Raw genomic sequence first — 223,618 nt, 5'->3', positions numbered from 1 at the left:
GGGCCGACCTGTGCGATCATTTCCCCTTCTGCCTGCCACCGGGTGAGCAAATGCTCGGCTATCCGGTGGCTGGCGTCGGCGAGGTCATGGAACGTGGCCGCCGCCGCTTCAACTTCGTCTGGTACCGGCCGGTCGCCGGCCCCGGCGCGCTGCAGGATTTGCTGACCGACCGCGACGGCGTGCAGCACGGCCTCTCCATCCCGCCGGACAGGATCCGCCCCGAAGTGGTCGCGCGGATGCGGGCCGATGCGGCGGCAACGCTGGCACCCCAGTTTGCCGAGGTGGTGGAGCGCACGCCCCAGCCCTTCATCCAGGTGATTCAGGACCTTGCCGCGCCGCAGATGGTTCTGGGACGGCGCACGGTTATCCTCGGCGATGCCGCGTTCGTCGCACGCCCCCATGTGGGGATGGGTGTCACAAAGGCCGCTGGTGACGCCGAGACGCTGATGGAGGCCCTCGGGCGCAACCCATCCGACATGGCTGCCGCCCTTGCCGCATTCGAGGCAGACCGTCTCGCTTTCGGCGCTGCCGTGGTGCGGCGGGCCCAGCGGCTCGGACTCTACATCGAGCCGCGCGAACTCAGCGCGGAAGAGCGCGCCCACGCCGAACATCATCGCCAGCCCGCCGCCATCATGGCGGAGACCGCGGTCGCCACCGGAATTGCCGCCTAACGCCGGCGGTGGCGCGGTGGGTCAGCGAGGTGCCGACGTGGCCACGGGGCACGCCGCCGCGATTGGCCAAGGGCTCAAGGCAAGCCCTTCAGGAGGAACGGCAGATGGACAAGCATGTGATCTCGACATGGCCCGCCGCTCCGGCGACATGGCCGGCGGCGCTGCAGGAGGAGTTCACGGCGCGGCGCGGCGACGGGCGGGTGGGCGGCCGACTGGTGTCGCAGACCGACAGGGTTCGGGTGTGGATGATCGCCCTGTCGCCGGGCGAGCGGATCGGCTTCCACACCCATGTCCTCGACTATTTCTGGACCTGCACCACGGGCGGCGCCGCACGCTCGCACTACAGCGACGGCCGCACCGTGGACGTCACATATGCGCCCGGCGAGACGCGCCATATGAGCTTCGAAGCCGGCAGCTTCATGATCCACGACCTCGAGAATACGGGGCCGGAGACGCTGGTCTTCACCACCGTCGAATTCCTCGACAGCGCGAACGCCCCGCTGCCCTTGCCCGCGGATGTGCTTCAGGCCACGCCCGCAGCCGCGTGACGAACCGGCCCGCCGGAACAACAAAAACGAGAGGGGACGACATGGGCGACGTGATGATGGTGCCGGTCAATGGCGCGGACCTCGCCGTCCGCATCGATGGCGATGCCGGCAAGCCCTGGATGGTGCTGTCCAATTCGCTCGCCTGTACGCTGGAGAGCTGGCGCTTCCAGATGGAGCTTCTGACCCGCACGCACCGGGTGCTGCGCTATGACACCCGCGCCCATGGCGCCAGCTCCGCGCCTGCGGGTCCCTACACCATGGACACGTTCGTCATCGATCTCGTCGGGCTGATGGATCATTTCAGCATCGGCCGCGCCGACCTTCTCGGCCTGTCCCTCGGCGGCATGGCCGCCATCGGCCTCGCCATTCGCCATCCCGAGCGGGTGGGGCGGCTGATGGCAGCCGCGGCGCGCACGGACACCAATGCGGCCTTCCTTGAGAATTGGGACGTGCGCTGCGCGGCGGTGCGGGCGGCGGGGGGCATGTCGGGGGTGGCCGATTTCACCCTCGCCCGCTGGTTCACGCCGGCCTTCCACGCCGCCCATCCCGAAGTGGTGCAGGAGGCGAGGGAGATGATCCTTGGCTGCGACGTGGACGGCTATCTCGCCTGCGCCGATGCACTCAGGGGTCTCGATTACAAGCGCCAGCTCGGCTCCATCGGGTGCCCGGCCCTGTTCATGGCCGGACGGGAAGACGGCGGGGCGTCGCCGGATGAGATCCGGTCCATGGCAGCCCTGACGCCGGGTGCGCGCTTCGGCGTGATCGAGGCTGCCCATATCGTCACCATGGAGAACCCCGCCGCCTTCAATGCGCTGGTGGCGTCGTTCCTCGCCGAGGCCCAGGCGGCATGAGGACGGGGGCCGACGAAGGTGTCCGGCCTTCGAATGGCATCAGGACCATGCCGGACATCAGAGCCAGTCAAAGAAATCGCCGGCTACCAGACCTGGCGAAAACATGCGGGAGGGAGGAATGAAGCTCGGATTCTTCACCATGCCGATCCATCCCCTCGACAAGGACTGGCGGCAGTCCCTCAGCGAGGATCGCGAGGCCTTCGTTCTGGCGGACGAGCTCGGCTTCACCGAGGGCTATTGCGGCGAGCACGCCACCGACCAGGCGGAGAACATCACGTCCTGCGCCATGTTCATGGCGTGGATCGCCTCGCACACGCGGAACATCCGTCTCGGCACCGGCACCATCAACATGCCCAACAGCCACCCGGCGGCGGTGGCGGGGCAGATCGCCATGCTCGATCACATGCTGGACGGCCGCTTCAACTTCGGCATCAGCCCCGGCGGCCTGCTCTCCGACGCGGAGGTGTTCGGCAATCTCGACGCGGACCGCAACGCCATGTTCGTGGAAGGCATCGACGCCGTGCTGGCCATCTGGGCGGGCCAGGTGCCCTACGACATCAAGGGCCGCTACTGGACCATCTCCACCGCGCGAACCCAGATGCCGGAGATCGGCCAGGGCATCATGCCCCGCCCCCTCCAGCAGCCGCACCCGCCCATCGTGGTGACGGTCGTGGCGCCCTATTCCAAGGGCGTGACCGAGGCAGCGGCGCGGGGCTGGCTGCCCATCTCGGCCAACTTCCTCCTGCCGAAATGGGTGGCGACCCACTGGCCGAAATATGCGGACGGCTGTGCCCGCGCGGGCCGCGTTGCCGATCCCGACGACTGGCGCGTGGCCAAGAGCGTGTTCGTCGCCGACGACCTCGCCACCGCCCGCGCCTACGCTCTGGGTCCGCAGAGCCCGTATCGCTTCTACTACAGCCAGCTGCTCACCAAGATGAAGGCGAACAAGCGGGTGGAGCTGTTCAAGGCCGATCCGGCCATGTCCGACGACGACGTGACCCTCGACCGCGTGCTCGACGAGCTGGTCATCTGGGGCACGCCCGACAAAGTGGCGGAGGATCTGCTCGCCTTCCAGGACATCACCGGACCGTTCGGCACGCTTCTCTATGCCGGAAAGGATTGGGCCGACAGGGATCTTGCCCGCCGCTCCATGGTCCTCCTCGCCGAGCAGGTGGCGCCTCGCCTTGCCCGGGCCGGCGGGGCGCGCGCCGCCGAGTAAACGCCGACATTTTCACTGGATCAGCGCGCAGCCGATGCGTTGGGGAGGCCGAGGCATGCTTGAGGTGGGGCTGGCAGGGCTCGGGTGGTGGGGCAGCGTCATGCTGCAGGCGCTCGCCGGCAGCGCGCATGTGCGCATCGTCGCGGCGGCCGATCCGGATCCGGCGAAGGCGGCCGTCGCAGCCCGGCATTCCGTGCGTTTCGTGCCGAACGTCGAGGCGCTGCTTGCCGATCCGGAACTGCAGGGGATCATCCTGTGCACGCCGCAGGACGGCCATGCCGGACAGATCGTCGCCGCCGCTATGGCCGGCAAGCATGTCTTCTGCGAGAAGCCGCTCTGCCTGACCCGGGCCGATGCCGAGCGCGCGGTGGCTGCCTGCGCCGCCCACGGCCGGGTGCTGGGGGTCGGCCACGAGCGCCGCTTCGAGCCGCCCATGGTGGATCTCATGGCGCGCATCGCCGGAGGAGACCTGGGCACCATCCTTCAACTGGAAGCCAATTTCAGCCAGGACAAGTTTCTTGCCCTGCCACCGGGCGGCTGGCGCACCAGCCGCAGCAACCCCGTGGGTCCCGCCACCGCCACCGGCGTTCACCTCATCGATCTGGCAACCGCCATCCTCGGACCCGCTGACCACGTGCTCGCCAACCTTGCGACGCTGGCCACCGATTTCGAGAACGGCGACACGCTCGCCATGAGCATCCGCTTTGCCAGCGGCGCAAATGCGCTGTTGTCCGCCATCCTGGCCACGCCCTTCGACGGGCGCGTCGCCGTCTATGGCAGCGCGGGATGGGCCGAGGTGCGGGACAAGGCGCATCCCGAGCACTCGGAGGGCTGGATCGCCACCTATGTGCGGCGCGGCCAGCCGCGGGAACAGATCGAATATCCCGCCGCCGGCGCGGTGCGGGCGAACGTGGAGGCTTTCGCCATCGCCGCCGGTGGCGGCCCGCCCTATCCCATCGCAACGGGGCAGATGATCGACACGGTGGCGGCGCTGGAAGCCGTGTTCGCCTCGGCGGCGACCGGCCAGCCCGCGCGCGTGCCAGGCTGAGCCTCCGGCTCCCGCCGCGGCGGAGCAGGGGAGTGTGCGAGGCCCTGAGAGATGACCGGCTGTTGGCCGCGGCCTATAGGAGCGATCCTTCGCCGCCGCTGCCCGTCCAAGCCCGCAAGGCGCTGGCGGGGCTCCTATCCCTCCGGTGGCCGCGCGCCGGTCTGGCCCACGAGCCCCGCCGCGGCGATGCCGGCGAGGGCGCAGGCTTCGTCATTGTCGGACGTGTCGCCGGAGATGCCGACGGCGCCGATGATGCCGGACGTGTCACGGATCAGCACGCCGCCGGCCACCGGCACCAGCCGCCCCTGGCTCGCCGCGGCGAGGGCGTTGAAGAAGTGAGGCACCTTGGTCGCGCGCTCGCCGAGCTCCCGCGAGCCGATGCCCATGCCCAGCGCGCCCCACGCCTTTCCCGAAGCGATCTCCACCCGCAGGATGCCCGAATTGTCCTCCCGCTGGAGCGCGACGAGGTGGCCGCCAGTGTCGAGCACGGCCACGGTGAGCGGTGCCAGTTGCAATTCATGGCCCTTGGCCAGCGCCGCATGGATGATCTCGAGGGCCTTCTGAAGCGAAAGTCCCATGGTCTGCCTCCTGATCTCTCAGTGTCATTCCCGGCGCAGCGAGCGTCCGACGCTCGAATGAAGCTTCGTGCAGGACCATCCGGCCCGCCGGCGCTTTTGAGCAGCGCGAGCGGGACAGATGCGCGACGCGGCCGCCTTCAGGCGCCGGTGCGAAAGGCCCAGTCGATGGTGAGCGCGGCGCCGTCGCTGTCGCCGAGGCCCTTGCGGCTGGCCTCGTCGTAGATGGCGAGCGTGCGCGCCGCCACCGGCAGCTCCGTGCCGATGGCCCGCGCCGCGGCCACCATGGTGCGAAGATCCTTGCGGATTCCGTCCACCGAGAAGCCGGCGGGCCCGGGGTCCTTGCCGGCCAGGGCCTTGGCCATGACATCGCGGCGGACCTTGAGGACGTTCATGCCACCCGAGGTCTCGGCGAGGAAGTCCACCAGCCATTCCGGATCGAGGCCGAGGTGACGGCACAGGGCATAGGCTTCGCCCAGGCTCTGGTAATAGACCAGCAGCGGCAGGTTGATGGCGAGCTTCAGGCTGGCGCCGGCGCCAACCGGCCCCACATGCTCCACCCGCCGGCAAAGGTCCGCCAGCACGGGCCGCGCCCGCTCGAAGTCGGCGTCGGCGCCGCCCGCGAGGCCAAGCAGATTGCCAGTGCGGGCCGGGCCGGTGGTGCCGCCGACCGGGCATTCGACGAAGGCGCCACCGGCGGCTTGGACCTGCTTGGCCAGGGCGATCTCCTCCTCGGGCAGCACGGTGCTCATATCGATGAACAAAGGCGCGTGGGGCAGGGGGGCGGAAAGGAGGCCCTGCGGACCTGTATAGACGTCCTTCAGAGCGGCGCCGTCGAGCAGGGAGGTGATGATGACCTCCGCATCCCGGGCGAGGTCCGCCGGCGAGGCCGCGACGGTCGCTCCCGCCTGCTGGAGCGGCGCCAGCTTGTCCTGCGACCGGTTCCAGACGGCGACCGAATGACCCTTCTCCAGCAGGCGCTGCGCCATGGCGCTGCCCATGCGTCCCATACCTGCGAACCCGATCTTCATGAAAACCTCCCTGCGGACGGCATTGCGCAGCCGCTTTTTGCTCTTGCTAATGATCGGGCGATCAATAACATGACCCACGCATCCTGCAAGCTGAACAATCAGCAAATTGGGTCAGTCGGCAAGTAACCGCCAGTAACAAGAGCGCCGGCTGGGAAATGCGCCGAGGGAGGCACTCAATGGGCTTTGTCGCACCTCGTCCCCTGGACGGGGACGCTGCCGCGCGGGACCGCGGCTTCAATGTCGAGTTCCGTTCCGGCATGCGTATCCTGTGGGACGTTCCCATCACCATGGACGACGGCGCCATCGTGCGCGCCGACGTCTTCCTGCCGCAGGCCGAAGGGCGCTATCCGGCCCTCCTGACCTATGGCCCCTATGCCAAGGGTCTGGCCTTCCAGGACGGCTATCCCACCGCCTGGGAACGGATGGCGCAGAAGCATCCGGACGTCGCGGCCGGCTCCAGCAACCTCTACCAGGCCTGGGAGGTGGTGGACCCCGAGAAATGGGTTCCGGAAGGGTATGCCTGCGTGCGGGTGGACAGCCGCGGCTGCGGCACCTCGCCCGGCTACATCGATCCCTTCGGCCCGCGCGAGCAGAAGGACTATTACGACTGCATCGAATGGGCCGCGGCGCAGGACTGGTGTAGCGGAAAGGTTGGGCTCAACGGCATTTCCTATTTCGCCAGCAACCAGTGGCACGTGGCCAAGCACAAGCCGCCGCATTTGGCGGCCATGTGCATCTGGGAAGGGTCCGCCGACTGGTATCGAGACATGACGCATCACGGCGGCATCCTCTCGACCTTCTGGGCCAACTGGTACGACATGCAGGTGACGACGGTGCAGTACGGCATCGGCGAACGGGGCCGCCGCAGCCGGGCCACCGGCCAGCTGATATGCGGCCCGGGCCTGCTGAGCGAGGAGGAACTGGCGGCGAACCGATGCGCCTTCGGCGACGAGATCCGCAGCCATCCGCTCGACGACGACTATCACACGGACCGCTCGCCGGTGTGGGCGGACATCGAGGTGCCGTTCCTGTCCGCCGCCAACTGGGGCGGCCAGGGCCTGCATCCGCGCGGCAATTTCGAGGGCTTCACGCGTGCCGCCTCCAAGGACAAGTGGCTGGAGGTGCACGGCATCGAGCACTGGACCCACTTTTATACCGACTATGGGCGCAAGCTGCAGCTCCGCTTCTTCGATCATTTCCTCAAGGGCGAGGACAATGGCTGGGACCGCGAGCCCCGCGTGCTGCTCCAGGTGCGCCATCCCGGCGAGCGGTTCGTGGCGCGGGCGGAGAACGAGTGGCCGCTGGCCCGCACGAAGTGGACAAAGATGAATCTTCACCCGCGCACCGGCCGGCTCTCCACGGATTCCGTGGCGAACGTGACGGAGCTGCCGTTCGACGCCACCGGCGAGGGCGTGACCTTCATCTCCCCGCCCATGGACGAGGAGACGGAAATCACCGGCCCTTTGGCGGCTCGCCTCTTCGTCTCCTCGTCTACCACCGACGCGGACCTCTTCCTGGTCTTCCGTGTCTTTTCCGCCGATCTGAAGGAAGTGGTGTTCCAGGGCGCCCTTGATCCGCACACCCCGGTGGCGCAAGGCTGGCTCAGGGCATCGCACCGCAAGCTCGATCCCGCCCTGTCGCAGCCGCATCGCCCCTATCACACCCACGACCAGCCGGAGCCACTCACGCCCGGTGAGGTGGTGGCGTTGGACATCGAGATATGGCCGACGTGCATCGTGGTGCCCAAGGGCTACCGCATCGCCCTGACCGTGCGCGGCAAGGACTATGAATATCCGGGCGGGCCGGGCGATCGTCTGTCGAACCTCAAGAACGCGCTGACCGGCTGCGGGCCGTTTCTCCACAATGATCCGCTGGACCGGCCGATGGAGATTTTCGGCGGGACGACGACGCTGCATTTCGGCCCGGACAGGGACTCCTACCTGCTGCTGCCCATCATCCCGTAGCCGCGCGGGAGCGCTTCACGCCCGTTCGCGGTTGGCCTTCCCGGACACGCCGCGAACGGGGCTTGGAGTGCCCGGCGTCAGTTGATGAATTGACACAAGAATCTGCCTGCAACCAAGGGGTTGGGCGGAGGGCGAGGTGATTTGCCCAGGGCATCGTGATCGGGTGATAAACAATTTCGATTGTGCCTTGACAACGATCTTGTTCTGCCTGCTGATCTCTCAGAGATGAGGTTTTTCGACGATGCTGGCACGCCATACGATCTACGAAACCATGCGCAACGATATCCTGCGCTGCATCATCATGCCGGGGGCGGAACTTCGTGAAGCTGATCTGGCGCAACGGTTTGGGGTGAGCAAGTCCCCGGTGCGCGATGCCCTCCAGCGGCTCGAGAACGAGGGCCTGGTGGAGATCGAAGCGCGGCGTGGTCATAAAGTGCGTGCTATATCAGTACGGGACGCCAACGACGTTCTGGAGCTTCGCCAGATCCTGGAGGAGGCGTGCGTCAAGAAGGTTGCCCAGGTGGCGAGCGACGAAGATCTCGCGAGCCTTGACCGCTTTCGTTTCGCCGACACGAAATCGCCGGAGGCATTTGCCCGCTACAATCACGAGTTCCACCATTACATAGCTGTGCTTTCGAAAAATCGGCGACTGGCCGAAGAAACCATGAATGCCATGGATTTCTACGCCCGGCTTGTGCTCATCAGCCTGTCGGCCATCGCCGATCGCGGCTTCGATGAGCCGCTGAAGGACCACGTCGAAGTGATCGAGGCGCTGCAGGCTCGTAATGGAAACGCGGCAGCGCGGGTGGTGCGCCGGCATGTGGGCAAGTCCCGGATGCAGATCATGCGGGCGCTGGAAGCCCGCCCGATTGTCGGATGAAGCTCGTTTCGAGAAGTAATCAATATAAGTATAAAACATAAGCAAAATAGAAAATAACGGCATCGCCGAACAAAATAAAAATGCAATATCCAGGGAACGACAAGGAGACATCATGTTGGTCGATCGCAGAACCCTTCTCAAGGGGGTAGGAGCGGGCGTCGGCGTGGCCGCGCTCGGAGCGCCAGCGGTTCGCGCCCAGGTAAAGCCCATCCGGATCGGTTTCATGACCGTGAAGACCGGGCCCTTTGCCTCTGGCGGCATCCAGATGGAGCAGGGGCTCGTCCTCTACCTCAAGGAGCGCAACAACACCCTGGCCGGCGTGCCGGTGGAACTGTTCACCGTGGACACCGGCGGCGCCCCCAACGTGGCGCGTACCAAGCTCCAGGAGCTGGTCGAGCTCAACAAGATCGATTGCATGATCGGTCCGCTCGCCACCCAGGAAGCCCTGGCCATCGACGACACGATCCGCGAGACGAAAACCCCGACGCTGTTTGTTGCGGCGGCCGACGATCTCACCCAGCGGCGTATCAATCCGTGGGTGATCCGCGTCACCTCCACCTCCTCGCAATGCTCCCAGGTGATGGGCGACTACGCGGCCAAGGACCTGAAGTTCAAGCGGGCCGCCACCATCGCCGACGACATCGCCTATGGGCACGAGATGAACTCGGGCTTTCAGCGGGTGTTCGAGGAGGGCGGCGGCAAGGTCGTCCAGAAACTCTGGCCACCGCTCGCCGTGCCCGACTACGGCACCTACATCGCCCAGCTCAACCCGAAGCTCGACACCCTGTTCTGCGGCTTCGCCGGCTCGAACGGCTTCCGTTTCTTCCGTCAGTTCAACGAATACGGGCTGAAGGACAAGCTACCCCTGCTCGGCGGCATGACCACCTTCGACGAATCCCTCCTGCCGCGCATGGGCGATGACGCGATCGGCTTGCTCTCGGTATCGTGGTATTCGGCGACGCTGGACAATCCGCAGAACAAAGCGTTCGTTGCGGGCATGCAGCGGGACTACAAGGTGGACCCCGGATACTACGCGGCCTCCACCTACACCGCTGCGGCCGTTCTTGAAGCCACTGTGAAAAACCTTGGCGGCCGGTTCGACAACAAGGAAGCAATTCGCGATTCCCTGCACACCACCAAGGTTGCGAACACCTGCCGCGGTCCGGTGAGCCTCGACAAGTACGGAAATGTGGTCGGAGACATCTACATCCGCCGCGTCGAGAAGCAGGACGGCCGGCTGGTGAACAAGGTCATCAAGACGTACCAGAACGTCGGCCAGTTCTGGACCTACAATGAGGAAGAGTTCCTGAAAAATCCCGTCTATTCCCGCGACTACCCTGCGGCGAAAAACCTGGAAAACTGAAGCCGGTCCCGGCCGGAACCGGCCTGATCGGTGGGTTCGCCTCGGATTCAATGAAACGGAACGCCGGCAGCCCGCTCGCAAGGCCGAGGCCTGACACACGCGTCCTGGCACGCGCCTTCGGCGTGCCCGGGTGAGGCGGGCCGCGGCGTCCTCGGATGCGGCCTTGAAGGCCGCGTCAGCGGTGCTCATCCCCCGTCATACCGCAGCCGGATCGTGGGCTCCGGCGCGACGACATTTCACCTTCCAGAGGAAGACCAGATGCAATTCTGGCTCATTCAAACACTCAACAGCATTGCCTTCGGCGGCCTGCTATTTCTGCTGTCGGCGGGCTTCTCGCTGATCTTCGGGCTGATGCGCATGCCGAACCTCTCGCATGGCGCCTTCTTCATGCTGGGAGCGTATTTCGGGGCCAGCTTCATGGAATTCGGCGCGAACTTCTGGGTCGCGGCGCTTCTGGCGGGTCTGGCGGTGGGTGTGCTGGGCGTCCTGCTGGAGCGGCTCCTGCTGCGGCGGCTCGCCGGCAACACCCAGGGTCAGGTGCTGGTGACGCTCGGTGTCTCGTTCATCATTGCCGACGTCTGCCTCGTCGTGTGGACGGGCGATCCGGTGCCGGTGCCGGCGCCGGCCTGGCTCCGCCCGCCGCTGCTGCTCATGGGCTACGCCTTTCCCACCTACAGGCTGGTGGTGCTGGTGGTGGCCATCGTCGCGGCCGTGCTGCTCTACTTCCTGCTTGAGCGCACGCGCCTCGGCGCCATGATCCGCGCCGGCGTCGACGACATGGAGATGGCGCGGGGCGTCGGCATCCGCGTCTCGCTGCTGTTCATGCTGGTCTTCATGCTGGGCGCCGCGCTCGCCGGGCTCGGCGGCACCATCGGCGGGCCGATCATGCAGGCCTATCCGGGGCTGGATGCGGACATGCTGCCGCTGGCGCTGGTGGTGGTCATCCTCGGAGGCGTCGGGAGCCTGCCGGGAGCCTTCGTCGGCAGCCTCGTCGTGGGCTTCATCTACAACTTCGGCACGGCTCTTTTTCCGGACTTCGCCTACGTCATCCTCTTCCTCCCCATGGTGGCGGCGCTCGTGCTGATGCCCGAGGGCTTTTTCGCGGGAGCACGCCAATGAGCCGCACTGGTCTTGCCTTCCTGCTCGGCCTCGGCGCCGCCGCGCTGGTGCCGTTCATCCTGAACGACTTCTTCACCAACCTCGCGAGCCAGATCATCTGCTACGCTTTGTTCGCGGTCAGCCTCAACCTGATCGTGGGCTACGGGGGCATGACATCGCTGGGCCATGCGGCCTATTTCGGCATCGCGGCCTATGCCGTCACCTGGTGCGTGACGGTGGCGGGAATGGACCAATTGTCCGCCGCCATCTGCGCGCTTCTGCTGGCGACGGCCACGGCAGCCGTGTTCGGCGTGCTGGCGCTGCGAGCGAGCGGATTGTCGTTTCTCATGATCACGCTGGCCCTCGGCCAGATCGTGTGGGGCGTCGCCTATCGCTGGGTCGGGCTGACCCAGGGCGAGACAGGCATGCGCTTTCCCGCCCGTCCGCAACCGCTGGGCTTCAACATCGAGGGGGCGCGGAGCTTCTATTTCTTCTCCCTCATCATCTTCGCGGTGTCGCTGTACTTCGTCTGGCGCGTTGTGAACTCGCCCTTTGGTGCGGCGCTGCGCGGCTCGAAGGACCAGCCCCGCCGCATGCGGATGCTTGGCCACAACGTCTGGATGATCCGCTGGATCGCCTTCGTCATGTCCGGCTTCTGGGCCGCGGTGGCGGGACTTCTCTTCGTCTACTTCCAGAAGTTCGTGAGCCCCTACGTGGTCTCGCTCCAGCAGTCCGCCGAGGTGCTGCTGATGTCCATCCTCGGCGGGGCCTCGACGCTGGCGGGGCCGGTGGTGGGCGCGGTGGTGGTGACGTTGGTGAAGAACGTCGCCTCCACCTATGTGGAGCGCTGGAACGCGCTGCTCGGCCTGATCTTCATCGTGGCGGTGATGTTCATGCCCCACGGGCTTGTGCCCGGCTGCCAGGCGCTATGGGCCCGCATGCGTCGACCCAGGCCGGCCAAACTGGCCGGACCGCCGGGCCAGGGTCAGGCCCCCTCCGCGGAGCATGCGTCATGAGCGTCGCCGCCCTTGAAATTAGCGGCCTCACCAAGCGCTTCGGCGGCTTGGTGGTGACCCGCGACGTGTCCATGCGGATCGCGCCCGGCGAGCGCCGGCTCATCATCGGCCCGAACGGGGCGGGCAAGACCACCCTGTTCAACCAGATCACCGGGGACCTCAGGCCGGATACCGGCTCCATCCGCATGTTCGGGGAGGAGATTTCCGCGCTGAAGACGCGTCACCGCGTGGCGCGCGGCCTCTCCCGGACCTACCAGATTCTCACCCTGTTCCCGCAGGAGACGCTGCTCCACAACGTGGTGCTGTCGCTGCTCGGGCTCAGGTTCGAGCGGTGGGACCCCTGGAGCCTGCTGGCGAAGCGTTCGGACCTGTTCGATCTCGCCCAGGAGTCGCTTCAGCAGGTGGGTCTCGGCTCATCCGGCCGGCGGAGGGTGGCGGAGACGTCCTACGGAGAGCGCCGGCGCCTGGAGCTTGCCATGGCGCTTGCCCAGAAGCCGAAGGTGCTGCTGCTCGACGAGCCGCTGGCCGGCCTCTCCCCGGAGGAACGCAACGGGATCAGCGCGCTTTTCGCCGCCATCCCGCGCGACGTCACCATCATCATGATCGAGCACGACATGGACGTTGCCCTCGCCTTCGCGGAGCAGATCACCGTCCTGCATTTCGGGCAGGTGATCGTCGAGGGCACCAGGTCCGAGGTGGTGTCCGATCCGCGCACGCGGGAGATCTACCTTGGCGAATGACATCCTCGAACTCAGCAACATCGATGCCTATTACGGCGAGAGCCACGTCCTGCACGGGCTGAGTTTCTCTTTGGGCGAGGGCCGTCTTCTCGGCCTGCTCGGGCGCAACGGCGCCGGCAAGAGCACCTGCATGAGCACCGTGGTGGGCTTCCTGCCGCCCAAGCGCGGCACCGTGGTGCTCGCCGGGGAGCGGGTCAGCGGCGCGGCACCGGAGAACATCGCGCGGCGCGGGATCTCCCTCGTGCCCCAGGGGCGGCGCATCTTCCGCAGCCTCACCGTGAAGGAGAACCTCCAGGTGGCCGAGCGGGGGCCGACCCGCGGCAGCCGCGTGCCGGTCTGGTCGCTGGCCCGGGTGTTCGACATCTTCCCGCGGCTGAATGAGCGGCAGGGGCAGTTTGCGGGCTCACTTTCGGGCGGCGAACAGCAGATGCTCGCCATCGGCCGTGCGCTGATGAGCAACCCGCGGGTGCTGCTCATGGACGAGCCCTCCGAGGGGCTTGCGCCGCAGATCGTCGCCGATGTGGGGCGCACCATCGCCATGCTGAAGGGCGAGGGGCTGTCGATCATCCTGGTGGAGCAGAACATCAAGATGACCCTGAACCTCGCCGACGACGTGGTGATCATCAACACCGGTCGCGTGGCGTTCTGCGGCTCCGCCGCCGACGCGGCCGCCGACCACGAACTCATCTCCCGGCATCTCGGCGTGTTCTGAGAGCCATAGTGCAGGACCAAGCAAGATGAACGTTGTCTGGAACCGATTCGGCCCCACCGCCGGGCGCCCCCATGTTGAAGGCGCAAGGGTCGCCCGTCCGGCGACCATGACCTTCGACATCCATTCCCACGTGGCGGTGCCGGAGGCGGCCAAGCTCGCCGGTCCGCATGTGGATCTCTCCACCATCCCGCTCGCCCATTTCGCGACCGAGGACACCAAGGCGATCAACCAGCAGCAGGATCGGGACCGCACGTCGCGCATCACCGGCTACGATGATCGCCTTCGGGATCTCGACGAGGCCGGCATCGACATGCAGCTGGTGATGCCGCCGCCGCCCCAGTGCTACTACACCGTCCCGCTGGACATCGCCGTCAAGGCGTCCCGCATGGTCAACGAGGGGCTGGCGGAATACGTGGTGCGCCGTCCGGACCGCTTCCGCGCCTTCGGAACCGTTCCGCTGCAGGACGGAGAGGCCGCCGCGGCGGAGCTGGAGTTCGTGGTGAAGAACCTCGGCTTCAAGGGCGTCCAGGTGCTCACCAATGTCGCCGGGCGGGAATTGTCGGACCCCGCGTTCGAGCCGTTCTGGGCCAAGGCGGAGGAGCTGGGCGCGGTGGTGCTGCTGCACCCCAACGGCTTCACCCATGCCGACCGGCTGAAGCGCTTCTATTTCAACAACGTCATCGGCAATCCGCTCGAGACCACCATCGCCATCCATTTCCTGATCTTCGACGGCGTGCTGGAGCGTCATCCGAACCTGAAGATCCTGTCGGTCCACGGCGGCGGCTACGTGGCGGCCTATGCGGCGCGCATGGACCACGCCTGGGGCGCCCGCTCCGACGCCCGGGGCAAGCTGCCGCTTGCGCCCACCACCTACCTCAAGCGGATGTACTTCGACACGGTGGTGTTCTCGACCGGCCAGCTGGAGGCACTGGTGAATCTCGTGGGCGTGGACCATGTGCTGATGGGAACCGACTATCCCTACGACATGGCCGAGAGCGATCCGGTCGGGCACGTCATGGGCGCCGGTTTCGACGATGCCGCCAAGGCGGCCATCTGCGGCGGCAACGCGAAGGCCCTGCTCGGCCTGTGAGCGCAAGAAGCCGGCGCGCAGGAGTACAACGCCCATGACGCTTCGCATGTATGGCTTCTGGCGGTCCATCGCCTCGTTCCGCCTGCGGGTCGCACTCAACCTGAAGGGGCTCGCCTTCGAGGAGGAGAGCGTGGACATCCTGCACGGCAGCCAGTTCACCGCCGTCTATGACGCGGTGAACCCGGCCCATGCGGTGCCCTCGCTGGTGGAGGAGGACGGCCACGTTCTCTTCCAGTCGCTCGCTCTCCTCGAATATCTGGAGGAGACGCACCCGGAGCCGCCGCTCCTGCCCACGGACCCGCGGGAGCGGGCCTATGCGCGGGCGCTCGCGCTCGCCACCGTGGCGGATGCTCATCCGCTCGTCGTGCCGCGCGTGCGGAGATATCTCGCCACGACCTTCGGCGCCGACGAAAAGGCGGTGAACGCCTGGGCGCGCCACTGGGTGGGGGAGGGGATGGGGGCCTACGAGCGGCTGCTGTCCCGTCGTCCCCCGTCGCCGTTTGCACTGGGCGCGACACCGGGCATTGCCGATATCTGCATTGCCGGCCACGCCCTGAGCGCCGAGCTGTTCGCCATGGATACCGAACCCTATCCGGCGTTCCGGGCCTTGTCGGAGCGATGCTTCGCGCTGCCTGCCTTCTCCAGCGCACGGATGGCCCCGGAGCACTGACGCGGTGCGGCCAGAGACAGAAGGGCCGGCGCGCCGCACGCGCCGGCCGTTTCGGCCTTACGCCTCCAGCAGCGCCGCCATGATGCGCTCGCGCGTCAGAGGCAGATGCCGCAGCCGCACGCCGAGCGCGCTCGCCACGGCGTTGCCGATGGCGGCGCCCACCGGTCCCTGCGACACCTCGCCGATGCCGAGGGGCGGGTCCTCGGGCGTGCCGAGAAGGCGCGTCTCGATCTCGGGCACTTCGGAAAAGCGCAGGATGGGGTAGGTCTCCCAGCGGTTGGAGACGACCTGGCCGTCGGCGAACCGGACCTGCTCCTTCAGTGCCCAGCTCGTGGCCTGGATGGCGCCGCCCTCGATCTGGTTGCGCGCGCCGTCGGGATTGATGACGCGCCCGGCATCCACGGCACACCATACGCGGGAGACGCGCACGTCCTCGTCCACCTTGAGCTCCACCACGGCGGCGAGATAGGCGGCGAAGTTCTTGTAGCGGCTGAAGGCAAAGCCGCGGGCCACGCCATCCGGCGTCGCGGCGCCCCAACCCGACATCTGCGCCGCCGTCTCGATCACCGCCCGTGCCCGCCGATCGTTCATTAGCGACAGCCGGTAGGCGACGGGATCGGCGCCGGCCGCCTCGGCCAGCTCGTCCATGAAGCTCTCGATGGCGAAGACGTTGGCGAACGCGCCGAGGCCGCGCATGGACGAGGTGCGGATGGGATTGTCGGCGACGAAATGGTGCACCATGGTCTGCGGAAAATCATACAGCGAGAAGCCGTTGCGGGTCGCGCCGCCGCCGGCCGCCTCGTTGAGGTCGATGGGGGGCGGGTCCTGCGGCGGGTCTTCCATCTCCTGCGCGCCGAGAAGGTTGACCGCCCCGTTGATGCCCGGACGGGCGGCATGGGTGGGGCTCCAGATCTCCTGCGTCCAGGCGAGCGGGCGGCCGTCGTCGTCGAGGTCGGCGGACACCTTGACCTGCATGGCCGCGCCGAAGGGAGCGACACCCAGCTCGTCCTCGCGCGTCCACAGCACCCGCACGGTCTGGCCCGGCCGGGCCATCGCCACGAAGGCGGCATCGAAAGCCGCGTCGTCCGCCCCGTTGTGGCCGTAGCAGCCGGCGCCCTGGTGGTGGATGACGTGGACGGCCTCGGCGGGCAGCTTCAGGGCGCGGGCGACGGCGCCGCGCAGCAGGAAGACGCCCTGGGAGTGGGTCCAGATGGTGAGCCTTCCGTCTTCGAAGCGGGCGAGGGCGCAGGATGGGGCGATGGAGCCGTGGGCAATATAGGGCTTCGAGTAGGTCGCCTCGATCCGGCTGGTGGCCGGAGCGTCGCCCGCCTGCCCCTGGTGGATGACGCGCGCGGGCGCCAGAGGACGGGAGAGCAGGCTCGTGGCCTCACCGTCGGCGGCGTTGATCGTCACGCCGCCTTCCCACTGAGTCCGCTCGCGCAGGCGCTTGCAGGCGGCGTCCACCTGCCATTCCCTTTCCCCGACGACCGCCACGAGGTCGCCGGAGCGCACGAGAGAGACCGAGCCGTGGCCGGCACGCAGCGCCCCGGCCTCGTCCAGATGGGCGATGTGCGCGCCCTTGCGCGGGCGGTGCAAGACACGCGCATGCAGCATGCCGGGGAAGCTGATGTCCTGGATGAACGGCGCGCCGCCGAGCTTGTCGGGCAGGTCCCGGCGGGGCACGTCCGTGCCGACGACGCGCAGCGCGGCGGCCGGCTTGGCCGGTGCGGTGCCGCTTGCCGTGCGAGCGAGGTTCACGGCTTCCGCGAGGGTCCAGTAGTCGAGCCCGCTCTCGACCCCGTCGCGCAGGATGGCGCCGTCGCTGACCGACAGCGCGCGCGCCGGGCAGCCCAACCGCTCGGCCGCCGCCTCCAGCATCAGCGCCCGCACCTCGGCGCAGACGAGGCGGATGGCGCCGCCGGACAGCTCGACCGAGCGGCTGCCCGCGGTATAGCCCTCGTTCGGCGCTGCCTCGGTATCGCCCGAGGTGAGCAGGATGCGGGCGGCGGCCACGTCCAGCTCGTCGGCGGCGATCTGGAGTAGGGCGGTGAGCAGGCCCTGTCCGAGCTCCACCTTTCCGGTGCGCAGCGCCACGCGGCCGCCGGACGGGAAGCTGATCCACTGGTCGATGCGGGGATTGTCGACGAGGCTCTGGGGCAGCGCGTTGGGGATCATGCGGCGACCTCGTTCCGGAGGGAGGCGGCAGCGCGCTCCACGGCCCGCACCATGCGGCCCTGGGCGCCGCACCGGCACAGGTGCGGCTCCAGCGCGGCGATGATCTCGGCACGCGTGGGCGACGCCGTCCGGTCGAGCAGCGCCTTCGCGGAAAGCAGGATGCCGGACAGGCAGTAGCCGCACTGGCCCGCCTGCTCTTCAAGGAACGCCGCGCGAAGCGGATGCGCGCCATCGGCGAGGACCTCCGCGGTCTCGATGCTGCGTCCTGCCGCCTCGCCCACGATCAAGGTGCAGGCGTAGGCGGGCTGGCCGTCGAGCAGCACCATGCAGGCGCCGCACTGCTCCTCGCCGCAGCCGAAGCGGGTGGCCTTCAGGTCGAGCTCGTTGCGCAGCACGTGGATGAGCGGGACGCTCTCCTCGATGGCGATGCGCCGCTCGATCCCGTTCACGCGGAACGCGATATCACTGGCCATGCCGCCTCCCTCGGGCAGTCGGAAAATCGAACGATGGGCCGCAGGACGCCGGCACGGGGCAGGGGCTGTGCATGGCGGGATGCACGCGAGCCCCGGCGCTATGCTTCGCCCTGGGGCGGGACGCGGTAGATGCGCAGCACGATGGCGAGCATCGAGTAATAGCCGATCAGTCCCGCAAGCTCGACCGCCCCCTTGCGACCAAACCGGGCTTCCGCCGCGGCGAACAGGTCGTCCGGCACGTCGTTGTGGGCGAAGAAGGCGGTGGCGAAGCCATGGACCAGGGCCTCGTCCGCATCGCCGAAGTCGGGCTTCCGCCCGGCCGCGATGGCGGCGATGACGGCTTCCGGCACGCCCGCCTTGCGGGCCTCGTGCTCGTGCACCGACCATTCGAAGGCGCTGTCCCAGTGCTTCGCCACCACCAGGATGGCAAGCTCGGACAGGCGCGGGGGAAACCCGGTTTCATAGCGGCAGAAGATGCCGAGCTCCTGGGTGCGCTCGGCGAGCTGCGGGCTGCGCAGGAGAAGCTGGAAGATGTAGGGGACGGTGCCGCGGGGGCCGCTGGCGATCATGTCATAGATCGCCTTTTCGGGCGGCGTCAGCCGCTCCGGGTCGACCTCGGCAAAGCGCTTCAACACGGATGCTTCTCCCTGGCGCACGTTCGTTCCTGCTCCTGCGCGATCGGCCGGCAAGACGGTCTTTGTTATCGAATTTTAACGTCGGGTCTGGATGTTGGCTTCCATCAATTCGCGGATGCCCGTCCCGTGCGGCCCAATCCGGCCCTGGTGCGCACGACAACTGTCAAGTGAGGGGCCGCCCCAGCGGGCCATGCAGGGTCGCCGACGCCGCCGAGGCGGTTTGTTTATCGGTCGATAATCCTTGCTAGTGAGTGGCTTGTCAATTATGCAATGGCGGCAGGTTCCGCCCGTTCCTGCGGGCAGCGTCGGGACATCCCCGGCGCCGGACTGTCCCTCGCCTCAGGCGGGGGTGGGATTGGCCGATGCGGCCGATCCGACCTTGCCAGACCTTGCCTGCGGGACATGGCCACGGCGTGTTCCCGACCGTAAAACCAAGATGACGCACCGGCGGTTCTGGCCCGAAGGGCTTCGGCCGGACCGGCCGGCGGGAGGAAGCAGCATGAGCAGTCTTGAGCGCCCGCGCGTGGGCATTGTCGGCCTCGGCATCATGGGCTCCGCCTATGCCCGCAACCTGAGGGAGTCGGGCTTCGACGTGGTCGGCTTCGACGTCGCCACTGCGGCGCAGGCCGCGCTGGCTGGGATGGGCGGCACGGTGGCGGGCTCGCCGAAGGAGGTGGCGGCACAGGCGGACGTCGTTCTCATCGCCCTCGCCTCCGTTGAGGCTCTGAAGGTGGTCTGTGGCGGGCCGGACGGCCTGGTGCATAGCATCGGTGCCGGCGTCCCCGTGGTGGAGATGAGCACCTTCCCCCTTTATGCCAAGGACTATTGCCGGGCCCTGTTCGAGGCGAAGGGCAATCCGGTGCTGGACTGCCCGGTGAGCGGCACCGGGGCGCAGGCGGCCGTGCGCGACCTCGTGCTCTATGCCTCAGGGGATGAGGCCGTGGTCGAGCGGCTGCGGCCCATGTTCGACGGCTTTGCCCGCTCGACGCGCTTCGTGGGCCCGTTCGGCTCCGGGACCAAGCTGAAGTTCGTGGCCAACCTTCTTGTCACGATCCACAACCTCTCCACCGCCGAAGCCGTCCTCATGGCGCACCGCTCCGGCCTGGACCTCAACATGATGTTCGATGCCATCCGCGATGGAGCGGGCAATTCGCGCATGTTCGAGGTGCGCGCGCCCATGATGTTCGAGGAGGTCTACCAGCCGGCGGGCATGAAGTTCGAGGTCTATATGAAGGATCTCGACCTCATCAGCGAATTTGCCCGCGACATGCGGGTGCCGACGCCGCTGCTGGCGGCGAGCATCCCTTTCTATGTGGCCGCGCTGGGCGCCGGCCGGCACGCCGATGACACCGCCGGCCTGTATTCCGTGCTCAAGGAAATGAGCGAGCCCCGCGGGAAATAGCGCAAGCTGGACGGGACGGGGCCGCGCCCGGTGGTGCGCCCCCTTCCGGCAAAGACCGGCCTCCGCCGTGGTTCGCCGGGTTCAGGCGGGGCTCACTTTTCGCTGGCGGCCGGCGCGCCGTTTCGCGGGCAGCGCAACCGCGGCGGTCTCGCGCTGACGCCGCACCAGGATTTCCCCATAGCCGGCGAAGAACAGATCGAGGGCGCAGGCGATCATCTCGTTCTTCGGCAGGAACGTGCGTGCGTGATAGATGTACCGGCGCACGCCGTAATAGAAGATGCCGCTCTGCAGGTCCCAGGCGATCTCCAGGTCGCGATCCCCCACCGTCTCCGGCGGCTCCAGCCCCTTCTCCAGATGAAATTCGCGCACGATGCGCGACAGCAGCCGTTCCTCGACGAGCTTGATGTAGCGCTCGTTGATGAACTCGCCCTTCAGGCCGGCGAAGAAATAGATGCGGATCCACAGCGGGGTCAGGATGGTGTCCGTATAGGCCTCGTAGAACTCCTGCAGCCGATCGCGCAGCGGCCGGCTGCGATCGGCGAGCAACTCGTCCCACTGCGGCTTCCACTGGTCGAAGAAGACGACCTTGTAGATTTCCTGGATGAGGGCGTCCTTGTTCGGGAAGTAGCGATAGAGCAGGGGCTGCGTGGTGCCGAGGTGCCGGGCGAGGTCACGGGTGCCGCCGTCGAAGCCGACCTTCGCGAAGTATTCGATGGATTTCGTGAGGATCTCCTGCCGGCGGTCCTCCGCTGACAGGCGCCGTTTGGGCGCGGGTACGCGGGCCGTGCTGCCTGGCTCGTTTACAGATGCTTCCTTCTCGGCCGTCTCGCTCGCGCGGGACTTCCGGGGCCGCGCTTTCTTGGCACGCTGTTCCGGCTTTGCCTTGCGCCGCCCCGCTCCCCGTTCCATGTCGCATCACCTTCTGCCGCCAGGCTCGAGAACGCCCGTCTCCGATCCACCGCAGCATCGCCCGGGCGATGAATCGCACTCATCTTACCGGACCGTGACGGATTTACCCTCTCGGCCGATAGACGCATCCGTCGAGCTCAAAGCCCACGCGGTTTCGCTCACCTGCGGCTCTTGCTTCGGAACGCCACGGGCGGCGCGAAACCGGACTTTCCTGCCGCGCCCCAACGCTCCCGCGAAGGCTTGCACCCCTGCGTGTTTCAGTTAATTATCGATCGATAATGAAAACGGAGGAACCCATGCAGGTCAATCGCGCTGCCATTCTCGAAGCGGCGGAAAAGCTCTCGAACTGGGGGCGCTGGGGCGAAAACGACCAGATCGGCACCCTCAACAACGTATCCCCTGAGGATGTGATCGCCGCCGGCCGGCTGATCCGCAAAGGCAAGGTCTTCTCGCTCGGCCTGTCGCTGAAGGAGCCGATCCAGTCGGGGCTGTTCGGCGGGCGGTGGAACCCCATCCACACCATGCTCGCCACCGGAACCGACGCGGTCGCCGGCAACCAGGACACGCCCTATCCGTACCTGCGCTACGCGGACGACGCCATCAACATGCCCTGCCAGGCGTCCACCCAGTGGGATGCGCTGTGCCACATCTTCCTCGGCGACAAGATGTACAACGGATACGACGCGAACCTCGTCGATGCCCGCGGCGCGAAGAAGCTCGGCATCGAGCATGTGCGCGACAAGATGGTGGGCCGCGGCGTGCTGCTGGATGTGGCGCGCTTCAAGGGAGTCGGTTCCCTCGATGACGGCTACGCCATCACCATCGCCGACCTCGAAGCCACCGCTGCCGCGCAGGGGGTGGAGATCCGCAAGGGCGATTTCGTGATCGTGCGCACGGGCCACCAGGAACGCTGCCTCGCCAACAAGGATTGGAGCGGATATGCGGGCGGCGCCGCCCCCGGCTTCGCCTTCGAGACCTGCTACTGGATCCGGGAGAAGGACATCGCCGCCATCTGCTCGGATACCTGGGGGTGCGAAGTGCGGCCCAACGAGACCGACGAGGCCAACCAGCCCTGGCACTGGGTCGTCATCCCCGCCATCGGCATTTCCATGGGCGAAATCTTCTACCTGAAGGAGCTTGCCGAGGATTGCGAGGCGGATAAGGTCTATGAATTCTTCTTCAGCGCCCCTCCGCTGCACCTGCCGGGCGGGGCCGGCTCTCCCATCAATCCCCAGGCGGTGAAGTGAGGCCGGGACACCATGGCACGCTTTCTCAAGACCAGCCGCGACGCCGCGGCGCGCGCCGAGGACCAGGCCAAGGTCCGCGCCACGGTGGAGGGCATCCTCGCCGACATCGAGGCCCGCGGCGATGCCGCCGTGCGCGAGCTTTCCATCAAGTTCGACAAGTGGGACCGCGACGACTACCGCCTCTCGGACCAGGAGATCGAGGCGTGCCTGTCGAAGCTGACGAAGCGCGATCTCGACGACATCCGCTTCGCCCAGGAGCAGGTGCGCAATTTTGCCCAGCACCAGAAGGACGCGCTGAAGGACATCGAGGTGGAGACGCTGCCCGGCATCGTGCTCGGGCACAAGAACATCCCGGTGAATTCGGTCGGATGCTACGTGCCGGGCGGCAAATATCCGCTGCTCGCCTCGGCCCACATGTCGGTGATTACGGCCAAGGTCGCCGGGGTCAAGCGCATCGTCACCTGCGCCCCGCCGTACCATGGCGAGCCGGCACCGGCCATCGTCGCCGCCCAGCACCTCGCCGGGGCGGATGCCATCTACTGCCTCGGCGGAATCCAGGCCGTGGGCGCCATGGCGCTCGGCACCCAGTCCATGGAGCCGGTGGACATGCTGGTCGGGCCGGGCAACGCCTTCGTGGCCGAAGCCAAGCGCCAGCTCTACGGCCGCGTGGGCATCGACCTGTTTGCCGGCCCGACCGAAACGCTGGTGATCGCCGACGACAGCGTGGACGCCGAAATGTGCGCCACGGACCTTCTCGGCCAGGCCGAGCACGGGCCCAACTCGCCCGCCATCCTGCTCACCAATTCGCAGAAGCTGGCGGTTGAGACCATGGCCGAGGTGGAGCGCCTGCTCACCATCCTGCCCACCGCGGAGGTGGCGCGGAAGGCATGGGAGGATTACGGCGAGGTCATCGTCTGCGACAGCTATGAGGAAATGGTGCGGGAAGCCGACCGCATCGCCTCCGAGCACGTGCAGGTGATGACGGTCGATCCCGATTATTTCCTCGCGAACATGACCAATTACGGTGCCCTCTTCCTCGGGCCGCGCACCAACGTGGCGTTCGGCGACAAGGTGATCGGCACCAACCACACGCTGCCGACGCTGAAATCGGCGCGCTACACCGGCGGCCTGTGGGTGGGCAAGTTCCTGAAGACCTGCACGTACCAGCGGGTACTGTCCGACGAGGCCTCGGCCATGATTGGCGAATACTGCTCGCGCCTGTGCATGCTGGAGGGCTTCGCCGGCCATGCCGAGCAGGCCAACGTGCGCGTGCGCCGCTATGGCGGGCGCAACATCCCCTACGCCACGGCGGCCGAATAAGGGCTGGCTTTCCGTTTTCGCAAGGGACCCGCGCGCGGGTCCCTTTTTCGCGTTTGCCTCGGGAGACCGCAATGGAATTACCGAAGACGCCCAGCTTCCACCTTGCCGGCAAGCGGGCTCTGGTGACGGGCGCGGGCCGCGGCATCGGCCTTGCCGCCGCGGCGGCTTTGGCACAGGCGGGGGCGAAGGCGATCCTCGCCGCGCGCAGCCTCGACGAGGTGGAGGCCGCGGCGGCGGCCATCCGAGAGCAGGGCGGCCAGGCGGAAGCCCTCGCCCTCGACGTCACCGACCTGCCGCGAATGCAGGAAACCCTTGACGCCGCGGGCCCGTTCGACGTGCTGGTGAACAACGCCGGCACCAACCGGCCGAGCGCCTTCCTCGACGTGAAGATCGAGGACTTCGATGCGGTGATGGGCATCAATGTGCGCGCGGCCTATTTCGTCGCCCAGACGGTGGCGCGGGGCATGGTGGCGGCGGGACGCGGCGGCTCGATCATCCACGTCTCCTCACAGATGGGGCACGTCGGCAGCGCCCGAAGGTCCATCTACTGCGCATCGAAATGGGCGATGGAGGGTTTCTCGAAGGCCATGGCCATCGAGCTCGCACCGCATAATATCCGTGTGAACACCCTGGCGCCCACCTTCATCCAGACGCCCATGACCCGCCCCTTTTTCCAGGACCAATCCTTCCGCGACAGCGTGCTGAGCAAGATCAAGCTGGGCCGCATCGGCGAGGTGGAGGACCTGATGGGGGCGGTGGTCTTCCTCGCGTCCGGCGCGGCGGCCCTGATGACCGGTTCGTCCCTCGTCGTCGATGGGGGCTGGACCGCCGAATAGGCCCGCCCCGCCGCCGCGCAAAGCATCAGCCCCCGCCCGGCCTGAAGCGCCGGGCAGAGGCTTTTCGTGCAGGTCGGGGAACAGGGCTCGCGGCAAAAAAAGCGGGGGTCTGTCCCTTGGGACGAGACCCCCGCAGGACGGACCGCGGCGTGCGTCCTGCTAGCGCCGCGTCTCCGGATGCCAGGCCAAGAGGTAGGCCCTCAGCCGCTCGACGGCGCGCACCACCACCGCACCAAGGATGGCGATTTCCACGATCCCGGCGAACACTCCGACCGAGTCTGCGAAGCGTCCGGCCTGCATCATGCTGCCGCCGATGCCGGGCCCGCCCATGAGCATTTCGGTGACGACCGTGGTGATGAGCGCCACAGGAACCGCGATCTGCACGCCGGTGAGGATCTGCGGCAGCGCCATGGGCAGCACCACCTCGCGCAGCACCTCGTTCTGCGTGGCGCCGAACGAGCGGGCCGACCACACCACCCATTTGTCCACCCCGAGCGTGCCGGCATAGGTCGCCGAGACCAGGGGGAAGAAGCAGGAGAAGGCGATCATCACGATCTTGGACGTGTCGAAGATGCCGAACCACAGGATGAAGATCGGCAGGAAGGAGATCTTCGGCATGGGGAAGCCCACCGAGATGAGCGGATCGAAGAACCAGCGCACGCCGGCATTGCGCGCCATCAGCACGCCCAGCGGAATCGCCACCACCAGCGCGATGGCAAAGCCAGCCGCCGCCCGGTAGAGGGTGAGGCCAAGGTCGAAGAAGACGGTCCCGGCGGCAATGTTGGCGCCGATCCGCGCAATCACGGAGGACAGCCGCGGCAGCAGGAAGGGATGAACGAGGCCGAGCTGCGTGACCGTTTCCCATGCCGCCAGCAGCGCCAGGACCACGAGGCACTGGATCATGGCATCGCCGGTCAGCCGCCGCGCGAGGCTCCGCCACAGGCCCATGAGCGGCGCGCCGGGGACAGGGCGGTCCTGGGGCCGGTTGGAGATGGGCGGGTTGGAGATGGGCGGATTGGCCGAGCGGTTCATGGCTCCCTCCAGCGCAGCTGATGCCGAACGAAGCTTCCGTAGAGCCGATCGGCGATGAAGCCGAAGGCCGCCACGACGAGGATGACCGCGAACATGGAGGCATAGGCGCCGCCATCGCCGAGCTGGCTGATGAGGTAGCCGAACCCGTCCTTGGCGATGACGAATTCCGACGAGACCATCAGGATGAAGGCGAAGGCGAGGGCGGTGCGGATGCCGCTGAGCAGCTCCGGCATGGCCGCCGGCAGCGTGACCTGGAGCAGCGTCGCCGCCGGCGAGGCGCCCAGCGAGCGCGCCGACCACAGGAAGAACGGGTTGACCCCCCGCGCGCCATTGTAGGAGCTGACAATCACCGGCAGCAGGCAGCCGATGAAGATCAGCACGATCTTCGACATGTCGCCGAGCCCGAACCAGATCATCATGACCGGGATGAGGGCCGACTTGGGCATGGGATAGAAGATCTGCACCACCGGGTTCACCAGCAGGCGCACCGGCCGGAAGGAGGCCATCAGAAGCCCCGCGGCCGAGCCCACCAGCACCGCAAGGCCGAAGCCGATGGCCGCCCGGCTGAGGGAGCGCAGGCCGTGGCGGATGATCTCGCCGTCCAGGATGAGGTCCCACAGGGCCGACAGCACCGACATCACGTCGGGCAGAAGCTGGTTGGAGAGGGGCCCGGCAGTGGCGATGATCTCCCAACCGACCAGCACGATGAGGAGCGGCGCGTAGCGCACCGCGATGTTGGCGAGGCTTCCCATCAGTGGGCGCTCCGCGTCGCCGCCACGGCCTGGTCGCGCACAAGGCCCCAGATGTGCTCGCCCATCTCGACGAACTCCGGCTTCTTGACCACATCGTCGCCATGCTCGCGGTTGAAGCCCACGTCGATGACGTGCTGGATGCGGCCGGGGCGCGCGCTCATGATCGAGATGCGGTCGGCGAGGAACACCGCCTCCTGCACGTCGTGGGTGACAAACACCACGGTCTTGCGGGTCCGCTGCCAGATGGACCGGAGCTCTTCCTGCATGACACGCCGCGTCTGGGCGTCGAGCGCCCCGAACGGCTCGTCCATGAGCAGGATCTCCGGGTCCACCGCCAGCGTGCGGGCGATGGCGGCGCGCTGCTGCATGCCGCCCGAGAGCTGGGAGGGAAAGGCATTCTCGAACCCGGACAGGTGCACGAGATCGATGAAGTGGCGCGCCTTCTCCTCGCGCTCCTTCTTCGGCAGGCCCAATTTCTCGAGGCCATAGAGCGTGTTCTGCAGCACCGTCTTCCACGGGAAGAGGGCGAAGTTCTGGAACACGATGCCGCGCTCGGGATGGGGGCCGGTCACCGGCCCGCGCGCGGTCTCGATCACGCCGGACTGAACCGGGATGAAGCCGCCGATGAGGTAGAGCAAAGTGCTCTTGCCGCAGCCGGAGGGCCCGAGCAGCGCGTGGAACTCGTTGGGCCGGATGTCGAGGTTGATGTGATCGAGGGCGGTGACGCCGCCCTGGCCGTTGCGGCCGCCATAATGGTGGCTGACGTCGCGGATCTCGATGCCGACCGCGCTGGGATCGGCGTTTTCGTGGGGGATGGGGCGCGCGGTGCTCACTGGCTCTTGCCCTCGCTCGCGAGGATGCGGCGCTTGGCTTCCTCGACGAAGCTCAGGTCCACATGCTTGGGCGCCACCTGGAAAGGAGCGGGCAGAGCGCCGGCCTTCACCGAGGCGTCCACCATGGTCTGCAGGTTCGGGATGTTGGGAATGAGGAACGGATCGCGATAATAGTCGGCGGTGGTGAACATGTATTCGAAGTTCTCGGGGGGCTGCTTCATGAACTTGCCGATGAGAGCCGAGGCCTCGGCCTTGTTCTTGGGGTCCATGAACCAGCGCATGGCGCGCACGTGATCCTCGAAGAAATCCAGCACAGCCTGCTTGTTCTTCTGCAGGAAGTCGTTGCGGGCGGCGAGGAAGACGAGCTCGGAGGGCCCGACGGAGTCCTTGATGGTGTAGAGCACCTTGAACTTGCCCGACGCGACCAGCTTATCGGACATGGGCTGCACCACCATGCCCATGTCGATCTTGCCTTCCTCGATCATGGCCGGGATGTTGGGGAAGGCGACCTCGATCGAGGTGAAGTCGCGCTTGTCCACGAGGCCCTTGTTGAGCAGCAGCACCCGCATGCCGGTGTCCGATGCGGAGCCGATGGCGTTGGTGCCGATGCGCTTGCCCTTCAGGTCCTCGGGCTTGTTGATGCCGCTGTCGGCGCGCACGAGGAAGGTGTCGGAGTGATAGTCGCCGACGCCGTCCTGGATGATGTCGGCCACCACCTTGACATCGAGGCCGGCATTGTTGACGGCGAACGCCAGCGCAGTGGCGGAGAACGCCGCCATGTCGATCTCGCCGGCGGCCATGGCGGTGATCTGCGGAGTGGAGCCGCGGAACAGGATCGGCTCCACCACATAGCTTTTGCCATAGTGCTTGAGCACGCTCGGGTTGGAATAGAGGACCGGGATCATGTGCCCGGGCATGGTCGACCAGCCGATCCGGATCTTGATCGGCTCGGCGGCGGCTGGAGCGGCAAGGCCGGCGGCAAGGCCGAGGCCGGTCGAGACCAGGGCCGCAAGGCCGAGGGCGCAGCGAAACCATCGCCTGCGATGCGTATTCATTCCATCCTCCCAACTCGTTTTATTGCGCTGCTGCTCCATGGCGGCAGTCGGTCGGCTGTGGGGCCTGTGCGGATGGCGCACCGCTCTGGGGCGGTGGTGTCGTCCGGCATCGTTGGCGTTCTTCAGGCCCAGGTCGGCGGAGCGATGCTACAACATCTATTGAGCGTTCGATCAATATCCTGATGTTCGAACAAACCGGTGTCAACCAGTTTTAGGTGGTCGATCGAGGAGCTGCGTCCCGCAGGTCGCCCCTTTCCGTTGCCGGACGGGGCCTCAGGCGCGCTTTCTGCGCACGAAGCTCTCCATCTGTTCCATCACCCGCGCGAGGCTGTCGCGATAGTGCGCCATCAGGAGGGCTTCGGCATCGTCGGCCCGCCGCTCCAGCACCGCTTCGGCCATGGCCTGATGCTGGATGCGGACCTCGTCGAACAAGGAATAGGACTGCGCCATGCTCAGCACGATGAACCTGCGGTAGCGCTGGAACTGGTCCGACAGGGTGGCGCAGAAATGCAGCAGCCAGCGGGATTCACACGCGGCGATGAGGCTGGTGTGGAAGCGGTCGTGCCGGCGCTCCCATTCGTCGATCGCCGCATCGTCATCGTCGGAGGAGGGCAGCGGGCTGCGCACCAGGCGGTGCAGTGCGACAAGGATCTCGTCCTCCCAATCCTCGCCGCCGCGGGCGATGGAATCGCGCAGCGCCTGGCAGCTCAGCTGGATGCGCAGCTGGCACAGGTCGTTGAGGTCCTTGAGGGACAAGGGCGCCGCCATGAAGCCGCGCTGGCCCTCGAAATCCACCAGCTGCTCGGAGGCGAGGCGCACCAGCGCCTCGCGCAGGGGGCCGATCCCGACCTCGTAGCGGGCGCTCAGCTGGCGGAAGGGCAGGCGCGAGCCGGGAGTGATGCGGCCGGCAATGATGTCTGACCGCAGGCGGGCATAGATGCCTTCGCCCTGGGTCTTCGGATCGCCGTCCCCGGTGGCGGTCTCCATATCGAGCACGACCGCGGCGGGCTTGCCGTCCTGCCGGTCCGGGGCGGTTCCGGCGCGGCGCCCGGCCGGGGGTGTGGATGCACGCCCGGCCTTCGCCGAGCCCGCCTTGAGGGGGGCGGCGGCAACGGCGCGCGAGGCGGGCTTGGATTTTGAACTCGGCATCTGAAATTCCATCAAATGTGCGGCGGGCCGTGAATGCGACCGGCATGCCGCACATTATGTCCAGGATTCGTAAAATCGTCGATAGAGCGATTTGTTCGATCATAATGCACTTGATCGAACATAAAACTCCTGAAAGAAAATAGGGGCAGATCATGCGGTCCGCGGAAATGGTCCGCCAAATGGCGCTCCGCGCGTCCCGCCGTGGCCGAACCTTGAGGACGCATCATGCTGATGACCAAGCAACCGCCCGCCGGCGAGCAGGGCTCCACGCGCAATTTCCGGCTGCTCGCGCAGCACGAGCTCAGCGGCTTCGGCGGCCTCGGCGAAGGCATGTCGATTCAGATCGCCAGGGACGGCCGCCGCATCCTCTGGCTTGCCCACGAGAGCGCGCCGAAGAACTTCACCGGCATGGACGTCACCGATCCAAAAAATCCGCGGATCGTGGTGCAGACCGAACTGCCCCAGTCCTACATGCGGTCCAACTCGCTGGAGGTGTCCGGCGACATCATGGCGGTGGCCTACCAGACGCAGAAGGTCGGCATGCAGCCGGCCGGGATGGAGCTGTTCGACATCTCGGTGCCGGAGAATCCCCGCTCCATCGCTTTCATGGATGCCTCCGGGCCGCATTCGCGCGGCGTGCACCAGCTCTGGTTCTGCGACGGCGAATTTGTCCACATGGCCGCCGGCGCCCCCGACTTCATCTCCCGCAACCCGCTCGACGACCAGTGCTACCGCATCATCGACGTGCGCAATCCGTCGAAGCCCGTAGAGGCGGGGCGCTGGTGGCTGCCGGGCACGCGGGAGGGCGACGCCGCGCCGCCCCCGGTCCGCCACAAGCCGGAGAACGACTTCGGCTTCCGTGCCCACAACACCAATGTCTACCCGCAGCGGCCGGACCGCTGCTATCTCGGCTATCTCGACGCCGGCATGATCATCCTCGACATCACCGACAAGTCGGCGCCAAAGCAGGTGGCGCGCTGGGACAATTCCCCGCCCTACGTGGGCTTCACCCACACCGCCCTGCCATTGTTCGATCGCGGCCTCATGGTGGTCTCCGACGAATCCGTGGTGGACGACGGCAAGGACTGGCCGAAGCTCATCTGGATCCTCGATGTGCGCGAGGAGACGAACCCCATCCCCATCGCCACCTGCCCGCCGCCGGAGCTGGACGTCTACGCCCACCGGGGCGGGCGCATCGGCGCCCACAACCTGCATGAGAACGTGCCGCTGCCCACCTCCTGGTTCTCGGACCAGGTCATCATCGGCACCTTCTTCAATGGCGGCCTGCGCGCCTACGACATCTCCGATCCCTACCGTCCCGCAGAGATCGCCCACTTCGTGCCGCCGGCGCCGCGCCTTGCGCCCACCGGCGCGATCCAGCTCAACGACGTGTTCGTGGACGAGCGCGGCATCGTCTACACGGTCGACCGCCACGTGGGCGGCCTCTACGTGCTGGAGATGGACTTCTGAGCCCGACCCATCCTGCCACGCTCTTTGGCGGAGGCCTGTTCGGCCGTCGCCGCAGCCGCGCCGGCGCCGGGCGCATCCCGGTGACGGTGGTCACCGGCTTCCTCGGCGCGGGCAAGACCACGCTCATCCGTGCCGCCCTGGCACACCCTTCGGCGGCGCGCACCGCGGTGATCGTCAACGAGTTTGCGGACGCCGGCATCGACGATGTGCTGCTGCGCACCGCGGCCCTGGACGTGACCCTGATCGGCAACGGCTGCATCTGCTGCGCCGCCCGCAGCGACCTCAACCGGGCGCTGCGGGCGCTCTATGCCGACCGGGAGCGGGGCGCCGTGCCCCCTTTCGACCGGGTGGTGGTGGAGACGTCCGGTGTGTCGGAGCCGGCGCCGGTGCTGCAGAGCTTCGCCGCCGACCGCACGGTGACGGGCAGCTATGCTCTGGAGGGGCTCGTCACGGTCGTCGACAGTGTCCTCGCGGCGCGCACGCAGTCGCAGGCGTCCATCTGGAGCGAGCAGGTGGCGCTGGCGGATCGCATCATCCTGACCAAGGCTGATCTTGTCTTGCCCGCGGGCGGCGCTGAGGTGCGCGCACTGGTGGGCGCGCTCAATCCGCAGGCGGAGATCGCCGACGCGGCGGATGTGCGCGATGTGCCCGGCTTCCTGTTCGGCGCGCCGGGGCGCAGCCGCTCGGGCTTCGCGTGCACGCCGCAAGCGGCGACCCCGGGAGTGGCGCCCTATGACTCGTTCGTCCTCACTTTTGATGCGGCGTTCGACTGGGCGACGTTCATGCGCATCATGGATGCCCTCTCGGCCGCCCGCAGCGAGGATCTGCTGCGGGTCAAGGGCCTCGTGAATGTCCGGGGGTGCGACGGGCCGGTGGTGGTGCACCATGTTCAGCACCTCGCCGCCCCGCCCGAAGAGCTCGCCGCATGGCCGCCGGCCGGGGACAGCGCCGACCGGCGCACGCGCCTCGTCTTCATCACCCGCGGCCTGTCACGGCAGAAGGTGGCGGCGCTGTTCGCCGCCCACCTCGATCTCCAGCCCGGAGAAGCTGCGGGCTCGGACCGCGGCCCGGTGATGCGCGCCGGCTGAGACCGGCGGGGTCAGTTCGGCGCAACGAGCTCACGGCGGGTTCGGTCGTAGCGCCACATGGCGCCCGGGCCGACGCGGGTGCCGCCCACGCTGCGCTCCACCGCATTGGTGCTGGCATGGTCAAAGCCGCCCTTGAGCGCCGCCGCGCCGGCGGGGGTGAGGGAGATTTCTGCCGCCGCATAGGCCCGGTAGGTGCTTTCCGCCCCGCTGTCGTCCCCGGGAGAAAAGCGCATGGCGCCCGCCTCGCTGGAGCGGAAGGGGAGGCCCGCGATCAATGGCTCATGGGCGAAGGCGAGCCCGTCGAGCCGCAGGAAGAAGGGCAGGTCCGCGAGGAACTGCGCCTCATCCATGGAATGGACCGCCGCATAGACGTGGGCCACCTTGGCCGGCCCGTCCGCAAGGCGGCGCAGGATGCGCTCCTCGGTCAGCGACAGGCCGCTCCGGGGCGCCGGCAGCTCGGCGATCAGCCGGGCGAGGGCCGGGACCAGGTGCGGCAGCGGGCCTCGTCCCCGCGTCTCGTGGGCGCGGGAGAGGAAGGCGGCGAGCGGGCGGGGCGTCGGGGCGGTGAAGGCGTCCCACGCCTCGCGCGCGGTTTCCAGCTGCAAATGGGTCACGGGGGAGCGGTGGGCCTCCAGCGCCCGCATCTCCTCGGGCGCCATGAGGCCGAGATAGTGGGAGGCCTGGACCAGGAACAGGCCCATGCGCTCCTCCTCATGGGCGAAATAGTCGAGCAGCTGGATCAGCTGGAGCTGGTCGTAGAGGTCGTGCTCGAACCAGAGCTCGACCTGCGCATAGGCGGAATGCACCTCGATCTGCGCGTCGCGATGGGCGAAATCAGCCCGGACCTCGTCGAACGGGAGGCCGAGCGCGTCGGACAGGAAGTCGGCGCGCACATCCGACACCTCCTCGAGGACGGCACCGGACGGCACCGGTCCGTCATGCAGCATGTCCTGCCAGGGAAGAAGATGACCGAAGATGCCGGCCGCGCGCAGCCGCTCCACGGCAGAATCGCCGTTGGTGACAATGAGCTTCGCCATGAGCGTGCCCTCGTTTTCCCATCCGGCCGGTTCTTCTCCCCCAGCGACGCCGGCACGAGACAGCTTCACCCGCGACCGCGATAGGGCGCAACCCCCGTGTCGGGCAGCCATGCTCCGTTCGGCAGGTTGCCTGTCTGCCAGAACACATCGATGGGGATGCCGCCGCGCGGATACCAATAGCCGGCAATGCGCAGGAAGCGCGGCTCCAGCAGCGCCACCAGCCGCTTGCCGACGGCGATGGTGCAGTCCTCGTGGAACGCGCCGTGGTTGCGGAAGCTGCCGAGGTAGAGCTTCAGCGACTTGGATTCCACGAGATGCAGGTTCGGCACGTAGTCGATGACGAGGTGCGCGAAATCCGGCTGGCCCGTCACCGGGCAGAGGGAGGTGAATTCCGGACAGGTGAAGCGGGCCACATAGTCGGCATCCGGGTGCGGGTTGGGCACGCGGTCGAGCACCGCCTCCTCCGGCGAGGCGGGTAGGGCGCTCGTGGCGCCGAGCTGGAGCGGGCGGTCGGTCATTCACTGTCCTTCAAGTGGAGCGGCGGCATAGCTCCGGCGGCGTCAATGTTCAACCGCCGTCAGGCAGATTTGCGACCGATCAACCTTTCGCGACCATGCCCCTTCGCAGCGGCGAAGGTTCGCGCTAGAAGCACGGCGCCTGGAGGGCGCCTCGCCTTCCAGTCCCGCAAGCGGGCGAGGTCGAAGGGTCAGGGGTGCCGTCACGGCCCCGCAGGCAGCCAGCCGGCCGCCGCCGCCCGCCGCGGGACACCCAAGGGAAGGAGCCTTCATGACCGCCATCGTCGACATCATCGGCCGCGAGATCCTCGACAGCCGCGGCAATCCCACCGTCGAGGTGGACGTGGTGCTGGAAGACGGCTCGCTCGGCCGCGCCGCCGTTCCCTCGGGCGCCTCCACCGGCGCTCACGAGGCGGTGGAGCTGCGCGACGGCGACAAGGGCCGTTATCTCGGCAAGGGCGTCTCCAAGGCGGTGGACGCGGTGAACGGCGAGATTTTCGACGCCATCGGCGGCTATGACGCCGAGGATCAGGCCCATATCGACGGCACGCTCCTCGGCCTCGACGGCACGCCCAACAAGGCGCGCATCGGCGCCAACGCCATTCTCGGCGTGTCGCTGGCGGTGGCCAAGGCGGCGGCGCAGGCGACCAGCCTGCCGCTCTACCGCTACGTGGGCGGCGTCAACGCGCGCACCCTGCCGGTGCCGATGATGAACATCGTCAATGGCGGTGCCCACGCGGACAATCCCATCGACTTCCAGGAATTCATGATCCTGCCGGCGGGCGCCGACAGCTTCGCGGAGGGTCTGCGCTGGGGCGCCGAGATCTTCCACACCCTGAAGAGCGGCCTGAAGAGCGCCGGCCACAACACCAATGTGGGCGACGAGGGGGGCTTTGCCCCCAACCTCGCCTCCGCCGAGGCGGCGCTGGACTTCGTGATGGGCGCCATCGACAAGGCCGGCTTCAAGCCGGGTGAGGACGTGTTCATCGGTCTCGACTGCGCCTCCACCGAATTCTTCAAGGACGGCGCCTATCATTATGAGGGCGAGGGCAAGGTGCGCGACATCGACGCCCAGGTGAAATACCTGGCCGAGCTCGTCGCCCGCTATCCCATCGTCACCATCGAGGACGGCATGGCCGAGGACGACTGGGCCGGCTGGAAGCTGCTCACCGACACCATCGGCTCCAAGTGCCAGCTGGTTGGCGACGACCTCTTCGTCACCAACGTGTCCCGTCTGTCGCGCGGCATCAAGGACGGCGTCGGCAACGCCATCCTCGTCAAGGTGAACCAGATCGGCTCGCTGACCGAAACGCTGGATGCCGTCGAGATGGCCCACAAGGCCGGCTATCGCGCGGTGATGTCCCACCGCTCCGGCGAGACCGAGGACGCCACCATCGCCGACCTCGCGGTGGCCACCAATTGCGGGCAGATCAAGACCGGCTCGCTCGCCCGCTCGGACCGCACCGCCAAGTACAACCAGCTGCTGCGCATCGAGCAGGAGCTGGGAGATTCGGCGCGCTACGCCGGCAAGGCGGCGCTGAAGGCGCTCGCCTGAGCCGCGTCCGATCCGGCGCAGTCTTCGAAAAAGCAAAGGCCCCCGTCCCGGCGGGGGCTTTTTTCGTTGCGGCGGCGCCCTCAGTCCTCCGGGCTCACCGCCGGCGGGTCGCTGGCCGGAAAGCTCTCGTCCAGCGCCTCGTCGAGGCGGGCGCTGATTTCCGCCTTCTCCTCGGCCTGATCGGCGGCGAACTTCAGGGCGACGATCTGGGCGAGGAGGCGGTCGCGTTTTGCGGCGAGGTCGGCCATGGAGCGGCCGGCGGCCTCGGCCTTCACCCCCTCCACCAGCGCGGCCTGCAGCTCTGGCGTCATGGCCGGCGTTCCGAGGTCGTCCCACCAGCTTTCCACCGCCGGCAGGAGGTGGTGGAGGAAATGCTCCATCCCCCCGGCCCCGCCGCCCAGGTGGAAGATCAGGTGCTGGCCCATGAGCGCCCAGCGCAGGCCCGGCCCCTGAGCCACGGCGGCGTCGATGTCGGCCACCGAGGCGACGCCCTCCGCCACCAGATGGATCGCTTCCCGCCACAGCGCCGCCTGGAGGCGGTTCGCTACGTGGCCGGGCACTTCCTTGCGGATCTCGATGGGGTATTTGCCGAGGGACCGGTAGAAGCCCATCGCGGTGGCGATGGCGGCCCGGCTCGCCTTCTCGCCCCCCACCACTTCCACCAGCGGGATGAGGTGGGGCGGGTTGAAGGGGTGGCCGATGATGCAGCGCTCGGGATGGCGGCACCCCTCGGCGATGCGGCTCACGAGGAGGCCAGAGGAGGAGGAGGCGATCACCACCTCCGGCGGCAGCACCGCGTCGATGGCGGGAAACAGCTTCTGCTTCAGCTCGTAGCGCTCGGGGGCGTTCTCCTGCACGAAGTCGGCGCCGGCCACCGCCTTCACCGGGTCGGGCTCGAAATGCCAGGCCTTGGGCTCGATCCACGCTTCGCCACCCAGTTCCTTGAGCACCGGCCAGGCGGCGTCGATGAGAAGCTGCGTCGCCTCGGCGGCGCCGGGAGCGGGATCGCTGACCACCACATCCAGCCCGCGGGAAAGGAACAGAGCGGCCCAGCTCGCGCCGATGGTGCCGGCACCGATGACGGCGACGCGGCGGATGCCGGGGGCGGCGTGGGACATGGCTGAACTCCTCTTCTCTACGCGCGACAGGCTGGAGGCGGCTTTAACGGACCGACAGCTCGGCGAGCAGTTCACGCGCCCCAAGCCACACGATCTGCACGCCGATGGCGAACAGGATGAACGCGAACAGCCGCACCAGAACGCTGGTGCCGGTCTTGCCCAGCACGCGCTCGATGGTGGGCGCCTCGCGGAAGGCGAAATAGACGGTGACCGCGACCGCGAGCAGCCCACCCACCGCGCCGAGCACGGTGGAGAGCTGGAGCAGCGGATCAGTGCGCCATGTGGCGGTGTGGCCGGCGGCGAGCGCCACGGTGGTGGCGATGGAGCCGGGGCCCACGGTCAGCGGCAGTGTGAGGGGGTAGAAGGCCTGGTCGCGGGCGCGATCCTCGCTCAGCTCCTCGCCCTGGGTGCGGTCGGCCGGCTCGTCGCCCTGGTGCAGCATGCTCCAGCCCACCGCTGTCACCACGAGGCCGCCGGCCACGCGCAGGACCGGCAGGGTGACGCCGAAGAACAGCAGCACCTGCGCGCCGATGGCAAGGGAGCCCAAGAGCAGGAGGAAGCCGTAGATGGCGACGCTGCGTGCCAGCTGCTCGCGCACCTGCGGCGAGCAGCGGCGGACGAAGTTCAGGAAGATGGGCGCGCCGCCGAGCGGATTGACGATGGGGAAGATGGCGGCAAATACGGTGATGAAGATATTGACCGCGTTGCTCAGATACATCGCCGTCCCCCGATGGCCGAAGTTCCGCCCGCCGGCGGCCGGGCCGCAGGCAGATCTAGTGCTCGATACGCTCCCAGCCGTGGGGCGACAGGCGTTCCTGCGGCAGGAAGCGTCGCTTGTAGTCCATCTTCTTGGAGCCCTGAACCCAATAGCCGAGATAAACGTAGGGCAGCCCCATCTGCCGTGCCCGGGCGACGTGGTCAAGGATGAGGAAGGTGCCGAGCGAGCGGTCCTGCGCCAGGGGATTGTAGAAGGAATAGACCATGGACAGGCCGTCCGAGAGCACGTCCGTGAGGGCGACCGCCATCAGGTCGCCGGCGCCGCGGCCGAGGATGCGGCTGTCGGGGCCGCGCTTGCGATATTCGATCAGCCGGGTGTGGACGTGGGTGTCCTCCACCATCATGGCGTAGTCGAGCACGCTCATGTCGGCCATGCCGCCGGTGCCGTGGCGCGAGGTCACGTAGCTGCGGAAGAGGGCGTACTGCTCGGAGGTGGGGCTTGCCGGCTTGATCTGGCCGATCAGGTCCGCATTGCCTGCCTTCACCCGGCGGAAGCTGCGGCTGTCGCGGAAGTCGTCCACGCAGATGCGCACGGAGACACAGGCCTTGCAGCCTTCGCAGGCCGGGCGATAGGCGATGGACTGGCTGCGGCGGAAGCCGCCCTGGGTGAGCACGTCGTTCAGCGCGGCGGCCCGGTCGCCCACGAGGTGGGTGAACACCTTCCGCTCCTCGCGCCCCGGCAGATAGGGGCAGGAGGATGGGGCCGTCAGGTAGAATTGCGGTGTGTCGCGCGGGTGCTCGCTCACGGCGTCCAGCCTCAGGAGCGAACAGCATCGCCCGGTCCGGCAAAGAGGTCAAAGGCCGAAGCGCGCCTCGGCCCAAATTTCAATAGGTGCGGCGCAGCGCGTCGGCCCGCCGGGGGGTGTTCACGACCACCGTGCCGGCGAGGAAATCGTGCAGCAGCCGGCGCCGGTCGTTGAACAGAGCCACCAGAAGCACGAACGGCGTGAACACCGAGACCGACACCCAGAAGCACACGGCATGCACAGCGCCGAGGATGGAATAGCAGGGTGCGCCGTACCAGGTGCGCATCTCCAGATCCATGAGTCGCATGCCGAGGGTTGCAGAGGCCGGCGAGCCGAGCGTCAGGGCGTTGTAGGCGACAGCCCAAACGATGAACGCCGGGCTCAGCAGCCAGAACAGCATCCAGCCAAGGCCCAAGGTGAGCAGCCCGAAGACGAAGATGAAGACCGCAAGCAGGGCCACCGGCCCGACGATCATCAGCGCATCTACCAGGAAAGCCACGAGGCGGCGGGAGAGCACGCCCTCGAAATATTCCGGCATGGTCTGCGGATCGTAGGCGTGCGGCAGCGCGCGGTCGCCAAAGCCATAGGAGGTGTCGCGGGACGTCTCGCCGGTGCGGCTCATGAATAGGGCTCCTTCCGACGAAATGAAGTGGGTATGGCACGCCGGGGACGCAAGGGCGCCGTGGAAAACCGCCGATGGACGAGCGGCATCCCGGGCTCTTTCGTCGCTGCTTCGCGCCGGGCCGCGTTACCAGTCTGCGCCGCCGGCACCGAGGCGCTGGACGGGCAGGCCCTCGCCTTCCAGCGCCTTCTGGATCAGCTCGGCATGGGCCTGGTCGCGGGTCTCCACCGTCAGGTCGAGCCGCGTGCCCTTGGCCGGCACGTCGAGGAAGGTCCGGCGGTGATGCACTTCGAGGATGTTGGCGCCAAGCTTGCCCAGCAGGGTCGCGATGCGCCCCAGCATGCCCGGCCGATCGAGGATGGTGAGGCGGAAGGACACGATGCGCTGGTCGCGCTCCAATTCGCGCAGGAGGATGCCCGCCAGCATGCGCGGATCGATGTTACCGCCGGAGATCACGAGGCCCACCGTCTTGCCGCGAAAGCGCTCCGGCTCGCTGATGAGCGCGGCGAGGCCGGCGGCGCCCGCGCCTTCGGCCAGGGTCTTCTGGTGCAGCAGGAAGGCGTTCACCGCCCGCTCGAGCGCGGTTTCGTCCACCAGCACCACATGGGGCACGAGGCGGCGTACGATCTGGGCGGTGATGGCGCCCACGTTGCGCACGGCGATGCCCTCGGCCAGGGTCGGGCCGCCGCAGGGGCGGTCCTCGCCGGTCATGGCGGTCCACATGGCGGGGTAGAGATGGGTCTCGACCCCCACCACCTCGGTCTGCGGCGAGCGCCCGGCGAAGGCCAGCGCCATGCCGGAGATCAGCCCGCCGCCGCCGATGGGCACCAGCACCGCGTCGAAGGCCGGCCCGTCCTCGATCATCTCCAGCGCCACCGAGCCCTGCCCGGCGATCACGTCGGGATCGTCGTAGGGGTGGACGAACACCCGGCCCTGGGTCCGCGAGATGCGTTCGGCTTCCTGCTGGGCGTCGGCCACCGTCTCGCCGTAGAGCACGACCTCGGCGCCGAACGCCTCGGTGGCGGCGACCTTCACCTGCGGGGTGGTTTCCGGCATCACGATGAGGGTGGAGATGCCGAGCCGGGTGCCGTGATGCGCCACCGCCTGGGCGTGGTTGCCGGCCGACATGGCGACGACACCGCGCCGCGCCTCCTCAGGCGTGAGACGGGCGAGCTTCACCAGCGCCCCGCGCTCCTTGAAGGAGGCGGTGACCTGGAGGTTCTCGTACTTCACATAGACGTCGGCGCCGGTGAAAGCCGAGAGCCGCGGCGCGCGCAGCGTCGGCGTGCGAAGCACGGCGCCGCGCACCAGCGGCCAGGCGGCTTCCACGTCCGCCAGGGTGACGGGAAGGTCGCCCGCCGTGTCGTGCGCCGTTGCGGGCAAGGTCATGGACGGTCCCCGCGGGCCTCAGCCCTGTTCCGCCAGACGCTGCGCCACGCGCGGCGCGAAATAGGTGAGGATGCCGTCGGCCCCCGCCCGCTTGAAGGCGACGAGGCTCTCGGTGACGATGCGATCGCCGTCCACCCAGCCGTTGCGGATGGCGCCCTCGATCATCGCGTATTCGCCCGACACCTGATAGGCGAAGGTGGGAAGCCCAAAGGCTTCCTTCAGCCGGAAGACGATGTCGAGATAGGGCAGGCCCGGCTTCACCATCAGCATGTCGGCGCCTTCGTCCACGTCGAGAGCCGCCTCCCGGATGGCTTCCAGGCCGTTGCCGGGATCCATCTGGTAGGTCCGCTTGTCGCCGGACAGGGTCTTGGCGGTGCCGATGGCGTCGCGGAAGGGCCCGTAGAAGGCGGACGCATATTTCGCCGCATAGGACATGATCTGCACGTCGGTGTAGCCGGCGGCGTCGAGCCCGGCGCGGATGGCGCCGACCCGCCCGTCCATCATGTCCGAGGGGGCGATCACGTCGGCGCCGGCCTCTGCCTGCACCAGGGCCTGCCGCACCAGGATCTCCACCGTCTCGTCGTTGAGGATGCGCCCGTCCTGGAGCAGACCGTCATGGCCATGGCTGGTGAACGGGTCCAGGGCCACGTCGGTGATGAGGCCGATCTCCGGCACCGCCGCCTTGATGGCGCGCAGGGTCTGGCACACGAGGTTGTTGTCGTTCAGCGCCTCGCTGCCGGTGGGATCGCGCCGGGCAGGGTCGACGTAAGGGAAGATGGCGAGGGCAGGGATCTTCAGCTTCGCGGCCATCTCCGCCGCCTTCACCGCCTCGTCCACGGTGAGGCGCTCGACGCCCGGCATGGAGGGGATGGCCGCGCGGCTCGCGGTGCCGCCCATGACGAAGATCGGCCAGATGAGGTCGTCGACCGTCAGCGTCGATTCCCGCACCAGCCGCCGGGCCCAGTCCGTCTTCCGGTTCCGCCGCGGGCGGTGGACGAGGTCGAGGCCACGCACGGCCGGGCCGGCGTCGGTGACGGCGTGCAGGCGGGACTTGGAAAGGGGCATGCTGGGCTCGTTCGATCTGCCGTGCCCGCGCGGGCACCTTCAGGCTCTTATAGCCCTGTGGCCGCCGGCCCGCGAGGGGCGCCGCGACGCCGGTATGCCGCGGCCGGCCGGGATGTGGGTGCGTGCACGGCGGGCGTGCGCGCGGCCGCGTTGACGCTGGCGGACGGCGCGTCTAACCCTGCCTCCGGCCCAGGCGCTCAGCGCCGGGCGGCAAAGGGGAGGGCGCTTTGACCACGGAAGCCGATGTCCTGCTGGAGGAAAAGGGCGAAGCCGGAGTCATCACTCTCAACCGGCCGAAGGCGCTCAACGCCCTGACACTGCCCATGGTGCGGGAGATCCAGCCGCGCCTTCGGGCCTGGGCGGCGGATCCCGCCATCACCCGCGTCGTCATCAAGGGCGCCGGCGAGAAGGCGTTCTGCGCGGGCGGCGACGTGCGCAACCTCTACGATCTCGGCCGCACCGGCCGCACCGCCGAGGCGCTGGACTTCTGGCGCGAGGAATATGTCCTCAACGATTACATCGGCAGTTTCCCCAAGCCCTATGTGGCGCTCATCGACGGCATCTGCATGGGCGGCGGCTTCGGGCTCTCCGCCCATGGCGGCCATCGGGTGGCCGGCGACCGCTACCTGTTCGCCATGCCCGAAGTGAACATCGGCCTGTTTCCCGATGTGGGCGGCACCCATGTGCTGCCGCGTCTGCCCGGCGCCTTCGGCATGTTCCTGGGCCTCACCGGAACCCGCATCCGCGCCGCCGACGCCTACGCCTGCGGGCTTGCCACGGACGTGGTGCCCTCGGCCGCCCTGCCGGCGCTGGAGGAGGCGCTTTGCGCGGGCGGCGACGTGGAGCGCATCATCGCCGACCATCGCGTCGAGCCCGGCCCCGGCGCCTTCGCCGACCGGCTGGACTTCATCGCCGAGGCTTTCTCCGGTGCCGACCTCGCCGCCATTCTCGGTGCCCTTGGCACCGCCGCCGAGGCGGGCGGGGCGCATGCGGATTTCGCCGCCGCCGTGCTGGCCGACCTGCGCACCAAGTCGCCCACCAGCGTCGCCATCGCCATGGAGCAGATGCGCCGCGGACCCGCGCTCGATCTCGGGGCCTGCCTGACGCTGGAGTATCGCGTGGTCACCCGCGTCGCCGCAGGACACGATTTTTATGAAGGCGTGCGCGCGGTGCTGGTGGATCGCGACAACGCCCCGAAATGGCGACCCGCCCGGCTGGAGGACATCGATCCCGCCGTGATCACGGCCCATTTCGATCCCATACCCGACGAACTGGAACTTCTGGCCCCGGGCGCATGAGCCACTACGATCCGATCGACGCCAGCGCGCGTGCGCAATGGGAAAACCTCTCGCCGTGGCGGCGCAGGCTGTTCCTGTTCCTGCGCGGCGTCGCCGCCTTCCTGCTGCTGGAAGGCATCATCCATTGGGCGGTCATCCTCGGGATCGGCGACGGGCCGGCGAGCCGGTTCGAGGCCATGCCCATGGCGGCCCAGGCGGCGGTCATATGGGCGGCCATCATCGACCCCATCGCCGGCGTCGGCCTGTGGCTTCGGGCGGGATGGGCGGTGGTGCTGTGGCTCCTCGCCACCCTCACCCAGGTGGTGCTCGGCGTCTGGGCCCCGGCCGGAATGACGCGGCTGCTGCTCTTCACTCTGGTGGAACTCGCCCTCGTGGTGGCCTATGCCGTGCTCTCGATCCGCGCCGCGCGGGAGAGCGACCAGGACTAGGGGGCAGGCGATGAGCGCCAGGCTGTGGGAAGAGGTGGACGCCTACATCGTCGAGCGGCTGCTGCCGGCCGATCCGGTGCTTGAGGAGGTGCTCGCCGCCTCTGCCGCCGAAGGCCTTCCGGCCATTTCCGTATCCGCCGCGCAGGGCCAGATGCTCGCGATCTTCGCCCGCATGGTCGGGGCGCGGCGGATCCTCGAGATCGGCACGCTCGGCGGCTACAGCACGATTTTTCTCGCCCGTGCCCTGCCGGAGGACGGCGTGGTGGTGACGCTCGAGGCCGACCCGCACCATGCCGAGGTCGCCCGCGCCAATTTCGCCCGCGCGGGGATTGCCGGGAAGGTGGACCTGCGGGTCGCGCGTGCCATCGAGACGCTGCCGCAGCTTGAGGCGGAGGGGGCGGGGCCCTTCGACCTCGTCTTCATCGACGCCGACAAGCCGAGCAACCCCGACTATCTCCATTGGGCGCTGCGCCTGTCTCGGCCCGGCACGCTGATCGTCTGCGACAACGTGGTGCGCGACGGGCGGGTGATCGACGCCCAGAGCACCGACGCCTCAGTGGTCGGCGTGCGCCGAACCTATGATTTCGCCGGCGTCGAGCCGCGCCTCACCGCCACGGCCGTGCAGACCGTGGGCGCCAAGGGCTACGACGGCTTCGCCTTGCTCCTGGTGGAGTGAGGACTGGTTACGACCAGCTGCCGAGATAGGCGAGGATGGCGATCACGAGGATGATGGCCACCACGATCCAGTGCCGGGCAGCGAAATTGTGCAGAATCATGGTGCCGTCAGCCGTCGTTGGAGGCGTTGAGGTCCTCGGTGCGCAGGCCCTCGTCGTGCGGCACGATCTGCACCCCCATGGAGCCGGCATTGAGGAAGGCGACGCCTTCCCCCTCCAGCACGGCGCACAGGCGGGCGCGGGTGGAGGCGAGGGCATCGAGGGTGCCGGCGTCCTTCTCGACCACCTTGACGGTGTCGGCCGTCACGCCGGCCCGTTCGGCAAGGTCCCCGCGGGACCACCCCAGAAGGGCGCGTCCCGCCTTGATCTGGCGGCCGTTGACCAGGGCGTGTGGCAAGAGAAGCCTCCCGTTTTCTGGATCGGGAAGATGGCACGCCCGCCCTCCGCCCACAACGTGCGGCGGGGCTGACGGCGCGGTGGAGGCGAGCGGAAATCGCCGCGCCGTCAGAACTTCTCCACCCAGGGCCGCAGCTCCATTTCGCTGGTCCAGGCCGAGCGGTGCTGGCGGTGAACGGAAAGATAGGTCTCGGCGATGGCGTCGGGATCGAGCCACTTGTCCGCCGGGCCGCCTTCCCCCTGCGTCGCCCAGGACGAGGCGATGCCGCCGTCGATGATGAAATGCGCCACATGGATGCCGCGCGGCCCGAGCTCTCGCGCCAGCCCCTGCGCCAGCGCGCGAAGGGCGAACTTGGCCATGGCGAAGGGCACCGAGTGGGGCATCGCCTTCACGCTGGCGGTGGCGCCGGTGAAGAACAGCGAGCCCGAGCCCCGTGCCAGCATGCGGCGCGCCGCCGCCTGGGCGGTGAGGAAGCCGCCGAACGCACCCACCGCATAGGCGTCCATCACGTCCACCGGATCGAGCAGCTCCACCGGGCCGCGATAGCGCATGGCCGCATTGAATACCACGAGGTCGGGCGGACCGAAGATCTGGTCCACCTCGGCGAACACGCCCTCGATGGCCGGCGCCACCTGCGCGTCGGCGGCGAAGGCCCGTGCCCCGGTCTCCGCCACCAGCCCGGTGAGCTTGTCCACGTCGCGGGCGACCAGGGCGATGTGGAAGCCTTCCTTCGCGAGGCGGCGGGCGAGCGAAGCGCTCAGGCCCTTGCCGGCCCCCACGATGACGGCGGTCTGTTGGGTCATGGGATGAACTCGGGCTGCGGCGCCCGCTGGGCGCCTGGAGAAGCGGTCGTCGACAAGCGGAAAGGTTGGCGCGCTGGCCCCTCAGGGCGCGGCGAACAGCGGCTCTATGCCTTCGGTGTCGATATAGACGACGCCGTCCTCCACTTTCACCGGATATTCCGCCAGCGCGCTTTCCTGCGGCTCGACGGGGGTCCCGGAATTGAGGTCCCAGGTCCAGCCGTGGATCGGGCAGACCAGGATGGTGCCGTCGAACTCCGCATCGTTGAGCGGCGCGTTGGAATGGGGGCACACGCCCTGGAAGGCGCGGATCTCGCCTTCTTCGGGCCAGGCGAGGACGATGAGGTGGTTGTCGGCGATGACGAGGCGCATGCCACCTTCGGGCACCGTCTCCACCTTGCAGACGCGGTTGAACATGACGAAAAATCTCTCGGGCAAAGAATGCCCCATGATCGCGCGTTGCGGCCGCGGAGAAAAGAGGCATGCCGCCCGCCCGGCGCGAAACACCATGGCCAAAGCGGCCAAAATCTGTGAGGCTTGAGGGCTTTCAAAAATCGGCGCTCCGGCGCCCCGCCCTTTGCTTACGGACGTTCGTTCATGATCTTGCCCGACGACAGCCGGCTGAAGCCGTTCATCGCCCAGCGCCGCGACCAGCTCACCAAGTCCAAGGCCCGCCGCTCCCTCGGCCAGATCCAGGGGAAGGTGGGCGAGATGCCCATGACCCGCGGCTTCCAGGGCGCCCTCGCCGCTTACTACCGGGCCAATGGCGCTCCCGGCATCATCGCCGAGCTGAAGGGCGGATCGCCATTCGATGCCGGTTTCCGCACGCTGGTGCCCTACAAGGCGCTCGCCGAGGATTTCGAGGCCGTGGGCGCCGCGGCCTTGTCGGTGGCGGTGGAGCGCCAGTCGTTCCGCGGCTCGTATTCCGACCTTGCGACGGTGCGGGGTGCGGTGAACCTGACCCTGCTGGCGCAGGACATCATCTTCGACGTCTACCAGATCCTGGAGGCCCGCCTCGCCGGCGCCGATGCGGTGGTGCTCTCCGCCGCGCTCCTGGGACCGGAGCTCGCCGCCTTCCGCGAGCGCGCGGCTTCCGTCGCGCTCGATGCGCTGGTGCAGGTGCACACCCCTGCCGAGGTGGAGCTGGCGCTGAAGGCGGGCGCGGACTTCATCTGTGTCAGCAATCGCGACATCCACAGCTTCGCGCTCACGCCCGGCACCTGCGAGGCGCTGATCCCGCTCATTCCCGCCGACAAGGTGCTCGTGGTGGCGGCCGGCGGACTGGGCACGCTGGAGGATCGCGAGCGGCTGGGTGCCGCGGGCGCGAAAGCCGTGCTGATGGGCACCGCGCTCATGGCGGATTCAGATCCGGCCGGCGTGCTGGAGCAGGTACTCGGCATCGAGACCGAGGCCGACGCCGAGGCAGGCTGAGCCACCGGCCGTCTTCTGCATTCTGCTGGCCTGCTTCCTGCATGAAAGACACCGGCGCCTGCCCCGAGCGACGGCGGAGGCGGCGCGCCGGGCGTGGTTCGATCCCTTCTCGCACAAGGCTCCGCAAGCGCTTGTGCCGGACGGGGGAGGCGCGCCCCAGCGACAGGACAGGAGGCTCGGCGGTGCCGCTCTACACTTATCATTGTCCCGATTGCGACAAAGAGTTCGAACAGCTGGTTTCGGCCTCCGACACGCCGGCCTGCCCCGCCTGCGGCAGCGCGCGCGTGGAGCAGATGGTCTCGCGCATCGCGCCGGAGGCGAAGCTGAAGGCCGTCGCCAAGGCATGGCGCGCGCAGGCCACCAAGGAAGGCCACACCAGCAATTTCGGCTCGTCCGAACGCAAGGGCTGAGGCCCGGCCAGCCCCTGCGGCGGTGCCGCCGGGGCACCCGAGGCACGCAATATGCTTGGTGCTCCGGCACGTGGATCGTTGGCCGAAACCCGCCGGGTACGAAAGTGGCCGGAAGGCGATCCACCCTGGCCTCCGGAGCCTCCCCATGACTGCCCCATTCGCGGCCGCCCTCGACACCGATGCCCACTACGTCTCGCCGGCGCACCTGCGCACGCCCTTCCGCTCGTTCCTCGTCAGTTATGACAAGGGCATCTACTGGCTGCGGATGCCGGCCGGCACCGGCAAGACCGAATTCGTCCGTGGCATCGTCGCACGTCGGCCCGGCAAGGACGGCACCCCGGAGGGGATCGACAGCGCCATCTCCAGCGGCACCCGCACCATCGCCGTCGGACTCGCCCCCGGTGCCGGTCGCGCGGGGCTCGTGACGGCCCTCGCCGCCGCGTGCGAGGCCGAGTTCGGCGTCCCGTCGCCCGACGCCGGCGCGGCGGCCTCGGATCCCGCCGCCTTCGCCCAGTGGCTTGCGGCGCTCAAGGCGGTCGCCTTCTCTAAGGAAGCCCGGCGCCTGCTGGTGTGCATCGACGCTTTGGAGGCTGGTGAGGATGGTCCCGACGGGTCGGTGGTCGACCTGTTGCCCGGGTTCGCCCAGCTGCCGTCGGACGTGGTGATGCTGCTGACCTCGCGGCCGGCGGAGGACTGGCCGGCGGAGCGCTTCGCCGCGGCCGAGGCGAAGTTCGCGCCCGGGGCGGGCGTGGGGGTCCATGAACTGGGGCTTTCCGATCCCGCCTATGTGGACGCCCTGCACAAATACTATCAGGACTCCTTGCGGCCGCTGGTGCGGGCGCGCGCCAACGCCCTTCTGCTCTCGCTGCTGGAGACCCGTGCCACCTACGAGCGAGGCGGCCGCGATCCCCGCCTCACCAAGGACCCGGTGTTGCGTGACGCGCTGAAGGACGACTGGAAGAAGCTGACCAACAAATTCCCCCGCTATTCCGGCCAGCAGCTGCCGGTGGATCCGTTGACGCCCATTCTCGACCAGTTCGACCAGCTGTGGGTCGACATGCTGGCGAACAGTGAGGGGCGGGCGCGCTACATCTTCCTCATGGTCCGCCGCCTTGCCGATGGCAGCCTCAAGGTGGAGGACGTGGCGGGCCTGCCGCGGGGGAAGGAGCTCGATGCCCAGCTGGCGGAGGCAAGCTGATCCCGCGCGTGGCGCGCGCCGGCAAAGCGTCCTGTCACAAAACTGTAAAGGCAGGATGGGAAGACGGGCGCACGGCACTGGGCCTGCCATGCTTCCCCTGCCATGGTTCGCGCGCCCCGGCCGACCCCACTCCTGAGAAACGGCCGCCGCAATGAATATCGATTCGACCCAACTCGGCCCCGGCCAGATCCTGATTTCCCTGGCCGGGCGCCTCGACATTACCGGGGCGTCGGAGATCGAGACCCGGTTCAGCGCCCTGGCAAGTCACACCCAGGCCACCTTGGTGGATATGTCGGGGGTGACGTTCCTGGCGTCCATCGGAATCCGGCTGATCCTCGCCACCGCCAAGTCGCTGCGTAAGCACGGCGGCAATATGGTGCTGTTCGGCTGCGACCCGCAGGTGGAGCGCGTGCTTCTGACCACCGGCGTCAACGAGCTCACCTCCATCGTGGCCACGCGCGACGACGCGATGCGTCTGGTGGAGACGCCCGCGAGCTGAATAGCCCTTTGCGACGTCGTTCGGCCGCGCGGCGCTGCGTCGCGCGGTGCTCCCGCGGCGTCTTGCGCCGGCGGACGCTCAGACGTAGCAAGGACCCTCGATGAGGGGGTGAGCGGCGAGGAAGGCCTCGTCCACCTCGATGCCGAGGCCGGGGCCCTCGCGGCAGGTGACGGTGCCGTCTGCCGAAAGCTGGTAGGGCAGGCCGCAGACCTCGTCGCGGAAGGGGTTGTGGTGGGCCACGTCCCCTTCGAAATAGCCCGGATTGTCCACCGCGCACATCAGGTGCAGCGTCGCCACCATGTTGATCCCTGTGGCGGAGGTGTGCGGGTTCACCGACAGCTTCCAGGCCGAGGCGAGCACGGCGATGCGATGGCATTCGGTGATGCCGCCGGCCTTGGAGAGATCGGGCTGGACGAAGGACACCGCGCCGTCCTCGATCAGCCGGGTGAACTCGAAGCGGGTGTAATGATTCTCGCCCGCCGCCAGCGCGACCCGGCCGAGCTTCGCCGCGTCGAGATAGGAGCGGTAATCGTGCGGCGGGAACGGCTCCTCGAACCAGCCCACCTTCGCCGCCTCATAGGCCGGCATCACGCGGCGCACGTCGTCGAGCGAGCAGCCGGTGTTGCCGTCCACCAGGATGTCGATGGCGTCGCCGACGGCAGCGCGCACCGCCTCGACCCGGGCGATGTCGCGCGTGGGGCTGTCGCCCACCCGCAGCTTCAGGGCGCGATAGCCCTGCGCCACGTAGCTCTGCGCCTCCTCGGCGAGGGCGGCCGGATCCTGCCAGCCCAGCGAGATGCCGCCGGCATAGGCCTTGATCTTCTTCGGCGCGCCGCCGAGCAGGCGGTGGATCGGCGCATTCATCACCTTGCCGCGGATGTCCCACAAGGCAATGTCGAGCCCGCTCAAGGCGAGGGCTGCGGCGGCGCCCATGCCGTGGCTAGCCAGCTGCATGCGGTAGACCTTCTGCCACACGCCCACCACGTCGAGGGCATCGAGCCCCAGCACCAGCTCCGACAAAGTGGTGTCGATGAGCTTCGCCACGGCGCCTGGACAGCGGCCATGGTGCGCCTCGCCCCAGCCGACAACGCCCTCGTCGGTCTCCACCCGAACCAGCACGGAATCGCGCTTCACGGCGCGGCCGATGCCGAGGGTGACGTTCTTGCCCTCCGGCACGCGGAAGGAGACGGGGACGGCGCGGACGGAAGCGATGCGCATCGGGCTCTCTTGTCTTGAGCGAAGCGGTGCCGGCGGTCAGGCCGCAGGCTTGCGGTAGTCGGGATTGACGAGATTCTGCGGGTCCTCGCCCCTGAGAATGCGCAGCACCTCGCCGGCCGCGCCGACGCTCATGGCGCGCATGGAAGTGGCGGTGATGCCCGCCACGTGGGGCGTCATCAGCAGGTTGGGCAGGTCGAACAAGGGGCTGTCCGGCGGCACCGGGTGGGAATCGTAGACGTCAGTGGCGGCGCCTGCGATCCAGCCGGCCTTGAGCGCGGTGATGAGCGCGGTGGTGTCGACGATGGGCCCGCGGGCGGGATTGATGAGGACCGCGTGGGGCTTCATCCGTGCCAGCAGCCGCGCGTCCACCAGGCCCTTCGTCTCGGGCGTGAGGGGACAGGCGATAACCACCGCGTCGCTCTGGGCGAAAACGCTTTCGAGATCGGCGACGGCGACCCCTTCGGGCGCTGCGCCCGACCGCGAGGTGCCGAGCACCCGCATGCCGAAGCCCGCCTGAGCGATGGCGGCCACGCGCCGGCCGATGGCACCGAGGCCGACGATGCCGAGGGTGGAACCGGCGATCTCCTGCGTGCCGTCCGCCAGCGCCCGCGCCGGACCCCAGCCGTCGGCGCGCAGCCGCGCGTCGATCCGCGCGAGCGGGCGGCGCAGCTGGAAGAGGGCGGCGAACACATATTCCGCGACGGTCTGGGTGTTGCTGCCCGGCAGGTTCGCCACCGGGATGCCGTGCGCGGTCGCCGCAACGACGGGAATGAAATCGAGCCCCACCCCGTGGCGCACCACGCCCTTCACGCGCTCCGCGCCCTCGAACACGTCGTCGGGCAGCTTGGCGCGGACGATGACCGCATCCGCGGAACGGGTCAGCCGGCGCAGGGTGTCGTCGGACGTGTCGGGGCCGACCACCAGCTCGGCGTGGGGTTCCAGCAACGCGGCCCCATCCGCGTGAAGCGCGTTGGTGGTGAAGACGACCGGCTTGTCATGGGCCATGGGGGGCGCCTTCCGCGATGGGATTGACGAGGGTTCCAAGCCCTTCGACGCGCGCCCGCACCACCGTGCCCGGCTTCAGCCAGGCCGGCGGCTTGCGCATGCCGGCGACACCCGCGGGCGTGCCGGTGGCGATCAGGTCGCCGGTCTCCAACGGCTGGCGATGGGACAGCCAGGAGACCAGATCCGCCACGTCGAAGACGAGGTTCGAGGAAACGCCATCCTGGAGCCGCGTGCCATCCACATCCAGGGAGAGGGCGAGGGCGTGCGGATCGGCGATCTCGTCGGCGGTGGCGAGAAAGGGACCGAGGGGGCCGAAGGTGGGCAGGTTCTTGCCGCGGGTGAAGCCGCCGTCGCGCTTGATCATCTCGCTGGCGCTGATGTCGTTGAACACCGCATAGGCGGCGACGCAGCCGAGCGCCGCATCCCGGTCGACTTTCTCCGCCCGGCGCCCGATCACGGCCGCGATCTCCACCTCATAGGTGCAGCCGCCGATGTCCGGCGGCAGAAGGATGGGCGTGCCCGGCCCGACCACCGTGGAGGCGTGCTTCATGAACAGCACCGGCTCGGCCGGTGCCGCCATGCCGCGCTCTTCCAGCGCGTCGCGGTAGTTGAAGGCGAGGGCGTAGATGCGCTCCGGCACGTACGGGGCAAGCAGCTCCACCTGCGACAGGGGCAAGCGCGCCCCCTCGGCAAGGCCGTGGGCGGAAATGCGCGCGGCCGCCGCGCGCAGGTCGCCGGCGATGAGGGCGGCCATGGCGGGCGCAGCCCCCGCAAGCGCGTCGGCCATGGCCGGGTGGGCGAGATCGAGGACCTGATCGTCCGCGCCCGCGCCGTCACCCAAGAGGACGCCCGCGCGGGAGGTGCCCGCGTGGCGGAAGCTCACGAAGCGCATCGTTCAGCCTACCCGGTAGCGGTCGATGATCGAACGGTCGATCTCGATGCCGAGGCCGGGGCCGGTGGGGATCTTCACCCGGCCACGCTCCTGCACGATGGGCTCCTTCGCGAGATGGTCGCGGAAGGGGTTCTCGCACTGCTCGAACTCCAGCAGGGGCTCGAACGGGAAGAGGCTCGGCGGCTGGTCAGCGAGGGAGCCGAGGAAGTGCAGGGTCGCGGCGATGCCCACGGCCGAGCCCCACGCATGGGGCACGCATTCGACACCGTGGGTCGAGGCGAGGGTAGCGATCTTCTTGCACTCGGACAGGCCGCCGGCGGCGCACACGTCCGGCTGCACGATGTCCATGGCCTTGCGCACGATGGCGTCGCGGAAGCCCCAGCGGGTGAATTCGTTCTCGCCGCCGGCCACCGCCATGTCGAGGGCGCGGGCGACCTCCACATAGCCGTCAATGTCCTCCGGCGAGATGGGCTCCTCGAACCACTCGATGTCCAGTTCCTCCAGCTTGCGGCCGAGGCGGATGGCGACCGGCACGGAGAAGGCGTGGTTGGCGTCCACCATGAGGCGGATGTTCGGGCCGACGGCGTCGCGCACCGCCTTCACCCGCTCGTAATCCTTGGTGATGTTGCCGAGGCCGATCTTCATCTTGACGGCCTTGAAGCCCTCTTCGACGTAGCCGACCGCCTCCTCCACCGCTTCTTCCACCAGACGGTCGAAGTCGATGAAGTAGAGGCCGGTGGCGTAGCAATCCACCTCGGTGCGGAAGGCGCCGCCGAGCAGCTTGTGCACCGGCTTGCCGCAGCTCTTGCCGATGATGTCCCACAAGGCAATGTCGACGCCGCTGATGGCGGCGATGGACATGCCCTTGCTTCCATAGTCCTTGATGCGGTTGTAGAGGTCTTCCCAGATGACCTCCACGTCGAACGGGTCGCGGCCGATGATGCGCGGGCCGAACTGGGTCTCGATGAAGGCTTTCGCCACGGCGGAGGGGCCGTAGCACTCGCCCCATCCGACGATGCCGTCGGCGGTCTCGATTTCCACCAGGCAGGTGCCGCGGGTCTTGTAGAGCCAGCCCCGCGAGGAGGTGAAGGGCTTCTCGACGGGGGCCGACATGACGTGGGCCCGGACGCTCTTGATGACGCTCACGACGCGCTCTTTCTCATGGGAACGGACAGGGGAGAGGCGCGGGGAGTCCCCACGCCTTCGTTTGGATCGGGCCGATGCGGACGGCGCTACTCGGCGCCTTTGAACACCTGCGTCGCCACCGTGTTAAGCGACTGCTGGACGGCGTTGACCTCCTTGTCGAGGGCATCGCCGGTGAGGTCGTCCACCAGCACGCCGTTCTCGGCGGCGAAAGCCTTGAAGCGGGGATCCTGAATGGACTTGCGGAAGGCGTCGATCAGGGTCTTTCGCACCTCGGGCGGGGTCTTGGCGGGGGCGACGATATAGGCCATCTGCACCACCGGGCCGTAGGGGAAGACGTCGTAGCCCTTCTCCTTCATGGTCGGCACGTCGGGGAAGACGGCGAGGCGCTGGTTGTCGAACACGGCGATGGCCTTCACCTGCCCGGCCTTGATCTGCGAGATGCTTTCCGAAGGCTTCAGCACCGCGGCGTCGATCTGGCCGCCGGCGAGGTCGGTGATGACCTTGGCACCGCCCGGATAGGGAACGTTCACATACTCGACCCCCGCCGCCTTGGCGGTCATGGTCGCGAAGATGTGGTTGATGTTGTAGGTGCCCGGGGTGCCGATGGTGGTCTTGCCGGGATTGGCCTTCATCTGGGCGATGAAGGCTTCGATATCCTTCGGCCCATCGGTCTTCACCAGCAGCATGAGCGGATCGGATGACACGCGGGCGATGCCGGTGAACTGGTCGTTGCGCAGCGGCGTCTTGTTCTGCGCGATGATGGAGAGCGTGGACGAGGTGCCCATGCCGAGGGTGTAGCCGTCCGGGGTGGAACTGGCGACGCGCCCCATGCCGATGGCGCCGGTGCCGCCCGGCACGTTGTCCACGATGATCCGCACGCCGTTCTCGGCCAGGATGGGGGCCAGCACGCGGGCGGCGATGTCATTGGAGCCGCCGGCGTTCCACGGCACGATGAGGCGGACCTCGCGGCTCGGGAATTTGTCCTGCGCGGTGGCGGACCCCGCGCAGGCGACAAGGATCGCTCCCACGGCGAGGGCAAGGCTGTGCTTCATCGGCGTTCTCTCCCGTTTGTTGTTTGTTATAACAAACGACATGTAACCTGCTTGTCAACGCCCTTTTGAGGTGCTCCCCTTGGCGGGATGGAGGCCAAAGTGAACGTCGCCGATCGCAGCCTGTCGCGGATCGCCCGCGAGCCCTTGTGGGACCGCGCCCATGCCCAGCTGCGCGAGGCGCTGCTGGCGGGGCGGTTCGAGCCGGGCAGTGCGCTGGTCCTGCGCCAGCTGGCGGAGACGTTCGGCACCTCCATCACGCCAGTGCGCGATGCGCTCGCCCGCCTCGTGGCGCAGGGGGTGCTGGCACAGGGGCCGCGCAATTCGGCGCTGGTGCCCGACCTCGACAAGGGTGCGCTGCTCGACATCATGGTGGTGCGCAGCGAGCTTGAGGGCCGTGCCACCCGCGAGGCGGCATCGAAGGCCGCGCCGGCCGAGATCGACGCTCTGGAGGCGCTGCTCAGTGAGATGCGGGGGATGATCGCGCGCCGCGAGCTCGACGCCTATCTCGACGTCCACCGCCGCTTTCATTTCGGCATCTACGCCTTGGCCGGCATCCCCATCCTCGACGAGATGATCGAGAATCTCTGGCTCAGGTGCGGCCCCATCCTGTCCTTCGTGGTGCCGGAATATGTGGTTTCGCTGAAGGGCACCGACCATCACCAGGCGGCGCTGGACGCCATCCGCCGCAAGGACGGCTCGTCCGCAGAGGCAGAGATCGTGGCCGATATCGAGGAGGCGGGGCGCTATCTCCTCGGCCTTGCCGATTCTTCCGGCCGCATCCGCCGGCGCCGGCCCGCAGGCTGAGCGGCCCGCGCGCCTTCCCACAAGAAAGGCGGCCCCGACTCTCGCCCGCGCCGCCCATCCTTGAATGCAATCTCAGGCCGCGCGGGCAGCCGTGTGCACGATGGTGCCCACATGCTCGCCGCGCAGGGCGGCCGTGAGGCGGCCGGGCACGAGGCCGTTCACCACCTGCACCCGCTCGATGTGGCGGGCGGTGGCCATCACCTCCACCAGGGCGCGGTCGAAGGGGAGGGTGCCCTCGGCCTTGGCGAGGTCGGCCGCGCTGGTCTCGGACACGAACTGCGCCGTGCCGCCGTCCGGGCCGTTGGGGTCGGCGGTGAATACGCCGTCCACGTCCTCCACTATGGTGAGGCCGGCGGCGCCGAGGGCGTCGGCCAGCACGAAGGCGCCGGTGTCGGCGCGATGGGGCGGAATGCGCGCGCCGGGGAATTCATGGTGGTGATAGGGCGGGAAGGCGCTGCCCACCACCGCGCGGGTGGCGCTGAGGTGGATGGCCAGCTGGCTCGCGATGGTCGGGTGCTCGATATAGGAGACGCCGTCCGGTGCCAGGAGCGAGGCGAGGATGTGGCCGTTCTGCCCCGCCTCGCTCGCCGCGAGGGGTGCGAGAGAGCCCACCGGCAAGCCGAGGTCGAGGCCGACGCCGAACAGGTGACGGGCGCGAATGCCGGCGCCGGTGAGGATCAGCAGCCGATGCTCGGGCAGGATGCGGCGGATCTCGTCCACGATGGGCAGGATCGCCGAGGGGCCGCGATCCATGATGGAGCGGCCGCCGATCTTCACCACCTGCAGCCAGGGCAGCAGGCGGATGGGGCGCACGCCGGCCACGGGGCGGGTGAGCTGGCCGTCGAGCAGGGTCTGGCGCGCGAGCGGCGAGGCGACGTGTTTGATGTTGTTGTCAGCCATGTCGGATCGTCCTCAGCGCGCGGTGATGATGGTGCCCACGTGCTCGCCGGCGAGCGCGCGGGTGAGATTGCCGGGCACGAGGCCGTTCACCACCTGCACCTCGCGCACGTGCTTCGCCTGCTTGAGCAGGTCGAGCATGGGGAATTCGAGGATGGAATCGGCGAGCCCCCGGGCCTTCATCTCGTCCACCGAGATCTTGGGAATGAAGGTGGCGTCTTTCGCGGTCTTGGGGTTGGCGGTGTAAAGGCCGTTCTCGTCCTTCACATAGACCATCTGCTTGCAGCCGAACTGCTCGGCCAGCAGGAAGCAGCCGGCATCGGTGCGGTAGGGCGGGATGACTCCCTCCGCGGCCGGCCGGGTCCACAGGGCGTAGGGCGGCATGCCGGCGAAGACCACCGCATGCACCTCGGCGAGATAGAGCGGTACGGCCGAGAGGCCCGCCCCGTCCACCTTGGAGATGCCGTGCCTGGCGAGGAGCTGGCCCAACATCTCGGCATTCTGGTCCGCCACCGAGGCGCCGAGCTGGGAGAGTACGCCGGCCGGCAGGTTGAGCTCGGCGGCGATGGAATAGAGATGCCGCGCGCGGGTGCCGGCGCCGGTGCCGATGAGCAGCTTGTGGGTCCTGCGGGCGGCGACGATCTCCTCGATGAGCGGATAGACGGCGGCGCGGCCGCGGTCGATGACGCTCTGCCCGCCGATCTTGATGACGCTCGCATCGGGCAGGATGCGGAAATCCGAAGCCTGCTCGGCCGCCGCCAGAAGCTGCGCATCGGTGAGCGACCGCTGGGAAAGGAGCGCGTCCAGCTCCGCCGTGGTCTGGGCCATGGGATGCCTTTCTGTTTTTCGTCTCTTTTTCTTGAAAGGAGTCGATACATTCCATGAATTGCGACCGCAACATGCGGAAATTACAAGGTTTTATGGCCTTCGTAAAATTCACACAGGAATGCATGAGAACGCACTCGGCGGCCGCACGCGATCGCGTTCACCCGCGCGCGCCCGCGGCGATGCGCCGGTCAGCGCCCCCCGTGGACGGACCGGCCGCGCAACAATCGGCCAAGGGCGATGCGTGCCCCCGGGACTATCGGTCGGCAACGCCATTGGCGGCCACGAGATAGGCGTGGCACGCGCGCGGCAGTTCCTGGCGCAGGCAAGCGAAGTCTTCATCCGTGGGGCTGCTTTCCATCACCACGCGCACCGAGCCGCCCAGCATCGCCGCGAGCATGAAAGCGACGGCATCGCGACGCGCGAAGCGCGCGTCGGGCGCTGCGGCGAGGAGCGTGGCGATGACATTGGTCATCAGCTTCATGCCGCGGGCCATGACCTCGGTCAGGTCGAAGTCGGACGCGATGGCGTAGATGGCGCGGGATGCGACCATATCGGCGGTCTTGGCGTCCAGCCACGCTGTCGCCAGACCTTCGGCGACGACCGCGAGGTCGCTCCCCGTCAGGCGCTCGGCCGCCGCCATCATGGCGTCCATGATGGTCTGCAGGTGCCGGTCCACGATGGCGTAAAGCAGTGCCTGCTTGTGGGGGTAATATTGGTACATGGTGCCCACCGACACCCCCGCCCGCTCGGCGACGCGGGTCGTCGTCAGGCGTCCAGCCCCCTCCGCCAGCAATACCTGAATGGTCGCTTCGTGAATCGCTCCGATGGTTGCGGCGGAGCGCGTCTGTTGCGGTGTTTTCCGGGGCTTTAGCAGCGCCGGCGCAGGGCGGGTCATATGCGAATTCCTAATCTGAATGATTCTTCATATCTTTCGCCTCCACCTCCCCCATCGCAAGGAAATTCTGGATGAAAACTGTCCTGATCACCGGCTGCTCGACCGGCTTTGGCCGCGAGATCGCGCTCTATTTCCTCGAGCGCGGCTATCACGTGCTTGCGACCATGCGAAATCCGTCCGCGAGCACCCTGCCGGCGTCCGACAATCTTCGCGTTCTGCCCCTGGATGTGACCGACGCTGGCAGCATCGCCGCCGCCATCGCCGAGGCGGGCCCGATCGACGTCCTGGTGAACAACGCCGGGGTTGGCGCGTTCGATGCCCTGGAAGGCATGTCGTCCGAGACCATCCGCAGGATGTTCGACACCAATCTCTTCGGCGCCATCGCCATGATGCAGCAGGTCCTGCCGGGCATGCGCGCGCGGGGATCGGGCGTCATCGTCAACGTGGGGTCGAGCATCATCTACATGCCGGTGCCCCTTGTCGCCGTCTACCGGGCCAGCAAGGCCGCACTGACGGCCCTCACCGAGTCCCTCGTTCCAGAACTGGCGCCATTCGGTGTGCGCGCGTGCGTGATCGCGCCGGGCATGGCACCGAGCACCGCCTTTGCAGCGTCCATCCATCAGGAGGTCGGCAAAAACGGTGGCCCGCACGAGGCCTATGCCGAGCTCGCAGCTCAGATCCTGGCCCAGCTCCAAGCGGCGGGCAGCGGCGAGATCACCACCGAGCGGGACGTGGCCGAAGCGGTGTTCCGCGCCGCCACCGACCCCGCCTGCCCGACCGTCCTACCGGCCGGCCCCGACGCCATCGCGTGGTCGAAGCAACGCTGAAGCGTCGAGGATTGCCATGCCTTGAGCGGGTGCGGCCGGTGGATCGCACCCGCTCTCCCCCCGACCCGGTGATGACGGGCAGGGAGCGGAGGCCTTGGCGCCGTATTTCGGCGACGCTTTGCGCCATCACGAGCCCGGTTGCGCGCGGCGCGCTCTGCTCAGTTGGCGGAAGGGGTGGGATTCGAACCCACGGTGGGGTTGCCCCCACGGCGGTTTTCAAGACCGCTGCCTTAAACCGCTCGGCCACCCTTCCGTGTCGCGCGAGGGCGAGCGTTCAGGACCCATCTAGACCAGCTTGCGCGGCCCGTCGAGGTGGGCTCGGCCAAGGGGTTGCGTTAACCATCGACAAACCATCGCCCCATTTTCGCCGTCATTGGACCTCCTGTTGGGGCGGATTGCCGGGGTCTCCTGATCGCGGTGCTGCGTTCATTTCCCTTAAGGCACGGGCGCCGGCGGGGGACAGGCAACGGATGACGGGCACGGATGACGAAGGGATGATGACGAGCAGATCGGCATTGCATTTCCTTCCAGGCTCCCGCGCGGTTCGGCCGTTCCCAATGGCCGGCGGCCTCGGGGGCCGCGCCCTCGGTGGCTGCGGCGTTCTGCTGGCCTGCCTGGCGTTGGCGGGATGCGGCTCGGTCGATTCCCTCGGCAGCAAGATCGATCCGCTCTATGGCGTCTCCGCCAGCCCCCGCGTGGTGGCGGAAGGTGATCCCGTGCCGCGCGGCGGCGGCTCCTACAAGGTGGGCAAGCCCTATGTGGTGGGGGGCCGCACCTACGTTCCGGCGGAAAATCCCAATTACGCCGCCGAGGGCCAAGCCTCCTGGTACGGCAAGGACTTTCATGGCCGCAAGACCGCCAATGGCGAGATCTTCGACATGACCTCCATCTCGGCCGCGCACAAGACGCTGCCCATGCCGTCCTACGTGCGGGTCACCAACCTGTCCAATTCGCGCTCCATCGTGGTGCGGGTCAACAATCGCGGCCCGTACGTGGGCGACCGGCTGATCGACGTCTCCTATCGCACCGCCGAGCTCCTCGGGTTCGCCAAGAACGGCGTCGCCAGGGTGCGGGTGGAATATCTCGGCCGGGCGCCGCTCGATGACGACGACGACGTGAAGCTCGCCTCCACCCTGCGGCAGGATGGCAGCCCCGCCGATCTCTACGAGGGCTCGCCGGTGCGCGTCGCCTCCGCCCGGCCGTTCGTGCCGGACCTGCCGACGGTGCGCGGCGTGCCCGCCTCGGCCGGTCCGAGTGGCGAGGCGCCGGTGCCCCCGGCACGGCCCTTCGACCTGGGCCAGCCGTCCGGCGGCTCCGTCTCCGTGGCGAATGCCGGCTGGTCGGCCGGCGCGGCGCCCGTCTCGGGCCTCGGCTTTGCCGGCGTACCCGGCGACAGCGGGCGCTGAGCGCTCCTCCTCACCCCGACGGTTTAAAGATGCCTGTGGCGCCTGTGCGCCGCGGGGGGATTTGCCCTTCCGCCACTTTACCCGCGCCCACGGTCTGGCCGATGATCGCGCGGGCGGTCATCTGAGGCTGCGCCGTCGGCGCCCGCTCCTTCGTCCTCCGGCACCGCTGCAGGTGGAGTTCCATGTTCGAGAAGGCCCGCTTCACCCGTCTGGTCCCGGCCCTCGCGCTCGCAGCGTCCGTCGCCGTCGCATGGGCGATGGGGGCGCCGGCCAGAGCGGCCGAGGGATTCCAGACCTCGGTCCCCGCCGCCATCCTGCTCGATTACGAAACCGGCACGATCCTGTTCGAGAAGGACGCCGACAAGAAGATCGCCCCCGGCACGCTGGTGAAGGTGATGACGGCGGAGGTGGTCTTCTCCCAGCTGCGCGCCGGCAAGATCGCTCTGGACACGCCGTTCACCGTGAGCGTCAACGCCTGGCGGCGCGGCGGCGGCCCGTCCGGCGGGGCGGCCATGTTCGCCGAGGTGAACAAGCCCGCCCCGGTGGGCGAGCTCCTGGCCGGCGCGCTGGTGGTGTCGGGCAATGACGCCGCGATCGCCTTGGCAGAGGGCGTGGCCGGCACCGAGAGCGCTTTCGCGCAGATGATGAACGCCCAGGCCAAGAGCTTCGGCATGGTCAATTCCGAGTTTCACAACGCCACCGGCTTCACCGAGTCCGGGCAGGTGTCGGCGGCCCGCGACCTCGGCCTGCTGGCGGCGCACATCATCCGCACCTATCCGGATTATTATCCGGTGTTCGCCCGTCCGGGCATCGAGTGGAGCCGCATCAAGCAGCGCAATCGCAACGTGCTGCTGGAGGCCGGCGTCGGTGCCGACGGCCTTCAGGTGGGTTGGGTGAAGGACGTGGGCTACCACGCCCTCGGGGCAGCGGTGCAGAACGGCCAGCGCCTCATCGTCGTCGTGCTCGGGGCGCGCAGCGAGAAGGAGCGGCTGGACGAGACGCGCAAGCTCCTGGAATGGGGCTTCCAGTCGTTCCGCCAACGACAGGTGTTCGCGCCGGATCAGGAGGTTGGCCGGGCGCAGGTGTTCGGCGGCGCCTCGGGCAGCGTCGGCCTCGCGGCGCGCGGCGCGGTCTCCGTGCTCACCCCGCGCTCGGGGAACGAGCGCGTCACCGCGCGGGTGGTCTATACGGGGCCGCTGCGGGCTCCGGTGGTGAAGGGCACGCAGGTCGGCCGGCTCCAGGTCACGCGCGGGCAGGTGAAGGTGCTGGAGCTGCCGCTCTACACCACGGAGGACGTGCCGGTGGGATCGCTGATGGACCGCGCGCTGGACGGGGGCCTGACCCTCATGGGCGACAGCGTGCGCGACCTTGCCAAGCGGGCGCTGGCGAAGATCCAGAAATGAGCCGCGGCCGCCTCATCACCTTCGAGGGCGGGGAGGGGACGGGCAAGTCCACCCAGGCCCGCCGCCTCGCCGTGGCCCTGCGGGCGCTCGGCCACGAGGTGGTGGAGACGCGCGAGCCCGGCGGCTCCCCAGGAGCGGAGGCGGTGCGGCACGTGCTGCTTTCCGGTGGCGCCGAGCCGTTCGGTCCCGCGGCCGAGGCGCTGCTGTTCGCCGCCGCCCGATCCGACCATGTGGACACGCTGATCCGCCCGGCGCTCGCCCAGGGCCGGATCGTGGTGTGCGACCGCTTCATCGATTCCACCCGCGTCTACCAGGGCGCTGTCGGCGCGGTGGACGCGGCGCTGCTCAATGCGCTGGAGGCCATGGCCGCCGGTGATTGCCGGCCCGACCTCACCTTGGTGCTCGATGTGCCGCCGGAGATCGGCCTCGCCCGCGCTGCCACGCGCGGCAAGGGCGCGGTGGCGGATCGCTTCGAGCGCGAAGGGGCCGACTACCACGCCGCCGTGCGCGCGGCCTTCCTCGACCGGGCCGCGGCCGATCCCGGACGCTGCGCGGTGGTGGATGCCTCGGCCGATCCCGACGCGGTGGCGGACGCCATCGCCGCCATCGTCGCCGCGCGCCTCGGCCTCGGCGCGGACGCGGCAGCATGAGCGAGCTCGCCGGCGACATCCTGCCCGGCGCACCCCATCCACGCGAGCAGTCGCGGCTGTTCGGCCATGCCACGGTGGAAGCGGACCTTCTGGGCGACTTTCGCGCCGGGCGGCTGCCCCATGCCCTGCTCATCGGTGGACCCGAGGGCATCGGCAAGGCGACGCTGGCCTATCGGCTCGCCCGCGTGGTTCTGGCCGGCGGACCGGAGGCCGGTGCCCACGACCTCAGCCTGCCGCCCACCCATCCCGTGTTCCGGCAGGTGGCCTCCATGAGCCATCCCGACATGCTGGTGCTGCGCCGCGCGCCGGAGGCGGGGGAGGAGAAGCTGCCCACAATCATCCCCGCGGAGATGGTGCGGCGGGTGCGCACCTTCTTCGGCGCCACGGCCGCCGCCGGCGGCTGGCGGGTGTGCATCGTGGATGCCGTGGACGAATTGAACGCCTTCGGCGCCAACGCCTTGCTGAAGACGCTGGAGGAGCCGCCGCCGCGCGCCCTGTTCCTGCTCGTCACCCATGCGCCGGGCCGGGTGCTGCCCACCATCCGCTCGCGCTCGCGCCTGATGCGGCTGCGGCCCCTGGAAAGCGCCGATGTGCTCGCCGCCCTCGATCACCTGAAGGAGGAGATGTCGGATCTCGACGCCGCGACCCTCCCGGCCGCCGCTGAGGCCGCCGGCGGAAGCGTCCGGCGGGCGGTGGTGCTGGCGCGGGGGGAGGGGATGGAGGTGCGCCTCGCCACCCTGCGCGCGCTGGAGCAGTTGCCCCGTCCCCGGCCGGAGGATCTGCACGCGCTGGGCGCCCGCCTGCAGGGCGACCGGGCGGACGGGCTGGACCTGTTCGTGGAGGCGGTGAGCGACTATGTGGCGGCACAGGCGACGCAGGAGGATGCGCCGCGCCATCGCCTTGTCCGCCTCGGCGAGGTGTGGGAGAAGGTGCGGCGCAGCGCGGTGGAGGCCGATGTCTTCAATCTCGACCGCAAGGCGCTGGTGTTCCGCATCTTTGCCGATCTGGCCGAGGCCGTGCGCTGACGAAGCGCCGCCCGCGCGGATCGGAGAAATCGTTCCGAGCCGCCGATGTCCGTCAAGCCGCCGTTCTACATCACCACCGCCATCGCCTACCCCAACGGCGTGCCCCACATGGGCCACGCCTATGAGGCGATCGCGGCCGACTGCATCGCCCGTTTCAAGCGGCTGGACGGCTATGACGTGCGCTTTCTCACCGGCACCGACGAGCACGGCATCAAGATGCTCCAGACCGCCCAGAAGGCGGGCCTGACGCCGCGCGAGCTGCTGGAGCGGAACGTTCCCCGGTTCGAGGCCATGGGGGAGGCGTTCGACCTCTCCAACGACGATTTCATCCGCACCACGCAGGAGCGCCACCACACGGCGAGCCAGGCCATCTGGGAGAAGATGGCTGCCAATGGTGACATCTACAAATCCACCTATGCCGGCTGGTATTCGGTGCGCGACGAGGCCTATTACGCCGAGGACGAGACCAGCCTGAACGAGCAGGGCGTCCGCCTCGGCCCGCAGGGCACGCCCGTGGAATGGGTGGAGGAGGAGAGCTATTTCTTCCGCCTCTCGGCCTATCAGGACCGCCTGCTGGCCTACTACGAGGCCAACCCCGGCTTCATCATGCCGGAGGCCCGCCGCAACGAGGTGGTGAGCTTCGTCTCGGGCGGCCTCCAGGACCTCTCCATCTCGCGGACCACCTTCGACTGGGGCATTGCGGTGCCCGGCGACGAGAAGCACATCATGTATGTGTGGGTGGACGCGCTGACCAACTACATCACCGCGCTCGGCTATCCTGAGACCACCGGCGACTTCGGCCGGTTCTGGCCGGCGGACGTGCACATCATCGGCAAGGACATCATCCGCTTCCATGCGGTGTACTGGCCGGCCTTCCTGTGGTCGGCCGGGTTGGAGGCGCCGAAGCGCGTGTTCGGCCACGGATTTCTCTTCAACCGCGGGGAGAAGATGTCCAAGTCGGTGGGCAACGTGATCGATCCGTTCGATCTCGCCGCCACCTACGGGGTCGATGCCATCCGCTATTTCTTCCTGCGCGAGGTGTCGTTCGGCCAGGACGGCTCCTACAGCCACGAGGCCATCGTCAACCGCATCAACGCGGACCTCGCCAACGACCTCGGCAACCTCGCCCAGCGCTCCCTGTCCATGATCGCCAAGAATCTCGACGGCGTGGTGCCCCAGCCCGGGCCGCTGACCGCCGAGGACGAGGCCATGCTCGCCATGGCGGACGGGATGCTGTCGGCGAGCCGCGCGGCCATGGAGACGCAGGCGATCCACCTCTATCTCAATGCGGTCTGGGCCGTGGTGGCGGAGGCCAACCGCTATTTCGCTGCTCAGGCCCCCTGGGCGCTGAAGAAGACCGACCCCGCCCGCATGGCCACCGTGCTGTGGCTCACGGCAGAACTGATCCGCCAGATGGGCATCCTGGTGCAGCCGGTGATGCCGCAGAGCGCGGCGAAGCTGCTCGATCTCGTGGGCGCGCCCGAGGATGAGCGCGGCTTCGACCGGCTGGACGCCGCCCATCGCCTGCCGGCGGGCCGCGTCCTGCCGGCGCCGGTGGGCGTGTTTCCCCGCTATGTGGAGCCGGAGGCGGCGGTCTGAGCGGCGCCGATGCGCGGGTCGGGATGCCCTCGGCCCCAAATTTATCTTAACCTTGATGGCTTGTTATGGTCTGTCCCTGCGATAGGCAGCCGGGACGGGCGAGCGGGAGCGGTGGGAATGACGGGCGGAAGAATGGTCGCGGCGCTCGCCGTCGCGCTGGCACTGGCGGGCTGCGGCAGCAGCTACGACCGCGCGCCGCCGCCGGCCGCAACCTATGATCCCATTCCCCCGCTGATGCCCTCCGAGCCGCCGCCCGTAACGCCCGAAGGTCCCGCCGTCCCGCGCATCGAGGTGAAGCTCGCCAGCGCCGACGCCACGCTGGTGCGCGCCCGCATTGCCACCGCCCGACGGGCGCGGCAGTACAACATCACCGTAGACCAGCCGGCCCAGCTCATCGCGGAAAAGCGCCTGTCACCCGACGAGGCCATGAAGCGCACCAACGGCCAGACCCAGGACGCCGCCTTCCGCCTCGACTACATCTTCAACACCTCGGGTGGCAGCGTCACGGTCTCGCTGGAGGCCTCCATCGTCGCCAATCCTGGCCGGCCCGGCGAGCAGGTGCGGCCCATCACCATGCCGGCCGGCGATGCCGACGCCCTGAAGGAAGAGATCGCCTCCGCGGGGTGAGGCTTGCCCTTGCGCCGGCATGCCCGATCGCGCTAGAAGGTCCGCCGGTCGGCAGTTCACCGAGGCGTCGCTGTCCCGCGAGGGAAGCTAAACCTGCCTTCATTCCTTTCGGCAGACACCTTTCGCGTGCCGCGTCGTAAGCCAGCGACCACGACTGATCCTTCCGGCACCGAGGGATAGGTCATGTCCAGAACCCCATTGCCTTTCGCCGCCGGCGATGTCTCGGCGCTGGCGCGCGCGCTCGGCCGCGAGCTGAACGCCGCGCCGGAGAAGCTCGGCCACGTCCAGTTGCTCAATGTGCTGGTGCGCGCCGCCGGCTACCGGAACTTCCAGCACTTCCGCGCCCAGCAGGCCGCGGGAGCGAAGCTCGCCGCCGCGCCGCCTCCCGCCTCGGCGCCGGTGGACCTGCGGCTCGTCGCCGATGCGGCGCGCCATTACGACGGCACCGGACGCCTCGTGCGCTGGCCGTCCAAGGAGAGCCGCCGTATCCTCGCTTTGTGGGTGCTGTGGTCGCGCCTGCCCGCGGCGACGACGCTCACGGAAGCGCAGATCAACGCGGAGCTGCGCGCTCTCCATCTGTTCGATGATCCGGCCCTGCTGCGGCGGGCGATGGTGGATCTCGGACTCCTGTGGCGCACGCGCGACGGGGGCGCCTATCGCCGCATCGGCCAACGTCCGCCGCCCGAGGCGCTGGCACTGATCCGCCATCTTGGGCGGGGGCTGGCCCAATGAGCGCGCGCGACATGGACCACCGCACGAATCCGCCCGGCGCGCTGGCGCAGGTCGCGCCGGTCCGCGTCGAGACGGCGCTGGGGCCGGTCGAGGTGGCGCAGGCGGGCGCGGGGCCGGCCGTGCTCGCCTTGCATGGCGGCATGGGTGGTTACGACCAGGGCCTGATCCTCGCCGAAACCATCCTGCCGGACGCCCGGGCGTTCCGCGTCATAGCGCCGTCCCGGCCGGGCTATCTGGGCACGCCGGGTGGTGGCCATGACGACCCGCAAGCGCAGGCGGACCTCTATGCCGCGTTGCTTGACCGGCTCGGCATCGCGCGGGTTGTGGTAGCCGCGGTTTCGGCGGGCGGGCCGAGCGCGCTCGCGTTCGCCGCTCGTCACCCGGCGCGCTGCGCCGGTCTGGTGCTGGTCTCCGCCTGCACGGTGCGCCTCGACGTGCCGCAGCGGGTGCGCAGGCGCCTGCCGGCGATGCGCGTGCTGTCGCGCCTGCCCGGCGTGCCGGCGTTCCTGGGCTGGATGACTCGCAGGCAGCCCATGAAGGCGGCACGCGCCTCCATCGCCGATGCGGACCTGTGCGCCCGCACCCTGGCGCATCCCGAGGCTGGCCCGCTGATGCGGATGCTGCAGGAAAGCATCTTCCGCGACATCCGGCGGCGCCTGCCGGGGACGCAGAACGACGTGGATCGCCTTTCGGTTTTGCCCGAGCAAGCGGCGGGGGGCATCGCGGCGCCGGTTCTGGTGATCCACGGCACCGGCGACCGCGTGGTGCCGTTCCACCACGCCACCCGGCTGATGGAGGTGCTGCCGTGCGCCGAGCTGATGGCCATCGACAAGGGCGAGCATGTCGCCCTGTTCACCCATCTCGACGCCATCCGTGCCCGTGTCGGCGGGTTTCTCGCGCGGCTCGCGGTCCCCGCGTCAGCGTGAGCGCGGGGCGCCGGAAAAGCGCTCGGCGGCGATGATGGTGGCGAGGGCGGCGACGGTCTTCACCACCGCGCCGGGGAGGAACGGCAGGAAGCCCCGCTCGAACGCGAAGCCCGGTCCCATCTTGGTGGCGATCCATGCGGCGCCCATCACCATCAGAACCAGGTGGCCGAGCGCCAGTACGCCGAAGAGCGGCAGGGGACGCAGCTGCGCCCAGTTCTCCTGCAGCCAGCCCACGAGAAGGGTGGTGACGAGGAAGCCGACGATGAACCCGCCCGAGGTGCCGGTGAGCATCTCCAGCCCGCTGCGCCCGCCGGAGAAGACCGGCAGGCCCATGAGCCCCGCGGCGAGATAGACCGCCACCGTCAGCCCGCCCAGCCGCCAGCCCATGAGGGCCGCGAGCGTGATGAGGACGTAGCTCTGCAGGGTGATCGGCACCGGCTGGATGGGAATGGAGAGCTGCGCGCTCCAGGCGAGCAGCGCGACGCCGACCACAAGTATGGCGCCTGCCCAGGCGGCGGAATGATCGGCGAGCCGCGCAAGAACGGGGCGGAAAGGGGAGGGCGATAGGGTCATCGGGATCCTGAGGATGGAAACGGCGCGACCTGCCGATACCGCCAGCAGAGAGCTTGAGCAAGAGCATGGGGCCGCCACGCGCAAACCCCCGCGGGTCTGCTGGCGCACCCCTCGCCGGATCGCACAGCGCGGCCGTGCCTCGACGCGCCGCGCCGAAGCGCTTATGTGAAGCCCGGACTTCTCAAGTGGCCATCATGCTCGTCGACAGCCATTGCCATCTCGACTTTCCCGATTTCTCCGCCGAGCTGCCCGACGTGGTGGCGCGGGCGCGGGCGGCCGGCGTCTCCCATCTCGTCACCATCTCCACGCGGGTGCGTCGCTTCGCCGAGATCGCCGCCATCGCCGAGCGGTTCGAAGATGTGAGCTGCTCGGTGGGCACCCATCCCCATCAGGCGGCGGAGGAGCCGGACGTCACGGTGGGCGACTTGGTGCGGCTCTCGCGCCATCCCAAGGTGGTGGCCATCGGCGAGGCGGGGCTCGATTATCATTACGACACCAGCCCCCGCGCGGCGCAGGAGCACGGCTTCCGCACCCATATCGCTGCAGCGCGCGAAACCGGCCTGCCGCTGGTGATCCACGCCCGCGAGGCGGATGCCGATGTCGCCGCCATCTTGGAGGAGGAGAGCGCGCGGGGCGCCTTCCCCTTCCTGCTCCACTGCTTCACCGCCGGGCCGGACCTCGCGCGCCGCGCGCTGGCGCTGGGCGGCTATATCTCGTTCTCTGGCGTCGTGACCTTCAAGAAGAGCGAGGATCTGCGCGCCATCGCCACCGAGGTGCCGGCGGACCGCATATTGGTGGAGACGGATTCGCCCTTCCTCGCGCCGACGCCCCATCGCGGCAAGCGCAACGAGCCCTCGTTCGTGCGCGAGACCGCGAAGGTGCTGGCGCAGGCGCGGGGCGAGTCGATGGAGGAGTTTGCGGCGGCGACGACCCGCAATTTCCAGACCCTGTTCTCCAAGGCAGACATGACCGGCGCGGGGCGCTGACGCGGAGGAAGCCGAGCGTGAACCACGATCGCTACGACGACGCTTATATCCGCGGCATCCTCGCCGGGGTGAAGACCATCGCCATCGTGGGCGCCAGCGCCAATGCGGCGCGGCCGTCCTATTTCGTCATGAAATATCTCTCCGAGCGCGGCTACAAGGTCTATCCGGTCAATCCGGGACAGGCCGGCAAGACGGTGGTGGGCCTCACCTTCGTCGCCACGCTCGCCGACGTGCCCGAGCCCATCGACATGGTGGACGTGTTCCGTGCGCCCGAGCACGTTCCGGCGGTGCTGGACGAGGTGCTGGCGCTTGAGCCCAAGCCGAAGGTGCTGTGGACCCAGCTCAGTGTGCGCAACGACGAGGCCGCCGCCCGCGCCGAGGCGGCCGGCCTTCAGGTGGTGATGAACCGCTGCCCGAAGATCGAGTACGGGCGCCTTTCCGGCGAGATCGGCTGGACCGGGGTGAACTCGCGCACCATCTCCGCCCGCCGGCCGCAGCGGCTGGGCAGCGGGGTCCAGCGCCTGTCGATCGCGCCCCGCGGACCCAAAACTCCACAAAATTCGTAGAATTACCGTATTAAAAAATATTCCACATCGGGCTAGAACGGTGTGGACCAAACGGGAGACACGCTCATGACCGACGAGAGCTCACCGGCCCCGCGCGAGCCCGGCTTTTCCACCCTCGCGATCCATGCGGGCGCGCAGCCCGATCCTACCACCGGCGCCCGGGCGACCCCCATCTACCAGACCACGTCCTTCGTCTTCGACGACGTGGACCATGCCGCCTCGCTCTTCGGACTTCAGGCCTTCGGCAACATCTACACCCGCATCACCAACCCCACGAATTCGGTGCTGGAGGAGCGCGTCGCGGCGCTGGAGGGCGGCACGGCCGCGCTGGCGGTGGCCTCGGGCCATGCGGCCCAGCACCTCGTCTTCCACACGCTGCTGACGCCCGGCGACGAGTTCATCGCCTCGCGCAAGCTCTATGGCGGGTCCATCAACCAGTTCACCCATGCCTTCAAGAGCTTCGGCTGGAACGTGGTGTGGGCGGATCCGGACGACATCTCCTCCTTCGAGAAGGCGGTGACGCCGAAGACCAAGGCCATCTTCACCGAGAGCATCGCCAATCCCGGCGGCGTCGTGACCGACATCGCCGCGATCTCTCAGGTGGCGAAGAAGGCGGGCGTGCCGCTCATCGTCGACAACACGCTGGCGACGCCCTATCTGTGGCAGCCCATCAAGGACGGTGCCGACATCGTCGTCCATTCGGCCACCAAGTTCCTGGGCGGACACGGCAATTCCATTGGCGGCGTGATCGTGGACGCCGGGACTTTCGACTGGTCGGCCACCGATCGTTATCCCTTCCTGTCGAAGCCGCGGCCGGAATATTCGGGCATGGTGCTGCACGAGACCTTCGGCAATTTCGCCTTTGCCATCGCCGCCCGCGTGCTGGGCCTGCGCGACCTCGGGCCGGCCCTGTCGCCGTTCAACGCCTTCCTGCTGCTGACCGGCATCGAGACCCTCGCCCTGCGCATGCAGCGCCACAGCGAGAACGCCCTCAAGGTCGCGGAATATCTCGCCGGCCATCCGCAGGTGGCGTGGGTGAGCTATCCCGGCCTTGCGGCGGATAAGTACAACGCGCTGGCGCAGAAATACCTGCCCAAGGGCGCCGGCGCCGTCTTCACCTTCGGCCTGAAGGGCGGCTACGAGGCGGGCGTGAAGCTGGTGTCGGGGGTGGAGATGTTCTCCCACCTCGCCAACATCGGCGACACGCGCTCCCTCATCATCCACCCCGCCTCCACCACCCACCGCCAACTCACCGACGAGGCGAAGACCGCCGCCGGCGCCGGACCGGAGGTGGTGCGCCTCTCCATCGGCATCGAGGACGTGGCCGATATCATCGGCGACCTGGAGCAGGCGCTGGCCAAGGTCTGATGCCTCAGGAGGCAGCGTCCCCGCCGCCGTAGACCTCGCGGGTGAGGTCCAGCCATGCGCGGGCGGCGTGGGAGAGATAGCTCCCCTGCCGCCACACGATGGCCATGTGCCATTCCGTCCCCGGCTCGTCGAGCAGGGCGAGGCACACGCCCGGCGTCGCGCGCTGGGCGGCGATGGTGCGTGGCAGGAAGGCGATTCCCAGCCCCGCCGCCACCAGCTCCACGATGAAGTCGGTCTGCCCGCTGCGCGCCGCGAGCTGGGGCGCGAAGCCGTTGCGGGCGCACGCCTCCTCCAGCACCTGATTGAGCGCGAAGCCACCCTCGAACAGGATGAAGGGGGAAGGTGCCAGCGAGCCAAGGGTGACGCGCTCCTCCCCCGCGAGCGGATGGTCGCGAGGGAGGACCGCCATCAACGGCTCGCAGCGGACGGCTTGCGCGTCGAACCCGTCCTTCGCGGGCAGCAGGGAGGCGGCAAGCTCGACCTCGCCGTCCAGCAGCATCTCCTCCAGCCGCTTGGAGCCGTGTTCCGTGAGGCGGATCTCGATGCCGGGATAACGCGCCCGATAGATCGCGAACAGGGGCGCGAACAGCGTGCTGGCCCCGAGCGGCGGCAGGCCGAGGCGGAGGCTGCCGCGCCGCAGGCCACGCAGATCGTCCAGCTCGGCGACGAGGCCGTCGCGTTCGGTCAGCAGGATGAGGGCACGGCGATAGACGATCTCGCCGGCGGCGGTGAGCTGGCTCTTGTGGCCAATGCGGTCGAGCAGCGGCACGGCCAGCTCGTCCTCCAGCTGCTTCACCGCTTTTGAGATGGTGGGCTGCGATGCGTGCAGGACCTTCGCGGCCGGGGAAAAGCCGCCCTGCCGCACCACTTCCACGAAGGCCCTTAACGTCCGTAATTCCATGATATGCCAATACAGAATATACTTCATGCAATCAATTCATTTTCATTATGATGCATTGCGTCCTATCTTGCGTAGGTCGGCACTGGAGGTGCCCACCCATGCTCCGCCTCAACACGCTCCTCGCTAATTCTTCCAATAGTTTACCGCGCAACATGCTGCGCACCATGCGCGCTGCATTGCAGCGCAGCATGTTGATGCAGATCGCCCTTCTCGCCGTCTTCTGGGGCGTGGGCGAGGCCGTGGTGCGCGTCACCGGACTGCCCGTGCCGGGCGGCATCGTGGGCATGGGCGTGGTGCTGGCGCTCCTCTCCACCGGCTGGGTGCGGCCGGCCAGCGTCCGGCGGGGCGCGTCGTGGCTGCTCGCGGAGATGTTGCTGTTCTTCGTCCCGGCGGTCATGGCGGTGCTGGACCACAAGGAGCTCATCGGCTTCGACGGCCTGAAGATCGGCGCCGTCATCCTGCTGGGCACGCTGGTGGTGATGGCCGGCACGGCGCTCGCCGTCGATCTGTGCCTGCGCCTGTGGGCGCGACCGGCGCTGCCGGGGGGCGGCCATGCCGATGCCTGACCTTTCGCTAAGCCATCCGCTCGTCGCGACGCTGTTCTGGTCCGCCGTCACCATCGGCTGCTATGCGGCCGCGCGGGCCATCGGCGGGCGCTGGCGCTTCTGGTGGACCTCACCCTTGCTGCTGACGCCGCTGGGCGTCGGAGCGGTCGCGCTGAGCCTCCATGCCGGCTACGCCGAATACATCCGGGGCACCCACTGGCTGGTGCTCATGATGGGGCCCGCCACAGTGGCCTTCGCCATTCCCATCTACGAGCAGCGGGCGCTGATCCGCCGCCACTGGCCGGTGCTGCTGGTGGGCGTGGTGGTGGGAAGCGCCCTCGCCATGGGCACCGCGCTCGCCATGGCCCATGCCTTCGGCCTGTCCGAGGCGCTGCAATTGAGCCTGATGCCGCGCTCCACCTCGACGCCCTTCGCCATGGCGGTGTCCGGCGACATCGGCGGCGTGCCGGACCTGACGGCGGTGTTCGTCATCCTCACCGGCATCTGCGGCGCGGCACTGGGCGAAGTGGTGCTGAAGGTGATGCCGCTGCGTTCCTCCCTCGCCCGCGGCGCCCTGTTCGGCATGGGCGCGCACGGAGCAGGGGTCGCCCGCGCCCATCAGATCGGCGGCGAGGAAGGCTCCATCGCCGGCCTCGTCATGGTGCTGGCCGGCCTGTTCAACGTGATGATGGCGCCGGTCGTGGCGGCCCTTCTGGGCTGAGGCTCAGGCGGACCGGGCGGCGGGCTCGCGCGCGGTCAGGCCATAGGCATGCACCACCGTAAAGATCAGCACCGCCGTCGCGCCGAACTGGTGGGCGAGGGCCATGTCGATGGGTACCTGGTGCACCAGCGTGAGGATGCCGAGCAGCGCCTGTCCCGTCACGAGGGCGAACAGCACCCACGCCCGACGCGCCGCCCGCCCACCGGCGCGGGTGGCATCGAGGGCGTGGAGCAGCGCCAGGCCCCACAAGGCGTAGGCCAGCATGCGGTGGTCGAATTGCACCGTCAGCGCATTCTCGAACAGGTTGCGCCAGAACGGCTCGGCTGCGGCGAGACGGCTCGCGGCGGGGATGAATTCGCCATCCATGAGCGGCCACGTGTTGTAGGCCATGCCGGCGTCGAGCCCGGCCACCAGCCCGCCGGCGAAGATCTGCATCAGCACCAGACCCACGAGCGCGGACGCCACGGCGAACACCCGGCGGGACACCTTCTGCGCCGTTTCGCCCGTCAGCGAGCGGGCCACGGCCACCACCGCGGCGAGGATGATGCAGGCGAGGGTGAGGTGGATCGCAAGGCGGTACTGGCTGACGGACACGCGCTCGGTGAGCCCCGAGGCCACCATCCACCAGCCGACCGCCCCCTGCAGGCCGCCCAGGGCGAACAAGGCAAGGCACTTGAGGAGCAGCGGACCGCGCAGCACGCCGCGCCAGACGAAATAGAGGAAGGGAATGAGGAAGGCGAAGCCGATGAGGCGGCCGAGCAGGCGGTGGCCCCATTCCCACCAATAGATCCGCTTGAAGCCTTCGAGACCCATGCCCTTGTTGAGGATCTCGTACTGGGGAATGGTCTTGTAGCGGTCGAACTCGGCCTGCCAGTCCGCCTGCGACAGCGGGGGCAGGGCGCCGGTCACCGGCTTCCATTCAGTGATGGAGAGGCCGGACTCGGTGAGCCGCGTGGCGCCACCCACCACCACCATGGCGACGATCATCGCCGCAACCACATAGAGCCAGAGGCGCACGGCGCCCTGTCCCGGGCGTGGGCGGTCGGCGGCGATGGAAACGGCGTCGGCGTGCGACATGGCATCCTGGCTCCGCATGCGCGGTTCTGTTCGCTGGCCCCTCCCGTCCGATCCGTTATAGAGGGCGGCAGCGCCGCGCAAGGGAACGGGTGCCGCATGCCCGCGCGTCAGCCGGCCTTGCGCGCGAGCGATATCGAGGAGAGTGGAAGCCATGCGCCAACGGATGCGAAAGCTCGTCGGCACCGTGCTGATGCTGGTGCTGGTGGTGGTGTGGGCGCTCTCCGCCATGGCGCTGGCGCAGGGGCGGGTGACGGAACTCGGCTGGGCGCTGCAGACGGTCTGCTACATCATCCTCGGCATGGCCTGGGTCATCCCCGCCGCCGTCCTGATCCGGTGGATGGAGCGGCCGGACAAAAACGCCTGAAAAGTCGGGCTCTTATCGCCATATCTTCAGGACTGACATGAGACGCCCGCGCACTGTTCTCGGTCTCGCTGACGCAAAAAACCCGGCTGTGAAGCCGGGCGCGGGCAGCGACGTCGTGTCGAGGAGAGGTGTCAGGCGGCGCCGGCGAGGCGCTCGGGCTCGGCGGGTTCCGCCTCCAGGGAGGGCGGCGGCAGGGCGGCCGGATGCTCAGGCGCGTCCGCCTCGGTGCGGATGCCGGTGGCGAGGCACACCATGACCACCCGGGCGAAGCGCTTGTCGGCCAGCGCGTCGAAGCTCTCCACCGCCGCGGTGGGCGGGGCGTCGTCGGGATTGAGGCAGACCACCAGCGGATCGAGGCCGGCGAGACTGTGCCCGCTGCGGGCTCCGGCAAGGCTCGGCGCCGCCACCACCACGAAGTCATAGGTGCGCTTGAGCGCCTCCAGCACCAGCGCGAGGCGTTCCGCCCCCACCACGGCGGGCCCCGAGAGGGCGTCGCGTCCCGGCGGGATCACATGGGCGCGCGATCGCACATCGCGATGGATCGTCTCGCCAAAACCGGCGACGCCGAACAGCAGTTCGCTCATGCCCGGCGCCCAGGGATCGGAGACGAGGGCCGCGAGGCTTTCCGCTGCCCCGTCCAGCGCCACCAGGGCGACCCCGGCGTCCTCGGACAGGCGGCGGGCAAGGTCAACCGCGCAGGTGGCGGAGGCCTCGTGCAAGGCGTCGGAGGTCAGGACGATGAGCGCATTGTCCCGACCCGGCGGCCCGATCTGAGCCAGCAACCGGTCCACCGCGTCGGCGAGATCGATCCCGCCGCCTTCCGGGCCACCGATCCAGGCGATCCGGTGGGTGCCGGCGAGCTCCACCGGCAAGGCGGTTCCCTCGACAGGACCTTCCGTCTGGGGTGCGGCGGACCAGTGCCGGCGGGCGATCACGAGGAGCACGGCGGCCGCCGCGAGGAGCCCGAGGGCGAGGGGGCCCGGCGGGTTCGGCAGGGGAAAGGCGCGTCCGGCCTCCCCCCGGCGCAGCTGCGGCAGGCGCGGTGCCTCGCCCTGCCCCGATCGCGCGTCGCGGTCGAGGGAGAGGAAAGCGGAGATGTAGGCGTCGGCCGCGCGCACCGCGAGAGCGGGGGTCGGAGCGGAAACCGAAAGGCGCAGCGCCCGGCCGCCCTGCTCGGGCTCCACCTCCAGCTGCTCCATGAGCCGCCAGGCGGCACCGATGGCGGGGCTGCGGCCCTCTCCGTCGCGCCGTGCGAAGCCGAACCAGCCGCCGACGCCTCCGGTCGCGATACGCCGCACATCCTCGGGCGAAAGCAGGCTGGCCGCGTCATAGGCGAGCTCGCGGGACGATAATACCTGCGCCACCCCCCGCACGGCGGCGGCCGGCGGCTGGGCGCCCACGTCAAAGACAAGCGTGGTGGTGGCCGAGAAGCGCAACGGCAGGAAGCTCGCCAGCACCAGCACGGCGAAACCGATCCAGGCGGTCTGCCAGGGGCTCAAGCGGAAGGCGCGCGCCGAGGCCCAGCTTGCGCTGCGCACACCGGCTGCATTCGTCTGCGCCGCATCGAGGTGCGACATGGGCCGCTCTCCCAGCGAAGCCGGCACAAGGCGCGCCAGCTTCCCCAAGGAATGCCCGATTATGGTTGATGCTTCGTAAACGCGACTCGGCGCCGATGGTGCTCAGCGGTCTTCCCAGTGGGGCGGGCGCTTGGCGAGGACGGCGGAAATGCCCTCGTCCGCATCGCGGGCCAGCATGTTCTCCGCCATCACGCGGGAGGCATAGGCATAGGCATCGTCGAGGCCCATCTCCGCCTGCGCATAGAAGGCGGCCTTGCCCAGCTTCACCGGCACCTGGGACTTTTCGGCGATGGTGCGGGCCAAGGCCTGGGCGGACGCAAGCGCCGCGCCGGCCGGCACCACGCGGTTGACGAGGGCCATGCGGCGGGCGTCCTCGGCTTCCACCCACTCGCCAAGCAGCAGCATCTCCATGGCGTGCTTGCGGGCGAGATTGCGCGACACCGCCACCATGGGCGTGTGACAGAACAAGCCGATGTTGACCCCCGGCGTGCAGAAGCGCGCCTTCTCCCCCGCCACGGCGAGGTCGCAGCTCGCCACCAGCTGGCAGCCGGCGGCGGTGGCCATGCCCTCCACAGCGGCGATCACCGGCTGGGGCAAGCGGACGATGGCGGTCATCAGCGTGGCGCAGCGCTTCAGTACATCCTCGAAATAGGCGCGGCCGCGATCGGCGTCGCCGCGATGGGCCTGGATCTCCTTCAGATCGTGCCCGGCCGAAAACACCGGCCCTTCCGCCGCCAGCACCACGGCGCGCACCGAGGCATCGGCCGCGATAGCGGCGAGCGCGTCGGTGAGGCCCGCCATCATCGCCTCGGACAGCGAATTGCGCTGCGCCGGCCGCGCCAGCGTGAGGGTGGCGACGCCGCCGTCGCGGTGATCCACCAGCACCGGCGCTGTGGAGGCCATGGCGGCGGACATGTCATGAACGGTCATGGGCCTTGGGTTTCCCGGTTTGACGTTTCCGCTTCTATCCTATTCACAAGCGGCGGCCGGCGCGAGCCGGCGAGGCGGGAGCGGAAGGCATGGCGGAAGGCAGGGACGCAACGCGCGAGTGGGTGATGAGCGTGAAGGAGCTGACGGCCTTCCTCGTCCGCGAATTTCCGCAGGCCTTCGGACCCGGCCGCCCGCACCATGTGGAGCGGGTAGGGCGCAATACGGCCACCGTGCGGCTCGACGCGGACGAGAGCCACCTGCGGCCCGGCGGCACCATCTCCGGCCCCGCCATGATGACCTTGTCGGATGTGGCGGTCTACGTCGCCCTGCTCGGCCAGATCGGCCCGGTCCCGCTGGCGGTGACCACCAATCTCTCCATCAATTTCCTGCGCAAGCCCGCGCCCGGGCCGCTCTTCGCCGACGCGCGGCTCATCAAGCTCGGCAAGCGCCTTGCGGTGGGCGAGGTGGGGCTGCGCGGGCCGGGGGACGACGAACTGGTGGCCCATTGCGTCGCCACCTATTCTATCCCCGACCGCCCCGCCTGATCCGGGTCAAGGACGGACGGGACCGGACGGTCTAGGGATGCGACAAGCGTCCGTCTCCCGGGGGACGCAGCAGCGGCGCCCCATGACCACGATCCTGATTCTGCAAGGCCATCCCGATCCGGCCGGGGGGCATCTTTGCCACGCCCTCGCCGATTCCTATGCGGCCGGCGCCGCCGCGGCGGGCCATCGCGTGCTCAGGGTGGAGGTGGGTGCCTTGCCCTTCGAGATGCTGCGCTCGCAGGAGGACTTTCTCTCCGCCCCGCTGCCCGCTGCCCTCGCGGAGGCCCGCCGGGCGCTGGAGGAGGCGGGCCACCTTGCGATCTTCTTTCCCCTGTGGCTCGGGGGCATGCCGGCGCTGCTGAAGGGCTTCCTGGAGCAGCTGATGCGGCCTGGCTTCGCCTTCGACTATCTGCCGGGCGGCCGGACGCGCGCGCGGCTGAAGGGCCGCTCGGCCCGGGTCGTCGTCACCATGGGGATGCCTGCCGCGGTGTTCCGCCTGTGGTTCCTCTCGGCGGGCCTTTCGGCGCTCACCCGCAACGTCCTCGGCTGCACCGGCATGGCGCCGGTGCGCAGCACGGTGATCGGCGCGGTGGAGCAGGCCGGGCAGGCGCGGCGGACGGCGTGGCTGGCGCGCATGGAAGCGCTCGGACGCGCGGCCGCATAGGGCAAGGTCATGGGAAAACGTCGCATTTTTGATGGTGTTATGGCACCATTTTTACAAGTTATTGTTTTTGCGTATGAATTCTCGCTTCGAACGCATTGACGCGTGCGCGCGGCTCCTCTAGAAGCCGTGCATCGTCGGATGTCGCCTTGCCTCCGGGCCGGGCCGTCCGACTTTCTCATTCGGAAACGATCCCATGAAGACGTATTCGGCCAAGCCTGCCGAAATCGAAAAGAAGTGGGTGGTGATCGACGCCAGCGGCCTCGTCGTCGGCCGTCTCGCCACGATCATCGCCATGCGCCTGAAGGGCAAGCACCTGCCCATCTACACGCCCCACGTGGATTGCGGCGACAACATCGTCGTGGTCAACGCCGAGAAGGCGGTGTTCACGGGCCGCAAGAAGGACCAGAAGGTCTATTACCATCACACCGGCTTCCCGGGTGGCATCAAGGAGCGCACCGCGAAGTTCGTGCTCGAGGGCCGCTTCCCGGAGCGCGTCATCGAGAAGGCGGTGGAGCGCATGCTCGCCCGCGGCCCGCTCGGCCGCAAGATCATGGGCAATCTGCGCGTCTACAAGGGACCGACCCACCCGCACGAGGCCCAGCAGCCGGTCGCCCTCGACGTGGCGTCGCTCAACCGCAAGAACGTGAGGAACTGACATGGCCGAGGTTCTCCAGTCCCTCGACGCCCTCGGCGCCGCCAACGTCTCGGCCCAGCCCGAAGCCCCCGTGCATGTGCAGAAGCTGGACAAGTACGGCCGCGCCTATGCCACCGGCAAGCGCAAGGACGCGGTCGCCCGCGTGTGGGTCCGCCCCGGCACCGGCAAGATCACGGTGAATGATCGCGACATTGAGGTGTATTTCGCCCGCCCGGTGCTGCGCCTCATGATCAACCAGCCGTTCCAGGCCGCGACCCGCGAAGGCCAGTATGACGTGGTCTGCACCGTTTCCGGCGGCGGCCTCTCGGGCCAGGCCGGCGCGCTGCGTCACGGCATCTCCAAGGCGCTGACCTATTACGAGCCGGAGCTGCGCAGCCCGCTCAAGAAGGGCGGCTTCCTGACCCGCGACAGCCGCGTGGTCGAGCGCAAGAAGTACGGCCGCGCCAAGGCCCGCCGTTCGTTCCAGTTCTCCAAGCGCTGATCGCGCTGCAGAACGAGGGATCGTTTTTTCGAGGACGGCGGGGGCTTCCCCCGCCGTTTTCTTTTGTTTGGAGCGATGCGCATCGGCACAAAAAATGGCCGGGCGAGCCCGGCCATTCTCGATACCTGTCCATCCAGTCCGGCAGGCCGGCCGAGCAGCCGCTCAGAAGCTCGGCGTGTCGCCGTCGAGCGGGCTCCACTGGCCGTTGTTGGTGGGATCGCCGGGCGGGCCGGAGCCGTAGCCGCCCGTGAGATCCGGCGGGAAGACGTAGTCCTCGTTGCGGTCGTCGCCGATCTTCACGTCGGGACGGATCGGCGCGCCGGGGCCGGGATCGAGATAATTGCCCTGCGGGATGACGGGCAGATGGATCACCCGCGGCGTGACGACGATGCGCTGCTGCGAGCTTTGCGCCACCGCCTGCATCCCCGCCGTCCCGATCAGCGCGAGCAGCAGCGCACCCGCATAGCCGCTCGTCCCGAAGCTCATCTCCGCCATGGCGTCGTCCCGCATGAAGCCGGATCAAGACGCGCCGGCTGCCGCCTTGAAGCATGTTCGCCTTTCCCTGTGAAGGGGGCGTTGCCCGCCGGGCCACGGGGCGCGGGAACTGGTATCGTCGCGCGCAGCATGTTTAGCCTGTTCGACTGATTCCGGCGGAGTCGTGAGATGCGTGGGGTGGCTTGGCGCGTCGCGGCCTTATGCGGCCTGCTTTTCTCTCTCCTCCTGCCGGCGCTTCCGGCGACCGCCGCTCCGGCGCGCATCATCCTGCTGCGCCATGGGGAGAAGGGCGGACCCTGGATCCTCTGCGACATCGGCCGGGAACGGGCGCGGGCGCTGGCGGCCTATTACATCGGCAAGGATGCGCAGAAATCCCTGTTCCGGCCCGGCGAGACCCCCAAGGCGATCCTCGGCATCTCCCTCCACACGCTGGAAACCATCTACCCGGTGGCGGATTCGTGGGGCATGCCGGTCACCTTCTATGCGGTGATGCCGGAGATGGTGGACGGCCGCTTCGTGATCGTGAACGAGCGGCTGAACCAGCGCACCCGCGAGGCCGCCCGCGACATGCTGGAGCGGCCCGAGTGGGCCGGCCAGACGCTGGTGGTCAATTGGGAGCACGACCACATCACCAAGCCGAACTTGAACGTGAAGACATCCGCCGCCGGCGCAGGCGGGTCGGCGCCGGGGACCGTTCCGGCGGTAACTCTTTACGACCTGCTGGGTCTGGCCGCTTTGCCGGGCGTGCCCGACAACTGGCCCGGAGACACCTACGATTATTTCTGGATCATCGATTTCGACCAGGCCACGGGCAAGCCGACCGCGCTGACCATGCTGAAGCAGGAGTTCGGGCCGCCGTTCGAAAACCTGCCGCAGAACGGCTGGGGCGAGCCCGAGGGACAGGCGGCGGCGGCAACCTGCACCCCCTGAGGGGCGCAGGGACGGGACTGCCGCCCCCTGTCCGCTGTCGCATGGGCTGTCCGAACCCCGACAGCCTATGTCACTTCTTGTACTTGCGGATCATCATCTCGATGGCCGTGACGGATTCCGACACGTTCAGCCAGTTCTCCGCCTGCTCGTCATTCTTGAATTCGCGGCCGAGATTGATGGGCTCATCATGTCCCGTGAGGTGCAGAAAGCACGCCCATTTGCCGTTAGGCAGCTGCTCCACCGTGACCTTGTGGTCGGACATTGTGTGTCCTCGCCTGATTTGCATTGTTGCTTCATGGTCCGGCGTCCCCACCCAGGGGGACGCCGCCGACGCCCCTGATGCAATCGGCCGGCCATGGCGGACGGGCACGGCCGGACGCCAGCGGAGCGATGCTCGGACGTCCGCTTCTTGACCCGGCGGCGATCTCGCGACACCTAGGGCGCGGGAGAACGGCATGGACGGGCAGCAGAAGGACGCCAGCGACACATCATTCGGACCGGTGCTGCAGCTGGCGCTGCGCTTCGGCACGCTGGCGCTGCTTTTCGGGTGGTGCTTCACCATCGTGCGGCCGTTCCTGACGCCGCTCCTGTGGGGGCTCATCATCGCCATCGCCTCCCACCCGGTGTTCGTGCGCTTGTGCGCCGCCCTGCACGGACGGACGGCCGCGGCCGCGAGCCTTTTCGTCCTCCTCGCCCTTGCCGTGCTGGTGCTGCCGGCGGTGCTGCTCACCGACACGCTGGTGGCGAGCCTGAAGATGCTCTCCCATCACCTCGCCGACGGCACGCTGCGGGTGCCGCCGCCGCCGGAGACGGTGAAGACCTGGTTCCTGGTGGGGGACCCGCTCAACCGCTTCTGGCTGCTCGCCTCCACCAATCTCGATCAGGCCATCGGCTCGGTGGCGTCCGAGCTCTCCTGGGCGGGCCGCTGGATGGTTGGCTCGGCCACCGGGGTGCTTCTGGGGCTCGCGGAATTCATCATCGCCATCTTCGTGGCGGCCGTGCTGATGGCCAATGCGGCGAGCGGCCAGAGGATCGCCGGGGACGTCGCCACCCGCCTCGCAGGCTCGGGCGGGCTCGGTTATGCGGAATTGGCGGTGCGCACCATCCGCAGCGTCACCAAGGGCATCATCGGCGTCGCCCTCATCCAGGCTTTGCTCGCCGGCCTCGGCTTCCTGGTGGCGGATATCCCGGCGGCCGGCCTGCTGGCACTGTTGTGCCTCATCGTCGCCATCGTGCAGCTGCCGCTCGCTCTGGTGCTGGTGCCGGTGGCGATCTACGCGTTCACAATTCTCGCCCCGGTGCCGGCCGTGATCTTCGCGGTCTGGTGCGCCGGCGTGTCGCTCATCGAGCATATCCTGCGGCCGCTCCTGCTCGGCCGGGGGGTCGACGTGCCCATGCTGGTGGTGTTCATCGGCGCCATCGGGGGGCTCCTGTCGTCGGGGGTGCTGGGCCTGTTCGTCGGACCCGTGGTGCTGGCGCTGGGCTATACCCTCGTCCTCGCCTGGCTCCAGGCGGGTCCAGGTCATCACGTCCCGCCGGCCGAGCCGTAGCGAGCGGGGCGTGTTGCGCCGGACGCGCGCCGGCCCGGAACTATTGCGTAACCATGAAACTCTTTCCGTTGCGCCCCGTTGGTCCATTCAGGGGCGGAACAAGTCCGCCGCCCATGGATCGAGGGCCGTGCGGTGGATGTCCGGGCGCAGAGTCTTGAACATGATCGGGGCCGCAACGCCGACACGCCCATCGCCATTCCGCTCAAGGGCTGGCGCGACATTGCCATCCGCACCGTCCATGAATTCATGCAGGACCGCATCCTGAGCCTGTCGGCCGGCGTCGCCTTCTACGCGCTGCTTGCAGTTTTTCCCGCCATCAGCGCGCTGGTCTCCCTCTACGGCCTGTTCCTCGATCCCGCGGTGCTGCGCGACCAGCTCGACGCGGCCACGTGGTTCCTGCCCTCCGGCGCCATCGAGGTGATGAAGGACCAGGCCCTGCGGGTCATGGCCCACGGCTCGGCGACGCTGGGCTTCGGATTCCTCATCAGTTTCGGCGTCGCGCTGTGGAGCGCCAATGCCGGCACCAAGGCTCTCATCGAGGCCCTCAACATCGCCTACGAGGAGGAGGAGCGCCGCTCCATTATTTCCCTCACCCTGCTCACCTTGGGCTTTACCTTGGCGGCGGTGGTATTCGCGTGCATCGCCCTGGCGGTGGTGGTGGCGCTGCCCATCCTCATGAAGGTGCTTTATCTCGATACCTATTCAGAATGGCTGATCTCGCTGCTGCGCTGGCCGGTGCTGGCGCTCACGGTGGCGGCGCTCATCACCTTCATCTACCGCTACGGCCCCTGCCGCGAGCCCGCGCGCTGGACCTGGCTCAGCCTCGGCAGCCTGGTCGCGGCCGTGCTCTGGCTTGGCGTGTCGGTCGGGTTCTCCTGGTATGTCGGCCATTTCGGCACCTACAACGAGACCTACGGCTCGCTTGGCGCGGTGGTGGGCTTCATGACCTGGCTGTGGCTCTCCTTCAGCGTGATCCTGTTCGGCGCTGAGCTGAATGCGGAGATCGAGCACCAGACCGCCCGCGACACCACGACCGCGCCGGAGCTCCCCATGGGCGAGCGGGGCGCCACCATGGCGGACACCATCGGCGCCAGCCAGTAGCGCCGCAGGCATCCCATCACTATCTCTGTGCACGCGCCATCCTTCGGGCCGGCGGTGGTGTCATGCTGGGCCTAGGTTCCAGGCTCCAGCTATGCTTCAATCAGGGCATTCCTGACTTAAGCATCACAATTACAGTCGCGTGTCGGATCGTACGGCGCGCCGGAGGCTCGAATGGCGTTGGTGAAAACGACTGCGCTCGCCGGCAGGTCGCGGGGACGCAAGGCGGAACCCGCCGCCGAAGCCACGGCGTCGACCCCTCCCAAGCGAATCGTGGCCCGCAAGGCGGCCCCGCGCCGCGAGACGGCGGACCTGCGCATCGGGGCCGCGGCGGTGGAACTGGCGGGCGGCATCAGCGAAGCCGCCGGCGCTGCGGAAGAGCTCGGCCGCGCCATGGCGCAGATCGCCTCGGCGGCGGAGGAAGCGGCGGGCGCGGCCCACGAATCGCTGGCGGCCATTACCACCATGGCCGAGGCCTTCGAGAAGGTGCGCCTGCAATCCGCCGCCGGACAGCAGCGGACCGAGGCGCTGAACGATCTTCTCATCGAGCAGGGGCTCGCCGTCGAGGCCTCGGTGGACGCGGTCATCCACAACGCCCGCCGGCAGATGGTGACGGTCGCGACCATCGAACAGATGGAAGGCCAGGCCGCCCGCATTGGCGACATCACCAGCGCCGTCGCCGACATCGCCGACCAGACCAATCTGCTGGCGCTGAACGCCGCCATCGAGGCGGCGCGGGCCGGGGAGGAGGGCCGGGGCTTCGCGGTCATCGCCGACGAGATCCGGGCCCTCGCCGAGACCTCCGAGAACCGCTCCAGCGAGATCCGCACCCTTGCCGGCCGGGTCGCCGAGACGGTGAGGACCCTCGCCGATCGCCTGAAGTCCGCCGCCGCGGTGGCCGAGACCGAGGCGGGCTCGGGCACCCGCATCAACGAGGCGCTGGCCGCCGTGCGTGCCGAGATGGCCAAGGTGAGCGACGACAGCCGCTTCATGCTCACCTCGACGGTGGAGGCCCTCGGCGCCGTCAATGAAAGCCGGCGGGGCGCCGAGAGCGTCTCCAGCGCCGCCGAGGAGCAGGCGGCGGCCGCCGCCGAGGCGCAGCGCGCGGTGTTGCAGCAGCAACAGTCGCTCAGTCGCAGCCAGGCCGCTTCGCAATCGCTCGCGGTGACGGTGGAGAAGCTCGTCGGCGGGGACGCGGCCGCCAATGGCGCGGCCCGCGCGGTGGAGGATGCCGAGGAACTCTCCGCCATGGTGCAGGAGCTGTCGGGTGCCGCGGGCGAAATCCTGGTCGCCATCGATCAGATCAGCCGGGGCGCGCAGCTGCAGGCGGCCGCGACCCAGCAGGCGAGCGCCGCCATGGAGGAGATCGAGAAGTCAGCCCGCCATTCCAGCGCCAATGCCAAGGCCAGCGTGGAGCGCACCGATCTTGTGGCCCGGATGCTGGGGGATTGCGCCGGAGCGGTGCAGCGCCTCGTGGAGGGCGTCGGCAAGACGGTGGACGAGAGCGAAACGGTCATGGGCACGCTGGACGATCTGCAGTCGCTCGCGGGCTCCATCGCCCGCTTTGCGGACGGCCTCGGCCTCCTCGCCATCCAGATCACCATGCTGGCCATGAGCGGGGCGGTGGAGGCGGCGCGGGCCGGCGAGGCCGGCGGCCGGTTCGCCGTGGTGTCCGGCGACGTGCGCACCCTCGCGCGCGATGCCTCCCACAACGCCACCGTGATGAACGACCATGTGGCCGACATCCTCGGGCAGATCGCCAAGGTCCGCCGCGAGGTGGACCAGATCAATGCCCTCGCGGCGGCCGAACTGAGCCGCAACCGCGTCACCGGCGAGCGCCTCGCGCGGGTCATTGCCGAGACGGCGGCCCTGAAGGCCGGGGCGGAGGAGAGCGCCCGCAGCGCGCAGGAGATCCTGGGCACCACGACCCAGGTGGTGGCGGGCATCCAGCAAATCGCCGCCGCCGCCGAGGAAGCCAGCGGTGCCGCCAACCAGGCCGCCGCCGCAGCGCGCCAGCAGTCGCAGAGCGCCGAGGATCTCGCCGCCGCCATCGAGGAGATCGCTTCGCTGGCCAACGAGCTCCAGCTGGCCGAGACCCGCTAGCGTGGCCGCCACCGCCACGGCCCGGCGCCTCTCCGTCCATGCGGGCGGCCATCACATCGCCATTGATTCCGCCACCGTGGGCGAGGTCATCCGCGGCCCGCGTCTCACCCGCGTGCCGCACGGCCCGCCGGCGCTCTTGGGGGTGATGCAGATGCGCGGCGCCGTGCTGCCCGTCGTCTCCCTCGGGCGCCTGCTCGGCGCCTCCGCCGCCTCCGAGAGCCGGTGGGTGGTGGTGCTGCGGGGCAATCCCGGCATGGGCGTCGCGGTGGACGCGGTGGAGAAGCTCGGCGCCGGCGCTGCCGCGGCCGAGGCTGATGCCCCGCCGGCCCAGATGCGCATCGACGACGGCGAGAACGGCCGCTGGTTCGATCTCGACGCGGCGCTGCGGGAGCATTTCAGCGGCTTTCACAAGGCGGCCACCGCGGGCGGGCCGCATGCGGGCAAGGGCAGGGCGGAGGCCGCGGCGCCGGCCCTGGCCTTCCTCGGCTTCAGCCTCGCCGGGCAGTCCTATGCCCTGCCGCTCGACGCCGTGGCGCAGGTGATGGGCGCGCCGACTACGCTCAGCGCCTTGCCCAGCGCGGAGAGCGTGCTCCTCGGCGTCATGGATCTGCGTGGCGAGATCCTGCCGGTGGTCTGCCTGCGCGCGCTGCTCGGCCTTCCCGAGCGCGAAGTGCGGCCGAGCGACAAGGTGATCGTCGTGCGGCTCCACGGCCAGAGCGTGGGCCTTTTGGTCGACCAGCTCAGCGTGATCCTGCGGGCGGCGCCCGAGATGGTGAGCCCGGCCCCGACCCTGTTCAATCGTGCTGCCGGCGAGGCGCGGATCGTCTCGGTCCTGCGGCTGGCCGACGCGGGGGGCCTCGTATCCATCCTGACGCCCCAGAGCGTCTTCGCCGATGCGCGCGTCGCCCGGCTCCTCGCCGAGACGAGCGAACGGAGGGAAGTGGAGATGGCGCCGACGATGTCGCAGGTGGCCCGCGAGCGCTTTCTGATGATCTCCCTTGGCGCGGAAAGCTACGGCCTGCCCTTGTCGGCGGTGGACGAGGTGGTCCGCCTGCCCGAGACGCTGACGCGGCTGCCCCGGGCCCCGGACTATGTGCTGGGCCTCATGAGCCTGAGGGGCAAGGTGATCCCGGTCATCGACCAGCGCCGGCGGTTCTCGGTGACAGGGGAGGGGGACCGGCACAGCCGGCGTGTCGTGGTGGTGACGATCGGCCAGTTGCAGGCCGGCTTTGCGGTGGATGGTGTGTCCCGCATCCTCGAGGTGAATGCGTCCGAGGTCATGAGCGCGCCGGAACTTGCCGATGACGGCCGACGTTTGTTCGATCGCGCTGCCTCGGCGGAAGGCAGCGGCGCGGGGGACGTCATCCTGCTCATCGACCCGAAGGCCCTCCTGGCGCGCGCCGAGGCGGACCTTCTCCATGACCTCGCCGCCAAGTCGGAAACGCCGTGACCAAATCAGACCCACCGTGACCAAGATTTTGATCGTCGACGATTCAGCTCTGGTGCGCCGCGTCCTCGGCGATCTGTTCCAGGCGGAAGGGGATTTCGAGATCGCCTTCGCGCGCGACGGAAGCGAGGCCCTGGCTCAGCTGCACGCCTTCCAGCCCGACGTGGTGACGCTGGATGTCGAGATGCCCCGCATGAGCGGGCTGCAATGCCTCGACCGCATCATGGTGGAACGTCCGTGCCCGGTGGTCATGCTGTCCGCCGTAACCACGGACGGCGCGGAGGAGACGCTCGCGGCGCTGGAGATGGGGGCCGTCGATTTCGTACCCAAGCCGACCGGCACCGTGTCGCTCGCCATCGACCTCTTCGCCCCGGTCCTGGTGGAGAAGGTGCGCATGGCGGCATCGGCGCGCCTGCGGCGCACCCATCGGCTCACCGAGCGCGTCCGCGCCCGCAACCGGGGCAGGCTTGAACCGCGGCCTCAGCTGCCGCCCCGTCGCCCCGCCACCGAACCCTCCAGGGACCCCTCGGGGCAGGGGCTGGTCATCATCGGCACCTCCACCGGCGGGCCGCCCGCCCTCGACACGGTGCTGTCCGGCCTGCCTGCCGACTTTCCCTGGCCCATTCTGGTGGCGCAGCATATGCCGGCGTCGTTCACCGCCTCTCTTGCGCAGCGGCTCGACGGCCTGTGCGCCCTGCGCGTGGTGGAGGTCACCCGGCCGACCCTCGTGGAAACCGGCACCGTCTATGTGGCGCGGGGCGATGCCGACATGATCGTCAGCAAGCGCCGCGGCGAGCTCGTCGTCCTGCCGACGCCGGCGAGCCCGGAGCATCGCTGGCACCCGAGCGTGGACCGCCTCGTCGCGAGCGCCGCGGCCCTCGTCCCGCCGAAGCGGCTGCTGGGCGTATTGATGACGGGGATGGGCAACGACGGCGCGCGCACCATGAAGGACCTTTACTCCGCCGGGGGGCGCACCATCGCCGAGGCGGAGGAAAGCGCGGTCGTCTGGGGCATGCCGGGCGAGCTGGTCATGGCCGGAGGCGCCGAGGTGATCGCCCCGGTGGGCGACATCGCCGACCGGATCGTCAGAATGGTGCCGGCCGGATGAGCGCCGCCCCCACGCCCGAGGCCGAATGGCTGAACCCCCACGATCTGCGGCGGGTCTGCGATTTTCTCTATCGCCATACGGGAATGGTCTTCGGCGAGAGCAAGCGTTACTATATCGAGCGGCGTCTGCGCGACCGGATCGCAATCACGCGTACGAGCGGGTTCGCCGCTTATTTCGATCTTCTGCGCGCCGACAGCCGCGAGCGCGAACAGCTCATCAACGCCTTTACGGTCAACGAAACCTATTTCTACCGCGAGGAGCACCAGTTGGCCTGCCTGAGCCGCTCGCTCCTGCCAGATCTCGCCGCCGCGCGCATGCCCGGCGATAAGATCAGGATCTGGTCGGCGCCCTGCTCGACCGGCGAGGAAGCGTATTCCATCGCCATCTGGCTGCTCGAGAACTGGCGGATGGTAGATGCCTACAATGTGGAGATCGTGGGCACCGACATCGACACCATCGCGCTCGACGCCGCCCACGACGGACTCTATGGCGAGCGCTCCCTGTCGCGGCTCACTCCCGCTGTCCGCGATGCCTATTTCGAGCCGGAGGTGAACCGCCATCGGCGGATCATCCGCGACCTGAAGGATTCGGTGAGCTTCACCCAGGCCAATTTGGTGGACGAGGGCACTCTTGGCGGGCTCGGCACGTTCGACGTGATCTTCTGTCGGAACCTGCTCATCTATTTCGATGACGAATCCCGTCTGCGCACGGCGGAAAACCTGTTCAACCGGCTGAACCCGGGCGGATATCTCTGCCTCGGCCACACCGAATCCATGAGCCGCATCAGCGATCGCTTCCTCGTCCGCCGGTTCGAGGATGCCATCGTCTACCAGCGTACCGGTCCCGACGCATGAGCGACGACCTCATGGCGCAGTTCCTGACCGAGGCCGGCGAGCAGATCGTGGTGGCCGAACGCTCCCTTGCGGTCCTCGCGCGCAAAGGCGACGACGAGAGCGCCTTCGACGCCTGCTTTCGCGCTTTCCACACCCTCAAGGGTTCCACCGGCCTGTTCGACCTCGTTCCCATGGAGCGCGTGCTGCATGCGGCCGAAGATCTGCTGGGCGGAGGGCGCCGGGCCGGCACGACCGGCCTCGCCAACGTGGGCGCGCTGCTGGAAACCATCGACCTCGTGGCGGGATGGCTCGACGCCCTGCGCCAGACGGGGCGGCTCCCCGACGACGCCGACCGGGTCGGAGCCGTGGAAAGCCGGCGACTGAAGACGCTGGCCGGCAACTCGGACGACGGCGGGCCGGGCGGCGCGACCCTTGACGATACCCTTCGGATCGCACCCGAGTTCGATGGCCGCGGTGGCGTCTCCATCCGCTACGTGCCGGCCCCCGACAGCTATTTCATGGGCGACGACCCGGTGGCCCTCATGGCTTCGCTGCCCGGCCTTCAGGCGCTGAAGGTGGCGGTGCGCGAGCCCTTCGGGCCGCTGGAGGATTATGATCCCTACGCCTGCAACCTCGTCCTGGACGCCCTCTCTTCCGCCGGGCGGGCGGAGGTGGAGGCGGCGCTTCGGCTCACGGCCGATCAGGTCGAGATCCGGGAGATCGCGCGCGTCGCTGCCCCCGAACGGACGGAGGGGGACGCGACGGCGCGGCGCACGCTGCGCGTCGATGCCGAACGGGTCGATCGTCTCGCCGATCTCGCCGACGAGCTGGTGATCGTCAAGAACACCATGGCCGAGCTGGCAGGGCTGGTAGAGGATCTCCCGGGCGGGCAGACGCCGGGGCAGACCCTGAGGGCGCGCCAGGCCGAGCTGGAACGCCTCGTCAATGACCTGCACGCCGCCGTCGGCAAGGTGCGGCTGCTGCCCCTCGGCGGCGTGTTCGCCCGCTTTCCCCGCCTTGTGCGCGAGATCGCGCGCTCCCTCGGCAAGACCGTGACGCTGGAGATTGAGGGCGGCGACATCGAGGTGGACAAGACCATCGTGGACGGCATCTTCGAGCCGCTGCTCCACTTGCTGCGCAACGCAGTGGACCACGGCGTCGAGTCCCCGGCCCGGCGCCGGCAGGCCGGCAAACCGGAGATCGCCGTGCTGCGGCTCACCGCCAGCATCGCCGGCGACCAGGTGGTGATCACCGTTGAGGACGATGGCGCCGGCATCGATCCGGCCCGCATCCGCGAGCTCGCCGTCGCGCGCGGGCTGACGACTCGCGAAGCCGCCGAAGCGATGGACGATCAGGCCGCCATCGCCATGATCTTCATTCCGGGCTTCTCCTCGGCCGATGGCGTGAGCGCGGTCTCCGGCCGCGGTGTCGGCATGGACGTGGTTCAGGACAGCGCGCGCCAGCTCGGCGGCAAGGTGTCCGTCACCAGCCGCAAGGGCCACGGCTCTTCGATGCGAATGATGCTGCCGGTCACGCGGATCCTGACGCAGGTCATGAGCGTTATATGCGGGGGCGAGCGCTTTGGTCTCGCCCTGGACAATGTGGTGGAAACCGTCCGAATCCGGCCGGACCAGATCATCCCCGTCCGGTCTGGAAAGGCTTTTCGCCTTCGCGATCAGGTGATACCGGTGGTTGAACTGGCGGGGCTCCTCGGGGCGGCCGACACGACAGCCGCAGCGGGCGTTATCGTGATCGCGTGGGTGCAGACAGAACTCGTGGGCTTCTCCGTCGACAGGATTGCCGATCGCATGACGGCTGCCGTTCGTCCCATGAACGGCCTGCTGGCGGGAGCGCCCGGCGTGCTCGGGACATGCCTTTCCAGCGACGGCAGCGTGCTCATGGTTCTCGATCTGCCGGAGCTTGTGCTGTGACCATCGCGTTCGCCGACGGGATCATCCGCCTGGAAGGGCCTTGCCGGGTGGAGGAAGCGGAGACGCTGACCCTGCTGCTGCAGAGCAATGGCGAGGCTGCGGTGGACGTTTCGGCCTGCAATCAGATGCATTCGGCCGTCGTCCAGGTCCTACTGGCGTTCCAGCCGGACGTGATCGGCACACCTGCCGATGCTTTCATGCGGGATCATCTCCTGCCTGCGCTCGCGGATCGGCGGCGGCGCGAACAAGCCGGAGCGCTGGGCCGACGCGCATACGGGATGGAGGAGTAGCATCCCATGGGGACGACCGTTCTCATCGTTGACGACAGCAAGCTGGCGCGCATCGTCATGACCAAGGCCATCACCGCCTTGCAGCCCGACTGGACCGTCGCCGAGGCCGGCAACGGCGACCAGGCCATGGAGGTGGTCGACGCGCAGCCGGTCGACGTGATCGTGCTCGATTACAACATGCCCGGCCGCGATGGCCTGGGCCTGGCCGAAGACCTGCGCAAGCGCTTTCCCGACATGCCCATCGCCATCGCCACCGCCAACGTGCAGGACGAGATCATTGCGCGGGCGCGGGCAACGAGCGCGACCTTCATCCCCAAGCCCATCACCGAGGACGGGTTGCGCGGCTTCCTCTCCGGCGCGGCCCTCCGCCTCAGATCGACGAAAAAATGACACAGCAGGTGCTGCTGAACGATCTCGAGCGCGACGCCTTGACCGAGCTGGTCAACATCGGCGTCAGCCGGGCCGCCGCGAATCTCCGCAAGATGGTGGACGAGCAGGTGCTGCTCTCGGTCCCGGCCGTGGAGATCATGACCCGCGGCGGTGCCGCGACGCTCATCGGCGAACGGGAGAGCGGCGAGCTCGTGGCGGTCCGGCAGGATTTCGAGGGCGTCTTCTCCGGCCGGGCACTGCTGATCTTCCCCCAGTCCAACAGCATGGCGCTGGTGCGGGCCGTGACGCGGGACCAGCTTTCCCCCGACGATGCTGCGGCGATGGAGGACGAGGCCCTTGCCGAGACCGGCAACGTGGTGCTCAACAGCTGCCTCGCCACCATGGCGAACATGCTGAAGCGCCCGCTCACCATGTCGCTGCCGGAAGTGCTGAGGGGAGACGGCACCCGCCTGTTCGATCTGGCGCCGAGCGCGCCGGACGGGGGCATCGTGCTGTTCCTCTATATCAATTTCGCCATCAACGATCATAATATCCGCGGCTACGTCGCAATGCTCATGGATTTGCCGTCCCTGCAGGCCCTCAAGGTCCTAATTGCCGACTTCATCGAGCGCGTGGTGGGCGGTACCGTCTGAGGATGGGACTTGCGGCATCTCAGGCAAAGGCCATGATCCGGTCATGAGCAAGATCGGTCGAGCGGATCCCGACGCGGCCAAGGCCGCCCTGGATGAGCTGCGTGCGCTCGCCGGGCCACTGTTCGCGGCCATGGCCGCGACCGGCACCGCCGTGGTGGTGACCAACCCGCGGCTGGCCGACGATCCCATCATCTATGCCAATGCCGCCTTCGAGGCCCTGAGCGGCTACGCCATCGCCGAGGTTCTCGGGCGCAACTCCCGCTTCCTTCAGACAGAAGAAACCGACCCCACCGCCGTCGCCGAGATCGCTGCGGCGCTGGACGCCAATGCGCCGGTGGTGGTGGATCTTCTCAACCGTCGCCGTGACGGCAGCTCATTCTGGAACCGCGTCAGCATCACGCCGCTGCGCGACGCCAGCGGGGCGGCGATGTTCCGCCTGGGCACCCACACCGACGTGAGTGGCGAACATGCGGATGCCTCGGTCGCGGAGGAATTACGCCTCAGCCGGATGAAGCTGGCGGAAGCGCGGGAGCGCCTCAGGGTGGCGCAGGCCATCGCCGGGGCGGCCGGCGCGTGGGAATGGGACATCGCGTCCGGCGTCTTCTTCGCCGATGTGCGATTCGCCAATCTCTACGGTCTCGATCCGGCGGCGGCGGCGCAAGGTCTGCCGGTATCCGAATTCTTCGCCCCCGTGCACGAGGAGGACCGGCTGCGGCTGCGGATCGCCGTTGCCGCCGCGCTGAACGGCGCCGAGGTGTTCGCCCGCGACTTTCGCGTGGTGACGGAGGGCAAGGTGCACTGGGTCTCGGCCCGCGGCCGCACCTACCTGGATGCGGAGGATCGCCCCGTGCGCTTCTCGGGCGTGCTGGCGGACATCACCGACCAGAAGCGCGTCGAGGAGCAGCTGCGCATCGCGCAGACCGCCGGCGGCGTCGGCTCGTATGAATATCTGAGCGGCTTCGGCACGGCAGAGGTGTCGGAGCAGTTCTGTTTCCTGCTCGGCCTCCAGCCGACGAGCAGCCTGCCGATCCGCACCATCAACGCGCTGGTGCATCCCGACGACCCGCTGCTGGTCCAGGCCCACGACGACCGCCTCAAGCTCGGCCCGATGTCGCAGGAGACGCGCGTGCGGCGCGCCGACACGGGCGAAGAGCGCTGGTTGATCTCCCGCGGCGAATACCGCCCCGGCGAGGCGGGCGGCATCCGTTTCATCGGCGTGATCTACGACATCACCACCATCAAGCGCTCCGAAGAGCAGCTCCGGCTGCTCGCGGAGACCTTGGAGCTCCGTGTCGCCGCGCGCACCGAGGAGCGCGACCGGGTGTGGCGGCTGTCGCGCGACCTGCTGCAGGTGGTCGGCCCGGACGGCCTCTATCGCGCGGTCAACCCGGCCTGGGCCACCGTGCTCGGCTATACCGAGGCGGAGATCGTCGGCCTGCGCCCGGATGCCTTCGTTCACCCGGACGATCGCCACCTCATCGCTGCCCAGACGGCCGCGCGCACCGCCCGCGAGGCGTCGGCCGACTTCGACTGCCGCATGCGCGCCAAGGACGGGACCTATCGCTGGATCAACTGGACCGCGATGCCCGAGGGCGACACCGTCTACGGCATCGGCCGCGACGTGACCCAGCGCAAGGCGCTGGAGGAGCAGTTGCGCCAGAGCCAGAAGATGGAGGCGGTGGGTCAGCTGACAGGCGGCCTCGCCCACGACTTCAACAACATGCTTACCGGCATCCTCGGGGGCATCGAGATGGTGCGCCGGCGCATCGGGCAGGGCAAGGTCGATGATGTGGACCGCATCCTTGAGGCGGTGACGCATTCGGGGCAGCGCGCAGCTGCGCTGATCCATCGTCTCCTCGCCTTTTCCCGGCAGCAGACGCTGGACAGCCGGCCCATCGACGTGAGCGTCCTGCTCGCCTCCATCGACGATCTTCTGCGCCGGACCCTCGGTGAGCAGACCCTGCTGACCGTGGAAATCGACCCGCATCTGTGGCGCGCCGTCGCCGACGAGAACCAGCTGGAAAGCGCCATTCTCAACCTCGCGATCAATGCCCGCGACGCCATGCCGGAGGGCGGTACGCTGAGCATCACTGCGCGCAACACCCACCTGTTCGAGGCAGATCTGTTGGCCAGCGACCGCGCCGAGGCGGGCGACTATGTGGAGATCAGGGTCGAGGACACCGGCACCGGCATGCCACCCGACGTGCTCGCCAAGGTGTTCGACCCCTTCTACACCACCAAGCCCGTAGGCCAGGGGACCGGGCTCGGCCTCTCGATGATCTACGGCTTCGTCCAGCAGTCCCGCGGGCATGTGACCATCGAGAGCAGCGAAGGGCGCGGCACGGCGATCCGCCTCTTTCTGCCGCGGGACGTGGGGGAGCAGCCGAAGGTCGAGCTGTCCAGTCCGCCCGTCACCGTCCAGGGCAGCGGCGAGACCGTTCTGGTGGTCGAGGACGACGTGGGTGTGCGCCTGCTCGTCGTTCAGCTGCTCCACGAGCTGGGGTACATCACGGTGGAGGCACCGGACGGGCGCGAGGCTCTGGCGATCCTCAACTCCCCCCAGCATTTCGATCTGATGATCAGCGACGTGGGCCTGCCGGGGCTCAACGGTCGGCAATTGGCCGACATGGCCCGGGAAGGGCGGCCGGACCTGCCGGTGCTCTTCATGACCGGCTACAGCCAGAAGGCTGCCGATCAGGCGCAGTTCCTCGACCACGGCATGGGCATCATCTCCAAGCCGTTCGAGGTCGGGCAGTTCAGCCGCCGGGTGGCGGAGATCGTCAGCCGCAAGCAGAAGTGACGCATCCGCCCTTTGCGAGGGATGGGGCTGCGTCGCCTTGTGGGAGAGCGCGGTCGAAGTTGCCACGTGGTCTTGTCCTGGCATGCACCCAACACTTAGCCATCTGACGAAGTTTCTCTTGCAGCCGTAGTGCTTGTGCCTATAGTTAGCCATATGGCTAAGCATGACGCCGAGCTTTCGCAGCTCTTCCACGCCTTCGCCGATCCCACCAGGCGGGCGATGCTGACGCGCCTGGCGGACGGTCCGGCGACGGTGACGGACCTCGCCGGCCCCACGGGGCTGCGGCTGCCCACCGTGATGCGGCACCTCGACGTGCTGGAGGAGGCGGGTCTGATCGCCACGTCCAAAGACGGGCGGGTGCGCACCTGCGCACTCGTGCCGGAGGCGCTGCTTCCCGCGCGCACATGGCTCGATGAGCAGCGCGCCATCTGGGAAGCCCGGCTCGACCGGCTCGACGCATTCGTGATGAACGTGATGAAGGAACGTGGACAATGAGCATGAACGAGCAGCCCGCCGCCCTCGTCCACCCGCCGCACGGGGAGTCGGACGGCCGCTTCGCCACGCTGACCTTCGCGCGGGAGGTCGGGGCTCCGGCGTCGGTCCTGTGGCAGGCCTGGACCGTCCCCGCCGCGCGGGCGGTTTGGGCCGCGCCCACGCCTTCGGTCACCGTGGAGTTTTTGGAATCCGACCCGAAGGTGGGCGGCCGCGAGGTGTCCCTGTGCAAGGTGGCTGGCGAGGCGGACATCCGCTGCGAGTGCGGCTGGCTGGCGCTGGAGCCGGGCGTGCGCAGCGTGATCTACGAGCTCGTCTCGTCAGAAGGCGTCGCCCGGTCGGCGGCGCTGGTGACGGCGGACTTTTCCGGCGACGGCGGGCGCAGCCGGGTGGTGGTGACGGTGCAGCTGTCATCCCTGGCGCAGGAAAAGGCGCCTGACATGGCGGCGGGCTACCGGCAGGGGTTCGACGCGGGACTGGCCCATCTCGCGGCGGTGGCCGAGCGCACCATGCTGATCGAGCGGGTGATACGGGCGCCGCGCAGCCTCGTGTGGGGCGCGTGGCTGAACGAGGAGACCCTGCCCCAATGGTGGGGGCCGGACGGCTTCTCATGCCGCACGCAACGCATCGCGCTAAGGACGGGCGGCGAATGGGTGTTCGACATGATCGGACCGGACGGCACCGTCTACCCCAACCACCATCGCTATCACGTGGTCCTGCCCGAGGAGCGGGTCGACTACAGCCTGCACTGGGGCGAGAACGGCCCCAAGCACGCGGACGCCTGGGTGAGCTTCGATGAGCTGGACGGCGCGACGAAGGTCACCCTCGGCATGGTCTTCAGCACCGCCGCGGAATTCCAGACCGCCAAGGGCTTCGGTGCCATCGAGCTCGGCCAGCAGACCCTGGGCAAGCTGGACCGCTTCGTCACAGGGGGGTGAGGGTGCCTCGCGGAGAGGGCGGGGTCACCCACCGCCGGCCTCTGGCCCGCCAAACAACGAGCAGGCCGCAACGACCCACGGTGGCCGATGCGAGGTCAGGCTGAGCGCTGCTGGACGTGAGTGGTGAGCCCGTCGGGATTCGAACCCGAGACCCCATGATTAAAAGTCACGTGCTCTACCGGCTGAGCTACGGGCTCACTTGAGGGTGTGGTTAGGATGCCATGAGGGCAGGGTCAAGGCCGCCGCGGCCCGCGGGGATGCAATGTCCCGGCATTTCACGCCGTTCCGCGGTGCAGCGCGGCCATTGACCCGCCGGCCGCGCTTGCCCACCATGGCGCCGTCCTTGCCCCTGGAATTGCCATGCCGGTCAATAATCACATCGCTGCCCGCGCCGACGAGATTGCGGCGTGGCGTCAGGATTTCCACCGCCACCCCGAGCTCATGTACGACCTCGAACGCACCGGCGCCGCCGTCGCCGAGAAGCTGCGCGCTTTCGGCTGCGACGAGGTGGTGACGGGCGTGGGACGCACCGGCGTCGTCGCCGTCGTGCGCGGGCGCGGCGAGGGGCCGATGATCGGCCTGCGCGCCGACATGGACGCCCTGCCCATCCTGGAGCGCACCGGCGCGGAATACGCCTCGCTGACCCCCGGGACCATGCACGCCTGCGGGCATGACGGCCACACCGCCATGCTGCTCGGCGCGGCGCAGCATCTCGCGGAGACACGCGCCTTCTCGGGCACCGCGGTGCTCATCTTCCAGCCGGCGGAAGAGGGTGGCGCCGGCGCAAAGGCCATGATGGACGACGGCCTGTTCGCCCGCTTCCCCGTGCGCGAGGTGTACGGCATGCACAATCTGCCGGGCCTGGACGTGGGGCGCTTCGCCATGCGGCCGGGCGGCATCATGGCCTCGGCGGACCATATCGAGATCGTGGTGGACGGGCGCGGCGCCCATGCGGCGCGGCCCAACCAGGGCGTGGACGTGGTGCTCACCGGCTCCGCCATCGTCATGGCGCTACAGCAGATCGTCGCGCGCAATGTGGATCCGCTGGAGGCGGCGGTGGTCTCAATCGCCATGTTCCACGCCGGCGAGGCGGACAATGTGCTGCCGCCCACGGCGACGCTGGTGGGCACCGCCCGCACCCTCGACCAGACCATCCGCAAGCAGCTGCGCGAGCGCATCCGCCAGGTGGCGGAAGGCGTCGCCGCAGCGTATGGCGCCACCGCCACGGTGAGCTTCAAGGAAGGTTATCCCGTCACCAGCAACCATGCCGACCAGGTGGCGTTCGCCGCGGAGGTGGCGCGGGAAGTGGCCGGCGCCGCCGAGGTGGACGCTGCCGCCCCGCCGCTGATGGCGGCGGAGGATTTCGCCTACATGCTGGAAGAGAAGCCCGGCGCCTACATCTTCATCGGCAACGGCCCGTCGGCCGGCCTGCACCATCCGCAGTACGATTTCGCCGATGCGGCCATTCCCTACGGCGCGTCCTATTGGGTGCGGCTGGTGGAGCGGGCGCTGCCGCTGGCGACCTGAGGAAGCGGCGGCGCCGCCGGCCTGAGGCGAGTAAGCCGGCTAAGCCGGCTTGCGGATCACGAAGGTCAGGAGGCCCGCCTCCACCGTGCGGTCTTCCAGGATCGCGCCGGTCTCGTGCGCCAGATGGGGAATGTCGATCACCGCCATGGGGTCGGTGCAGGTGACGACGAGCCGCGTGCCGGCCGGCGCCGCCGCCAGCGCCTTGCGCGTGCGCAGCGCCGGCATGGGGCATTTCAGGCCCTTCAAATCCAGCTCCAGCACGGCCGCCGGCGCGTCCGTCACGCCGCCTGGTCCTTCAGGCGCGCGAGGCTCTCCGCCCGGCCGAGCACCGCCAGCACGTCGAAGATGGGCGGCGAGGTGGTCTTTCCGGTGAGAGCCGCGCGCAGCGGCTGGGCCACCGCGCCGAGCTTCACGCCCTGGGCCTCGGCATAGCGCCGCACCGTCTCCTCGGTGGCGGCTGCGGACCACTCCGCCGCTTCGAGCAGCGGCAGGAGCCGGCCGAGGTGGGCCCGGCCCTCCGGCGAGAGCAGGGCGGCCGCCTTTTCGTCCACGGCCAGGGGACGCTCGGCGAAGATGTATTCTGCGCTGTCGAGCAGCTCCACCACGGTCTTGGCGCGCTCCTTCAGGCCCGGCATGGCGGCGGCGAGCTGGGCGCGGCGTTCCGGCGTCATGCGCGCGAGGCGATGCTCCGCATCCGGCAGGTGCGGCACCAGCGCGTCGATGGCGGCGAGCAGATCGGCGTCGCTGGCCGCGCGCATGTACAGGCCGTTGAGGCTCTCGAGCTTGGCGAAGTCGAAGCGGGCGGCCGAGCGGCCGACCTTGCCGAGATCGAAGAAGTCGACCATCTCCTGCGTCGAGAACACCTCCTGGTCGCCATGGCTCCAGCCGAGGCGGACCAGATAGTTGCGCAGCGCGGCCGGCAGATAACCCATGTCGCGATAGGCATCGACGCCCAGCGCGCCGTGGCGCTTGGAGAGCTTGGCGCCGTCCGGCCCGTGGATGAGCGGGATGTGCGCCATGCGCGGCACCTCCCACCCGAGCGCCCGGTAGATCTGGGTCTGGCGCGCGGCATTGGTGAGGTGGTCGTCGCCGCGGATGATGTGGGTGACGCCCATGTCGTGGTCGTCCACCACCACCGCCAGCATGTAGGTGGGCGTGCCGTCCGAGCGCAGCAGGACGAGGTCGTCGAGATCCTTGTTGGGGAAGGTGACGTTGCCCTGCACCATGTCGTCGATCACCGTCTCGCCCTCCTGCGGGGCGCGCAGGCGGATGACGGGCGCGCGATCGGCCGGCGCCTCGGAGGGGTCGCGGTCGCGCCAGCGGCCGTCATAGCGCGGCGGGCGGCCCTCCTTGCGGGCCAGCTCGCGCATTTCGTCCAGCTCCTGGGGCGTGGCGTAGCAGCGATAGGCATTGCCCTTCGCCAGCATCTCCGCCACCGCGGCCTGATGCCGCTCCGCCCGCGCGAACTGGTAGATGGGATCGCCATCCCAATCGATGCCCAGCCAGGAGAGGCCGTCGAGGATGGCCTCGATCGCCTCCTTGGTGGAGCGCTGGCGGTCGGTGTCCTCGATGCGCAGCAGCATCTTGCCGCCGGTGTGGCGGGCATACAGCCAGTTGAACAGCGCCGTGCGTGCGCCGCCGATGTGCAGGAAGCCGGTGGGGGAGGGGGCGAAGCGGGTGACGATCTGCGACATGAGGAACTCGGCGGGGCGCGGGCAGGCAGGGCCGTGCGGTACGCTCAGGACCACATGGCGCGCGGGAGGCGCCCGTGTAGCATAGGCGCGGGACACAGGGAAACACGGGGGAAGGCCGGCGCCGCGGGCGCCCGGCCGGGGCGGCATGAGCGAAGAGCGGGGCGCGCGAAGCAGGGCGCGGGGCGCGGCGCGGGCCGCTGTCCTCGGCGGGGCACGGGCCGCCGCGCGGCTGCCTGCGCTGCGGGCCGATCAGCTCCTCGACGCCCTCCGGGCGCGGATCGCGCGTGATCTGGCGGCCGAGGCGGCATCGGGGCGGCTCATCCTGTGGCTGCCCGCGGCATTCGCCCTCGGCATCCTGCTCTACTTCGGCGCGGCGCAGGAGCCGTCCCTCACGGCGAGCCTGCTGCTGGCCAGCGCCCTCGGCGCAGGGGCGCTCGCGGCGCGGGCACGGCCGGCGGCGTTCGGCCTGCTGGTGGCGCTGTTCGCCGCAGCTGCGGGATTCGCCGCCGGGGGCGTGCGCACCGCGCTGATTCTGCATCCTGTGGTGATGCCGCCCACCGCGCCCGTGCGGCTCTCCGGCTTCGTGGAGCGGGTGGAGCACCGCACCACCAGCGACCGCATCCTGCTTCGGCTCGACGGCACGCCCGTGCGCGGCTTCGACGATGCGCCGGCTCTCGTGCGCCTGTCGCTGCGCAAGGGCTGGGCGCCGCCGGTCGGCACGCGGGTGACCCAGCTGGCGCAACTGCTGCCGCCCTCGGGGCCGGCCATGCCGGGCGCCCATGACTTCGGCCGCGCGCCGTGGTTCCGCGGCATCGGCGGCATCGGCTATGGCCTCGGGCGGCCGAAGGCGGTGCCGGATTCGGCGTCCCCGCCGGCGTCGGTGCGGCTAGCCATGGCCATCGATGCGGTGCGCGATGCCCTCGCCCGCCGCATCCGGGCATCGCTTTCCGGCGTGCCGGCGGAGATCGCCGTGGCCCTGGTGGCGGGGGATCGGGCGGGCATTCCTCCCGCGGTGGAAGAGAGCATGCGGGTGTCGGGCCTCTCGCACATCCTCTCCATCTCGGGGCTGCACATGGCGCTGGTGGCGGGCACCCTGTTCGCCCTCGCGCGGGCGGCGCTGGCCCTGGTTCCGGGGCTGGCGCTGCGACTGCCCATCAAGTCCATCGCGGCGCTCGTGGCCCTGTCGGGCAGCGCCTTCTATCTGGTGCTCTCGGGCAACGACGTGCCGGCCCAGCGCTCCTTCGTGATGACAGCGCTGGTGCTGGCCGGCGTGCTGGCGGGCCGTCCGGCGCTGTCGCTGCGCTCGGTGGGGGTCGCCGCGGTGGCGGTGCTGGCGCTGACGCCCGAGGCGGTGCTCGACCCCGGCACGCAGATGTCGTTCGCCGCCACCCTCGCGCTGGTGGCCGCCTATGAGCGGCTCCAGCCGCTGCGGGCGCTGCCGCGGCCGGACGGATTCGCCGGCGCGGCGCTGGTGTGGATCGTCGCGCTGGTGGGGGGAACGGCGCTCACCTCGCTGGTGGCGGGGCTTGCGACGGCGCCCTACGGCATCTTCCACTTCCAGCGCGTCGCGCCCTACGGCCTCATCGCCAATCTCGCGGCCATGCCGGCCGTTTCGTTCCTGGTGATGCCGGCCGGGCTCGCCGGCGTGCTGCTCATGCCGTTCGGCTGGGACCATCTGGCCTGGCCGGTGATGGGGCGGGGCATCGAGATCATGGTGGCGGTGTCGGACCATGTCGGGGCGTTGCCGGGAGCCGATACCCGCGCCGCCTTCATCGGCCCGGCGACCCTCGCCTGCCTCAGCCTCGCGCTCCTCGCCGCCTGTCTGCTTCGCGGCGTGCTGACCCTCGCGGCGCTGGCGCCCCTCGCTCTGGGCACCCTGCTGGCGGGTGCGCCGGCCCGGCCGGATCTCCTCATCGCACCCGATGCGCAGACGGTGGCGGTTCGCACCGCGGAGGGCCAGCTATCCGTGCTCGCCGCCTCAAGCCAGCGGCTGGTGGTGGAGCAATGGCTGACGCGGGAGGGCGACCGCCGCGCCGCCGACGCCAAGGATCTCTCCGCCGCCTTCGCCTGCGACCCCTTGGGCTGCGTCGCGCCGCTGCCGGGCGGCGGCACCATCGCCGTCTCGCGCAAGGCGGAGAGCCTGGAGGCGGATTGCCTCAACGCCCGCATCCTGGTCGCCCGCGATGCACCCCCCGCGCGCTGCGAAGCCGAGGTGGTGACGCCGCAGACGCTGGCGCGCACCGGAGCCCTCGCCTTCCAGCTGAGGGACGGCAGGCTGGTGGCCGAACCCACCCGCCGCGCGGAGGTCCAGCGCCCGTGGATGGCTGCCGTTCCGCCGCTTTTGGAGGCGGAAGGCGAGGCCCCCGACCACGAGGCGGATGCCGCCGCGCCCTGATCGGGCAGCGGGATGCACCGCAGGCCGGTCCGACCCGGCCGACGCGGCAGCAGGACAAAAGCGGGCGGGGTGAGGGGCATGGCCCGTTGCGGAGCCGGCGCCCGTTGAGCTGGATGCGCCGCGCCCCTCACCCCGTTTGCGGTCTCCCGGGAGGGAGAGCGAAAGGGAGGGTCAGTAGCGCCGCATCAGGCCGACGAGGCGGCCCTGGATGCGGACCCGGTCGGGGCCGAAGATGCGCGTCTCATAGGCCGGGTTTGCGGCCTCGAGGGCGATGGAGGCGCCCTTCTTGCGCAGACGCTTGAGGGTCGCCTCCTCGTCGTCCACCAGCGCCACGATGATGTCGCCCGTGTCGGCCGTGTCGCACTTGCGGATGAGCACCGTGTCGCCGTCGAGGATGCCGGCCTCGATCATGCTGTCGCCGCGCACTTCCAGGGCGAAGTGCTCGCCGGAGCCGAGCATCTCGGGCGGGATGTTGAGGGTGTGGCTGCGGCTCTGGATGGCCGAGATGGGCGTGCCGGCGGCGATCCGGCCCATGACGGGGACCGCGACCACCGGGGCGGTGTCCTCGTCGTCCGCCATGGGGCGGACCTTGCCGAGGCTGCCCTCGATGACAGAGGGGGAAAATCCGCGCCCCGCCGAGCGGGCGGAGGCGAGACCCGGCGCGACGCTGTCCGGCAGGCGGACCACTTCCAGCGCGCGGGCGCGGTTGGGCAGGCGACGGATGAAGCCGCGCTCTTCCAAGGCGGTGATGAGGCGATGGATGCCGGACTTGGAGCGCAGGTCGAGCGCCTCCTTCATCTCGTCGAAGGAGGGCGGCACCCCGGTTTCCTTGAGCCGCTCGTGGATGAAGCGAAGCAGGTCGTATTGCTTCCGGGTCAGCATCGTCTCGCCCCTGTGCCGGCGCCGCATTCCGCGACGGCCCAGCCCGCGCGGCGCGAAACAAATCATGAACAGTCTTTATCTGTTCCTTTTGTGTTCCGCAAGGGGTGAACAGCGGGTTAAGGGGCTCAATCGTCGAACGGAATGATCTCGCACGGGTCCCCGACGCGGCCCGCGGGGGCATATGGCGGACGCACCAGAAGGCAGTCGGCATCGGCGAGGATGCCCAGCATGGCGCTGTCCTGCGAGGCCGAGGGCGTCACATGCACCGAGCCGTCCGGCCGGCGCTCGATCTTGGCGCGCATGAAGTCGCGGCGCGCGTCGTTGGCGGGCAGTTCGGCCGCCAGACGGGCGGGCGCGGTGAGGGGACCAGGCGCCGCATCACCCTGGAGTGCGCGCAGGAGGGGCGCGAGGAAGATCATCCCGCAGACGTGGGACGACACCGGATTGCCCGGCAGGCCCAGCACCCGCACCGTGCCGCGATGGCCGAACATCAGAGGCTTGCCGGGCCGCAGCGCGATCTTGTGGACGAACAGCTCGACGCCCTCCGCCTTCAGCGCCGGCGCCATCAGATCGTGGTCGCCCACCGAGGCGCCACCGGACGACACCACGATGTCGAACTCGCCCGAGAGGGCGCGCGCGATGGTGGCGCGGATCGTGGCGAGGTCGTCCTTCAGCACGCCGAGGTCGGTGACGTCCGCCCCGGCCCGGCGCGCCAGGGCGGCGAGGCCGAAGGCATTGGAGACGACGATCTCGCTGTCGGCGCCGGTGCCCTGGCCGGGGAGGACCAGCTCGTCGCCGGTCTGCAAGAGCGCCATGCGCGGGCGCCGCGCCACGGGCACCACGGCATGGTCCATGGCGGCCGCCAGCATCATGTCCCGCCCGGTCATCCGGCGCCCGGCTGTGAGGCCCGGCGTGCCGGCGGCGAAGTCGCTGCCCCGCTTGCGCACGTTGCGCAATGCCGCGGTGAGGCTGGTGGTGGTGATGGTGTCGCCGGTGCGGGCGACGTTCTCCTGGATCACCACCGTGTCGGCGCCCTCGGGCACCACCGCGCCGGTGAAGATGCGCACCGCCTGTCCCGGCCCGAGTGCACCGCCGAACGGCCGGCCGGCCGCCGATTCGCCGATGACGGTGAGGGTCGAGGGCGTGGTGGCGATGTCGGCGGACCGCACCGCATAGCCGTCCATGGCCGACATGTCGGCCGGCGGCTGGGTGCGGCGGGCGACGAGGTCCTGCGCCAGCACGCGGCCGGCGGCGGCCGAGACGCTCACCTCCTCGGTGCCCAGCGCGGTGACGCCCTGGGTGATGAGGGCGCTCGCCTCCTCGACGCTCATCAGCGCCATGGCGCTGCTCCCGAAACGCGCGCAGTCACAGTGGCAGGTCCTTCCATGGCGCGGGCGCGATCACTCGGCCCGGAACAGGCCGCTCCGGCCGCCGGATTTCTCCAGCAGGCGGATGCCCTCGATTCGCATGCCACGGTCTGCGGCCTTGGCCATGTCGTAGATGGTGAGGCAGGCGACGGAGACGGCAGTGAGCGCCTCCATCTCCACGCCGGTCTGCCCGGTGACCTTCACGCGGGCGGTCACATGAAGCCCCGGCAGGGCCGGGTCGGGTGCCACCTCCACCTCCACCTTGGTGAGCAGCAGAGGATGGCACAGGGGAATGAGCTCGTGGGTGCGCTTCGCCGCCATGATGCCGGCGAGGCGCGCCGCCCCGAGCACGTCGCCTTTCTTGGCGTTGCCGGAAACGATCAGCTCCAGCGTCTCCGGCGCCATGGCCACCCGCCCCTCGGCCAGCGCCTCGCGGGTGGTCGCGGCCTTGTCGGACACGTCCACCATGCGGGCGGCGCCCTGTTCGTCGAGATGGGTCAGGATGGCCATAAGGGGGAGGGCCTTGGAATCGTCCGGGTCGCCCGGAAGATGGCGCCCCGGACGCATCCTGTCCACCGAACGGGCGCGCGCGTCAGCGCAGGCGTGTCCAGGTCTGGGTTTCGCAGAGCGGATAGATCACGCAGCCGCGCAGCTTCAGGGTGGTGTCGTTCTCCAGCGTGATGGTGCCGGAATAGGTCTTGCCGTCGTCGGCATTGTAGACCTTGCCGCCGGTCCATTCCTTGGGGCCGCCGGAGAAGCCGGTGAGGATGGTGAGGCCCTTCAGCTTGCGCCCGCGCAGGCCGGCGTCGGAATTCTTCACGTCGGTGAGGCCCGGATTGGCCTCGATGTCCTTGGACGTGACGATGGCGCCGCACAGGTTCGCGCCGCAACGCGTGATCTCGATCTGGCCGCCGTCCACGGGGGTCAGCCACAGGCCGGTGGCGTCGGCGGCGAGGAGGGGCGCGGAGAACAGGCCGGCCACGGCGAGCGCCGCACCGAAAACAACGGACCTCATGGGGATGCTCCGGGAGAGACCGGCCTCGCAGGGCTGGCGGCGCGCATTTTCGATGGGCCCCGCCGCCTCTGCAAGTCGCGCCCTCCGCACGGTATCGAAATGCGGCTGCGACATCTTGTGCGGTCCTGGCCCGCCTCAGCGCAGGCGGGTCCAAATCTGGGTCTTGCACAAAGGCGCGACCACGCAGCCGCGCAGTTTCAGCGTGTTGTCGCCGTCGAGGGTGATGGAGCCGGAATAGGTCCGTCCGTCCTCCGCATTGTAGATGCTGCCGCCGGTCCAATCCTTGGGGCCGCCCGAGAAGCCGGTGAGGATGGTGAGGCCCTTCAGCGCGCGGCCGCGCAGGGCGGTGTTGGAATTGTTCACGTCCTTCAGCGCGGGGTCGGCCTTGATCCCGTCGGAGGAGACGAGGCGGCCGCACAGGTTCGCGCCGCATTTGGAGATTTCCACCTGGCCGTTGCGGGTGGGCGTCTGCCACAGGCCGGTGGGGTCGGCCGCCAGCGCCGGCGCGGCGAGAAGGGTGCCGGCGGCGATGCCGGCGAGCAGGGTTGTCCTCATGAAGCGCCTCCCGAGCGTGCGGCCTCTGCGGGCCGTCCTCACGCATTAAGGCGTAACTTCACCTATAGGGCAATCCTATCCGGCAAGCAGCTGGCTTGTGGCGGAAGCGACATCTTCCTGCCGCATCAGGCTCTCGCCCACGAGGATGGTGCCGATGCCCACCTTGGCGAGCCGCGCCACGTCCTGCGGCGTGAAGATGCCGCTCTCGCCGATGGCGATGCGGTCCTTGGGCACCCGGGGGGCGAGGCGCTCGGAGGTTTCGAGCGTGGTCTCGAAGGTGCGCAGGTTGCGGTTGTTGATGCCGATGAGGCGGCAGGGCAGGGCCAGCGCCCGGTCCAGCTCGGCGTCGTCATGAACCTCGACGATGGCGTCGATGCCATAGGCCTCGGCCGCGGCGGCGAGGTCGGCGGCGAGGGCGTCGTCCACCCCGGCCATGATGATGAGGATGCAGTCGGCCCCCCAGGCGCGGGCCTCGGCCACCTGGTAGGTGTCGTACATGAAGTCCTTGCGCAGCACCGGCAGGCTCACGGCGGCGCGGGCGCTCTTCAGGAAGTCCGGCGCACCCTGGAAGGAGGGCGTATCGGTGAGCACCGACAGGCAGGTGGCGCCGCCGCGCTGGTAGGCGCGGGCGAGCTCCGGCGGATCGAAGTCGGCGCGGATCAGACCCTTGGAGGGGCTCGCCTTCTTGATCTCGGCGATGAGCGCAGTGCGACCCTCGGCGTGGGCCTGCCCGATGGCACCGGCGAAGGGGCGCACGCGGGGGGCGCAGCGCGCCGCGGCCTCGACCTCGGCGAGGGGCCGCGCGCGCTTGGCGCAGGCGATCTCCTCGCGCTTGTAGGCCTCGATCTTCTTCAGAATGTCGGTCATCGCACCGCCTCCGGCGCCAGCTTGCCGGAAATGGCGACGAGATGCTCCAGCCGGGCGCGGGCGGAGCCGGTGTCGAGGCTCGTGCGGGCCATCGCCACGCCGTCCTTGAGGTCTTTGGCGCGGCCGGCCACCACCAGCGCCGCGGCGGCGTTGAACACCGCCACGTCGCGATAGGGTCCGCTCGCGCCGTCCAGCACGGCGCGCAAGGCTTGGGCATTGTGCACGGCGTCGCCACCCTTAAGCGCCTCGGAGGGCGCGCGGGAAAGACCCACGTCCTCGGGGGAGACGGTGAAGGTGTGGATCCGCCCGTCTTCCAGAACCGCGATGTCGGTGCCGCCGGAGATGGTGATCTCGTCGAGCCCGTCCGAGCCGTGCACCACGAATGCCTTCTGCGAACCGAGCGCCTTGAGCACCTCGGCCAGGGGCACGATCCACGACTTGGCGAACACACCCACCATCTGGCGCTTCACCCCGGCCGGATTGGAGAGCGGACCCAGCAGGTTGAAGATGGTGCGGGTGCCCATCTCCACCCGCGTCGGCCCCACATGCTTCATGGCCGGATGGTGGGAGGGCGCGAACATGAAGCCGATGCCGGCCTCGGCGATGCAGCGGGAGATGCCGGCGGGATCAAGGTCGATCCGCACCCCCAGCGCCGCCAGCACGTCCGCCGCGCCGCTCTTGGAGGAGAGCGCCCGGTTGCCGTGCTTGGCCACCGGCACGCCCGCCCCGGCAACGATGAAGCTGGCGCAGGTGGAAATGTTGTAGGAGCCGGAGGCATCACCCCCGGTGCCCACCACGTCCACCGCCTCCGCCGGCGCATCCACCCGCAGCATCTTGGAGCGCATGACCGACACCGCCCCGGCGATCTCGTCCACCGTCTCGCCGCGCACGCGCAGGCCCATGAGCAGGGCGCCCATCTGCGAGGGGGTGGCCGTGCCCGACATCATGGCGTCGAACACATAGGCCGCCTCGTCGCGGCTGAGGCTCTCGCCGGTCGCCACCTTGCCCAGCAGCGGTTTGAACTGATCCATCTTCTGCCCTCGGCCCTTGGCGCTGTCTCCCTCTCCCGCTCGCGGGGGGAGGGCCGGGGAGGGGGCCTGCCGTAAGGCCACCGCCGCGCTTGCGTCGAGACCTCTTTTCCCCTGCCCAACCCTCGCCCGCAAGCGGGAGAGGGCCGTCGTGTCAATTCTCGACCGCCTTAATGCTCGTCCGCTTTGTTCGCATCCGCGTTCCTGGCTGCGTTGAAGGCGGCGGCAATCTCCAGGAAGTTCCGCAGCAAGGCGTGCCCGTTCTCCGAGGCGATGCTCTCGGGATGGAACTGGACCCCGTGGATGGGCAGGCTCTTGTGGGCGAGGCCCATGATGAGCCCGTCCGCGGTGTGGGCTGTCACCTCCAGCTGTTCGGGCAGGGTCTCCCGCTCGACGATGAGGGAGTGATAGCGCGTCGCCTGGAACGGATGGTTCAGCCCGCGGAAGACGCTGCGGCCCTCGTGCAGGATCTCGCTCATCTTGCCGTGCATGGGGGTGGGGGCGCGCACCACGTCGCCGCCGAACACCTGCCCGATGGCCTGGTGGCCGAGGCAGACGCCGAAGAGCGGCACCTTGTCCCCGACCTGCGCGATGAGATCGAGGCAGATGCCGGCCTCGTTGGGGGTGCAGGGGCCGGGCGACAGCACGATCGCATCCGGCTTCTCGGCCAGCACGTCGGCGACGCTCACCTTGTCGTTGCGGTGAACGGTGACGGTGGCGCCAAGCTCACCCAGATAATGGACGAGATTGTAGGTGAAGCTGTCGTAATTATCGATCAGCGTGACCTTGGGGGACTTGGTGGCGGACATCTCGAACTCCGGCCCCGCGCACCGCTCGAGCGGGAAATGCGGGTGTTAAGGCGAGGGATGACGGGCGGTCAATGGTGATAAGCCGCGAGGCGGTTCCCCGGACAAGCTCCAGCGAAGCTGGAGGGTCGATCCGGGGTCTAGCGCAGGGACAACCGCGAAGCGGGCGATACCGAAGAGCGCTGGATCAAGAAGCGCCTGCGCGATCTCTCTGCGCTGGGCCCCGGCTCGCATTCCGCTGACGCTGCATGCGTCCGGGGCGCGAGGCTGCTCCAGCTTCACCATCGCTCGCGACGCGTCATCTCCATCCCCTCACTGCCCCTTCCCGGCGCGTGCTGCGAAGCGCACCGCCTCCTCGCCGGCGCGAAACAGGGCCTTGGCCTTGTTCACGCATTCCTGCTGCTCGCTCTCCGGCACGCTGTCATAGACGATGCCGGCGCCGGCCTGCACATACATGCGGCCGTCCTTGACGATGGCGGTGCGCAGCACGATGCAGGTGTCCATCTCGCCGTTGGCCCCGAAATAGCCGATGGCGCCGGCATAGATGCCGCGCTTGTCCTTCTCCAGCTCGTCGATGATCTGCATGGCCCGCACTTTCGGCGCGCCCGAGACCGTGCCGGCGGGAAAGCCCGCGGCCAGCGCGTCGATGGCGTCGAAGCGGCGGTCCAGCGTGCCCTCCACGTTGGAGACGATGTGCATCACTTGGCTGTAGCGCTCGATGAAGAAGGAATCCGTCACCTTCACCGTGCCCATCTGGGAGACCCGGCCGGCGTCGTTGCGGCCGAGGTCGAGCAGCATGAGATGCTCGGCCCGCTCCTTGGGATCGGCCAGAAGCTCGGTGGCCAGCGCCTCGTCCTCGGCATGGGTTGAGCCGCGCTTGCGGGTGCCGGCGATGGGCCGCACCGTGACCTTGCCGCCGCGTAGCCGCACCAGGATCTCAGGTGAGGAGCACACCACCGAGAAGCCGTCGAAATTCAGATAGACCAGGAAGGGCGCCGGATTGACCCGCCGCAGCGCGCGGTAGAGGGCGAAGGGCGGCAAAGTGAAGGCGCTCTCGAAGCGCTGGGACAGCACCACCTGGAAGATGTCGCCGGCGCGGATGTAGTCCTTCGCCTTCTCCACCATGGCGCAGAAGTCGTCCGCGCCGGTGTTGGAGACCTGCGAGACCTCGCCGTGGAACGGCTCGGGCGCGGGGTGGGCGATGGCGCGGTCGAGGTCCGCCACCACCTGGTCGAGGCGCTCCAGCGCCGCCTCCCACGCCGCGCGAGGGGGCACGCCGGCGGTGGCGCGCACCGGGGTGACGGCGGTGAGCTCGTCCTTCACCGCGTCGAACACCACCATGATGGTGGGGCGGATGAGCAGGGCCTCGGGCACGCCGATGGGGTCGGCCTTGGCCGGCGCCAGCTGCTCCATCTGGCGGACCATGTCGTAGCCGAGATAGCCGAACACCCCCGCCGCCATGGGCGGGGCGCCCTCGGGCAGCTCGATGGCGGATTCGGCCAGCAGCGCGCGCAGCGCGGCGAGGGGCGGCTCGGGGCAGGCGACGAAAGCGGACTTGTCCACGCCCGGCGAGCGGTTGATCTCGGCCTTGTCGCCGGAGGCGCGGAAGATGAGATCGGGCTTCAGCCCGATCATGGAATAGCGCCCGCGCGCCTGGCCGCCTTCCACCGATTCGAGGAGAAAGGCGTTCGGCGCGTCGCCGGCGAGCTTGAGGAAGGCGGAGACCGGGGTCTCGAGGTCCGCGACGAGGGTGGTGGTGACCACCTGCGCCTCGCCCCGCATATAGCGCGAGGCGAACAGCTCGAAGTCGGTGGGGGCGTTCACGGCGCGCGCCTCAATTGGCCGCGCCGGCGCCGACCGCCTGGGCGAACAGCTTGTCGTTGATCTTGACGCCCAGCTCGTTCTGCACGGCGGCGACATATTGCACCAGCACGTCGTTCTCCAGCTGGCGCGACAGCTCGGAGGCGACGCGGGCGGTGTCGGGCGCGGCGTCGGGCACCGTCACCTTGGTCACCTCGAACACGATGCGGTCCGGCTCGGTGGTGGCGAGGGCGACGCCGAAGCCGCCTTCCTTCACGTCGAACACGGCGGCGACGCTCTCGGCCGAGAACGGGCCCTCCGCCCGGCCGCGACGCAGGTTCTCGGCGATCTGGAGCGGCAGGTCCGCCTCGGCGGCAACCTGGGCCAGAGCCGTGCCGGACTTAGCCTTGTCCAGCAGCTCCTTGGCCTTGGCCTCGATGGCCTTCTCCGTCTCCGCCTCGGTCCAGCGGGTGGTGACGGCGGCCTTGGCCTCCTCGAAGGTGCGCTCGCGGGCGGGGGTGACGGCATTGGTCTCGTACCACACGAAACCGCCGCTCTGGGGCAGCTGCACCGTGTCGGTCTCGACGCCCGGCTGGGCGGCGAAGGCGCCGGAGATGACCTCGCTGCCGCCCGGGACCTCCACCGGCTCGCCGGCCGGGTTGCGGCCGGAGCGGTCGACGGCGTCGAAGGTGGTCAGCTTGAGGCCGAGCTTCTGCGCCGTCTCGGCGAGGGTGGAGCCGGACGCGCGCTCGTCTTCCACTTTGTCGTGCATGTCGAGCAGGGCGCGCTTGGCGCGGTCGAGCTTGAGGTCTGCGACGATCTGGTCCTTCACCTCCTCGAACGGCTTGTGGGCGCCGGGGACGATGCGGGTGACGTGCACGAGAACGGTGCCGAAGCGCCCTTCCAAGGGTGCGCTCACCGCGCCCTCCGGAAGCGAGAAGGCCGCCGCGGCGATGGTCGGGTCGAGGATGGCGGAACGTGCCACGAGTCCGAGGTCGGTGTCCTTGGCGGTCAGGCCGCGGGCCGCGGCGATGTCGGCGAACGTGGCGCCGGCCTTGATCTTCTCATCGGCGGCAGTGGCATCGGCAGGATTGGTGAAGACGATCTGCTGCACCTCGCGCTGCTCCGGCGTGCCGTAGCGCGACAGGGTGCGGTCATAATCGGCCTTCGCCTCGGCATCGCTCACCGTCTCGGTGGCGGCGATGGCGGCCGGCGTGAGGGCCAGAACCGTGAACTTGCGGTATTCAGGTGCCCGGAATGCCACCTTGTGGGCGTCGAAATAGGTCTTGAGCGCCTCGTCGGTGGGGGCGGGGAGGGTGCCGGCGGCCGCCGGCGTCACCCGCACGTAGGAGGCATTGCGCGTCTCGCCCTCGAAGCGGGTGACGGCGTCGAGCAGCACCTGCGGCACCGAGACGCCGGCGCCGAGGCTCTGCAGCAGCTGGTCGCGCACGGCGCGCTGCTTCTCGGCGGCGACGAAGCGCTGCTCGGTCAGGCCGTTCGAGCGCAGGAGCTGCTGGAAATAGGCCGGATCGAAGGTGCTCGACCCCTGCGGCCGGAAGCTCGGATTGGCGGCGATGTCAGCGGCGATCTGCTCGTCGGACACCGCGAGGGCGAGGCGGGCGGCCTCCGCATCCAGCGTCGCGTCGGCGATCATCTGGTTGAGGATCTGCCGGTCCAGGCCGAAGGCCCGCGCCTGCTCCGGCGTGATCGCCCGGCCGGCCCGGCGGCTGATCTGCTGGAGCTGGTCGAGATATTGCTGGCGGAACGCCTGGGCGGATATCTCCGTGCCGCCGACGCTCGCCACCGCGCTCGCGCCCATGCCGCGGAACACGTCGGCGATTCCCCACACCAGGAAGCTGAGGGTGAGGACGACGAGGAAAATCTTGGCGATCCAGCCGGAGGCGCCCTTGCGGAGTGTCTGAAGGACCATCGTTCATTCGTTCAAGAGGCGCCGGAGGCCGGCGCGGAAGGCGCGCATCATAGGGAGGGGCCGGTGGCCCCGCAACGGCGCGTGGTCGCACCCCTTTTCAGCCGGCGCGCGGCTCTGGTACGTGAGCTTGAGAGCGAGAGCAACATCGGAGGAATGCCATGCCGGCCCGGCGCCGCACCCTGATCGCGGGCAATTGGAAGATGAATGGCCTGCGTCAGGCGAAGGCGGAGCTGCGCGCGGTGGCGGCGGGCATGGGCGGGGTCGGTGCCGAACTGATGCTCTGCCCGCCTTTCACGCTGATCGCCGCCTTCGCCGCCGACGTGGCCGGCACCAGCCTGATGATCGGCGGCCAGGACTGCCACGCGGCCGAAAGCGGCGCCCACACCGGCGATGTCGCCGCCGAAATGCTGAAGGACGCCGGCGCCGTGGCGGTGATTCTCGGCCATTCCGAGCGCCGGGCCGACCACCGCGAGGGCGATGCCGTGGTCAAGGCCAAGGTGAAGGCGGCCTGGCGCGCCGGCCTTTTGCCCGTGGTCTGCGTCGGCGAGACGCTGGACGAGCGCGACGCCGGCGAGGCCGCGGCCGTGGTCACGCGCCAGCTCCGCCAGTCGGTGCCGGACGGCGCGACCGCCGACACCCTCGTCGTGGCATATGAGCCCATCTGGGCCATCGGCACCGGCCGCACCCCCACCACCGACGACGTGGCGCAGATCCACGGCGCCATCCGCCACCTGCTCGCCGAGCGCTTCGGCGCCGAGGCAGAGGGCATCCGCATCCTCTACGGCGGTTCGGTGAAACCGGACAATGCGGCGGCGCTGCTGGCGACGGCGGATGTGGACGGCGCGCTGGTGGGCGGGGCCAGCCTGAAAGCCGCCGACTTCCTCGCCATCGCCCGCGCGGCCCCCTGAAGGGGCGCGGACCGGCCCATGGGCCCTCCGGTCAAGCCGGAGGACCGATCTCCAATCCCCCGTGTGCTCCGGCCTGACCGGAGCACCCATCTCTCTGCCGAGAGCCAGTGCCCGGTCGTGGCATGGGCCCTCCGGTTAAGCCGGAGGGCGACAGCGGGATAAGAGGCGGCGAGGGGATAAGTGGCGGAGATCGGGTGAAAGAGCGCGAAACGGGGGAACGCTGTCCATCCCTGCGCCAGCCAAGCAACCGCCGTAGTGCTCCGGCTTGACCGGAGCACCCATCTCTCCGCCGAGAGCCAGTGCCCGGTCGTGGCATGGGCCCTCCGGTCAAGCCGGAGGGCGACGGCTGCAAAGCGTGGCGCTCAGAACGTGATGAGGCCGATCATCTGGCGGACGAGGCTCAGCTCCTCGCCGCTGGTAGGCGTCGTCTGCGAGACGAAGTCGAAGACCTTGCCGTCCTTCAGACCGTATTGCGCGATGCGGGTTACGCGCTTGTTCTTGTCGAAATAGACGGCCAGCACCTTCTGCTCCGTCACCTCGGGCTTGAGGAAGGCGACCCGCTGGGCGGTCTGGGAGATATAGAAGAAGGCGTCGCCGTTCAGCGTCGCGACCGTGGAGGGCGTGCCCAGCACGAGGAGCACCTGCTCCTGGCTCGATCCCACCGGCACCTGATCCAGCGCGCCTTCGGCCAGCACGTAGCCGCGCTGGTAGGTTCGGGTGATGCCTGAAATGCTGGTGCCGCTGCCGCCGACCATGTCGCCGCAGCCGGCGAGTGTCGTGGCGGCCAGCATCACCGCGGCCACCGTGCCGATCCGCCTGTTCCTCATCTCGCCTGGCGCCACGCGCATCCCCATCTGTGTCACATCCGATCCCCGGTCGTGCAGAGCCGCTCCGCTTCAGCTCCGGCCCGCCCGCCGGCGCGGCGGATCGGCTCCGCCCCTTGCCATGCGGGCGAGGGCGCGTTACGCCCCTTGCCGATCCCTTGCTCCCGCCGCCGGACCTGTCGCCCGGAATACGAGAATGTTCAACCTGTTCCGTTCCAAGGCCCGGACGAAATCGCGCGAGACCATCGAGCGCCTGTATGGCGTGATCGTGGCACAGTCGCGGCGGGCGGAGTTCTACACCGACTTCGCCGTCCCCGATACGATCGAGGGGCGGTTCGAGATGGTGGTACTCCACACGGTGCTCCTGTGCCACCGCCTGAAGGCCGGCAACGTCGAGGAGCGGGCCCTGTCGCAGGAGATATTCGACGCCTTCGCCGCCGACATGGACCGCACCCTGCGCGAGCTGGGGGTGGGCGACCTTACGGTGCCGAAGAAGATGAAGAAGATTGGCGAGGCCTTCTACGGCCGCGCCAAGGCCTATGATTCCGCCTTGGCCGCGGACGACAGGGCGGAACTCGCTCGCGCGCTCGCGCGCAACGTGCTCGAACGGCCGGACGGGGAGGGGGGCGAGGATCTCGCCTTCTATGTCCGCGCCGCGACCGAGCATCTCGCCGCCACACCGTTCGAGACCCTGGCCCGCGGCTCGTTGGAGCTTCCGGCCCCCGCCCGGCGGGAGAGCGCATCATGAACGACCTGCCCTATTCCCACCTCGTCCAGGTGACCGACCTGCCGGCCCATGGGCTGCGGCTCGAGCTGGTGCCGGACGCAGCAACTTGCGCCGGCCTCGCGCGCTTCGCCGGCCTCCTCGCCGTGGAGGACTTGAAGGCGCAGCTGCATTTCGCTCCGGAGGGCGCCACCGGCGTCCATGTCACCGGCCGGGTGACGGCTACGGTGCGCCAGACCTGCGGGGTGACGCTGGAGGCCTTCGATGCTCCCCTTGCGGAAGACATCGACGTCCATTTCGTGCCGGCCGGCACTTACGAGCCCCCGAAGGAAGAGGACGACCCGGTCGACCCGCCGGACGAGATCGTGGACGGGCGCATCGACGCCGGCGCACTGGTGGGCGAATTCCTCGCCCTCGGTGTCGACCCCTATCCGCGCAAGCCCGGTGCCGTGTTCGAGCCGCCGGCCGAGGACCCGGGCGCCCTGTCGCCCTTTGCCGCGCTGGCGCGGCTGAAGGACCCCGAGTGAGCGGCGATACCGCCGCGAGGCAGTTGCGATGCCGCCGCGAGACGTTATTGTCCGCGCGCCGAAGCGGCGGCGGCCGGCCGGGCGGGACTTCCCGCCGCGCGCCCTGCGCCGTTTCCTGTCTGCCTGCTCGTAAAAGAAGGGATACGCGCCCGAGATGACCGCACCCGTCCGTATCGCCCTCGACGCCATGGGCGGCGACCATGGACCCGGGACGGTCCTTGCCGGAGCGGAAATCTCCCTCGGACGCCACCCGGACATCGCCTTCATTCTCTATGGCCATGAGGCCCGCGTCCGCGAGGTGCTGAAAAGCCATCCCAAGCTCGCCGCCGCCGCCCGCGTCGTCCATACCGACGTGGTGGTGGGCATGGACGACAAGCCGAGCCAGGCGCTGCGCCGCGGCCGCTACAAATCGTCCATGTGGAAGGCCATCGACGCGGTGAAGGTGCACGAGGCCGACGTCGCGGTCTCAGCCGGCAACACCGGCGCGCTCATGGCCATGGCCAATTTCAACCTGCGCACCATGCCGGGCATCAGCCGTCCTGCCATCGCCGCCATCTGGCCGACCCTGCGCGGCGAGACCGTGGTGCTGGACGTGGGCGCCTCCATCGGCGCCACCGCCAAGAGCCTGGTGGAAATGGCCATCATGGGCTCTGCCATGGCCCACGTGCTCTTCGACATCGAGAAGCCGACCGTCGGTCTGCTCAACGTGGGCGTCGAGGAGATCAAGGGCGTCGAAGAGGTGAAGGAGGCCGCGCGCATCCTGCGGGAGGAAGGCGTTCCCGTCGCCTACCACGGCTTCGTCGAGGGCAACGACATCGGCGCCGGAACGGTGGATGTGGTGGTCACCGAGGGGTTTGCCGGCAACATCGCGCTGAAGACCGCCGAGGGCACCGCCAAGCAGCTCGCCTCCTATCTGCGCGCCGCCATGGGCCGCACGCTACGCGCCCGCATCGGCTATCTCTTCGCCCGCGACGCCTTCCGCGTGCTGAAGGAGAAGATGGACCCGCGCCGCGCCAACGGCGGCGTGTTCCTCGGACTCAACGGCATCGTCATCAAGAGCCACGGCGGCACCGACGCGGAAGGTTTCGCCGCCGCCGTCGACCTCGCCTACGACATGGTGCGCCACGAGCTTCTCGCGCGCATCGAAAAGAGCCTCCTCAGCCGCCGGCCGCCGGAGCCGTCCGAGCGCCGGCCGGAAGCCGCAGGAGCGGAAGGGCAATCGTGAGCGCCATCAGGTCCGTCGCCCGGGGCACCGGGTCCTATCTTCCCGAGCGCGTCCTCACCAATGCGGACCTGGCGCAGCGCATCGACACGTCCGACGAGTGGATCGTGCAGCGCACCGGCATCCGCCAGCGCCATATTGCCGCCGAGGGCGAGTTCACGTCGCATCTCGCCGTCAAGGCGGCGGAGCGGGCGCTGGCCGCCTCCGGCTGCACGGCGGCCGACATCGACCTCATCGTCCTCGCCACCGCGACACCGGACCAGACCTTCCCCGCCACCTCCGTGGTGGTGCAGGCCGAGCTCGGCATCACCCGCGGTGCCGCCTTCGACGTCCAGGCGGTGTGCTCCGGCTTCGTCTTCGCCCTCGCGACCGCCGATGCCTATCTGAAGACCGGCGCCTTCCAGCGGGCGCTGGTGATCGGCGCGGAGACCTTCTCCCGCATCCTCGACTGGGAGGATCGCGGCACCTGCGTCCTGTTCGGCGATGGCGCCGGCGCCATGGTGATCGAGGCGGCGCCCGCCGAGGCCGCCGGGACGTCCGGCCTCCTCACCAGCCACCTGCGCTCGGACGGGCGGCATCGGGCGAAGCTCTTCGTGGACGGCGGGCCGTCCTCCACCCAGACGGTCGGCCATCTGCGGATGGAAGGGCGGGAGGTATTCAAGCACGCCGTGGGCATGATCACCGACGTGATCGAGGACGCCTTCGCCGCCACCGGCGAGACCGCGGCGAGCATCGACTGGTTCGTTCCCCACCAGGCGAACCGGCGCATCATCGATGCCAGTGCGCAAAAGCTCGGAATCGCACCCGAAAAGGTGGTGACAACCGTCGATATCCACGGAAATACGTCGGCCGCGTCGATCCCCCTTGCTTTTGACCTCGCCGTGCGCGACGGCCGCATAAAGACGGGCCAACTGGTGCTTCTTGAGGCAATGGGCGGCGGATTCACCTGGGGGTCGGCCCTGTTGCGCTGGTAGGCGACATAAGGCGTTGACCGCGCTCTGCGCCCGCGGCTAGTTTGCCAAGCGCCTTCGGCAGCGCGAGCTGGGTAGCCGGAGAAGTGCGGCGTTCTATCCGTCACATTCGTGAAGCCTACTCTGTTAAAATTGAATGCGATTTCCGAGCGGGATCGTCGAGGGGGGCGCCTTCGGCCGGTTCGAGCGGGCTTTCTGGGGTCGGGGATAAATATGGCTGGTCGGACCGTAACGCGGGCGGATCTGTGTGAGGCCGTCTATCAGCAGGTGGGGCTTTCTCGCACCGAGTCGGCCCAGCTCGTGGAGATGGTTCTGAAGGAGATTGCAGACTGCCTCGCCCGCGGCGAGACGGTGAAGCTGTCGTCCTTTGGCTCGTTCGTCGTGCGCGACAAGGGCGAGCGCATCGGCCGCAACCCCAAGACCGGGCAGGAAGTGCCCATCGAGCCGCGGCGGGTCATGGTGTTCAAGCCCTCCAGCATCCTCAAGCACCGCATCAACGGCACCGAGGGCGACGGCTCCGACGACGACTGAGCCCCTCGGTCAGGCCTGGCCCGCTGGATGAACAGCCGGGGACAAGCCCTTCATCGCCCTCGCCTCCCTTTCCGCACGGCGCGATCGCACCTATGATTCCCACGTGGGTTCAGGGCGATTCGGTTCGGAAGAGGCGGGAGAAAGGGTGGGCGACGCGCGCGACACCGAGAAAGCTCCGGACGCCTTCCGGACCATCAGCGAGGTCGCCGACGACCTCGACCTGCCCCAGCACGTCCTGCGCTTCTGGGAATCGCGCTTCAGCCAGATCAGGCCGGTCAAGCGGGCCGGCGGCCGGCGCTTCTACCGGCCGGAGGACGTGGACCTCCTGCGTGGCATCCGCCACCTGCTTTACACCGACGGCTACACCATCAAGGGCGCCCAGCGCATCCTGAAGGACCAGGGCGTGCGCTTCGTGCAGGACCTCGGCGTCGACCGCGAGGTGGCGGTCATGCGCACCGCCAAACCGGCCGGCGGCGAGGGCGTGACCTTCGGCGGCCTGCTCGGCCTCATCCCGCGACGGCGGGGCAAGGGACGGGGAGGGGAGGACGACGGCCTGCCCGAGTTGCCCGAGACCGCGGAACTGCCGCTCCCCTTCCCCGACGCGGAAGCCGACCGCGATCTGTCGGCCGAGGCGCCGGTCGCCTCCATTCCCCTGCGCCCGGCCGGCCGTGGCCGGGAGGGGGCCGAGCGGCGCGACCCCGGTTTCGACGCCCCTGCCCCATCCGAACGCGGACGTCGCGAGCCGCCGCTTGGCGCGCCGCCGCGTCCTTCGCCCCCGCCTGCGGCTGCGGCCCATGGTGACCACGAGGACGACGACCGTTCTGACGATTACCCGGCTTCGGGTCACCGCGCTTTCGACCACCGCGCGCCCGACCACCGCGCCCCCGAGCCGCCGCGTGCGCGGCCCGCTCCGTCGCCAGCCTCAACCGCGCGACCCCCAGAGCGGGTCGAGCCCGTGCTTGCGGCGCGTCCGCCCCAGCGGCCCAGCCGGGGCCCGGCGGCGCGGTTGTCCCGCGGCGATGACGACACGGCGTATCTGCCGCCGGACGCCGAAGCGTCTAACCACGCGCCGGAGCTGGACGATCCGCTGCTGCCGTTCCTTGAGGAGATCCCGTCCGCACCGCAGGTCTCCGAACCCATCGAGGACCGGATCCGCCGGCTGAGATCGCTGGAGCGCCGCCCGCAGCGGCCGCACGAATGGCCCGAAGATGCATCGCCCGCGCCGCGCGGCGGGCGGCCTGACCGTCGGGATCCCCCGGAGCCGGACGATAGGGGACCGCCGGAGGAGTATGTTCTCGCCCGAGCGCGGCGTGCGGAAGCCTATCCCCCGCCTGAGCTTCGCCCCGAGTGGCCCGAGGAAGAGCCGCGGCACCGCCGGTCCCGCCCGATCGAGGGGGATGACGATGGCTTCGAGCCAGGCCGCCCGAGCGGGAGGCGCGATACGGCCGGCCGCCTTCTTCGGGACGGCGACTGGCGCCAGACGGATTGGGTGGACGCGGCGGAGGACGGCCCCGACGACCGCCGGCCGCACTATGACGATGATCCGGCTGAGGCGCCGCTGCCGCGCTATCCGGGGCGGCCGCACGCCCGCCGACCCGTCGCCGACGAATTCGCCGATCCCCCTGCGCCCCTGGCCGTCGAGCCGGAGTATCCCATGACCGAACAGGAACGGCCCAGGGCGCCGGCCCCGCGGCAGAACGAGGGCCGCCGGGAGCCGCCGTTGGCGGCACCCGCGCGGGCGCCGGGTCGTGGCTACGATCGGCCGGATTTCCACGAGGCGGACGCGGTGCATCGTCCCCTGGCACGGCCGGAACGCCCGGCTTCCGCCCGTCCCGATGAGGCTTTGCGTCGCGCTTGGGACGAAAGCTGGGGCGACAGCCCGCCGCAGGCCTTGCCGCGTGCCGCGCGCGTGGGGCCGCTGATCGGGCCGATCCAGGACGAATTCGACGAGGATCATTCCGCTCCCGTGCGTCCCGACCACAGCCCGCAAGCGCCGATGCCGCTTGCGGAGCAGCGCATGCTGGCCGAGCGCCTTGCCGGGCGTCAGGTTCCGCCCAACGCAGGCTTCCCCGCCCGCGAGGCGCCGCCGCCTGAGCACGGGCCGAGACAGGCCCCGTGGAGCCGCACGCCGCAGATGCCGGCTGCCGCTCCGGCCGCACCTCAGGACGAGGCGGCTGCCCGCATGCCCCGGGAGCCGTTGCGCCAGGGCCCGCCGGAGCAATATCTGCCCCCGCATCTTCGCTCCGAACCACGGGTGGTGGGGCAGGCGCCCATGGCGGCGCCGGTCCTCTCACGGGACGACGTGCACCGCATGCAGTCGGCACTCTATGAACTGGGGGAGTGCCGTCGGCTGATGGAAAGCATCCTCGCCCGGCGCGGCGAGGCGCGCGCCGGCGACTGACCCTTCAGGAGGGACGCGCGGTCAAATTTGCCGCGCGCCGGAACTCGAATGGGCGTCCGACGTGTTCAGTCGACCACCGCGAGCGTCACGCGCGTGATGCCGGAGCCGGTAAAGCCGAGCTCAGACGCTGCGGCTTTCGAGACGTCGATGACGCGGCCGCGGACGAAGGGTCCGCGATCGTTGATGCGCACCACAACGGTCTTGCCGTTGCGAAGATTGGTCACGCGCACCTTGGTTCCAAAGGGCAGGGAACGGTGCGCGGCTGTGTAGGCCGTGGGATTGAAACGTTCACCACTCGCGGTGCTGCGGCCTTGCCAGTAGTAGGAGGCGATGCCGGTGGAGGTGTCCGCGTTCGCCAAGCCCGGAACGGCCATGGAGGCCGACAGGGAAAGGGCGGCGCAGGACAGGACCACGCGAATCTTCATCCGATCAATCTTCCGTGTCATTGAGGAAGATCGTCGAATGACCGCCGAATCGGGCCAGAGTGTCACGATTTGCCGGCGAAAGGTTGGCCATTCACCCTACGGCATCACAATCCTGCCGCGTTTCGTCCTGTCAGTGTACAGCTCAAGGTGGTATCAGTATCCCGATTTTGAGGGATATGCGCCCCCGCGGTGGAGGAGGTCACTCAGGGGCTTGTCCGAGCCGAAGCGATGGTCTAAGGCTCGCCCCCACGTCGGAGCGTAGCGCAGCCCGGTTAGCGCACTAGTCTGGGGGACTAGGGGTCGGAGGTTCAAATCCTCTCGCTCCGACCATCCACCTTCCGATCATTCCCCACCACATCCAGCAAGCTCGATCGGCGCAAGCCGGTGTCGCGCGTCTCCGAACTCGGATCCTGATGGCGCTGCGCTCGCTCTTGGCGAAGCATTGCCAATTCCAGCTCTTGGGTGGGAAGGACGACATGCTCGGCTGAGCATAGCCGCGGCCGACGCCACGCTTCAGCCAGCCACACGCACGGTGGAGCCCCCTCGGGGAGCCGGCCGAGCACTGGCGGCAGCTGTTCACGCGATACTTGACGCGAATCGCCAGCCATAAACGCCTAGGAACACGAGCCAAAACCGCTTGCCTTTAAGCGACTTCAAGTTTCGCACATGACGCGCGAGCTGGACCTCTCAAGCGATCGCTGAGTGGTTCAGTCCTACTGAATTGCATGTCGACCCAGACATGTCGCATGTGACTCCGTCGCCGATTTAGAGCACCCTGCCGGGGAATCTGCGCCGACGGCGAAGCGGCGCGCAGAGAGACCGCTCGACATGCCCAGCGCCCCGCTGCTCAGCGAACCGCCCCAGCGCCTGACGTTCACAATTCTGGGCTGCGGCTCTTCCGGCGGGGTGCCGCGCGTGGGGCAGGGGTGGGGGGCCTGCGACCCGCAAAACCCCCGCAACCGCCGCCGCCGCTGCTCCATGCTCGTGGAGCGGCAAGGCCCGTCGGGCAAGACCGTGGTGCTCGTCGACGCTTCCCCGGATCTGCGCGAGCAATTGCTTGATCTTGGCGTGACGCATTTGGACGGGGTGCTCTTCACCCACGAGCATGCGGACCACACCCACGGCATCGACGATCTGCGCCCGCTGGCCATCCATAACCGTAGGAAGGTGGATATCTATTCGGATGAGGATACCTCCCGGGTCCTGCATCAGCGGTTCGGCTATTGCTTCGAGACGCCGCCTGGCAGCGGCTATCCGCCCATCCTGACCGACCACCGTTTCCGCGAGGGGCGGCCTATCGTGGTGGACGGCGCGGGCGGACCCGTGACGGCTCTGCCGTTCCGCCAGCACCATGGGGACATCGATTCCTTCGGTTTCCGTTTCGGCGACGTGGCCTATTCCAGCGATTTGAACGCTCTTCCGGACAACAGCCTGGCCCACCTGCACGGGCTGGACGTGTGGGTCATCGATGCGCTGCGCGAGACGCCGCATCCTTCGCACTTCACCCTTCAGGAGGCGCTCGATCATGTCGCGCGGCTGAGGCCCAGGCGCGCAATCCTGACCAACCTCCACACTGACCTGGACTATTCGGTTCTGGCGTCAAGCCTGCCTGATGGAGTGGTGCCGGCCTACGACGGCCTGAGTTTTCAGTCGGACCTGTCGGAGGCGGTCGACCGGCAAGCGATGGCGGACGGCGAATGAGACGGCTGCGACGCGGTGAGGTCACTTTTAAAGGTGAGTGTAAACAATTGTAGACAGTAGTGGATTTTGTGAATTCAGCCGGAGCGAACTCGGCCTTGCGATGGAAACGTATCTGGAAGCGCGAACTGGGGGAGATAGGAATATTCCATAATATCTCTTCTGCGTTCGGTGTGACGACCCGCTTTGCGATGCGCCGGCGCGTCCTCGGATCGATGTTCATGCTTGCAGCGGTGACGCTCGCCCCCGGCTTTGCCCTTTGCCAGGCGCTCGCCATCCCCTCCGAGACCACGCGCTGCGAGGGTCTTGTCGCATTCGCCGATGATCCCGATCCGGCGGGCCTCAATGTTCGCGGCGGCCCTTCGACCGACGCACCCATTGTCGGTGTGCTGAAGCTTCACAGCTTCGCGCGCGACGCCGTCGGCCGCGAGCTGCTCCAGGCGCCACGCTTTGCCATCCTCGGCAGCTATCGCGGCTGGCTGTTGGTAGACGGCTTTGCCTGGCCCGACCCGCCGGATGACCCATTGCCGAAGGGCCCCGGGTGGGTGCACGGCTCGCGCGTATCGGTTCGCAGCTATGGGGACGGTTCCTCGCGGATCTATCCGACCAAGGCTGCGGCGACCGGCGCGCCTGTGGACGGGCTGCGGTTTTCCATCCTCTCCTGCAACGGCTCGTGGCTTGAGGTCCGCGAACGCGTTTTCTCCGCCACTGCCAAGCCCATCGCCGGCTGGCTCAAGGCGCCGGACGCCTGCGCCGGCCAGGCCGAGCGCGCCCAGGTGGTCAATCCTTGTAGCCGGCGATGAAAAACAGGACCGGTCAGCGCGGTTCGCTCTTGAGGTCGATGAGCGGCGTGCCGTCGAGGCAATCGAGGCCGCGGACCTGCACCTTCAGGCCGTCTACCGCCACCAGCCGCACCATGGACGAGGCGATGGGATTGGGCCGGACGGGCGAGCGCAAGGCGAAGGTGCCACGGGTCGCCCCGTCCCGTGGACTTTGCAGGACCAGGTCTCGCCGGGCGCGATTCATCCAGTAGAGCACCTGCAGCACGGCGCAATCCGCTACGCCTTCGAGCGCGTCGGTCCACCGGGGATCGATTTCCAGCGTGCAGACCGGGCCCGTCTCCACGTCTCCGCGGCGCGGGCAAGCGCGGCGCTCGGTCCAGGGGGTTCGGATCAGCCCGATGAAATAGAGGCCGGCGTCGAAGCGTTGCGGAAGGGCCACCGCCTTCTCGCCGGAGCGGATGTCGTCGTCCACCGGCCCGGCAGGCGGGATATCGCGCATGGGCTGCCTCCCCTGTGATGGCACGGCAGCATAGTAGCCGCCGGCAGTGGGTAAAGAGACCTCTTGCCCCGCGCCGGATCCGCCGCACCGCGATAGAATGATGCCATCCGCCACGGAGACGACGATGGAATCCTCCCGCGACATTGCGCGCCTCATCGAGATCATGGCCGCGCTGCGCACGCCCGTCACGGGCTGCCCGTGGGACCTGGAGCAGACGTTCGCGAGCATAGCTCCCTACACCATCGAGGAAGCCTACGAGGTGACCGAAGCCATCGCCCGCGGCGACATGCCCGATCTCAAGGACGAATTGGGCGACCTGCTGCTCCAGGTGGTGTTTCACGCCCGCATGGCGGAAGAAGAGGGCGCGTTCGCCTTCCCAGACGTGGTCGAAGCGATCACCGCCAAGCTGGTGCGCCGTCACCCCCACGTCTTCGGTTCGGCCCGCGATCTCTCCCCCGAAGCGGTCAAGGGGCTTTGGGCGGAGATCAAGGCGCAGGAGAAGGCCGCGCGGGCCGCGGCGCGGGCCGCTGCCGGGCAGCCGCCACAGAAGGCCGAGGCCGGCGCGCTGGCGGGGGTTCCCCTGCCCCTCCCCGCCCTCACCCGTGCCCTTAAACTGCAGGAGAAAGCGAGCCGCGTCGGGTTCGACTGGAATGATGCGCGGCAGGTGCTTGCCAAGATCCGGGAGGAGACCGAGGAGGTGGCTGAGGCACTGGACAAGGGCGGCACCGATGCCATCCGCGACGAAATCGGCGACCTCCTGTTCGCCGTGGTGAACCTCGCCCGCCATGCCGGGGTGGACCCCGAGCGCGCGCTGCGCGGCACCAACGACAAATTCACCCGGCGTTTCGGCCATGTGGAGGAAGTGCTCGCCGAAGCCGGGCGACGGCCCGACGAGGCGAGCCTCGATGAGATGGAGGCCCTGTGGCAGGCCGCCAAGCACAAGGAACGCGCCCCCACGGAGTGACCCCGGGCGGACGGCTCTTACCGTGGGTCACATGGCCTGGACGCGGCGGGCGCCGAAGCGGCGGGTGATGAGGCCGGCCCGCTCCGGCGGAATGCGCAGCGCCACGGTCATGGCGCCGCCTTCGTCCGTCGTCCGGTCCAGAACCTCGCCGTGACGATAGAGCCAGCCGAGCCCCTCTCCATCTTCCGCCGCGAGCGTGACGCAGACCGTCACCCGGCCGGCGGTGATGCGCCGCTCCATGACGCCGAGGAGGTCGTCGGTGCCCTCCCCCGTCAGGGCCGACACCGCCACCGGTGCTCCCGCGCCGGCGCGGCGGGTCTGGTTCTCCACCTGCTCGTGCGCTTCAGCCGAGAGGCGGTCGATCTTGTTCCACACCTCCACCACACGGCCACCCGGCTGGGGGTCGACGCCGAGGTCCTCCAGGACGTCCGCCACGTCCGCCGCCTGCGCCTCGGTGTCGGGGTGCGAGATGTCGCGCACATGCAGGATCAGGTCCGCCTCCAGCACCTCCTCGAGCGTGGCACGGAAGGCGGCCACCAGCTGGGTCGGCAGTTCGGAAATGAAGCCCACCGTATCGGACAGGATGATGCGGGTGCCATGGGGCAGATCCACCGCCCGCAGGGTCGGATCGAGAGTGGCGAACAGCAGGTCCTTCGCCATCACCTCGGCGCGGGTCAGGCGGTTGAACAGGGTGGACTTGCCGGCATTGGTGTAACCCACCAGTGCTACGATGGGGTACGGCACACGCTTGCGGCTGGCGCGGTGCAGGCCGCGGGTGCGCTTGACCTGCTCCAGTTCTTTCTCGATGCGCACGATGCGCTCACCGATGAGCCGGCGGTCCGCTTCGATCTGTGTCTCGCCGGGGCCGCCGAGGAAGCCGAAGCCGCCGCGCTGGCGCTCCAGATGGGTCCAAGACCGCACCAGGCGAGATCGTTGGTAATTAAGGTGGGCAAGCTCCACCTGCAGCGCGCCCTCCTTCGTGCGTGCGCGCATGCCGAAGATCTCAAGGATCAGGGCGGTGCGGTCCACCACCTTGGCAGCCCACGCCTTTTCGAGATTGCGCTGCTGCACGGGCGACAGTGCGGCGTCGAAGAAGACGAGGTCGACCGCCTCGGCTTTCACGATGCCCGCCAGTTCCTCCACCTTGCCCGTGCCGAGATAGGTCGCGGGCCGGATCTCGGAGAGGGTCACGATACCGGAGAAGACCACATTGAGGTCGATGGCGGCAGCGAGGCCGACCGCCTCCTCCAGCCGGGCGTCCGGGCCGCGGCGCTCGGGCTCCCCGCGTCGGCCCCGCTTGGTCAGAACAGGTGTGACCACGGCGCAGCGCACCACGGGCGCACGGCGGTCCACGCCCGTGCGCCCGGCGGTCGCGGGATCATCCTGCGGCGGATCGAGCTGGGAATCGGCCGGAAGGTGGCCGAGCGGAACCGACGCGGCGGTCTCGGGCGCGCTCTTGTCCCGGCCGGAAGCCTTGCGGCCCCCGGACCTTGACCTTGAACCCGCCCCGGACCCCTTCCCGCTGCCGTGCTCCACGCGGATTAAGCCTTTTCTCCCCCGTCATCGGTAGGATCGAACAATTGAACGGGATGTCCAGGCATGATGGTGGAAATGGCGTGCTTGTAAACCAGCTGGGAATGCCCGTCGCGGCGCAGCAGCACGCAGAAATTATCGAACCAAGTGACGACGCCCTGCAATTTCACCCCGTTCACCAGGAATATCGTGAGGGGAGTCTTGTTCTTGCGGACGTGATTGAGAAACGTGTCTTGTAGATTTTGTGTCCGTTCCGCCGCCATTTTCGTATCCGTTGTTTCTCGGCGTTGAGCCCACGGCGGATGCACGTATGCGTTGTACACCCTCCGTGAGAGTTAGGACGCTAGAATGGCACAGCCCCATGGCGGCGCAATATTATTTTGCTCCGCAGCATGGCGCTACCGTGAATGGAGTCAGACCACCTCGGAAAAGTCGTGGAATTTCAAACGCAACGCCTGAGCGACCGGTCCGGGGGTCCCCTTCCCTATGGTCCGCCTATCGATCCGCACTACCGGCATCACCACCGTGGTCGCCGCTGAAATGAACGCTTCGTCCGCCGCCAACGCTTCCGCGACGGTGAAGGGTCGCTCCTCCACGGTGAAGCCAAGGTCCGCCGCGACCTCCAGCGCCACCGTGCGGGTGATGCCCCGCAGGATCCCGCTGTCCGCCGGCCGGGTCACGAGGGCGCCCCCGGGCGTGACGATCCAGGCGTTGGTTGACGCGCCTTCCGTGACATAGCCGTCCGGATCGACAAACCAGGCCTCGCGCGCGCCGGCCTCGCGTGCCTGCTGCTTGGCCAGCACGTTGGGCAGGAGCGAAACCGACTTGATGTCGACCCGCGGCCAACGATTCTCCGGCACGGTGATCACGGCGACGCCCTGGCGGGCCAACGCTTCCTGGGCCGCGCGATCGGTGCGGCGCGCGGTGACGATCATGGAGGGTGGCGTGTCTGGCGGCGGAAACGGGTGGTCGCGGCGGGCGACACCCCGGGTCACCTGCAGATAGACCATGCCCTCGCGCACGCCGTTGCGCCGCACCACTTCGCGCAGCACCAGCGCCAGCGCTGCGCGGCTCATCGGGCGGGCAATGGAGAGTTCGCTTAAGGAGCGATCCAGACGGTCGAGGTGGCGGCGCTCGTCTACCAGGCGGCCGTGCCACACCTCGCACACCTCATAGACGCCATCGGCGAACTGATAGCCGCGATCTTCCACATTCACGCTGGCATCCCGGAGCGGCAGGTAGCGGCCGTTGACATAGGCGATGCGGGACATGGCGAAGGCTTCTCAGGTGCGCCAGACGGCGAGATGGATGAAGACGAAGAGGCCGATGATCTCGAGGCGCCCCGCCACCATGCCGATGCCCGCCACCAGCACCGAGGGGGCCGGCAGGGACGAGATGGCCGGCCACCCGCCGCCCGCCGCGTCATACACCGGCCCGGTATTGGTGACGACGGCGGCGGCGGCCGCCAGCGCCGCCTCCAGCGAGGGCAGGCCGGGGCTGAGGGCCATGACGCACAGGCCGAACACCAGGCCGAGGCTCGCCGCCCCCGCCCAGATGCCGCGCATGGTGGAGCCGACGCCGCCTTCCAGTGCCGAAGGCTGCACCAGATGGGGATAGACCAGGCGCATCAGGTCGCCGCGCAGCCGCAGCAGGATGGCCCTGAGCCGCAGCATCTTGAGGCCCCCCGCCACCGAGAGCGCGCCGCCACCCAGCAGCACCACGAGGATGACGAGACCGAGGGGCAGGCTGCCGTAACTGCCCTCCCGCGGGCCGATGCCACTGGTGGAGATCAGCGACGCGGCCGTGAACAGACCGTCCCGCGCCGCCTCCAGCGCGGGAAAGGCGTCCGCCTGGAAGAGGAGACCGCCGAGGACGATGCCCAGCACCGCCCACCATCCGATGATGAGGAGGCTTTCCATCTGCTCCGGGGCGGCATTGATGCGGCGGGTCAGAAGCGCCCGGTGCCAGCGCACGCTGGTCGCGCTCCAGATGAGGAAGGGCAGCATCAGCCATTTGGGCGCCGCGTCCAGCATCAAGGCCAGCTGCGCCTCGGGCGGCAGATGGGCGCCGGCAGAGACCACGGCGGTGGCGAGGGTGAACGCCACATAGAGGCTTTCGCCGCTCATCATCATCAGCAGCAGGGCTGCCGCCGTCGCGGCGAGATACGCCGGGGCGGTCTCGCGCAGCACGGCGGAGAGGTCCACCACGTCGAGCGCGGCTCCCCCGCGCGGCGTGCGGTCCGGCAGGCCCCCAAGGCCGGCGGGCGCGAGCACTGCGACCGCGGAAACAACCGTCAGCAGGCCGCCCGCCCATTGCAGCAGTCCGAGCCACACATAGAGGCTGGCCGGCCCCTGGTGGAGCGCGGTAAGGCCGGTGGCCGTGAAGGCGGAGAGCGCCTCGAACCAGGCGGCGAGCGGCGGCAGACCGGAGACGATGGCGAGGGAGGGCGTCGCCAGCAGCGGCAGCACCAGCCACATGCCCGCCACGAGGGCCACCCCGCCCGCCCGCGACATGCGCATATTGACGCCCTGGGTGGTGAAGCGCAGCAGCCCGGCGAGGAAGAGGCAGAAGCCGAAGGTGGCGGCAAACACCCCCGCATGATCCCCGCCGGTGCGCGCGGCAACCGCCATGGGCACGAGGGCGAAGACACCGATGGCGGCGATCCCTGCCGAAAGCGGACGGGCGGCGTTGGCCATCGGGCGATCAGAAGAATTCGAGCGCAACGCGGAACAGCTGTTCCACGCGCTTGATGCGGTCGGCGAGGGCGAACAGCACCACACGGTCGTGAGCGCGCACCACGAAATCACCGCGCGGCAGCAGCACCTGTCCGTTCCGCACGATGGCGCCGATGCGTAGCCCCTCCAGCAGGTTCAATTCTTTCAGCGGCTTGCCGACCAGCGGCGAGGTTTCCAGCGCCTCTGCCTCGATCATCTCGCCCGATCCGTCGAGCAGTGCATGAACGCCCCGGATGCGGCCGCGGCGCACGTGCTGGAGCACCTTTGAGACGGTGATCTGCCGCGGATTGACGTGGGCGTCGATGCCGAGGCCGCGGGCGAAGGTGGCGTAACCCTGCTCGTTCAGCAGCGCGAGGATGCGCTTGGCGCCGATCTGCTTGGCGAGGAGGCACGACAGGATGTTGATGCGGTCGTCGTTGGTGAGGGCGATCATGGTGTCCGCCTCCCCGACGCCTGCTTCGTCGAGGATGGCGCGCTCCAGCGCGTCGCCGTTCAGCACCACGGTGCTGTTGAAGATCTCGGCGATGGACTGGGCGCGGTCGCGGGATGCTTCGATGAGCTTCACCCGCGCAGCGGCATTGCGCTTCTCCAGCTCGCTGGCGACGTAATAGCCGATGTTGCCGCCGCCCGCGATGACGATGCGCTGGCCCGGCACCTCGTCATGCCCGAACAGGGAGAGAGCGCGCTGCACCTGGTCGGCCTTGGCGACGAAATACACGATGTCGCCGGCGGCGAGCTGGTCGTTGGAGCGCGGCACCAGCGTGCGTCCGCCGCGGCTCACCGCCACGATGGTCGCCTGCATGTCGGGGAAAAGCTGGGTCAGCTGGCTGAGGGGGGTGTCCACCACCGGGCAGTCGTCGCCGCAGGCGACGCCCACCGCCACCACGGCACCCTCTGCGAAATTCACGATGTCGGTGGCGCCGGGCAGGGAGAGACGGCGCAGCACCATCTCGCCCACCTCCACCTCGGGGGAGATGATGACGTCGATGGGCAGCTGGTCGCGCGAGAACAGATCGCGCCACTCGGGCGCGAGATAGGTCTGGGCGCGGATGCGCGCCACCTTCGTGGGCACGTTGAACAGCGCGTGGCCCACCTGGCAGGCCACCATGTTCACCTCGTCGTGGAGCGTCACGGCGATGAGCATGTCGGCCTGCTCGATGCCGGCCCGAGCGAGAGTGTCGGGATGGGAGCCGGCACCGACAACGCCGCGCACGTCCAGCTGCTCGGTCACCGCCTGGATGCGCCGCGGGTTCGTGTCGATGATGGACACGTCGTTCTGCTCACCGGCGAGGCGCTCGGCAATGCCGAACCCCACCTGGCCCGCGCCGCAGATCACGACCTTCATGAACCCTCCCCCAGCGCCCGGAGCCCCCTCCGGCCTGCGTCCTGATTTGCCGATGCAGCCCTTTTTATGGGCACCACGTCAACCCATTCCATCGCCCAAGAGGCCTTGGGAAAGTCCCCGCCCTGCGCCGGATGGCCCGGCACCGCGCGGGATTACCGGCGGGCCGAATCCGGCCGCTCCGCAGCGGCGTCACCCTACCCCGAGAGCCTTTAGCTTTCGATGAAGCGCCGAGCGCTCCATGCCGACGAATTCCGCCGTCCGGGAGATGTTGCCGCCGAAGCGGTTGATCTGCGCCGCCAGATACTCCCGCTCGAACACCTCCCGCGCCTCGCGCAGTGGCAGGCCCATGAGGTGCTCGCCGCCGTTGCCGTTCGGCAGGGTCGGCACCAGCGCGCCCACGTCCGGCGGCAACATGGCGGCGGTGATGGTCGCCTCCGGGTCGCCGCCGGCGAGAATGAGGAGGCGCTCCACATTGTTGCGCAGCTGGCGCACGTTGCCTGGCCAGTCGTGGGACTGGAGCACCGCCATCGCATCCTCCCCGATGGGACGGCGCGGCAGGCCGGTGGTCTGCGAGATGCTGTCGAGGAAGAAATCGACCAGGTCGGGAATGTCCTCCCGCCGCTCCGCCAGGGGCGGGACGCGGATGGGGACCACGGACAGGCGATGGTAGAGGTCCTCGCGGAAGCGGCCCTTGGAAATCTCCTCCTCCAGATTGCGCCCGGTGGAGGAGATGATGCGCACGTCCACGTTCACCTTGTCGTTCGAGCCGAGGCGCGTGAACGTCTGCTCCACCAGCACGCGCAGCACGCGGTTCTGCGTCTCGCGCGGCATGTCGGCGATCTCGTCGAGGAAGAGCGTGCCGCCGTGGGCGTCGTCGAGGGCGCCGCGCTTGGGCTCCCTCCCCTCCCCCTCGGCCACGCCGAACAGCTCGAACTCCAGCCGCTCGGGCGTGATCGCGGCGGCGTTGAGCACCACGAACGGTCCCTGCGCCCGCGCCGAGGTGGCGTGGACGAGACGGGCGGTGAGTTCCTTCCCCGAGCCCGACGGCCCGACGATGAGGATGCGGCTGTTGGTGGGGCCGACGCGCTCTATGGTGCCCTTCAGCTGCTGGATGGCGCTGGAGCGCCCCACCAGGATGCGGCCGTGGGGTGCGAGCTGCTTCAGCTCCTTTAGTTCCCGCTTGAGGCGCAGGGTCTCGAGCGCCCGTTCGGTCACCATCACCAGGCGGTCGGCGTTGAACGGCTTCTCGATGAAGTCGTAGGCGCCGCGCTTGATGGCGGCGACCGCCGTCTCGATGTTGCCGTGGCCGGAGATCATCACCACCGGCAGTTCGGGATGCTGCGCCTTGATCTCGTTCAAAAGCTCCAGCCCGTCGAGGCGGCTGCCCTGGAGCCAGATGTCGAGAAACACGAGGTTCGGCCGCCGCGAGGAGATGGCCGCGAGGGCGGTGTCGGCGTCCCGGGCGGTGCGGGCGGAATAGCCCTCGTCCTCCAGAATGCCGGCGACCAGTTCGCCGATGTCTGCCTCGTCATCGACGATAAGAATGTCCATGGCCATCTGTTCAGGCCCTCCCTGCTTGAGGGACCGGTTGCGCCCCGCCCGCGCCGGCCGGTGGTAGACCGTCCGCCCGCATGCGAAGCCTGATCCAGGCGCCGCGACCCTCGGGCGAATCGTTGAGCTCGATGCCGCCGCCGTGCTCTTCCATGATCTTGCCCACGATGGCGAGGCCGAGCCCCGTCCCCTTCTCGCGGGTGGTCACGTAAGGCTCCAGCAGCCGGCTGCGTTTCTCGCGCGGCAGTCCCGCGCCATTGTCGATCACGTCGATCACGAGCTCCTCCCCCGCCTCCGCTGCGCTCACCCGGATGCGGCCCTTGCCGCGGTCCGCTTCCGGTACAGCCTCGATAGCCTCGGCGGCGTTCTTGAGAATGTTGGTCAGCGCCTGCGAGATCAGGCGCCGGTCGAAGCGCGCCGGCAGGGCCGGCGGCAGCTCCGCGTCGAAGGTCACGTCGGGATGGCCGACGCGCATGAGGAAGACCGCCTGCCGCACCGTCTCGGCGAGGTCCTGGGCGTCCACCACGGGCTTCGGCATGCGGGCGAAGGACGAGAATTCGTCCACCATCCGGCCGATGTCGCCCACTTGGCGGATGATGGTGTCGGTGCACTGGTCGAACACATCCCGGTCCTGGGTGATGTGGCGCCCGTACTTGCGCTTCAGCCGCTCCGCCGAAAGCTGGATCGGCGTGAGCGGGTTCTTGATTTCGTGGGCGATGCGGCGGGCGACGTCGGCCCAGGCGGAGGTGCGCTGGGCGGTGATAAGGGCGGTGATGTCGTCGAGTGTCACCACCCAGCCGTGCTGCTCGGCCGCCGATTGCTCGGTCGTCACGCGCATGGCGAAGATGCGCTCGCGGCCGTCGCGCTGGATGGTGATGTTGCCCTGCACCACCCTCTGCCCGGCGTCCCGCGCCTCTTCCAGCAACATCGCCGTTTCCGGCACGACCTCGGCGAGGGGACGGCCCAGGCCCTCTGCCTCGGTGAGGCCGAGAAGGCGCTCGGCGGAGCGGTTGAGGATGGTGACGCGGGCCTCGGCGTCGATGCCGATGACGCCCGCGCCGACGCCGGAGAGCACCGCCTCGGTGAAGCGGCGGCGCACGTCCATCTGGTCGCGGGCGGTGACAAGGGCGTTGCGCTGGGTCTTCAGCTCGCCAGTCATCTTGTTGAAGGTCTCGCCCAGCGTCGCGAGATCGCCCTCGGCACGGTTGACCGGCACCTGGATATCGAGATTGCCCTTGGCCACCCGGTCCGCGGCCCACATCAGCCGCCGGATCGGTGCCACCAGCCATTTGGAGAAGGTGACACCGAGCCACACCGCGGACAGAAGCACGATGAGGGTCACGATCGAATACATCAGCGCGAAGGCGAGCTGCACGTTGAAGCGCCGCTCCTCGAGCGCGCGGTAATCCGCCAGCGTGTCGCTCGTGACCTTCAGGTAGCCGATGACCCGCGGATCGATGGGCCGCGCCACGTAGAGGAAGAGGTCGTCATAGCCCGAGAGGGGCGCCACCGCGCCGACGAAGTCGGCATCGGAGGGCAAATAGATGATGGGCTGCTCGGCGCTGGCCTCGTTGATGGCGATGTTGGTCGGGACGATATATTCGCGGTCGGTTCTGAGGTTGGCCCGCTCCACCACAGAAAGGTCGCGGCGGATGATCTGGGCGCCCGGCACGTTGCGCAATGCCGCCTGTGCCGTGAAGATCTGGCGGAACTTCTCGATGTCGCTGTCGTAAAGCGGCTTCAGGCGTGAGACGTCGTTGCCCATGGCCAGCACGTCGCCGCGAATGGAAAGCGCGTGCTCGCGCACGTAGGTCTGCGCCACCGAGGCGGCGGAGCCGATGATCTCCTGCGTGCGCTCCGAGAAATAGCGGTCGAGGCTGCGGTCGAGGGTGAGGCTCGCCACCACCGCCACAACGATGGCCGGCACCACCGCGACGCCCGCGAACAGACCGACGATCCGTACATGCAGGCGCGAGGCCGCCCGTCCGCGGGCGCGGGCGCGCAGGATCCGCCAGACCTCGCGCCCGATGATGCCCAGCAGAAACAGAACCGCGATGCCCGACGCGGTCAGCACCCCCACCACCACCTGAGGCGAGGGGACGATGGATGTAAGCCCCATCAGGATGATGAAGGTCGCAACCGCGAGGGTCAGCGACAGCACCACGACGGCGGGCGCGAACAGCCGCGCCCCGAGGCCGCGTCGCGGCTTCACATCCCTGGGCGCTTCCGTGACCGGCTCAATGTCCATGCGTGCCCGACCATCCCAGCGCTGACCCCCGCGCGACGACTCACGCGGACTGAAGTGATGCAGTGGAACGACACTGGTGCAAAAATGTGACAGACGCACCTGGGATTTGCACGGATCTGCAGGTAAGTGGGGATTGCGGTAGCACGGTCGGTGTTGTCCTCGCGATCATCCCCTGCGGCCGCTGGCCGGCCGCACCGCCAATGGCAGAGGAATGGCCGCAAGAAGCCGCCCCACCCTCCTCGCGCGCTTGAGGGGAAGAGCGGCCTTCGCCACGTTTGGTCTGAGGAGCGTTTTGCGCCTTGGGCCGATCTGCGGCGCCCGTGTTGGCGCACGGCGAGTCTCCGCGCGACACGGTCGCAACCCCCTCCTTGAGGGGAGAGGGTACCGTTCCAGGTCGGAAAGCGTCAGCGCGAGGTTCGGATCACCTGGATGTCCAGATCGCGGATCTTCTTGCGCAAGGTATTGCGGTTGAGGCCCAGAAGCTCCGCTGCCTTGATCTGGTTGCCCCGGGTGGCCGCTAGGGCTGCCGAGAGCAGCGGATATTCCACGTCCTTGAGGATGCGGTGATAGAGGCCGGGGGGCGGCAGGTCCTCGCCGAAGCCGGAGAAATAGGTGTTGAGGTGGCGCTCCACCGAGGCGCCGAGGGTGGCGTCCACCGGCCCCTCCTCCGAGAGCGCGCTCGGCATGGGCTCGGACAGCTCGGCCTCGATGATGGCCGGAGTGATGACCTCCTGCGGGTAGAGCGCGGCCAGGCGACGGACGAGGTTTTCCAGCTCGCGCACGTTGCCCGGCCAGCGGTAGCGCTTCAGCCGGTCGAGGGCGGCGGTGTCGATCTGCTTGGCCGGCAGCCCCTCGCGCTCCGCCTGGAGGAAGAAGTGGCGCACCAGGTCCGGCACATCCTCGGAGCGCTCGCGCAGCGGCGGCAGGCGCAGGGGCACCACGTTGAGGCGGAAGAACAGATCCTCGCGGAACAGGCCCTGCTGGATCAGCGTGCGCAGATCCTTGTTTGTGGCGGCGATGATGCGCACGTCGGTCTTGATGGGCGTGCGCCCGCCCACCGTCGTGTACTCGCCCTGCTGGAGCACGCGCAGGAGGCGGGTCTGCGCCTCCATGGGCATGTCGCCGATCTCGTCGAGGAAGAGCGTGCCGCCCTCCGCCTGCTCGAAGCGCCCGGGGTTGCGGGTGGTGGCGCCGGTGAAGGAGCCTTTCTCGTGGCCGAACAGCTCCGATTCGATGAGGTCGCGCGGGATGGCCGCCATGTTGATGGCGACGAACGGACCCGTGCGGCGCTTGCCGTAGTCGTGCAGCGCGCGGGCCACCAGTTCCTTGCCGGTGCCGCTCTCGCCCGCGATCATCACCGTGAGGTCGGTCTGCATCAGCCGCGCGAGCAGGCGATAGATCTCCTGCATGGCGGGCGAGCGGCCCACCAGCGGGATGTTGTCCTGTTCCTCGGGCGCGTGGTGGTGCCCGTCGCCCTTCTTCGGCTCGGCGAGGGCGCGGCCGACGATGGAGATCAGCTCCTTCAGGTCGAACGGCTTGGGCAGATATTCATATGCCCCGCGCTCGGAGGCGCGGATGGCGGTCATGAAGGTGTTCTGCGCGCTCATGACGATGACCGGCAGATCCGGGCGCGCCTTCTTGATGCGCGGCAGGAGGTCGAAGGCGTTCTCGTCGGGCATCACCACGTCGGTGATGACGAGATCGCCGTCGCCCTGGCTCACCCAGCGCCAGAGCGTGGCGGCGTTGCCGCAGGAGCGCACCTCGTAGCCGGCGCGTGACAGCGCCTGGTTGAGAACGGTGCGGATCGCGGCGTCGTCATCGGCGACCAGGATGCTTCCGGAAGGCATCGACACCTCAATTGTCCTCTCGAGCAGGGCTCTTGCCGCGGTACATGGGCAGGAGCACGCGGAACGTGGTGCGGCGGGGTTGGCTGTCGCATTCGACGATGCCGCCGTGGTCACCGATGATCTTCGCCACCAAAGCAAGACCGAGGCCAGAGCCCGTCGGCTTGGTGGTCACGAACGGGTCGAACAGATGGGGGACGAGGTCGTCCGGAACGCCCTTGCCGTTGTCGCGGACGCAGAATTCCAGCGGCAGGCTGACCCGCGTGGAGGCGCCCGGAACCATGAGCCGCACGCCGGGGCGGAAGGCGGTTGTGAGCTGGATCTCGCCGTCCTGATCGCTCTCGATGGCCTCGGCCGCGTTCTTCACCAGATTGAGGAACACCTGGATGAGCTGATCGCGGTTGGCGAGCACCGGCGGCAAGGAGGGGTCGTATTCCTCCACGAAGCGGATGTGCCGCGCGAAGCCCGAGGAGGCCAGCGTGCGCACGTGCTCCAGCACCGCATGGATGTTCACCGGCTCGCGTTCCACCGGGCGTTCGTCGGAGAACACCTCCATGCGGTCCACCAGCTTCACGATGCGGTCGGCCTCGTCGCAGATGAGGCGGGTCAGGGCCCGGTCCTCGTCGTCGGCGGACTGCTCCAGCAACTGAGCCGCGCCGCGGATGCCGGAGAGCGGATTCTTGATCTCGTGCGCCAGCATAGAGGCGAGCGCGCTCACTGAGCGGGCGGCGCCGCGATGGGTGAGCTGGCGGTCCATCTTGTCGGCGATGGTGCGCTCCTGGAGCATCACCACCACCTGCTCGGGCTGCTCGGCCACCGGCGCCACATGGATGTCGACGATGCGCTCGCCGCCATTGCGCGGCGTGCCGAGGTCGACGCGATATTCGTTCACCGGCGCGCCACGCTGGCGCACCTGCTCGATGAGGCCGAGCAGAGGGGTGCCGAACGGCACGAACTCGGTCAGCGGCCGGCGCCGCAGCAACGGCGCGCTGACCTCGAAGAAGGCCTCTGCGGCGACGTTGGCATCGCGCACATGTCCGTTGCCGCCGATGGTGAACAAGGGATGGGGGACGGCATCCAGGATGGCGCGCGACATGCCCGCCTCACGCGGCGTGCCCTCCTTGCCGCCGCCGTCGCGGCCCGTGTCCTTCTCGCGGCCGGCATCCTTGGCCGGGTCCTGCTCGCCCTTGCGCTTGTCCATCTTGCGTGCGTCTTGCTTTCTGGCTTCAGCCTTCATGCCGCCGCCCTCCACATCAGCTCGTCGAAGGCCGCCTCGATCCCCATTCTCACCTGCTCCGGCCGCTCCAGGACGAGGAGGCGCTTGCGCCAGAGCGAGACGAAGGCCGCAGGGGCCTCGCCGTGGCCTGTTGCCGCCGCATCCAGCGCCCAGCCCACATGCTTGCGGGCCTGCCGCACGCCGAGCGCACGGCCATAGAGCGCGAGCCAGCCCTCATAAAGCTCCAGCAGCACGTCGCGCTGCTCCATGAGCGGCGGGTCCTCCGCCGCCCGCCGGCCCGCGAGGGCCTGCGCCACACGTCCGGGAAACCAGGGCCGGCCCTGCGCTCCGCGTCCGATCATCAACCCGTCCGCACCCGACGCGGCCAGGATCGCCGGGCCATCTGCGGTGGACACCACATCGCCGTTGGCGATCACGGGAATTGACACTGCGGCCTTCACCGCGCGGATCGCGCTCCAGTCGGCGCGGCCCGTATAGAACTGGCACCGGGTGCGGCCATGCACCGTCACCATGGCGAGGCCGGCCTCCTGCGCCATGCGCGCCAGAGCGACGGCGGTGGGCGAGCCCTCATCCCAGCCGAGGCGGGTTTTCACGGTCACGGGCACGCCGACCGCCGCCCGCACCGAATCGAAGATGGCCCCGGCCAGCGGCAGGTCGCGCAGCAGGGCTGCGCCTGCGGCGCCGGTGGTCACGCGCTTCGCCGGGCACCCCATGTTGATGTCGATGAGGCCCGCGCCGGCCGCCTCGGCCAGGCGCGCCGCCTCGCCCATCAGGCGCGGATCGTTGCCGGCGATCTGCACGGCATGGAGGGGCACCCCCTCCCCTTCGGCGCGCAGAAGCATTTCGGGATGGCCTTCGAGAAGGGCCTCGCTGGCGAGCATTTCTGATATGACGAGCCCCGCGCCGTAGCGGACAGCCATCCGCCTGACCGGCGCATCGGTGATCCCGGCCATGGGGGCGAGGATCACCGGATTGGGCAGGGCGAGGGTCCCGACCCAAAGGGCCGGAATGGAAAATGGAACAGTCTCTTGCACAGAAATTAGGCCAGCTGTGTTCTGCCTACATCTTAGACAAGTGCGCGCGTCATGCAAGGGCAGTGTGCGATGATGTGCGGCGCAGCAAACAGCTGTCCACCTATTGTTACCGGCCTTCGCCCTTTTGGGCGCTGCACTGCGGGAGCCTGACGTGACGCAGGAGCCGTCTCCCAAATGCGTAGCCATCGTGGTTGCCGCCGGGCGTGGAAGTCGCGCGGGCGGTCCACTCCCGAAGCAGTATCAAACGACGGACGGCGAGCCCGTGCTGCGCCGCACGCTGCGCCTTTTTTGCGAGCATCCCGCCGTTACGGCCGTGCTCGCCGTCATCCATAGTGATGATTCAGGCCGCTTTGCGGACGCCTCCTACGGCATGCCCAAGATTCTGGCACCCGTCTTTGGCGGCGCGACGCGGCAGGCCTCGGTGCGGGCGGGACTGGAGGCTCTGGCGGGTGCGGACACGCCTGAGATCGTCCTGATTCACGACGCCGCCCGTCCCTTCGCGACGCCCGATCTCGTCTCCCGTGCGGTAGCGGCGGCTCAAGCGTCCGATGCCGCCATACCCGTTCTCGCCGTGATCGACACGGTGAAGCGTGTGGACGCCGATGGGAGCATCGTCGAAACCCTGGATCGCAGCCGGCTGCGCACGGTGCAGACCCCCCAGGCTTTCCGCTATGGGATGCTGCGCGCGGCCCATGCGGCGGCTGCGGCGGCGGGCGTGGACACCCTCACCGACGATGCCGCCGTAATGGAATGGGCAGGGCATCGCGTGGCCACCTTCGAGGGCGAGACGAGGAATTTGAAATTGACCACTCCCGACGACATGGCCCGCGCCGCCGGTGGCTCCCTCGCCGATTTTTATGCGGGTTTGCCTGACGTGCGGACCGGAACGGGGTTCGACGTGCATGCATTCGGCCCCGGCGATCATGTCATGCTGGGCGGGGTCGCGGTGCCCCACGGCTTCGGTCTCGTCGGCCATTCGGACGCGGACGTGGGCCTTCACGCCCTCACCGATGCTCTGCTCGGCGCGCTGTGCGACGGCGATATCGGCGCCCATTTTCCGCCCTCCGACCCGCAGTGGAAGGGCGCCTCCTCCGACCGCTTCCTCGTGCATGCGGTGGAGAAGGTGGCGGCGCGCGGCGGGCGCATCGCCCATCTCGACCTCACCTTCATCTGCGAGGCGCCGAAGGTGGGACCGCATCGCGATGCCATTCGCGCGGAGATCGCCCGCATCACGGACGTGCCGGTCGGCCGCATCTCGGTGAAGGCCACCACCACGGAGAAGCTCGGCTTCACCGGGCGCCGTGAGGGCATCGCCGCCATGGCGAGCGCCACCATTCGCCTTCCCGCAGGCGAGGAGCTGTGATGGACGAGGAAACCCATGCCCGCGCCGTCGCCGTGCTCGACGCCTTCCGCGCGCGCGGCTGGACGCTCGCCACGGCGGAATCCTGCACCGGCGGCCTCGTCGCCGGCGCGCTCACCGAGGTACCGGGCTCGTCCGACGTGGTGGACCGGGGCTTCGTGACCTATTCCAACGCCGCCAAGGTGGCGATGATCGGCGTGCCCGAGGCGACTCTCGCGGCGCATGGTGCGGTGAGCGTCGAAACCGCCCGCGCCATGGCCGAAGGCGCCTTGAAGGCGGCGGGGGTGGACGCGGCGGTGGCCATCACCGGCGTGGCCGGGCCGGGGGGCGGCTCGGAAGCGAAGCCCGTGGGCCTCGTGCATTTCGCCTGCGCCCGGCGGGACGCGACCATCGTCACCCGCGAGAAGCGCTTCGGCGACGTTGGCCGCGCCGAGGTGCGCCGCCTCTCGGTGCTCGAAGCCTTGGACCTTCTGCGGGACGCCGCCGCCTGAGGCCGCCTAGCCCTCGGCGATGGCCGCCAGAAACTGCTGTCCGTAGCGCACCAGCTTGGCTTCGCCGATGCCGGAGATCATCCCCAGCGCCTTCATGGAGGTGGGCTTCAGTTCGGCGATGGCCATCAGCGTCGTGTCGTGGAAGATGACGTAGGGCGGCACGCCCTGCGCCCGCGCCAGGTCCAGCCGCAGCGCCTTCAATTTGCGGAACAGCGCCTCGTCGGCCGGATTGGTCAGCACCGGCCCCGGGCCCCGTGCGCCGCCGGTGACGCGGGCGGGGCGGGGCTTCGTCTCGGCCTTCAGCTCCACTTTCTCGGCGCCGCGCAGGACCGGACGGCATTTTTCGGTGAGGCCGAGGCTGCCGTGGCCCTCCACGTCGACCCAGAGATGCCCCATGGCCACCAGCTGGCGCACGATGGCGCGCCAGGCGTCGCGGGAAAAATCCTTGCCGATGCCGAAGGTGGAGAGCTTGTCGTGGCCGAACTTCAGTACCTTGTCGCTCTCTTCGCCGCGCAGCACGTCGATGACATGGCCGGAGCCGAAGCGCTCGCCGGTGCGGTAGACGCAGGAAAGCAGCTTCTGCGCCGCCTCCGTGCCGTCGAAGGTGCGCGGCGGCTCGAGGCAGGTATCGCAATTGCCGCAGGGCTCGGGCAGGTCCTCCTCGAAATACTTCAGGAGAACCTGCCGACGGCAGGATGCCGTTTCGGCGAGGCCGAGCAGGGCATCGAGCTTGCCGCGCTCAACTCTCTTGCGGGCCTCGGGCGCATCGGACGCCTCGACGAACTGGATAAGCTTCGCCACGTCCTCGACGCCGTAGAGCAGCAGCGTCTCGGAAGCCAGGCCGTCGCGTCCGGCGCGACCGGTCTCCTGGTAATAGGCCTCGATGCTCTTCGGAAGGTCGAGATGGATGACGAAGCGCACGTCCGGCTTGTCGATGCCCATCCCGAAGGCGATGGTCGCCACCATCACCACCCCTTCCTCCTTGAGGAAACGGTCCTGATGGCGGGCGCGGGTGTCGGCGTCGAGGCCGGCATGGTAGGGCAGCGCCGTGCGGCCCTCGGTGGCCAGCATCTCGGCTGTCGCCTCCACTTTCGCGCGGCTCATGCAATAGATGATGCCCGCCTCGCCCTCATGGGCATCGAGGAAGGCCTTCAGCTGCACCCGCGGGTTGGACTTGGGGGCGATGCGATAGCGGATGTTCGGCCGGTCGAAGGAGGAAAGGAAAACCCGCCCCTCCTCCAGATTGAGCCGCTCCACAATCTCCCGCCGCGTCGGCCCGTCGGCCGTGGCGGTGAGGGCCATGCGCGGCACGCCGGGAAAGCGCTCGTGCAGGATGGTGAGCTGGCGATATTCAGGGCGGAAATCGTGGCCCCACTGGGAAACGCAATGGGCTTCGTCGATGGCGAAGAGCGAGATTCGCGCACCATCGAGCAGATGCAGGAAGCCATCGGTCAGGAGCCGCTCCGGCGCCACGTAGAGCAGGTCGAGGTCACCCATGGCGAGCGCCCGCTCCACCTGCCGCGCTTCGCCCGCCGCCAGCGATGAATTCAGCATGGCCGCCTTCACGCCCAGTTGCCGCAGGGCCTGCACCTGGTCGTGCATGAGCGCAATGAGGGGCGAAACGACGATGGCCGTACCCGGCCGCACTAGCGCGGGCACCTGATAGCACAGGGACTTACCGCCGCCCGTGGGCATCAGCACCAGGGCGTCACCCCCCTCGACCACATGATCCACGATCTCCCGCTGCCGCCCGCGGAACGTCTCGTAGCCGAAGACGGTGCGCAGGACCTCGAGCGGGGCAGAATCGGATGATGAGGCGAGGGCAGCCATGGGGCCTTATAGCGGTGCCCCCGGCCGGAGCAATGCGGGATGGGGACGCGGTCCCCTGCCCTATCTGCGGCCCGCCGCCAGCAGCAGCGCCGCACCGCCCACGAGGATGCCGGCGGAAACGCGGTCAGCGATTCGGGTGAAGCGGCCCTTCAAGGCGGCGCGGGCCTTGTCCGCCACCACCGCCCACAGAACGTCGCCCACCAAGGCGATGACCGCGAACACCGCTGCGAGCAGGGCGATCTGCGGCACCGGATTTGCGGTGTCGGTGACGAATTGCGGCAGGAAGGCCGCATGGAACAGCAGCGTCTTGGGATTGGCGAAGGCCACCGCGAGCCCGCGGCCGAAGGCGGCATGGGCGGAGGGGGCCGGCGCATCCAGCATCTTGCCGGCGCTGCGCCACTGAATCACCGCCAGCCAGACCAGATAGGCGGCGCCGGCGTAGCGCACGAGGTCGAAGTGGCGCGAGAAGGTCTCCACCACATAGGCGAGCCCCAGCGCCACGAGGGCGAGCTGCGCGATGAGGCCGACATTGACCCCGGTGGCGGTGAGGATGCCGGCCCGCCGCCCGTGCTTGAGGCTGGTGCCGACAATGAGCGCGACGTTTGGGCCGGGTGTCGCCGCCAGCGCGAGGCAGGCGGCGACGAACAGGGCGAGGCTTTCCGGCGAGATCATGGTGTTCTCCCTCCGGCGCACGCCGGCATCAGGCGTCGGGACCCTCGTCGGCGTCGGTACCCTCCGGGCCGTCGGCGCCGGCATCGTCGCTGATATGCTCCACGGAGACCACGCGCTCGCCTTCCGCCGTGTCAAACACGATGACGCCCTGGCTGGCGCGCCCGACGATGCGGATGCCATCCACCGGGCAGCGGATGAGCTGGCCGCCATCGGTGACGAGCATAATCTGGTCCTGGTCCTCCACCGGGAAGGAGGCGACGAGGCGGCCGTTGCGCTCGTTCACCGCCATGGCGACGATGCCCTTTCCGCCGCGGCCGGTGACCCGGTACTCGTAGGACGAGGTGCGCTTGCCGTAGCCGTTCTCCGAGACGGTGAGAATGAACTGCTCCAGCGCGCTCATCTGCGCATAGCGCTCCTGGCTGAGCTGGCCGGAGCCGCTCGCCCCCTCCTCCTGCTCCACCTCGGCGCTCTCGCCGGCCTCGCCGCGCAGGGCGCGGCGCATCTTGATGTAGGCGAGCCGCTGGTCGGCCTCCGCTTCCACATGGCGGATGATGGCCATGGAGATGATCTTGTCGTCCTCCTCCAGGCGGATGCCGCGCACGCCCACGCTGTCGCGCCCCTTGAACAGGCGGACCTCGGTGACCGGGAAGCGGATGCAGGCGCCGGCCGCCGTGGTGAGCAGCACGTCGTCATCCTCGGTGCAAAGGCCCACGTCGGCAATCGCCTCGCCTTCGGCGAGCTTCATGGCGATCTTGCCGTTGCGGTTCACCTGGGCGAAATCGGTCAGCGCATTCCGCCGCACCGTGCCACCGGTGGTGGCGAACATGATTTGGAGGCGATCGTTCTCTTCCGAATCCTCCGGCAGCAGCACGACGGACGTGATCCGCTCGTCCTGATCCAGCGGCAGGATGTTGATGAGCGCCTTGCCGCGGGCCTGTGGGGCGGCGAGCGGCAGGCGCCACACCTTCAGCTTGTAGACTTGCCCCTTGGACGAGAAGAACAGCACCGGCGCGTGGGTGGAAGCGACGAACAGGCGGGTGACGAAATCCTCGTCCCGCGTCTGCATGGCCGAGCGGCCCTTGCCGCCGCGCCGCTGCGCCCGGTAGGTGGAGAGCGGTACGCGCTTGATGTAGCCGGCGTGGGAGACGGTGACGACCATCTCTTCGCGCTGGATGAGGTCCTCGTCTTCCAGATCGCCGAAACCCTCGACGATCTCGGTGCGGCGCGGGGTGCCGAACTCGGCCTTGATGGCGAGAAGCTCGTCCCGGATGATACCGCGCATGCGCATGCGGCTGGCGAGGATCTCCAGATAGTCGGCAATCTCGGCAGCGAGCTTGTCCAGCTCGTCGGCGATCTCGTCGCGGCCAAGCGCGGTAAGGCGCTGCAGGCGAAGGTCGAGGATGGCGCGGGCCTGCGCCTCGGACAGGCGATAGGTGCCGTCGGGGCCCAGCTTGTGCCGCGGATCGGCAATGAGGGCGATGAGCGGCGCCATGTCCTTGGCCGGCCAGTCGCGCCCCATCAGTGCCTCGCGCGCACTCGCCGGGTCCGGCGCGGTGCGGATGAGGCGGATGACCTCGTCGATATTGGCCACGGCAATGGCAAGGCCCACCAAGACGTGCGCGCGGTCGCGGGCCTTGCGCAGCAGGAACTTGGTGCGACGGCTGACGACGTCCTCGCGGAAGGCGATGAAGGCGGTGAGCACGTCATGGAGCGTGAGGATCCCCGGCTTGCCGCCGGAGAGCGCCACCATGTTCACGCCGAAGGAGGTCTGCAGCAGGGTGAGGCGGTAGAGATTGTTCAGCACCACGTCCGCCTGGGCGTCGCGCTTGATCTCGATGACCACGCGCATGCCGTCGCGGTCGCTCTCGTCGCGGATCTCCGAGATGCCTTCGACGCGCTTGTCGCGCACCAGCTCGGCGATCTTCTCGATCATCGTCGCCTTGTTCACCTGATAGGGAATTTCGGTGACGATCAATGCTTCGCGATCCTTGCGGATCTGCTCGATGGCGACCTTCGCCCGCATCAGCACCGAGCCGCGGCCGGTGAGGTAGGCCTGGCGGATGCCGGTGCGGCCGAGGATGAGCGCTCCGGTGGGGAAGTCGGGCCCGGGCAAGAGGTCGAGCAGCGCCTCGGGCTCCAGCGTCGGGTCGTCCAGCAGGGCCACGGTGGTGTCGATGATCTCGCCGAGATTGTGCGGCGGGATGTTGGTCGCCATGCCCACGGCGATGCCGCCGGCGCCGTTCACCAACAGGTTGGGGAACTTGGCGGGGAGGACGCTCGGCTCCCGCTCCGTGTTGTCGTAATTCTCCTGGAAGTCGACCGTGTCCTTGTCGAGGTCGTCGAGCAGGGCGCCGGTGATCTTCTCCAGCCGCACCTCGGTGTAGCGCATGGCCGCCGGGGCATCGCCGTCCACCGAGCCGAAATTGCCCTGACCGTCCACCAGCGGTACCCGCATGGCGAAGGTCTGCGCCATGCGCACGAGGGCGTCATAAACCGACTGGTCGCCGTGAGGATGGTATTTACCGATCACGTCGCCGACCACGCGGGCCGACTTGCGGTACTGCTTGTTCCACTCGTAGCCGTTCTCGTGCATGGAGAACAGGATGCGCCGATGCACGGGCTTGAGGCCGTCGCGCACGTCGGGCAGGGCCCGGGCGACGATGACGCTCATGGCGTAGTCGAGATAGGAGCGGGAAAGCTCCTCCGTGATGGAAACGGGCCGGATATCGGACGGCGGCTCGCCGCCAGTCTTCGGCGTTTCGGAATCGGCCAAAAGTCAGCACTCGCATGGTGAAAGCGGGGTCACACCTTCTACCCGATTCACCCCGCCAACGCCAGAGAAACCCCTGCCGCAGGACTATTTTTTATCTTGTAAAATCAGATACTTATCGGGTGCGACTTCGCCTCTCCCCAGACAATTTGACCGTTTTGCGTCGCGCCCCCTTGCCGCGCGCGCAAATATCGCCGCAGGCGGTCGCTCTGCAACGCTCCATGACTGGCCTGAGTTCGACCGGTCGAGGGGTCCCATACCCGGACATGGGAGCCCGAGATCAGGCCGGACCGAGCAGCGCTCAGAATGGAATTTCGTCGTCGAGATCCGCAGCCGGGCGCCCGCCGCCCGCAGGTGCCGGCTTGCGGCCACCCGAGGAGGAAGAACCGCCATATCCGCCGCCGAAGCCGCCTCCCCCGCCCATGGGGCTCGACGCGCCGAAGTCCGAGCCGCCGCCATACTCGTCGGCACCCGCGCTGCCGCCCTCGCGGCCGTCCAGCAGCGTGAGTTCGCCGCGGTAGGGCCGCAGCACCACCTCGGTGGTGTAGGTCTCGCGGCCGTCCTTCTCGTATTTGCGGGTTTCGAGCTGGCCCTCGATATAGACCTTCGATCCCTTTTTCAGGAATCGCTCGGCCACGCCCACGAGATTCTCGTTGAAGATGACCACGCGGTGCCACTCGGTGCGCTCGCGCCGCTCGCCGGATGCCTTGTCGCGCCAGTTTTCCGAGGTGGCGATGGAGAGGTTGCAGACCCGCCCGCCGTTCTGGAACGCCTTCACCTCGGGATCACGGCCAAGATTGCCGATCAGGATCACCTTGTTGACGCTGCCGGCCATCCTCGCTCTCCGTCTCTTCGCCAAGTGCCGTCTTGGGCGGCGATCCCGCCTGCCGCTCGCGCGTGGCGCAAGGGCCCATTGGGAGCCTGACGCGGCATTGTCCACCGCAATCGGTGTTGTCCACACCAAAGCCAGCCCTGAAGGCCACCCCGCCGCCATTTGTTCCGCAAATGTTCTACACACGGTGGGACAGCCTCGCAAGATGGGACCGGCGGATTTTTGACTCGTCTGCGCCGCGAGTTCTTGTTACGTTCTCTACCGCATTGCACGCGGCGGACTACATTTGGGCGATGACCATGAGCGAGTTTGCTGCGCGACGTTCCGTTTCGCCGCCATGCCGGTCCCCGTGATCGGCGTGCTCGCTCTGCCGGATGTGCTTCGCTCGCCCGACCGGTCGTGCGGCCTCATCTCGTGTGCTTCCCGGGATATTCATGTCAGATCGTGCCCCCTCGCGGCGTGCCGCGCCCGACGCCGCCAATGCTTCCCGCCGCGACGCCCGCACCCTCTCGGTGCGCGGCGCGCGCGAGCACAATCTGAAGAATGTCGACCTTGAGATCCCGCGCGACAGCCTGGTGGTGTTCACGGGCCTGTCAGGCTCAGGCAAGAGCTCGCTGGCGTTCGATACCATCTATGCAGAAGGCCAGCGGCGCTATGTGGAAAGCCTCTCGGCCTATGCGCGCCAGTTCCTGGAGATGATGCAGAAGCCGGACGTGGACCAGATCGACGGCCTCTCCCCCGCCATCTCCATCGAGCAGAAGACCACCTCGAAGAATCCCCGCTCCACGGTCGGTACCGTCACCGAGATCTACGACTACATGCGCCTTCTGTGGGCGCGCACAGGCGTGCCCTATTCACCGGCCACGGGCCTGCCCATCGAGAGCCAGACGGTGTCGCAGATGGTGGACCGCACGCTGGCCCTGCCCGAGGGCACGCGGCTCTACCTGCTGGCGCCGGTCGTCCGCGGCCGCAAGGGCGAGTACCGCAAGGAACTCGCCGAGTGGATGAAGAAGGGCTACCAGCGGGTGAAGATCGACGGCGCCTTCCACGAGATCGCCGAGGCGCCGGCGCTGGACAAGAAATACAAGCACGACCTCGACGTGGTGGTGGATCGCATCGTGGTGCGGGCCGACCTCGCCCAACGCCTTGCCGACAGCTTCGAGACGGCTCTGGCGCTCGCCGATGGCATTGCGGTGGCGGAATTTGCCGACGAGAAGGATGCCGACGGCGCGCCGCGGCGGATCATGTTCTCGGAGAAGTTCGCCTGCCCGGTTTCCGGCTTCACCATTCCCGAGATCGAGCCGCGGCTCTTCTCGTTCAACAATCCGTTCGGCGCCTGCCCGGAATGCGACGGGCTGGGGGTGGAGCAGACCATCGACCCCGACCTCGTGGTGCCCGATCGCATGCGTTCGCTGAAGCAGGGCGCCATTGCGCCCTGGGCGAAATCCACCTCGCCTTATTACGGCCAGACGCTGGATGCGCTGGCGAAGCATTATCATTTCAAGCTCAACGTGCCCTTCGCCGATCTGCCGGAGAAGGCGCGGGACGTTCTGCTGTTCGGCTCCGGCGACGAGAAGATCACCTTCCAGTACGACGACGGCATGCGTGCCTACGAGACCTCGAAGACCTTTGAGGGCGTGGTCCGCAATCTGGACCGACGCTGGAAGGAAACGGACAGCGACTGGGCGCGCGAGGAGATCTCGAAATATTTCTCCACCGTGCCCTGCAAGGCCTGCGGTGGCTACCGTCTGAAGCCCGAAGCTCTGGCGGTGAAGATCGCCGGCCGGCACATCGGCGAGGTCGGCGAGCTTTCGGTGAAGGCGGCCTTCGGCTGGTTCGAGGACCTGCCCGGCCTGCTCACGGACAAGCAGAACGAGATCGCCGGGCGTATCCTGAAGGAGATCCGCGAGCGGCTCTCCTTCCTGCTCGACGTCGGCCTCGAATACCTCACCCTGGCCCGCTCCTCCGGCACCCTTTCCGGCGGCGAGAGCCAGCGGATCCGGCTCGCCTCGCAGATCGGTTCGGGACTCACCGGCGTGCTCTATGTGCTGGACGAACCCTCCATCGGCCTTCACCAGCGCGACAATGCCCGGCTGCTGGAGACGCTGAAGCATCTGCGTGACCTCGGCAACACCGTGATTGTCGTGGAGCATGACGAGGACGCGATCCTCGCCGCCGACTATGTGGTGGACGTGGGACCCGGTGCGGGCATCCATGGCGGGAAGATCGTGGCGCAGGGCACGCCGCAGCAGATCCTCGCCGATCCCGCCTCGCTCACCGGACGCTATCTCACGGGCGAGCTTTCGGTGGGCGTGCCGGCGCGGCGCAAGCCGAACCCCAAGCGCATGCTGAAGCTCACCGGCGCGCGCGGCAACAATCTGAAGAACGTGTCAGCCGAGGTGCCGCTGGGCCTGTTCACCTGCGTCACCGGCGTTTCCGGCGGCGGCAAGTCGACCCTGCTGATCGACACGCTCTACAAGGCCGTGGCGCGGCGCCTCAACAACGCCAGCGAGGCCCCTGCCCCGTTCGACCGCATCGAGGGGCTGGAGCATCTCGACAAGGTCATCGACATCGACCAGTCGCCCATCGGCCGCACGCCGCGTTCCAATCCCGCCACCTATACCGGCGCCTTCACGCCCATCCGCGAATGGTTCTCCGGCCTGCCCGAGGCGAAGGCGCGGGGCTACGGCGCCGGTCGCTTCTCGTTCAATGTGAAGGGCGGGCGCTGCGAGGCCTGCCAGGGCGACGGCGTCATCAAGATCGAGATGCACTTCCTGCCGGACGTGTATGTCACCTGCGATGTGTGCAAGGGCCGGCGCTACAATCGCGAGACGCTGGAAGTGACCTTCAAGAACAAGTCCATTGCCGACGTGCTGGACATGACGGTCGAGGAAGGCGCGCAATTCTTCAAGGCGGTGCCCTCCGTGCGCGAGAAGCTGGAGACGCTGCACCGTGTCGGCCTCGATTACGTCAAGGTGGGCCAGCAGGCCACCACGCTTTCCGGCGGCGAGGCGCAGCGCGTGAAGCTGTCCAAGGAGCTGTCCAAGCGCGCCACGGGGCGCACCCTCTACATCCTCGACGAGCCCACCACCGGATTGCACTTCCATGACGTGAAGAAGCTGCTGGAGGTGCTGCACGAACTGGTGGACCAGGGCAATACGGTGGTGGTGATCGAGCATAATCTCGAGGTCATCAAGACCGCCGACTGGGTGCTCGACCTCGGCCCAGAGGGGGGCGACGGCGGCGGCGAGATCGTCGTGGCGGGCACGCCCGAGGTGGTGGCGCAGCATCCGCGGTCGCATACCGGACGTTTCCTCGCCGAAGTGCTCGCCCGCCGCCCCATGGCGAAGGCCCACCAGCCCGCCCCACGGCGGGGCAAGGCGATTGATGGGGCACCAGACACCGCGGCGCCGGCAGGGTCGGGCGCGCATTCTGGGGGCGAGAATGGCGCGCCTGCTGCCGCGGGGCGCAAGAAAGGCGCCCGCGCCAGCGTCCCGCAGGACGAAAAGTCGACCGCGAGTGAGGCTTCGGACTCCCTGCCGCTTGGTGATGCGCAGGTGGGCGAGGCGACGGCCGATCTTCCTGCGCGAACGGTGCGCGGGCGGCGCCGGCGGCAGGCTGCGGAATAATCCAGCGACGCACCCGGCAGCGAGCGTCGCCGCCGGGCTCAACACAAGCGGGCGCGTCAATCGGGGCGGGAGCTCAGGCGGTGTGCGCCACTGCGGGGACGCGTGCGGCGGCGGAGGAAACGGCCGATTCCGTAGGTCCAGGCCAGTTGGGCCCGGCCGCGGGTGCTCGGGGCAAAACCGCTTTCCGCCGGCACGAACCACGCATTGTGGCCGGTGCGGCGCATCAGCCGGAAATTGCTTCCCCGCAGGACCCGGCAGGTTTCGCCGAAGCGCTCCCGGTCGTCGACCAGTACCAGCCGGGGTCGGAACCGCATCAGGTCGAAGCCCTTCAGGACCTCGGGCTCCGCGCCCTCCACGTCGACCGACAGGAAGTCGACATGGCTGATGCCGGCATCTTCAAGAATGCTGTCCAGCGTCGCCGCAGGCACCTCGATGACATTTTCGTCGGGCCTGACCTTGCGCGGATCGAAGCGGGTGGTGCTGTTTCCGCGCCGCTCCAGCATCGCAACCCGTTCCGCCACGGCCATTTCGGGCGAGACGCAGGCGCACTGTCGGACGGCAGCCCTGCGACTGCGCCTCAGATTGTCGGCAAACTCCGGTACCGGCTCGACCAGCAGCCCGTTCCAGCCGATAAGCTCGAGATGGTGGGTCTGGCTTTGGAAAACCGCGTCATAGGCCCCCACTTCGACGAACGTACCGCCGGCGCGGCCCAGGTGCTGGGAAATCAATCCCCTCTCCTCCTGAGCTGCGTAAACGGCTGGATCAACAAACTTTCCAAGAATAGTTTGGTCCATGGCTGCCCCCTATCCCCCAACAGGAAACATCCCGACTGACGCGGCTCGGGTCCCCGACGCGCGGTGATCCGGCAGGCCTTATCAATCTATGAAGAAGCGGCGGAACCCCACCGGCTGAGGCAAATCCATGCACTCACTGCAATGCTGCATTGCGATATAGCCTCTTTGGCATTGCAGCACACAGCGGTATTTAAAGCAAGACAGCAGCGTGGCGCTAGACGGCACCTGCAAGAGGAGAATTACAATGTTGCTTTGGGGTTTACTGGCCCGCCAGTTCCGCAGGTGGCAGATTTACAACCGTACGGTTGCAGAACTGTCTCAGCTCGATGACCGTAGTTTGGCGGATATCAATGTCGCGCGCAGCGAGATCCGCTCCGTGGCCCGGCACGCGGCCGGCGTCGCCTGAGCTGCAAGCCGAGCAGCCCGCTGGGGCATGCATCGGAGAGTGGCCCCTGCGGGGGCCATTTTCGTTTTTCGCCGCGCCTTTGGCCCAGATCACGCTCAGGCGATGACAAAACGACGAGGGGTTGAAAAGGTCGGGTCCGGCGTGGCACATCGCTCCTCCCGCCCGCCGCGACGCCAGGTCGCGGCCTGAGGGCGGACAGCCGAGGAGGCCCGATGCCCCAGATTCCCACGTCTGACCGTCCCGCGCCCGTCCACGTGGTGGGCGGTGGCCTCGCCGGATCGGAAGCGGCGTGGCAGCTGGCGATCCGGGGCGTACCCGTTGTGCTGCACGAGATGCGGCCCGTGCGCCCCACCGACGCTCACCTCACCGACAGCCTCGCCGAGCTGGTGTGCTCCAATTCCTTCCGCTCGGATGATCCGCAGGGCAATGCGGTGGGCGTGCTCCACGCCGAAATGCGCCGGGCCGGTTCGCTGATCCTGAAAGCGGCCGACGCCAACCAGGTCCCGGCCGGCGGCGCCCTCGCAGTGGACCGGGACGGCTTCTCCCACGCCGTCACCGCCTCTCTGGAAGACCACCCTCTTATCGAGATCCGGCGCGAGGAGCTCACCGGCCTGCCACCGGCGGACTGGGACAAGGTGATCCTCGCCACCGGCCCCCTCACCTCGCCGGCGCTGGCGGAAGCCATCCTCGGCCTCACCGGCGAAAGCGCCCTCGCCTTCTTCGACGCCATCGCGCCCATCGTGCATTTCGACAGCATCGACATGGGCAAGGCGTGGTTTCAGTCGCGCTACGATAAGCCAGGTCCGGGCGGCACCGGGGCGGACTATATCAACTGCCCGCTGGACGAGGCCCAATACAACGCCTTCGTCGATGCGCTGCTGGCCGGCGAGAAGGCGCCCATGCGCGACTTCGAGGCCAAGACGCCCTATTTCGACGGCTGCCTGCCCATCGAAGTGATGGCCGAGCGCGGTCGCGAGACGTTGCGCTTCGGCCCCATGAAGCCGGTGGGCCTCACCAATCCCCACGCGCCAGGGATCAAGGCTTATGCCGTGGTCCAGCTCCGCCAGGACAACAAGCTGGGCACGCTTTACAACATGGTGGGCTTTCAGACGAAGCTTCGCCATGGCGAGCAGGCCCGCGTGTTCCGCACCATTCCGGGGCTGGAGAATGCCGAGTTCGCCCGGCTCGGTGGCCTCCACCGCAACACCTACCTCAACTCGCCGCGCCTCTTGGACGGCACGCTGCGGCTGAAGGCCGATCCGCGCCTGAGGTTCGCCGGGCAGATCACCGGCTGCGAGGGCTATGTGGAGAGCGCTGCCGTCGGGCTGATGGCGGGCCGCTTCGCGGCGGCCGAGCGCCTCGATCTCGATGTCGTCCTGCCACCGCTGACCACTGCGCACGGTGCGCTGCTCGCCCACATCACCGGCGGTCATATCGAGGCGCAGGACGAGGGGGCGCCGCGCTCCTTCCAGCCCATGAACGTCAATTTCGGCCTGTTTCCGCCCTTGGCCGAGGCGCCAAAGGGTGAGGCGGGCAAGCGCCTGCGCGGGGCGGAGAAGACGCTCGCCAAGAAGAAGGCGCTCGCCGCACGCGCCCTCGCCGACATCCTCCCCTGGCTCGACATGCCGGCTGAGGCGGCTTAAGAGGCGCTGATGCCGCGCCAGTCCGTTTTGCCGCCGCCCGTGGAGTACCGCGCCGATCCGGCGCGCTTCGTCGTGGACACGGTGCTGAAACGGGACGTTTTCTCCACCGTCGAGCGCGGCACCTGGACCGATGCGCAGGGGCAGGCCTGGCCGGCGGTTCGCCGGCGCTGGAACGACGTGAAGCTGTGGTTTGCCCCCATCGCCTTCCGCCTCGCGGCGCACGAGATCAAGGCACTGGAGAAGGTGACGGCCACCGGCGTCACCACACCCCTCCTCGCCGTCGGCAACCGCTTCCTGGTGCGCGGCTGGGTGGAAGGGGCGCCCCTGCAGATCGCCCGCCCCAAGGGCGACCTTAACTTCTTCCATTCCGCCAAGGCGGCGCTGCTGACGCTGCATCGCGCGGGCTATGTCCACAACGACCTCGCCAAACAGCAGAACTGGCTGCGCGGGGCTGATGGCGAGGCCTGGCTGATGGATTTCCAGCTCGCCCTGCCGTTCAGCCGGCGCTCCAAGCTCGGACGGGTGCTGGCCTATGAGGACCTGCGCCATCTCCTGAAGCACAAGCGCACCTATTGCCCCGAGGCGCTCACCCCCCGGGAAAAGAAGGTGCTGGCCACCAAGAGCCTGCCAACTCGCGTCTGGATGGCGAGCGGCAAGAAGGTCTACCGCTTCGTCACGCGCAACCTCATGTCGTATTCGGACACGGAGGGGCGTGGCCCACGGGTGACGCAAGTGGCCCCGCGCATCGCTGCGGCGTTAGCCGCGCACCCCGCGGTGGAGGCGGTGCACCTTTCCGATTTTCAGACTTTGGGGGGCAAGGTCGGCCTCTACGCCTTCGTCGCGCCGCGGACGCCGGTAAGCGAGGAGGCGCTACGCACCCATCTCGCCGCGTCTCTTCCCGATCGGCCCCACCTCGACCACCTCCAGATCGTGGATGCGCTGCCGGTGGATAAGGAGGGCACGGTGCGCGATGACTTGCTGCTGCTCATCGCCCGCAACCAGATCGAGATGCTGGACCAGCTCGCCGGGTCCGACGCCGTGCGTGCGCAGGTGGCGCAGATCGCCCGGGGCCGGCTCAACCTCACCGATCGCATCACCCGGCCGGCTGCGTGAGAGGCGGCCTTGTCCCGCGCGGACGCGCCATGCGACCCCATTGAATAAACGGACAACCGTTTTATTCTAGCGCGGCTTCCCGGCGGCGACCATGACCGCACATAATCCGGGCAGCGAGGGAGGATGCAAGATGCTGCCGAACGCCCCCGGGGGATTTGATTTCGACCTCGGCGAGACCGCCGACATGCTGCGCGACACCGTGCGCGACTTCTCCCAGGCGGAGATCGCCCCGCGCGCCGCCGAGATCGACAAGACCAACCAGTTCCCCCGCGACCTGTGGCCCAAGCTCGGCGCGCTGGGGCTGCTCGGCGTCACAGCCGAGGAAGAATATGGCGGCTCCGGCCTCGGCTATCTGGAGCATGTCATCGCCATGGAGGAGATTTCCCGCGCCTCGGCGTCGGTCGGTCTCTCCTACGGCGCGCACTCCAATCTCTGCGTCAACCAGATCAGCCGCAACGGCACGCCAGATCAGAAGGCGAAATACCTGCCGAAGCTCATTTCCGGCGAGCATGTGGGCGCGCTCGCCATGTCCGAGCCGGGCGCAGGCTCCGACGTGGTCTCCATGCGCACCCGCGCGGAGAAGAAGGGCGACCGCTACGTCCTCAACGGCACCAAGTTCTGGATCACCAACGGCCCCATCGCCGAGACGCTGGTGGTCTACGCCAAGACCGACCCCGCCGCCGGCCCCAAGGGCATGACCGCCTTCCTTGTCGAGAAGGGCTTCAAGGGATTCTCCACCGCCCAGAAGCTGGACAAGCTGGGCATGCGCGGCTCCGACACCGGCGAACTGGTGTTCGAGGATTGCGAGGTGCCGGAGGAGAACGTGCTCGGCGCCGTGGGCAAGGGCGTCAACGTGCTCATGAGCGGGCTCGACTATGAGCGCGCGGTGCTGGCAGGCGGCCCCACCGGCATCATGCAGGCCTGCATGGACGTGGTGATGCCCTATGTCCATGAGCGCAAGCAGTTCGGCCAGCCCATCGGCACCTTCCAGTTGATGCAGGGCAAGATCGCCGACATGTATGTGACCATGAACGCGACCAAGGCCTATGTGTATGCCGTGGCCAAGGCCTGCGACCGCGGCGCCACCACCCGCGAGGACGCCGCGGGCGCCATCCTCTATGCGGCGGAGAAGGCCACCTGGATGGCGCTGGAGGCGATCCAGACCCTGGGCGGCAACGGCTACATCAACGACTATCCCACCGGCCGGCTGCTGCGCGACGCCAAGCTCTACGAGATCGGCGCCGGCACCAGCGAGATCCGCCGCATGCTCATCGGCCGCCAGCTGTTCGACAAGACCGCCTGAGTCCTCTGCCGCCGGCGCCCTCACCTGAGGGAGGGGACATCCGGCGGATTCCTCCGAAGCCATGGAGTTGGTACCGCGCACCCTCCCCCTGGCTGGCCCAGCCCGGCACGGCCATGCTCGCGCTTGCGTGTGTGGAGGGTGGCGGTGGGGAACGATATGTTACCGTCGGTCATTCTCCTGACAGGCCCCGTCTGGTCGAGCCCATCGTGGCGCCCCGGGGCGAGAGGCGATTGCCCCAACGTATCGAACCGGAGGACCCAGCCATGAAGTCCGTCATCCTCGCAGCCGCGCTTGCGCTGGCCATTGCGCCCACCGCCGTTTCCGCGCAGGGCGTTGTCAAGGGCGCCGAACAGGGAGCCGCCACCGGCGCTGCCGTCGGCAACAAGGCCGCCGGACCGGTGGGCACCGCCGTCGGCGGCACCGTGGGTGGCGTGGGCGGCGGTGTCGCCGGCGGTGTCGCGGGCGGCGTGAAGGGCACGGGCAAGGGCGCCAAGGAAGGCGCGCGCGCCGGCGAGAAGGCGGCCGGCCCCGTGGGCGCCGTGGTCGGCGGCACCGTCGGAGCGGTCGGTGGTGCCGTGGGTGGTGTGGTGGGCGTCAAGTAGAGCGGCGCACACTACCAGCTCTTCCAGCCCTTTGCTAAAGCCGACGGGCCGTTCTCGCGGCCCGTCCGTTGTCTGTCCGGCAAGCCCATCCGTTCGGGATGAGCATCGACGCCGCCCGTCGGCGCGTTGCGCTAGAGCGCCTTCTTTTGCGCCAGGGCAGCGAGCTTCTTGAGAACCACGAGGGTTCCCTTCAACCGCTCTTCGGCGGTGGGCCAGTCGCGCAGGAAGACCACCTTGAAGTCCGGCCGGACCTTGGCCAGTGACCCCTCTTGCCCGATCAGCTTCACGAGCCCGGTGGGATCGGCAAACTCGTTGCCGCGGAAAGAGAAGACCACGCCCTTCGGGCCGGCATCCACCTTCTCCACATTGGCCTTTCGCGCCAGCGCCTTGATCTGGGTGAGCTTGAGCAACTGGCCCACCTCCTGCGGCGTCGGCCCGAAGCGGTCCACCAGTTCCGCGCCGAATGCGTCGATCTCGCCGTCGTCCTGGATATCGGCGAGGCGGCGGTAGAGGGCGAGGCGGACATGCAGGTCCGCGACATAATCCTCGGGGATCAGCACCGGCATGCCGATGGTGATGTTGGGCGACCACTTGTCGTCCACATAGTCGGTGATGCCAGCCTTGATGTGGGCGATCGCCTCCTGGAGCATCTCCTGGTAGAGCTCGTAACCCACTTCCTTGATGTGGCCGGACTGTTCGTCGCCCAGGAGGTTGCCGGCGCCGCGGATGTCGAGGTCGTGGCTCGCCAGCTGGAAGCCGGCGCCCAAAGTCTCCAGTGATTGCAGCACCTTGAGCCGGCGCTCCGCCTGCGCGGTGATGGATTTGGCAGCCGGAACGGTGAAGATGGCATAGGCCCGCGCCTTCGCCCGGCCCACACGCCCGCGCAGCTGGTAGAGCTGGGCGAGCCCGAACATGTCGGCGCGGTGCACGATCAGCGTGTTGGCATTGGGCACGTCGAGCCCGCTCTCGACGATGGTGGTGGACAGCAGGACGTCGTACTGGCCATCGTAGAAGGCGGTCATAATGTCTTCGAGGGCCCCGGCAGCGAGCTGGCCGTGGGCCACGGCGACCTTCACCTCCGGCACCGAGGCATCGAGGAAGGTCCGCACCTCGGCGAGATCCTCGATGCGCGGGACCACATAGAAGCTCTGGCCGCCGCGATAGCGCTCGCGCAGCAGCGCCTCGCGCACGACCAAAGGATCGAACGGCGTCACGAAGGAGCGCACCGCCAGGCGATCCACCGGCGGCGTCGCGATGATGGAGAGTTCGCGCACGCCGGTCATGGCCAACTGGAGGGTGCGCGGGATGGGGGTGGCCGTCAGGGTCAGCACGTGCACCTCGGCCCGCAGCTGCTTCAGCCGCTCCTTGTGGGCGACGCCGAAATGCTGCTCCTCGTCCACGATGACGAGGCCGAGATCCTTGAAATGGATGGCTTTTCCAAGCAGCGCATGGGTGCCGACGACGATGTCGATGGTGCCGTCGGTGATGCCCTTCTTGACCGCCGTCAGCTCCTTGCCCGCGACCATCCGCGAGGCCTGGGCGATGTTCACGGGCAGGCCCTTGAAGCGGTCGCAGAAGGTGCGGAAATGCTGGCGTGCCAACAGGGTGGTGGGCACCACCACGGCCACCTGCTTGCCCGACAGCGCCACGGCGAAGGCGGCGCGCAGGGCCACTTCCGTCTTGCCGAAGCCCACGTCGCCGCAGATCAGCCGGTCCATGGGATGGCCGGAGGCGAGATCGTCCAGAACCGCGTCGATGGCGGCTTCCTGGTCGTCGGTTTCCTCATAGGGGAAGCGGGCGCGGAACTCATCGTAGGCGCCCATGGCCGGGACCAGCTTGGGGGCTTCGCCGAGCTGGCGCTGGGCGGCGATCTTTATGAGCTCGGCCGCCATCTCGCGGATGCGCTTCTTCATGCGCGACTTGCGCGCCTGCCAGGCTCCGCCGCCGAGCTTGTCGAGCTGGGCCTCGGTGTCCTCCGAGCCGTAGCGGCTCAAGAGTTCCAGATTCTCCACTGGCAGGAAGAGCTTATCGCCACCGGCATAGTGGATCTCGAGGCAGTCGTGGGGCGCCCCCATGGCCTCGACGGTCTTCAGGCCGACGAACCGGCCGATGCCGTGGTCCACATGGACCACCAGATCGCCGGCGGTCAAAGCGGTCAGTTCGGTGAGGACGTCCTGCGGCCGGCGCGCCTTCCGCTTGGGGCGCACGAGGCGGTCGCCGAGGATGTCCTGCTCGCCGATCACCGCAAAGTCGGGGGTTTCGAACCCGGATTCCACCCCCAGTACGGCGAGTGCAGCCTGGGTTTTCGGTAGCGCCGCCAGGCTGTCGAAGCGCGAGATGGGCGCCGCCCCCTTCAGCCCGTGGTCGGCGAGCACCGTCCCGAGCCGCTCGCGCGATCCCTCGGACCAGCCGGCGAGGATAACTTTCTTCGCCTTCTGCAGCTCACGCACATGTGCGATGGCCGCGTCGAAGACGTTGGCCTCCTGGTCCGCGCGCTCGGCGGCGAAGGAGCGGCCCTGCACGCCGCCGAGGTCGATCACCTGCCCCTCGCCGCCCTCCGGCGTGGCGAAGGGCGAGAGGCGGGCGAGGCGCATGCGGGCGAGGCGCTTCGACCATTCCGGCCCGGCGAGATACAGCCGGTCGGGCGGGAGCGGATTATAGACCGTGCCGCCCGTCAGCTCCTGCGCCTGCTTGCGGGCGTCGTAATAGTCGGCGATCTGGGCAATGCGCTCGCCTGCCGCCTCTTCCGCCAGAGGGTCTAGAAGGAGCGTGCCGCCCTCCAGATAGTCGAACAGCGTGTCCATCCGCTCGTGGAAGAGCGGCAGCCAATGCTCCATGCCGGCATGGCGGCGGCCTTCGCTCACCGCCTCATAGAGCGTGTCGCCCTTCTGGGCGGCGCCGAACTGGGCAACATAGGCCATGCGGAAGCGGCGCATGGTGTCGGTGGTGAGCTGAAACTCAGCCATGGGCACCAGCTCCAGAGACCGGAGCTGGCCGGTGGTGCGCTGGGTCTCCGGATCGAAGGCGCGGATGCTCTCCAGCGTGTCGCCGAAGAAGTCGAGGCGGATGGGCGCGTCGAGGCCCGGCGGATAGAGGTCGATGAGGCCGCCGCGCACGGCATATTCGCCGGTGTCGCGCACCGTGGGCGTGCGCAGGAAGCCGTTCTGCTCGGCCCACTCGGTCACGCCGTCGAGGGCGATGGCATTGCCCGGCGCGGCCACCAGCGACTGCGCTGCCACCAGCCCCTTCGCGGGCACGCGCTGCACCGTGGCGTTCACCGTGGTCAGGAGGACGCTCGCCGCGCCGCCCTTGATGCGGGCGAGCTTGGCCAGCGCTGCCATGCGGCGGGCCACGATGGCGGCGTTGGGCGAGGCGCGGTCGTAGGGCAGGCAATCCCAGGAGGGAAAGGAGATCACCTCCAGCTCGGGGGCGAAGAAGGCGAGGCCGCGCTCCACCGCCGCCATGCGCTGGCCGTCGCGGCAGACCATGGTGAGGCTCGGCCAGGGCGGGTTCTTCTGCGCCGCGATGGAGCGGGCGAGATCCGCCACCACCATCCCCTCCATGCCGTCGGCGACGCGGGAGAGGATGAGCGGACGGCCTTCGGCGAGCGCGGCGGCAAGGGGCGGATGCCCGGACTGGGGACGCTTCAAAGGGGAACTCCGGCAGGCGGCGGGGCGCAGTTGCGGCGCGAGAAGCTCAGCGCGGCAGGCCCCGGCCCGAGAAATGGAAATCGCAGATCCGGCGGAACAGCGTGGTGTCGAACTCCGCCGGCACCGGCTCGGTGCCGCTGACCCAGGAGAAGACCTTCTGGTCCTCGGGCTCCAGCAGCGCCTCGAAGGCCACAAGCTCGGCGTCGGAGAGGCCGGCGATCTCCGCATCGGCGAAACCGCCCAGGATCAGGTCCATCTCGCGCATGCCGCGATGGCGCGCACGGAACAGGATGCGCCGGCGGCGCTCGTCCAGCCCGTCGCTGGACCTGATGGTGGCGGACATGGGGCCTCCAAAGCAAAGCTGCGGCCGAGCCCGAAGACCCGTCCGTGACCGGCATATAGGGGCATGCACCGGCCTTTGGCCAGTGGGCGGGGTGCGGCGGATGCCACCGGCCGGACCAAAGCGGTCGGGCGCACCCCTTGACCTTGGCGTCGAATAGGGCTCCCAAGGACGGGCGGCGGGCGCGCCCCGGCGCGGCCCAGAAACCCGCCCGGACCGATGATGCAGCCCGAACGGATCGCGAAAGACGTTGCCGCCGCCCTCCGCTTCTATTCCCGGCTGCCGATTCCCGGCGGCGCCGAGGCCCACGCCGCGCCGGAGCTCGACCGCATCGCTTATGCCATTCCCCTCGCCGGGGCGGTGATCGGCCTCATCGGCGGGGCGGTTCTGATGCTCGCCCTGGCGCTGAAGCTGCCGCCCTTCCTGGCCGCCGTGCTGGCGGTGACGGCGCTGGTGCTTGCCACCGGCTGCTTCCACGAGGACGGCCTTGCCGACACTGCCGACGGGCTCGGCGGCGGGCGCGACCGGGCGCAGCGCCTCGCCATAATGCGCGACAGCCGCATCGGCACCTATGGCGCCAGCGCCCTGCTCCTCGCCTTGCTGCTGCGGGTGGGCGCGCTGGAAGCCCTCACCGTTTCCGCCGGTCCCCTGCGGGCGGCGCTGGCGCTGGTGGCGGCGGAGGCGGCATCGCGGGCCGCCGGGGTGCTGCTGCTGCGCGCCCTGCCGCCGGCGCGGGCCGATGGCGCGGCCGCCGCCGTGGGCCGGCCTTCGGCGGATGCGGCGCTCGCCTGCAGTCTCATGGCTGCGCTGGTGGCAGGGGTGATCCTGGTGGCGAGCTTCGGCATTGGCGCCGTCTTCGCCGGCCTCATCGGAGCACTTCTCGCCCTCATCGCCATGGCCCGCCTGTCCGCGCGGCTGATCGGCGGCCAGACCGGTGATGTGGCCGGGGCCACCCAGCAGGTGGCGGTCATTGTCTTCCTCATTGGCGTGATTATCTTCGGCGGACGGTGAGACGCGCCGACGCGCCCTCCCCGGTCCGCCAGAGGAGCCAGAGCGCGCGTTGCCAGCCCTTCCCGAAGCGCCCTTGAGCGCTCAGCCCGCCGCCATCGCGACGCCCTGCATCAAGGTGTGCGTCGTCGAGCCGCTGAGCGGCCTGTGCACCGGCTGCGGCCGCTCCCTGCGCGAGATCGGCGCATGGACCGCCTTTTCCGCCGATGCGCGCGCCGCAATCATGGCCGTGCTGCCGGCGCGCCTCGAACGGCTGAGGCAGATGGCGCCGGACGCCTTCATGGACTGAGGCTTTTGCCTCGCGTGCTCGAATGGTTTCTTCTTCGACTGGCGCGCCCCCGAGCGGGGCCTGTGTGGACTGACTGATGCGTGGCGACCGCCTTCTCTGGCTTCTCCTGATCGGCCTTTTCGCCGGCGGGGTGATCCTTGCCGTCAATCACGAGCAGGGCGAAGTGGCGGGCATCGACATCAACCAGTTCGGTGCGCTGGTGGGCCAGCTCTCCATTGCCATCTTCGTGGGAGCGGCCGTGTGGGCGGTGCTGCGCGGGCGCATCGCCGAATCCCTCATGGCGGCCGGATTCTGGCTGGTGCTCGCAGCGCTTCTGGCGCTGGGCTACACCTATCGCGAGCCCCTCGCCCAGGTCGGCCGCCGGGTTCTGGCGGAGGTCGCCCCCGGCTATGCGGTCAACGTCGCCCAGACCGGTCCCACCACGGTGGAGGTGACGCGCGGCGCCGGGCGGGACTTCGCGGTGCGCGTCGCGGTGAACGGGACGGGGGTCAACATGCTGGTGGACACCGGCGCCTCGTCCGTCGTGCTCACCCATGAGGCGGCGCAGGCCGTGGGTTTGCCGGTGGATTTCCTGAAGTATGACGTGCCGGTGGACACTGCGGCCGGCCGCACCCGTGCCGCCGCCGTGGTGCTGGACAATATGGTCATCGGCGGCATCGTGGAGCGCCGCGTGCCGGCGCTCGTCTCCCAGTCCGGCGCGCTGCGCACCAGCCTCCTCGGGATGACCTTCCTCTCCCGGCTGGAAGGCTTCGAGTTCCGCGGCGACCGTCTGGTGCTGCGCGGGGGGCGCTGATCAGTCGGGTTCAGTCCCGGCCCGGCGTAGGCTAGGCTGTGCGCATGCCCGGTCTGCGGGTGGAGCCGGCGAACCCGTCATGCGTGTGCCCAGTGCCACCGACCTGCAGAAGGAGCGCGCGATCCTCTTCGCCATCCTTCTCGATTTCAGCGTCTTCGTGCCCTACGTCATCACCGTCTCGCACATCGGGTCCATCGCCATGATGGCTGAGATGCTGCGCGGCGGCCTGCTGCTGGTGGTGGAGGGCGCCGCCCTTCTGGCGCTGCGCTCGGTGCACCGGGGCCGCACCTATTTCTACGACTTCGGCATCGGCAAGCTGGAGCGGATGCTGTCCGCCGGCGTCGGGGCCCTGCTGCTGCTGGCGGCGGTCTTCATCCTCGTGCGGGTGATGCAGGCCGACGAGCCGGCGCCGCTGCCGCCGGTGTGGGTCGCCATCGCCATCGGCCTCGTGGTCTACAACCTCTTTACCAATGTGGCGCCGCTCCTGCCGCTGTGGCGGGCGACGCGGGCCGGCACCTCCATCATCGTGCTCAGCCAGTTCCGCGCGCGCATCGCCAAGGCGGTCGCCTCGGTGACGGTGGTCGTATGCGTCGCTCTCGACGTGCTCCTGCCCGGCACCCAGGTGGCGCTCCTGGCCGACGACATCGGCGGGCTCGTGGGCGCCGCCTTCATGGTGGTGATTGGCGGCGGGATGATCTCCGAGGCGCTGCCCGACCTGCTCGACCGGGCCCTCGGAGAGCCGCTCCAGCTGAAGGTGAATGCCGCCCTCGCCGCGCATTTCGACCGCTATGAGCAGCTCATCGGCGTGCGCACCCGCAAGTCCGGAAGCGTCGCCCATGTGGAGATCACCGTGGGCTTTGCCCCCGAGCGCACCATCGCCGATGTGAGCGCCGTCACCGGCGCGCTGCGCAGCGCGCTCCAGTCGAGCATTCCCGACGCCGATGTGGTGGTGATCGCGGCGCCCTACGTGCCCGACCGGTAGGAGGCCCCGGTTCAGAGCATCTCCAGCCCCACCTTGCGGCGGGGCGCGGGGAAGGCGCGATCGAGGAGAGCGAGGTCCTCGGCATCGAGGATGAGGTCGCGGGCCGCCGCGTTCATCTCCACATGGGCGATGCGGCTGGCCTTGGGGATGGCGATGACGTCGCCGCTGCGCATCACCCAGGCGAGGGCCACCTGGAACGGGTCCGCCTGGTGCTTCTTCGCCACCGTGCCGAGGGCGCCGCCGCGCGGCAGGCGGGCCTGCTCGATGGGGCTGTAGGCCATCACCGGGATGCCGGCGGACGCGAGCGCCGGGAAGAGGTCGAATTCCGGGCCGCGGCGGCTCGGATTGTACAGCACCTGGTTGGTGGCACAGGCGGCGCCGCCGGGCACCTCCATCAGCTCGGCCATGTCGTCGGTGTCGAGATTGCTGACGCCCCACAGCCGGATCTTGCCCGCCTGCTGGAGCGCCTCGAAGCCGGCGACGGTCTCCGACAACGGGTGGTTGCCCCGCCAGTGCAGCAGATAGAGGTCGATGCGGTCGGTGCCGAGCCGCTTCAGGCTGCGCTCGCAGGCCGCCGCGACGCCGGCGCGGCTGGCGTTGTGCGGATAGACCTTGCTGACGAGGAAGACCTCGTCGCGCCGCCCGGCGATGGCCTCCGCCACCACTTCCTCGGCGCCGCCATCGGCATACATCTCGGCGGTGTCGATGAGGGTGAGGCCGAGGTCGATGCCGCGCCGCAGCGCCGCCACCTCGCCGGCACGCGCCGTGGAGCGCTCGCCCATGTACCAGGTGCCCTGCCCCAGCGCCGGCACCTTCTCCCCGTTCGGGAGCGCGACCATCCGCGTCATGACCCTTCCCCGCCATTTCCGCCGCGACCATAGCCGACGCTGGCGCAACGTCCAGAGCGCGGCCTGCGACGCAAAACGCCGGCGGGATCGCCGCCAGCGTCGCACGTCTTGGAAGATGCGCCCGCGGGGGGGCGGGTGGTCACGCCCCGTGGTAGAGGCGCGGCTCCAGCAGGCGGCTGCCCGAGAGGCCGTGCAGCGCCTTGGCGGCGCCGAGCACCGCGAGGTCCACCAGCGGCTCCAGCAGGATCACCAGCAGATAGGCGCCGCCGAAGCTTGCCACCGCGACGATGTTGTCCACCGCGAAGCCCTGGCCGTAGAGCGCCCAGAACGCCACCCAGCCCACGATGCCGGCCTGGTAGGTGGTGGAGAGCGCCAGCGCCTGGCGGTACTTGAGCTCCACATAGGGGGTGCCCGGCGCGATCATCCGCTTGGCCACCAGCGAGAGGCCGAACAGCGGCACCAGCAGGGTGGTGACGTTCATGCCGTACTGCGGCAGGTCGAACGGCGCCAAGAACAGGCCCTGGACGAGGAGGCCCAGAGCCAGCCCGATGGCCGCCGGCGCCGCGCCGAGGATGAGGAACAGGGTCGAGCCGAGGATCAGGTGGACCTCGGAGACGCCCACGGGATAGTGCGGCAGCACCTCGAAGAAGGAGAAGACCAGCGCCGTCGCCGCCACGGTGCGCGCCGCCAGCGAGACCATGCCGCGCTCGCGTGCCGCCTCATAGGCGAGCTTGAGGGCAAAGCCGCCGGCGCCGGCGGCCGTCACGTAGCTGAGCCAGATCTTGCTGGTGTCCACCAATCCCGGTTCGATATGCATTCCAAAGCTCCATCGCCGTCTCACCCGACGGCTCAAGGGGGTCACGCCGTGCACGCGGCCGGTCTCCTGACTCGCGGGTCAAGGCTCCCCTCCGCCTTCCCGGCGCGGGCCGAAGCCGGTGCCAGTGACAAAATGGAGGCTCGCTCGCCGCTTACAGTCGCGGGGGCGGTCGGGGCTTCGAGCGCAAGGCTCCACCCCGTTCCCGTTTCACTCAGGCCGCACTGCGACCGGAGCACCGTGTGCAGGTGCAGCAGGCGCCCAAGTCCCGCCGCTGTCAAGAACACGCGCCCCCTGCCCTGCATCCGCCCGCGCTGTTAGTCCCCGAGCGGGAGATTGAGGCTGCGCACCGCCCAGCGCCGCCCGTCGTGCCGCAGGTCGGCGAGACTGAGGGGCTCCACGTCGAGGCGGAAGAAGGCATCGGCCGGGGCGCCGAGCGCGTGGAGGACGGCCGCCCGGATGACGGCGGCGTGGGTGACGCAGAGCATGTGCCCGCGTCCGTCCGCCTGGTGGTCCAGCCACGCCGCCACCCGCGCCTGGAGCGCGGCGCGCGATTCTCCGCCATGGGACGCGGCTGCCGGATCCGCCAGCCAGGCGGCGGCCGCTTCCGGCTCGGCTTCATGGATGTCCGCAAGCGGCCGGCCGGTCCAGCGTCCGAGATCGAGGTCGGCGAGCGCCGGCTCGGCGTCCGCCGCAATCCCGAGCGCTTCGGCGGTCTGGCGGGCACGCAGCGCGGGGCTGGCGCGGTAATGCTCCGCCCGCGGCAGGCGCGTGCGCAGGGCCGCGACCGCGGCGCGGAGCGATGCCTGAAGGGGCGCGTCATCCGCAAAGGCGGGCGGCCTGGCGGGGGCCATGGCGTGGCAGAGCAGGGTCAGGCGAAGCACGTTCAGGGTCCATCCGGCGGCAAAATGGTGCGGCTTCGTTGACACATGCCGGACCGAAGGCCTAGCTTCCTTGCGTCGTTCGCGGATTGGAAGCCGGTGGAAATCCGGCACGGTCGCGCCACTGTAACCGATACCCCTCTTGCCGTCGCAGAATGGGGGTGCCGGAAGTCAGACCTGAGCCGGGACGATCCAGTTCATCCAGTGGGACGCGACATCCCGGGGAGTGCATATGTCCGACATCGTTCTGAAGCCCATCGCCGCACCGACGCCAATCCCGGTGGGGCAGATTCTTCCGTGGGCGGTCTTCGCCGGCCTCATGCTCCTCCTGGTGCTCTATTTCGTGGGCGCCGAAGAGGGAGCCACCGCCCTGATCTCGGGCTCCTACGTGCACGAATTCGTCCACGACGGGCGCCACCTTCTCGGCTTTCCCTGCCACTGAGGTGCGCCATGGTCGGACATCTTCTGCTCCGCGGCATGATCGTCGGTGCCGTGGCGGGGCTTCTCGCGTTCGGATTCGCGCGGCTCTACGGCGAGCCAGCGGTGGCGCACGCCATCGCCCTTGAGGAGGCCGCCAGCGCGGCCAATGGCGCGGCCGCCGAGGCCGAGCCCGAACTCGTCAGCCGCGAGGTCCAGGCGGGCCTCGGCCTGTTCACCGGCATCGTCACCTTCGGCACCGCGCTGGGCGGTCTGTTCGCGCTGGCCTTCGCCTTCTCCTACGGCCGCCTGACCACCCTCGGCCCGCGCGGGACCGCGGCGCTGCTCGCGCTTGGCGGGTTCGTGGCCCTGGTACTGGTGCCGGGGCTGAAATATCCCCCCAACCCACCTGCCGTGGGCGATCCCGAGACCATCGGCTACCGCACCGAGCTGTTCTTCGTGATGCTCGTGCTCTCGCTCGCCGCTATGGCGTTCGCGACGCAGCTGGCGCGCCGCACCTGGGACCGGCTTGGGCCATGGAACGCCGCTCTCCTCGGCGTCGGCGCCTACGGGGTTTTGGTGGCGCTCATCCAGTTTGGGCTGCCCGCCATCAATGAGGTGCCCGAGGCGTTCCCGGCGACGCTGCTCTGGGAGTTCCGCACCGCCGCCCTCGGGATCCAGGCGATCCTGTGGGCGACGCTGGGACTTGCCTTCGGCGCCGTCGCCGAACGCTATCTCGCGCCCACGCGGCAGGGGCGGATCGCTCCGGCCTATGCCAGCCGCTGACTCAGGAGCGGGGATCCGGCACGCCATGGCATGCCACAGCAGGGCCGGCACGACGGCCCTGCGGTATCCCCCGCACCGATCGTTGGCCGCCTCGCTCGCTCTCGTGCTCGGCCTGACTTTGGTGGTGCTCTGCGGCAGCGCCGCCTGGGCCCACCACCGTCCAGAGCCTGCCGGCGGGACGGGCGGCCTGGCCATCCCGGCCCTGACCCACGGGGAAATGGCGGTGGTGGCGCGCCATGCATCCACGATCCGCGCCCTCGCCGATGCACAGCAGCGCACCGATCCCACCTTCCGGCGGCTGGCCAACTTCGCCGCGCTCCAGCGCACCTATTGCCTGTGGGGCGTGATGCCCGGCAGTCTCGCCGACGAGGCGAGTCCGTTCAATGCCTGTCTCCACAGCTATCTGGCGGCGCTGCGCGCGCTGCTTACCCACATGGGCGAGATGCCTGACGGCGAGCGCGCCCGCCTGCTCGCCAGCCGGATCGCGGCGGAGATGGTGGCGAGCGCGGCAGCGTGGGACCTCTGCCGCAACAGCGCGGAGCGTTTCAGCACCGCCGATGTCATCGTGCCCGAATGGCGCGACGTGCTCGGCCATCCGCCCAGCATGCTTGCCTTCGCCGGCGTCGCCGTCCTCGCCGCCGCCGGCGTCTGGGCGGTCTCCGGCAGCGGAAGGCGCGCCTCCCCGCCCCCCGCCTGACGGCATGCTTCACGCCGCGAGAAAGCCGATGGGGCTCACCCGCCTCAGCGCGGCGTCGCGGGCGGCGCCGACAGGGTCAGCCGGTGGGCGGTCGCGGGCTGCAGCGGCTCCGCCATGGTGCGGGCAAGATCGAGCACCCGCGCGGTAAGCGCGGCGACCTTGTCGGGATGCTGCTCGGCAAGGTCGGTGGTCTCGCTCGGATCCTTGGAGAGGTTGAACAGCTCGACTTTGGGTGGCAGTTCCACCTTCCACACCAGCTTCCAGTCGCCTTCGCGCACGGCGCCCTGGCTCGGCTCGACATTGTAGACCACCTCGTCGCGTCCGGCCTGGCCAGCCGCGAGGGTCGGCCACATGTCGATGCCATCCAGCCGCTTGCCATGGCCGAGGCTGGCGCCGGCGAGCCCTGCGAGGGTCGGCAGCATGTCGACCACATGCATCACTCCCGGCTTCGCGCCGGGCGCGATGCGACCGGGCCAGTTGGCCAGCGCGGCGACGCGGGTTGCGCCCTCGTAGAGCGTGCCCTTGCCGTCGCGCAGCGGCACGTTGCTCGCCGGCAGCTCGCCGCTGACTTCGGCTTCACCGACGAACTTCTTGTTGCGCGTGCCGCCATTGTCGCTGTGAAAGACGATCAGCGTGTTCTGGCGCAGGCCGCGCGCCTCCAGCGCCGCCACCACCTTGCCGATCTGTTCGTCCATGGCGGTAATCATGGCCGCGTAGACGCGCCGCTGCGGGTCGTCGATGCCGGAATATAGGTCGATATAGGCCTGCGGCGCCTGGAACGGCGTGTGGGGTGCGGTGAAGGCGAGGTAGAGGAAGAGCGGCCTTCCGGGGTCCTGCTCGCCGATCAGCCGCACCGCCTCGGCGCCGAGCAGCTCCGTGTCGTAACCGTCCTCGACCACCATCTCATTGTTGCGATACCAGTCGGTGACGCCGTGTGCCTTGTGCTGGAAGTGGTCGATCTCGCCGAGAAGCGGACCGTAGAAGCGGTCGAAGCCGCGCTGGCACGGCCAGTAATTCCGGTCGGCATGGCCGAGATGCCACTTGCCCACCAGCGCAGTGCTGTAGCCGGCCTCCTTCAGCGCTTGCGGCAGCAGGAATTCGTCGGTGGCGAGGCCATAGTCGCCCCCGGACGGGATCACCGCCGTCTGCAAGCCGTAGCGCAAGGGATAGCGCCCCGTCATCAGCGCGGCGCGGGTCGGCGTGCACATGGGCTGCGTGTAGAAATGGCCGAGCGCGGCGCCGCCCGCGGCGAGCTTGTCGAGGTTGGGCGTCTTGATGTCGGAGCCGCGAAAGCCCACGTCCGCGGAGCCGAGATCGTCCGCCATGATGTAGAGAATGTGCGGGCGCGGCGCGCCGCCGGTGGCCTGCGCCCGCGCGCCTGGGGCGAACACCGGAAGGCCGGAGACGGCGGCGAGCAGGCCGGCGCTGCCGGCAAGCACATCGCGGCGGCTAGGCCCGGCGCGATGGTCCGGCGCGGCCGGAATTTCGGGGTCGGTCACGGCGGTTCTCCCAGAACTGGATTTATGGCGGTGCAACACGGCGGATGCACCGGAAGCCGATGTGCACGGAGGCGGTGTCGAGGGTTTGCGGCTGGCGGGCCGCCGGGCGATAGCGGCGGCAATAGCTGGGGGCGCACAGATGCGAGCCGCCCTTGAGCACCTTGCGGGGAGCCGCAGGGCCGGGTGCCAGGGGATCGTGACTTTCCTCGGCCCGGGCGCCGCGTGGGTTGCGCGGCAGGCAGCACGGCTTGGCGGAAGCCGAATGGCGCGCGGCGTACCAGTCGTCCGTCCATTCCCAGACGTTGCCGATCATGTCGAGGAGGCCGTAGCCATTGGGCGGATAAGTGCCGACGGGCGAGGTGCCGACATAGCCGTCCTCGGCGAGGTTCTCCTCGGGAAAGCGACCCTGCCAGGTGTTGGCCTGGTGCACGCCGCCGGGCGCCAATTCCTCGCCCCAGGCGAAATCGAGCCCGTCGAGCCCGCCGCGGGCGGCAAACTCCCATTCCGCCTCGCTCGGCAGGTCCTTGCCGCACCAGCGGGCGAAGGCGAGGGCGTCGGCATGGCAGACATGGACGACCGGATGGTCCATGAGGGCCTCGATCGAACTGCCCGGTCCCTGCGGGCGGCGCCAGTTGGCGTCCGGCATGAAGCGCCACCAGCGCGTCCAGTCCGCAGCGGGACCGGCCTCCTCCGGCGCGCCGAAGACCAGCGAGCCGGGCACCAGCAGGCGCGGGTCGGCGCCGGGATAATCCTCCGGCCGCGGGGGCTGCTCGGCCAGGGTGACGTAGCCGGTCGCGTCGGCGAACCGGGCGAAGTCACGATTGGTGACCGGTGAGCGGTCCATGAAGAAGCCGTCGACCGCAACGGCGTGGGCTGGCGCTTCCTCGGGATAATGCCGATCCGAGCCCATGCGGAACACGCCGCCAGCGATCCACACCATACCGGCGTGCGTCTTGTCGGTCTCGTCCGACAAGCGGGCACCGGCCCCGCTTCGGTTCGTCTCGGCCCCCCGCACCGCCGGCCCCCCGCCTGCGCGACCGCCCGACATTGCTTCGGGGGGTCTTGTACCGCTCAAGGTTACCGGGACGCCGCCATTTCGCAATTGTCATCTCACGCCCGGGCCGGCCGACCCGGCAGGCCAATCCCTCTGCGCTCAGGCCGCACTCCTGCGTCGAAAAATCGGCAAATGGGGGTATCTTGCGCAAAATCGAACGCGCACGACGGGGCGCAACGCTTGAAGAGTCGGAATTAACGTTGAAGAATCAGTCGTTTACATTTGCCATCGCCCCAATGATGGATTGGACGGACCGGCATTGCCGGGCCTTCCATCGCGTCTTCTCGCGCCATGCCCGGCTCTATACGGAGATGGTGACTGCGCCCGCCATCCTGCACGGCGACCGCGCCCGCCTGCTCGGCTTCTCGCCGCAGGAGCATCCTGTGGCGGTGCAGCTCGGCGGCAGCGATCCGGCGCAGCTCGCCGCGGCGGCGCGCATCTGCGCCGATTTCGGCTATGACGAGATCAACCTCAACGTGGGCTGCCCCTCCGACCGCGTGCAGGGTGGCAATTTCGGCGCCTGCCTCATGCGCGAACCGCTGCTGGTGGCCGAATGCGTCGCTGCGCTGAAGGCCGCGGTGGCGGTTCCCGTGACCGTCAAATGCCGCATCGGCGTCGACGAGCAGGACCCCGAGATCGCCCTCGATGCGCTCGCCGACGCGGTGGTCGCGGCCGGCGTGCACGGCCTCATCGTGCACGCCCGCAAGGCCTGGCTCAACGGCCTGTCGCCGCGCGAGAACCGGGACATCCCACCCCTCGATTACGACCGCGTGCGCCGCCTGAAAGCCCGCCTGCCCCATGTGCCGGTGGCGCTCAACGGCGGCCTTTCGAGTCTCGCCCAGGGGCTCGCCGAGGCCCGCGGGCTCGACGGCATGATGCTCGGCCGCGCCGCCTATCACGAGCCCGAGCTTCTGGCCGAGGTGGATCCCCTGCTCCACGGCGTGCCGGCGCCCCATGCGGACACCTTCGCCGCGCTGGAGGCCTTCGAGCCTTATGTGGCGCGGCATCTGGAGGCCGGCGGCCGGCTGGCCGACGTCACCCGCCACATGCTCGGCCTGTTCGGCGGCCGCAAGGGCGCGCGCATCTTCCGCCGCCGGCTCTCCACCGAGGCCATCGTGCCGGGCGCCGGGCTCGACGTGCTGCGGAGCGCGGTGGACGAGGTGCGCCGGCGCGACCCCGTCGCGGCCTGAATCGATCCATTTAACCATCGGGCCTGCGTGAAAAGCGGGCCTGAGGGGGGCTGCATGCGGCGGCCGCAGTGGACAGGGCGCCAATTCCGCGCCACTCCTCGCGCCCTCACCGCGATGGTCACCTCATGCTTGCCACCTTCGCTCTGCACGGCATCGCCGGGCAGGACATCTCGATCCAGGAGATCGCCTTGCTTGTCGGCGGCATGCTGGCGGGCGGCGTCCTCACCGGCCTCCTCGCCGGCCTGTTCGGCGTGGGCGGGGGCGGCGTCATCGTGCCGGTGCTCTACGAGGTCTTCGGCATCCTCGGGGTGGACGACAGCGTGCGGATGCAGCTGTGCGTCGGCACCTCGCTCGCCATCATCATCCCCACCGCCATGGCCTCCTACCGCACCCACATGCGCAGGGGCGCGGTGCTGCCCGGGGTGCTGGCGTCCTGGCGCATCCCCGCCATCGTCGGGATCCTCGTGGGGAGCGCCATCGCCGCGCTGGTCTCCGGCTGGGTGCTCCAGCTGGCCTTCGTGCTCATCGTCTCGCTTCTCGCCATCAAGAGCCTCGTGGGGCGCAACGACATCCGCATCGCGGACCATCTGCCCTCCGGGCCGGTGATGCGCTTCTACGGGCTGTTCATCGGGCTCGCCTCGTCGCTGGTGGGCATATCGGGCGGCGGCATCTCCACCAACATCCTGCTGCTCTACGGCGTGCCGATCCATGCGGCGGTGGCGACCTCGGCGGGCATCGGCGTCGTCATCCCGATTCCCGGCGTCATCGGCTTCGCCATCGCGGGCTGGTCGCACCTCGCCGAGCTGCCGCCTTTGTCCCTCGGGTTCGTCTCGGTCATCGGCTTCCTGTGCATCGCGCCGGTGGCGACTCTGGTCGCGCCCACGGGTGCGCGTCTCGCCCACCGCATGAGCCGGCGTCATCTCGAGATCGGCTTCGGGGTCTTCCTGCTGCTCGTGGGCGGGCGCTTCCTCTACGCCATGGCCCACGGCTGAGCCTCACCAGCGATGGGTGAAGCCGGCGGTGATGCTGCGGTTCAGCGTCGAGCCGGTGTCCGCGATGGCGGCGGTGACGCTGAGATTGCCCGCCAGCTGTTGGCGGGCGCTGACGCTGGGCAGGAATTGCTGCGTGTCGCTGGTCGCCCGCGTGGCGATGGCGAAGGTCGTGCCCGTCTCGTTCAGCTTCAGGCTCAGCGACTTGTCGGTCGCCCACGCCTCGGACCCGTTGGCGATCTGGTAGCTGTCGGCGAGGGTCGCGGCGAGCGCGCCGGAGAGCGGAATGTCGCGCGAGAAGGTGGTGGCCACCTTGCTGTGCGCATCGTTGGGATCCACCGAGATGTTCACGGCGCCCTTCTCCCACACCATCCAGTCGGGCAGGTGCGCGAGCGTGACCTTCGCATAGGCCGTGCCGCCGAGATCGCCGGCGCCCTGCACCACCGAAGGCGCGACGCTTCCGGCGGCCTTGGACAGGTCGATGCCGATGACCGCGCCGTATTCGTCCACCGGCGTCGCATAGGTCATGGAGACCGTGCCGTCGGCATTGAGCGTGCGCTTGGCCTCGCCCTCGGCACGGGCCGGCACGACGGCGAGGACGAGCACCGGGAGCAGCGCCGCGCGGCGCAGGACAGCGGAACGGGTCGACATGGCTTCGGCCTCCCGGGGCAGTGGGCGGACGCAACGGGCCGCGCGCGGGCGGCGTCTTCCGTTTCGAGGATGGATGGGGAGAAGTTAAGGCAGCATTGCTGCACTGCGGCACGACCGGCCATATGCGCGGGCCGCATGGCTTTTGTGCCACACGCGCGCGGTGCCGGCTTGCCCGCGGCCCGGCCGCGGCCTAATCCCCGCCCCGGGAGGATGACGATGACACAGCCGGACCTTTCGACCGCGACCTACGACCTGCTCACCCGCATCGCCGGCGCGCTGGAGCGCCTTGCCCCGCCGCAGGTGCCGACCCCCGACTTCGAGGCGGCGGACGCCTTCGTCTGGCACACCGCGCCGACGCGGTTCGAGCCGGTGCCGCGCGTCAACCGGGTCGAGATGGACCTGCTGCAGGGCATCGACCGCGTCCGCGACCAGCTGGTCGAGAATACCGAGCGCTTCGCCCGTGGCTTGCCGGCCAACAATGCCCTTCTTTGGGGCGCGCGGGGCATGGGCAAGAGCTCGCTGGTGAAGGCCGCCCACGCCGCCATCAACCGCACCGCGCCGAAGGACGGCCCGCGCCTCAAGCTGGTGGAGATCCACCGCGAGGACATCGAGACGCTGCCTGCGCTCATGGGGCTCGTGCGCGGCTCGGCCCACCGTTTCATCGTGTTCTGCGACGACCTCTCGTTCGATTCCGACGACACCTCCTACAAGTCGCTGAAGGCGGTGCTGGAAGGCGGCATCGAGGGGCGGCCGGACAACGTCATCTTCTACGCCACGTCCAACCGTCGCCACCTGCTGCCGCGGGACATGATGGACAACGAGCGCTCGACCGCCATCAACCCCGGCGAGGCGGTGGAGGAAAAGGTCTCGCTTTCCGATCGCTTCGGCCTGTGGCTTGGCTTCCACAAATGCAGCCAGGACGAATATCTCGCCATGGTGGCCGCCTATGTGGCGCACCACGCCTTGCCGGTGGCCGAGGAAGCATGGCGGCCGCTGGCGCTGGAATGGGCGACCACGCGCGGCTCGCGTTCGGGGCGCACGGCGTTCCAGTTCGTGCAGGATCTGGCGGGACGCCACGGCGTCACCCTCAAGCCGGCCTGAGCGCGAGCGCATCCCCCGGTCAGCCGGGGGATGCGGATTCCATCAGGTGCGGAAGACAGCCGTCGCGTCAGTTCTTGTTGACGACGCAATCGCCACCCTGCGCGCGCAGGGACTGGCACAGCTCGTTGGCTTGGTCGCGGGTGGCGAAGGGGCCGACCTGGGCGCGGTAATAGATGCCCTTGTCGCCCAGATCCGCCTTCTTCACCGTGGCGCGGTAGTTGCCCAGCAGGTTGGGATACTTGGTCTGCAGCGCCTTCCACGATCCCATGGCGTCGGTTTCCGAGCGCTGGGATGCGACCTGCACCACATAGGTGCCGGCGGCGGTGGCGGCGGGCGAGGTCGTGGCCGTCTGGGTCGGAGCGACGGCCGGAACGGTGGTCACCGGATTGGGCTGCGGCAGGCCGACGGGCACGGGATTCTGGGTCGGCGCATAGGCCGAGACGGAGCTGGTGGGAACGCCGGGCGTCACGCTGCCGTCAGCGCGGACGGTGAGGGTGCGCACCTTCTTCGGCTCGGTGAGGTTCTGGGTCGCCTGCATGGGCTGCGGAGCGGACGGCACAGGGTCCACCGCCGGGGCGCGGGCGGCGGAGGTCACGTCCACCGGCTGCTCTTCCCGCGGCACCATGCGCTCGTTGGCGGCGGTGGCACCGCCCACGCGGTCATAGCTGAGCTTGGGCGCCGGGTCGGCCGGCGGCGTGGGGGAGGCGGTCTTGGCCGGCGCCGAATCCGCCTTGATGACCGGCGGCGCGCCGGACGACATCAGGCCGCCGCCCGATTTGCCGATGGCCATGTTGTAGGCGAACACACCGGCAGCGCCGGCAACCACCAGGCCCAGCACCGAGACGCCGAGCACCAGCGCGAGGCGGCCGCGCCGGCGGCGGGGCTCGGGCTCGTACAGATCCTCGCCGTGGGGCGGCATGTAGCCGTCGTCGGCGTACTCGGGATCGTAGGCGTCGTCATACTCATCATAGCTGTCGTCGTCGCGGCGGGCAGCGGAGAAAGCGTAGGCCGCCTCGTCCTCCTCGTCGTCGGCATAGCGGGCGGCACGTTTATCCTGCGCATGGCCCTGACCGGCGTGGCGCGCCGGCGGGTAGCGATCGTCATATTCGTCGTCGTCGTAATCGTCATCCGCCGGGGCGGGCTGCGGCGCGACGCGGCTGGCGTCGCGGGCCAGCGAGCCGTAGCCGGTGCGCACGTCGTTGGCCGGCGCGCGGGGGGCGGGCTGGGGCGCCGGAGCATAGGCCGGCCTGCCGGCGGGAACGAGCGGCTGCGGGGGGCTTGCGTAATTGCCCTGCTGCGGGGCGGCCCGAACGCCGTCCATCCGGGCGGGCGCGCGTGACGGGGCGATCTGGGCGGGACGCGGATCCCACTCGCCGTCATCGTCTTCGTCATCATAGCCCGCGGCAGCCGTGGGCGCCGGGGTGCGGCCCGGCTGGAGATAGGGCTGGGCGTCGCGCGCGGGCTCGAACGGGCGCGGCGGCTGAAGCTGGCGCACCGGCTGGGCAGCAATTGGCTGGGGCGCGGGCTGGGCCGGACGGGGCGCGGGCGGCGGCGCATAGCGCTGGGCCGCCGCCGAGCGGCGTGGGTCAGCCGCCTGGGGCGCCTGCTCGGGCTCAAGACCGGCAAAATCGTCAAAGGGGTCGTCGTCGCCGATGAGCCGCGCGAGCTCGGCCAGGGGATCGTCACCAGTCGCCGCCGCGGCCGGGGCGGTGCGGGGGCGCGCTCCGCCCTCCGCGGCACCTTCGTTTCGCCGGTAGCGGAACCTGCTTTCGTCGACCATGTCGCCTCGATGTGTTGTCGCCGCCCACTTCGCCAGCTTGCGCGGACCGGACAGGACCCGCCCCTTATTCGGCCGCCACGGGACGAGAGCTCCGGCCGAGCGATCATTTCATCTCGTCGACGGCCTCCACCCCAAGGACCCGGAGACCCGAGGCGAGCACCGTGGCAACGCCGTGCACCAGGGCCAAGCGTGCCGAGGTCAACTCTCGATCATTCTCGATAATGAAGCGTAAATGTGGCAAGTCTTTTCCCCGGTTCCACTGGCCGTGGAACTCGCTTGCCAGTTCGTGCAGGAAGAACGAGACGCGGTGCGGCTCGCGGGCGCTCGCCGCCTGCTCCACGAGGCGCGGCCAGCCGGCGATGCGCCGCAGCAGCGTCAGCTCTCCCTCGTCGTCGAGTCGCTCCAGCGCCGCACCGGCGAATCCCTCCGGCGCCGCCGGCAGGTCGGCAAAGGCCTCGGCCGCGTTGCGCAGGATGGATTTGGCCCGGGCGTGGGCATATTGCACGTAGAACACCGGGTTCTCGCGGGACTGCTCGATCACCTTGGCGAGGTCGAAGTCCAGCGGCGCGTCGTTCTTGCGGAACAGCATCATGAACCGCACCGCATCGCGACCCACCTCGTCCACCACGTCGCGCAGGGTCACGAAGGAGCCCGCGCGCTTGGACATGCGCACCGGCTCCCCATTGCGGAACAGGCGCACCAGCTGGATCAGTTCCACGTCCAGCGTCGCCCGACCGGCGGATACCGCCTTCACCGCCGCCTGCATGCGCTTGACGTAGCCGCCGTGATCGGCGCCCCACACGTCGATCATCTTGAGGAAGCCGCGGTCCACCTTGTCCTTGTGATAGGCGATGTCGCCGGCGAAGTAGGTGTAGCTGCCGTCGGACTTCTTCAACGGCCGGTCCACGTCATCCCCGAAATCGGTGGAGCGGAACAGGGTCTGCTCGCGGTCCTCCCAATCCTCGATGGGCGCGCCCTTGGGCGGCGGCAGGCGGCCCTCATAGACCTCGCCCGAGGTGCGCAGCGCCTCGATGGTGGCGCCCACCTTGTCCACCGCGCCCACGGAGAGGGAGCGCTCGGAGAAGAACACGTCGAACTCGATGCCAAGGGCGGCGAGGTCCTCGCGGATCATCACCATCATCGCGCCGATGGCGAAGCTGCGGAAGATCGGCAGCCACTCGTGCTCCGGCGCGGCGAGATATTCGCCGCCGTGCATCTCGGCAAGCGCCTTGCCCACCGGCACCAGATAGTCGCCGGGATAGAGCCCGTCCGGGATCTCCGCCGTCTCTCCCGTCGCCGCCTCGCGGTAGCGCAGGAAGACGGAGCGGCCGAGCACGTCCACCTGGGCCCCGGCGTCGTTGATGTAATATTCCTTGGTCACTGCAAAGCCGGAGAAGGCGAGGAGCCGCGCCAGCGCGTCGCCGAACACCGCGCCGCGGCAATGGCCCACATGCATGGGGCCGGTGGGGTTGGCCGAGACATACTCCACATTCACCTTCTCGCCCGACCCGAGATCGGAGCGGCCGAACTCCAGCCCGGCGGTGAGCGCCGCCTTCAGCACCCGCGGCCAGAAGACGGTGTCGAGGGCGATGTTGATGAAGCCGGGGCCCGCCACCTCCACGCGCGCCACGCCCGCCACGTCCCTGAGCTTGCCGGCGATCTTCTCGGCGAGGTCGCGCGGCTTGGTGCCGGCATCCTTCGCCAGCACCATGGCCGCATTGGTGGCGAGGTCGCCGTGGCTCGCATCGCGCGGGGGCTCCACCACCACGCGGGCGAGTTCGAGGCCGGCGCCGATCTGGCCCTCGGCGGCGAGGGCGGCGACGGCTTCGCGGACGTGATCGGCGAAGATCGCGTAGACGTTCATGGAAGGGGGTCCGATCGGGTTGGTTGCCGGCGCGCCTAACGCAAGTCCGGCGTCAAGTCAAAGAAACGGGCGTGCTGGTCGAGGGCGTAGCGGTCGGTCATGCCGGCGATGTAATCGCACACCCGCCGCGCGAGGCGGGCCTCGCCGAGGCCTTCGAGGTCGTCGTGCCAGGAGGCGGGCATGTCCTGCGGCCGGGCGATGAAATGGGCGAAGAGGTCGCGCAGCACCTGCTGCGCGTCCGTCATGATGCGGTTGACCCGCTCATGCCGGTACATGCGGGGAAAGAGGAAGCCCTTCAGCGCCTTTTCCTTCTGCCGCATGCCGTCGGAGAAGGCGATGACGGGCCGGCCCAGGGCGCGGACATCGTCGGCGCAGGCCACGCCGGCCTCCTGGGCGATCCGCCCGCTCTCCTCCACCACGTCCTCGATGAGGCAGGTGATGACCCGCCGCAGCACCTCGTTCACCGTGCGCGGCACGTCGAGGGCCGCATAGCGGGCGCGGACCTCGCCCAATGCCTCGCCCACCAACGGCAGGCCGGCGATGTCGTCCAGCGTGAACATGCGGGCGCGCAGCCCGTCGTCGAGGTCGTGCACGTCATAGGCGATGTCGTCGGAGATGGCGGCAACCTGCGCCTCGGCCGAGGCGTGGCTCCACAATTCCAGATCCTGCAAGGCGGTATGGGCGCGGATGGCGTGGGGCAGGCCGTCGCGATAGCGGCCGATGCCGTTGCCGGCGCGATCGGTCAGCGGCCCGTTGTGCTTGGCGATGCCTTCCAGGGTCTCCCAGCTGAGGTTGAGGCCGTCGAAGGCGGCGTAGCGCCGCTCGATGCGGGTGACGACCCTCAGCGACTGGGCGTTGTGGTCGAAGCCCCCCTGCCCCGCCATGCAGGCGTCGAGCGCCCGCTCGCCGGCATGGGCGAAGGGAGGATGGCCGAGATCGTGCGCGAGGGCCAGCGCCTCGGCGAGGTCCTCGTCCAGACCCAGCGCCCGGGCGATGGAGCGCGCCACCTGCACCACCTCCAGCGTATGGGTGAGGCGGGTGCGGTAATGGTCACCCTCGTTGAAGACGAAGACCTGCGTCTTCTGCTTGAGGCGGCGAAAGGCGGTGGAATGGATGATGCGGTCGCAGTCGCGCCGGAACGGGCTGCGGGGCGGCATCTCCGGCTCGTTCACCAGGCGACCGCGCGTCCGCTCGGCATCGCAGGCCCAGTCCACGCGGGCCCGTGCGCCGCTCACCGCCATCAATCGCCTCCCGTTTTGCCGGCCTGTGCCGTGCCTTGGCGCGGCCGGCCGAGCTTATTGCGCCGCACGCCCTTTAAATCGGGGGCGGATGGACTTACCTTAGAGGCCATTGCCAGCTTCAATTCGTAAAGTCGATACCATGGAAACCTCCCTCGCCCCGACCGTTCCCGCCGACGCCCCCGTCGCCGAGGTGGAGTTCATCGTCACCGACGCGGCCGCTCGCCGCATCGGCCAGATCCTCTCCTCCGAGCCCCAGGGCACCTTCCTGCGCATCAGCGTCGAAGGCGGCGGCTGCTCCGGCTTTTCCTACAAGTATGATGTGACGACCGAGCAGACCGAGGACGACCTCGTCATCGAGAAGGAAGGCGCCAAGGTGGTCGTGGACCGCCTGTCGCTGGACTACATCAAGGGCTCCCAGCTCGATTACAAGGCCGACCTGATGGGTTCCGCCTTCAAGATCTCGAACCCCATGGCCACCGCCAAGTGCGGCTGCGGATCGAGCTTCGGCGTCTGAGCCAAAGCTGTCCGCCGGTTTCGCCGCTCTCCCGCCCGCGGGGGAGCGTTTCGGCGTGTCCGCTCAGGGCGCCACGTTGTGCGGCACCGCGTTGCGCCAGGGGCGCGGCAGGCCCGTGGGCCAGTCGTCGCCGTAGCAGGGGAAGAACCGCTCGGTGCGGGCATAGATGATGAGATCGGGCGCGTAGCGCTTCACATCGTCGAAATTGAAGTCGCAATTGCCGGTGACGCGGGCCGAGGCGTGGATCCAGGCCACCTCCTTCACCGGCGCGTTCACGAACAGCCGCGGCCACACGCTGGCGGTAAAGGAATCGCCCATCACCAGCACCTTCAGGCCGGTCGGCGCATAGTCGCGCACCACCGACTTGAAGGCCGGGTGCTCGTTGGTGTGCCGCAGCGCCGGATCGAAGCGGACCTTCGACGCCTTGTCGGGAATGACGAGGCGGAAATTCTCTTCCTTCACCTCCGGCGGCATGCGGGCGCTGCGCAGCAGATCGCCCCGGGCGACGGGCATGGGCGGGCCGACCACTTCGAGCGGGTTCACCGCCCAGTCGGGATGCCCCGCCGCCTGCATCACCGCATTGAAGGCCAGCACGCTGGAGCGGGCGTTCCAATGGGTGTCGGTGAGGAGATAGCGCGGCCGCGGGCTTGCCTTCAGCAGCGGCCGCAGATCGACGATGGTGACGCCCTCCGCCCTGAGCCCTGCCAGCGCCAGGTCGTATTCGGTGGTGGAATAGGCGAGAAGGTCGTTCCAGGCCGGCAGCGCCTCCAACTCCACCGACTGGGCGTTGGGCGGGATAGCCACCACGATCCTGGTGCCCCTGGGCGCGAGCACGCGCTGCATCTCACCGATCATGGTGACGAAGCGCTCCACATTGGCAGCGCGCACCAGTGCACCGGCCGATTGGGCGGGCGTCTGCTCGCGGCCCCAGAAGAGATGTCCGTCACGGCCGGCATAGAAGGGGCGGCTGTCCGGCGAGCCGAGCGCTGCGCGAATCTGCCGTCGGAGCACCGGGAGCGTGGCGCGGAAGCCGAAATTGTCCTGCATGTAGCCGCCGATGTTGCGCAGCCACAGGTTCATCTTGCGGTCCAGCGGCCAATCGGCGGGAATTTTCGTCCGCCAGTTCCCGCTCGCAACGGGATCGGGAATGACGTTCGACAGCAACAGGAAGCCGAACAGGCCGGCGACCATGAGGCCGAGATAGCGGCGGTGGCGGGAGAGCAGGGTCACGATGCCTCCCTCAGAACCGGTAATAGAGGAACGGGGTGGCGGTGGTGCCGCCAACCCATGCGACGCTCACCAGCATCAGCGCGGCCACGAAGGCGAAATCCGCCACCCGCGCCAGCGCCCCCTCCCCCGACAGCAGCTGCCAGCGCGGCCAGCGGAAGAAGCCGATGAGCCCGCCGGCGACGAGGGCGAGGATCGCCAGCGGCGTCAGCCCGAAGCCGAGCGCCATGGAGGCGCGGCTGAAGCCGTTGAGACCGACGAGGCCATGGAACATGTCGATGGCGCCCGGGAAGCTGTCGGCGCGGAACCAGACCCAGCCCAGCATCACCACCAGCACGGTGTAGAAATGGGACACCACCCCCGGCGCGCGCTTCAGCCAGCGGCCGAGGAAGGCCCGCTCGATGATGAGGAAGGCGCCGTGGTGGGCGCCCCAGATCACGAAATTCCAGCTCGCCCCGTGCCACAGGCCGCAGAGCAGGAAGACGGCCGAGAGATTGATGTAGGTGCGCAGCTCGCCCCGCCGGTTGCCGCCCAGCGGGATGTAGAGATAGTCGCGCAGGAAGGCCGACAGGCTCATGTGCCAGCGGCGCCAGAATTCGGTGATGGAGTGGGAGGCGTAGGGCAGGCGGAAATTCCGCGGCAGCGCGAAGCCCACCATGATGCCGAGGCCCACCGCCATGGTGGAATAGCCGGCGAAGTCGAAATAGATCTGCACCGTATAGGCGTAGAGGCCGAGCCACGCCTCCACGAAGGTCGGGTGCGTGGTGGTGCCGAACACCCCGTCCACGAGGCGCGCCACCTCGTCGGCGATCAGCACCTTCCAGGCGAGCCCGATGACGAACAGGCGCGCCCCGGCCGAGAAGCGCGCCATGGTCACCCGCCGCTCGGAGAGCTGCCGCGCCACCGTGGCATAGCGCACGATGGGGCCCGCCACGAGCTGAGGGAACATGCACATGTAGAGGGCGAACTGGGCGGGATCCCGGTTGGCGTGGACCTTCCGCTTGTAGATGTCGGCGAGGTAGGAAATGGCGTGGAAGGAATAGAAGGAGATGCCGAGCGGCAGCGCGATCTGCGGCACCGGCACTTCGAGCCCCATGGGCTCCACCAGCGCGTTCAGATTCTCCACCAGGAAGCCGGTGTATTTGAACACGCCCAGCAGGACGAGGTTGAAGGCGACGCCCCAACCCAGCACCCGCACCCGCGCCGGCCCCTCGCGCGCGTCGATGGCCTTGGCGAGGAAGAAGTTCGCCGCAACCGAGCCGAGCAGCAGCAGGATGTGCGGCGTATAGCCGGCCGCATAGAAGACAAGGGAGAAGGCGAGGAAGATGTAGTTCCGCGTGGTAATGGTCTTCGCGGAGAAATAGGCGATGAGGAAGAGCGGAAAGAAATAGAATAGGAATTCGATGGACGCGAAGGTCATGCCGCCCGGCCGCCTGAGGATGTCAACGGGCGTTCCTGCCATTCTTTGCCCGCAGACGCAAGCCTTTGGGGCTGAAGGCGAAGCGTAGCAACGCGTTGCCCTCGGGCGCGCGGACCCACCGGCAATCTCCTGCTGCGTGTTGCCTCCGGTGCCGTGCCGCGTATCCTCCCGGACGAAGGAGCCCGCCCGCCATGCGCATCGCCACCTGGAACGTTAATTCCATCCGCCAGCGTCTCGACCATGCGGTGCGCTGGCTCGGCGAGAGCCGGCCGGACGTGGTCTGCCTGCAGGAGATCAAGTGCCAGAGCGAGGCCTTCCCCAAGGAGGCCTTCGAGCAGCTGGGCTACAACGTCACCGTCCACGGCCAGAAGGGCTTCAATGGCGTCGCCTTGCTGTCGCGCCTGCCGCTGGAGGACGTGAACCACGGGCTCGCCGGCGACGACGGCGACGAGCAGGCCCGCTTCATCGAGGCGGTGGTATCGGTGAAGGGCGGCGTGGTGCGGGTCGCCTGCATCTATCTGCCCAACGGCAACCCGCCCGATACGCCCAAATATCCCTACAAGCTCGGGTTCATGGAGCGCCTTGCCGCCTTCACCGCGGACCGGCTGAAGCTGGAGGAGCCGCTGGTGCTGGCCGGCGACTTCAACGTCATCCCGGCGCCGCGCGACGCGGCCGAGCCCGCCGCCTGGGTCAACGACGCCCTGTTCCTGCCGCCGACGCGCACCGCCTTCCGCGACCTGATCCATCTCGGCCTGACGGATGCGCTGCGCGCCACCTCCGATGCGGGCGGGCTCTACACCTTCTGGGATTATCAGGCGGGCGCCTGGCAGCGGAACCTCGGCATCCGCATCGACCATCTGCTGCTGTCGCCGCAGGCCGCCGACCGCCTGATCGCCACCGGAGTGGACAAGCACGTGCGGGCCTGGGAGAAGCCCTCGGACCATGTGCCGGTCTGGGCCGATTTCTCCATTGCGGCCTGAACAGGTGGCCGAGTCCCCTGCCCTTCTGGACGGAGGCTGCCTGTGTGGTCGCCTCAGGTATCGGCTGCGCGGGGTAAAGAGCGCCTATTGGTGCCACTGCACCATGTGCCGGCGCGCGTCCGGCTCTGCCGCTTTGCCCTGGGCGAGCGTGGCGCGGCCGGATTTCGAGATCACAGCCGGCACCCCATCGGTCTATGAGTCGTCGCCGGGGGTGCGGCGGCTGTTCTGCGGCAGCTGCGGCAGCCCCATCGCCTTCGACATGGCGCGGGAGGAGGACGTGGACGTGACGCTCGGCACGCTCGATGTGCCCGACGCGCTCATTCCCACCCATCATATCTGGACGCAGTCGGCCCTCGACATGAGCGAGGGGCTTGGCGCGACCCTGCCGCGGCATCCGGCCGAACGGCCGGATGAGACCTGAAGTCCCGGCTCCGCGATTCCGGTTCAGCGATTCCGATTCAGCGCTTGGCCGTCTTCAGCCAGCTTTCGAGATAGGTCAGGGCCTTTTCGCGGTCGTCGGGCGTCGCCTCGGCGAACGCCTGCTCCTGGAGCGTCACCACCCATTTGTCGGAGGGGCGCACAGCCGCGTCGCGGGCGAGGGTCAGCCACATGAGGCCACGGGCCGGCTGCCGGGGCACGCCCTCGTCGCCGCGGAACAGCAGCTGGCCGAGCACCGCCTGGGCCTCGAACTGGCCCTTCTGCGCCGCCAGCGTCAGCCAGCGACCGGCGTTGCGCGCGTCGCGCGGGCCGCCGACGCCATCGAGATAGAGCTTGCCCAGCTGGTACTGCCCGTCCGCGTCGCCGAAATAGGAGGCGGCATACGAGAACATGTCCCGCGCCCGCGAGGGGTCGCGCTTCACGCCAGCGGACGGAATGCCCACGAGATAATAGGAGCCGAGCGCCACGAAGGCGTTGGCGACAAAGCGCGATTGCGCGGTGCCGGGATAGTCCTCGGCATGGGTGTTGGCGATCTTCTGGAAATAGTCGAACGCCTTGGCGTCGTCCCGCTTCACCCCGTCGCCGTCCGCATAGATGCGACCGAGCTTCCATTGCGCAATGGCGTGGCCTTGCGCGGCGGCATAGCCCAGAGCGTCGATGCCCTTGGCGGTCTGGCCGGCGCGCAGCGCCTGCGCCCCGGTGCGGAAGGCCTCATCCACCGGCCGCACGGCGGGCGCGAGCGGCACGTTGGCGGGCGGGGTCAGGGGCTGCATCTCGTAGGGCTGGAGGGCCTGTGCGGTGCCGTCGAAGGCCTGCGCCACCGGCATGGTCAGGCAGGCGCCCACAAGGGACGCCAGTACGCCGGCCAGCACCATCGATCCGCGGGCACCGGACGGACGGCCGCCACGGCCCGCCCGCACGGAGCGGCGGACCGGCCGGAAGATCAGTTCCTGTTGTGCTGCACCCGAATTCATGATGCCGGGAAGATGCCCGCGCGCGGCGGCAATATCGGGGCCGAGGAAAGGCCGAGGCGCGGCGCCGATTGGGCGTGCTTTCCCGCGAACTTTGGAGCGAAGACCGATCACGCCCCCCGGCGTCTTCGCTCGCTTGCTGCAACGTCCGTCCATCAGGACCCACCTTAGGCGCGGCGTCCGGAAACACTTTCCGGGCTACGCTCACCGCCGCGCGTTGGCTTCTGGTTTCGTAACGTTTTGTGGCGAGTTCGCGGCGTTTGGGGCGCCGGGGAGGGCTGGCGATCCGAAGGATTCGCAGTGTGGCTTCTCTGTCACAAATGCTTGAGCGGGAATCGCGCCGCCGTGATCAGGGCGTGACCGCGCCGCCGCGCAGGCGCAAGTCCGCCATGAGGCCCGCCGAGACGGTCGCCGCCGCAAGCGAGACCCGCCGTCCCGCGGCGTTCACCGTGCGGGCGATCCAGTGGTTGCAGTTGCGCATCAGGTGGTAGTCGCCGACGGCGCGGAAGAAGAGGCTCGGCCCGTAGAGCCCCGGCCCCAGCGCCTCCACCGGCCCGGCGGGACCGGTGGCAAGTGTGGCGTCGATGGACGCCGCCGTCTTGTCGAATCCCTCGGGTGGGAGGTCGAGGCGCAGCCGGTCGGAGCGGGCGAAATAGGCGGCGGGATCACCGGCGACGCCCACCACGTGCAGCACCGAGCCGTTGCCGCTGGCGAACAGGGCACGCAGCGCCTGGGGCAGGGTCGCGACGGACAGGCTCGGGACGTTCCGGTAGAAGCCCTCGTCGCCCCAGCCGATCTCCACATGGTCATAAGCGACGAAGGGGCTTAGGGCGGCAGCGAGGCGCGCCAGCCCCAGCGCCTGCGCCCGCGCGGCGAGGAGCGCCCGCGGCAGCACCAGGCCGGCGTGATAGCCGTGGTCCACCACCATCACCGGCACGTCGTGCGGCAGGGGCGGCCGGTTGCCCCGGTCTCCCGGCAGGTCGGTGATGAGGAACAGCAGAGCGATGGCGGCCAGCACCCCGCAGAGCGCGAGGGCCGCCCGCCGCATCACGCCGCCGGGCTGCCGGAGAGCTGGCCGATGGCGGCCCGGACCTTCTCCTTGCGCAGGAGGTACTCCTCGCGCTTCTCGCGCTCGGCCTCCACCACCTCCTCGGGGGCGCGGGCGACGAAGCTCTCGTTGGAGAGCTTGGCGTCGATGCGGGCCACTTCCTGTTCCAGCTTGCCTTCTTCCTTGCGCAGGCGGACGAGCTCGGCGGCGAGGTCCACCACGCCGGCGAGCGGCAGTGCCGCCACCTCGCCGCGCACCACCATCTGCACCGCCTCGGCCGGCATGGTGGCGGCGATGGTGACGTCGGAGATGCGGGCGAGCCGGCGGATGGCATCGTCCCACGCCGCGGCGCGGGCGGTGGTCTGCGGCCCGGGCTCCACCAGCACGAGGGGCACCTGGGCGCCGGCCGGCACATTCATCTCGGCGCGGACCGAGCGGATCTCGGTGACGAGGTCCACCACCCAGCCCACCTCGGCCTCGGCGTCGGGGGCTTCCAGGCCGGCGAGGTCCGGCCACGGCGCCAGCGCGAGCAGGCCGCGGCGGGGCGGCCCCTCCTTGCCGGTCTCCGCCCACAATTCCTCGGTGAGGAAGGGCATGAAGGGGTGCAGCAGCGCCATGGCCACATCCAGCACATAGGCGGTGGCGGCGCGGGTCTCGTCCTTGGCGGCGCCGTCGGGACCGGAGAGGACCGGCTTCGCCAGCTCCAGGTGCCAGTCGCACACCACGTTCCAGATGAAGCGGTAGACCGCGCCGGCCGCCTCGTTGAACCGGTAGGCGAGGATCGCCTCGCTGACCTCGGCGCTGGCGCGGGCCGCCTCGCCGATAATCCAGCGGTTCAGCGTGCCCTCCACCTTCGCCGGATCGAAGCCCTCGGCGCGCACGCAGCCGTTCATCTGGGCGAAGCGCACGGCGTTCCAGAGCTTGGTCGCGAAGTTGCGGTAGCCCTCGACGCGGGAGGTGGCGAGCTTGATGTCGCGCCCCTGCGCCGCCATGGCGGCCAGGGTGAAGCGCAGGGCATCGGCGCCGTATTTCTCCACGAGGTCCAGGGGGTCGATGACGTTGCCCTTGGACTTCGACATCTTGGCGCCCTTCTCGTCTCGGACGAGGGCGTGGATGTAGACGTCCTTGAACGGCACCTCGCCGTCCATGAAGTGCAGGCCCATCATCATCATCCGGGCGACCCAGAAGAAGATGATGTCGAAGCCCGTCACCAGCACGGAGGTGGGGTAGAACTTCTTCAGCTCGTCGGTCTCGTTCGGCCAGCCCATGGTGGAGAACGGCCACAAGGCGGAAGAGAACCAGGTATCGAGCACGTCCTCGTCACGGGTGAGAAATTGGGCCCGCTTGTCGGCGTCGTCGATGAGCGCCTGCGCCTCGTCGGGGGAGAGGGTCTCGTTGCCTACGTTGTGGGCCAGCGCCTCCTCGAAGGCGGCGTCCGCATCCTCGGCGACGAAGACGTTGCCGAACGGGTCGTACCAGGCCGGGATCTGGTGGCCCCACCACAATTGCCGCGAGATGCACCAAGGCTGGATGTTCTCCAGCCACTCGAAATAGGTCTTCTCCCAGTTCTTCGGCACGAAGATCGTTCGCCCCTCCCGCACGGCAGCGAGGGCCGGCTGGGCGAGGGTCTTGGCGTCGACGTACCACTGATCGGTAAGCCAGGGCTCGATGACCACGTTGGAGCGGTCGCCATGGGGCACCATGTGCGGGTGCGGCTCGATCTTCTCCAGCAGCTCCAGCGAGGTCAGAAGCTCGACGATCTGCTTGCGCGCGGCGAAGCGGTCCATGCCCTTCAGGTGGGAAAGGATGCCGGCGGCATCGGGCGAATCCCCATAGGCCTCGGGCCGCTCGGCGTAATCGTCGAGGATGCCCTGCGGGTCGATCCGCGCCTCGGCGTCGAGCACGTTGATCATCGGCAGGTGATGCCGCTTGCCCACCTCGAAGTCGTTGAAATCATGTGCCGGCGTGATCTTCACCGCGCCCGAGCCCTTCTCGGGGTCGGAATATTCGTCCGCAACGATGGGGATGCGCCGGCCCACCAGAGGCAGCACCACGTGCTTGCCGATGAGATCGGCATAGCGCTCGTCGTCGGGATGCACCGCCACCGCCGTGTCGCCGAGCATGGTCTCGGGCCGCGTGGTGGCCACCACGATGAAGCGGTCCTTCTCGCCCTCGATGGCGTAGCGCAGGTGCCAGAGATTGCCCTTCACCTCCACCTGCACCACCTCGAGGTCGGAGATGGCGGTGATGAGCTTGGGGTCCCAGTTGACGAGGCGCTTGTCCTTGTAGATCAGTCCCTCGCGATAGAGCTGAACGAACACCTTGAGGACGGCGCGGGACAGCCCCTCGTCCATCGTGAACCGCTCGCGCGACCAGTCGCAGGACGCGCCGAGCTTCTTCAGCTGGTTGACGATGGTGCCGCCGGATTCGGCCTTCCACGCCCACACCTTCTCGATGAAGGCGTCGCGGCCCATGTCGCGGCGGCCCGGGAGCTGCTGCTGCATGAGCTGGCGCTCCACCACCATCTGGGTGGCGATGCCCGCATGGTCGGTGCCCGGCTGCCACAGCACGTCCTTGCCGCGCATGCGCTCGAACCGCGCCAGCACGTCCTGCAGCGTATTGTTGAGCGCGTGGCCCATGTGCAGGGAGCCGGTGACGTTGGGCGGCGGAATGACGATGGAGAAGCCTTCGGCGTCCTTGCGGTCCGGACGGCCGCAGCGGAAGGCGCCGGCCTGCTCCCAGGCCCCGGCGATACGCTCTTCGACGGCGGCGGGATCGAAGACTTTTTCCAGCATGAACGAGGCTCCGCGGATGCGCTCGGCCTGGGCCGGCGCTCCGCGCCGGACCCGGCTCCGCGTCCGCCGTGGACGGGACAGGTCTGCGCGCGTTAAAGCCGCTTGAATGGCCCGGCGTCAACACGCCGGCGCATCGCCTCAGCGCGGACGGCGGGCGACGCGCTCGATCTCGGCCCGCACCAGGGCCTCGACGATGGTGGGAAGGTTGGCGTCCAGCCAGTCCTTCAGCATGGGCCGAAGGATCTCCTTCACCAGATCCTCCACCGTGCGGTCCTTCTGCGGCAGCAGCACATCGCCGAGGGAGCGGAAGGCGGCGTCCACGGCCGCGTCGGCGGTGGGGGACAGCAGGTCGCGGCGGCGGGTCGCCTCGGCAGACGCCGGGCGTTCGGTGGATGCGGCGGCATCGGACGCGTCCCAGTCGCGGGCCGGGGGACGTGCCTGCGGGCGCGGAGGCGGCGCAGCTTCCCGCGGCGCAGCGGCGGGGGCGGCGCGGCGCTGGGGAGCGGACTCAAATTCGTCGTGCCCGGCCGGGGCATTCGGCGGGGCGGAATGGGCGTCGGCTGGCCGGCGCTGCATCCGCGCGCGGCGCAGCGCCGCGGCTTCGGCAAACCCGGCATCGTCGGCTTCGTCCGGCCATGCCCGCTCGGAGCCCTGTGCCGACGCATGGGGCGACGGGGAGTTTGGGTGAACGGGAGCCTCCTGCGTCAGGGGCCGCCGGGCCAGGTGCGCGGGCCGCGCAGGGGCGGGCTCATGCTCCGCGGGAGCGGCGTCAGCCGGCCGGCGCGGGCGCGGATCGCTCGCGCCATAGGGCGCGCCGTCATAGGCCGGGCCGGGACGGGAGGGGTTGGGCTGGACGGTCGCCATCTGCACCTCGGGGCGACGGCGCTCAGTGCCGTCCGCGCGGGGAGCGGGACGTGCAGGCGCCTGGGGCATCTCGTCATCCGCCATGATGCGGCGGATGGAGGCCAGGATTTCTTCCATCGAAGGCTCTTGAACCTTGGGGATCGCAGCCATGTCCCGACCTCGGTCGAATTCGACCCGACGGCGCGCCGCGAATTACTGCCGGGCGGCGAGAATCACCAATCGCTGCAAGGAGTATGACACCGCCCCGGCAGGCCAAAGAAGAGGCCCGCCGGGTGTGCGGGGTGTTTATTTTCCGTCCGGCGTGCGCACGCCAGCCCAGCTGTCGCGCACCTGATCGTAATGCACCCGCGGATCATAGTAATTGACCCGCAGCCCGAGGGAGGGTGCATCGAGCCGGCCGATGATCGACACCAGCGTATAGGCCGCGACGACGCGGTCGCGCTGGGCCACCACCAGCGAGGACTGGGAATTGGTAAGGTCGCGCTGGGCGTTCAGCACGTCGGTGGTGGTGCGCTGGCCGACCCGCCATTCCTCGCGGACGCCTTCCAGCGCCAGGGTGTTGGCGGCGACCGAGGCCTGGGCAGCCTGGATCTGCGCCTTGGCCGCTTCCAGGGCGCCCCAATACTGAACTGCCTGGGCGCGGATGGTGTCGCGGTTCACGTCCACCTCGATCCGGGCCTGGGTGAGCAGTTCCTTGGCCTGCCGGATGTTGGCGTATTCAACGCCGCCCTGGTAGATCGGCACCGAAAGGTTCAGCGTCACCGCCGCGCCGCCGAGGGAGTCGACCGCGAAGTTCTGGTCGTACGCCTGCGACAGCTGGCCCTGCAGCGACAGGTTGGGCATCAGGCCGCCCTCGGCCACCTTCACCTGGAACACCGCCGCGTCCACGGCGAATTCCGACGCCTTGACGGCGGGGTGGTGGGTGAGGCCGGCGTTGATGACGCGGTCGAGCTGGGCCGGGATCGAGGCCTCGATGGAGCGCGGCGTGTAGAGCTTGCCCGGCTCGACGCCGATGACCTGCCGGTACACCGCGCGCGCCGAGGAGAGGTTCGCCACGGCCTGGCTGACCTGGTACTGCGCGTCGGCGACGCGCGCTTCGGCCTGGGCGACGTCGGTGCGCGTCACCTCGCCCACGTTGAAGCGGTCACGGGTGGCGCGCAGTTCCTGCTGGAACGCCGCGAGGCTCTTGTTCTGCAGGTCCAGCAGCGCGATGGCCTGGATCACGTTCATATAAGCTGTGACGCCGTTGAGCAGCACCGTCTGTTCGGTGTTGCGCAGCGTCTCGCGCGAGCCGCGGACCTGGGACTCGGCATTGCGGGTCTGGTTCGCGGTGACGAAGCCATTGAACAGGGTGTAGGCGGCGGTCAGCGCGAAGGAGCGCGGCCAGAGGGTGCCGCTGGTGCTGATGCCGGAGGACTTCTGCTTGCCGTACTCCACGCCGCCCTGCGCCGTGGCGCTGAGGGTGGGACGGTAGCCGGACAGCGCCTGAGGCACGGTCTCGTCCGTCGCGCGCGTCCCCGCCCGCTGGGAGTTCAGCGTGGGGTTGTTCGCATAGGCCATCGCAAGCGCCGCATCCAGGGACTGGGCGTGGGCGCCCGCCATGGACAGTGCAACGATGCCGGCCCCCGCCAAACCCGTTAAACCGCTTCGGCGAATGCGTCTTCCAACCGACATCCCAATCTCCCGATCCGACACGGCCATGCAGACTCGCCGCACCGACTCTGCCGCGCGGTAACCTCCGGGTAAGATATCTGTCCAGCTCTGGATCCGAAACCGATCGGTTCGATTGCCCGGACGTTTTCAGATCAGCGCGGCAAACGCGCCACACTGCTCAGAAAGTGAAGCGTGGCGCGGATTTGAAGCCGGGAAGCGGGGGAACGGCGGCGTTGAAGGCGACGCGCTCGCTCACCATTCCTGCCACCTTGGTAAACACGCAGGCCCGGCCCGCCCCCCCGTGGCCGACCACGGCGATGAGTCGTCCCCCCTCCTTGATCTGCTCCAGCAGGGCGGCCGGGACCTCGTCCACCGAGCCGTTGAGGAGGATCAGGTCGTAGGGTGCCTCGGCGCTCCAGCCGGCGGTCAGCTTGCCCTGCATGATCGCGACGTTCGCGACCCCGAGCTCGGAGAGGGTGGCGGTGGCGGCGGCCGCCAGCTCGGTATCCTCCTCCACGGCCACCACCTGCTGGGCGAGGCGCGACAGCACGGCGGCGGAATAGCCGGTGCCGGTGCCCACATCGAGCACATGCTCATGCTCCTGCACGTCGGCAAGCTGGACGAGGCGGGCGAGAATCATCGGCTCGATGAGGTAGCGGCCCGGCTCGCCGGACTTCAGCGCCAGATCGTCGTCGATATAGGCCAGCGATTTCAGCCGAGCGGGAACGAAACGCTCGCGCGGGATCTCAAGCATGGCGCCGACGATGCGGGGGTCGGTGACGTTGTTGGTCCGCACCTGCCCGTCCACCATCCCGCGGCGAAGCTCGACGAAATCGATCATGTTGCGTCTCCGGCCATCCCCTCGGCGCCGGGCCGTGCCGCGGAGGCTCGCCTTCAACCCGTGCCGTTCGGCTCAAGAGCCATATCGCCGCCCCTTTTGCAAGGCGCCGCGGCCGCTGTGGCCGCGGGTCGCATGGCGTGTGCCGGCCGCGGGGAGGACCTTGATTCGACCTGCACGGGCCAAGATGGCCCCTGCCCCGCTGCGGGCGGCAGTGCCGCGACGGAGAAATGAAGATGGCGCCACCCTTCCCTCCGGCCGAGCCGGAAGCCGGCCTCGACGAGGCAGCGGTGCGGCGGCTCGTGCATCTGTTCTACGCGCGGGTGCAGAAGGATGCGCTCCTCGGCCCCGTCTTCGGCGGGCGCATCGCCGATGGCGCCTGGCCGGTGCACCTCCAGAAGATGTGCGATTTCTGGTCGTCGGTCCTGCTGAAGTCGGGCCGCTACGAGGGCCGCCCGCTGCCGCCGCATCTGGCGCTCGGCGCCGACGCAGGCGAAGCGCACTTCGCCCGCTGGCTGGCCCTGTTCAGGCCCACCGCCCTCGAGGTGCTGCCGCCCGCGGCGGCCCAGCAGGCCATCGCCCATGCCGAGCGCATGGCCCACTCCTTCCGACTCGCCATCGCCTTTCACAATGGCGAGGACACCACCCGCATCGTTCCTTTCGCATAATGCGAGCGGCTCCAAGTGCACGGTGGGTAACAGACGGACGCAATTTGTAATCCCGCGCCGCCCGATCAGTCTCGACCACGTTGCCCGAATTGGCTAAACCGCCTTACTTTCGGTGAGTTGGGGAGGCAAGCCATTGGTCCAATTTGGACAAGGGAGCGTGAAATCTTGCGTTCAATGACGGTTGCAGCGGTCATCCCCCTCTACAACGGTGCGCCCTACATTCGGCAAGCTCTGGAAAGCGTCCTGGCCCAGACCGAGCCGGCCGACGAGATCATCGTGGTCAATGACGGCTCGACCGACGATGGGCCCGCCATTGTTGAAGAGATGGCACGGCACCACCCGATCCAGCTGCTCCACAAGCCCAACGGCGGGCAGTCGTCCGCGCGCAACCACGCCATCCTCCACACCAGCTGCACCCATATCGCCCTGCTCGACCAGGACGACGTCTGGTACGAAGAGCATCTGGAGATCCTCAAGGCGCCCTTCCGCGAGGGCCGAATCCGCCGCCTGGGCCTGGTCTATGGCAACCTCGACCAGATCACCCGCGACGGCCGGCTGCTGCTGGAACGCTGCCTCGACGAGGTGCCCACCGTTCACCCGAAGAAATCGCTCACCCAGTGCCTGCAGCACGACATGTTCATCCTGCCCGGTGCCTCGCTGGTGGACCGGCAGGCGGTGATCGACTGCGGCATGTTCGACGAGCGCCTGTCGGGATACGAGGACGACGATCTGTTCCTGCGGCTGTTCACCGCCGGGGTGAAGAGCTGCTACCTCAACGTGGCCGTCACCCAATGGCGGATCTATCCCGGTTCGACCTCGTTCACCGCCCGCATGGCGCGCTCGCGGATGATCTATTTCCACAAGCTCGTCGAGGCCTATCCCGACGAGCCGCGGCTCGGGCTCCACTGGCGCCGCGACGTCATCGCGCCGCGCTTCATGCACCTGCTGCGCAGCGAGTTCCTGAACGGGTCCAAGACCGGCGATAGGGAGCGCATGGATCAGTCGTGGAAGGACATGCAGGCCGTTGTCCCCTTCCTCAAGCGCAGCGTTCGGCTGCGCATGCGGCTTCTGGGGCCACTGATCGACACGCTCTACCGGGGCCCTCTCACCAGCCTGTCGCGCCGGCTGCTGCGCACCGCCATCGACTGAGGCGTCACCGGCCGGGCGGCAGGGGACAACCCGACGGAATGCTTGCACGGCCGGTGCGAACGCCTTAAGAACACGCGCTCGTGAGGCCACGTGGCGGAGTGGTTACGCAGCGGACTGCAAATCCGTGCACCCCGGTTCGATTCCGGGCGTGGCCTCCATTCCCGCAGGACAGGCCGGCCGCACCTTTACCGCCGGATGACCCATCGCCGGGATGACCGCCGCAGCCGGACACCCCCGCGCATAAGCCGCCGCCCCGGGACGTGATCGCCGCAAGGCACTGGCCCGAAGGCGTTGACCTCAGGGCGTCGGCCCGAGGGCGTTGACTTGCTCCCCCGCCGGCGGTTCATGGGGAGACCGAAGCGGCCCCGCGCCCGGACGCCGCCGGAGACAGGCATGAAAGCGAAAGTACCCCCGCGCCTTGGTCCCCCGCCGACCTCGGACGAGACCACAGCCGTCCTGCGGCGCCTTGTCCTGTCGGACGGCCGCAAGCACTGGAAGGGCTACGCGCTCGCCTTCTCCTTCATGGGCCTCATGGCCGCCTGCACCGCCGGCCTCGCCTATCTGATGAACGATGCGGTCAACGCCATCTTCGTCAGTCCCACGCCCGCCGCCGTCTGGGCGGTGTCGGGCACGGTGATGCTGCTGTCGGTCATCAAGGGCGCCTCGGCCTATGGCCAGAGCATCACCATGGCGCGCATCGGCAACCGCATCGTCGCCGACAACCAGAAGCGCGCCTTCGACCAGCTTCTGCTCCAGGACGCCTCCTATTTCGGCCGCCACCACACGGCGGAGATCACCACGCGCTTCACTGCCGGCGCCAATGGCGCGCGCGGCGCGCTGGACCTCGTCATCACCAGCATCGGCCGCGACTTCCTCTCGCTGGTGATGCTGGCGGGCGTCGCCTTCGTGCAGGACCCCTTCCTGGCGGTGATCGCGCTGGTGGTGATGCCGGCGGCGGTGATCGGGACGCGCAAGCTCATCAAGAAGGCCAAGTCCATCTTCACCACCGGCTTCACGTCGGGGGTGAAGCTCTCGTCCATCGCCATGGAGGTGTTCCAGGGCGTGCGCACGGTGAAGGCCTATACGCTCGAGCCGGTGATGCGCGAGCGCACCCACAAGTTCATCGACGACGTGGAGGCCAATTCCAACCGCCTCGTGCGCACCCAGGCCAAGTCCAGCCCGCTCATGGAGACGCTGGGCGGCCTCGCCATCGGCGGCGTGGTGCTCTACGCCGGCTATAACGTCATCGAGATGGGCCGTTCGCCCGGGCAGTTCTTCTCAGTGCTCACCGCGCTGCTGCTCGCCTACGAGCCGGCCAAGCGCCTCGCCCGCCTGCACGTGGAACTGGTGAGCCATGTGATGGGCGCGCGCATGCTGTTCGAGCTTCTGGACGCCCCCGCCCCCGATACCGATGCCCCGGGCGTGCCCGCCATGCCGCGCCCGCGTGGGCGCGTTGAGTTCCGCGAGGTCGAGTTCGCCTATCGCCCCGGCGAGAACGTGCTGCGCGGCCTCGACCTCGTGGCGGAGCCGGGCCAGACCACCGCCCTCGTCGGCCAGTCGGGCGGCGGCAAGACCACCATCATCAACCTCATCGAGCGTTTCTACGACCCGCAGGCCGGCGCCGTGCTCATCGACGGCGTGGACACGCGCACGGTGTCGCGCACCTCTGTGCGGGCGTCGGTCGCGCTGGTGAGCCAGGACGTCTATCTGTTCTCCGGCACGGTGCGCGACAACATCGGCTTCGGCCGGCCCGGCGCGTCCGAAGCGGAGATCATCGCCGCGGCGCGGGCCGCCCATGCGCACGACTTCATCATGGGGTTCGAGAAGGGCTACGACACCGCCGTGGGCGAACACGGCGCCCAGCTCTCCGGCGGCCAGCGCCAGCGCATCGCCATCGCCCGCGCCTTCCTGAAGAACGCGCCCATTCTTCTCCTCGACGAGGCCACCGCCGCGCTCGATTCCGAATCGGAGGCGGAGGTGCAGAAGGCGCTGGCGGAGCTCGCTCACGAGCGCACCACCATCGTCATCGCCCACCGCCTTCAGACCGTGGTACGCGCCGATCGCATCTGCGTGGTGGAAGGCGGCCGGGTGGTGGAGAGCGGCAGCCACGAGGAGCTTCTCGCCCGTCGGGGCCGCTACTACGGCTTCTATTACGCCCAGTTCGCCCACGAGCAGGACCGCACCGCCAAGGTGCCGCCTGCGCCTGGCGGCGACCTGCTGAGCGCCTGAGCCGGAAAGGCTTTTCGCGTCCCGCACGGAGCGGGACGCATCGGCGACTTGGGGAAATTCGCGCTTTCGGCTTCACAAGCGCGCCCATGGTTGCTATATGGCCCGCCTCGGTCGCAAGACCCACGGTCCCTGATAGCTCAGTTGGTAGAGCGTTCGACTGTTAATCGAATGGTCGCAGGTTCGAGTCCTGCTCAGGGAGCCACCTTCATCACATCGCAGCATTCCGGCACCGGGCGGCGGATTGGCGTCGCCTGACAGGCCGCCTGTTGTGCCGCTGCCGCGCGGGGACATCCAGCTTGCCTGCGGGTGTGCAGGAGCGGCCTCGGACCTCCGACAGCTGCCGGGGGGCGCCGCTTCCCACCGGCTGGCTCTCAGGCCGCCCGCTAGTGCTTCAGGGCGAAGAGGTCTTCGGGGAGGCTGCGGCACACCTCGGCCACTTGCTGGAGCAGGCGGCCCATGGCGGAGGTCTTGCGCCACAAGAGGGCGATCTGCCGGCTCGGGCTCGAATCGCTGAACGACAGGAGATGGATGTTGCGCGCCGGCGGAACCGGGTCGCGCGTCGCTAGCATGGGCAGGAGGGTGATGCCGGCGCCCGCCGCCACCATCTGGCGCAGGGTTTCGAGGCTGGTGGCGCGGAATTCGGATTTCTCCCGCGCGCCCGTCAGCTGGCAGACCTCCAGCGCCTGGTCGCGCAGGCAATGGCCCTCCTCCAGCAGCATCAGATTGACGCCGGCGAGCTCCGAGACGGCGAGGGTGTCGCGCCGGGCCAGGGCATGGCTCTCGGGGACGGCGAGGAGGAACGGCTCCTCGAACAGATACTCGCTGTGGAAGTGGCTGTCGTGCACCGGCAGGGCCAGGAAGGCCGCATCCAGCGTGCCGAGATTGAGCCGCTGCACGAGGTTGGCGCTCTTCTCCTCGAACAGCAGGAGCTCCAGCTCGGGGAAGCGCGCCCGAAGCCGCGGCACCACGTGGGGCAGCAGGTAGGGGCCAAGGGTTGGGAAGACGCCGAGCCGCAGCGCGCCCCCCTCGGCCGAGCGGCTGCGGCGGGCGCCCTCCTTCATCTGCTCGACTTCGTTGAGAATACGGCGGGCCCGCTCCACCGCGTCGCGCCCCGCCGGGGTCAGCATCACCTTGCGCGGCGCGCGCTCCACCAGCGCCACCCCTAGCTCCTCCTCGAGCTTGCGGATCTGGGTGGAGAGGGTCGGCTGGCTCACCAGGCACACCTCGGCCGCCCGCCGGAAATTCCGGTGGTCGGCCAGGGCGACGAGATACTGCAGCTCGCGCAGGGTCATGGCGGCGCGCCGCGCGCCGGCGCCCGGCCTCAGGCGGCCTTGACCGCCTCCTCCTTCGGCGCGGTGCTGCGGATGAGGTGATCGAAGGCGGAGAGCGAGGCCTTGGCCCCCTCCCCGAGCGCGATCACGATCTGCTTGTAGGGCACCGTGGTGCAGTCGCCGGCGGCGAACACGCCGGGCACCGAGGTCTGGCCGTGGCCGTCCACGATGATCTCGCCGCGCGGCGAGAGGTCGATGGCGCCCTTCAGCCATTCGGTGTTCGGCAGGAGGCCGATCTGCACGAAGATGCCTTCCAGCTCCACCTTGTGGATGTCGCCGGTGCTGCGGTTCTCATAGGTGAGGCCGCTCACCTTCTGCCCGTCGCCGAGCACATCGGTGGTGCGGGCAGAGGTGAGGATGGTGACGTTGGACAGGCTCTTCAGCTTGCGCTGGAGCACGTCGTCCGCCCGCAGCTGGCCGTCGAACTCGATCAGGGTGACATGGGCCACGATGCCGGCGAGGTCGATGGCCGCTTCCACGCCGGAATTGCCGCCGCCGATCACCGCCACGCGCTTGCCCTTGAACAGCGGGCCGTCGCAATGGGGGCAGTAGGCCACGCCCTTGTTGCGATAGGTGTCCTCGCCGGGAACGCCCATCTGCCGCCAGCGGGCGCCGGTGGCGAGGATGACGGTCTTGGAGCGCAGGCTCGCGCCGTTCTCGAACGCCACTTCGACCACGTCGTTGCCGGGAATGAGCTTCACCGCCCGCTGGAGGTTCATCACCTCCACCTCATAGTCGCGCACGTGCTGCTCCAACGCGGCAGCAAGCTTGGGGCCCTCGGTGTAGGGCACCGAGATGAAGTTCTCGATGGCCATGGTGTCCAGCACCTGACCGCCGAAGCGCTCGGCCGCAACGCCGGTGCGGATGCCCTTGCGGGCAGCATAGATGGCCGCCGCCGCGCCGGCCGGGCCGCCGCCCACCACCAGCACGTCGAAGCGGTTCATCTCGCCCATGCGCTTGGCCTCGCGGGCGCCGGCACCGGTATCGAGCTTGGCGACGATCTCGGCGACGCCCATGCGCCCCTGCCCGAAGACCTCGCCGTTCAGATAGACGGTGGGCACGCTCATCACCTGGCGCGCCTCGACCTCGGACTGGAACAGCGCGCCGTCGACGGCGACGTGCTTCACCTTGGGGTTCAGCACAGCCATGAGGTTCAGCGCCTGCACCACGTCCGGGCAGTTCTGGCAGGACTGGGAGAAATAGGTCTCGAAGACGAAGTCGCCGTCCAGCGCCTTGATCTGCTCGATCACCTCTTCCTCCACCTTCGGCGGGTAGCCGCCGACCTGGAGCAAGGCCAGCACGAGGGAGGTGAACTCATGGCCCATGGGCATGCCGGCGAAGGTCAGCGCGATGGAATGGCCGGGGCTCGTGAGGGAGAAGGAGGGCACGCGCGAGGCGTCGTCCTTCTTCTCGATGAGGGTGAGCTGATGGGAAAGTTCGACGATGTCGACGAGCAGCTCGCGCATTTCCGCGGACTTAGGGCCGTCGTCCAGCGCCGCTTCGATCACGACGGGGCGGACCACACGCTCCAGATACGCCTTGAGCTGGGTCTTCATGGCAGCGTCGAGCATGGCAATCCTCCGGCTAAAAACGGTCTCATGACTTAAATTCACAACGTATATCCGCCGCAGGCCTGACCCGCGGCGGACGATCGAGGCGCCCCTCGCAAGAAGGGGGAAGCTCCGGGCGTAAGGCCCGGAGCCGATCGCCTGTAATCAGATCTTGCCGACGAGATCGAGGGACGGCGCGAGGGTCTTCTCGCCTTCCTTCCACTTGGCGGGGCACACCTCGCCAGGATGGGAGGCGACGTACTGGGCGGCCTTGACCTTGCGCAAAAGGTCGCCGGCGTCACGGCCGATGCCTTCGGCGGTGATCTCGACCGCCTGGATGACGCCGTTGGGGTCCACCACGAAGGTGCCGCGGTCGGCGAGGCCCTGGCCGGGACGCATCACCTCGAAATTGGTGGTGATGGCGCCGTTCGGATCGCCGATCATCGTGTACTGCACCTTGCCGATGGTCTCGGAGGAATCGTGCCACGCCTTGTGGGTGAAGTGCGTGTCGGTGGAGACCGAGTAGATCTCGACGCCGAGCTTCTGAAACTCGTCATAATGATCGGCCACGTCGCCGAGCTCGGTCGGGCAGACGAAGGTGAAATCGGCAGGATAGAAGAAGAACACGGACCACTTGCCGGCGAGATCGGCGTCCGACACCTCGATGAACTTGCCCTGCTTGAACGCCTGGGCCTTGAAGGGCTTGATCTTAGTATTGACGAGAGACATGGCAATTCCTTGGGTGGTAGTTGCAGTGCGACGGGCCGAAGCCATCGCAGTGCAACATACGGCCGGGGCCGGTATTTATGAAATAGATAAAATCGTCGAATTCGATAGAGATGCTCTATCGAAAGGCGCGCCAACTCACTGAGTTTCCCGTGGAATACAACGGCTGGCGCTCAGCTGGCGAAGCGGCCAAACGGCGTTGATGCGGTGCGACACAAGCGCGCGGATCGGGGCCGTTCGAGCGCCTGATCGCGAGTACTTCGCAGTTCGAGTATTGGCGCGCCGAATCGTCGCCGCACGTCCCTTGCTGAATGCCAACCCCGCCTGGCGGTCGGGTGACATGCCAGGTGCGCCCCGCCCTATCGCAGCCGGTCCAGCAGCTTCAGCAGCATGCCGCGTTCGGCGGCGTCGAGCGGGGCGAGGGTTTCCTCGGTGATGGCGAAGGCGTTGGGCGTCGCGCGGGCGATCACCTCCTGCCCCTCGGCGGTGAGCAGCACCACCAGCAGCCGGCCGTCCTCCGCATCCGGGCGCGTCTCCACCAGCCCGCGGCGTGCCAGCCGGTCCACCACGCCCTTGATGGTCGCGGCATCCATTGCCGTGAGGCGCCCCAGCAGATTTTGCGAGCAGGGCCCGGTTTCCGCCAGCTTCGACAGCGCCGCCCACTGGGTCATGGTCAGCTCGTCGCCGATGCGGGCGGCGAAGATGGTGGCGTGCCGCTGGCCCACCTGCCGCAGGATGAAGCCCACGTGCTCGTCGAGCACGTAAGGCGCATTGGTCTTGGAGCGCCGCACCGGGCGGCGCACTGGAGCGGGCGGTGCGTCGGCGGGGTCCGCCCTGCGGCGCGTGGTCCTCGGTTCGGCCATGGCTCACACCGCCAGATAGGCGTCGCGGATCTCGGGATTGGCCTCGAGGTCCGCCATGGTGCCGGAGAAGCGGATGCGCCCCTTCTCGATGATGTAGGCGCGGTCCGAGATCAGCTTGGCGAAATGCAGGTTCTGCTCGGAGATGACCACCGAAAGCCCCTGCTTCTTCATGGCGAGGATGGCGTCCGCCATCTGCTCGACGATCTTGGGCGCGAGGCCCTCGGAGGGCTCGTCCAGCAGCACGAGGGAGGGGTTGCCCATGAGGGTTCGGCCGATGGTGAGCATCTGCTGCTCGCCGCCGCTCATCTGCCCGCCGAGGCGCTTCTTCATCTCGCCGAGGTTGGGGAAGAGCGTGTAGAGCTGCTCCGGCGTCCAGGTGGCGACGCCCGGCCGCGGCGGCTGGCGCCCCACGGAGAAGTTCTCCTCCACCGTGAGGTGGCTGAAGATGCGCCGGTCCTCCGGCACGTAGCCGAGGCCCCGCCGCACGATCTCATAGGTGGGCAGGCGGGACACGTCCGCCCCGTCGAAGCGCACGGTGCCGGAGCGCTGGGGCACGAGGCCGACGATGGAGCGGAAGGTCGTGCTCTTGCCGGCGCCGTTGCGCCCCAGCAGCGCCACCACCTCGCCCGCGCCGATCTCCATCCCCACGTCGTAGAGGATGTGGGCGGGGCCGTACTGGCTATTGAGATTGGAGACTTCGAGCTTCATGCGGAGGCCTCCTCGTCGTGCCGCGCGTCATAGAGCAGGCCCTCGCCGAGATAGATGGCGCGCACCTGCGGGTCGCGGCGCACTTCGGCGGGCGTGCCGCGCGCGATCAGCTGGCCGCGATTGAGCACCATCACCGCGTCGGCATGCTCAAACACCACGTCCATGTCATGCTCGGTGAACAGCACGCCGATGCCCTTCTCCCGCGCGATCTCGGCGGTGAGGCGCATCAGCTCCACCCGCTCGCGCGGCGCCATGCCGGCGGTGGGCTCGTCCATGAGCAAAAGCCGCGGCTGGTTGGCGAGGGCGACCGCCAGTTCCAGGCGCTTCAGATCGCCGTAGGCGAGCTCGCCGCATGGCCGCTCCGCCTGGGGAATGAGGCCGACGAGACCGAGCAGTTCGTCCGCCTCCGCGCGGAAGGCCGCACCGGCGAAGCCGAACACACGTGCGATGTGGCCGTGGAAAGAGAGGAGCGCCACCTGCACGTTTTCCCGCACCGTCATGGAGGCGAAGGTGGCGGTGATCTGGAAGGTGCGGCCGACACCGAGGCGCCAGACGGCGCGGGGCGGCAGGCCCTTGATGTCCTTGCCGTCGATGCGCACCGTGCCGGCATCGGGCGGGATCTGGCCGTTGAGCATGTTGAAGCAGGTGCTCTTGCCCGCTCCGTTGGGGCCGATGAGGGCGAGCAGCCGGCCCGCCTCCAGCGTGAAGGACACGCCGCGCACCGCATGGACGCCGCCATAGGACTTGGCGAGGTTCTCGACTTCCAGCAGGGGGCTCATCGCGCGGCCTCCGCATTGGTGGCGGCCGCCGGGGCCTCGGTTGCCGGGCCGCGCCGGCGATGGCGCAGGTCCTCGATGAAGCCCACCACTCCCTTCGGAAAAGCGAGCACGATGACCACGATCACCCCACCCAGCACCAGCTTGGAGAGGTCGGTCTGGCTCATAAGCCAGATGGCCAGGGCCTTGTACAGCACCGCGCCCACCACCGCGCCGGACACCGTCTCGATGCCGCCGAGCAGCACCATCACCAGGCCGTCCACCGAGGTCGGAATGCCCATGTAGTCGGGAAACACCGAGCCCTTGAGAAAGGCGAACAGCGCGCCGGCCACCCCCGCGAAGGTCCCCGCGACGACGAAGGCGGCCCACTGCATGCGCTGGCGGTCGAGGCCGATGGCTTCCGAGCGCAGCGCGCTGTCGCGCACCGCCCGCAGGCCGTAGCCGAAGGGCGAGAACACCAGCATGCGCAGCAGGCCGACGCCGACGACAGCGACGGCGAGCGTGAGCCAGAAGAAGCCCGGCGGGCGCGAGGCCCAGCTCGCCGGCCAGATGCCCAGCATGCCGTTGTCGCCGCCGGTCACGTCCACCCACTGGAAGGCGACGGACCAGGCGATCTGCGCGAAGGCCAGCGTCAGCATGGCGAAATAGACACCCGAGAGGCGCACGCAGAACCAGCCGAACAGCACCGCCCCAGCGAGGCCCAGCAGCGGGCCGACGACGAGGGCCGCCTCCATGGGCGCGCCCAGAAACTTCACCATGAAGGCCGCGCCATAGGCGCCGAGGCCGAAATAGGCGGCATGGCCGAAGGAGGCGAGGCCACCCACCGTCATCATGAAGTGCAGGCTCGCCGCGAACAGCACGAAGATGAGGATCTCGGCGCCCACCGTGAGCGCGTAATTGCCGAGGAAGAAGGGCATGGAGGCCACCGCGGCCACCGCCACGGCGACCGCGATGCGCTCGGCCTGGGTGAAGGGACGCCACGGGCGGATGGTGATGCCCGCGGCGGCGCGGGGCGCGCTCTCCGGCTTGCCGAACAGGCCCCAGGGTCGCACCACCAGCACCACCGCCATCACCAGGAAGACGGTGATGAGCGAGATCTGCGGCAGGATGAGGATACCGAAGGCGTTCAGCTCGGCCACGATGATTGCGGCGACGAACGCGCCCGTCACCGAGCCGAGGCCGCCGATCACCACCACCACGAACACCTCCACGATGATGGAGAGGTCCATGGCATGGGTGACCGTGGTGCGCGGGATCTGCAACGCGCCGCCGAGCGCGGCGAGGAAGACGCCGAGGGCGAAGACGCCGGTGAACAGCCATTTCTGGTTCACGCCCAGCGCCGCCACCATCTCGCGATCCTGCGTCGCCGCCCGCACCAGCACGCCCCAGCGGGTGTGATGGAACAGCAGCCACAGGGCGCCCAGAACCACGGGGCCGAGGGTCATGAGGAAGAGGTCGTAGCTCGGCACCATGCGGCCGAACAGGCTGACAGCGCCGGTGAAGCCGGGGGCGCGCGGGCCCAGCAGGTCTTCCGGCCCCCAGATCACCACCACAAGGTCCTGCACCATCAGCGTTACGCCGAAGGTGGCGAGCAACTGGAACAGTTCGGGCGCGTGATAGATGCGCCGCAGGAGCACCATCTCCATCAGCGCTCCGAGGAGGGCGACGAAGGCCGAGGCGGCAAGGATGGCGCCCCAGAAGCCGAGCGGGCCGACAAAGCGTGTGGTGAGCGTGTAGGCCACATAGGCGCCGAGCATGTAGAAGGCGCCGTGGGCGAAGTTCACGATGCGCGTGACGCCGAAGATGATCGACAGGCCCGACGCCACCAGAAACAGCGACGCGGCGCTGGCGAGCCCGCTCAGGGCCTGGACCAGGAGAAATTCCACAGCTCTTGCCTCTCGTTCACCGTCTGGACGTGTCGATTTTCTTTAGCCGCCACCTTGGGCCGCTGCCGTCGAGGGCGGAGGCCGTCCTCCCCTCTCGCGTGGAGGAGAGGGGAGGAAGGAAGCGGGAGCGGCGACAGGGCGGGTCCCGGATGCCCGAGGCCATGCCCCCTCACTTTGCGCCCTTACTTTGCCCCCCTCACCCTATCCTCTCCCCCTGCGGGAGAGGGTTCACGCGGCAGCGTCATGCTCCGCTCTCGCGCCTCGGCCGACTGGAGCGAAGCGGAACGAGAGCCGTGGCCCGGCGCACCTTGTCGCCGAAGGCGGCCGCATTTCGCCGCACAGCTGGGCTTTGCCGGCTTCGCCGACCTTTCCCCTGGGCCCCGGATCGGCGCTCCACCTGCGGTGTCGCTGGTCCGGGGAACCGTTTCACAAAGGCCGAGGTCTCAGTTCGCCGGGCGCAGCTTCGCCGCTTCGGCTTCGGAGGGCAGGTAGTCGGCGCCGGGCTTGAACTGGAAGTTCACCATTACGCCCTGCCCGTCCTTCTGCGAGGTCGTGCCGATGTATGCGCCGAGCGTCGACTGGTGGTCGGCCGCGCGGTAGACGATGTCGCCGAAGGGGGTGGAGACCTTGAGGTTCTTCATCGCCTTGAGAAGGCCGGCCGTGGAATGGTCGTCGGTGGCCTTCAGCACCGCGGCGATGGACTTCACCGTCGAGTAGCCGACGATGGAGCCGAGGCGCGGATAGTCCTTGTTCAGCTGCTGGTAGGCGTCGAGGAAGGCCTGGTGCTCGGCGGTCTTGATGCCGTACCAAGGATAGCCGGTGACGATCCAGCCCTCGGGGGTCTCGGTCTTCAGCGGGTCGAGATATTCGGGCTCGCCGGTGAGATAGCTCACCACCGCGCGGTTCTTGAAGATGCCGCGGGTGTTGCCCTCGCGGACCAGCTTCACCAGATCGCCGGCGAAGGTGGCGTTGAGGATGGCGTCGGGCTGGGCGGCGTCGATGGCCTGCAGCACCGGGCCGGCGTCGATCTTGCCGAGCGGGGGCCACTGCTCGGCCACAAACTCCACGTCCGGCTTGCGCTTCTTCAGAAGCTCCTTGAACACCGCAACGAAGGACTGGCCGAACTCATAGTTCGGGGCGATGGTCGCCCACTTCTTGGCCGGCAGCTTCGCCGCCTCCTCCGCCAGCATGGCGGCCTGCATGTAGTTCGAGGTGCGCAGGCGGAAGGTGTAGTCGTTGCCCTTCGACCAGACGATGGCGTCGGTGAGCGGCTCGGCGGCGAGGTACATCACCTGCTTCTGCTTGGCGAAGTCGGCCAGCGCGAGGCCGACGTTGGAGAGGAAGCCGCCGGCGATCATCACCACGCCGTCACGCGACACCAGCTCGTTGGCGGCGGTGAGGGCGTCGGCCGGCTTGCCGCCGTCGTCCTTGGAAATGATGACGAGCTTCTTGCCCTTGATGCCGCCGGCGTCGTTGATCTCCTTGAGCGCCAGCTCCATGCCCTTGCGATAGGGCTCGGTGAAGGCGGGCAGCGACGAGTAGGAATTGATCTCGCCCACCTTGATCTCGCCCTGCTGCGCCCTCGCCCCGCCGGCGGCGAGGAGGAGGGCGGCGAGCGATGCCGCGAACAGCTTCTTCATGTCCATTCCCCTTCTGGTTTTCCCACTGTTCCCATACGCGCCGGCAAGCGGGCCGATTATCTCAGCCCGTCCTCGCCCTTGATGTCGTCCTTCTTCAGCCCACCCACCCGCGGCAGCGGACGGCCGGAATCGGTGACCGCCACGGCGACCACGATCTCGTTGGCCCTTGGCGCGTCTGAGACGGAAACGATCATTCCGTCGAAATGGCTGCGCACGAAGGCCGCATCCTTTTGGCCGAGGGGGATGTCCAGCTCCGCCCCGAGGCCGCCCCGCCGCTTGGACGAGGGGATCAGCGCCGCGCCCTTGCCGAGCACCGCGCGCACCGGCGTGCCCATCTTGGGATGGAGCAGCGCGGCCGCGTGCTCCAGTTCGCCGTTCTCGCCCACCAGCGCGGCCTTGCCGTAGCTCTCCGCGGCGGGTCCCTCGATGCCGAGGGCGTCCACGGCCTTCCGCGCCAGCAGCCCGCCCAGCTCCTCGCCGGTGGCGATGAGGTCCGAGAGGTCCTCCACATAGGTGCCGGCGAAGGGGTTCTCGATCACCGCGATGGCCGCGGCGCGGCGGGTGGGCGGGGAGACCGGGCGGCCCATCTCGGTCCGCGTCTCCTCGACGATGGTGATGATCTTGCGGATCTTCGCGCTCATCGCAGGCCGTCCTCGCCCTTGATGGCGTCCGCCGCGAGGCCGCCGACGCGGGCATGCACGCGCGGCCCGCATGTCATGACCAGGATGAGGGCGATCTCGTCGGCCTTGGGGGCGTCGGAGACGCCGATCTCCATGGCGTCGAAGTGCGAGCGCACGTAGGAGGCGTTCACATGGGTCACCGGCACGTCGAGCCGCGTGCCCGGCCCGCCCACCTTCTTGGTGGAGGGCACGATGGCCTTGGCATCGCCCAGCGCCTCGCGCATGGCATAGCCGCCGGGTACGTGCCAGAGGGCGCCGTGCTCGATCTCGCCCGCCGCGCCGACGATGGCGCCCTTGCCGTAGCCGTCGATGGTAGAGGCATCGCCGCCGAGGGCGGCGAGGAGTTCCTTCGCCATGGAGACGCCGAGGGGCGTCAGATCGTCCATGAAGCCGGCGATGTCTTCCACGTAGCGTCCGGCGAAGGGGTTGGCGATCACCGTCACGATGGCACCCCGCTTGCGGGGGGCGGTAGCCACCGGCCCGCCCTCGTGGAAGATCTCTTCCAGGATGCGGACCTGCTTGCGGATCTTGACCTCAGGCATGGACGACGCCTCTTTCTTCTTGGACGGCAAGGGAGAGTGGAAGCACCGATCCCGGGAGGCCGTCCGCCCGGTCGGTGGAAACGCTGCGGCCCTGGAGATGCAGCGCGGCGGCACAGATGAGGCCGCGGGCCACCAGAGCGGTGGCGCAGGAGAGCCCCTCCTCCAATGCCGCGTCGCGCTCGGCGGGGGTCAGCTCCGGAACATGGCGCGTCACCTTCAAAAGGCCGAGGTCGCTGTCAGGCAGCACCTCGCGCGCCGGCAGGCGGACGATCCCGGGGTGGCCGGGCAAGTTGACGGCATTGGCGATGACGGTCGCCGCCGCATCGGCCGCCGCTGCCGTGGGCGCGAGCACCGTCACCGCATCGGCGATCCCGAGGGAGAAGCTGCGGCCGCGCCAGCCCGAGGTGGCGATGCCCCGCACCGGGCCTTCGGACGCGAGCCGCGCGGTGCCCACCATGCGGGGCAAATCCGGCCGGTCCACCAGCCCGGCCGTGAGCGCTGTACCGGGGGCGAGGTGGAAGGCGATGTCGCCGCCATTGTTGACGAAGGCGCGGGCGAGGCCGGGCCGCACCATGGCCGCCAGAACCTCCTCCGCCACCGCCCCGGCGACCGCCGCCATGGGGGTGATGAAACCGGCGCGCGCATGGGGCGACACCGCCGCCCACATGCGACGCGCCACCGGACCCTGAAGGGGGCAGGGTCCGGGATGGGCCGGCCGGCGCAGCAGCGCCAGTTCCTCACATAAAAGGTCGAGCAGGCCGGTGAGGCGCTCCGCGGCGGCGCGATAGGCCGCCTCCACCGCATCGGGCGCGCCATGGGCCTCGATCACGAGGTCGATGGGACCGTCGTTGAGATGCAGCCGCCGCCCGCCGGCGAGCAGCATCGCCTGCGGCCGACGGCGCTGGGTCGCCATGGGCGGAACCGGCGGTGGCGCTTCTGGCGCGCGGAACATGGCTCAGCTCCACGACCGGGCCGCGAGCGGCCAGGGATTGTCAGAGAACGGCGCCACTTCCCGCACGCTTTCGCGCTCGAGGATGGAGGCGGCGGGCCGCACGTGGTCCATGTGCCCGCCGAGCGCCGCATAGGCCTCCAGCGGCAAGGTGAATTCGATGGGCGCGACGAGCGCCGGGGTCGGCACGTAGCCGAAGCCGTTCTCGGGCACCCGCGTCACGTCCACCATGAAGGTGATGCCGCCGCCGGGCCACACGAACACCGGCGCACCTCCGCAGGTGACGCGGGTAATGGCGTCCTTCACCGAACGGGTCAGCCGCACCGGATTTTCGGTGACGCCGGCCCGCAGCGACCCGCCGGCTCCGGCCATGAACAGCACGGACGACAATGCGGGCTCGCAGTTCTCGCGGATGCGCTCCACCGAGGGGGCGAGGTCCACCGGCATCTGTGCTTCCTGCGGCACCAGGTTCTCGTCCAGAACGTAATAGCCGTGATGCTCGCCGGTGGTGGAGACGAGCAGCAGCCGCAGGCCCGGCCATGCGGTCTTGGGATCGAAGGGGCCGAGGATGGACAGCGGATCGGAGATGTTGGTGCCGCCCCAGCCGAGACCCGGCTCGGCCACCTGGAAATAGCGCCCGGGGGTGGAGCGGCGGCCCTTCATGCGGATGCCGCTGTCGGGGATGCCGAGCAGCTTGCCGGCCTGATGCTCGGAGAGGACGCCGGTGATGTGGTCGTCAACCACCACCACCTCGTCCACCTTGCCTTCCCACTGGCGGGCGAACATGCCGATGGTGGCGGAGCCGCAGCCCACCCGCATGCGCTCTTCCTGCGAGCCGTTGACGATGGGCGCGTGGCCGGCCTGCACGATGAGGCTCGAGCCCTCGTCGATGCTCATCTCCACGGCCTTGCCGTTGCACAAATCGAGCAGCGCCTCGCAGGTGAGGCGGCCTTCCTTCTTGGAGCCGCCGGTCAGGTGGTGGACGCCGCCCAGCGACAACATCTGCGAGCCGTACTCGCTGGTGGTGACGTGGCCCACCGGCTCGCCGGCGACCCGCACGGTTGCCTGCTCGGGGCCGATGTAGCGGTCGGTGTCGATCTTCACCTTCACGCCGGCATAGCTGAAGATGCCCTCGGTCACGACGGTGACCATGTCGACGCCGTTCACCTCGGCGGAGACGATGAACGGGGCCGGCTTGTAGTCGGGATAGGTGGTGCCGGAGCCGACGGCGGTCACGAAGGTTTCGCCGTCGCCGAGAATGCGCCCGTCCCAGTCGCCGCCGCGGTCGAAGGGCACCACCTTGCCGCCCTGGGCGAGGGTGCGGTCGAGGACGATGTGGGGATCGACGCGGATGAGTTCGCCGTCGCGGTTGGCGTAACGATCGCAGGCACCGGTCAGGCCGGGCTTGATGTAGCACATGACCGGGCACGCATCGCAGCGGATCTTGTCATCCGGGGCCGAGGTGCGGGCAGGAGTGTCGTGAGCCATCTGGGCCAGCTCCGCCCCGGAGCGTCCGGGGGTTCCGATTTCATATGTACACTAATGAAAAATGACCCGGCCCCGGTGTCAAGCACAAGGATAGGGCACGCCGCCCGAAGAGGCAGCAGTACTGCCCTTGTCCTTTGAACTGCAACGTTTACGGCCCGCCGGCATGCCTCCGGCGGGGGCTATTCGCGCCTGCGTTTTGTGCGCGGTGCACGCTTGACGGCAGTTTATTAGTATAGAAACAATCTACCCGAGTTTTGGCTGCGCGAGCCCTGCCCTCCGGCCGGGCTTGCGCGCAGAGGCGCAGCGGTCCCCTCACCATGTCCGCGTCCATCCTACTCCAGGTCAACGGGAAGGCCCATGCCTTCGCGCTGCCGCGCGAGACGCCGCTGATCTACGTGCTGCGCAATGACCTTGAGCTCAACGGTCCCAAGTTCGGCTGCGGCCTCGGCGAATGCGGCGCCTGCACCGTGCTGCTGGACGGCGTCGCCGCCCGTTCCTGCGTGACCACCCTCGGCACCGCCGAGGGCCGCGCCGTGACCACGCTGGAGGGTCTCGGCACGCCCGACAAGCCGCACAAGGTGCAGGCGGCCTTCATCGCCGCCCAGGCGGCCCAGTGCGGCTACTGCCTCAACGGGATGATCATGACGACGGTCGCCCTCCTCGCCCGCAATCCTGCGCCTTCGGAGGAGGAGGCGCGCGCGGCGCTGCGCTACAATCTGTGCCGGTGCGGCACCCATGTGGAGATTCTGCGGGCCGTGCTCGCGGCGGCCGAAGGCGGCACCACGCCGTGACCGAGCCGCGCCCCGATCCCTCGGCCCTCCTCGCCGCGCGCGGCAACCTCGCCATCCTGCGCCCGGCGCAGGCAGTGCATGGGCTGGTGGCCAGCGCCGCGCCGCCTGCGGACGCCCTCGACCTCTTTCTGATCGTGGACGACACGGGCGCCGTCACCGCCTTCAACGGCCATGTGGACCTCGGCACCGGCATCCGCACTGCGCTGGCGCAGATCGTCGCCGAGGAGCTGGACGTGGCGCTGGAGCGCGTCACCATGGTGCTCGGCCATACCGGCGTCGCGCCCAACCAGGGCGCCACGATCGCCTCCGATTCCATCCAGGTGTCCGCCCGCCCGCTGCGTCATGCGGCGGCGCAGGCGCGCCTTCATCTGCTGGCGCTGGCGGCCGATGCGCTGGGCCTTCCGGCGGAGCGGCTGGAGGTGGAGGATGGCATGGTCCGCCCGCGCGACGGCGGCAATGCCGGCATCTCCTATGCCGACCTTCTGAAGGGTCGCGCAGACCGGCTGATGCTGCGGCAGGATACGCCGCTCAAGCCCGCATCGGCCCACCGCGTCATCGGCCAGCGGGTGCCGCGGGTGGACATCCCGGCCAAGGCGACGGGGACCTTCACCTATGTCCACGACGTGCGCGTGCCCGGCATGCTGCATGGCCGCGTGGTGCGCCCGCCCTATGCCGGCATCGACGCGGGCGAGTTCGTCGGCCGCAGCCTGCTGAAGGTGGACGAGCACTCGGTGGCCGAGATCGCGGGCCTGGTGGCCGTCGTCTCCATGGGGGATTTCGTCGGCGTGGTGGCCGAGCGGGAGGAGCAAGCCGCCGAGGCCGCCCGCCGCCTCAGGGTGGAGTGGAAGCCGACCCCCACCCTGCCCGATCTCGACCGGGTGGAGGATGCCCTGCGCGCCGTGCGCAAGCAGAAGACCCGCACCCTGATCGAGCGCGGCGACCCGGACGGCGCCCGCGCCGACGCCGCGCAGGTGCTGGACCGCACCTATGTGTGGCCCTACCAGCTGCACGCCTCCATCGGGCCCTCCTGCGCCGTCGCCGACGTGCGGGAGGATGGCGCAACCATCTGGGCCGGCACGCAGAATCCCTATCCACTGCGCATGGACATCGCGCTGCTGCTGGGCCTTGCGGAAGAGACCATCGACATCGTCCGCTTCGAGGCCGCCGGCTGCTACGGCCGCAACTGCGCTGACGATGTGGCGGCCGATGCCGTCCTTCTCTCCCGCGCCGTAGGGCGCCCGGTGCGGGTGCAGCTCACGCGAGAGCAGGAGCATGCGTGGGAGCCCAAGGGCGCCGCCCAGCTGATGGACGTTAAGGGCGGCATCACGGCCGACGGCACGCCCGCGGCCTACGATTTCACCACCCGCTACCCGTCCAACGCCGCGGTGACGCTGGCGCTGCTCCTCACCGGCCGGGTTCCGGCGGACAATCCCGTCTACGAGATGGGCGACCGCACGGCCATCCCGCCCTATGCCTACGACCACATGCGTGTGGCGGTGGACGACGTGGCGCCCATCGTCCGCGCGGCATGGCTGCGCGGCGTCTCGGCGCTGCCCAACAGCTTCGCCCACGAGAGCTATGTGGACGAGCTGGCGGCCGCCGCCGGTGTCGATCCCGTGGACTACCGGCTGCGCCATCTGCACGACCCGCGCGCTGCCGAGCTGGTACGCGCCACCGCCGCCCGCGCCGGCTGGGAGAAGCGCACCGCGCCGCGGATGGAGGTGGTGGAAGGCGACGTGGTGCGCGGACAGGGCTTTGCCTATGCGCTCTATGTCCACTCCAAATTCCCCGGCTACGGCGCCGCCTGGTCGGCCTGGGTGGCGGATGTGGAGGTGAACCGGGCAACCGGCGACGTGGCGGTGAAGCGCGTCACCGTGGGCCAGGATTCCGGGCTGATGATCAATCCGGCCGGCATCGAGCACCAGATCCACGGCAACGTCATCCAGTCCACCTCCCGCGCGCTGAAGGAGCAGGTGACGTTCGACGAGACCGCCGTCACCAGCCGGGAATGGGGCGCCTACCCCATCCTCACCTTCCCGGAAGTGCCGGTCATCAACGTGGTGCTGATGCCCCGGCCGGATGATCCGCCCCTCGGGTCGGGCGAATCCGCCTCGGTGCCCAGCGCGGCGGCCATCGCCAATGCCATCTTCGACGCCACCGGCGTGCGCCTGCGCGAACCGCCCTTCACGCCCGACCGCGTGCGCGCGGCGCTCGCCGGGGAGGCACCGCCGCGACCGGTCCGCGAAAGGAAGCGCCGGCCTTGGCTCGCCATGGCCGGGGCTGCCGTCGCCGGTGCCCTGGGTGGGGCGCTTGCCCTCGGGACACTGGCACTGCCCATCCGCGGCGCCATCGCGCCCATCGCCCCGCCGTACCCCGCCGGTTTCTCGGCCGAGATGATCGAGCGCGGGCGCATCCTCGCCGCGCTGGGCGATTGCGCCGTCTGCCACACGGCGGAGGGTGGCATCGCCAATGCCGGCGGGCGGGCGCTGCATACGCCGTTCGGCACGATCCATTCCACCAATCTCACACCGGATGTGAAGACGGGGATCGGCGGCTGGTCCTATGCCGCCTTCGAGCGGGCCATGCGCGAGGGCATCTCCCGCGACGGGCGGCACCTCTACCCCGCCTTTCCCTATACGGCCTTCACCCGCATGGGCGATGCCGACATGCAGGCGCTCTACGCCTTCCTCATGGCGCAGGCGCCGGTGAAGGCATCGCCCCCCGACAACCGCCTCACCTTCCCCTTCAACATCCGCCCGCTGATGGCCGGCTGGAACACCCTGTTCCTGTCGCCGGGTCAGCTGGAGGCAGATGCGGGCCGCTCGCCGCAATGGAACCGCGGGCGCTATCTCGTGGAGGGGCTCGGCCATTGCGGCGCCTGCCACACGCCGCGCAACCTGCTCGGCGCGGAGAAGACCGGCACGTCCTATCTCGCCGGTGGCTTCGCAGACGGCTGGGAGGCACCCGCGCTCACTGCCCTGTCGCGGGCCCCGGTGCCCTGGACCGAGGACGAGCTCTACACCTATCTGCGCACCGGCTTCTCGCGCTTTCACGGCACCGCGGCGGGGCCGATGGCGCCGGTGGTGGCGGAGCTGGCGCAGGTGCCGGATGCGGACATCCGCGCCATGGCCGTCTATCTTGCCTCCTTCGCCCCGCCGGCCATCGCGGATGCGGCCGCGACCGCCGCCGCGCTGGAGGCTAAAGCCGAGGCTTCGCTGAGGCCCATGGATACGGTGGGCGGGCGCCTCTTCGCCGGCGCGTGCGCCGCCTGCCATGCGCCCGAGGGGCCGACCCTGTTCGGCGCGCGCCCGTCGCTGGCGCTCAACACCAACGTTCATGCCGCCCGGCCGGACAATCTGATCCGGGTGATCCTGGAGGGCATCCCGAAGCCCGCCGCCCCGGCGCTGGGCGACATGCCGGCCTTCCGCGACAGTCTCGACGATGCGCAGGTGGCCGACCTCGTGCGCTACATGCGCGCCAAATTCGCCCCAGATGCGCCGGCGTGGGAGGGGCTCGAAGCGCGCGTCGCGCGGCTGAGGACGATGCCGACGCAGTGAGGCGTTCGTCTGGACCAGAAGCGTCTTTCTGTCCCTCGGACATTCTCTCTCCGCGACGGGGAGAGTGAGCCGCGGTTTCTTCACGGGCCGATCCCTGCGCGTGCACCGCGCCGTTGCTCAAAAAATCCCTCCACCCTGCCCAAAACTCCCGCAGCGCGACCGCCGGAACCCGTTGACAGCCCTCGCCGGCCGACTCTATTTTCATTTGTACACAAACAATATGCCGAGGGCGGCCCATGGCCTATGTCGTCACCGAGAACTGCATCCGCTGCACCTATATGGATTGCGTTTCGGTGTGCCCGGTGGACTGCTTCTATGCCGGTGCCAACATGCTGGTGATCCACCCGGACGAATGCATCGACTGCGGCGTTTGCGAGCCGGAATGCCCCGCCGCGGCCATCCTCCCCGACAGCGATCCGCGCGCCGCCGACTGGACCGCCGTGAATGCCGACTACGCCGCCCAATGGCCCAACATCACCGTGAAGGGCGAGCCGCCGGCCGATGCCGACGCCTGGAAGGACACGCCGGAGAAGCGCGCCCTCCTCTCTCCCGATCCCGCGAACCTGTGATCCGACCGAACCTTCCCGAGACCGCCATGAGCAATTTCTTCGAGGAGCAGGTGCTCAGCGTCCACCACTGGACGGACCGCCTTTTCAGCTTCACCACCACCCGCGACGCCGGCTTCCGCTTCCGCACCGGCGAGTTCACCATGATCGGCCTGAAGGTGGACGGCCGTCCGCTCCTGCGGGCCTATTCGGTGGTCAGCCCAAGCTGGGCCGACACGCTGGAATTCTTCTCCATCAAGGTGCCGAACGGCCCGCTGACGTCGCGCCTCCAGCACATCCGCGTGGGTGACGCCATAACCGTCGGCCGCAAGGCGACCGGCACGCTGGTGCTCGACAATCTCCTGCCCGGGCGCAACCTCTATCTGCTCGGCACCGGCACCGGCCTTGCGCCCTTCCTGTCCGTGGTGCGCGATCCCGAGACCTACGAGCGCTTCGAGAAGGTGGTGCTGGTGCACGGCTGCCGGCACGTGGCCGACCTCGCCTATGAGGACCTCATCACCCGCGAGCTGCCGGAGCACGAATTCCTCGGCGAGGAGATCCGCGCCAAGCTCATCTATTACCCCACCGTGACCCGCGAGCCCTTCCGCAACCAGGGCCGCATCACCGATCTCCTCGCCAGCGGCCGACTGAGCGCGGATGCCGGCCTTCCCCCCCTCGATCCGGCCGGCGACCGCATCATGATCTGCGGCTCCCCGGCGATGATGGCAGACCTCAAGACGCTGCTCGCCACCCGTGGCTTCGAGGAAGGCAACAGCGGGGAAGCGGGCCACTTCGTCATCGAGAAGGCGTTCGCCGAGCGCTGAGGCAAAATTTCCCGGCCCCGGTTCCAAGCCGCCGGGTCGGAGCCTAGACTTCGTATGCCTGCAAACAAAGGGCCCTCGTGCCGCGCGCGTGTCGGCGGCCGGCCTTTCGGAGACGCGATTATGGCCCACGATGCCCCCGCTGCCGACGGCGGCCCCACCAAGCTGGTGATCCGCAACATCGGCCTCCTCATCAGTGGCGACCTCGAAAGGCCGATCCTCGACGCCGACACCGTGGTGGCGCAGGACGGGCGCATCACCGCCATCGGGCGCGAGAAGGACGTGGACACCGAGGGCGCCACCACCCTCATCGACGCGAACGGCACCACCCTCACCCCCGGCCTCATCGACAGCCACGTCCATCCCGTCGCGGGCGACTGGACGCCGCGCCAGAGCCAGATCAACTGGATCGATTCCTCCCTCAACGGAGGCGTCACCACCATGATCTCCGCCGGCGAGGTGCATTACCCGGGACGGGCACGGGACGTGATCGGGGTTAAGGCGCTGGCCATCACAGCCCAGCGCTCGTTCAACGCCTTCCGGCCCTCGGGGGTGAAGATCCACGCCGGCGCGCCGGTGATCGAGAACGAGATGGTGGAGGACGATTTCCGCGAGCTCGCCGCCGCCGGCGTGAAGCTTTTGGGCGAAGTCGGCCTCGGCGGCGTGAAGGACGGGCCCACGGCGAAGAAGATGGTCGGCTGGGCGCGCAAGTACGGCATCCAGTCCACCATCCACACCGGCGGCCCCTCCATTCCCGGCTCCGGCCTCATCGACAAGGACGTGGTTCTGGAGGCGGACACCGACGTGGTGGGTCACCTCAACGGCGGCCACACCGCCTTACCGGACGACCAGATCCGCTGCATCTGCGAGGGCTGCAAGCGCGGGCTGGAGCTGGTGCACAACGGCAACGAGCGCTCCGCCCTCTACACTCTGCGCATCGCCCGCGAGATGGGCGATCTTCACCGCGTCATCCTCGGCACCGACGGGCCGGCGGGATCGGGCGTTCAGCCGCTCGGCATCCTGCGCATGGTCTCCATGCTCTCCTCGCTCGGCGACCTGCCGGCGGAACAGGCCTTCTGCCTCGCCACCGGCAATACGGCGCGCATGCGGGCGCTGGACTGCGGCATCATCGAGGTGGGCCGGGCGGCGGACTTCGTGCTGATGGACAAGGCCCAGCATTCTCCCGCCGTGACGCTTCTGGACAGCGTGCGCCTCGGCGACCTGCCGGGCGTGTGCATGACCATCATCGACGGCGTGGTGCGCACCCAGCGCTCGCGCAATACCCCGCCGGCCGAGCGCATGCCCGTGGTGGTGAAGGGCTGAGGCGGGGCAAGCGTCAGAGCGGCGGGGGCGCGGGGACCTGCGCCTTCGGCTGGCGCAGCACCATCAATACGCCCACCAGAACCAGGGCGACACCCGCTGCGGCCGTCAGCGTCCAGTGGTAGTCCTCGAACAAGGTGGAGAGCGCCAGCGCCACCAGCGGAAACAGCACCGTTCCGTAGCCGGCGCGGTTGGCGCCGATGCGCCGCACCAGCATGTTGTACACGGGAAAGCCGGCCAGCGTCTGGACCACCACCAGCATGGCGAAGGAGCCGAGGTAGCGCGGCGTCCATTCCACGGTGAAGGCCGCGCCCCGTATGAGAGCGACCGCCAGCAGCACGACGCAGCCGTAGGTGAAGCCCCACATGGTGAGCGAAGCGATGGAATAGCCGCGCCGGCCGGCGACGCCCGTGAGCAGGCTGCCGAGGGCGAAGAAGACAGTGCCGGCGAGACCGAGCGCCAGGCCTTCTCCCGCGCCATGGATGCCCCGCCCGTCGGCGAGGCTGGGGCCGAACACCAGCGCCAGCCCGATGATGCCCGCCGCCGCTCCGCCCAGGACCTGCCGCCGCAGTCGCACGCCGAGGAAAAGGGCGGAGAAGACGGGGATGAGGATGGCCGAAAGGGAAAAGATCACCGACATGAGGCCGGACGGCAGGTGATAGCCGGCGTAATAGAAGCTCAGGAAATTGGCCGAGAACAGCGTGGTGCCGAGCGCCGCGAACAGCACATGGTCGCGCCACCCGAAGGCGATCCGTCCACCGGTGGCGAGGGTGAACGCCAGCATGGCGAGGGCTGCGATCAGGAAGCGCCACAGGCCGGAGACTTCCGGCGCCACCACGCCCAGCTGCAGTTTCAGCGGGAACCAGCCGGTTCCGAAGATGAGAATGCAGATGGCATAGAGCACGAGGTCGCGCGGGCCGAGCGGTCCGTCGGTGCGGGGATGGTGGGGCTGCATGAGAGCGTCCGGGAGGGAGGCCCACCCTAGGCAGGCGCTTGGCCCGCCGCAACGCGCGCGGTCGTAGACCGAAGCGGGCGGATGCGCAGGGCCAGGCAGCCTCGGCCGGCTGAATGCCGGCCCATGCTGGGCTGGCGGCGCACGGGCCGGCGCGCCCATGTGGCACACGCAGGTCTGGCCTGCGCGAAGATCATGTCGTTTGCCTGCGGAGCGGGAGAGGCCTCAGTAGGCCAGGGTCTTGAAAACCGGCTCGACCGAGCCGTTCCACTCGCCGTGGTAGAGCTCCAGAAGGGTTTCCGCCGGGCAGCGCCCCGTGAGGACGGTCTCTTCCAGGGGTTCCAGGAAGCGCGTCTCGTCGCGGCCGAGCCGGTCGTGGAAACCGCGGCGCCGCAGGCCGTCCTGCGACAGCTGAAGGGCGGCGCGGGCCACGTCGCGCAGCGGCCGCCCGCCGATCTCGGCCTTGAGCGCGAGGGTTGGCACATCGTCCCTCAGCTTCTGGCGCTCCTCGGCGGTCCAGTCCTTCACCAGCTCCCAGGCGGCGTCGAGGCTGTGCGAATCATAGAGCAGCCCCACCCAGAAGGCCGGCAGGGCGCAGAGTTTCGCCCAGGGGCCGGCGTCGGCGCCGCGCATCTCCAGGAAGCGCTTGAGGCGCACCTCGGGGAAGATGGTGGAGAGGTGGTTGATCCAGTCGGAGAGGGTCGCGGTCTCGCCCGGCAGCAGCGGATGGCGCCCGGCCAGGAGGTCGCGGAACGAGGTGCCGGCCACGTCCACGTAATGGTCGCCGCGCTTCACGAAATACATGGGCACGTCGAGGGCGTAATCCACATAGCGCTCGAAGCCGAATCCCTCCTCGAAAGCGAAGGGCAGCATGCCGGACCGGGCGTTGTCCGTGTCGCGCCAGATTTCCGAGCGGAAGGAGAGGAATCCGTTGGGCTTGCCCTCGGTGAAGGGCGAGTTGGCAAACAGCGCGGTCGCCACCGGCTGGAGCGCGAGGCCGACTCGCATCTTCTTGACCATGTCGGCCTCGGACGAGAAGTCGAGGTTCACCTGCACGGTGCAGGTGCGGAACATCATGTCCAGGCCGTGCCTGCCCACCTTGGGCATGTAATTGGCCATGATCTTGTAGCGGCCCTTGGGCATCACCGGCGTCTCGGTGCGCGTCCACTTGGGGCTCATGCCGATGCCGAGGAAGCCGATGCCCAGCGGCAGCGCCACCTCGCGCACCTGGGCGAGATGGGCGTTCAGCTCGGCGCAGGTCTCGTGGATGGTGGAGACCGGCGCGCCGGAGAGCTCAAACTGCCCGCCGGGCTCAAGCGAGATGGCCCCGCCTCCCGTCACGTCGGCGAGGCCGATGATGACATCGCCCTCCATGATGGGCTCCCAGCCGAGCAGGGAGCGCATCCCCTCCAGCAGCTTGCGGATGCCCTTCGGCCCCTCGTAGGGCACGGGCTCGTGGCGGCCGAGGGTAAAGGGGATCTTCTCGTGCTCCGTTCCGATACGGAACGCACGCTCCGGTTTGGACCCCTGCTCCATCCAGGCGACGAGTTCGCCGCGGTCGGAAATCGGGGTCGCGTCGAGCGTGTCGCGGGCCATCAGAAATCTCTTCGAGAGAAAGGGCGCGAGACCATACACGGCACCTCGGCCAAGGCAAGCAAAGGGGGCGGGGGAAAGCGGAGGTAGGCGAGGCGGGAAGAATTTCCACCCGACGACGGCGGATCAGACGGGCGGTGTCGGATGGGCAGCAAGCGGGGCAGGTCGCCGGGACCCGCCGCGCTGGCGTGGCGAAGCCCAAGCCTCGATCAGATGGTGACGGGATTGGCTTTCGCAACCGCATCGAAGGCCTGGAGCAGCGCGATCATCTCTTCGAGGCGCGCGAGCGGCACCATGTTCGGCCCGTCGGAGGGAGCCTTGTCCGGGTCGGGGTGCGTCTCGATGAACACCGCGGCGACGCCCACCGCCACGGCGGCGCGGGCGAGCACCGGCACGAACTCGCGCTGGCCGCCGGACGAGGTCCCCTGCCCGCCCGGCTGCTGCACCGAGTGGGTGGCGTCGAACACAACGGGCGCGCCGGTGGTCTTGGCGAGGATCGGCAGGCCGCGCATGTCGGAGACAAGGGTGTTGTAGCCGAAGGAGACCCCGCGCTCCGTGACCAGCACCCGGCCGTTGCCGGCGCCGGTCAGCTTGTTGACCACGTTCGCCATGTCCCACGGCGCGAGGAACTGGCCCTTCTTCACGTTCACCACCCGGCCGGTGCGGGCGGCGGCGACGAGGAGGTCCGTCTGGCGGCAGAGGAAGGCGGGAATCTGCAGCACGTCCACCACCTCGGCGGCGGCGGCGCACTGGTCGATCTCGTGCACATCGGTGAGCACCGGCAGGCCGAGGCTCTCGCGGATTTCGCCGAACACCGGCAGCGCCGCCTTGAGCCCGAGGCCCCGCTGGGCAGCAAGGGAGGTGCGGTTGGCCTTGTCGAACGAAGTCTTGAACACGAGGCCGATGTTGCGCCGCTCCGCGATCTCCTTGAGCGCAACGGCGACCTCCAGCGCGTGGGCGCGGCTCTCCATCTGGCAGGGGCCGGCGATGAGCGCCAGCGGCAGGGCGTTGCCGAAGCGCACGGCGCCCGCTTCCACGACGGAATCAGGCGTGACGGGGGGCGGTGCGGCATTCATCGGCATCATCCTCGGATCGCGTCGCCAGACGGACCGGCGGCGCGCCAAAATAGAAGGTTCGCCAGGGCGTGACCAGCTTGCGGCCTCAGGCGGGCTCCGCCACGGAAGGCGCACCGGGTCACCCCCTAGCAGAGATTTTGGGCAAGAGAAGGCTCGGGCCCCTACCCTTCACCGGCGTTGAGCTCGAACACGAGGGTCGCGCCGAGCGCCGCGCGCGGGGGCACCACCACGATGCCTTCAATGGCCTCTTCCACCATGCGGCGGGCGGCCAGCGCCCGCCGCAGGTCCGGCGCGCCGGGCGTGGCGAAGCGCACGGCCGCGATCCGCAGCCCCTCGCCGCCCGGCGCCGGGACGCCGTAGCGCTCGGCGAAGAGACCGCGGGACATGAGATCCACCCCACCGCGCGGGGTGTGCGCCACATACCACTCGTCGAGGGCGCGGCGGACCGGGCAGCCGGTGAAGCTTTCCAGGAAGGCCTGGTGCCGCGACGGCGCATCCGCCACCAGCACCACGCCAGCGACGCCGGTGACCTGGTTGGAATGGCGCTGCAGGTCGGCGGACCAGAAATTCTCCGGCGTCAGCTGGGTGCAGGTGAAGGCGCCGAAGTCCGGGCTCTGCGGCTCCCGCGCGAAGGCGAGGCGGAAGCCCACCTCCACCTCCTGCCCGTCCGGCCGGCGCGCCTTGCGGGCAAAATCGAAGATGTCGAACCCGCCGAAGCCGTCGGCATCGAACACCGCCTTCTCGTTCACCGCGTCGCTGCCCTCGAGCGCCAGCATGGCGAGGCCCTCGCCGTGGTTCGCCAGAAAGCGCTGGTTGAAGGCTCCGAACGACAGGGAGGTCTCGGTATCTGGCGGGATCTTCTGCGGCTCCACGATCTGCAGCAGCTCCATGAAGAAGCCGGGCGTCTGGACGATGCGGTTTTCGGTGCCCCAGGGGTGGCGGTTGCGTGGACCCACGTTGAAGCCGAGCAGATCGTAGATCTCCCCTGCTGCGTCGAGATCGCGCACGAGATGGACCACATGGTCGAGGCCGCGTTGCATGGCTGCTCCTCTGGCCGGCGCCGGCGCAGGGCTTCTCCAAAGGGGGAAGCACATCACGGCGGCGTTGTCGCAAGGATTTGACACGGCAGCCCGGGCCGGGTGCGCGCATCGCTCGATCGGATGGGCGCATCCCCAGCGGCCCGGCCGGAGCTTAAAGCGCTACCGTCCGGATTGGAAACACCTCGGCCGTGAAAAGTCGCCGGCCTCAGACCAGCCGGCTCTGCTCCATGGCTGCGCCGATGAAGGCGGCGAATAGCGGATGGGGCTCGAACGGCCGCGATTTCAGCTCGGGATGGAACTGCACGCCGATGAACCAGGGGTGGGCCGGATATTCCACGATCTCCGGCAGGAGGCCGTCGGGCGACATGCCCGAGAACTTCAGGCCGTGGTCCTCCAGCCGCTCGCGATAGGCGGTGTTGACCTCATAGCGGTGGCGATGGCGCTCGGAGATGTCGCGCCGGCCGTAGACGCCCTCCACCCGGCTCTCCGGCTCCAGAACAGCGTGGTAGGCACCGAGGCGCATGGTGCCGCCAAGGTCGCCGGCGGAATTGCGCCGCTCCAGCTCGTTGCCGCGCAGCCACTCGGTGAGCAGACCCACCACCGGCTCGGAGGTGGCGCCGAATTCGGTGGAATTGGCCTCGCGGATGCCGGCGAGGTTCCGCGCCGCCTCGATCACGGCCATCTGCATGCCGAAGCAGATGCCGAAATAGGGCACCGAACGCTCGCGGGCGAACTGCGCCGCGCGGATCTTGCCTTCGGCGCCGCGCTGGCCGAAGCCGCCCGGCACCAGGATGCCGTGCACATGCTCGAGGAAGGGCGCGGGATCCTCGCGCTCGAAGGTCTCGCTCTCGATCCAGTCGAGATTGACCTTCACCTTGTTGGCGATACCGCCGTGGGCGAGCGCCTCGATGAGGGATTTATAGGCGTCCTTCAGGCCCGTGTACTTGCCGACGATGGCGATGGTGACCTCGCCCTCGGGGTTGCGCACGCGGCCCTCGATGTCGGTCCAGCGCCTGAGATTCGGCGCGGGGGCCGGCTCGATGTTGAAGGCGGCCAGCACTTCCTTGTCGAGGCCCTCGGCGTGGTAGGCGGAGGGCACCGCGTAGATGTTGTCCACGTCCCGCGCCTCGATCACCGCCGTCTCGCGCACATTGCAGAAGAGCGAGAGCTTGCGCCGCTCCTCGCGCGGGATCTCCCGGTCGGTGCGGCACAGCAGGATGTCCGGCTGGATGCCGATGGAGCGCAGTTCCTTCACCGAATGCTGGGTCGGCTTGGTCTTCAGCTCCCCGGCCGAGGGGATGTAGGGCATCAGGGTGAGGTGGATGAAGATGGCGTGGCCGCGGGGCAGCTCGTTCTTGAGCTGGCGGGTGGCCTCGAAGAAGGGCAGGCCCTCGATGTCGCCCACCGTGCCGCCCACCTCGATCAGAACGAAGTCGAAGCCCTCGTTGCCGTCGAGCACGAAGTCCTTGATGGCGTTGGTGACGTGGGGAATCACCTGGATGGTGGCGCCGAGATAGTCGCCGCGGCGCTCCTTGGTCAGGATGTCCTGATAGATGCGGCCGGTGGTGATGTTGTCCTGCTTCGTCGCCGGATGGCCGGTGAAGCGTTCGTAATGGCCGAGGTCGAGATCGGTCTCGGCCCCGTCATCGGTCACGAACACCTCGCCGTGCTGGTACGGGCTCATGGTGCCGGGGTCGACGTTCAGATACGGGTCGAGCTTGCGGAGGCGGACCGTATAGCCGCGCGCCTGGAGGAGAGCTCCCAACGCGGCGGAGGCGAGGCCCTTGCCCAGGGAAGACACGACGCCGCCGGTGATGAAGATGTAGCGCGCCATGGGCCTCGACCTTACCTCGTGCAAACACGATTCGGCGAGGGCGAAACCGGGGACGGCTTCGCCTCGCCTGTGGAGAAAGGACGTCGCGGCCGAAGCCGCGACGGCTCACTGGGACTGCGGAACCTGAGGACCCGACGGGGTCGCGGGAGCGGCCGGAGCCGCGGGAGCGCCGCCCTGCGGAGCCGCACCACCCGGCGCCGGGGGCCGGATCTGGTCGAGGATGCTGCCGCCGCTCTGCGGTACCTGCGGGCCACCCTGGCCCTGCTGCGCCGGCGGCAGAATGGAGCGCGGCGCGCGGCCCCAGGTGGCGACGATGGTCAGCGCCAGCGAGGTGATGAAGAAGATCACGGCGAGAATGGCGGTGGCGCGGGTGAGAAGGTTGGCGGAGCCGCGGGCGCTGAAGAAGCCGCCGCCCGAACCGCCGCCGCCTCCGCCGATGCCGAGCCCGCCGCCTTCGGAGCGCTGGATCAGCACCACGCCGATCAGCGCGAGCACCACCATCAGGTGAATTACGATCAGAACCGTCTGCATGGAATCCATCACGTTCGCGCCAGAGCGGTGCCCCGGCGCGCAGGTCGCGGGTCTCCTACACGATCGGGGGGCGGGAGGGAAGAGCGGGAGGGTGGCGGCAGATGCGGCGCACCGCTGCGCCAAGGTAAAGGCTGCCTGACTTCACTCGATCGCCAGCAGCACCGCGGATGCAGCCGCGATCACCCAGACCGCCCCGCTGATCCTTTGCCAGCGGCCGGCGATGAGGTTCACCGCCACATAAGTGATGAAGCCGAGCCCGATTCCCGTGGCGATGGAGAAGGTGAAGACCACCGCCAGCGCCGTGGCGGCGGCGGGGAAGGCTTCGGCGGCGTCATCCCAAGGCAGGTCGCCCATGGCACCGATCATGGCGAGAGCGACCACTAGCAAAGCGGGCGCGGTGGCGTATCCGGGCACCGCCAGCGCCAGCGGCGCAAACAGCAGACAGGCGAGGAACATGAGCGCCACCACCACGGCGGTGAGCCCGGTGCGCCCGCCCGCCTCGATGCCGGCGGCGCTCTCGATATAGGAGGTGAGCGTGGATGTGCCCAGCGCCGAGCCGACGATCGCCCCGCCCGAATCGGCGATCAGCACCCGGCCGAGGCGGGGCACGGAGCCGTCCTCCCGCATCAGCCCGCCCTTGTAGAGGGTGGCGATGAGGGTGCCCATGTTGTCCAGCAGCACCAGCAGGAACAGGGCCGCGATCACCCCCGTCATGGACAGGCGCAGCACGCCGACGATGTCCAGCTGCAGGAAGGTGGGCGCCAGCGAGGGCGGCGCGGAGACGATGCCGGAGAAGGAAACGAGGCCGAAGGGCACGCCCGCCAGCGTCGCCGCCGCGATGCCGATGAGGATAGCGCCCGGAACGCCCCGTGCTGCAAGGCCGCTCATGAGCAGGAATCCGCCGCAGGCGATCAGCGTGGAAGGCGCGGCGATATCGCCGAGCGCCACCAGCGTGACCGGGCTCGCCACCACGAGCCCCATGCCCTTCAGGCCGAGCAGCGCCAGGAACAGGCCGATGCCGGTGCCCATGCCGAGCTTCAGCGACATGGGGATGGAATTGAGCAGCCATTCGCGCACCTTGAACAGGCTCAGCGCGAGGAAGAGCACGCCGGAGACGAACACCGCCCCAAGCGCTTGCTGCCACGGCACCCCCATGCCGAGCACCACGGTGAAGGTGAAATAGGCGTTGATGCCCATGGCCGGCGCGACGGCGATGGGATAGTTGGCGATAATCCCCATCATGGCCGAGCCGAACGCCGCCGAGAGGCAGGTGGCGGTGAAGGCCGCCCCGGCATCGATGCCGGCCTGGGCCATGATCTGCGGGTTCACCACGACGATATAGGCCATGGTGAGAAAGGTGGTGATGCCCGCCACCACCTCGGTCGGGATGGTGGTGCCGTGCGCTTCCAGCTGGAAGACGCGCTCGATCAGTCCGCGCATGTGAAGCCACCCTGCCCCTATCCGGGCAGAGGCTAGCAGCAACGTTCGCGCCGTGCAGGCGCTAATGCAGGTCCTTCGTGTAGACGAATTTCGGCATGCTCCAGCCGAAGCGCAGCGCCAGCAGGCGCAGGGTCAGGCCGGCGGCCATGGCGATGGCCATGGTGAGCGGCTGCGGCAGTCCGACGAGCGGCCCGGCCACGTAGAGCAGCCCCGTCAGGATCGAGACAGTGGCGTAAAGCTCGGCGCGGAACAGCAGCGGCACCTCGTTGCACAGCACGTCGCGCAGCACGCCGCCGATGCAGCCGGTGATCATCCCTGCGGCGATCACCATGATGACGGGCAGGCCGAGCCCGATGGCCACGTTGCAGCCGATGACGGTGAACACCACGAGGCCCACCGCATCGAGGAAGAGGAACACCTGTCGCAGATGGTCGACGACGCGGGCGAGGAAGACGGTGCCCAACGCCGCCCCGCCGGTGACGACGAGGTAGGAAGGGTGGGCGACCCAGGACAGCGGATAGTTGCCGAGCAGCACGTCCCGCACCGATCCGCCGCCGAGCGCGGTAACGCAGCCGAGCAGGAACACGCCCACCCAGTCCATCTCCCGCCGCCCGGCGGCGAGCGCAGCCGTCATGGCCTCGGCCACGATGGCGACGAGATAGAGGATGTGGAGCAGGGTCTCGGACGTAACGGCGGTCGTCAGGATCGGCCCCCGCGCAAAAACGCCGCCTGCCCCGGCAGGGACAGGCGGCAGCCTTTCGTGTCGTCCCCGGCGGACCGGGACGGTTCAATGCCCCAGCACCGCCAGCAGCAACAGCGCCACGATGTTGGTGATCTTGATCATGGGGTTCACGGCGGGGCCGGCCGTGTCCTTGTAGGGATCGCCCACGGTGTCGCCGGTGACGGAGGCCTTGTGGGCTTCCGAGCCCTTCATGTGGCGCACGCCATCCTTGTCAACAAAGCCGTCCTCGAACGACTTCTTGGCATTGTCCCAGGCGCCGCCGCCCGAGGTCATGGAGATGGCGACGAACAGGCCGGTGACGATCACGCCGAGCAGCATGGCCCCCACCGCCGAGAAGGCGGCGGACTTGCCGGCCGCGCCGCCGCCCGCCACGAAATAGATGACGAAGTAGCAGACGATGGGCGAGAGCACCGGCAGCAAAGAGGGGATGATCATCTCCTTGATGGCGGCCTTGGTCAGCATGTCCACGGCGCGGGAATAGTCCGGCTTCTCGGTGCCGGCCATGATGCCGGGCTTCTCGCG

Annotated in this window: 208 protein-coding genes, 5 tRNA genes, 2 pseudogenes and 1 riboswitch (2 of these 216 running past the window's edge); of the genes and pseudogenes, 106 read left to right on the top strand and 109 right to left on the bottom strand. The window is 68.8% G+C overall.

Annotation, left to right across the window (positions count from 1 at the left end):
- The 5 genes from ABLE93_RS08025 to ABLE93_RS08005 all read left to right on the top strand — a co-directional run.
- Window positions 1-671 carry the 3' portion of an FAD binding domain-containing protein gene (locus ABLE93_RS08025; protein ID WP_348839139.1) on the top strand. Its footprint begins 574 nt before the window's first position, so the window shows 671 of its 1,245 coding nt (coding positions 575-1,245); its start codon lies off the left edge, out of view; it ends in the stop codon at window positions 669-671.
- Window positions 672-775: 104 nt separating this feature from the next.
- Complete coding sequence (locus ABLE93_RS08020; protein WP_348839138.1) at window positions 776-1,219, top strand: cupin domain-containing protein; 444 nt, start codon at window positions 776-778, stop codon at window positions 1,217-1,219.
- A 41-nt stretch (window positions 1,220-1,260) separates the two neighbouring features.
- On the top strand, window positions 1,261-2,070 hold the full coding sequence (locus ABLE93_RS08015; protein WP_348839137.1) for an alpha/beta fold hydrolase: 810 nt from the start codon (window positions 1,261-1,263) through the stop codon (window positions 2,068-2,070).
- 118 nt (window positions 2,071-2,188) lie between these two features.
- The gene (locus tag ABLE93_RS08010; RefSeq protein ID WP_348839136.1) at window positions 2,189-3,289 is read left to right on the top strand and encodes an LLM class flavin-dependent oxidoreductase; all 1,101 of its coding nucleotides are present in this window, start codon (window positions 2,189-2,191) and stop codon (window positions 3,287-3,289) included.
- Between the two features lie 55 nt (window positions 3,290-3,344).
- Entirely contained in the window at window positions 3,345-4,337 is a 993-nt protein-coding gene (locus tag ABLE93_RS08005) for a Gfo/Idh/MocA family protein (RefSeq protein WP_348839135.1), read from the top strand.
- Between the two features lie 134 nt (window positions 4,338-4,471).
- On the opposite strand, the gene ABLE93_RS08000 is transcribed toward ABLE93_RS08005, so the two are convergent.
- Window positions 4,472-4,915 (bottom strand): GlcG/HbpS family heme-binding protein, encoded by a 444-nt coding sequence (locus ABLE93_RS08000; RefSeq protein WP_348839134.1) that lies wholly within the window; start codon window positions 4,913-4,915, stop codon window positions 4,472-4,474.
- A gap of 137 nt (window positions 4,916-5,052) precedes the next feature.
- On the bottom strand, window positions 5,053-5,943 hold the full coding sequence (locus ABLE93_RS07995; protein WP_348839133.1) for an NAD(P)-dependent oxidoreductase: 891 nt from the start codon (window positions 5,941-5,943) through the stop codon (window positions 5,053-5,055).
- A 176-nt stretch (window positions 5,944-6,119) separates the two neighbouring features.
- On the opposite strand from ABLE93_RS07995, the gene ABLE93_RS07990 reads away from it, so the two are divergent.
- The 9 genes from ABLE93_RS07990 to maiA all read left to right on the top strand — a co-directional run bounded on the left by ABLE93_RS07990 (window position 6,120) and on the right by maiA (window position 15,476).
- Window positions 6,120-7,907, top strand: a complete 1,788-nt coding sequence (locus tag ABLE93_RS07990) for a CocE/NonD family hydrolase (protein ID WP_348839132.1) — start codon at window positions 6,120-6,122, stop codon at window positions 7,905-7,907.
- Between the two features lie 241 nt (window positions 7,908-8,148).
- Window positions 8,149-8,787 (top strand): GntR family transcriptional regulator, encoded by a 639-nt coding sequence (locus tag ABLE93_RS07985; RefSeq protein WP_348839131.1) that lies wholly within the window; start codon window positions 8,149-8,151, stop codon window positions 8,785-8,787.
- A gap of 112 nt (window positions 8,788-8,899) precedes the next feature.
- Window positions 8,900-10,150, top strand: coding sequence for an ABC transporter substrate-binding protein (locus ABLE93_RS07980; protein ID WP_348839130.1), 1,251 nt, complete (start codon window positions 8,900-8,902; stop codon window positions 10,148-10,150).
- A 258-nt stretch (window positions 10,151-10,408) separates the two neighbouring features.
- Complete coding sequence (locus ABLE93_RS07975; RefSeq protein WP_348839128.1) at window positions 10,409-11,269, top strand: branched-chain amino acid ABC transporter permease; 861 nt, start codon at window positions 10,409-10,411, stop codon at window positions 11,267-11,269.
- Window positions 11,266-12,264 (top strand): branched-chain amino acid ABC transporter permease, encoded by a 999-nt coding sequence (locus ABLE93_RS07970; protein ID WP_348839127.1) that lies wholly within the window; start codon window positions 11,266-11,268, stop codon window positions 12,262-12,264. The genes ABLE93_RS07975 and ABLE93_RS07970 overlap by 4 nt, the downstream gene beginning before the upstream one ends.
- Window positions 12,261-13,004, top strand: a complete 744-nt coding sequence (locus tag ABLE93_RS07965) for an ABC transporter ATP-binding protein (protein WP_348839126.1) — start codon at window positions 12,261-12,263, stop codon at window positions 13,002-13,004. The genes ABLE93_RS07970 and ABLE93_RS07965 overlap by 4 nt, the downstream gene beginning before the upstream one ends.
- Window positions 12,994-13,716 carry an ABC transporter ATP-binding protein gene (locus tag ABLE93_RS07960; RefSeq protein WP_348839125.1) on the top strand — a complete coding sequence of 241 codons (723 nt, stop codon included), beginning with the start codon at window positions 12,994-12,996 and terminating at the stop codon, window positions 13,714-13,716. The genes ABLE93_RS07965 and ABLE93_RS07960 overlap by 11 nt, the downstream gene beginning before the upstream one ends.
- Before the next feature lie 25 nt (window positions 13,717-13,741).
- Window positions 13,742-14,806 (top strand): amidohydrolase family protein, encoded by a 1,065-nt coding sequence (locus ABLE93_RS07955; protein WP_348839124.1) that lies wholly within the window; start codon window positions 13,742-13,744, stop codon window positions 14,804-14,806.
- A 34-nt stretch (window positions 14,807-14,840) separates the two neighbouring features.
- A complete protein-coding gene (maiA, locus tag ABLE93_RS07950; RefSeq protein ID WP_348839123.1) occupies window positions 14,841-15,476 on the top strand; it encodes a maleylacetoacetate isomerase in 636 nt (211 codons plus the stop codon).
- A 57-nt stretch (window positions 15,477-15,533) separates the two neighbouring features.
- Here the strand turns inward: maiA and ABLE93_RS07945 are convergent, their stop codons facing one another.
- The 3 genes from ABLE93_RS07945 to ABLE93_RS07935 all read right to left on the bottom strand — a co-directional run bounded on the left by ABLE93_RS07945 (window position 15,534) and on the right by ABLE93_RS07935 (window position 18,759).
- Window positions 15,534-17,651 (bottom strand): xanthine dehydrogenase family protein molybdopterin-binding subunit, encoded by a 2,118-nt coding sequence (locus ABLE93_RS07945; protein WP_348839122.1) that lies wholly within the window; start codon window positions 17,649-17,651, stop codon window positions 15,534-15,536.
- Complete coding sequence (locus ABLE93_RS07940; protein ID WP_348839120.1) at window positions 17,648-18,124, bottom strand: (2Fe-2S)-binding protein; 477 nt, start codon at window positions 18,122-18,124, stop codon at window positions 17,648-17,650. The genes ABLE93_RS07945 and ABLE93_RS07940 overlap by 4 nt, the downstream gene beginning before the upstream one ends.
- Window positions 18,125-18,222: 98 nt before the next feature.
- Window positions 18,223-18,759 carry a carboxymuconolactone decarboxylase family protein gene (locus tag ABLE93_RS07935; RefSeq protein ID WP_348839119.1) on the bottom strand — a complete coding sequence of 179 codons (537 nt, stop codon included), beginning with the start codon at window positions 18,757-18,759 and terminating at the stop codon, window positions 18,223-18,225.
- Between the two features lie 499 nt (window positions 18,760-19,258).
- Between ABLE93_RS07935 and ABLE93_RS07930 the strand changes: the two genes are divergently transcribed.
- Window positions 19,259-20,161 carry an NAD(P)-dependent oxidoreductase gene (locus ABLE93_RS07930; protein WP_348839118.1) on the top strand — a complete coding sequence of 301 codons (903 nt, stop codon included), beginning with the start codon at window positions 19,259-19,261 and terminating at the stop codon, window positions 20,159-20,161.
- A gap of 81 nt (window positions 20,162-20,242) precedes the next feature.
- On the opposite strand, the gene ABLE93_RS07925 is transcribed toward ABLE93_RS07930, so the two are convergent.
- Window positions 20,243-21,070 carry a TetR/AcrR family transcriptional regulator gene (locus ABLE93_RS07925; protein WP_348839117.1) on the bottom strand — a complete coding sequence of 276 codons (828 nt, stop codon included), beginning with the start codon at window positions 21,068-21,070 and terminating at the stop codon, window positions 20,243-20,245.
- 296 nt (window positions 21,071-21,366) lie between these two features.
- On the opposite strand from ABLE93_RS07925, the gene ABLE93_RS07920 reads away from it, so the two are divergent.
- The 3 genes from ABLE93_RS07920 (at window position 21,367) to ABLE93_RS07910 (ending at window position 24,473) form a co-directional block, all read left to right on the top strand.
- Window positions 21,367-22,317 carry a cyclase family protein gene (locus ABLE93_RS07920; RefSeq protein ID WP_348839116.1) on the top strand — a complete coding sequence of 317 codons (951 nt, stop codon included), beginning with the start codon at window positions 21,367-21,369 and terminating at the stop codon, window positions 22,315-22,317.
- 12 nt (window positions 22,318-22,329) lie between these two features.
- Window positions 22,330-23,637 carry a histidinol dehydrogenase gene (gene hisD / locus ABLE93_RS07915; protein ID WP_348839115.1) on the top strand — a complete coding sequence of 436 codons (1,308 nt, stop codon included), beginning with the start codon at window positions 22,330-22,332 and terminating at the stop codon, window positions 23,635-23,637.
- A gap of 71 nt (window positions 23,638-23,708) precedes the next feature.
- Window positions 23,709-24,473 (top strand): SDR family NAD(P)-dependent oxidoreductase, encoded by a 765-nt coding sequence (locus ABLE93_RS07910; protein WP_348839114.1) that lies wholly within the window; start codon window positions 23,709-23,711, stop codon window positions 24,471-24,473.
- Window positions 24,474-24,632: 159 nt separating this feature from the next.
- On the opposite strand, the gene ABLE93_RS07905 is transcribed toward ABLE93_RS07910, so the two are convergent.
- From ABLE93_RS07905 to ABLE93_RS07885, 5 genes are all read right to left on the bottom strand, one after another.
- Complete coding sequence (locus ABLE93_RS07905; protein WP_348839113.1) at window positions 24,633-25,505, bottom strand: ABC transporter permease; 873 nt, start codon at window positions 25,503-25,505, stop codon at window positions 24,633-24,635.
- A complete protein-coding gene (locus ABLE93_RS07900; protein ID WP_348839112.1) occupies window positions 25,502-26,257 on the bottom strand; it encodes an ABC transporter permease in 756 nt (251 codons plus the stop codon). The genes ABLE93_RS07905 and ABLE93_RS07900 overlap by 4 nt, the downstream gene beginning before the upstream one ends.
- Window positions 26,257-27,090 carry an ABC transporter ATP-binding protein gene (locus ABLE93_RS07895; RefSeq protein ID WP_348839111.1) on the bottom strand — a complete coding sequence of 278 codons (834 nt, stop codon included), beginning with the start codon at window positions 27,088-27,090 and terminating at the stop codon, window positions 26,257-26,259. Before ABLE93_RS07895 ends, ABLE93_RS07900 begins: the two co-directional genes overlap by 1 nt.
- Window positions 27,087-28,145 (bottom strand): ABC transporter substrate-binding protein, encoded by a 1,059-nt coding sequence (locus ABLE93_RS07890; protein ID WP_348839110.1) that lies wholly within the window; start codon window positions 28,143-28,145, stop codon window positions 27,087-27,089. The genes ABLE93_RS07895 and ABLE93_RS07890 overlap by 4 nt, the downstream gene beginning before the upstream one ends.
- Before the next feature lie 273 nt (window positions 28,146-28,418).
- Window positions 28,419-29,294, bottom strand: a complete 876-nt coding sequence (locus ABLE93_RS07885; protein ID WP_348839109.1) for a GntR family transcriptional regulator — start codon at window positions 29,292-29,294, stop codon at window positions 28,419-28,421.
- Window positions 29,295-29,525: 231 nt separating this feature from the next.
- On the opposite strand from ABLE93_RS07885, the gene ABLE93_RS07880 reads away from it, so the two are divergent.
- Both ABLE93_RS07880 and ABLE93_RS07875 read left to right on the top strand, forming a co-directional pair.
- Window positions 29,526-30,764 (top strand): LVIVD repeat-containing protein, encoded by a 1,239-nt coding sequence (locus ABLE93_RS07880; RefSeq protein ID WP_348839108.1) that lies wholly within the window; start codon window positions 29,526-29,528, stop codon window positions 30,762-30,764.
- A gap of 80 nt (window positions 30,765-30,844) precedes the next feature.
- Window positions 30,845-31,852: a CobW family GTP-binding protein gene (locus ABLE93_RS07875; protein ID WP_348839106.1), complete on the top strand. Its 1,008-nt coding sequence runs from the start codon at window positions 30,845-30,847 to the stop codon at window positions 31,850-31,852.
- A gap of 11 nt (window positions 31,853-31,863) precedes the next feature.
- Here the strand turns inward: ABLE93_RS07875 and ABLE93_RS07870 are convergent, their stop codons facing one another.
- Entirely contained in the window at window positions 31,864-32,889 is a 1,026-nt protein-coding gene (locus ABLE93_RS07870) for a hypothetical protein (RefSeq protein WP_348839105.1), read from the bottom strand.
- A 65-nt stretch (window positions 32,890-32,954) separates the two neighbouring features.
- Window positions 32,955-33,407, bottom strand: coding sequence for a preQ(1) synthase (gene queF, locus ABLE93_RS07865; protein WP_348839104.1), 453 nt, complete (start codon window positions 33,405-33,407; stop codon window positions 32,955-32,957).
- Window positions 33,408-33,675: 268 nt separating this feature from the next.
- On the opposite strand from queF, the gene eno reads away from it, so the two are divergent.
- A complete protein-coding gene (gene eno / locus ABLE93_RS07860; protein ID WP_348839103.1) occupies window positions 33,676-34,959 on the top strand; it encodes a phosphopyruvate hydratase in 1,284 nt (427 codons plus the stop codon).
- An 80-nt stretch (window positions 34,960-35,039) separates the two neighbouring features.
- On the opposite strand, the gene ABLE93_RS07855 is transcribed toward eno, so the two are convergent.
- The 6 genes from ABLE93_RS07855 to hemB all read right to left on the bottom strand — a co-directional run bounded on the left by ABLE93_RS07855 (window position 35,040) and on the right by hemB (window position 40,676).
- A complete protein-coding gene (locus ABLE93_RS07855) occupies window positions 35,040-36,077 on the bottom strand; it encodes a 3-hydroxyacyl-CoA dehydrogenase NAD-binding domain-containing protein (RefSeq protein WP_348839102.1) in 1,038 nt (345 codons plus the stop codon).
- A gap of 43 nt (window positions 36,078-36,120) precedes the next feature.
- The gene (locus ABLE93_RS07850) at window positions 36,121-36,795 is read right to left on the bottom strand and encodes a MarC family protein (RefSeq protein ID WP_348839101.1); all 675 of its coding nucleotides are present in this window, start codon (window positions 36,793-36,795) and stop codon (window positions 36,121-36,123) included.
- Window positions 36,796-36,850: 55 nt separating this feature from the next.
- Window positions 36,851-37,600: an arginyltransferase gene (locus ABLE93_RS07845; RefSeq protein ID WP_348839100.1), complete on the bottom strand. Its 750-nt coding sequence runs from the start codon at window positions 37,598-37,600 to the stop codon at window positions 36,851-36,853.
- Between the two features lie 79 nt (window positions 37,601-37,679).
- Window positions 37,680-38,222, bottom strand: a complete 543-nt coding sequence (locus ABLE93_RS07840) for an RDD family protein (RefSeq protein ID WP_348839099.1) — start codon at window positions 38,220-38,222, stop codon at window positions 37,680-37,682.
- A gap of 126 nt (window positions 38,223-38,348) precedes the next feature.
- A complete protein-coding gene (locus ABLE93_RS07835) occupies window positions 38,349-39,611 on the bottom strand; it encodes a threonine ammonia-lyase (protein WP_348839098.1) in 1,263 nt (420 codons plus the stop codon).
- Window positions 39,612-39,629: 18 nt separating this feature from the next.
- Window positions 39,630-40,676, bottom strand: a complete 1,047-nt coding sequence (gene hemB, locus ABLE93_RS07830) for a porphobilinogen synthase (RefSeq protein WP_348839096.1) — start codon at window positions 40,674-40,676, stop codon at window positions 39,630-39,632.
- A 227-nt stretch (window positions 40,677-40,903) separates the two neighbouring features.
- On the opposite strand from hemB, the gene ABLE93_RS07825 reads away from it, so the two are divergent.
- From ABLE93_RS07825 to ABLE93_RS07815, 3 genes are read left to right on the top strand one after another with little or no spacing between them, the layout of a single operon-like run.
- Window positions 40,904-41,974, top strand: a complete 1,071-nt coding sequence (locus ABLE93_RS07825; protein ID WP_348839095.1) for an enoyl-CoA hydratase/isomerase family protein — start codon at window positions 40,904-40,906, stop codon at window positions 41,972-41,974.
- On the top strand, window positions 41,971-42,402 hold the full coding sequence (locus ABLE93_RS07820; RefSeq protein ID WP_348839094.1) for a DUF6163 family protein: 432 nt from the start codon (window positions 41,971-41,973) through the stop codon (window positions 42,400-42,402). Before ABLE93_RS07825 ends, ABLE93_RS07820 begins: the two co-directional genes overlap by 4 nt.
- Window positions 42,403-42,412: 10 nt before the next feature.
- Window positions 42,413-43,078 (top strand): O-methyltransferase, encoded by a 666-nt coding sequence (locus ABLE93_RS07815; protein ID WP_348839093.1) that lies wholly within the window; start codon window positions 42,413-42,415, stop codon window positions 43,076-43,078.
- Between the two features lie 107 nt (window positions 43,079-43,185).
- Here ABLE93_RS07815 and ABLE93_RS07810 read toward each other — a convergent pair whose 3' ends face one another.
- The 3 genes from ABLE93_RS07810 to ABLE93_RS07800 form a co-directional block, all read right to left on the bottom strand.
- A complete protein-coding gene (locus ABLE93_RS07810; RefSeq protein ID WP_348839092.1) occupies window positions 43,186-43,473 on the bottom strand; it encodes a helix-turn-helix domain-containing protein in 288 nt (95 codons plus the stop codon).
- A 107-nt stretch (window positions 43,474-43,580) separates the two neighbouring features.
- Window positions 43,581-44,276, bottom strand: coding sequence for an SDR family NAD(P)-dependent oxidoreductase (locus ABLE93_RS07805; RefSeq protein WP_348839091.1), 696 nt, complete (start codon window positions 44,274-44,276; stop codon window positions 43,581-43,583).
- 81 nt (window positions 44,277-44,357) lie between these two features.
- Window positions 44,358-44,690 carry a monooxygenase system ferredoxin subunit gene (locus tag ABLE93_RS07800; protein WP_348839090.1) on the bottom strand — a complete coding sequence of 111 codons (333 nt, stop codon included), beginning with the start codon at window positions 44,688-44,690 and terminating at the stop codon, window positions 44,358-44,360.
- Between the two features lie 180 nt (window positions 44,691-44,870).
- On the opposite strand from ABLE93_RS07800, the gene ABLE93_RS07795 reads away from it, so the two are divergent.
- The 4 genes from ABLE93_RS07795 (at window position 44,871) to ABLE93_RS07780 (ending at window position 47,811) form a co-directional block, all read left to right on the top strand.
- Window positions 44,871-45,704: an indole-3-glycerol phosphate synthase TrpC gene (locus ABLE93_RS07795; protein ID WP_348839089.1), complete on the top strand. Its 834-nt coding sequence runs from the start codon at window positions 44,871-44,873 to the stop codon at window positions 45,702-45,704.
- A gap of 182 nt (window positions 45,705-45,886) precedes the next feature.
- The gene (locus ABLE93_RS07790) at window positions 45,887-46,114 is read left to right on the top strand and encodes an FmdB family zinc ribbon protein (protein ID WP_348839088.1); all 228 of its coding nucleotides are present in this window, start codon (window positions 45,887-45,889) and stop codon (window positions 46,112-46,114) included.
- Between the two features lie 145 nt (window positions 46,115-46,259).
- Window positions 46,260-47,312 (top strand): hypothetical protein, encoded by a 1,053-nt coding sequence (locus tag ABLE93_RS07785; RefSeq protein WP_348839087.1) that lies wholly within the window; start codon window positions 46,260-46,262, stop codon window positions 47,310-47,312.
- A 151-nt stretch (window positions 47,313-47,463) separates the two neighbouring features.
- Window positions 47,464-47,811 carry an STAS domain-containing protein gene (locus ABLE93_RS07780; RefSeq protein ID WP_348839086.1) on the top strand — a complete coding sequence of 116 codons (348 nt, stop codon included), beginning with the start codon at window positions 47,464-47,466 and terminating at the stop codon, window positions 47,809-47,811.
- Window positions 47,812-47,889: 78 nt separating this feature from the next.
- Here the strand turns inward: ABLE93_RS07780 and ABLE93_RS07775 are convergent, their stop codons facing one another.
- From ABLE93_RS07775 to ABLE93_RS07755, 5 genes are all read right to left on the bottom strand, one after another.
- Complete coding sequence (locus ABLE93_RS07775) at window positions 47,890-49,029, bottom strand: mandelate racemase/muconate lactonizing enzyme family protein (RefSeq protein WP_348839085.1); 1,140 nt, start codon at window positions 49,027-49,029, stop codon at window positions 47,890-47,892.
- 36 nt (window positions 49,030-49,065) lie between these two features.
- A complete protein-coding gene (locus tag ABLE93_RS07770; protein ID WP_348839084.1) occupies window positions 49,066-50,034 on the bottom strand; it encodes a hydroxyacid dehydrogenase in 969 nt (322 codons plus the stop codon).
- Window positions 50,024-50,926, bottom strand: coding sequence for a fumarylacetoacetate hydrolase family protein (locus ABLE93_RS07765; protein ID WP_348839083.1), 903 nt, complete (start codon window positions 50,924-50,926; stop codon window positions 50,024-50,026). The genes ABLE93_RS07770 and ABLE93_RS07765 overlap by 11 nt, the downstream gene beginning before the upstream one ends.
- A gap of 3 nt (window positions 50,927-50,929) precedes the next feature.
- Window positions 50,930-52,072 (bottom strand): mandelate racemase/muconate lactonizing enzyme family protein, encoded by a 1,143-nt coding sequence (locus ABLE93_RS07760; RefSeq protein ID WP_348839082.1) that lies wholly within the window; start codon window positions 52,070-52,072, stop codon window positions 50,930-50,932.
- Window positions 52,073-52,158: 86 nt separating this feature from the next.
- Window positions 52,159-53,124 carry a Bug family tripartite tricarboxylate transporter substrate binding protein gene (locus tag ABLE93_RS07755; protein WP_348839080.1) on the bottom strand — a complete coding sequence of 322 codons (966 nt, stop codon included), beginning with the start codon at window positions 53,122-53,124 and terminating at the stop codon, window positions 52,159-52,161.
- Between the two features lie 99 nt (window positions 53,125-53,223).
- On the opposite strand from ABLE93_RS07755, the gene ABLE93_RS07750 reads away from it, so the two are divergent.
- Entirely contained in the window at window positions 53,224-53,928 is a 705-nt protein-coding gene (locus tag ABLE93_RS07750; RefSeq protein WP_348839079.1) for a GntR family transcriptional regulator, read from the top strand.
- Window positions 53,929-54,000: 72 nt separating this feature from the next.
- Here ABLE93_RS07750 and ABLE93_RS07745 read toward each other — a convergent pair whose 3' ends face one another.
- From ABLE93_RS07745 to ABLE93_RS07735, 3 genes are all read right to left on the bottom strand, one after another.
- A complete protein-coding gene (locus ABLE93_RS07745; protein WP_348839078.1) occupies window positions 54,001-54,828 on the bottom strand; it encodes an amino acid kinase family protein in 828 nt (275 codons plus the stop codon).
- Between the two features lie 12 nt (window positions 54,829-54,840).
- On the bottom strand, window positions 54,841-55,653 hold the full coding sequence (locus ABLE93_RS07740) for an amino acid kinase family protein (protein ID WP_348839076.1): 813 nt from the start codon (window positions 55,651-55,653) through the stop codon (window positions 54,841-54,843).
- Between the two features lie 253 nt (window positions 55,654-55,906).
- Window positions 55,907-56,548 (bottom strand): TetR/AcrR family transcriptional regulator, encoded by a 642-nt coding sequence (locus tag ABLE93_RS07735; protein WP_348839075.1) that lies wholly within the window; start codon window positions 56,546-56,548, stop codon window positions 55,907-55,909.
- Window positions 56,549-56,619: 71 nt separating this feature from the next.
- On the opposite strand from ABLE93_RS07735, the gene ABLE93_RS07730 reads away from it, so the two are divergent.
- Window positions 56,620-57,375 (top strand): SDR family oxidoreductase, encoded by a 756-nt coding sequence (locus tag ABLE93_RS07730; protein WP_348839073.1) that lies wholly within the window; start codon window positions 56,620-56,622, stop codon window positions 57,373-57,375.
- 163 nt (window positions 57,376-57,538) lie between these two features.
- Here ABLE93_RS07730 and ABLE93_RS07725 read toward each other — a convergent pair.
- Window positions 57,539-57,628: transfer RNA gene (locus tag ABLE93_RS07725), tRNA-Ser, on the bottom strand.
- 304 nt (window positions 57,629-57,932) lie between these two features.
- Between ABLE93_RS07725 and ABLE93_RS07720 the strand changes: the two genes are divergently transcribed.
- The 8 genes from ABLE93_RS07720 to ABLE93_RS07685 all read left to right on the top strand — a co-directional run bounded on the left by ABLE93_RS07720 (window position 57,933) and on the right by ABLE93_RS07685 (window position 65,743).
- Window positions 57,933-58,781 (top strand): septal ring lytic transglycosylase RlpA family protein, encoded by an 849-nt coding sequence (locus ABLE93_RS07720; protein ID WP_348839072.1) that lies wholly within the window; start codon window positions 57,933-57,935, stop codon window positions 58,779-58,781.
- 182 nt (window positions 58,782-58,963) lie between these two features.
- Window positions 58,964-60,184, top strand: coding sequence for a D-alanyl-D-alanine carboxypeptidase family protein (locus ABLE93_RS07715; RefSeq protein WP_348839071.1), 1,221 nt, complete (start codon window positions 58,964-58,966; stop codon window positions 60,182-60,184).
- Complete coding sequence (gene tmk / locus ABLE93_RS07710) at window positions 60,181-60,834, top strand: dTMP kinase (protein ID WP_348839070.1); 654 nt, start codon at window positions 60,181-60,183, stop codon at window positions 60,832-60,834. The genes ABLE93_RS07715 and tmk overlap by 4 nt, the downstream gene beginning before the upstream one ends.
- The gene (locus ABLE93_RS07705; protein ID WP_348839069.1) at window positions 60,831-61,859 is read left to right on the top strand and encodes a DNA polymerase III subunit delta'; all 1,029 of its coding nucleotides are present in this window, start codon (window positions 60,831-60,833) and stop codon (window positions 61,857-61,859) included. Before tmk ends, ABLE93_RS07705 begins: the two co-directional genes overlap by 4 nt.
- A gap of 45 nt (window positions 61,860-61,904) precedes the next feature.
- Complete coding sequence (gene metG, locus ABLE93_RS07700) at window positions 61,905-63,458, top strand: methionine--tRNA ligase (protein ID WP_348839068.1); 1,554 nt, start codon at window positions 61,905-61,907, stop codon at window positions 63,456-63,458.
- Between the two features lie 117 nt (window positions 63,459-63,575).
- Window positions 63,576-64,085 carry a hypothetical protein gene (locus ABLE93_RS07695; RefSeq protein ID WP_348839067.1) on the top strand — a complete coding sequence of 170 codons (510 nt, stop codon included), beginning with the start codon at window positions 63,576-63,578 and terminating at the stop codon, window positions 64,083-64,085.
- 183 nt (window positions 64,086-64,268) lie between these two features.
- On the top strand, window positions 64,269-64,817 hold the full coding sequence (locus ABLE93_RS07690; RefSeq protein ID WP_348839066.1) for a DUF2087 domain-containing protein: 549 nt from the start codon (window positions 64,269-64,271) through the stop codon (window positions 64,815-64,817).
- A gap of 11 nt (window positions 64,818-64,828) precedes the next feature.
- The gene (locus ABLE93_RS07685; protein ID WP_348839065.1) at window positions 64,829-65,743 is read left to right on the top strand and encodes an alpha/beta fold hydrolase; all 915 of its coding nucleotides are present in this window, start codon (window positions 64,829-64,831) and stop codon (window positions 65,741-65,743) included.
- On the opposite strand, the gene ABLE93_RS07680 is transcribed toward ABLE93_RS07685, so the two are convergent.
- Window positions 65,735-66,316: a biotin transporter BioY gene (locus ABLE93_RS07680; RefSeq protein WP_348839064.1), complete on the bottom strand. Its 582-nt coding sequence runs from the start codon at window positions 66,314-66,316 to the stop codon at window positions 65,735-65,737. The two genes, ABLE93_RS07685 and ABLE93_RS07680, sit on opposite strands and share 9 nt — an antisense overlap.
- A 194-nt stretch (window positions 66,317-66,510) precedes the next feature.
- Between ABLE93_RS07680 and ABLE93_RS07675 the strand changes: the two genes are divergently transcribed.
- The 3 genes from ABLE93_RS07675 to ABLE93_RS07665 all read left to right on the top strand — a co-directional run bounded on the left by ABLE93_RS07675 (window position 66,511) and on the right by ABLE93_RS07665 (window position 69,236).
- The gene (locus ABLE93_RS07675) at window positions 66,511-67,302 is read left to right on the top strand and encodes a TatD family hydrolase (protein ID WP_348839360.1); all 792 of its coding nucleotides are present in this window, start codon (window positions 66,511-66,513) and stop codon (window positions 67,300-67,302) included.
- Between the two features lie 17 nt (window positions 67,303-67,319).
- Entirely contained in the window at window positions 67,320-67,868 is a 549-nt protein-coding gene (locus ABLE93_RS07670) for a CoA-binding protein (RefSeq protein ID WP_348839063.1), read from the top strand.
- Window positions 67,869-67,934: 66 nt separating this feature from the next.
- Window positions 67,935-69,236, top strand: coding sequence for an O-acetylhomoserine aminocarboxypropyltransferase (locus tag ABLE93_RS07665; protein WP_348839062.1), 1,302 nt, complete (start codon window positions 67,935-67,937; stop codon window positions 69,234-69,236).
- 4 nt (window positions 69,237-69,240) lie between these two features.
- Here the strand turns inward: ABLE93_RS07665 and ABLE93_RS07660 are convergent, their stop codons facing one another.
- Complete coding sequence (locus ABLE93_RS07660; RefSeq protein WP_348839359.1) at window positions 69,241-70,137, bottom strand: LysR family transcriptional regulator; 897 nt, start codon at window positions 70,135-70,137, stop codon at window positions 69,241-69,243.
- 152 nt (window positions 70,138-70,289) lie between these two features.
- Here ABLE93_RS07660 and ABLE93_RS07655 point away from each other — a divergent pair, with 152 nt between their 5' ends.
- The gene (locus tag ABLE93_RS07655) at window positions 70,290-70,703 is read left to right on the top strand and encodes a CidA/LrgA family protein (RefSeq protein ID WP_348839357.1); all 414 of its coding nucleotides are present in this window, start codon (window positions 70,290-70,292) and stop codon (window positions 70,701-70,703) included.
- On the top strand, window positions 70,690-71,403 hold the full coding sequence (locus tag ABLE93_RS07650) for an LrgB family protein (RefSeq protein ID WP_510182989.1): 714 nt from the start codon (window positions 70,690-70,692) through the stop codon (window positions 71,401-71,403). Before ABLE93_RS07655 ends, ABLE93_RS07650 begins: the two co-directional genes overlap by 14 nt.
- Window positions 71,404-71,406: 3 nt before the next feature.
- Here the strand turns inward: ABLE93_RS07650 and ABLE93_RS07645 are convergent, their stop codons facing one another.
- On the bottom strand, window positions 71,407-72,480 hold the full coding sequence (locus ABLE93_RS07645) for a COX15/CtaA family protein (protein WP_348839061.1): 1,074 nt from the start codon (window positions 72,478-72,480) through the stop codon (window positions 71,407-71,409).
- A gap of 151 nt (window positions 72,481-72,631) precedes the next feature.
- Here ABLE93_RS07645 and ABLE93_RS07640 point away from each other — a divergent pair, with 151 nt between their 5' ends.
- Entirely contained in the window at window positions 72,632-72,844 is a 213-nt protein-coding gene (locus tag ABLE93_RS07640) for a DUF2842 domain-containing protein (RefSeq protein WP_348839060.1), read from the top strand.
- Window positions 72,845-72,975: 131 nt separating this feature from the next.
- Here ABLE93_RS07640 and ABLE93_RS07635 read toward each other — a convergent pair whose 3' ends face one another.
- Together ABLE93_RS07635 and ABLE93_RS07630 are read right to left on the bottom strand one after the other, a co-directional pair.
- On the bottom strand, window positions 72,976-74,421 hold the full coding sequence (locus ABLE93_RS07635) for a hypothetical protein (protein ID WP_348839059.1): 1,446 nt from the start codon (window positions 74,419-74,421) through the stop codon (window positions 72,976-72,978).
- Window positions 74,422-74,523: 102 nt separating this feature from the next.
- Window positions 74,524-75,351: an enoyl-CoA hydratase gene (locus tag ABLE93_RS07630; RefSeq protein ID WP_348839058.1), complete on the bottom strand. Its 828-nt coding sequence runs from the start codon at window positions 75,349-75,351 to the stop codon at window positions 74,524-74,526.
- An 89-nt stretch (window positions 75,352-75,440) separates the two neighbouring features.
- On the opposite strand from ABLE93_RS07630, the gene ABLE93_RS07625 reads away from it, so the two are divergent.
- The 4 genes from ABLE93_RS07625 (at window position 75,441) to rpsI (ending at window position 77,696) form a co-directional block, all read left to right on the top strand.
- The gene (locus ABLE93_RS07625) at window positions 75,441-75,896 is read left to right on the top strand and encodes a PaaI family thioesterase (protein ID WP_348839057.1); all 456 of its coding nucleotides are present in this window, start codon (window positions 75,441-75,443) and stop codon (window positions 75,894-75,896) included.
- Window positions 75,897-75,978: 82 nt separating this feature from the next.
- Entirely contained in the window at window positions 75,979-76,560 is a 582-nt protein-coding gene (locus tag ABLE93_RS07620; protein ID WP_348839056.1) for an NAD(P)H-dependent oxidoreductase, read from the top strand.
- Between the two features lie 193 nt (window positions 76,561-76,753).
- Window positions 76,754-77,215, top strand: a complete 462-nt coding sequence (gene rplM, locus ABLE93_RS07615) for a 50S ribosomal protein L13 (protein ID WP_348839055.1) — start codon at window positions 76,754-76,756, stop codon at window positions 77,213-77,215.
- A 1-nt stretch (window position 77,216) separates the two neighbouring features.
- Complete coding sequence (rpsI, locus tag ABLE93_RS07610) at window positions 77,217-77,696, top strand: 30S ribosomal protein S9 (RefSeq protein ID WP_348839054.1); 480 nt, start codon at window positions 77,217-77,219, stop codon at window positions 77,694-77,696.
- A gap of 162 nt (window positions 77,697-77,858) precedes the next feature.
- Here rpsI and ABLE93_RS07605 read toward each other — a convergent pair whose 3' ends face one another.
- A complete protein-coding gene (locus ABLE93_RS07605) occupies window positions 77,859-78,206 on the bottom strand; it encodes a hypothetical protein (protein ID WP_348839053.1) in 348 nt (115 codons plus the stop codon).
- Window positions 78,207-78,359: 153 nt separating this feature from the next.
- Between ABLE93_RS07605 and ABLE93_RS07600 the strand changes: the two genes are divergently transcribed.
- Window positions 78,360-79,121, top strand: a complete 762-nt coding sequence (locus ABLE93_RS07600) for a histidine phosphatase family protein (protein ID WP_348839052.1) — start codon at window positions 78,360-78,362, stop codon at window positions 79,119-79,121.
- Window positions 79,122-79,191: 70 nt separating this feature from the next.
- On the opposite strand, the gene ABLE93_RS07595 is transcribed toward ABLE93_RS07600, so the two are convergent.
- On the bottom strand, window positions 79,192-79,383 hold the full coding sequence (locus tag ABLE93_RS07595; protein ID WP_348839051.1) for a hypothetical protein: 192 nt from the start codon (window positions 79,381-79,383) through the stop codon (window positions 79,192-79,194).
- Between the two features lie 193 nt (window positions 79,384-79,576).
- Here ABLE93_RS07595 and ABLE93_RS07590 point away from each other — a divergent pair, with 193 nt between their 5' ends.
- The 13 genes from ABLE93_RS07590 (at window position 79,577) to ABLE93_RS07530 (ending at window position 94,733) form a co-directional block, all read left to right on the top strand.
- Entirely contained in the window at window positions 79,577-80,671 is a 1,095-nt protein-coding gene (locus ABLE93_RS07590) for an AI-2E family transporter (protein ID WP_348839050.1), read from the top strand.
- A 132-nt stretch (window positions 80,672-80,803) separates the two neighbouring features.
- Complete coding sequence (locus ABLE93_RS07585) at window positions 80,804-81,772, top strand: YihY/virulence factor BrkB family protein (RefSeq protein WP_348839049.1); 969 nt, start codon at window positions 80,804-80,806, stop codon at window positions 81,770-81,772.
- Between the two features lie 171 nt (window positions 81,773-81,943).
- Window positions 81,944-83,872: a methyl-accepting chemotaxis protein gene (locus ABLE93_RS07580; RefSeq protein WP_348839048.1), complete on the top strand. Its 1,929-nt coding sequence runs from the start codon at window positions 81,944-81,946 to the stop codon at window positions 83,870-83,872.
- Window position 83,873: 1 nt separating this feature from the next.
- Window positions 83,874-85,322 carry a chemotaxis protein CheW gene (locus ABLE93_RS07575; RefSeq protein WP_348839046.1) on the top strand — a complete coding sequence of 483 codons (1,449 nt, stop codon included), beginning with the start codon at window positions 83,874-83,876 and terminating at the stop codon, window positions 85,320-85,322.
- Between the two features lie 16 nt (window positions 85,323-85,338).
- A complete protein-coding gene (gene cheB / locus ABLE93_RS07570) occupies window positions 85,339-86,427 on the top strand; it encodes a chemotaxis-specific protein-glutamate methyltransferase CheB (RefSeq protein ID WP_348839044.1) in 1,089 nt (362 codons plus the stop codon).
- Entirely contained in the window at window positions 86,424-87,281 is an 858-nt protein-coding gene (locus ABLE93_RS07565) for a CheR family methyltransferase (RefSeq protein WP_348839043.1), read from the top strand. Before cheB ends, ABLE93_RS07565 begins: the two co-directional genes overlap by 4 nt.
- Window positions 87,278-89,191 carry a chemotaxis protein CheA gene (locus ABLE93_RS07560; protein WP_348839041.1) on the top strand — a complete coding sequence of 638 codons (1,914 nt, stop codon included), beginning with the start codon at window positions 87,278-87,280 and terminating at the stop codon, window positions 89,189-89,191. The genes ABLE93_RS07565 and ABLE93_RS07560 overlap by 4 nt, the downstream gene beginning before the upstream one ends.
- Complete coding sequence (locus ABLE93_RS07555) at window positions 89,188-89,481, top strand: hypothetical protein (RefSeq protein ID WP_348839040.1); 294 nt, start codon at window positions 89,188-89,190, stop codon at window positions 89,479-89,481. Before ABLE93_RS07560 ends, ABLE93_RS07555 begins: the two co-directional genes overlap by 4 nt.
- 6 nt (window positions 89,482-89,487) lie before the next feature.
- Window positions 89,488-89,871, top strand: a complete 384-nt coding sequence (locus ABLE93_RS07550) for a response regulator transcription factor (RefSeq protein ID WP_348839039.1) — start codon at window positions 89,488-89,490, stop codon at window positions 89,869-89,871.
- Window positions 89,868-90,503: a chemotaxis protein CheX gene (locus ABLE93_RS07545; RefSeq protein ID WP_348839038.1), complete on the top strand. Its 636-nt coding sequence runs from the start codon at window positions 89,868-89,870 to the stop codon at window positions 90,501-90,503. Before ABLE93_RS07550 ends, ABLE93_RS07545 begins: the two co-directional genes overlap by 4 nt.
- Window positions 90,504-90,546: 43 nt before the next feature.
- A complete protein-coding gene (locus ABLE93_RS07540) occupies window positions 90,547-93,303 on the top strand; it encodes a PAS domain-containing protein (protein WP_348839037.1) in 2,757 nt (918 codons plus the stop codon).
- A gap of 153 nt (window positions 93,304-93,456) precedes the next feature.
- Entirely contained in the window at window positions 93,457-93,798 is a 342-nt protein-coding gene (locus tag ABLE93_RS07535; protein ID WP_348839036.1) for an ArsR/SmtB family transcription factor, read from the top strand.
- Window positions 93,795-94,733: an SRPBCC family protein gene (locus ABLE93_RS07530; RefSeq protein ID WP_510182988.1), complete on the top strand. Its 939-nt coding sequence runs from the start codon at window positions 93,795-93,797 to the stop codon at window positions 94,731-94,733. Before ABLE93_RS07535 ends, ABLE93_RS07530 begins: the two co-directional genes overlap by 4 nt.
- Window positions 94,734-94,854: 121 nt before the next feature.
- Here the strand turns inward: ABLE93_RS07530 and ABLE93_RS07525 are convergent.
- Window positions 94,855-94,930: transfer RNA gene (locus tag ABLE93_RS07525), tRNA-Lys, on the bottom strand.
- Between the two features lie 163 nt (window positions 94,931-95,093).
- Here ABLE93_RS07525 and ABLE93_RS07520 point away from each other — a divergent pair.
- A complete protein-coding gene (locus ABLE93_RS07520) occupies window positions 95,094-96,260 on the top strand; it encodes a M20 aminoacylase family protein (RefSeq protein ID WP_348839034.1) in 1,167 nt (388 codons plus the stop codon).
- Between the two features lie 39 nt (window positions 96,261-96,299).
- Here the strand turns inward: ABLE93_RS07520 and ABLE93_RS07515 are convergent, their stop codons facing one another.
- Window positions 96,300-96,542: a sulfurtransferase TusA family protein gene (locus ABLE93_RS07515; RefSeq protein WP_348839033.1), complete on the bottom strand. Its 243-nt coding sequence runs from the start codon at window positions 96,540-96,542 to the stop codon at window positions 96,300-96,302.
- The gene (gene gltX, locus ABLE93_RS07510; RefSeq protein ID WP_348839032.1) at window positions 96,539-97,954 is read right to left on the bottom strand and encodes a glutamate--tRNA ligase; all 1,416 of its coding nucleotides are present in this window, start codon (window positions 97,952-97,954) and stop codon (window positions 96,539-96,541) included. Before gltX ends, ABLE93_RS07515 begins: the two co-directional genes overlap by 4 nt.
- A 145-nt stretch (window positions 97,955-98,099) precedes the next feature.
- On the opposite strand from gltX, the gene ABLE93_RS07505 reads away from it, so the two are divergent.
- On the top strand, window positions 98,100-100,349 hold the full coding sequence (locus ABLE93_RS07505) for a ComEC/Rec2 family competence protein (RefSeq protein ID WP_348839030.1): 2,250 nt from the start codon (window positions 98,100-98,102) through the stop codon (window positions 100,347-100,349).
- A gap of 171 nt (window positions 100,350-100,520) precedes the next feature.
- On the opposite strand, the gene lexA is transcribed toward ABLE93_RS07505, so the two are convergent.
- The 10 genes from lexA to ABLE93_RS07455 all read right to left on the bottom strand — a co-directional run bounded on the left by lexA (window position 100,521) and on the right by ABLE93_RS07455 (window position 110,599).
- A complete protein-coding gene (lexA, locus tag ABLE93_RS07500; RefSeq protein ID WP_348839029.1) occupies window positions 100,521-101,231 on the bottom strand; it encodes a transcriptional repressor LexA in 711 nt (236 codons plus the stop codon).
- A gap of 125 nt (window positions 101,232-101,356) precedes the next feature.
- Window positions 101,357-102,571: a molybdopterin molybdotransferase MoeA gene (locus ABLE93_RS07495; RefSeq protein ID WP_348839027.1), complete on the bottom strand. Its 1,215-nt coding sequence runs from the start codon at window positions 102,569-102,571 to the stop codon at window positions 101,357-101,359.
- 60 nt (window positions 102,572-102,631) lie between these two features.
- A complete protein-coding gene (gene moaC, locus ABLE93_RS07490; RefSeq protein ID WP_348839025.1) occupies window positions 102,632-103,108 on the bottom strand; it encodes a cyclic pyranopterin monophosphate synthase MoaC in 477 nt (158 codons plus the stop codon).
- A gap of 82 nt (window positions 103,109-103,190) precedes the next feature.
- On the bottom strand, window positions 103,191-103,613 hold the full coding sequence (locus tag ABLE93_RS07485) for a DUF2147 domain-containing protein (RefSeq protein ID WP_348839024.1): 423 nt from the start codon (window positions 103,611-103,613) through the stop codon (window positions 103,191-103,193).
- Window positions 103,614-103,748: 135 nt separating this feature from the next.
- Window positions 103,749-104,168 carry a DUF2147 domain-containing protein gene (locus ABLE93_RS07480; RefSeq protein ID WP_348839023.1) on the bottom strand — a complete coding sequence of 140 codons (420 nt, stop codon included), beginning with the start codon at window positions 104,166-104,168 and terminating at the stop codon, window positions 103,749-103,751.
- 75 nt (window positions 104,169-104,243) lie between these two features.
- On the bottom strand, window positions 104,244-105,035 hold the full coding sequence (trpC, locus tag ABLE93_RS07475; RefSeq protein WP_348839022.1) for an indole-3-glycerol phosphate synthase TrpC: 792 nt from the start codon (window positions 105,033-105,035) through the stop codon (window positions 104,244-104,246).
- Window positions 105,032-106,066: an anthranilate phosphoribosyltransferase gene (gene trpD / locus ABLE93_RS07470; protein ID WP_348839021.1), complete on the bottom strand. Its 1,035-nt coding sequence runs from the start codon at window positions 106,064-106,066 to the stop codon at window positions 105,032-105,034. Before trpD ends, trpC begins: the two co-directional genes overlap by 4 nt.
- A gap of 167 nt (window positions 106,067-106,233) precedes the next feature.
- Window positions 106,234-106,872, bottom strand: a complete 639-nt coding sequence (locus tag ABLE93_RS07465; protein ID WP_348839020.1) for an anthranilate synthase component II — start codon at window positions 106,870-106,872, stop codon at window positions 106,234-106,236.
- A 309-nt stretch (window positions 106,873-107,181) separates the two neighbouring features.
- A complete protein-coding gene (gene trpE, locus ABLE93_RS07460) occupies window positions 107,182-108,651 on the bottom strand; it encodes an anthranilate synthase component I (RefSeq protein ID WP_348839353.1) in 1,470 nt (489 codons plus the stop codon).
- A 52-nt stretch (window positions 108,652-108,703) separates the two neighbouring features.
- Entirely contained in the window at window positions 108,704-110,599 is a 1,896-nt protein-coding gene (locus tag ABLE93_RS07455; RefSeq protein ID WP_348839019.1) for a peptidylprolyl isomerase, read from the bottom strand.
- A 158-nt stretch (window positions 110,600-110,757) separates the two neighbouring features.
- Here ABLE93_RS07455 and tpiA point away from each other — a divergent pair, with 158 nt between their 5' ends.
- Window positions 110,758-111,507: a triose-phosphate isomerase gene (gene tpiA, locus ABLE93_RS07450; protein ID WP_348839018.1), complete on the top strand. Its 750-nt coding sequence runs from the start codon at window positions 110,758-110,760 to the stop codon at window positions 111,505-111,507.
- Window positions 111,508-111,869: 362 nt separating this feature from the next.
- Here tpiA and ABLE93_RS07445 read toward each other — a convergent pair whose 3' ends face one another.
- On the bottom strand, window positions 111,870-112,334 hold the full coding sequence (locus ABLE93_RS07445; protein WP_348839017.1) for an outer membrane protein assembly factor BamE: 465 nt from the start codon (window positions 112,332-112,334) through the stop codon (window positions 111,870-111,872).
- Between the two features lie 193 nt (window positions 112,335-112,527).
- Here ABLE93_RS07445 and ABLE93_RS07440 point away from each other — a divergent pair, with 193 nt between their 5' ends.
- The 6 genes and pseudogenes from ABLE93_RS07440 to ABLE93_RS07415 all read left to right on the top strand — a co-directional run.
- Window positions 112,528-113,079, top strand: a complete 552-nt coding sequence (locus ABLE93_RS07440) for a ubiquinol-cytochrome C chaperone family protein (protein WP_348839015.1) — start codon at window positions 112,528-112,530, stop codon at window positions 113,077-113,079.
- Complete coding sequence (locus tag ABLE93_RS07435; protein ID WP_348839014.1) at window positions 113,076-113,582, top strand: YceD family protein; 507 nt, start codon at window positions 113,076-113,078, stop codon at window positions 113,580-113,582. Before ABLE93_RS07440 ends, ABLE93_RS07435 begins: the two co-directional genes overlap by 4 nt.
- Window positions 113,583-113,736: 154 nt before the next feature.
- On the top strand, window positions 113,737-114,807 hold the full coding sequence (plsX, locus tag ABLE93_RS07430) for a phosphate acyltransferase PlsX (protein WP_348839012.1): 1,071 nt from the start codon (window positions 113,737-113,739) through the stop codon (window positions 114,805-114,807).
- Complete coding sequence (locus ABLE93_RS07425; RefSeq protein ID WP_348839010.1) at window positions 114,804-115,778, top strand: beta-ketoacyl-ACP synthase III; 975 nt, start codon at window positions 114,804-114,806, stop codon at window positions 115,776-115,778. The genes plsX and ABLE93_RS07425 overlap by 4 nt, the downstream gene beginning before the upstream one ends.
- A gap of 210 nt (window positions 115,779-115,988) precedes the next feature.
- Window positions 115,989-116,306: an integration host factor subunit alpha gene (locus ABLE93_RS07420; protein WP_348839009.1), complete on the top strand. Its 318-nt coding sequence runs from the start codon at window positions 115,989-115,991 to the stop codon at window positions 116,304-116,306.
- A gap of 145 nt (window positions 116,307-116,451) precedes the next feature.
- Window positions 116,452-116,731 (top strand): annotated as a pseudogene (locus ABLE93_RS07415) (MerR family transcriptional regulator); the annotation flags it as partial.
- A gap of 2,041 nt (window positions 116,732-118,772) precedes the next feature.
- Here the strand turns inward: ABLE93_RS07415 and ABLE93_RS07410 are convergent.
- Window positions 118,773-119,132: a septal ring lytic transglycosylase RlpA family protein gene (locus ABLE93_RS07410; protein WP_348839008.1), complete on the bottom strand. Its 360-nt coding sequence runs from the start codon at window positions 119,130-119,132 to the stop codon at window positions 118,773-118,775.
- A 252-nt stretch (window positions 119,133-119,384) separates the two neighbouring features.
- Here ABLE93_RS07410 and ABLE93_RS07405 point away from each other — a divergent pair.
- The 3 genes from ABLE93_RS07405 to ABLE93_RS07395 all read left to right on the top strand — a co-directional run bounded on the left by ABLE93_RS07405 (window position 119,385) and on the right by ABLE93_RS07395 (window position 121,633).
- Window positions 119,385-119,462, top strand: a tRNA-Pro gene (locus ABLE93_RS07405).
- 498 nt (window positions 119,463-119,960) lie between these two features.
- Window positions 119,961-120,833, top strand: a complete 873-nt coding sequence (locus ABLE93_RS07400; RefSeq protein ID WP_348839007.1) for an MBL fold metallo-hydrolase — start codon at window positions 119,961-119,963, stop codon at window positions 120,831-120,833.
- Window positions 120,834-120,892: 59 nt separating this feature from the next.
- Window positions 120,893-121,633, top strand: coding sequence for a hypothetical protein (locus tag ABLE93_RS07395; RefSeq protein WP_348839006.1), 741 nt, complete (start codon window positions 120,893-120,895; stop codon window positions 121,631-121,633).
- 13 nt (window positions 121,634-121,646) lie between these two features.
- Here ABLE93_RS07395 and tsaA read toward each other — a convergent pair whose 3' ends face one another.
- A complete protein-coding gene (gene tsaA / locus ABLE93_RS07390; RefSeq protein WP_348839005.1) occupies window positions 121,647-122,111 on the bottom strand; it encodes a tRNA (N6-threonylcarbamoyladenosine(37)-N6)-methyltransferase TrmO in 465 nt (154 codons plus the stop codon).
- Window positions 122,112-122,235: 124 nt separating this feature from the next.
- Between tsaA and mazG the strand changes: the two genes are divergently transcribed.
- Window positions 122,236-123,075, top strand: coding sequence for a nucleoside triphosphate pyrophosphohydrolase (gene mazG, locus ABLE93_RS07385; protein WP_348839004.1), 840 nt, complete (start codon window positions 122,236-122,238; stop codon window positions 123,073-123,075).
- Window positions 123,076-123,102: 27 nt separating this feature from the next.
- On the opposite strand, the gene hflX is transcribed toward mazG, so the two are convergent.
- The 10 genes from hflX to dusB form a co-directional block, all read right to left on the bottom strand.
- The gene (hflX, locus tag ABLE93_RS07380; RefSeq protein ID WP_510182987.1) at window positions 123,103-124,428 is read right to left on the bottom strand and encodes a GTPase HflX; all 1,326 of its coding nucleotides are present in this window, start codon (window positions 124,426-124,428) and stop codon (window positions 123,103-123,105) included.
- Between the two features lie 188 nt (window positions 124,429-124,616).
- The gene (gene hfq / locus ABLE93_RS07375; protein WP_024279016.1) at window positions 124,617-124,871 is read right to left on the bottom strand and encodes an RNA chaperone Hfq; all 255 of its coding nucleotides are present in this window, start codon (window positions 124,869-124,871) and stop codon (window positions 124,617-124,619) included.
- Between the two features lie 150 nt (window positions 124,872-125,021).
- Complete coding sequence (locus ABLE93_RS07370; protein ID WP_348839003.1) at window positions 125,022-125,879, bottom strand: D-amino-acid transaminase; 858 nt, start codon at window positions 125,877-125,879, stop codon at window positions 125,022-125,024.
- Between the two features lie 12 nt (window positions 125,880-125,891).
- Complete coding sequence (locus tag ABLE93_RS07365; RefSeq protein WP_348839002.1) at window positions 125,892-127,304, bottom strand: hypothetical protein; 1,413 nt, start codon at window positions 127,302-127,304, stop codon at window positions 125,892-125,894.
- A 7-nt stretch (window positions 127,305-127,311) separates the two neighbouring features.
- Entirely contained in the window at window positions 127,312-128,688 is a 1,377-nt protein-coding gene (gene trkA, locus ABLE93_RS07360) for a Trk system potassium transporter TrkA (RefSeq protein ID WP_348839001.1), read from the bottom strand.
- A gap of 189 nt (window positions 128,689-128,877) precedes the next feature.
- Window positions 128,878-130,245 carry a nitrogen assimilation response regulator NtrX gene (gene ntrX / locus ABLE93_RS07355; RefSeq protein ID WP_348839000.1) on the bottom strand — a complete coding sequence of 456 codons (1,368 nt, stop codon included), beginning with the start codon at window positions 130,243-130,245 and terminating at the stop codon, window positions 128,878-128,880.
- Window positions 130,246-130,249: 4 nt separating this feature from the next.
- On the bottom strand, window positions 130,250-132,487 hold the full coding sequence (locus tag ABLE93_RS07350) for a sensor histidine kinase NtrY-like (RefSeq protein WP_348838999.1): 2,238 nt from the start codon (window positions 132,485-132,487) through the stop codon (window positions 130,250-130,252).
- Window positions 132,488-132,891: 404 nt separating this feature from the next.
- A complete protein-coding gene (gene ntrC / locus ABLE93_RS07345; RefSeq protein WP_348839350.1) occupies window positions 132,892-134,334 on the bottom strand; it encodes a nitrogen regulation protein NR(I) in 1,443 nt (480 codons plus the stop codon).
- A gap of 7 nt (window positions 134,335-134,341) precedes the next feature.
- Window positions 134,342-135,427 (bottom strand): two-component system sensor histidine kinase NtrB, encoded by a 1,086-nt coding sequence (locus ABLE93_RS07340; RefSeq protein ID WP_348839349.1) that lies wholly within the window; start codon window positions 135,425-135,427, stop codon window positions 134,342-134,344.
- 137 nt (window positions 135,428-135,564) lie between these two features.
- Window positions 135,565-136,602: a tRNA dihydrouridine synthase DusB gene (dusB, locus tag ABLE93_RS07335; protein WP_348838998.1), complete on the bottom strand. Its 1,038-nt coding sequence runs from the start codon at window positions 136,600-136,602 to the stop codon at window positions 135,565-135,567.
- A 151-nt stretch (window positions 136,603-136,753) separates the two neighbouring features.
- Here dusB and ABLE93_RS07330 point away from each other — a divergent pair, with 151 nt between their 5' ends.
- Window positions 136,754-137,965, top strand: coding sequence for a bifunctional 2-C-methyl-D-erythritol 4-phosphate cytidylyltransferase/2-C-methyl-D-erythritol 2,4-cyclodiphosphate synthase (locus ABLE93_RS07330; protein WP_348838997.1), 1,212 nt, complete (start codon window positions 136,754-136,756; stop codon window positions 137,963-137,965).
- A complete protein-coding gene (locus ABLE93_RS07325; protein WP_510182986.1) occupies window positions 137,962-138,453 on the top strand; it encodes a CinA family protein in 492 nt (163 codons plus the stop codon). The genes ABLE93_RS07330 and ABLE93_RS07325 overlap by 4 nt, the downstream gene beginning before the upstream one ends.
- Window positions 138,454-138,459: 6 nt before the next feature.
- Here the strand turns inward: ABLE93_RS07325 and recQ are convergent, their stop codons facing one another.
- The 4 genes from recQ to ssb form a co-directional block, all read right to left on the bottom strand.
- Window positions 138,460-140,283, bottom strand: coding sequence for a DNA helicase RecQ (recQ, locus tag ABLE93_RS07320; protein WP_348838994.1), 1,824 nt, complete (start codon window positions 140,281-140,283; stop codon window positions 138,460-138,462).
- Window positions 140,284-140,343: 60 nt separating this feature from the next.
- The gene (locus tag ABLE93_RS07315) at window positions 140,344-140,955 is read right to left on the bottom strand and encodes a LysE family translocator (protein WP_348838993.1); all 612 of its coding nucleotides are present in this window, start codon (window positions 140,953-140,955) and stop codon (window positions 140,344-140,346) included.
- A gap of 28 nt (window positions 140,956-140,983) precedes the next feature.
- Window positions 140,984-143,728 (bottom strand): DNA gyrase subunit A, encoded by a 2,745-nt coding sequence (gene gyrA / locus ABLE93_RS07310; protein ID WP_348838992.1) that lies wholly within the window; start codon window positions 143,726-143,728, stop codon window positions 140,984-140,986.
- Between the two features lie 298 nt (window positions 143,729-144,026).
- The gene (gene ssb / locus ABLE93_RS07305) at window positions 144,027-144,560 is read right to left on the bottom strand and encodes a single-stranded DNA-binding protein (RefSeq protein ID WP_348838991.1); all 534 of its coding nucleotides are present in this window, start codon (window positions 144,558-144,560) and stop codon (window positions 144,027-144,029) included.
- A 431-nt stretch (window positions 144,561-144,991) separates the two neighbouring features.
- Here ssb and uvrA point away from each other — a divergent pair.
- A pseudogene (uvrA, locus tag ABLE93_RS07300) lies at window positions 144,992-147,913 on the top strand (excinuclease ABC subunit UvrA); the annotation flags it as partial.
- Window positions 147,914-148,242: 329 nt separating this feature from the next.
- Here uvrA and ABLE93_RS07295 read toward each other — a convergent pair.
- On the bottom strand, window positions 148,243-148,980 hold the full coding sequence (locus ABLE93_RS07295; protein WP_348838990.1) for an FkbM family methyltransferase: 738 nt from the start codon (window positions 148,978-148,980) through the stop codon (window positions 148,243-148,245).
- A 244-nt stretch (window positions 148,981-149,224) separates the two neighbouring features.
- Between ABLE93_RS07295 and ABLE93_RS07290 the strand changes: the two genes are divergently transcribed.
- The 5 genes from ABLE93_RS07290 (at window position 149,225) to ABLE93_RS07270 (ending at window position 154,047) form a co-directional block, all read left to right on the top strand.
- Window positions 149,225-149,386: a DUF1127 domain-containing protein gene (locus tag ABLE93_RS07290; RefSeq protein WP_348838989.1), complete on the top strand. Its 162-nt coding sequence runs from the start codon at window positions 149,225-149,227 to the stop codon at window positions 149,384-149,386.
- A 212-nt stretch (window positions 149,387-149,598) separates the two neighbouring features.
- On the top strand, window positions 149,599-151,029 hold the full coding sequence (gene trmFO, locus ABLE93_RS07285) for a methylenetetrahydrofolate--tRNA-(uracil(54)-C(5))-methyltransferase (FADH(2)-oxidizing) TrmFO (protein WP_348838988.1): 1,431 nt from the start codon (window positions 149,599-149,601) through the stop codon (window positions 151,027-151,029).
- Between the two features lie 9 nt (window positions 151,030-151,038).
- Complete coding sequence (locus tag ABLE93_RS07280) at window positions 151,039-152,142, top strand: serine/threonine protein kinase (RefSeq protein ID WP_348838987.1); 1,104 nt, start codon at window positions 151,039-151,041, stop codon at window positions 152,140-152,142.
- A gap of 130 nt (window positions 152,143-152,272) precedes the next feature.
- Entirely contained in the window at window positions 152,273-153,445 is a 1,173-nt protein-coding gene (locus ABLE93_RS07275) for an isovaleryl-CoA dehydrogenase (RefSeq protein ID WP_348838986.1), read from the top strand.
- 263 nt (window positions 153,446-153,708) lie between these two features.
- On the top strand, window positions 153,709-154,047 hold the full coding sequence (locus ABLE93_RS07270; RefSeq protein ID WP_348838985.1) for a hypothetical protein: 339 nt from the start codon (window positions 153,709-153,711) through the stop codon (window positions 154,045-154,047).
- A gap of 131 nt (window positions 154,048-154,178) precedes the next feature.
- Here ABLE93_RS07270 and mfd read toward each other — a convergent pair whose 3' ends face one another.
- The gene (gene mfd / locus ABLE93_RS07265) at window positions 154,179-157,697 is read right to left on the bottom strand and encodes a transcription-repair coupling factor (RefSeq protein ID WP_348838983.1); all 3,519 of its coding nucleotides are present in this window, start codon (window positions 157,695-157,697) and stop codon (window positions 154,179-154,181) included.
- Between the two features lie 46 nt (window positions 157,698-157,743).
- The gene (locus ABLE93_RS07260) at window positions 157,744-158,040 is read right to left on the bottom strand and encodes an FAD assembly factor SdhE (RefSeq protein ID WP_348838982.1); all 297 of its coding nucleotides are present in this window, start codon (window positions 158,038-158,040) and stop codon (window positions 157,744-157,746) included.
- A gap of 219 nt (window positions 158,041-158,259) precedes the next feature.
- On the opposite strand from ABLE93_RS07260, the gene cobS reads away from it, so the two are divergent.
- The 4 genes from cobS to ABLE93_RS07240 all read left to right on the top strand — a co-directional run bounded on the left by cobS (window position 158,260) and on the right by ABLE93_RS07240 (window position 161,109).
- Window positions 158,260-159,048, top strand: coding sequence for an adenosylcobinamide-GDP ribazoletransferase (cobS, locus tag ABLE93_RS07255; protein WP_348838981.1), 789 nt, complete (start codon window positions 158,260-158,262; stop codon window positions 159,046-159,048).
- A 73-nt stretch (window positions 159,049-159,121) separates the two neighbouring features.
- The gene (locus tag ABLE93_RS07250; protein WP_348838980.1) at window positions 159,122-159,334 is read left to right on the top strand and encodes a DUF1289 domain-containing protein; all 213 of its coding nucleotides are present in this window, start codon (window positions 159,122-159,124) and stop codon (window positions 159,332-159,334) included.
- 76 nt (window positions 159,335-159,410) lie between these two features.
- Entirely contained in the window at window positions 159,411-160,127 is a 717-nt protein-coding gene (locus ABLE93_RS07245) for a TIGR02281 family clan AA aspartic protease (protein ID WP_348838979.1), read from the top strand.
- A 79-nt stretch (window positions 160,128-160,206) separates the two neighbouring features.
- Entirely contained in the window at window positions 160,207-161,109 is a 903-nt protein-coding gene (locus tag ABLE93_RS07240) for a cation diffusion facilitator family transporter (RefSeq protein WP_348838978.1), read from the top strand.
- 11 nt (window positions 161,110-161,120) lie between these two features.
- Here the strand turns inward: ABLE93_RS07240 and ABLE93_RS07235 are convergent, their stop codons facing one another.
- The 3 genes from ABLE93_RS07235 to ABLE93_RS07225 form a co-directional block, all read right to left on the bottom strand.
- Window positions 161,121-161,957, bottom strand: a complete 837-nt coding sequence (locus ABLE93_RS07235) for an aldo/keto reductase (RefSeq protein WP_348838977.1) — start codon at window positions 161,955-161,957, stop codon at window positions 161,121-161,123.
- 139 nt (window positions 161,958-162,096) lie between these two features.
- Window positions 162,097-162,774 carry an energy-coupling factor ABC transporter permease gene (locus ABLE93_RS07230; RefSeq protein ID WP_348838976.1) on the bottom strand — a complete coding sequence of 226 codons (678 nt, stop codon included), beginning with the start codon at window positions 162,772-162,774 and terminating at the stop codon, window positions 162,097-162,099.
- A gap of 39 nt (window positions 162,775-162,813) precedes the next feature.
- A riboswitch (cobalamin riboswitch) is annotated at window positions 162,814-163,029 on the bottom strand.
- 59 nt (window positions 163,030-163,088) lie between these two features.
- On the bottom strand, window positions 163,089-163,655 hold the full coding sequence (locus ABLE93_RS07225) for a histidine phosphatase family protein (protein WP_348838975.1): 567 nt from the start codon (window positions 163,653-163,655) through the stop codon (window positions 163,089-163,091).
- 229 nt (window positions 163,656-163,884) lie between these two features.
- Here ABLE93_RS07225 and ABLE93_RS07220 point away from each other — a divergent pair, with 229 nt between their 5' ends.
- The 3 genes from ABLE93_RS07220 to ABLE93_RS07210 all read left to right on the top strand — a co-directional run bounded on the left by ABLE93_RS07220 (window position 163,885) and on the right by ABLE93_RS07210 (window position 165,552).
- Window positions 163,885-164,094 (top strand): CbtB domain-containing protein, encoded by a 210-nt coding sequence (locus ABLE93_RS07220; RefSeq protein ID WP_348838974.1) that lies wholly within the window; start codon window positions 163,885-163,887, stop codon window positions 164,092-164,094.
- Between the two features lie 8 nt (window positions 164,095-164,102).
- The gene (locus tag ABLE93_RS07215; RefSeq protein WP_348838973.1) at window positions 164,103-164,855 is read left to right on the top strand and encodes a CbtA family protein; all 753 of its coding nucleotides are present in this window, start codon (window positions 164,103-164,105) and stop codon (window positions 164,853-164,855) included.
- Window positions 164,856-164,937: 82 nt separating this feature from the next.
- Window positions 164,938-165,552: a hypothetical protein gene (locus ABLE93_RS07210; protein ID WP_348838972.1), complete on the top strand. Its 615-nt coding sequence runs from the start codon at window positions 164,938-164,940 to the stop codon at window positions 165,550-165,552.
- A 44-nt stretch (window positions 165,553-165,596) separates the two neighbouring features.
- On the opposite strand, the gene ABLE93_RS07205 is transcribed toward ABLE93_RS07210, so the two are convergent.
- Together ABLE93_RS07205 and ABLE93_RS07200 are read right to left on the bottom strand one after the other, a co-directional pair.
- The gene (locus tag ABLE93_RS07205; protein WP_348838971.1) at window positions 165,597-167,051 is read right to left on the bottom strand and encodes an arylsulfatase B; all 1,455 of its coding nucleotides are present in this window, start codon (window positions 167,049-167,051) and stop codon (window positions 165,597-165,599) included.
- Between the two features lie 22 nt (window positions 167,052-167,073).
- Window positions 167,074-168,024 (bottom strand): formylglycine-generating enzyme family protein, encoded by a 951-nt coding sequence (locus tag ABLE93_RS07200; protein WP_510182985.1) that lies wholly within the window; start codon window positions 168,022-168,024, stop codon window positions 167,074-167,076.
- Between the two features lie 281 nt (window positions 168,025-168,305).
- Between ABLE93_RS07200 and dusA the strand changes: the two genes are divergently transcribed.
- Together dusA and ABLE93_RS07190 are read left to right on the top strand one after the other, a co-directional pair.
- Window positions 168,306-169,295 (top strand): tRNA dihydrouridine(20/20a) synthase DusA, encoded by a 990-nt coding sequence (gene dusA / locus ABLE93_RS07195; RefSeq protein WP_348838970.1) that lies wholly within the window; start codon window positions 168,306-168,308, stop codon window positions 169,293-169,295.
- 125 nt (window positions 169,296-169,420) lie between these two features.
- Entirely contained in the window at window positions 169,421-170,287 is an 867-nt protein-coding gene (locus ABLE93_RS07190) for a sulfite exporter TauE/SafE family protein (protein WP_348838969.1), read from the top strand.
- Window positions 170,288-170,290: 3 nt separating this feature from the next.
- Here the strand turns inward: ABLE93_RS07190 and ABLE93_RS07185 are convergent, their stop codons facing one another.
- Window positions 170,291-170,935, bottom strand: a complete 645-nt coding sequence (locus ABLE93_RS07185) for a hypothetical protein (RefSeq protein WP_348838968.1) — start codon at window positions 170,933-170,935, stop codon at window positions 170,291-170,293.
- Between the two features lie 210 nt (window positions 170,936-171,145).
- On the opposite strand from ABLE93_RS07185, the gene ABLE93_RS07180 reads away from it, so the two are divergent.
- Entirely contained in the window at window positions 171,146-172,036 is an 891-nt protein-coding gene (locus tag ABLE93_RS07180) for an ATP-binding protein (RefSeq protein ID WP_510182984.1), read from the top strand.
- A 67-nt stretch (window positions 172,037-172,103) separates the two neighbouring features.
- On the opposite strand, the gene ABLE93_RS07175 is transcribed toward ABLE93_RS07180, so the two are convergent.
- The 3 genes from ABLE93_RS07175 to ABLE93_RS07165 all read right to left on the bottom strand — a co-directional run bounded on the left by ABLE93_RS07175 (window position 172,104) and on the right by ABLE93_RS07165 (window position 176,921).
- Window positions 172,104-173,816 (bottom strand): SPOR domain-containing protein, encoded by a 1,713-nt coding sequence (locus ABLE93_RS07175; protein ID WP_348838966.1) that lies wholly within the window; start codon window positions 173,814-173,816, stop codon window positions 172,104-172,106.
- A 103-nt stretch (window positions 173,817-173,919) separates the two neighbouring features.
- Window positions 173,920-175,680: an arginine--tRNA ligase gene (gene argS / locus ABLE93_RS07170; protein WP_348838964.1), complete on the bottom strand. Its 1,761-nt coding sequence runs from the start codon at window positions 175,678-175,680 to the stop codon at window positions 173,920-173,922.
- Between the two features lie 35 nt (window positions 175,681-175,715).
- The gene (locus ABLE93_RS07165) at window positions 175,716-176,921 is read right to left on the bottom strand and encodes a deoxyguanosinetriphosphate triphosphohydrolase (RefSeq protein ID WP_348838963.1); all 1,206 of its coding nucleotides are present in this window, start codon (window positions 176,919-176,921) and stop codon (window positions 175,716-175,718) included.
- Window positions 176,922-177,060: 139 nt separating this feature from the next.
- On the opposite strand from ABLE93_RS07165, the gene ABLE93_RS07160 reads away from it, so the two are divergent.
- A complete protein-coding gene (locus ABLE93_RS07160; protein ID WP_348838962.1) occupies window positions 177,061-177,435 on the top strand; it encodes a HesB/IscA family protein in 375 nt (124 codons plus the stop codon).
- A 63-nt stretch (window positions 177,436-177,498) separates the two neighbouring features.
- On the opposite strand, the gene ABLE93_RS07155 is transcribed toward ABLE93_RS07160, so the two are convergent.
- Both ABLE93_RS07155 and ABLE93_RS07150 read right to left on the bottom strand, forming a co-directional pair.
- Window positions 177,499-178,665: an alginate O-acetyltransferase AlgX-related protein gene (locus ABLE93_RS07155; protein WP_348838961.1), complete on the bottom strand. Its 1,167-nt coding sequence runs from the start codon at window positions 178,663-178,665 to the stop codon at window positions 177,499-177,501.
- Window positions 178,666-178,675: 10 nt separating this feature from the next.
- Window positions 178,676-180,082 carry an MBOAT family O-acyltransferase gene (locus ABLE93_RS07150; protein WP_348838960.1) on the bottom strand — a complete coding sequence of 469 codons (1,407 nt, stop codon included), beginning with the start codon at window positions 180,080-180,082 and terminating at the stop codon, window positions 178,676-178,678.
- Between the two features lie 191 nt (window positions 180,083-180,273).
- Here ABLE93_RS07150 and xth point away from each other — a divergent pair, with 191 nt between their 5' ends.
- Entirely contained in the window at window positions 180,274-181,062 is a 789-nt protein-coding gene (gene xth, locus ABLE93_RS07145; protein WP_348838959.1) for an exodeoxyribonuclease III, read from the top strand.
- Between the two features lie 4 nt (window positions 181,063-181,066).
- Window positions 181,067-181,483, top strand: coding sequence for a GFA family protein (locus tag ABLE93_RS07140; protein WP_348838958.1), 417 nt, complete (start codon window positions 181,067-181,069; stop codon window positions 181,481-181,483).
- Between the two features lie 37 nt (window positions 181,484-181,520).
- Here the strand turns inward: ABLE93_RS07140 and ABLE93_RS07135 are convergent, their stop codons facing one another.
- The 6 genes from ABLE93_RS07135 to ABLE93_RS07110 all read right to left on the bottom strand — a co-directional run bounded on the left by ABLE93_RS07135 (window position 181,521) and on the right by ABLE93_RS07110 (window position 189,672).
- A complete protein-coding gene (locus ABLE93_RS07135; RefSeq protein WP_510182999.1) occupies window positions 181,521-182,375 on the bottom strand; it encodes a tetratricopeptide repeat protein in 855 nt (284 codons plus the stop codon).
- A gap of 445 nt (window positions 182,376-182,820) precedes the next feature.
- Complete coding sequence (locus ABLE93_RS07130; RefSeq protein WP_348838956.1) at window positions 182,821-183,519, bottom strand: DUF2459 domain-containing protein; 699 nt, start codon at window positions 183,517-183,519, stop codon at window positions 182,821-182,823.
- Window positions 183,519-186,314 (bottom strand): valine--tRNA ligase, encoded by a 2,796-nt coding sequence (locus ABLE93_RS07125; RefSeq protein WP_348838955.1) that lies wholly within the window; start codon window positions 186,312-186,314, stop codon window positions 183,519-183,521. Before ABLE93_RS07125 ends, ABLE93_RS07130 begins: the two co-directional genes overlap by 1 nt.
- 138 nt (window positions 186,315-186,452) lie before the next feature.
- A complete protein-coding gene (locus tag ABLE93_RS07120) occupies window positions 186,453-187,295 on the bottom strand; it encodes a PopZ family protein (protein WP_348838953.1) in 843 nt (280 codons plus the stop codon).
- A 168-nt stretch (window positions 187,296-187,463) separates the two neighbouring features.
- Window positions 187,464-188,780, bottom strand: coding sequence for a TolC family outer membrane protein (locus tag ABLE93_RS07115; RefSeq protein WP_348838952.1), 1,317 nt, complete (start codon window positions 188,778-188,780; stop codon window positions 187,464-187,466).
- A 229-nt stretch (window positions 188,781-189,009) separates the two neighbouring features.
- Window positions 189,010-189,672, bottom strand: a complete 663-nt coding sequence (locus tag ABLE93_RS07110; protein ID WP_348838951.1) for a protein-L-isoaspartate O-methyltransferase family protein — start codon at window positions 189,670-189,672, stop codon at window positions 189,010-189,012.
- 233 nt (window positions 189,673-189,905) lie between these two features.
- Here ABLE93_RS07110 and ABLE93_RS07105 point away from each other — a divergent pair, with 233 nt between their 5' ends.
- The 5 genes from ABLE93_RS07105 (at window position 189,906) to ABLE93_RS07085 (ending at window position 193,917) form a co-directional block, all read left to right on the top strand.
- Entirely contained in the window at window positions 189,906-190,337 is a 432-nt protein-coding gene (locus ABLE93_RS07105; RefSeq protein ID WP_348838950.1) for a group III truncated hemoglobin, read from the top strand.
- 174 nt (window positions 190,338-190,511) lie between these two features.
- A complete protein-coding gene (locus ABLE93_RS07100; RefSeq protein ID WP_348839346.1) occupies window positions 190,512-191,486 on the top strand; it encodes a glycosyltransferase family 2 protein in 975 nt (324 codons plus the stop codon).
- Window positions 191,487-191,570: 84 nt separating this feature from the next.
- Window positions 191,571-191,644 (top strand) — tRNA-Cys (locus tag ABLE93_RS07095).
- A gap of 235 nt (window positions 191,645-191,879) precedes the next feature.
- Complete coding sequence (locus ABLE93_RS07090) at window positions 191,880-193,715, top strand: ABC transporter ATP-binding protein (RefSeq protein WP_348838949.1); 1,836 nt, start codon at window positions 191,880-191,882, stop codon at window positions 193,713-193,715.
- 126 nt (window positions 193,716-193,841) lie between these two features.
- Window positions 193,842-193,917, top strand: a tRNA-Asn gene (locus ABLE93_RS07085).
- A 181-nt stretch (window positions 193,918-194,098) separates the two neighbouring features.
- On the opposite strand, the gene oxyR is transcribed toward ABLE93_RS07085, so the two are convergent.
- From oxyR to ABLE93_RS07025, 12 genes are all read right to left on the bottom strand, one after another.
- Window positions 194,099-195,007, bottom strand: a complete 909-nt coding sequence (gene oxyR, locus ABLE93_RS07080; protein ID WP_348838948.1) for a DNA-binding transcriptional regulator OxyR — start codon at window positions 195,005-195,007, stop codon at window positions 194,099-194,101.
- Window positions 195,008-195,036: 29 nt separating this feature from the next.
- A complete protein-coding gene (gene ahpF, locus ABLE93_RS07075) occupies window positions 195,037-196,617 on the bottom strand; it encodes an alkyl hydroperoxide reductase subunit F (protein WP_348838947.1) in 1,581 nt (526 codons plus the stop codon).
- A 144-nt stretch (window positions 196,618-196,761) separates the two neighbouring features.
- On the bottom strand, window positions 196,762-197,325 hold the full coding sequence (gene ahpC, locus ABLE93_RS07070; RefSeq protein WP_348838946.1) for an alkyl hydroperoxide reductase subunit C: 564 nt from the start codon (window positions 197,323-197,325) through the stop codon (window positions 196,762-196,764).
- A 356-nt stretch (window positions 197,326-197,681) separates the two neighbouring features.
- Window positions 197,682-198,185, bottom strand: a complete 504-nt coding sequence (locus ABLE93_RS07065; RefSeq protein ID WP_348838945.1) for a MarR family winged helix-turn-helix transcriptional regulator — start codon at window positions 198,183-198,185, stop codon at window positions 197,682-197,684.
- Window positions 198,186-198,188: 3 nt separating this feature from the next.
- On the bottom strand, window positions 198,189-198,893 hold the full coding sequence (locus tag ABLE93_RS07060) for an ABC transporter ATP-binding protein (protein WP_348838944.1): 705 nt from the start codon (window positions 198,891-198,893) through the stop codon (window positions 198,189-198,191).
- Window positions 198,890-199,672, bottom strand: a complete 783-nt coding sequence (locus tag ABLE93_RS07055) for an ABC transporter ATP-binding protein (protein WP_348838943.1) — start codon at window positions 199,670-199,672, stop codon at window positions 198,890-198,892. Before ABLE93_RS07055 ends, ABLE93_RS07060 begins: the two co-directional genes overlap by 4 nt.
- Window positions 199,669-201,555 (bottom strand): ABC transporter permease, encoded by a 1,887-nt coding sequence (locus ABLE93_RS07050; RefSeq protein ID WP_348838942.1) that lies wholly within the window; start codon window positions 201,553-201,555, stop codon window positions 199,669-199,671. The genes ABLE93_RS07055 and ABLE93_RS07050 overlap by 4 nt, the downstream gene beginning before the upstream one ends.
- 443 nt (window positions 201,556-201,998) lie before the next feature.
- On the bottom strand, window positions 201,999-203,201 hold the full coding sequence (locus ABLE93_RS07045) for an ABC transporter substrate-binding protein (protein ID WP_510182983.1): 1,203 nt from the start codon (window positions 203,199-203,201) through the stop codon (window positions 201,999-202,001).
- Between the two features lie 50 nt (window positions 203,202-203,251).
- Window positions 203,252-203,836 carry an amino acid synthesis family protein gene (locus tag ABLE93_RS07040; protein ID WP_348838940.1) on the bottom strand — a complete coding sequence of 195 codons (585 nt, stop codon included), beginning with the start codon at window positions 203,834-203,836 and terminating at the stop codon, window positions 203,252-203,254.
- Window positions 203,833-204,417: an amino acid synthesis family protein gene (locus tag ABLE93_RS07035; RefSeq protein ID WP_348838939.1), complete on the bottom strand. Its 585-nt coding sequence runs from the start codon at window positions 204,415-204,417 to the stop codon at window positions 203,833-203,835. The genes ABLE93_RS07040 and ABLE93_RS07035 overlap by 4 nt, the downstream gene beginning before the upstream one ends.
- Window positions 204,410-205,369 carry a UPF0280 family protein gene (locus ABLE93_RS07030; protein WP_348838938.1) on the bottom strand — a complete coding sequence of 320 codons (960 nt, stop codon included), beginning with the start codon at window positions 205,367-205,369 and terminating at the stop codon, window positions 204,410-204,412. The genes ABLE93_RS07035 and ABLE93_RS07030 overlap by 8 nt, the downstream gene beginning before the upstream one ends.
- A gap of 3 nt (window positions 205,370-205,372) precedes the next feature.
- Entirely contained in the window at window positions 205,373-206,854 is a 1,482-nt protein-coding gene (locus ABLE93_RS07025) for a 6-hydroxynicotinate reductase (RefSeq protein ID WP_348838937.1), read from the bottom strand.
- A gap of 317 nt (window positions 206,855-207,171) precedes the next feature.
- Between ABLE93_RS07025 and ABLE93_RS07020 the strand changes: the two genes are divergently transcribed.
- The 5 genes from ABLE93_RS07020 (at window position 207,172) to ABLE93_RS07000 (ending at window position 213,891) form a co-directional block, all read left to right on the top strand.
- On the top strand, window positions 207,172-207,645 hold the full coding sequence (locus tag ABLE93_RS07020; RefSeq protein WP_348838935.1) for a (2Fe-2S)-binding protein: 474 nt from the start codon (window positions 207,172-207,174) through the stop codon (window positions 207,643-207,645).
- Entirely contained in the window at window positions 207,642-211,202 is a 3,561-nt protein-coding gene (locus ABLE93_RS07015) for a molybdopterin cofactor-binding domain-containing protein (RefSeq protein ID WP_348838934.1), read from the top strand. Before ABLE93_RS07020 ends, ABLE93_RS07015 begins: the two co-directional genes overlap by 4 nt.
- Before the next feature lie 236 nt (window positions 211,203-211,438).
- Window positions 211,439-211,771, top strand: a complete 333-nt coding sequence (fdxA, locus tag ABLE93_RS07010; RefSeq protein WP_348838932.1) for a ferredoxin FdxA — start codon at window positions 211,439-211,441, stop codon at window positions 211,769-211,771.
- Window positions 211,772-211,797: 26 nt separating this feature from the next.
- Window positions 211,798-212,571, top strand: coding sequence for a ferredoxin--NADP reductase (locus ABLE93_RS07005; RefSeq protein WP_348838931.1), 774 nt, complete (start codon window positions 211,798-211,800; stop codon window positions 212,569-212,571).
- Between the two features lie 120 nt (window positions 212,572-212,691).
- Entirely contained in the window at window positions 212,692-213,891 is a 1,200-nt protein-coding gene (locus ABLE93_RS07000) for an amidohydrolase family protein (RefSeq protein WP_348838930.1), read from the top strand.
- Window positions 213,892-213,904: 13 nt separating this feature from the next.
- On the opposite strand, the gene ABLE93_RS06995 is transcribed toward ABLE93_RS07000, so the two are convergent.
- The 9 genes from ABLE93_RS06995 to ABLE93_RS06955 form a co-directional block, all read right to left on the bottom strand.
- Window positions 213,905-214,843: a DMT family transporter gene (locus ABLE93_RS06995; protein ID WP_348838929.1), complete on the bottom strand. Its 939-nt coding sequence runs from the start codon at window positions 214,841-214,843 to the stop codon at window positions 213,905-213,907.
- A gap of 222 nt (window positions 214,844-215,065) precedes the next feature.
- Window positions 215,066-216,436, bottom strand: coding sequence for a glutamate--cysteine ligase (locus tag ABLE93_RS06990; RefSeq protein ID WP_348838928.1), 1,371 nt, complete (start codon window positions 216,434-216,436; stop codon window positions 215,066-215,068).
- Between the two features lie 206 nt (window positions 216,437-216,642).
- On the bottom strand, window positions 216,643-217,509 hold the full coding sequence (kdsA, locus tag ABLE93_RS06985) for a 3-deoxy-8-phosphooctulonate synthase (RefSeq protein ID WP_348838926.1): 867 nt from the start codon (window positions 217,507-217,509) through the stop codon (window positions 216,643-216,645).
- Window positions 217,510-217,670: 161 nt separating this feature from the next.
- Window positions 217,671-218,549: a VOC family protein gene (locus ABLE93_RS06980; protein WP_348838924.1), complete on the bottom strand. Its 879-nt coding sequence runs from the start codon at window positions 218,547-218,549 to the stop codon at window positions 217,671-217,673.
- A gap of 205 nt (window positions 218,550-218,754) precedes the next feature.
- Window positions 218,755-220,383 carry a CTP synthase gene (pyrG, locus tag ABLE93_RS06975; protein ID WP_348838923.1) on the bottom strand — a complete coding sequence of 543 codons (1,629 nt, stop codon included), beginning with the start codon at window positions 220,381-220,383 and terminating at the stop codon, window positions 218,755-218,757.
- 105 nt (window positions 220,384-220,488) lie between these two features.
- Window positions 220,489-220,914 (bottom strand): preprotein translocase subunit SecG, encoded by a 426-nt coding sequence (secG, locus tag ABLE93_RS06970; RefSeq protein ID WP_348838922.1) that lies wholly within the window; start codon window positions 220,912-220,914, stop codon window positions 220,489-220,491.
- Between the two features lie 141 nt (window positions 220,915-221,055).
- Entirely contained in the window at window positions 221,056-222,354 is a 1,299-nt protein-coding gene (locus ABLE93_RS06965) for an NCS2 family permease (RefSeq protein WP_348838921.1), read from the bottom strand.
- Window positions 222,355-222,415: 61 nt separating this feature from the next.
- Complete coding sequence (locus ABLE93_RS06960; RefSeq protein WP_348839344.1) at window positions 222,416-223,057, bottom strand: trimeric intracellular cation channel family protein; 642 nt, start codon at window positions 223,055-223,057, stop codon at window positions 222,416-222,418.
- An 84-nt stretch (window positions 223,058-223,141) separates the two neighbouring features.
- On the bottom strand, window positions 223,142-223,618 hold the 3' portion of the coding sequence (locus ABLE93_RS06955; RefSeq protein ID WP_348838920.1) for a sodium-translocating pyrophosphatase. It continues 1,665 nt past the right edge of the window; 477 of the gene's 2,142 nt are visible here — the last part of the coding sequence; its start codon lies beyond the right edge, outside the window; it ends in the stop codon at window positions 223,142-223,144.

The organism is Xanthobacter pollutisoli, assembly GCF_040044995.1.
Classification (GTDB): domain Bacteria; phylum Pseudomonadota; class Alphaproteobacteria; order Rhizobiales; family Xanthobacteraceae; genus Xanthobacter.
The sequence above is the reverse complement of the archived record's forward strand: the minus strand, read 5'-3'. Positions and strand labels throughout refer to the sequence as shown.

What these genes read in the sequence shown, in the direction of transcription:
- ABLE93_RS08020 (WP_348839138.1), top strand. Translation starts at nt 776, where the DNA reads ATGGACAAGCATGTGATCTCGACATGGCCCGCCGCTCCGGCGACATGG.
- ABLE93_RS08015 (WP_348839137.1), top strand. Translation starts at nt 1,261, where the DNA reads ATGGGCGACGTGATGATGGTGCCGGTCAATGGCGCGGACCTCGCCGTC.
- ABLE93_RS08010 (WP_348839136.1), top strand. Translation starts at nt 2,189, where the DNA reads ATGAAGCTCGGATTCTTCACCATGCCGATCCATCCCCTCGACAAGGAC.
- ABLE93_RS08005 (WP_348839135.1), top strand. Translation starts at nt 3,345, where the DNA reads ATGCTTGAGGTGGGGCTGGCAGGGCTCGGGTGGTGGGGCAGCGTCATG.
- ABLE93_RS08000 (WP_348839134.1), bottom strand. Translation starts at nt 4,915, where the DNA reads ATGGGACTTTCGCTTCAGAAGGCCCTCGAGATCATCCATGCGGCGCTG.
- ABLE93_RS07995 (WP_348839133.1), bottom strand. Translation starts at nt 5,943, where the DNA reads ATGAAGATCGGGTTCGCAGGTATGGGACGCATGGGCAGCGCCATGGCG.
- ABLE93_RS07990 (WP_348839132.1), top strand. Translation starts at nt 6,120, where the DNA reads ATGGGCTTTGTCGCACCTCGTCCCCTGGACGGGGACGCTGCCGCGCGG.
- ABLE93_RS07985 (WP_348839131.1), top strand. Translation starts at nt 8,149, where the DNA reads ATGCTGGCACGCCATACGATCTACGAAACCATGCGCAACGATATCCTG.
- ABLE93_RS07980 (WP_348839130.1), top strand. Translation starts at nt 8,900, where the DNA reads ATGTTGGTCGATCGCAGAACCCTTCTCAAGGGGGTAGGAGCGGGCGTC.
- ABLE93_RS07975 (WP_348839128.1), top strand. Translation starts at nt 10,409, where the DNA reads ATGCAATTCTGGCTCATTCAAACACTCAACAGCATTGCCTTCGGCGGC.
- ABLE93_RS07970 (WP_348839127.1), top strand. Translation starts at nt 11,266, where the DNA reads ATGAGCCGCACTGGTCTTGCCTTCCTGCTCGGCCTCGGCGCCGCCGCG.
- ABLE93_RS07965 (WP_348839126.1), top strand. Translation starts at nt 12,261, where the DNA reads ATGAGCGTCGCCGCCCTTGAAATTAGCGGCCTCACCAAGCGCTTCGGC.
- ABLE93_RS07955 (WP_348839124.1), top strand. Translation starts at nt 13,742, where the DNA reads ATGAACGTTGTCTGGAACCGATTCGGCCCCACCGCCGGGCGCCCCCAT.
- maiA (WP_348839123.1), top strand. Translation starts at nt 14,841, where the DNA reads ATGACGCTTCGCATGTATGGCTTCTGGCGGTCCATCGCCTCGTTCCGC.
- ABLE93_RS07945 (WP_348839122.1), bottom strand. Translation starts at nt 17,651, where the DNA reads ATGATCCCCAACGCGCTGCCCCAGAGCCTCGTCGACAATCCCCGCATC.
- ABLE93_RS07940 (WP_348839120.1), bottom strand. Translation starts at nt 18,124, where the DNA reads ATGGCCAGTGATATCGCGTTCCGCGTGAACGGGATCGAGCGGCGCATC.
- ABLE93_RS07930 (WP_348839118.1), top strand. Translation starts at nt 19,259, where the DNA reads ATGAGCAGTCTTGAGCGCCCGCGCGTGGGCATTGTCGGCCTCGGCATC.
- ABLE93_RS07925 (WP_348839117.1), bottom strand. Translation starts at nt 21,070, where the DNA reads ATGGAACGGGGAGCGGGGCGGCGCAAGGCAAAGCCGGAACAGCGTGCC.
- ABLE93_RS07920 (WP_348839116.1), top strand. Translation starts at nt 21,367, where the DNA reads ATGCAGGTCAATCGCGCTGCCATTCTCGAAGCGGCGGAAAAGCTCTCG.
- hisD (WP_348839115.1), top strand. Translation starts at nt 22,330, where the DNA reads ATGGCACGCTTTCTCAAGACCAGCCGCGACGCCGCGGCGCGCGCCGAG.
- ABLE93_RS07910 (WP_348839114.1), top strand. Translation starts at nt 23,709, where the DNA reads ATGGAATTACCGAAGACGCCCAGCTTCCACCTTGCCGGCAAGCGGGCT.
- ABLE93_RS07905 (WP_348839113.1), bottom strand. Translation starts at nt 25,505, where the DNA reads ATGAACCGCTCGGCCAATCCGCCCATCTCCAACCCGCCCATCTCCAAC.
- ABLE93_RS07900 (WP_348839112.1), bottom strand. Translation starts at nt 26,257, where the DNA reads ATGGGAAGCCTCGCCAACATCGCGGTGCGCTACGCGCCGCTCCTCATC.
- ABLE93_RS07890 (WP_348839110.1), bottom strand. Translation starts at nt 28,145, where the DNA reads ATGAATACGCATCGCAGGCGATGGTTTCGCTGCGCCCTCGGCCTTGCG.
- ABLE93_RS07885 (WP_348839109.1), bottom strand. Translation starts at nt 29,294, where the DNA reads ATGCCGAGTTCAAAATCCAAGCCCGCCTCGCGCGCCGTTGCCGCCGCC.
- ABLE93_RS07880 (WP_348839108.1), top strand. Translation starts at nt 29,526, where the DNA reads ATGACCAAGCAACCGCCCGCCGGCGAGCAGGGCTCCACGCGCAATTTC.
- ABLE93_RS07870 (WP_348839105.1), bottom strand. Translation starts at nt 32,889, where the DNA reads ATGGCGAAGCTCATTGTCACCAACGGCGATTCTGCCGTGGAGCGGCTG.
- queF (WP_348839104.1), bottom strand. Translation starts at nt 33,407, where the DNA reads ATGACCGACCGCCCGCTCCAGCTCGGCGCCACGAGCGCCCTACCCGCC.
- eno (WP_348839103.1), top strand. Translation starts at nt 33,676, where the DNA reads ATGACCGCCATCGTCGACATCATCGGCCGCGAGATCCTCGACAGCCGC.
- ABLE93_RS07855 (WP_348839102.1), bottom strand. Translation starts at nt 36,077, where the DNA reads ATGTCCCACGCCGCCCCCGGCATCCGCCGCGTCGCCGTCATCGGTGCC.
- ABLE93_RS07850 (WP_348839101.1), bottom strand. Translation starts at nt 36,795, where the DNA reads ATGTATCTGAGCAACGCGGTCAATATCTTCATCACCGTATTTGCCGCC.
- ABLE93_RS07840 (WP_348839099.1), bottom strand. Translation starts at nt 38,222, where the DNA reads ATGAGCCGCACCGGCGAGACGTCCCGCGACACCTCCTATGGCTTTGGC.
- ABLE93_RS07835 (WP_348839098.1), bottom strand. Translation starts at nt 39,611, where the DNA reads ATGACCTTGCCCGCAACGGCGCACGACACGGCGGGCGACCTTCCCGTC.
- hemB (WP_348839096.1), bottom strand. Translation starts at nt 40,676, where the DNA reads ATGCCCCTTTCCAAGTCCCGCCTGCACGCCGTCACCGACGCCGGCCCG.
- ABLE93_RS07820 (WP_348839094.1), top strand. Translation starts at nt 41,971, where the DNA reads ATGAGCCACTACGATCCGATCGACGCCAGCGCGCGTGCGCAATGGGAA.
- ABLE93_RS07815 (WP_348839093.1), top strand. Translation starts at nt 42,413, where the DNA reads ATGAGCGCCAGGCTGTGGGAAGAGGTGGACGCCTACATCGTCGAGCGG.
- ABLE93_RS07805 (WP_348839091.1), bottom strand. Translation starts at nt 44,276, where the DNA reads ATGACCCAACAGACCGCCGTCATCGTGGGGGCCGGCAAGGGCCTGAGC.
- ABLE93_RS07800 (WP_348839090.1), bottom strand. Translation starts at nt 44,690, where the DNA reads ATGTTCAACCGCGTCTGCAAGGTGGAGACGGTGCCCGAAGGTGGCATG.
- ABLE93_RS07795 (WP_348839089.1), top strand. Translation starts at nt 44,871, where the DNA reads ATGATCTTGCCCGACGACAGCCGGCTGAAGCCGTTCATCGCCCAGCGC.
- ABLE93_RS07785 (WP_348839087.1), top strand. Translation starts at nt 46,260, where the DNA reads ATGACTGCCCCATTCGCGGCCGCCCTCGACACCGATGCCCACTACGTC.
- ABLE93_RS07780 (WP_348839086.1), top strand. Translation starts at nt 47,464, where the DNA reads ATGAATATCGATTCGACCCAACTCGGCCCCGGCCAGATCCTGATTTCC.
- ABLE93_RS07775 (WP_348839085.1), bottom strand. Translation starts at nt 49,029, where the DNA reads ATGCGCATCGCTTCCGTCCGCGCCGTCCCCGTCTCCTTCCGCGTGCCG.
- ABLE93_RS07770 (WP_348839084.1), bottom strand. Translation starts at nt 50,034, where the DNA reads ATGGCCCATGACAAGCCGGTCGTCTTCACCACCAACGCGCTTCACGCG.
- ABLE93_RS07765 (WP_348839083.1), bottom strand. Translation starts at nt 50,926, where the DNA reads ATGCGCTTCGTGAGCTTCCGCCACGCGGGCACCTCCCGCGCGGGCGTC.
- ABLE93_RS07755 (WP_348839080.1), bottom strand. Translation starts at nt 53,124, where the DNA reads ATGAAGCACAGCCTTGCCCTCGCCGTGGGAGCGATCCTTGTCGCCTGC.
- ABLE93_RS07745 (WP_348839078.1), bottom strand. Translation starts at nt 54,828, where the DNA reads ATGGCTGACAACAACATCAAACACGTCGCCTCGCCGCTCGCGCGCCAG.
- ABLE93_RS07740 (WP_348839076.1), bottom strand. Translation starts at nt 55,653, where the DNA reads ATGGCCCAGACCACGGCGGAGCTGGACGCGCTCCTTTCCCAGCGGTCG.
- ABLE93_RS07735 (WP_348839075.1), bottom strand. Translation starts at nt 56,548, where the DNA reads ATGACCCGCCCTGCGCCGGCGCTGCTAAAGCCCCGGAAAACACCGCAA.
- ABLE93_RS07730 (WP_348839073.1), top strand. Translation starts at nt 56,620, where the DNA reads ATGAAAACTGTCCTGATCACCGGCTGCTCGACCGGCTTTGGCCGCGAG.
- ABLE93_RS07720 (WP_348839072.1), top strand. Translation starts at nt 57,933, where the DNA reads ATGGCCGGCGGCCTCGGGGGCCGCGCCCTCGGTGGCTGCGGCGTTCTG.
- ABLE93_RS07715 (WP_348839071.1), top strand. Translation starts at nt 58,964, where the DNA reads ATGTTCGAGAAGGCCCGCTTCACCCGTCTGGTCCCGGCCCTCGCGCTC.
- tmk (WP_348839070.1), top strand. Translation starts at nt 60,181, where the DNA reads ATGAGCCGCGGCCGCCTCATCACCTTCGAGGGCGGGGAGGGGACGGGC.
- ABLE93_RS07705 (WP_348839069.1), top strand. Translation starts at nt 60,831, where the DNA reads ATGAGCGAGCTCGCCGGCGACATCCTGCCCGGCGCACCCCATCCACGC.
- metG (WP_348839068.1), top strand. Translation starts at nt 61,905, where the DNA reads ATGTCCGTCAAGCCGCCGTTCTACATCACCACCGCCATCGCCTACCCC.
- ABLE93_RS07695 (WP_348839067.1), top strand. Translation starts at nt 63,576, where the DNA reads ATGACGGGCGGAAGAATGGTCGCGGCGCTCGCCGTCGCGCTGGCACTG.
- ABLE93_RS07690 (WP_348839066.1), top strand. Translation starts at nt 64,269, where the DNA reads ATGTCCAGAACCCCATTGCCTTTCGCCGCCGGCGATGTCTCGGCGCTG.
- ABLE93_RS07685 (WP_348839065.1), top strand. Translation starts at nt 64,829, where the DNA reads ATGGACCACCGCACGAATCCGCCCGGCGCGCTGGCGCAGGTCGCGCCG.
- ABLE93_RS07680 (WP_348839064.1), bottom strand. Translation starts at nt 66,316, where the DNA reads ATGACCCTATCGCCCTCCCCTTTCCGCCCCGTTCTTGCGCGGCTCGCC.
- ABLE93_RS07675 (WP_348839360.1), top strand. Translation starts at nt 66,511, where the DNA reads ATGCTCGTCGACAGCCATTGCCATCTCGACTTTCCCGATTTCTCCGCC.
- ABLE93_RS07665 (WP_348839062.1), top strand. Translation starts at nt 67,935, where the DNA reads ATGACCGACGAGAGCTCACCGGCCCCGCGCGAGCCCGGCTTTTCCACC.
- ABLE93_RS07660 (WP_348839359.1), bottom strand. Translation starts at nt 70,137, where the DNA reads ATGGAATTACGGACGTTAAGGGCCTTCGTGGAAGTGGTGCGGCAGGGC.
- ABLE93_RS07655 (WP_348839357.1), top strand. Translation starts at nt 70,290, where the DNA reads ATGCTGCGCACCATGCGCGCTGCATTGCAGCGCAGCATGTTGATGCAG.
- ABLE93_RS07650 (WP_510182989.1), top strand. Translation starts at nt 70,690, where the DNA reads ATGCCGATGCCTGACCTTTCGCTAAGCCATCCGCTCGTCGCGACGCTG.
- ABLE93_RS07645 (WP_348839061.1), bottom strand. Translation starts at nt 72,480, where the DNA reads ATGTCGCACGCCGACGCCGTTTCCATCGCCGCCGACCGCCCACGCCCG.
- ABLE93_RS07640 (WP_348839060.1), top strand. Translation starts at nt 72,632, where the DNA reads ATGCGCCAACGGATGCGAAAGCTCGTCGGCACCGTGCTGATGCTGGTG.
- ABLE93_RS07635 (WP_348839059.1), bottom strand. Translation starts at nt 74,421, where the DNA reads ATGTCGCACCTCGATGCGGCGCAGACGAATGCAGCCGGTGTGCGCAGC.
- ABLE93_RS07630 (WP_348839058.1), bottom strand. Translation starts at nt 75,351, where the DNA reads ATGACCGTTCATGACATGTCCGCCGCCATGGCCTCCACAGCGCCGGTG.
- ABLE93_RS07625 (WP_348839057.1), top strand. Translation starts at nt 75,441, where the DNA reads ATGGCGGAAGGCAGGGACGCAACGCGCGAGTGGGTGATGAGCGTGAAG.
- ABLE93_RS07620 (WP_348839056.1), top strand. Translation starts at nt 75,979, where the DNA reads ATGACCACGATCCTGATTCTGCAAGGCCATCCCGATCCGGCCGGGGGG.
- rplM (WP_348839055.1), top strand. Translation starts at nt 76,754, where the DNA reads ATGAAGACGTATTCGGCCAAGCCTGCCGAAATCGAAAAGAAGTGGGTG.
- rpsI (WP_348839054.1), top strand. Translation starts at nt 77,217, where the DNA reads ATGGCCGAGGTTCTCCAGTCCCTCGACGCCCTCGGCGCCGCCAACGTC.
- ABLE93_RS07605 (WP_348839053.1), bottom strand. Translation starts at nt 78,206, where the DNA reads ATGCGGGACGACGCCATGGCGGAGATGAGCTTCGGGACGAGCGGCTAT.
- ABLE93_RS07600 (WP_348839052.1), top strand. Translation starts at nt 78,360, where the DNA reads ATGCGTGGGGTGGCTTGGCGCGTCGCGGCCTTATGCGGCCTGCTTTTC.
- ABLE93_RS07595 (WP_348839051.1), bottom strand. Translation starts at nt 79,383, where the DNA reads ATGTCCGACCACAAGGTCACGGTGGAGCAGCTGCCTAACGGCAAATGG.
- ABLE93_RS07590 (WP_348839050.1), top strand. Translation starts at nt 79,577, where the DNA reads ATGGACGGGCAGCAGAAGGACGCCAGCGACACATCATTCGGACCGGTG.
- ABLE93_RS07580 (WP_348839048.1), top strand. Translation starts at nt 81,944, where the DNA reads ATGGCGTTGGTGAAAACGACTGCGCTCGCCGGCAGGTCGCGGGGACGC.
- ABLE93_RS07565 (WP_348839043.1), top strand. Translation starts at nt 86,424, where the DNA reads ATGAGCGCCGCCCCCACGCCCGAGGCCGAATGGCTGAACCCCCACGAT.
- ABLE93_RS07560 (WP_348839041.1), top strand. Translation starts at nt 87,278, where the DNA reads ATGAGCGACGACCTCATGGCGCAGTTCCTGACCGAGGCCGGCGAGCAG.
- ABLE93_RS07550 (WP_348839039.1), top strand. Translation starts at nt 89,488, where the DNA reads ATGGGGACGACCGTTCTCATCGTTGACGACAGCAAGCTGGCGCGCATC.
- ABLE93_RS07545 (WP_348839038.1), top strand. Translation starts at nt 89,868, where the DNA reads ATGACACAGCAGGTGCTGCTGAACGATCTCGAGCGCGACGCCTTGACC.
- ABLE93_RS07540 (WP_348839037.1), top strand. Translation starts at nt 90,547, where the DNA reads ATGAGCAAGATCGGTCGAGCGGATCCCGACGCGGCCAAGGCCGCCCTG.
- ABLE93_RS07535 (WP_348839036.1), top strand. Translation starts at nt 93,457, where the DNA reads ATGGCTAAGCATGACGCCGAGCTTTCGCAGCTCTTCCACGCCTTCGCC.
- ABLE93_RS07530 (WP_510182988.1), top strand. Translation starts at nt 93,795, where the DNA reads ATGAGCATGAACGAGCAGCCCGCCGCCCTCGTCCACCCGCCGCACGGG.
- ABLE93_RS07520 (WP_348839034.1), top strand. Translation starts at nt 95,094, where the DNA reads ATGCCGGTCAATAATCACATCGCTGCCCGCGCCGACGAGATTGCGGCG.
- gltX (WP_348839032.1), bottom strand. Translation starts at nt 97,954, where the DNA reads ATGTCGCAGATCGTCACCCGCTTCGCCCCCTCCCCCACCGGCTTCCTG.
- ABLE93_RS07505 (WP_348839030.1), top strand. Translation starts at nt 98,100, where the DNA reads ATGAGCGAAGAGCGGGGCGCGCGAAGCAGGGCGCGGGGCGCGGCGCGG.
- lexA (WP_348839029.1), bottom strand. Translation starts at nt 101,231, where the DNA reads ATGCTGACCCGGAAGCAATACGACCTGCTTCGCTTCATCCACGAGCGG.
- ABLE93_RS07495 (WP_348839027.1), bottom strand. Translation starts at nt 102,571, where the DNA reads ATGGCGCTGATGAGCGTCGAGGAGGCGAGCGCCCTCATCACCCAGGGC.
- moaC (WP_348839025.1), bottom strand. Translation starts at nt 103,108, where the DNA reads ATGGCCATCCTGACCCATCTCGACGAACAGGGCGCCGCCCGCATGGTG.
- ABLE93_RS07485 (WP_348839024.1), bottom strand. Translation starts at nt 103,613, where the DNA reads ATGAGGTCCGTTGTTTTCGGTGCGGCGCTCGCCGTGGCCGGCCTGTTC.
- ABLE93_RS07480 (WP_348839023.1), bottom strand. Translation starts at nt 104,168, where the DNA reads ATGAGGACAACCCTGCTCGCCGGCATCGCCGCCGGCACCCTTCTCGCC.
- trpC (WP_348839022.1), bottom strand. Translation starts at nt 105,035, where the DNA reads ATGACCGACATTCTGAAGAAGATCGAGGCCTACAAGCGCGAGGAGATC.
- trpD (WP_348839021.1), bottom strand. Translation starts at nt 106,066, where the DNA reads ATGGATCAGTTCAAACCGCTGCTGGGCAAGGTGGCGACCGGCGAGAGC.
- ABLE93_RS07465 (WP_348839020.1), bottom strand. Translation starts at nt 106,872, where the DNA reads ATGTCCGCCACCAAGTCCCCCAAGGTCACGCTGATCGATAATTACGAC.
- trpE (WP_348839353.1), bottom strand. Translation starts at nt 108,651, where the DNA reads ATGCGGGGCGAGGCGCAGGTGGTCACCACCACCCTCGTCGCGGACCTC.
- ABLE93_RS07455 (WP_348839019.1), bottom strand. Translation starts at nt 110,599, where the DNA reads ATGGTCCTTCAGACACTCCGCAAGGGCGCCTCCGGCTGGATCGCCAAG.
- tpiA (WP_348839018.1), top strand. Translation starts at nt 110,758, where the DNA reads ATGCCGGCCCGGCGCCGCACCCTGATCGCGGGCAATTGGAAGATGAAT.
- ABLE93_RS07445 (WP_348839017.1), bottom strand. Translation starts at nt 112,334, where the DNA reads ATGAGGAACAGGCGGATCGGCACGGTGGCCGCGGTGATGCTGGCCGCC.
- ABLE93_RS07440 (WP_348839015.1), top strand. Translation starts at nt 112,528, where the DNA reads ATGTTCAACCTGTTCCGTTCCAAGGCCCGGACGAAATCGCGCGAGACC.
- ABLE93_RS07435 (WP_348839014.1), top strand. Translation starts at nt 113,076, where the DNA reads ATGAACGACCTGCCCTATTCCCACCTCGTCCAGGTGACCGACCTGCCG.
- plsX (WP_348839012.1), top strand. Translation starts at nt 113,737, where the DNA reads ATGACCGCACCCGTCCGTATCGCCCTCGACGCCATGGGCGGCGACCAT.
- ABLE93_RS07420 (WP_348839009.1), top strand. Translation starts at nt 115,989, where the DNA reads ATGGCTGGTCGGACCGTAACGCGGGCGGATCTGTGTGAGGCCGTCTAT.
- ABLE93_RS07410 (WP_348839008.1), bottom strand. Translation starts at nt 119,132, where the DNA reads ATGAAGATTCGCGTGGTCCTGTCCTGCGCCGCCCTTTCCCTGTCGGCC.
- ABLE93_RS07400 (WP_348839007.1), top strand. Translation starts at nt 119,961, where the DNA reads ATGCCCAGCGCCCCGCTGCTCAGCGAACCGCCCCAGCGCCTGACGTTC.
- tsaA (WP_348839005.1), bottom strand. Translation starts at nt 122,111, where the DNA reads ATGCGCGATATCCCGCCTGCCGGGCCGGTGGACGACGACATCCGCTCC.
- mazG (WP_348839004.1), top strand. Translation starts at nt 122,236, where the DNA reads ATGGAATCCTCCCGCGACATTGCGCGCCTCATCGAGATCATGGCCGCG.
- hfq (WP_024279016.1), bottom strand. Translation starts at nt 124,871, where the DNA reads ATGGCGGCGGAACGGACACAAAATCTACAAGACACGTTTCTCAATCAC.
- ABLE93_RS07370 (WP_348839003.1), bottom strand. Translation starts at nt 125,879, where the DNA reads ATGTCCCGCATCGCCTATGTCAACGGCCGCTACCTGCCGCTCCGGGAT.
- ABLE93_RS07365 (WP_348839002.1), bottom strand. Translation starts at nt 127,304, where the DNA reads ATGGCCAACGCCGCCCGTCCGCTTTCGGCAGGGATCGCCGCCATCGGT.
- trkA (WP_348839001.1), bottom strand. Translation starts at nt 128,688, where the DNA reads ATGAAGGTCGTGATCTGCGGCGCGGGCCAGGTGGGGTTCGGCATTGCC.
- ntrX (WP_348839000.1), bottom strand. Translation starts at nt 130,245, where the DNA reads ATGGCCATGGACATTCTTATCGTCGATGACGAGGCAGACATCGGCGAA.
- ABLE93_RS07350 (WP_348838999.1), bottom strand. Translation starts at nt 132,487, where the DNA reads ATGGACATTGAGCCGGTCACGGAAGCGCCCAGGGATGTGAAGCCGCGA.
- ntrC (WP_348839350.1), bottom strand. Translation starts at nt 134,334, where the DNA reads ATGCCTTCCGGAAGCATCCTGGTCGCCGATGACGACGCCGCGATCCGC.
- ABLE93_RS07340 (WP_348839349.1), bottom strand. Translation starts at nt 135,427, where the DNA reads ATGTCGCGCGCCATCCTGGATGCCGTCCCCCATCCCTTGTTCACCATC.
- recQ (WP_348838994.1), bottom strand. Translation starts at nt 140,283, where the DNA reads ATGGCTGCCCTCGCCTCATCATCCGATTCTGCCCCGCTCGAGGTCCTG.
- ABLE93_RS07315 (WP_348838993.1), bottom strand. Translation starts at nt 140,955, where the DNA reads ATGATCTCGCCGGAAAGCCTCGCCCTGTTCGTCGCCGCCTGCCTCGCG.
- ssb (WP_348838991.1), bottom strand. Translation starts at nt 144,560, where the DNA reads ATGGCCGGCAGCGTCAACAAGGTGATCCTGATCGGCAATCTTGGCCGT.
- ABLE93_RS07295 (WP_348838990.1), bottom strand. Translation starts at nt 148,980, where the DNA reads ATGGACCAAACTATTCTTGGAAAGTTTGTTGATCCAGCCGTTTACGCA.
- ABLE93_RS07290 (WP_348838989.1), top strand. Translation starts at nt 149,225, where the DNA reads ATGTTGCTTTGGGGTTTACTGGCCCGCCAGTTCCGCAGGTGGCAGATT.
- trmFO (WP_348838988.1), top strand. Translation starts at nt 149,599, where the DNA reads ATGCCCCAGATTCCCACGTCTGACCGTCCCGCGCCCGTCCACGTGGTG.
- ABLE93_RS07280 (WP_348838987.1), top strand. Translation starts at nt 151,039, where the DNA reads ATGCCGCGCCAGTCCGTTTTGCCGCCGCCCGTGGAGTACCGCGCCGAT.
- ABLE93_RS07275 (WP_348838986.1), top strand. Translation starts at nt 152,273, where the DNA reads ATGCTGCCGAACGCCCCCGGGGGATTTGATTTCGACCTCGGCGAGACC.
- ABLE93_RS07270 (WP_348838985.1), top strand. Translation starts at nt 153,709, where the DNA reads ATGAAGTCCGTCATCCTCGCAGCCGCGCTTGCGCTGGCCATTGCGCCC.
- ABLE93_RS07260 (WP_348838982.1), bottom strand. Translation starts at nt 158,040, where the DNA reads ATGTCCGCCACCATCAGGTCCAGCGACGGGCTGGACGAGCGCCGCCGG.
- cobS (WP_348838981.1), top strand. Translation starts at nt 158,260, where the DNA reads ATGCAGCCCGAACGGATCGCGAAAGACGTTGCCGCCGCCCTCCGCTTC.
- ABLE93_RS07245 (WP_348838979.1), top strand. Translation starts at nt 159,411, where the DNA reads ATGCGTGGCGACCGCCTTCTCTGGCTTCTCCTGATCGGCCTTTTCGCC.
- ABLE93_RS07240 (WP_348838978.1), top strand. Translation starts at nt 160,207, where the DNA reads ATGCGTGTGCCCAGTGCCACCGACCTGCAGAAGGAGCGCGCGATCCTC.
- ABLE93_RS07235 (WP_348838977.1), bottom strand. Translation starts at nt 161,957, where the DNA reads ATGACGCGGATGGTCGCGCTCCCGAACGGGGAGAAGGTGCCGGCGCTG.
- ABLE93_RS07230 (WP_348838976.1), bottom strand. Translation starts at nt 162,774, where the DNA reads ATGCATATCGAACCGGGATTGGTGGACACCAGCAAGATCTGGCTCAGC.
- ABLE93_RS07220 (WP_348838974.1), top strand. Translation starts at nt 163,885, where the DNA reads ATGTCCGACATCGTTCTGAAGCCCATCGCCGCACCGACGCCAATCCCG.
- ABLE93_RS07215 (WP_348838973.1), top strand. Translation starts at nt 164,103, where the DNA reads ATGGTCGGACATCTTCTGCTCCGCGGCATGATCGTCGGTGCCGTGGCG.
- ABLE93_RS07190 (WP_348838969.1), top strand. Translation starts at nt 169,421, where the DNA reads ATGCTTGCCACCTTCGCTCTGCACGGCATCGCCGGGCAGGACATCTCG.
- ABLE93_RS07185 (WP_348838968.1), bottom strand. Translation starts at nt 170,935, where the DNA reads ATGTCGACCCGTTCCGCTGTCCTGCGCCGCGCGGCGCTGCTCCCGGTG.
- ABLE93_RS07180 (WP_510182984.1), top strand. Translation starts at nt 171,146, where the DNA reads ATGACGATGACACAGCCGGACCTTTCGACCGCGACCTACGACCTGCTC.
- ABLE93_RS07175 (WP_348838966.1), bottom strand. Translation starts at nt 173,816, where the DNA reads ATGGTCGACGAAAGCAGGTTCCGCTACCGGCGAAACGAAGGTGCCGCG.
- argS (WP_348838964.1), bottom strand. Translation starts at nt 175,680, where the DNA reads ATGAACGTCTACGCGATCTTCGCCGATCACGTCCGCGAAGCCGTCGCC.
- ABLE93_RS07165 (WP_348838963.1), bottom strand. Translation starts at nt 176,921, where the DNA reads ATGGCGGTGAGCGGCGCACGGGCCCGCGTGGACTGGGCCTGCGATGCC.
- ABLE93_RS07160 (WP_348838962.1), top strand. Translation starts at nt 177,061, where the DNA reads ATGGAAACCTCCCTCGCCCCGACCGTTCCCGCCGACGCCCCCGTCGCC.
- ABLE93_RS07150 (WP_348838960.1), bottom strand. Translation starts at nt 180,082, where the DNA reads ATGACCTTCGCGTCCATCGAATTCCTATTCTATTTCTTTCCGCTCTTC.
- xth (WP_348838959.1), top strand. Translation starts at nt 180,274, where the DNA reads ATGCGCATCGCCACCTGGAACGTTAATTCCATCCGCCAGCGTCTCGAC.
- ABLE93_RS07135 (WP_510182999.1), bottom strand. Translation starts at nt 182,375, where the DNA reads ATGGTGCTGGCCGGCGTACTGGCGTCCCTTGTGGGCGCCTGCCTGACC.
- ABLE93_RS07130 (WP_348838956.1), bottom strand. Translation starts at nt 183,519, where the DNA reads ATGCGGCGGGCGGCCCTCGCGCTCTGCGGGGTGCTGGCCGCCATCGCT.
- ABLE93_RS07125 (WP_348838955.1), bottom strand. Translation starts at nt 186,314, where the DNA reads ATGCTGGAAAAAGTCTTCGATCCCGCCGCCGTCGAAGAGCGTATCGCC.
- ABLE93_RS07120 (WP_348838953.1), bottom strand. Translation starts at nt 187,295, where the DNA reads ATGGAAGAAATCCTGGCCTCCATCCGCCGCATCATGGCGGATGACGAG.
- ABLE93_RS07115 (WP_348838952.1), bottom strand. Translation starts at nt 188,780, where the DNA reads ATGGCGGGCGCCCACGCCCAGTCCCTGGATGCGGCGCTTGCGATGGCC.
- ABLE93_RS07110 (WP_348838951.1), bottom strand. Translation starts at nt 189,672, where the DNA reads ATGATCGATTTCGTCGAGCTTCGCCGCGGGATGGTGGACGGGCAGGTG.
- ABLE93_RS07105 (WP_348838950.1), top strand. Translation starts at nt 189,906, where the DNA reads ATGGCGCCACCCTTCCCTCCGGCCGAGCCGGAAGCCGGCCTCGACGAG.
- ABLE93_RS07100 (WP_348839346.1), top strand. Translation starts at nt 190,512, where the DNA reads ATGACGGTTGCAGCGGTCATCCCCCTCTACAACGGTGCGCCCTACATT.
- ABLE93_RS07090 (WP_348838949.1), top strand. Translation starts at nt 191,880, where the DNA reads ATGAAAGCGAAAGTACCCCCGCGCCTTGGTCCCCCGCCGACCTCGGAC.
- oxyR (WP_348838948.1), bottom strand. Translation starts at nt 195,007, where the DNA reads ATGACCCTGCGCGAGCTGCAGTATCTCGTCGCCCTGGCCGACCACCGG.
- ahpF (WP_348838947.1), bottom strand. Translation starts at nt 196,617, where the DNA reads ATGCTCGACGCTGCCATGAAGACCCAGCTCAAGGCGTATCTGGAGCGT.
- ahpC (WP_348838946.1), bottom strand. Translation starts at nt 197,325, where the DNA reads ATGTCTCTCGTCAATACTAAGATCAAGCCCTTCAAGGCCCAGGCGTTC.
- ABLE93_RS07065 (WP_348838945.1), bottom strand. Translation starts at nt 198,185, where the DNA reads ATGGCCGAACCGAGGACCACGCGCCGCAGGGCGGACCCCGCCGACGCA.
- ABLE93_RS07060 (WP_348838944.1), bottom strand. Translation starts at nt 198,893, where the DNA reads ATGAAGCTCGAAGTCTCCAATCTCAATAGCCAGTACGGCCCCGCCCAC.
- ABLE93_RS07055 (WP_348838943.1), bottom strand. Translation starts at nt 199,672, where the DNA reads ATGAGCCCCCTGCTGGAAGTCGAGAACCTCGCCAAGTCCTATGGCGGC.
- ABLE93_RS07045 (WP_510182983.1), bottom strand. Translation starts at nt 203,201, where the DNA reads ATGGACATGAAGAAGCTGTTCGCGGCATCGCTCGCCGCCCTCCTCCTC.
- ABLE93_RS07040 (WP_348838940.1), bottom strand. Translation starts at nt 203,836, where the DNA reads ATGAGCGCGAAGATCCGCAAGATCATCACCATCGTCGAGGAGACGCGG.
- ABLE93_RS07035 (WP_348838939.1), bottom strand. Translation starts at nt 204,417, where the DNA reads ATGCCTGAGGTCAAGATCCGCAAGCAGGTCCGCATCCTGGAAGAGATC.
- ABLE93_RS07030 (WP_348838938.1), bottom strand. Translation starts at nt 205,369, where the DNA reads ATGTTCCGCGCGCCAGAAGCGCCACCGCCGGTTCCGCCCATGGCGACC.
- ABLE93_RS07025 (WP_348838937.1), bottom strand. Translation starts at nt 206,854, where the DNA reads ATGGCTCACGACACTCCTGCCCGCACCTCGGCCCCGGATGACAAGATC.
- ABLE93_RS07020 (WP_348838935.1), top strand. Translation starts at nt 207,172, where the DNA reads ATGTCCGCGTCCATCCTACTCCAGGTCAACGGGAAGGCCCATGCCTTC.
- fdxA (WP_348838932.1), top strand. Translation starts at nt 211,439, where the DNA reads ATGGCCTATGTCGTCACCGAGAACTGCATCCGCTGCACCTATATGGAT.
- ABLE93_RS07005 (WP_348838931.1), top strand. Translation starts at nt 211,798, where the DNA reads ATGAGCAATTTCTTCGAGGAGCAGGTGCTCAGCGTCCACCACTGGACG.
- ABLE93_RS07000 (WP_348838930.1), top strand. Translation starts at nt 212,692, where the DNA reads ATGGCCCACGATGCCCCCGCTGCCGACGGCGGCCCCACCAAGCTGGTG.
- ABLE93_RS06995 (WP_348838929.1), bottom strand. Translation starts at nt 214,843, where the DNA reads ATGCAGCCCCACCATCCCCGCACCGACGGACCGCTCGGCCCGCGCGAC.
- ABLE93_RS06990 (WP_348838928.1), bottom strand. Translation starts at nt 216,436, where the DNA reads ATGGCCCGCGACACGCTCGACGCGACCCCGATTTCCGACCGCGGCGAA.
- kdsA (WP_348838926.1), bottom strand. Translation starts at nt 217,509, where the DNA reads ATGAATGCCGCACCGCCCCCCGTCACGCCTGATTCCGTCGTGGAAGCG.
- ABLE93_RS06980 (WP_348838924.1), bottom strand. Translation starts at nt 218,549, where the DNA reads ATGCAACGCGGCCTCGACCATGTGGTCCATCTCGTGCGCGATCTCGAC.
- pyrG (WP_348838923.1), bottom strand. Translation starts at nt 220,383, where the DNA reads ATGGCGCGCTACATCTTCATCACCGGCGGCGTCGTGTCTTCCCTGGGC.
- secG (WP_348838922.1), bottom strand. Translation starts at nt 220,914, where the DNA reads ATGCAGACGGTTCTGATCGTAATTCACCTGATGGTGGTGCTCGCGCTG.
- ABLE93_RS06965 (WP_348838921.1), bottom strand. Translation starts at nt 222,354, where the DNA reads ATGCGCGGACTGATCGAGCGCGTCTTCCAGCTGGAAGCGCACGGCACC.